We start from the raw sequence: 230,686 nt of genomic DNA on the forward strand, positions 1-230,686 counted from the left end.
GATCAAAAAAGCCGCCCTGTTTATTCAGCGGCGGCTTTTTTATGCTCAGCGGTGAGGCCGGTTAATAATATGGTCTTCCCAGTCCCGCACTTCACTTTCCCGCACGGCAATATGACGTACCGAAATACGCTCGGCATGCATCGCCGATTTAGAGCCGGTGCGTAAAGGATGCCAGACCGGTAAATTTTTACCTTCTGCCAGCACCCGATAGGCACAGCTCGGCGGCAGCCAGGAGAAAGTCGGCAAATTATCGCGCGTTAACTTGATGCAGTCTTCTTCATATTCGAAGCGACGCTCATAGTTACGGCACTGGCAGGTTTTAATGTTGAGTTGGTTACACGCGACGTTGGTAAAGTAGATTTCGTCGGTGTCAGCATCCTGCAGCTTGTTAAGACAGCACTGGCCACAACCGTCACACAAGGATTCCCATTCCTCATCACTCATTTGTTCCAGCGTTTTCCGCTGCCAGAAAGGGGTATCAGTCATGTTCGGTGTCCCGTTTAAGTAAAAGCCCGCACCTTATAAACAGTTCGGGCTTCAGATGCAAGTCTTACAGCACGCGGGTGGCGACGCCACGACCGCCCAGAGACACTTCCAGCGTGTCACCGGAGGCCATCGGGCCAACGCCTTCAGGCGTGCCGGTCAGAATAACGTCACCGGCGCGCAGGGTAAAGAATTTGCTCATATAGGCAATCAGCGGCAGGATTTTGTGGATCATGTCTTCAGTATTGCCGTGCTGACGCACTTCACCGTTGACCACCAGCTTCAGCTCGATATTCTGCGGATCTGCCCCGAACTCGCTGACCGGAATAAAGCCTGAAATCGGGCAAGAGTTGTCAAATCCCTTGGCTTTCTCCCACGGCTGTCCGGCCTTTTTGCAGCCAGCCTGCACATCACGCAGGGTTAAATCCAGCGCGATACCGTAACCGGCAATCGCTTTAGCCACATGCGCTTCGGTCGCATGCTTCAGCGTTGAGCCAATCAGAACGGCCAGCTCCACTTCGTGGTGTACCGCGCCGAGATCTTTCGGGATCGACAGCGGCTGGCGGATATCGCAAATCGCGGTTTCTGGTTTGATAAACAGCACAGGCTCAGAGGGCGTGGCGCTGCCCATCTCTTTGATGTGTTTGGCATAGTTGCTGCCCACGCACACCACTTTGCTTACCGGATAGTCCAACAAAGCGCCCTGCCAGTTATGATGCTGATACATACTGTTCCCCTGCCTGAGTTGAGAGTGAATGGCCCGGTTTGAGCCATTTGTCCATTCCTGCCTTCGCGCTATTGCGAAGTAGCGTCAGCCATCATGCCGATGCTGATGGCGAAATAATAAGACCGATTCCAGTGCATGATGGTGCGAAAATTGTCATAAACCATGAATGCACGGCCTGGGGTATCGTCCGGCAGAATAATCCAGGCACGCTGATGGGTGTCTGGCAGCGCGCTATCGCTGGTCATTCGCACGCCGAGTTTCTCCCACTCGCCGACGGTTTTGGCCTGTGCATCTTTGATGCCGGCCTGATCGGTCACGAAATCAACCGGCAGCACAATTTCCCTTCCCCAGCTTTCGCCCGCTTTCCAGCCCTCTTTCGACAGATAATTGGCGGTGGAAGCAAAGACATCGTCGACGTTGTTCCAGATATCAATTTTGCCATCACCGTCGCCATCAGCTCCATACTGCATTAAGGAACTTGGCATAAACTGGTTCTGTCCCATCGCGCCTGCCCAGGAGCCTTTCATCTCCTCTGGCTCAATGTGCTGCTGCTGAATAATTTTCAGCGCGGCAATCAGCTCTTTGGTGAAGAACGCTTCGCGTCGTCCTTCAAACGCCAGCGTCGAGAGCGATGAAATCACATCTTCTCTGCCCTGAATTTTACCAAAGCTACTCTCCATCGCCCAAAGCGCAACGATATATTGCGGCTGGACGCCGGTCTGCTGGCTGACCGGCATCAGCTGCCCTTGATATAGCTGCAGATTGTCACGGCCCTGTTGGATCTTCTTATCAGTCATCACCCGTGACAGGTAATCGCTTAACGTAACCTTTTTCTCTAACTGGTTCCGATCGGAGGTAATCACGTGGTCAACGAAATGCACATTGGCAAAAGCAGCATCGACGGTGGCGCGGTCGATTCCTTGCTGTAGCGCCTGCGCTTTCAGTTGCTCGACGTAGCCGGGGAATTCAGCCGGGTCGCGGCCGGTAGCAGCCAGCGTGGTTTTGCTGGGCTGCTGCAGAAAGCCGCCCTGGGAGGGTGCGCTGGCGGGCGGTTTAGCGGGAACGGGGGTTTCCGGCGCAGGGGCTGCGCTGTTTTTACTGGCGCATCCGACCAATAACAGGGAAAAAATAATGCTACTGAGGGATGTAAGCTTCATGCGGGCATCCTTTTTTGCCGTCGCCGCCACAATTTAAATCCAGTGGATTGCCGTTGCGGCGGCGATATATTTTGCAGATAGTTCCTAATTAATCTTTTTTACTCTTTTTCCAGATGCATCTTAAGCAGACTTTCGATTGGAGGAGGCACCTGTAAATAAAATCCCTGCTCTTCAAGCGCGGCCTTCACTTTGGTGAGATCCGCGTTAGCCAGCTTTTTGGTGCCGTCCAGCGGCAGCAGCATCGCCAGCTGCGGTTTACCAAAACCTTGCATCAGTTCCGCAGGAACGCGGGAGAAATCGTCTTTTTTTTCGACATAAAGATAAGTCTGGTCACGCTTGGGGCTTCTGTAGATCACACAAAACATATTTTTTACTCGAATTAACCTGGATGGTGACTTGCCTGGATATAGTAGTAACTATAACATGCTTGCAGAACTTCGGAATATTGTCCCAACGCGATTATATGTTCGTTTAACGACATAAATTAGCCGGGACCAGAATTAACAGGACTGAGCCGGGACAGATGTCACAAACGCCAATCGAGTTAAAGGGCAGCAGTTTTACTCTGTCTGTTGTGCACCTTCACCACGCTGACCCAGACGTGGTTCGTCAGGCGCTTCAGGATAAAGTCAATCAGGCTCCGGCCTTTCTGAAAAATGCTCCGGTGGTGTTGAACGTAGCTTCACTGACCAGTGAGGTTAACTGGAGACTGATGCAACAAGCCGTCACCTCTACCGGTCTGCATATCGTTGGTGTCAGCGGCTGCAAAGATGAACCGTTAAAACGCATCATTACTCGCGCCGGTCTGCCGCTGTTATCGGAAGGTAAAGAGCAGAAACAAGCCGTCGAGGTGATTGAACCGGTTAAACCCGCTGAACTCCCGCCTGTTAAAACCCGGGTAATCAATACGCCAGTCCGCTCTGGCCAGCAGATTTATGCCAAGAATTGCGATCTGATCGTGACCAATAGCGTCAGCGCCGGTGCAGAACTGGTCGCCGATGGCAATATCCATATTTATGGCATGATGCGTGGCCGTGCACTGGCTGGTGCCAGCGGTGACCGTGATTGCCAGATTTTTTGTACCAGTTTGTCAGCTGAGTTGGTCTCTATCGCCGGTGAATACTGGATGATGGATCATATTCCGGCTGAATTTTTTGGAAAAGCGTCACGCCTCTGTTTAAGAGACGGCGCCCTGACTATACAGACACTGAACTGAGCCAGGCTCACGAGCCCTTTCTTTTCTTAAGGAAATCATTTTATGGCACGCATTATTGTAGTTACATCGGGTAAAGGGGGCGTTGGCAAGACCACGTCCAGCGCGGCCATCGCTACCGGTTTAGCCCAGAAGGGCAAAAAAACCGTGGTTATCGACTTTGACATCGGCCTGCGTAATCTCGATTTGATTATGGGTTGTGAGCGTCGCGTGGTGTATGACTTTGTGAACGTGATTCAGGGTGATGCCACGCTGAACCAGGCGCTGATCAAAGATAAGCGTACTGAGAACCTGTTCATTCTGCCTGCGTCACAGACACGTGATAAAGATGCATTAACGCGTGATGGCGTTGAAAAAATCCTGAATGACCTCGGTAAGATGGATTTCGACTTTATTGTCTGTGACTCACCGGCAGGGATCGAAACCGGCGCACTGATGGCGCTGTATTTCGCCGATGAAGCTATCATTACCACTAACCCGGAAGTCTCTTCAGTTCGCGATTCAGACCGCATTTTGGGCATTCTTTCGTCCAAATCCCGCCGTGCGGAAAATGGTCAGGATCCGATAAAAGAGCACCTGCTGCTGACGCGTTATAACCCGGGTCGTGTGAACCGTGGCGACATGCTGAGCATGGAAGACGTGCTGGAAATTTTACGTATTCCACTGGCGGGTGTGATCCCGGAAGATCAGTCGGTGCTGCGCGCCTCTAACCAGGGTGAGCCGGTGATTCTGGATGCCGAATCCGACGCAGGCAAAGCCTATGCTGATACCGTTGACCGTATTCTCGGTGAAGAACGTCCCTTCCGCTTCATTGAAGAAGAGAAGAAGGGTTTCCTGAAACGCCTGTTTGGGGGATAAACCATGGCCTTACTCGATTTCTTTTTATCCCGTAAAAAGCCGACAGCCAATATAGCCAAGGAACGGCTGCAGATCATTGTGGCAGAGCGCAGGAGGGGCGACAGTGAGCCCCACTATCTGCCACAGCTGAAAAGGGATATTTTGGAAGTTATCTGCAAATACGTGAAGATCGATCCGGAAATGCTGAGCGTTAAGCTGGATCAAAAGGACGATGATATTTCGATTCTGGAGCTCAACGTGACGCTCCCGGAGGCAGAAGAAGCACCGAAATGATCCTCTCCTGCTCCTGATTTTCCCCTGCTCTCAGGCAGGGGAAAACCTCGGTCAGTATGCCTTCAGGATTTCAGCGATCCCGTCGTGAAGCAGCTCGCCCCGCCATCCATCAATCAGCTCGGGTTTTCTGTCCCGTGGTTTTAATTTCCAGTGCCAGCTCAGCAGTTGGTTAATCTGACGACGTGACGCCAACAACTCCTGACTAATACCCTCTTTTTCTGCCACTTCCGCCATCAACGCTTTCAGCTCTTTGAAGACTTTCTTGTAGTCAGAATTATCAATCAGGTTAGCGACCGGTTCCGGCAACTCGCTCTCTTCCAGCGCATTCGCCTGAGCAACCATCGCCACCAGCGCTTTACCGTGGAAACGAATTTCCTGACCGGCAAGCCCAAGGTGATCCAGCTCGCCGAGGGAACCAGGCATATAGCGCGCCACTTTCCACAGGTTCTCTTCGCGCACCACGAAATTCACCGCCATGTCCTTTTCACGTGCCAGCTCCAGCCGCCATGCCGCCATCAGACGCAGTGCAGCAAGCTGACGCGGACGCAGTTGCCAAGCATTGGTAATGTCACGGTAAGCCTCTTGTGGGGCCACCACCATTTGACGGCGTTGACACAGCAGGCTGCATTCGTTCAGTGCGGCATTAATCCTGCCCGACTCTTCGGCTTCCGCCAGCAGCTTATGGGCAATCGGCAGCAGGTAGAACACATCAGCGGCCGCATACTGACACTGCTTCTCGGTCAGCGGACGCGCCAGCCAGTCAGTGCGTGATTCGCTTTTATCCAGCGCGATACCGGTAAAGGATTCAACAATGGTGGCAAATCCGCAGGAAAGTGGACGGCCGGTAAAGGCAGCCAGAATCTGCGTATCAATCATCGGCACCGGCAGCACGTCATATTCATGCAGGAAGACTTCCAGATCTTCACTGCCAGCGTGCAGGAACTTGATCACCTTCTCATCGAGCAGCAGATCGCGGAATGGCGCCCATTCGGTGATCGGCAGAGGATCGATCAGCGCGATATTCTCGCCGTCATACATCTGGATCAGGCCAAGGCCAGGATAATAGGTGCGGGTTCTGACGAATTCGGTATCCAGCGCCAGCGCCGGAAACTGACGGGCGGTCAGGCAAAGTTCAGCCAGCGCCTCGTTGGTGGTTATCATGGTGTAGTTCAAAATGATCCTCTCGCTGTGGCCTTTCCGGCCTCAGTCTAATCACAATAAAAACGCCGGCATGACCGGCGTTTTAGCATTCTCGGAAAGCGCAGCGATAATCAGCTGGCTTTAGCCGCTATTATCGCTTCATCACGCAGTTCACGGCGCAGAATTTTGCCGACGTTAGTTTTCGGTAACTCATCCCGAAACTCAACGATTTTAGGCACTTTATAGCCCGTCAGGTTCTTTTTGCAGTGTGCGATCAGCTCTTCTTTAGTCAGTGAAGGATCTTTCTTCACGACGCAGATTTTCACCGTCTCTCCTGCCACATCGTTAGGAACACCAATGGCGGCAGCCTCACGCACTTTCGGATGCAGCATCAGAACATCTTCGATTTCGTTAGGATAGACGTTGAAACCGGAAACCAGGATCATGTCTTTTTTGCGATCGACAATGCGAATAAAACCTTCCTGGTCAACGGTAACAATATCACCGCTGCGAAGCCATCCATTTTTTAACACTTCATCAGTTGCATCAGGCCGTTGCCAGTAACCGAGCATCACCTGCGGTCCTTTGATGCACAGTTCGCCGGGTTCGCCTTCAGCGACCTCATTGCCTTCATCATCCACCAGCATGATGTCAGTGGAAGGCACCGGCAAACCAATGCTGCCACTGTGATAGCGAATGTCGTAGGGATTGACGGAAACCAGCGGTGAGCACTCGGTCAGGCCGTAACCTTCCAGCAGATAGTGCCCGGTCAGCTTTTCCCAGCGTTCGGCGACCGCTTTCTGCACCGACATGCCGCCACCGGCTGATAAGCTGAGGCTGGAGAAGTCGAGCTTCTGGAAATCTTCATCGTTCAGCAAGGCGTTAAACAGCGTATTCACGCCGGTAATCGCGGTGAAGCGCACTTTGGACAGCTCTTTCACCAGGCCAGGAATATCACGCGGATTGGTGATCAGCAGGTTTGCGCCGCCCAAATCGATAAACAGCATACAGTTCACCGTCAGCGCGAAGATGTGGTACAGCGGTAAAGCGGTGACCACCGTTTCTTTGCCCTCTTTCAGCAGCGAGCCATAGGTGGCTTTGGTCTGCTCAAGATTCGCCTGCATATTGCGGTGAGTAAGCATCGCGCCTTTGGCGACGCCGGTAGTCCCGCCGGTATATTGCAGGAACGCCAGATCGTCGTTAATGATGTCCGGGCGCACATACTGCATGCGATAGCCCTCATGCAGCGCGCTGCGGAAGGAGATCGCATCGGGCAGATGGTATTTCGGCACCATCCGCTTGATGTATTTGACAACAAAATTGACCAGCGTGCCTTTCGCCGGCGTAAGTTGATCGCCCAGTCGCGTGAGGATTACGTGCTTCACCTGGGTTTTGGCCACCACTTTTTCCAGCGTGTGGGCAAAGTTCGAGACAATGACGATGGCACTGGCACCGCTGTCGTTCAGCTGATGTTCCAGCTCGCGCGGGGTGTAAAGCGGATTGACGTTAACCACAATCATTCCTGCCCGCAGAATGCCAAACAGCGCGATCGGGTACTGCAACAGGTTAGGCATCATCAGGGCCACACGATCGCCCTTTTTCAGGCCCAGCCCCTGTTGTAGATAAGCGGCGAAAGCACGGCTGCGCTCTTCCAGCTTACGGTAGGTCATCGCCTGCCCCATATTAATGAAGGCGGGCTGGTCTGCGTAACGTTTAACTGCGTGTTCAAACAAATCAATCAGCGATGTATAGCGGTCAGCAGTGATCTCTGCCGGAACATCTGCCGGATAGCGGTTTAACCAAACCTTATTCAAGGAAACACCTCGGAAAGTCGTATTTGTTGTCATCGCAGCCTCAAACAGTCGCATCTTTTAACATTATTTTAACTCAGCGTACCAGTTTGCTCTGTTCTCTGTTTTGAGGTTGCGAAGCCCATCACTAAAATAATCTCATCCTGAGATCGGCAATAAAAAACGACCCGAAGACGTAAGCCGTCGGGTCGTAAGAGAGTCTGCTATCTGTCTATTCCGTCAGGATAGTTTGTACCTGTGCTGGCCCGGTATTGTAGTAACCGAACGGCGGCGGTCCCCAGTATCCACCATGGCGACTACCGCGTGGTGGACCGTACCAAATCCACGGATCGATCGGCTGTGGTGGCGAAACAATTTGCTGGGTCAGATGCCAGCGCTGATAACCGGTCACATCGACAGTAATAAAGTTATACGACGCCTGGCCGACTTCCCCTTTCTCGGTGCCTTTTATCGGCCCGACCACGGTCACAATCTGATTGTTAAAGTCGATGGGATCGACGAACCCTTTGATATCGGCATAAATACGGCCAATAGACGGCGTCCCTAATATAGGTCTGGCGGTGTCATCAAGACGCTGAGCGGCAATTTCCAGCCGGGTCATACCATCTTTATTCACCACTTTGACCACTTTCCCGCCGAAGCGAGATTCCTGACCGACATAGATTTGCGGAGCGTTCATCACCCGCACCAAATCCTGCTGTGGGGTGGGAGACGTGCCTTTCACTGAATCTGGCACGCTCATGCAGCCAGAAAGCAGTGCAGAGGCCAGTAACAGACTACCTAACTGCAATAAAACGCGTTTACGCATAAAGTTCTCCAGGATACTGATTACTCTGACTGCTTCCCTGATAAATAGTTGCCCGGATTACTCGCGGCCCGGCAATTTTTTCCATGTCACTTCATTACGCAAATAGGTCGGTTCAGCCTGTTCCACCGCCACCGTTCGACCCGCGGCGTAAGCCAGGGCGGCCAGCGATAACATATCTTCCGCGCAAGGCAGTTCGACGTCCGTAGCGGTAAGCTCCAGCCCGCTGTTTTCGGCCAGCTGCGGCCAGGCTTTCCAACCGGTTCCTACCATCGCCCAACGCCCGGTCAGCGCGGCCATTCTGGCTTGCGCGGCTTCTGGTTTCAGCACGGCTTCGGTTTCTGCACCCTGCCAGTCGCCCTGTGCGTCACGCTGATACTCGGCCCAATACACTTCACCCATGCGGGCATCAATGGCCGCCAACACGCGCGTCGCGCCGTGCAGACGCCAGGCACTTTGCGCCATGGTTTTCAGCGTGGAAACGCCGATCATCGGCAGTTCTGCACCAAACGCCAGACCCTGCGCGATGCCGATGCCGATACGGACGCCGGTAAAGCTGCCCGGCCCCTGACCAAAGGCCAGCGCGTTTAATTCCGTAAGCCTGGTGTTTTCTTGCTGAAGCAATGCCTGCACCATCGGCAAAATACGCTGGGTGTGCTCACGGGCACACAGCTCAAAATGGGCCGTGACGTTTTCGTCATTCAGCAACGCAACTGAACAGGCTTCGGTAGCCGTATCAATCGCTAAAATACGCGGGGACATACACACCTCTGGCGGGATAGATTTTTCGGCGCGCAGCATAGCACAGTGCGCCGCAGATTACTGTTGTGCCGACGGTTTAAGAAACTCAACCGCCTGCTGAATATCGCGCGTTCTGGGTGTCGGGGGCAGGCTGTTGAGGAACACTGCGCCATAAGGCCGCATCACCAGCCGGTTGTCGCAGATCACCAGCACGCCCCGATCGTCCACATCGCGGATCAATCGACCCACACCCTGTTTCAGGGTGATCACCGCGTCAGGAAGCTGAACCTCATCAAAAGGATCGCCGCCGCGCAGCTTGCAGTCTTCCATGCGCGCTTTTAACAGCGGGTCATCCGGCGAGGTAAACGGCAGCTTATCGATGATCACCAGCGACAGCACGTCGCCGCGCACGTCCACGCCTTCCCAGAAGCTGCTGGTCGCCACCAGCAACGCGTTACCGGCAGCAACAAACTGCTTCAGCAACTGACCTTTACTGGTTTCCCCCTGCAGCAGCACCGGCAGCGTTAACATCGCACGGAACTGTTCAGCCAGATCGCGCATCATCTGGTGCGACGTGCAGAGGAAGAAGCAGCGGCCATTGTTGGCTTCAATTAACGGTAGCAGCATCCGCGCCATCTGCTTTGCCCCACCCGGTTGATTGGGTGACGGCAGATTACGCGGCACGCAGAGGAGTGCCTGGCTGGCGAAATCAAACGGGCTCTCGAGGATCATCGTTTTCGCACTGCTGACGCCAAGGCGCTCCACAAAATGCGTCATCTTCTCGTTTACCGCCAGCGTGGCGGAGGTAAATATCCAGCTTGCCGGACGTTCGTCCATCACTTCGCGAAAACGATCTGATACTGAGAGCGGCGTCAGCGCCAGAATAAAGTGGCGGGAATTGCATTCGTACCAGTAGCTGAAACCCGGCTGCGTGACGTCTTTCAGACGCTTCAGACGTCCCCGGTAAAGGGCCGCGCGGTCAAAGGCGGCATCCAGCAGCGCAGAACGCCCCAACGACATTTTTGCCACGTCATAACAAAGCTCCAGCGCATCATCCAGCAGCAACAGTGCACGCTGAATGTTGGGATTGTTCATGATATCGCGCAGATTACCGCGGAAGCCGGGGTCGCCCAGCGCCAGGCGGAAATCCTGTGCGCTTTGTGATAATCGGTCGGCGGATTTTTGCAGCTGCTGAACGTCACGCACTTCGGTGCGGTAGGCAATCGTGATGTCTTTCGCCAAATCGATAAGCTGTTTGCTGGAGAGCTGCTGGCCAAAATACTGGCTGGCAATGTCCGGGACCTGATGGGCTTCATCGAAGATCATCACGTCGGCTTCCGGGATCAGTTCAGCAAAACCACTCTCTTTCACCACCATATCCGCCAGAAACAGGTGATGGTTAACCACCACCACATCGGCATCCATCGCTTTGCGACGGGCTTTCACCACAAAACAGTCTTTATACACCGGGCAATCGCTGCCCAGACAGTTGTCATTGGTGCTGGTCACCATCGGCCAGATGGTGCTGTCTTCCGCGACACCGCCACAGGTGCTGATATCGCCATCGACCGTTTCACTGGACCAGCCGCGCAGATGCACCAGATCGCTCATCGCCTGCACGGCCAACTCGCCGCCGACCATCGACTGCTGCTCCAGCCGCTCCAGGCAGAGGTAGTTCGATCGCCCCTTTAACAGCGCGACCTGCCCTTTGAATTTGAGCGCTCTTGCGACGGTAGGAAGATCGCGACTGTAGAGCTGATCCTGCAACGCTTTCGATCCGGTAGAGATGATCACTTTTTTACCGGATCGCAGCGCCGGCGCCAGATACGCGTAGGTTTTCCCGGTGCCGGTTCCCGCCTCTACCACCAGTTCATGCTTATTTTCGATAGCTTCACTGACCGCCTGCGCCATCTGTCGCTGCGGTTCACGCGGTTTGAATCCTGGGATTGCCAGCGCCAGCGCGCCATCTGCTGCAAAATCGTCTGCCACACGTCCTCACTACGTTTTAGAAAACACTGTAATTATGTCAGTATCCGCGCCCACGCTCCACCCTTTAGGTGACAGCCCGTCAGAAACGGTGCCTCGCGCCTGGCTGTTGGGCACATAAAAGGAATTAACCTGCTCATTGTATTGACCTTTACGTTCGGCGATTCTATTTTGAATGTCAGTCAGCGCGCTGGTTTTCCTGATAATTTAACCGTGGAGGGGCTATGTCAGACGAAGAGAGAATTAAAAAGCTTGAGGAGACCGTCAACAGGTTGAACGTTGAGACCCTGGTGCTGAGGGAAATTCTTGGGCAGCAAATCGCGCTCAACAATCTTAACTACAAGGGTAAATTTGATGACGTTCTCGAGGCGCTGGCAAAAGAGTATGCCGGCCGAGGGCTGGAGGAAGGCAGCAACCGTGAGATCCACGACACTATCCGCCAGTACATCAAATATCAGGATCCCGCTGTCGATTGATACCGGTTCCGACCAGGCCGCTTCATGCGGCCTGCCAGTTTAACGAGTTCCTACGTTGTTGGAAAAGGCCCTGTGCAAGCAGCCTTATAAACGCTTATTTAGGGCAACACCTCAGGCACTTAATTGCCCCAGGCCGTCTTTTTATCGCAACATTCAACGCATCATTGCTGGTGTAAAATGTTCCCAGAAAAAGTCTGTCGTTTATAATCCGCGTCATGTCCATGCAACCCGTCTTATGCACAACTCTCCTCGCTCTTGGTCCGTTTAAGGTTTCCAGATAGTAGTAATCGCCCATGATTTTTCCTGATGTTACGGAGTCCGTAAGCCGACAGTAACAGTCAGGGTGTGAATTGTTTTAACCTGCGTCATGAAAGCCATACATTCGGATATGTCTTGAACGGGATGGGTTACGCTGGCGTGGCTTAAGGCCATTTGTCTCAGCATGTTAAGCGGAATGATGATATTTTTAACCAGAATGTTCCAAATATGCCCTGCAGCGATGCGAAGCGTGGCACCAATGATGAGTAAGGTATTAAAATGTCGAAAGAAATCACAAGAGTTGAGCCTGTAGAGCACCGCATGTCCGAAGCGGTGATCCACAATGACACCGTCTATTACACCAGCGTGCCGGAAAATCTGGATGAAGACGCGGAAGCGCAGACCGCCAATGCTCTGGCGGTGATTGACAGTCTTCTGACCCGCGTGGGTTCAGATAAGAGCAAAATTCTTGATGCGACGATTTTCCTGGTGCACAAAGAGGATTTTCAGGCGATGAACCGTGCCTGGGATGCCTGGGTTTCACCCGGTAATGCCCCGGTGCGCTGCACCGTTCAGGCTAACCTGATGAACCCGAAGTATCTGGTCGAAATCAAAATTATTGCGGCTCTGTAAGCCGTTGGCAGGCGGTGTCTAAGGCTTAAACAGCGCCTGTCGTCCTTCCGCTGAAGGAAAGACGCAACGCACATCATGCGCACAGCCGGCGACTATCGCCAGGGTGTGTGGCCGGGCAGGTTTCAATACATCCCGATCGTAGCGGGCGTAATTCTCTCCGCGTTCCAGCCTCGACGCGCCCTGTGCCATCGCCGCACACGACTTATCCAGTATCCGCCAGTAACGCCCTTTTCCTTTACCCCGATCGTCACTCCCTTCAAGATAGCGAACCTCTGCGGAACGATAACGGTCTCTCGCCTTAATGGGATTGTCCGGCAGCCAGGCCGGCAGATTGTGCATGCCGTATTTATAATCGCTTACGGCAGGACAAGCGTCCGCGTTTAAAGCATCAAAATAGAGCCAGCTTCCTGGATCGGCCACCACATAGCGCAGCGTCACGCCTGCGGGAGGATGGGAAAAGGCGATGTAGTGCTGCACAAACTGGCCACCGGCAGAAAAACCCGCCACGGTAATTTCGCTCAGAGCCGGCCAACGCTGTTTAAGATCGCCGATAGTCTCATCCAATGCGCTAAAGGCCGACAGGTTCCCGGCGTTATCCTTTCCGCCATCTAACCAGGAATGACAATTCCACAGAGCGTCATCCGGTAAAGCCTCAGGCAGGCCGTCCGAGTGACAATGGCTGGCATCCGTGCTGGATACCTGGAAAAGCGGAGCAACAATGGCGATGTTTTGGGCGTCTGGTGTATTGCTGGCTGCTTGCGCAGCCGCGGTGAGCGTGTTGCCCACGTCACGAGGATGACCGTGCAGGACAATCAACGCCCGGGTCACCTTGCCACCGGCAGGCGCGAGCGTGAAGTAATGGAAGTTGCCCGCGTTCTCAGCCAGTGCAAACGTGTGTTCGCGGGCGCTGGCAGGCCACGCCTGCGAAGCAGCTAACGCTTGCGGGACGACGGGTAGCCAGCAAGCCAGCAGCACCATCAGCCGCGAAAGCGTTTTACCGACTGTTCGCAGCAGGCGCATTAATAGTTTTCGTCTTCTTCGTCTTCGTCGCCGTAATCCTGATTGATCTCTTCATCTTCATTGTTGTCTTCATCATCGTCGTCATCGAATGAAGCGGTGATCATTTCGCCGGTGTGGTTTTCACGGATTTCGGCGGCAACCAGTTGGATCGCCTGCCCGCTACTCATGCCTTCAGACATCAGCTGCTGGATGCGTTCAACGGCCTGTTGCTGCTGCTCATAGGACAGCGAAGGTAAACCTGTAATCATATCCACTCCTGGTCGTGCGCGCGGCGTATTCCACGCGCAACAAACAGATGCCAGCAGCAAAAAAATATGCCAGGCTTAACGCCTGTTATTGGTCTGGTTTGCTGAATCATCATGTCACCTGTCTGTTATCCCCTTAAGTATACGCCGGAAGCCCTTGGGAATCTGTTTGGTTTTGTTGCTCATCAACCCTGGGCGATGCTGCTGCATTCAGGTTTTGCCGATCACAGCGATAACCGCTTCGATATTATGGTGGCCGATCCGCTCACCACGCTGATTACGCAAGGGAAAACCACTCGTATCCAGCACGGCGATGGCGTGGAAACCAGTGAAGACGATCCGCTCAGCTTGCTCGATCAGACGCTCAAACAGAGTGGATTGCAGGCCGAAGAACATCCGGATTTTCCTTTTCAGGGCGGTGCGTTAGGGTTATTTGGTTACGATTTAGGCCGCCGTTTTGAGCAACTGCCGCAAGTGGCATTACAGGATTTACAGACGCCGGACATGGCTGTCGGCATTTATGACTGGGCGCTCATCGCCGACCACCATCTGCAGGCACTGACCTTAATTGTGCATGGTGATGGGGAAAACCGCCTCAACTGGCTGAACGCCTTGAGCGCAGGTAAACCCACCACGCCCTTCCGTCTGACCAGCCCGTGGCGTTCCAATCTGACGCGGGAAGAGTACGGTGAGAAATTCCGCCGTGTTCAGCAGTGGTTACACAGCGGTGACTGTTATCAAATCAACCTTGCTCAGCGTTTCCAGGCCAGCTACAGCGGTGATGAGTGGCAGGCGTTCAAACGGTTGAATGAGCAAAACCGTGCGCCTTTCAGCGCTTTCCTGCGCCTGCCTGGCAGCGCTATTCTCAGCCTGTCACCGGAGCGCTTCCTGAAAATGACCGGCGACAGCATTGAAACCCGGCCGATCAAAGGCACGTTGCCGAGGCTCAGCGATCCCGAGGCCGATCGTTTACAGGCGGAGAAGCTGGCAAATTCGCCTAAGGACCGCGCGGAAAACGTGATGATTGTTGACCTGCTGCGCAACGATATTGGTCGCGTTGCCCAGCCTGGCAGCGTTGCCGTGCCGGAACTGTTTGTGGTCGAACCTTTCCCGGCGGTACATCATCTGGTCAGCACCATCACCGCCAGACTGAAACCGGCGTTAAGCGCCTGCGATCTGCTACGCGCCTGTTTCCCCGGCGGCTCAATTACCGGCGCGCCGAAGGTCAGAGCGATGGAAATCATCGATGAGCTGGAACCGCACCGACGAAATGCCTGGTGTGGCAGCATTGGCTATCTCAGCGTGTGCGGCAAGATGGATACCAGTATTACCATTCGCACGCTGACCGCCGAACAGGGAAACCTCTACTGCACGGCTGGCGGCGGGATCGTCGCAGACAGCCAGGAGCAGGCTGAATACCAGGAGACGTTCGATAAGGTAATGCGGATTCTACCCTGTCTGGAGCAAGCGGATGTCTGATGCGCACCTGACGCTCAACGATTTTCTCAGTCGGTTTATGCTGCAACGACCCGATGTGACCTCAAATCAACTGCCCACCCGCCGGGCTGCCGTATTGGTGCCAATCGTCGATCGCCCCCGCCCGACCCTGTTGCTCACCCGACGCTCCGCCACATTGCGTAAGCATGCCGGTCAGGTGGCATTTCCCGGTGGAATGATGGACCCGGAAGATCCTTCTTTAATTGCCACCGCGCTTCGTGAGGCGCAGGAAGAAGTGGCTATTCAACCGGACAGCGTGCGGGTGGTGGGCGTTTTGCCCGCCGTGACCAGCAGCACCGGTTTTCAGGTAACGCCGGTCGTCGGCATACTTTCGCCGTCGCTCGACTGGCATCCTAATGAAGGCGAAGTTGAATCCCTGTTTGAGATGCCGTTGCAGGAAGCGTTACGGCTTGGCCGCTATTCACCCCTGGATATCCAGCGCTATGGCACGTCGCATCGCGTCTGGCTCTCCTGGTTTGAAGACTATTTTATCTGGGGGATGACCGCCGGGATCATTCGTCAGTTGAGTCTGCAGGTGGCAAACCACGCCCGAACTGACTAATTTTCCGACACAACGGCTACACAATCCCCCTCAGGCAGTTTTTTTCACCAACCTGGCGCACATTCTTCGCGTCAAATCACTGCACAACGCGCGGGAATCATTTATATTGCACCGCATTAACACCGCAAGATGTGCGTGCAACGGCCAGCCACTATTTTTGCCCTAGCTGTAATTGGGCAAATATCAGCCGCAATACCAACTGGACCCGCTTCTGTCATCACATTTTTGTCTGATAATGATTAGTTAATTTCATGCGATCATTCGTCTCAGGATGATTACTATTAAAGCAGTATTTTACCGAACTTCAGGCTCAGTTAAGGAGCGTAGTGTGATTAGCGTTTTCGACATGTTTAAAATCGGCATTGGTCCTTCCAGTTCCCACACCGTGGGGCCGATGAAAGCCGGTAAACTGTTTGTCGACGATTTAGTTGCTAACGGCATGTTGGATAGCGTGAAGCGCGTTGCCGTGGACGTTTATGGCTCTCTCTCCCTGACCGGCAAAGGTCACCATACCGATATCGCCATTATTATGGGGCTCTCCGGCGCCTCGCCGGAAAGCGTCGATATCGATGGCATTCCCGCGTTTATCCGCGATGTCGAACAGCGTCAGCGCCTGTTGCTGGCGAATGGCCGCCATGAAGTCGACTTCCCACGGGAAGGTGGCATGGTATTCCGCAGCGATAATCTGTCGCTGCATGAAAACGGCATGCGGATCACTGCGCTGGCGGGTGACAACGCCATTTTCAGCAAAACCTATTATTCCATCGGCGGCGGTTTTATCGTTGATGAAGAGCACTTCGGCCAGTCAACGCTGGATGAAGTGACCGTGCCCTATCCGTTCAATTCCGCCAAAGAGATGCTGGATCACTGCCATCATACCGGGCTGTCTCTCTCCGGCATGATTATGAAGAACGAGCTGGCGCTGCACAGCCGTGCCGAGATCGAAGCCTATTTCACTGATATCTGGCAGAGCATGCGTGACTGTATCGATCGCGGCCTGAATACCGAGGGCGTGTTACCGGGTCCGCTGCGCGTGCCTCGTCGTGCTTCTGCCCTGCGCCGTCTGCTGGTCTCTTCCGATAAGCTGTCTAAAGACCCGATGAACGTGATCGACTGGGTCAACATGTTTGCGCTGGCGGTAAACGAAGAGAATGCGGCGGGCGGTCGCGTGGTCACCGCACCGACTAACGGTGCCTGTGGCATCGTGCCTGCCGTGCTGGCCTACTACGATCATTTTATTGAGCCGGTCAGCCCGGATATCTTTATCCGCTATTTCCTTGCCTGCGGTGCCGTGGGTATCCTGTATAAAATGAACGCCTCTATTTCCGGCGCGGAAGTCGGTTGCCAGGGCGAAGTCGGTGTCGCCTGCTCAATGGCCGCTGCCGGTCTGGCTGAACTGCTGGGTGCCAGCCCGGAGCAGGTTTGCGTGGCGGCCGAAATTGGCATGGAACATAACCTGGGGCTGACCTGTGATCCGGTGGCAGGCCAGGTTCAGGTTCCCTGCATAGAGCGCAATGCCATTGCTTCGGTTAAAGCGATCAACTCTGCGCGTATGGCGATGCGCCGTACCAGTGAAGCCCGCGTGTCATTAGATAAAGTGATTGAAACCATGTATGAAACGGGCAAGGACATGAATGCCAAATACCGTGAAACGTCTCGCGGTGGTCTGGCAATTAAGGTTCAGTGTGACTGATTCCAATCAGCTGCTGCCCCGCTGATTTTCGGTGCCGCCATTCCGGCGGCACTTTTACCCGTTTCGCTAAATAAATTTCTTCCCCCCGCTATCCGATATTGCCGGAAACCGCTAGAGTGTTCAGGCGAATAAAGCAGGATAAGTGACTGTTTTACTTAATTCTGCTTTTATCACTTCTAAGACTAAACTTAATTTTTCATTTGCCGATAACAACGATTCGGTCTCTGTGTGCGCGTCTTGATCTAAGGGTGGTTACTGATGCAAATGTCCCAGGAAGTTTTCGGACAGTTTCGCCGTAAGCGATTATTAATTGCTGTGGTGGTTGCCGCGTTGGTGCTCATTCTTACGTTGACCTTCCGTTTTATGGAAGAAAAAGGGCGGAATGAGCAGCATTCGCGTACGTTTGCGGACAATGCAATTCAACGTTTCGATAGACTGTTTTCCCCGCTCGATGTGGCGGCCAACAATACGCTTGGCCTGGTTGGCTTGCCTTGCGAACAGATCCGCTTCCCGCTGATTGAAAAGCTGGCATCGTTACAAACCGTGCGTTCCATTGTGCTGGTGGATAACGACGAGATGTATTGCTCCAGCATCTTTGGCAGAAGCAGTCTCTCCTTTAGTCAGTTCTATCCTGAGTTGGCGGTAAATAACCAGCGGATGATCCTCAGCACCGATGAACATTTGCTGAAGGGATCGCCTATCATGCTGCTTTGGACGCCTCACGATAACAACAACCGTTCCGGGATCCTGCAAATCATCAATATCGAGATGATGAGCACCTATTTGCTTGAGCCAACGCTGCCATGGGTTGAACGCGCGGTGATCAATGTTGGCGGCAAAAGTCTCGAATACGGTAACCCGATGATTGAAGAGGCCTTACCGTCCGACGATGAAGTCAGCTATGAGAAGGCGTCTTTGCGCTACCCGTTCTCAATCACCCTTTTCGGTCCGTCGCCGACCCGCCTGGCGCTGTCGACCTTGCCATCCCAGTTACCTCTGGCGCTGCTGTTAAGCCTGTTGATGGGCTATATCGTCTGGCTGGCAACCGCCAACCGTATGAGCCTTTCCTGGCAAATCAGTTACGGCATTACCGCCCGGGAATTTATGGTCTATTGCCAGCCGCTGATCAACTCAAAGACCGGCGATTGTGATGGTATAGAGCTGCTGCTGCGCTGGCACAATCCACGTCAGGGCTGGATCCCGCCGGATGTGTTTATCCCAATGGCAGAAAGGCAGAATCTTATCGCGCCCCTGACCCGCTTTGTGCTGCGTGAAATCGTGCGCCATTTGCCGCAGATGCCGAACTGCCCCACGTTCCATATCGCGATAAACGTTGCCGCCAGCCATTTCCATAACCGCGAGATTATTGACGATCTGCAAAGCCTGTGGTGGCCAGCCAATCCGGTGCCGCAGCTGGTGGTAGAGCTGACCGAACGTGATTCGCTGCCAGAAATGGATCAGCGCGTGGTTTCCCATCTGCATAAGATTGGCGTGAAGCTGGCAATTGACGACTTCGGCACCGGACACAGCTCGCTGTCATACCTGAAAACATTGAGCCCGGATGTGCTGAAGATCGATAAAGTCTTTACCGCGGCGATTGGCACCGATGCCATCAATGCGACGGTAACGGATATGGTGATCTCTCTGGCCCAGCGCCTGAATATCAGCCTGGTGGCTGAAGGCGTGGAAACGGCTGAGCAGGCGGAATATCTGCGGGAGAAAGGCGTGGATGTCTTGCAGGGGTATTTCTATGCGCGTCCGATGCCGTTAGGCGACTTCCCGGAATGGCTGAGCCAACACAAGTTGTCTCTTACAGCCTGAGTGTCAAAGGGGGGGATCCTTCCCCCCTGTTCTCAACGATTACTCGTCTTCATCTTCTTCATGACGTTCCCGCGCCCGAGTCACACGCACCAGATCGATACGGTAATCCGTCGCTTCGATAATCTGAAAGCTGACGGGCGGTAACTCAATCACTTCACCGGCAACCGGCAACTGCCCTTTCTGCGCGATCAGCAGACCGGCCAGCGAGGCATGATCGTCTTCCGGATTGACCAGCACCTGGGTGTTCAGCAGCTGTTGCAGCGAGTGCAAATCCGTTCCGCCCTTCACCAGCCAGCCGTCACCGTCAGCAATAATGTCCGGGGTTTCATCTTCATCCGGGAACTCACCGGCAATGGCTTCCAGCACGTCCAGCGGCGTAATCAACCCCTGCACGACGCCAAATTCACTGGTGACCACCACGAAGCTGCCCTTCGCTCTGCGTAACACGCCCAGCAGATTTATCGGGTCCAGCGTTTCCGGCACGATGATTGGCGGCGTGGCGGCAGCGAAGGTTGCCACGTCAATGCCGTGATCCAATGCCACCAGCAGCTCTTTCGCACGCACCACGCCGATAATTTCATCCAGCTCTCCACGGCAAACCGGGAACAGGCTGTGCGGCGTATCCAGCAGCTGCATGCGCACTTCGTCCAGCGGACGATTGGCATCAACCCAGGAGATTTCACCCCGCGGCGTCATGATGCTGCGCACCGAGCGCGAGGCCAGCGTCAGCACGCCGTTAATCATGTAGCGCTCTTCGTCCTTAAACGCTTCCTGCGGCATGATGGCAGCCACTTCACTGCCTTCCGCACTGACGTTTTCCTGGCCACGACGGCCGCCCATCAGACGAAGGATCGCTTCTGCCGTGCGCTCACGCATCGGCTTTCTCGCCTGATGACGCATAAAGTTAACCCGTGCAATCTGGTTAAACAGCTCAATCAGGATAGAGAAGCCAATCGCTGCGTACAGGTAGCCTTTCGGAATATGGAAACCAAACCCTTCTGCAACCAGGCTCAGACCAATCATCAACAGGAAGCTCAGGCACAGTACGACCACCGTTGGATGCTGGTTGACGAAGTTGGTCAGCGGTTTCGAGGCCAACAGCATCACGCCCATGGCAATCACTACCGCGGTCATCATAATCGCCAGGTTGTTCACCATACCGACAGCGGTGATCACCGCATCAAGCGAGAAGACGGCATCGAGGATCACAATCTGGACCACAACCGCCCAGAAGCTGGCGTAGCCTTTGTTGCCATCCCCTTCATGCTCACGGTTTTCGAGCCGTTCGTGCAATTCCATGGTGGCTTTGAATAACAGGAATATCCCGCCTGCCAACAGGATCAAATCCCTGCCGGCAAAGCTGAAGTCACCTACACTGAACAACGGACGGGTTAACGTCACCATCCAGGAAATCAGTGACAGTAAGCCCAGGCGCATGACCAGCGCCAGCGAGAGTCCGATCAGCCGGGCCTTATCACGCTGCTTCGGCGGCAGTTTTTCCGCCAGAATGGCAATAAAGACCAGGTTATCAATACCCAGGACGATTTCGAGCACGACCAGCGTCAGCAGACCGGCCCAGATCGAGGGGTCTAAAAGAAATTCCATTACAGACTCCGGAAACAGGTACGGGAAAGCGCAGCAGGCGTTCGAACGGACACGATGCGGACATTAACGCAGAGGGGATGAATATTGTCGTCAGAGGACAAGGTAAAACTGGCCGGTTGAACCGGTGAGGTGATTAAGCGACGTCGGTGACAGTCCATAGGGAGGGCTGAGGCCCGTTACTCCTGTGTTAAATAAGGATCACTACTGTAAACAGGCACCTGCACTTCGTCAAAATATTTTATTACATTTACATTCAAAGTCTGCTTTTCGTGCTGCTCTTTTGAGCGATAGCGCTTAAGCGGGCACCCAGCATCTAAATAGCTGAGCACGGTCACATAATTTATTTTTTCGCAGACTAAAATAAATCCCGTCTTAACCATGGGTCAGGTAAAAGCCGCTAACCACTTTAGGGGTTTTGCTCACTCACCAGAATAACAGCACGTTCAATCCACGTTGAGGGTAAAACCTGAAACCGGATACTCGCGCGGCTCATCTGTGTTACCGGGTCGCTGAAAATTGGATAAGGAGGGTAGCAAGTGACTATTGCTATTGTGATCGGCACGCACGGCTGGGCCGCGGAGCAGCTGATAAAAACAGCTGAAATGCTCCTTGGGGAACAGCAAAACGTTGGGTGGATTGATTTCGTACCCGGCGAAAATGCGGAAACCCTGATTGAGAAATATCAGGCGAGACTGACCGATTTAGATACCAGCAAAGGCGTCCTTTTCCTTGTCGATACCTGGGGAGGCAGTCCGTTTAATGCCGCCAGTCGTATCGTCGTGGACAAGGAGAATTATGAAGTCATTGCCGGGGTCAATATCCCGATGCTGGTCGAAGCCTTTATGGCTCGAGATGATGATCCAAGCTTTGATGAGCTGGTCGCCGTCGCTGTTGAGACCGGCCGCGAAGGCGTCAGAGCGTTAAAAGCGAAAGAGCCTGAGCCCGTTGTGGCAGCGGTCGCTGCTGCACCGATAAAAGCCGCACCGGTAGCCCAGAAACCGATGGGGCCAAAGGACTATATGAACATTGGCCTGGCGAGGATCGATGACCGTCTGATCCACGGACAGGTGGCAACTCGCTGGACCAAAGAAACCAACGTAACCCGCATTATCGTGGTCAGTGACGAAGTGGCTGCCGACCATGTGCGTAAAACACTGCTGACTCAGGTTGCTCCGCCTGGCGTGACTGCCCATGTGGTAGATATCGCAAAAATGATCCGCGTGTGGAATAACCCGAAATATGGCGGCGACCGCGTAATGTTGCTGTTTACCAACCCTACCGATGTAGAACGCCTGGTTGAAGCAGGGGTTAAAATCCCGAGCGTCAATATTGGTGGTATGGCATTCCGTCAGGGTAAAACGCAGGTTAACAATGCCGTTTCCGTTGACGATAAGGATATTGCGGCTTTCAAGAAGCTGAATGAACGTGGCATTGAACTGGAAGTGCGTAAAGTTTCCAGTGACCAGCGCCTGAAGATGATGGACCTGATAGCCAAAGTGGCTCAGTAAGTTTCACTTATTATTGCCTGATCTGTCAGGTTTAACTCAGTTCACGAATGTCAGAGGAGAAGTACAATGGAGATAACCACTCTTCAAATTGTGCTGATATTTATTATTGCCTGTATTGCAGGTATGGGATCTATTCTCGATGAATTTCAGTTCCACCGTCCGCTTGTGGCTTGTACCTTAATTGGTGCCGTTCTGGGCGATATGAAAACCGGTATTATTATCGGTGGTACGCTGGAAATGATCGCCCTGGGTTGGATGAACATCGGTGCCGCCGTGGCCCCGGATGCCGCCCTCGCCTCTATTATTTCTACCATCCTGGTTATTGCCGGCGGACAAAGCGTAGGTGCCGGTATTGCTCTGGCAATTCCACTGGCCGCTGCGGGTCAGGTACTGACGATTATCGTTCGTACCATTACCGTTGCCTTCCAGCATGCTGCCGATAAAGCCGCCGAAAAAGGGAACCTGACCGCGATTTCCTGGATCCATGTCTCGGCACTGGTTCTGCAGGCGATGCGTATCGCTATCCCGGCCATCATCGTGGCAGTGTCAGTGGGTACCAGCGTCGTTCAGGGCCTGCTTGAATCGATCCCGGATGTGGTGACCAACGGCCTGAATATCGCCGGTGGTATGATCGTTGTCGTCGGTTATGCGATGGTGATCAACATGATGCGTGCGGGCTATCTGATGCCTTTCTTCTATCTCGGTTTCGTTACCGCGGCCTTCACCAACTTTAACCTGGTTGCGCTGGGTGTGATTGGTGTGGTGATGGCGGTGCTGTATATCCAGCTGGCACCGAAATATAACCGCGTGGCGGGTGGTCAGGCTTCCGGGCCAGTGACCAACGACCTTGATAACGAATTAGATTAGGGAAAGGGTGAGTAAAATGGTTGATACCACTACAACTACAACGACCTCAGCTCCGCTGAAAAAACTGACGCCAGGCGATGTGCGTGGTGTATTCCTGCGCTCTAACCTGTTCCAGGGTTCGTGGAACTTCGAACGTATGCAGGCGCTGGGTTTCTGTTACTCCATGGTTCCGGTGATCCGTCGCCTCTATCCTGAGAATAACGACGACCGCAAACAGGCAATCAAACGTCACCTGGAATTCTTCAACACCCACCCTTACGTTGCTGCACCGGTTCTGGGTGTGACCATGGCGATGGAAGAGCAGCGTGCAAACGGTGCCCCTATAGATGACGCCGCAATTAACGGCATCAAAGTGGGTCTGATGGGTCCTCTGGCTGGCGTAGGCGACCCGATTTTCTGGGGTACGGTGCGTCCGGTATTCGCGGCACTGGGTGCCGGTATTGCCATGAGCGGCAGCCTGCTGGGTCCGTTGCTGTTCTTCGTGCTGTTTAACGTGGTGCGTTTGCTGGTGCGTTATTACGGCGTGGCCTATGGCTACCGTAAAGGTGTCGATATCGTTAGCGATATGGGCGGCGGCTTCCTGCAGAAACTGACCGAGGGGGCATCGATCCTGGGCCTGTTTGTGATGGGGGCGCTGGTCAACAAGTGGACGCACGTAAACGTACCGCTTGTTGTCTCGCGCATTACCGATCAGACCGGTAAAACCACCGTGACGACCGTGCAGTCGATTCTCGATCAGCTGATGCCGGGCTTAATCCCGCTGTTACTGACCTTCGGCTGTATGTGGCTGCTGCGTCGTAAAGTGAACGCGCTGTGGATTATCATCGGCTTCTTCGTGATTGGGATCTTCGGCTACTGGATTGGGCTGTTAGGTCTGTAAGGTTTGCAGCCGGGGGAAACCCCGGCTTTCCAGAGACCAGCCGGCATCGCTTAGCCTGAACGATGCCGGCTGTTCTTTTAGGGGAAGATAAGATGTCACTCACTGATTACGTCATCGTGTTGTTTATCGCACTGTTTCTGGCTTATGCGATTTACGATGAGTTTATAATGGACCGGCGGAAAGGGCCGACACAATTAAAGGTGCTGCTGAAGCGCCGCAACAAGCTGGACAGCCTGATTTTTGTTGGCCTGGTGGCGATTCTGATTTATCAGAACGTCAACAATCAGGGCCCGAGGATCACCACCACACTGCTGATGGCGTTGACCTTCCTGTCTGTTTATCTGTTCTGGATCCGCCTGCCTAAGCTGCTGTTCAAACCCGAAGGGTTTTACTACGCCAATATCTTTATCGACTATAGGCGGATCAAAGCGATGAATCTGTCTGAAGACGGAATTCTGGTGATCGAACTTGAAAACCGTCGGTTGCTAATCCACGTCAGAAAACTGGATGACCTGGAAAGCATTTATCACTATATGGTGCAACAGCAGTAGCCACAGGGCTGCTGCTTACGCTACGCCCTCACCCTCGGTATCGTCGTCAGTGGCTGGAGCCTCGACGACGGCTTCCTCAGCGGACGCCAGCGGCGCGATAACTTCCGCTTCGACGCTCTTGCGCTGCCACAGTCGCAGAGTAAAGTCGGTTTCACAGTCAAACTGCGTGGTGGTCGCCAGCACGCCCCACACTTCCGGACGGGCACGCCAGGCAAACGGCGTCATCTGCAACAGAGCGCCGGACTCCTCGCTGGTCAGCTGCATTGGATAATTCAGCGAGTGCTGTTCGACCAGCTCAAAACCGGCCATCTCTTCTGGCGTCTCGTCATGTAGCTTCACGTCCTGATAAATTAACGCCTTAAACTGGATCAGATGACGCGGGCCAGGAGTAACGGTCAGCACGTAGCCACTCTCTTTCACTACGCGCGCCAGCTCTTCAGCTTTACACGGGGCGTATATCCGCAGCACGGCATCAAATTGCTGTTTGGCAAAAGGCAGACGGTGGCTGGAGGCGACGCAAAAGTCTACATTGTGATAACGCCGGGCACCAAAGCGTACCGCCACTTTAGAGACGTCGAGGCCGAACACCGTACTCTCTCCCCTCGCCTGCAGCCTGCTGGCGACAGCGTGGGTGTAGTAGCCCTCACCACAGCCAATATCTAATACTGACGACGCGTGCACAGGCAGGATCCGTTCGAAGATTTCGCACACCCTTTCCTGCAACGGCTGATAATGCCCGGCATCGAGAAACTCGCGGCGGGCCAGCATCATATCAGCACTGTCACCGGGCTGCTTCGAACGCTTGTGTTGTACCGGCAACAGGTTGATGTAGCCCTCCTTCGCCCGATCAAACTGGTGCTGATTATCGCAGCGCAAACCCGTTGCCAGTGGCAGCAGGGGCAGATGACAAAGGGGGCAAAGGTAAGACATAACAACTCTCCATAAACGGTCCGGGCGGCAGTTTACCGGAAAGTGACGTTCAGCGGCAGACCTTATTGGCCGCAGAATGGAAAAAGCTCTGCCATTGCTGGCAGAGCTTTTGCATTCAGATTCGTGCCTGGATTACGCGCCACGCGGGCTGTAGCAGGCTCAGATCGAAAATTAGATAGCGGTGACGTTCACTGCAGCAGGGCCTTTCTGGCCGTCCTGGATTTCGAACTCAACGTTCTGGCCTTCAGCCAGAGTTTTGAAGCCATTACCCTGGATTGCAGAGAAGTGTACGAACACGTCTTTGCTGCCGTCTGCAGGGGTGATGAAACCAAAACCTTTAGACTCGTTGAACCACTTAACCTGACCTTTAATCTTTGCCATTTTGCAAATTCCTTAGAGTGTTTATTCGCCCGTGGGCTTTACGTACAGAAAAACCAGAAAAAGTTACTGCATGAGGCACGATATAAAAGCTCGGCAAGGAAGTGGTATTCAACGTCAACGTCTTTACTCAAAACTTCTTTACTGAAGATGCCATACATAAACAGAACTGTACCTCGTTTTACCCAAAAGCGTTATCACATATTCGTTTATTAATGGCAAGTCATTTTTAAACGCTGATAGAGATGTCGCACACTATTGAAACGGCTTAGGCACATATTGCACATTACGTATGGAGAGCTGAAACGTTTAACGCGAAACCTGTTAACCCCGGGTCTCATTCATGCTCAAAACATAGGGGTGTATCATAGCCTGCCGCTTTGCTTAAGTCTATTACCTATACCGCTATAGCGCAGAGTATAAGCTGAATTCATTGCATAAATGTGGCATAGCTTACTCAAAATTCTTCATTATCCTGATACGGTCAGGGGATAAACGTTTGGAGGATCAACGGATGCAAAAAGAAGCTATTGGTACAATATGAATTTTAATTGCACCAAAATCAGGAAACTGTATTCCCGCCTGCCCCATTTAAACGCATCTCGCGGCATCAATTAATTGCCGGTCGTACCATCAGTCTATTTGCTTTATTAGACGCTGCTCTCATTTTAGCCAAATGTTAAATTAACCGTTTTAGGATTAATCCTGGGCAATATTATTCAGGGACTTTTTCGCACCTATTCGCCATGCCTGGAAGCGGCTTTCATCCAATCCTGCTGCGCGCATCGCCTCTGACAGCACAATCGGCGGCTCATCCAGGGATTCGTCAGCCAGTTCAAACACACCCCAGTGAATGGGGATGCTCAGCGGTGCGCCAAGTGATTGGTGCAGGGAAACGGCATGATCGGGATCCATATGTTGACCGCGCATGAACCATTTTGGTGCATACGCGCCGACCGGTAAGGCGGCCAGATTGAACGGCCCCAGCCTGCGCGGGATTTCCAAAAGGTTTTCGCTGTAGCCGCTGTCTCCGGTAAACCAGAAATTCAGTTCACCGGCCTGGATCACCCAACCGCACCACAGTGAGCGATTGCGATCCCACGGCGTACGCATGCTCCAGTGACGCGCAGGCACAGCATGAACAGACATTCCCGCGACCTCTTTATTGCCCCACCAGTCGAGGGGCGTGACGTTCACCGCGCCCAACGCCTTAAACCAGCGTTCAAGCCCTAATGGCACCACAAATTCAACCTGCGGAAAACGCCTCAGGATTTTTTTGATAGTGGGCCTGTCGAGATGATCGTAATGGCTGTGAGAAATCAGCATGCAGTCCAGTGCAGGCAAATCGTCAATCTCGAGTGCCGTGGGGGTTTTACGTTCCGGGCCGAAGAAACTGACCGGCGAGGCTCTGCGCGATAATACCGGATCAATCAGCGTGTAGCGGCTGTTAACGCGCAACAACAGGCAGGCATGACCCAGCCACCAGATGGCATCGTCAATCCCCGTCAGGTCAGCGCGCTGCCACCAGCGTTGGGTGAAATGGTCGTAACCTTTAGCCGGCGGGAAAGGTAATCCCGCCGCCTTGCGCTCTTTACGCCAGCGCTTCAGATCGCCATTCTGTCGCAGCTCAGGCTTGGGATTGCGGAATCCGTCAGGCGTATGGTGCGATTTATCGGCATCGTACCAGGGATTTTTCCAGGCCATAGTCACGCTTCCTTGAGTGAATACTTAACGTTCAGGGATCAGTCGGGTGAAATCTTTGTTATCCGGCTCGGTGCTGGCGGCTTTCTCTTTTCCGGCAACCGAATCGGTCAAACGGCGTAATAACACATTCTGACGCTTCTGCTCTTCCAGCAGGGCCTCAAGTAACTGGACCTGCTGGCTGGCCTTGACGCTGGCGCGATTGACAAAATACCATGCAATCAGCCCGACGATCACCAGCGCTACACTAAACCCCATCGATGCCAAGCCCATCGCGCCATTTGTTATTTCGTTCATACATGCCTCAAAAATGCGGGTGTTACTGCAATACTGACTGATGCAGACCTGCGAAGATTCTACCAGGTCAGACGCGAATTGATAGCCAGCTCACACAAATTTAAGAACCTTCGCGCAGCCGTTGTCCCAGGCTTTGTGTATCCTCAGCGCTAAGTACGTACAGGCTCGCAGCTTACTGCTATGATAAACGCTGGCAGCGAGGTGGAAACGCCAGGATTGCTGTCTGACAAACAATAAAGGGGAATACATGAGATTTTTAATTCGCATCGTTGCGCTGCTGGTCATTATCTGGCTTGCCCTGTTAGTCACCGGTTACGGTGTTCTGGCAGGAAGCACTAAAAATGTGGCTGGGTTGGGATTACAGTGTCAGTACATGACCGCGCGCGGCATGGTAACCGCACAGTACCTGCACACTGACAGCGGTGTTGTCGGCGTGACCGATTGCCCGTTGCTGAAGAAAAGCACCGAAGTCGTCGATAACTGAGTGAATAAGGGCCAGAAAACTCTGGCCCTTTTGTCAGAACGGGTAGTCGTGATAGCCCATCTGCTCTGAAAGCCGTTTTGCAGAACGATGCAGCATCGCCACATAGCTGCTTTTCTCTTCCTCAGAGAAACGGATGGTCGGGAAGGAGATACTCAGCCCGGCAATCACCACGCCAAAACGGTCAAAGACCGGTACCGCGATACACCGCAGCCCCTCTTCCTGCTCTTCATTATCTTCCCCATACCCCTGCGACCGGACTTTATCCAGCACCGGCAGAAGCGCTTCGGTGCTGCCGACCGTTCTCGGCGTGCTGCGGTTATAGGTCACGTTGGCCATGATGTCTTTCACTTCTGAGACGTCACGCCAGGCAAGTAGCACCTTGCCGATAGCCGTGCTGTATAACGGATTACGGCGGCCAATGCGCGAATACATTCGCAGATTATACAGGGAGTCAATTTTGTGAATATAGACAATGCTGTCTTCTTCCAGCGCGCCAAGATGGATGGTTTCTTTGGTCTGGCGAGAAATGTCGCGCATCTGGATGTCCGCGCTACGGATCAAATCGACATTTTGCAGCGCCTTGGCGCCCAGTTCGAACAGCTTTAAGGTCAGCGAATATTTTTCTGACTCGCCTTCCTGATCAACATAACCGAGGGATTTCATCGTTTGCAGAAAACGGTAAACGGTACTTTTCGACATCATTACCCGCTGTGAAAGCTCGGTAATGCCATGCTCACGCTCCTCGCCCAGAGCCTGCAGGATACCGAAAACCTTCAACACCGATGAGACTGAATCCGGCTGTTTATCCACATCGCCATTCGCCATGACAGGACCTTATTTTTGTTTTATAAAAAATGGAACGGTATTTCTAGTATACGTTTTGCGGCCTGGCAGGTGCAATGCTCAGTGGGTAAATTGCCCTGACATATCTGCTGATAGTTTTCGCCGCGTAACAACCTGGAATAGTCAGTGAAAAATCATTAGCATAATGATATTCACTCTTCTGACTAATTTGGTCCATGCCGCAAACAACTCAACCCGACGGATTACCCATCCCGCAGCGCTACGGCGCAATAATGGCGATTGCCTTAGGCATCACCGTTGCTGTGCTTGACGGTGCCATTGCCAACGTGGCACTGCCGACCATCGCCCGCGAGCTGCACGCCAGCCCGGCAGAATCCATCTGGATTGTTAACGCCTATCAGCTGGCCATTATCATCTCGCTGCTGTCACTGTCGTTCCTCGGCGATATTCTGGGCTACCGCCGTATCTATCAGGCCGGTCTGGTGCTGTTCACCTGCACCTCGCTGTTTTGCGCCCTTTCCAGCTCGCTGGAAATGCTGACCTTTGCCCGCGTATTACAGGGCTTTGGTGGCGCCGCGTTGATGAGCGTCAACACCGCATTGATTCGGATAATCTATCCGCAGCGCTTTCTCGGGCGCGGAATGGGCATTAACTCGCTGATCGTGGCCGTATCCACCGCTGCCGGACCCACCGTGGCGGCCGCGGTGCTGTCGGTCGCCTCATGGAAATGGTTGTTCCTGATTAACGTACCGGTCGGCCTGGCGGCGCTCTATCTCGCCTTCCGCTTCTTGCCCGATAACACGCAGAAATCGAAAGAGCAGCGCTTTGATATTCCCAGCGCAATTATGAATGCCCTGACCTTTGGCCTGTTAATTTCGGCTTTAAGCGGCTTCGCGCAGGGACAAAGTGGCAAGCTGGTGCTGGCCGAGCTGGTGGCGCTGGTCATCGTCGGCTTCGTCTTTATTCGCCGTCAGTTGAAAATGCCTTTCCCACTGTTGCCGGTGGATTTGCTGCGCATTCCCATCTTCTCGTTGTCGTTGGGCACCTCGGTCTGTTCTTTCTGCGCCCAGATGCTGGCGATGGTCTCACTGCCCTTCTTTATGCAAACCGTGTTACACCGTGGCGAAGTGGCCACCGGACTGTTACTGACTCCCTGGCCACTGGCTACTATGGTGATGGCGCCCATTGCCGGCCGACTGATTGAGCGCTATCACGCCGGTCTGCTGGGAGCGATTGGTCTGGCGATGTTCGCCAGCGGTCTGTTCTCGCTGGCGCTGCTGCCTGATTCTCCGTCAGATCTGAATATCATCTGGCGCATGGCGCTTTGCGGTGCGGGTTTTGGCCTGTTCCAGTCACCGAACAACCACACCATTATCACTTCCGCCCCGCGCAACCGCAGCGGTGGTGCCAGCGGCATGCTGGGCACCGCGCGCTTGCTCGGCCAGACCAGTGGTGCCGCGCTGGTCGCGCTGATGTTCAACCTGTTTGGTGGCCACGGTACCCATGCTTCTTTATTACTGGCAGGCAGCTTCGCAACGCTGGCTACCGTAGTAAGTGCGATGCGAATGACGCAGCCCGGCACCCGTAGCTGAGTGCTTTTCAGGCATAAAAAAACCGGGCAATGCCCGGTTTTTTCATTACAGCTGTCGGTTACTTCAGATACTGACCGCTGCGCAGCGCTTCAATGCGCTTATCCAGCGGTGGGTGAGACATAAACAGCTCACTCAGTGACTTCGACTTACCGTTAATGCAGAAGGCCATCATGGTGCTGGCTTCCTGCGGCTCATAGCTGGTTTTCAGACGTTGCAAGGCTGCAATCATCTTCTCACGACCAACCAGTCGCGCAGAGCCGGCATCGGCATGGTACTCACGGTGACGCGAGAACCACATGGTGATGATGCTGGCCACGATACCGAAGACCAGCTCCAGCACCATCGACACGGCGAAGTAGACCATTGGGTTGCCGTTATTGCCTTCACCTTCATCACGGTTGCCGGACAGGAAGCCTGCGGCAACCTGCGCCAGAATGCGCGAGATAAAGATCACGAAGGTGTTCACGACACCCTGAATCAGCGTCATGGTGACCATATCACCGTTAGCGATGTGGCTGATCTCGTGAGCCAGCACCGCTTCGGCTTCGTCACGGCTCATGTTCTGCAACAGGCCGGTAGAGACCGCCACCAGTGACGCATCACGACGGGCACCGGTCGCAAAGGCGTTGATATCCGGCGCATGATAGATAGCCACCTGCGGCATGGCGATACCCGCCTGCTGTGCCTGCTGAGCAATGGTCTGCATCAACCAGCGCTCGGTCTCATTGCGCGGTTGCTCAATAACCTCACCACCGACGGATCGCAACGCCATCCACTTCGACATCAGCAGTGAGACAAACGCACCGCCGAAGCCAAACAGACCCGCCATGATCATCAGGCCCTGTACACTGCTTGACTGGATCCCTGTCAGGCTGAGGATCAGCCCAAAGACCAACATAACGCCCAGGTTGGTCAGCAGGAAAAGCGCAATACGCATCATAGAATTTCATCTTCCTCAGTTAACAAATTCGCTTATAGCGGATAACTATCCTATGGGCAAAGCAAAACATTTCAAGCACCCTTAATCTTTAAGTGTCTAAAAAGACATAACTTTACACTTTGAAGCATCTTGGGATGCATCAACAGGAAGAGTTAAGTGAAATGGCTTTGCCGGCAGGCGTAAATCAGCGACAGGCGAGAGGTGCGGGATAAAAAAAGGGCACAGACTAAGCTGTGCCCTTCGGGTTTATTTTGCTGCCGCTGGCGGCGTTTGTGCTTTTTCAAGCTGCGCCAGGTCGTTAGCAATGTTGACCGTTTCGTCGAGGTACGGATCCGGTTCTTTATAGTCTTTCGGCAGATCGTCCAGCTTAGCCAGTGGCTTTTTGCCTTCCTGCTGCAGACGGGCGTTAATCCGCTCCAGACGCAGTGCATCATCCTCGTGGTTCTCTTTCTCACGCTCGGCGAGGTTCAGAGAGATGATATTGCGCTTGTCCTTCATTGCATTGAAGCGCGCGATATCTTTGATGATGTACTGGAACTCACGATCCTTGGCGATGCGATCCTGATGGTCCTGAATCAACTTCGGCTCAAGTGAGGTTAAGTCACCTGACTTGGTGTAGCTGGCCGCATTGATGCTGTCCCATGGCAGGGCGTTATCTTCGAACTTCTCGCCAGTCTCAACCGCTTCCACGCCGGTTGGCATCAGCAGGTCAGGCGTCACGCCTTTACGCTGAGTACTGCCGCCGTTGATACGGTAGAACTTCTGGATGGTGTACTGGACAGAGCCCAGCGCCGGCCATTCAGGACGCAGCATCTGATCGTAGATCCGGTTCAGTGAACGGTACTGCTGCACGGTGCCTTTACCGAAGGTCGGCTCACCGACAATCAGCGCACGTCCGTAGTCCTGCATCGCAGCCGCAAAGATTTCTGAAGCCGAGGCACTGAAGCGGTCAACCAACACCACCAGCGGACCTTTGTAATAAACGATGCCATCGTTATCACTGTCTTCACGAACCTTACCGTTGTTGTCACGAACCTGAACAACCGGGCCGCTTGGAATGAACAGACCAGACAGGGAAACCGCTTCGGTCAGTGCGCCACCGCCGTTGGTACGCAGGTCAATGACCACGCTATCCACGTTCAGCTTCTGCAATTTCTGCAACTGCACTTTCACATCGTCAGTCAGGCCAACATAGAAACCAGGGATATCCAGCACGCCCACTTTCTTATTGCCGACATTCTGCACGGTCATTTTGACCGCGCGGTCTTCCAGACGGATTTTCTCACGCGTCAGGGAGACGATGCGGGTTTTGGTGCCCTTCCCGGCCGGTAACACTTCCAGGCGCACTTTGCTGCCCTTCGGTCCTTTGATCTGCGCGACCACGTCATCAAGACGCCAGCCAATCACATCCACCATCGGTTTGCCCGGCTGAGCGACACCCACGATCCGATCGCCAACGGTGATCGATTTGCTCTTGGCTGCCGGACCACCGGCGACCATCGAGTTAATCACCGTATAATCGTCATCCATTTGCAACACCGCACCAATACCTTCCAGAGAGAGGCTCATTTCGGTATTAAACTGCTCGGTGTTACGTGGAGAGAGATAGTTGGTATGCGGATCGATTTCGTGCGCGAACGCGGTCATCGCCAGCTGGAAGACGTCCTCGCTGTTGCTCTGCGCCAGACGGCGGATAGCAAACTGATAGCGCTTGGTCAGGACTTCGCGGATCTCTTTTTCATCTTTGCCGGTCAGCTTCAGGCTCAGCTCGTCATATTTGACTTTCGCGTCCCACAGCTGATTCAGCTCCGCCGTGGTTTTTGGCCACGGCGACTTGCTCCGGTCGATATCAATGGTATCGGTACCGGTGAAATTCATGGGCTTATTCAGCACGGACAATGCGTACTGATAGCGCTCAAAGCGGCGTTTCTGCGCCAGATTATACAGGTCGTAAAATACATCCAGCTTACCGCTCTTCAGCTCATCGCTTAAGGTGGTTTTTTTGCTGGCGTATTGTTCGATATCCGAGGTCAGCAGCAGGTTGTGGCTGTAGTCCAGCAGATTCAGATAGCGTTCGAAAATCTTAACGGAAAAATCCTGATTAAGATCGAACTGGCGATAATGCGAGCGGGTAAAACGTGAGGTAACACGTTCACTGACTGTCGCATGCTGAGGTTCCTGATGCAGCTGAGGAATTTGATCGGCACGCGTAATGTTATCGGCGGCGAAAACGTTCCCTGCCAGCAGCAGTCCTGCGATCACAGTAGTTCTGAAAAAATTGTTCATGCCCTGATTGGCCTCCGTATCAGAACTGCAAGTGTTCTGCGCGTACTATCATTGCCAGGCCGGAAGCCAACTGTACCCGGACGCCATCTTTGGTAATTTCAAGAATGGTTGCGTCCATCGCACTTTTGCCCGCGGTGACTTTGATATTCTGGCCGACTTGCAGTGCTGCGGTATCGGTAACGGGTTTAGTGGGAGCTGGAGCTGCTGCTGGCTGACGCTCTGCGGAAGGTGCGCGCTCGGTGCTACGCTGAGGTTTGCTGCGAACCTGGCGTGGCTGCTCACCTTCGGCAGAAGGTTTACGCGCGGGTTTACGAGGACGGCGTGGTGCCCCCTCTTCTCCAGCTTCGCGTTTCTTCGCCTGCTGCTGCTCACGCTGTGCCTGAACACGCGCTTTTGCTTCTTCGAGTTGCTTACGGGCATGTTCAACATGCTGCTCGTCGAGGACGCCACAGTCGTTACCATCCAGATCAACGCGGACTGCACCGGCTTTGATGCCGTACAGGTAGCGCCAGCTGGACGTATAAAGACGGAGTGCGGAGCGGAGCTGAGTTTTACTCAGGCTCATTTCGCCCTGAACACGATCGACTAAATCCTGAAAGATGCCGACCTTAAGTGGTCGTGCTTCGCCTTCGGCGCTAAAGCATTTCGGGAAACGCTCGGCCAGAAAGGCAATGACTTCTTTACTACTATTCAACTTGGGTTGATTTTCCATGAAATTTCCTGATTACAACGGGTTTGCCAACCAGCGCAGGCATGAACAGGCGTCATTATAATGACCCCATCGGCAATTGCTACGTGATCCAGCGCTTTAGCTGCGTTTCATGTGAATAAATTTTTCCACATCAGACCCGGCAAGCACCTCACACAGCCCGTCAGTGAGGGTTTTTAACCCCGCTTCGTCTTCGCTGTCGAAGCGTTTATATTCGATACTATCGATGTCCAGCACGCCAATTGTCTGGCCGTTCACTACCAATGGCAGCACGATCTCAGCATTACTGGCCGCGTCACACGCGATGTGACCCGGGAAAGCATGGACATCATCCACGCGCTGAACCTGACTTTCGGCCACGGCCGTACCGCACACGCCGCGACCTACCGGAATACGCACACAGGCGATTTTTCCCTGGAAAGGTCCCAGAACCAGCGTATCGGCTTCGGTCAACAGATAGAAACCTGCCCAGTTAACACCGTCAAGGCGCTCATATAACAGCGCGCTGCAGTTGCTCATTGCCGCCAGGAAACTTGTTTCTCCAGCGATAAGCGCGCGCAAATCACGGTTCAGGTCCGAATAAAACTCAGCTTTTGTCATTTTTTAACCATTGTGAAAACGTGTCATGAGGCCCATGATGACCCCTTGCTAAAATAAGCATTAAATGCCCAGACGGACAAGGTGAATCATTCCGTTAGTTAATATACCCTTAGTCAGTCCGAAGCCTTAAGCATGACCTTGACGTGTCATTATCGTTTTATGGCGAAAAAACTTAACCCTGCCCTGCACCTGCGCTGCCTGGGCCTGAGACGATCAGGATTATGAAAATACACGCCATTAGCCATGCTCTGCCTCAGGCACGTTATCAGCGTTGCCCCCAATGCGATACCCTTTTTTCCTTACCAGATGTGAAATCCAACCAGTCTGCGCACTGCCCTCGCTGCAATGCTCGCATTATGAATGGCCGTGACTGGTCGATGACCCGGCTGTGTGCGATGGCCGTCACCATGCTGCTGTTGATGCCCTTCGCCTACACTGAATCGCTGATGAGCATCCGCCTGCTGGGCACCAACATTTATGCCAGTCTGCTGGAAGGCATCACTCAGATGGCGCAGCAAGGCAATGTCATTACCGCCTCGATGGTGGCCTTTTGCACCATTGGTGCCCCCGCGACGCTGGTTGGGTCTATTGCCTATCTCTATTTTGGCCATAAATTGGGCATGAACCTTCGTCCGGTATTATTGATGCTCGATCGCCTGAAAGAGTGGGTGATGCTGGATATCTATCTGGTGGGGATTGCCGTTGCGTCAATTAAAGTGCAGGACTATGCGGCGATTACGCCTGGCACCGGGCTGATTGCGTTTATTTCGCTGACGCTGTTGAGCCTGGTGACCTTGATTCATTTAAACGTTGAGCAGCTCTGGCACCGCTTTTATCCGCAGCCTCACCCTAACGTTGCCCGGGAAAAGTTACAGGTTTGTCTGAGCTGCCACCACACCGGTGTTGCCGATGCCCGGGGCCGTTGCCCACGCTGCCACACGCCGCTCTATTTCCGTCGTCACTTCAGCTTGCAGAAATCCTGGGCCGCTTTGATTGCCTCTATTGTGCTGCTGATCCCGGCCAATCTGCTGCCAATTTCCATCATTTATCTCACCGGCTCCCGCCAGGAAGACACCATCCTTTCGGGGATTATGTCGCTGGGTTCCGGCAATATTCCGGTGGCCATCGTGGTATTTGTGGCCAGTATTCTGGTGCCGTTTACCAAAATTATTGTGCTACTGACGCTACTTCTCAGTATTCACTTCAAGTGTGAACAGGGACTGAAAACCCGCGTCCGCCTGCTGCGGGTCGTTACCTGGGTAGGCCGCTGGTCTATGCTGGATCTGTTTGTTATTTCGTTAACCATGTCGTTGGTCAATCGCGACCAGCTTCTCTCTTTCAACATGGGACCGGCAGCTTTCTATTTTGGCTCGTCAGTCATACTCACTATTCTTGCCGTTGAGTGGCTGGATAGCCGTTTATTATGGGATGCACATGCAACAGGAAACGCCGACTACACCGACTAACGCGCGCATTACCAGCCGGCGGAAAATTTCGCCCTTCTGGTTATTGCCGCTGATTGCGCTGCTGATTGCGGGCTGGCTTATCTGGTCAAATTACCAGGAGCGCGGGACCACCGTCACTATTGATTTCGCCACGGCGGACGGCATTGTGCCGGGCAGAACGCCGGTCCGTTATCAGGGTGTTGAAGTCGGTCTGGTGCAGGGCATCAGCATGACGGACGATCTGCGCACCATCAAAATCAAGGCCAGCATCAAAAGCGATATGAAAGACGCGTTACGCGACCAGACCCAGTTCTGGCTGGTGACGCCGAAAGCCTCGCTGGCGGGGGTTTCAGGCCTTGATGCGCTGGTCGGCGGTAACTACATCGGCATGATGCCGGGTAAAGGTCAGCCTAAAGAGCACTTTGTCGCGCTGGATACTCAGCCGAAATACCGCGTCAATACCGGCGAGATGCTGATCCATCTGCATACGCCGGATCTTGGCTCGTTGAATACCGGCTCGCTGGTGTATTACCGTAAAATTCCTGTTGGCCGTGTTTACGACTACAGCATCAATCCCGGTAATAAAGGCGTGACGGTGGATGTGCTGATTGACCGTCGCTTCACCAATTTGCTGAAAAAAGACAGCCGCTTCTGGAACGTATCAGGCGTTAAGGCCGATGTCGGGCTGAACGGCGTGAAGGTACAGCTGGAAAGCGTGGCGGCGTTGGTGAACGGCGCTATCGCCTTCGATTCGCCGGCCCAGTCGGAACAGGCGAAGTCGGAAGACAATTTCGATCTCTATCCTGATTTAGCGCACAGCCATCGCGGCGTGATCATCAGCCTGGACCTGCCGAGCGGCAAGAATCTTAAGGCCAACAGCACCCCGCTGATGTATCAGGGCCTTGAAGTGGGCACCCTGACCGCGATGACCTTACAGCCAGGCGGCAAGGTAACCGGAGAATTGACCATCGATCCTTCTGTCACCGGCCTGATGCGCACCGGCACCCGCATTGAAATGCGCAGCCCGAAAATCAGCCTGAATGACACCAGCTTAAGCAGCTTACTGACCGGCAACACTCTGGAGCTGGTGCCAGGTGAAGGCGCGCCGCAGGATCATTATCAGGTACTGGAGAGCAACGAAGCACTGCTGCAACAGCCTAACTCGCTGGAGTTGAAGCTGACCGCCCCGGAGAGCTACGGCATCGATGCGGGCCAGCCGATCATGCTGCATGGCATGCAGATTGGTCAGGTGGTTAACCGCTCGCTGAACGAGCAAGGCGTGAACTTCGTTATCGCCATCGCGGGCAACTACCGCGAGCTGGTCCACGGTGACAGTAAATTCATTATCAACAGCCGGCTGGATGTGAAGCTGGGTATTGATGGCATGGAAGTGCTGGGTGCCAGCGCCAGTGAGTGGGTTGATGGCGGCATTCGTCTCGATCCCGGCAGCAAGGGTGCGGTGAAGCAGAATTACCCGCTCTATGCCAATGCTGAGAAAGCGGCAGAAGGCATCACCTCAAACCAGCTGCCAACCACCCTGACGCTGACCGCGAAAAGCCTGCCGGATGTACAGGCCGGTTCGATTGTGTTGTATCGCAAGTTCCAGGTCGGCGAGATTGTTGAGGTGATCCCGAAAGCCAATGAGTTTGACGTACGGGTGCATATCAAACAGGAATACCGCAAGCTGCTGACCGAAAACAGCGTGTTCTGGTCAGAAGGCGGTGCCCGCGTGCAGCTGAACGGCAGCGGCTTAACGGTTCAGGCCTCCCCGCTTAACCGCGTGTTAAAAGGTGCGATCAGCTTTGATAACCTGACCGGCGCCGGCGCCGGGCTGACCAGCAAAGATAAGCGCGTGCTGTATAACTCTGAAACCGCCGCACGTGCGGTAGGTAGCCAGATCACCCTGCACACTTACGATGCCACCAAACTTTCTGCCGGCATGCCGATCCGCTATCTGGGCATTACCATCGGTCAGATCGAAGACCTGGCGTTGAATCAGGAAAAAAATGAGGTTGTCGCCAAAGGCGTGCTGTATCCGCAGTATGTGGATGACTTTGCCCGCATTGGCAGCCGCTTCTCGGTCGTTTCGCCGGAAATATCGGCGGCGGGTGTCAATCATCTGGAAACCCTGTTGCAGCCTTACATCAACGTCGATCCGGGCAAAGGCCGCGCTCAACGCAGTTTCGAACTGCAGGAATCGACCATTACTGACGCGCGCTATTTGGATGGCCTGAACGTGGTTATGGATGCGCCTGAAGGCGGTTCCGTTTCCGTCGGTACGCCGGTGCTGTTCCGTGGCATTGAGGTCGGTACGGTCACCGGCACGTCGTTGGGTGCCATGGCTGACCGCGTCCAGATCACCCTGCGCATCAGCAAGAAGTACCAGCATCTGGTGCGTAACAATTCGGTGTTCTGGCTGGCTTCCGGCTATAACCTGAAATTCGGTCTGATTGGTGGCGTAGTGAAAACCGGCACCTTCCAGCAGTTTATTCAGGGGGGGATTGCCTTCGCCACGCCGCCGACGATCCCGTTAGCGCCGCAGGCCACTTCCGGCAAGCACTATCTGCTGGAAGACGAAGAGCCAAAAGACTGGCGTAAATGGGGAACCGCGCTCCCTGCGAAATAACCTGAACGGGCAGCCTTGAGCTGCCCGTTTTTTTTCAGCTATCAGGATGTGATAAACTCGCCCCACTTATTTCCAGCGGAATTTTTCAGTGTCCTCTTCCTCACGCGTGTACTTCCCCGACTCTTTCTTAAATCAGATGCGCGAATTGCTGCCAGATGTCGCAGAATTCGAGCGTTTTATCGCTATCAGCCAGCAGCCGTTACGCCGCAGCCTGCGGGTGAACACGCTCAAAATCAGCGTCGCGGATTTTCTGGCATTGGTTGCCCCATATCAGTGGCAACTGACGCCTATCCCATGGTGTGAAGAAGGGTTCTGGATTTCCCGTGACGATGCCGACACGCTGCCGCTGGGCAGCACCGCTGAGCATCTCTCTGGCCTTTTCTATATTCAGGAAGCCAGCTCAATGCTGCCGGTCAGCGCCTTATTTGCCGGCTGTCCGACGCCTGAAACGGTGATGGATGTCGCCGCCGCACCAGGCTCTAAAACCACGCAGATCGCAGCAAAGATGGGCAATCAGGGCGCCATTCTTGCCAACGAATATTCTGCCAGCCGGGTGAAGGTGCTGCATGCCAATCTCAGCCGCTGTGGCGTCAGTAATACGGCGATGACCCATTTCGATGGTCGGGTGTTTGGTGCCGCGTTGCCGGAAATTTTTGACGCCATTCTACTGGACGCGCCGTGCTCGGGCGAAGGGGTGATCCGCAAGGATGCCGATGCGCTGCGCAACTGGTCCGTTGAAAGCACCGCAGAGATTGCGGCCACGCAGCATGACCTGATCGACAGTGCCTTTCATGCCCTGAAGCCCGGTGGCACGCTGATTTATTCCACCTGTACGCTTAATCGAGCTGAAAATCAGCAGGTGATCGCCTGGCTGCAGCAGCAATATCCGGGTGCGGTAGAGATTGAACCGCTGAACGAGCTGTTCCCCGGCGCAGAGCAGGCCGTGACGCCAGAAGGATTCCTGCACGTCTTCCCTCAGATCTTTGACAGCGAAGGCTTCTTCGTTGCCCGCCTGCGTAAGCTGGAAAGCGTGCCGGCATTACCGACACCCAATTACAAACTGGGTAAATTCCCCTTCTTCCCGGTAAAACGCAAAGAGCAGCAGGAAATTATCGCCGCCGCAGCCAAATCTGGCCTCAGCTGGGACAGCAAAACGCATACCTTATGGGAGCGTGACAAAGAGATCTGGCTGTTCCCGTTAGCCATCGAGCCGCTGCTGGTCAGAGTGCGCTTCTCACGCATTGGTCTGAAGCTGGCTGAGACGTTCACTAAAGGCTATCGCTGGCAGCACGAAGCGGTGATTGCGCTGGCTGAGCCTGACGCTAAAAACCGTTTTGAGCTGACGTTAGCGGAAGCTGAAGAGTGGTATCGCGGGCGGGATATTTATCCGGAACGGGATCTGCCTGCGGATGAGTTGATCCTCACCTGTCAGCAGCAGCAGATTGGTCTGGCGAAGAAAGTCGGCAGCCGGATTAAGAACAACTATCCGCGCGAACTGGTGCGTGATGGCAAACTGTTCGCCTGATTACTGGATCTGCACCAGCGTTAACCGGTTGCCATAAACGGCGCCGGTATCAATGTAGTGCTGATTGTAGGCATCGAGCTGTCTCTGGACCGGCGTGTGACCAAAATAGAACGCATCGGCTCCGGAAATGGCCTGCCCTTTTCCCTTCTGTAATTGCTCAATGCGCTGGCGGCTCCAGACAACCTCATTGCCATCAACTTCGGCGCCAAACGCATAATGATTTGCCGGATAATCGGCATGCGCAACCACCACGATGCGCTGGTCCAGCTGCACATGCATAATCAGCGGTAGCGTCCGGCAGTGATTGATCGCATGCTTAGCCGCAATCATGTCGACGCCTTTCAACTTATAGAACCAGTCACCGCCGTTAAACATCCACTGCTTATGCAATCCACTGGTCAGCGCGCTGAGTGCCATCTCTTCATGATTGCCGCGCACGCTGCGAAACCAGGGTTCCTGTAATAGTGCCAGACAGGCCGGACTGTCCGGGCCGCGATCGATTAAGTCACCGACGGAAATCAGTAAATCTTTCTCTGTATCAAATTGACGGGCTAGCAGTTGTTCATCCAGCAAGGTTCTGCAGCCATGCAAATCACCTACCAGATAAATATGACGCCAGTTTTCACCGTTAAGATATTGGTACAGCATGATCCACCCTGAGCACATTTACTGGAAACATTGACAGTCCGTTTAGGAAATAACGACTACAGTATAGGCTATTCGGGGATTGGGACTTCTCACACTCATGAGCAATCGCAAACAGTTTTATATCACGCTGTCGTTAATTACGGCTGGGAGCCTGTTGATTATTGAGGTATTAGCCCGGCTGGTGCATTTGATTATTGTGGGGTAATGCTGACAGCGTCAGACGCTCGGGGCTGGCACCCGGCTGACGCTGTAGCGGGCGGCACTATTTGGCTTTTAATGCGCGCGGGTTTTTGCTTAGTGAAGCTGACCAGTTGAACTCTTTAACTTCACTCTCTTTAGCCGAAGACGCCTTGCGTGGTTTCTTCGCTATCACGGCTTTGGTGGTCTCTTTTACCACACGATCCTTCATCACCAGACGCTTGGCCTCTTTCTGAATTTCCTTTTCTTCTTTCTTACTTGGCACATGGCTCATCTTTAACGTCAGGGTCTTAACCTTTGCCGCCACCAGCTCCTTCTCTGCATCGGTAAACTGGTCTATCGAAATCTCTTTGTCGCTTTTCATCAAGTTGGCTCCAGGCCGAACGGTGGACGCGTCACTCGCGTATCGTTGTTGCCCACTGAGGGTAGAGTGTTGGCGCGGGATAAACAAGATAAAGGGTAAAAACCTGTGGCTTTGGCTGGATTGTGAGCTCAACAGTGTGTTTAGGTCCCCTGCAGACGAGACTTTCGACCTGTGCGCCGTCATCAAACGTTAAATATCATTATTTACGCTTACGGGGAATCCAGGCGCATTTACGCTGTCTGACCCTGCAGGATATTTCAGCGTCATCACCCGGGCCATCCGGGGGGTTTACCATAACGGAGTAAATTAATGACTGAGCAGGCGTCTTACACTATCGGCAAACTGAAAATCACCCGCCTGACTGAACAGATGTTCAGCGTGCCGCAGGGGAAACTGTTCCCCACGTCGGGTGATGAGTCGCCTGCTGAGCAAGCCGATATGCTGGTGAACATGAGCGTTCACAGCTGGCTGGTCGAAACCCCTAACCGCATCATGCTAATCGATACCGCCACCGGTAATGGCAAAGATCGGCCTTTCAGTCCGCTGTTCCACCAGCTAAATTCCCCGTGGATGGAGAATCTGACTGCCGCCGGGATCGATCCGGCAGACGTGGATTATGTGCTGCACACGCATCTGCACACCGATCATGTTGGCTGGAATACGGTGCCGAATGGCGATAGCTGGATACCCACCTTCCCCAACGCAACCTGGGTTTGCCCGCAGGCAGAAGTCACCTTTATGACCTCTCCAGCCGCAGCGGCACGCAGAGTGGTATTTGATGATAGCGTGCAGCCGATCATTGATGCGCGCCGTCTGGTTACCCTGCCCGATGAAATCACCGAATACCTGCCCGGTATCGTCTTCTATCCAACGCCGGGACACAGCCCGGGACATATGAGCATCGCCTTCGTCACCGAAGGTGAAACGGCGATCTTTTTGGGCGACGTGATGCACTCAGCCATTCAGGTGGCCCATCCGCAGTGGAACTCAATGTTCTGCGGAAACGGTCCACTGGCCGCCGAATCCCGCCGCTGGCTGCTGGAATTTGCCGCAACTGAAAACGCGACGGTGTTTACCAGCCATTTCGATCGCACATCTGCCGGACGCATTACCAAAGACAACGACCGCTTTATCTGGACGTTTTTGTAGCGCGTTCGGCGTTTAGCTTGCCATCGGCGCTGTCAGCAATTGATGCGCCAGCCATTCAGCAGGAAGCAACCGGCGATAACATCAAAGGTATTCGCCTGATGACTTTGCAACGGTGAAAAGCTATTGTTTAAGGCTAACCTGTTGGAAAGTCGCATATAAGGCACACCTCCCACGATGACTATTTCGCTGCAAACGCCCCTGATTTCTTCCCTCCCGCTGAGTCAGTTAAACCAGTGTAACGTCTGGCTAAAGATGGAGTCGGCCCAACCGAGCGGCTCATTCAAACTGCGCAGCGCCAGCCACGCCTGCCAGTTTTATGCGGCCAAAGGTGCCAAAGGGTTTGTCAGTTCGTCAGGCGGAAATGCCGGGATCGCGGTAGCGCACAGTGGCCGACAGCTAAATATCCCGGTGACGGTGGTGGTGCCCGAGACGACCTCTTCCCGCGCTCGGCAGCTGATCCAGCAGGAAGGCGCCCAGCTGATTGTGCATGGCCGCAACTGGAGTGAAGCAAACGATCATGCCTTGTCATTAACTTCCGACACCAACGTCTATGTGCATCCATTTGATAACCCACTGTTGTGGCAAGGCATCAGCACCCTGATCGATGAAGTGATTGAGGCTGGCGTGATCCCGGATGCTGTGGTGCTTTCGGTGGGTGGCGGCAGTTTGCTATCGGGTATCGCGCTGGGGCTGGAAAAACATCAGCTTAAAAACATCCCGATATATGTTGCGGAAACCTTTGGTACGGCATCGCTGAATGCGTCGATGCAGGCGAAGAAATTGGTCCGTCTTGAACAGGTCAGCGGCATTGCCACCACGTTGGCGGCGAGTCAGGTTTGCGAAAATGCGTTTAACGTTAGTCAGCAGTTTGATGTAAAGAGTTTGCTGGTGTCCGACGACGAAACGGTCGAAGCCTGCAAACTGTTCCTTAACGATCATCGCGTATTGGTTGAACCTGCGTGTGGCGCGTCTTTATCGTTGATGTATAAAAACCGGATCGGCTTCAAGCCTGAAGATAACGTGTTGGTGATTGTCTGCGGCGGGGCGTCGGTTACCCATGAAATGCTGATGGAATATCAGCCTACTCGTTGAGTTATTGAGCCCCTGCCGGATGCATTATTCTTCAGGGGTTTTATAGCGGCGATTTGCATACCACTGTATTGCCGCACCGAGTAACAGCATGACGATAGCGACAAGCATCTTATTGATATCCTCACTGCTCAGCCCACCAAATGCCAGGAAGTAGAATGCGGCAACGAAAGATTTAACCAGCTTCTTGATGTTGCTTTGCTGCTTGATGCAGATACTGCGAACAGACCATGCGCCCAAAATCAAACCCAATAGCGCTAAAACGGTGATCATCACGTGCTCCCTGAAAGACGATTTTCTTGGCTGTTAAAAGACACTATTTGTGGGGAAAGATCCATAAAAAAAGACCGAAGACGATTCCTATCTTCGGTCCAGGGAAATGGCTCCTTGTGGGAGCCGTGCGCTAAAAGTTGGCATTTATGCAGGCTATGTCGCCTTGCCCTTTAAAAGGTAGTACAGGCGCGGGGATTTTCCAGCCAGTTGTAAACGGCTTGCTATAAACTTGTTGGCTCTGTGATCATGGCGGCAGAAACAGGCGAACTGCCTTGCCAGGCGGCAAGACAGCGTAATGAAGTGAATCTCTGGCGTGACTTTTTCGGCTTAGTTACACAGCTTCTGAGTGCGCTCGATAATCGGCGTCAGGCTCTTTTTCTGGCCCGGATGCTGTGGGTCGTCGCTCTGGATAATGCTGATGTTCTGCCCTTTCGCCTGCCCGCTCTTCACCAGAGCGCTGGCGACATCGTTGATTGGGTACTGCGCCAGCGTGCTTGGATTGATAACAAACAGCGCATTGCCTTTGGCACAGGTCAACATCACTTCTTCGCGGTCGAAAGGCCAGGTATCCTTGCCCATTTCAAAACGACTTACGGTGATAATCTCCGCCGCCATGGCGCTGGAACAAAAACTCAGTGCAATCATCAGACTGGCCAATTTTTTCATGGTGGTGCGAACCCTCTCTGGATAACGCCTGCCGTGTGCAGGCGGTAGAAATAATCAGTATCAGGCCGGTTCAAGCGTGGCAAACACGCTAACCAGCAGCAAAACCAACGCCGAGAGCAACAGCTCAGCCAGCGTGGTCAGCAGGAATTTATGTTGGGCATTCTCACCGCTACGCTGAAATCGTGGCACCAGCCAGTAACGGTTAAACAGGGCGACCGCACACATCAACGCCACCAGCAGCGTCTTAATCAGTAGCAGCTGACTGTAGAGCTGAAAGCTGGCCGGTGGCCAGCCCAGCAGCAATAGCGCGTTGATCACGCCACTGATCACCACCAGCGCCACCGCCAGATGCCCGTAGCGTGAAAAGCGCATCAGGGTGCGGATCGCGTCATAGCGTGTCGCCATCTGTCGCGCGTCTTTCATCAGCAGTGCCACCGGCAGCAATCCACCGGCCCAGAAGGCCGCCGAGAGCAAATGCACGGCCTGATTGGTGCGTTGCAGCATGCCCATCGCGGCATGTCCGACAAAGGCCAGGCCCACCAGCTGCCCTACTCCACTCAGCAATAACAGCTGCTGACGAATACGGCCCTGAAGCAGCAATGCCGCCACGCCCAACAAGGCGGCGATCAGCTGCCATTGCCAGGCCTGACCAAAACGGGTCTGCAATACCGCCAGCCAGACGTCCGTATTGCCGAGATCCTGCCAGCCATCGCCCATCAGCCCGGTTTGGGCGGCGAGCAGCATAACGGCGGTAATCAACGCCGTTATCGCGCTGCAACTCAATAACAGGCGAAAACGTCCCGCCAAATAGGATCGAAAACGGGCCGGCGCCATCAATGCGGTATACAGGCTGCCGCTTGCCAGCGACATCAGCGCGGCAAAGTGCAGCCAGCGGCAGAGTATATAAAAGGTGCTGAGGGACATCTTACTTCACGCTAAAGCTGTAATTCCCGTTGGTTTTATGTCCGTCTACCGAAAGCACATGCCAGTTCACCAGGTAATGACCCGAGAGCAACGGCTGCTGTAAGGGCGCAATCAGCTGGTTATGCTGTTTTGGTGCGCGCTCAGCTTTGGCGGTAGGGATCGCTTTCTGATTGCCGTCGAGGATCACCACGCCGCTGAAAGCAGGTTCGATATCTTCAGAGAAGGTTAGCGTTAACGCCTGAGGAGAGGCTTCAACATTCGCATTCGCGGCGGGATATTGGCTCTTCAAATGAGCATGTGCAGAAGCTTGCTGAGAGAAGGCGGCAGCGGTCAACGCCAGAGCAAAAACCATAGAGAACTTACGCATAATAGTCGTATCATCCTGTCCTTGGCAGCCCGATAGCTGCGATGAGGCCGAAAGGATACCCCGCTTAAAATAATGTGTCGAGCCGATAACTGCGCTAAGCAGACCCAGGCTTGCGAAAGTGCACTAACTGCTATATTTTTGCCGCCGTAACAGGAGAAAGCTGATGACTCAAAATCTGGCCAACTGGCCGCAGGAAGAAAAAGATAAGGTTAACGTTGACCTGGCCGCTGCAGGTGTGGCGTTTAAAGAACGCTATAACATGCCGGTAATTGCCGAAATGGTTGAGCGCGAGCAGCCGGAAGCATTACGTGACTGGTTCCGTCAGCGTCTGACGCAATATCGCCAGGCTTCACTGAGCCTCTCGCGCTTACCTTACGAACCAAAACTAAAATAGCCGTCAATTTGACTTAATATCTCTTGTCTTTATTCACCGCTTCGGTTGTGATGATGGCCTCAATGAGGCCTTGCTGGAGAGCTTATGTCTGTCTGGAGTATCGCTGCTGCTCAATCAGGTTCGCGACCGGGTGACATCACCTGGAACATTTCCCGCCACCTTGAATTCATTCTTCAGGCTGCATCCCATCACATCGATTTACTGATCTTCCCTGAACTTTCCCTCACCGGCTATGAACTCTCCCTGGTGCCCACTCTGGCGATGACCCTGGACGATCCGCGTTTGCAGGTGTTTGCCGATGCCGCAACTGCCCATCAAATGTCGATTGTCATCGGCCTGCCGCTGGTTAACGGCGAGGATATTCTGCTCAGCGCCGTGGCTTTCCTGCCGGATGGCACCAAGGTGGCCTACGGCAAACGCAATCTGTTTGGTGATGAGAAGCTGTTCTTTACCGCGGGTGAAGGCGTGCCGCTGTTTGGTTATCAGCGTCATCATGTCGCCATGGCGATCTGCGCGGATATCAGCGTGGAAGAGTATGCCCGCGACGCGGCAAGACGTGGCGCCAACCTGTATGCCACTGGCGTACTGGTTTCGGAAAAGGGCTATCACAATGATTGTGAATACCTGGCGCGGTGGTCACGCGACTACAAAATGGCGGTGCTGATGGCCAACCATGCCCTGCCCACCGGCGGTTATCAAAGCGCGGGCAAGAGTGCGCTGTGGGATGAAAGCGGCAGACAGGTGGTCGCTGGCGGCGAAGGTGAGCAGTTAGTCATTGCCAGAAGAACGGGTAATGATTGGCAAGGAGAGGTGCATTCGTTACGCTACCCGCCAGTTTTTTAAAAGGGACGCATAATGTTACGCGTGATAGATACCGAAACCTGCGGTCTGCAGGGTGGAATTGTGGAAGTGGCGTCGGTCGATGTGATTGATGGCAAGATTGTCAATCCGATGAGTGATTTGATCTGCCCTGACCGGCCAATCAGCCCACATGCGATGGCGATTCATCGCATCACCGAAGCGATGGTCGCGGATAAGCCGCCTATCGAGCACGCCATCGGTCGTTATCACGGCAGTCCCTATTACGTCGCCCACAACGCCAGCTTCGACCGGCGGATGCTGCCCGAAATGCACGGAGAGTGGATTTGTACCATGACCCTGGCACGCGGATTGTGGCCAGGCATCAAATACAGTAACCAGGCACTGCGCGAAACCCTGAAGCTGGAGGTTACCCCTCCGGCCGATCTTCACGCGCACCGGGCGCTGTACGACTGCTATGTCACTGCCGCCCTGCTGATCCGCATTATGGATTATTCCGGCTGGGATGCTGCCGAGATGATCCGCAGAATGCTGGTGAAAGGCTCAAGCACCACCTTCCCGTTTGGCAAATACCGTGGCAGTAAAATTGATGATGTGGCGAAACGCGATCCGGGATACCTCAAATGGATGCTGAAAAATATCCCGGATCTTAAGCCCGATCTGCGCAGCGCGATGGAACGCGCGTTGTCAGCTGAGGATTAGTTTGCGTTGCCCGCGCTGAGCGTTTCCTGCGCCAGCGCGATCAAGAAGGTGTATTCCAGCGCCACGCCTTCGTAAGCCTTGAAGCGTCCTGATTTACCGCCGTGTCCTGAGTCCATATCGGTGCAGATCATCAGCAGGTTATCGTCCGTTTTCAGCTCTCTCAGCTTCGCCACCCATTTTGCCGGTTCCCAGTACTGTACCTGGGAATCGTGCAGACCGGTGGTGATCAGCAAATGCGGATAGGCCTGGGCAGTAACGCAATCATACGGGCTGTATTGACGAATGTAGCGGTAATACTGCTCTTCCGCCGGATTGCCCCACTCGTCATATTCCCCGGTGGTAAGCGGAATGGATTCATCGAGCATGGTGGTAACAACGTCGACAAACGGCACCTGCGCCACAACGCCATGGAATCGGTCAGGCGCCATATTGATCACCGCACCCATCAGCAGGCCACCGGCGCTGCCGCCCATCGCATAAAGCTTATCAGGATGACCATATCCCTGTGCCACCAGCGCATCGGTCAGATCGATGAAGTCGTTGAAGGTATTCATCTTGTTTAACAGGCGGCCATCGTCATACCACTGCTGCCCCAATTCTCCGCCACCGCGAATATGCGTCAGGGCAAAGACGAATCCGCGATCCAGCAGGCTCAGGCGGCTGGCGCTGAAATCGGCATCCATACTGCTGCCATAAGAGCCATAGCCGTACACCAGCAGCGGATTTTTGCCCGGCTGATAGTGGTCGCGGTGATAGACCAGGGAAACCGGCACTTCAACGCCATCACGGGCGGTGATCCAGTGACGTTCACTGCGATAGTTGCTGCCATCAAAGCCCTTAACCTCAGCCTGTTTCAGCATCTTGCGCTCGCCACTGTCCAAATCCAGCTCAAACAACGTGTCCGGTGTGGTCATTGACGAGTAGCCATAACGGATTTTGCTGGTCTCCGGGCTGGGATTGTAGGAAAGCCAGGTGACATAGGCCGGATCGTCAAAGGCGATGCCTGACTCCTTGCCGGTCAGCCAGTGGATCTGGCGCAGGCTGGTCAGCCCACCTTCACGTTCTTCGACCACCAGCCAGTCACGGAACAGGCTGAAATCTTCCAGCACTACGTCAGGCCGTGGCGGGATCAGTGTCTGCCACTTGTCTTCCGCGAAAGCAGCGGTCCGGTACAGACCGAAATTTTTGCCTTCACGATTCGAACGCACATAGAACTGATGCTGGTAATGATCAACGCCATATTCGTGATCCTTTCGGCGCTGGCAGAACAGTTGCGGTTCGGCATTCGGGTCAGCGGCATCCAACAGCAGAACTTCGCTGGTGGTGCTGCTGCTCAGGGAGATGAGGATATAGTCTTCCGAGGTGGTTTTGTGCACGCCGACGTAGAAGGTATCGTCCAGCTCTTCATATACCAGCTGGTCATCCTGCACAGGCGTTCCCAGCGTATGGCGCCAGACCTGATAAGGCAGCAGCGTCTGCTCATCTTTCTTCACGTAATACAGCGTACGGTTGTCGCTGGCCCAGGTCAGGCTGGATGAGACATTTTCCAGCACATCTTCGTACCAGTCTCCGGTTTCCAGATTGCAGAAGCGGATGCCGTACTGACGACGTGAGAGGAAATCCTCTGCCACCGCCATGATTTTATTATCGCCGGTGATGCCGACGCCGCCGAGGGTATAAAAATCGCTGTCCTTCGCACGCAGGTTGCCGTCCAGCAACACGTCCCACTGATCAGGCGTAGTGGTCTCTTCAGGCTGGCGCGTATAGATGGCGTATTCATTGCCCTCTTCATAACGGCTTTGATAGCGGTAACCCTTTCTGACGTAAGGGACCGAGTGATCGCGCTGGGGAATGCGGTCAATAATCTCCTTCAGCACCGTCTCCTGCAGCGCCTGCTGCGACTGCATGATCTCTTTACCATAGGCATTTTCGGCCTTCAGGTAGTCGAGGACCGCAGGATCTTCCCGCTTGTCATCGCGCAGCCAGTAATAATTATCGGTGCGGGTTTCTCCGTGGAGCGTCATATCGAAAGGAATTTTTTTGGCAATTGGTGGTTTATGCATGGTTCAGCCCCGTTGGATCAATCACATAGGCTAAGGGTGGCAGTTGTTATCAAGATTGCCAAGCGCAATGGCAGGAGATTGGAAAAATAGTGTGACGGGGTGACGCAAGCGTCACCCCGAAAGCAGGATCAGGCGGTAAGCTTCAGCTTTTCGGCTTTAATATCTTCTGCCATGCTGTCGCGCACGTCCTGAGGGATTTTCAGTTCATCACCCAGCGCCTGAAGGTAGCTGCGCTCCATAAAGTGGTCGACGTCGATCACCAGGTTGCTGAGGAAATAGACCTCCAGCGCCTCTTCTTCGTTTTTCACGTCCACGGCCAGTTTTTGTGGGTCAAGCGGCATATCAATCGCCTGCTGTATCAGCCGCTCGCCATCTGCGCCAAGCCCGGACTGATGGATATGCTCGTTAATGGCCTGTCGTTCCTGGGTATCAATATGCCCGTCGCTTTTCGCGGCGAAGACCAGCGCCTGCACCAGACGCTCGGCCCGGCGATCAACGGGTGACTGCTGCTGACCGAATTGCGGCTGATCCTGATGGGTTTCGCTTACCCGATCCTTATACTTTTTCCACAGTACGGCACCTGCTGCGGCGCTACCGCCGATGATCAGCGCATTTTTGCCATACTTGGTCAGCAGACTACGAGAGGATTTGCTGGCAATCAGCAAACCGGCCAGTCCGCCAAGCGCGCCCGGTGCCAGCATTTTACTAAGGCCTTCACCGCCGCCTTTGCCGTCTTTACTGCCTCCCAGTACCGTTTGAATCTGTTGCAGCCAGTTACTCATTGCCTTTCCTTCTTCAGCGGAAAACAACCAGCATAGAGCGACTTGCGTCAAGAAGCGTCAAAGCAGGAAAAGCCTGGAAAACCTTCACGGCCAGTAGACGCTAAGCCGTCAGCTATACTTAGCCCACCAGTCGAACCTTCTGGTTCATATTGCCTCGCCAAAAGCGGCGGCTGAACCGACTGGATTTGTTTTTTTAAAGCACTGGCGTAAGGGAAAAATCATCATGAGATTCAATAATAATCCGCTGTTTATCAATACGGTTCTGCTTGGCGGCAGCACAGAAGAGAAGTTGAAGGCTGCCAGCCAGGCCGGGTTTGATCAGGTTGAGCTCTGGCGTCAGGACGTGGAGGCAGCCAGCGGCGATGCCAGTGATGTGGCCAAATTACTGGATAACCACCGCCTGGCCCTGACGGATTACCAGGTGCTGCTGGATTTTGACGGCGCGCCAGACGGTCAGCGAGAGAGTAAACGCCAGGAAGCTCTGCAGATGCTGGATACCGCCGTTGAACTGGGCGCAACAACCTTGCTGACGCCTGCATCTACCCATCAGGGCTGCATTGCAGATCGTGAAGAGGAAGATATCCGCTGGCTGGCCCGCCAGGCAGGCAAACGTGGCCTGCGCGTGGCCTTTGAGGCCATGGCCTGGAGCACGCATATCAACAATACGGCGGCGGCATGGCAGCTGGTGCAAAAGGTCAATGAACCCAATCTGGGATTGGTGGTGGATGCGTTTCACATTTTCGTGCTGAACCGCACGGTGGACGATCTGGCGGGGATTCCGATGGATAAGATCTTCCTGGTCCAGCTGTCCGACCTGGTTACCCTTCCCAGCCACGATCATCTGGTGGATGTGGCACGCCATCAGCGTTTATTGCCAGCCGAAGGAAATTTCCCGCTTTCATCCCTGGCTGACTATCTGCATCAGCAAGGCTATTCAGGCCCGATAGGACTGGAAGTGTTCAGCGATCGTTATCATCAACTGCCGCCGGCAGAGGTGGCCAGCAAAGCGCTGCAGTCGTTGAAAAAGGTGTTATCCGGCGGCGATCGTTAACGGTAGCCGGTGAAGGAAATCACTAACAGGGAAGAATTAAGGCGAGGTTTCTGGCGCGTCAGGGAAAAATACCCTGCGCGCCACAGGCTGTGATGAAGTAAAAGGATCAGGCCGCTTTAACGGTTCGTGCAGCCGACTTTGCTTTGGCCGCTTTGCCCGTTGAGGCTTCCGGCTCTTCCGCACCGGACTCTTCAGTCGGTTGATCTGCTGCAGCTTCAGCGCTGTCTTGTTCAACGTTCGGTTCAGCATCATTGCCAACGGCGGCGGTCTCGCTCGTCTCAGGCATCTTGCTGGTGCGCAGAATATGCTGCACGGCGTCTTTATTCTCCGCCAGGAACATGCCCAGCGCTTCACGCTGTGGTTCTTCCATGTCCAGAGGCGCCACGCTCAACCAGTCAGAAAAGGCTTCTGCCATATCGAGCATTTTATCGTACGCGTCGGCTTCTTTCTTACTGGCGAATGTCATCTTTTCCTCACCTTTTCTGACGACAACATATTTGATTTCAACAGCCATAATCCACACCTCAGTTAACTGTATTTTTATACAGTATATCAGACGTCTCTTTTTCGCTCAACCCTGGAAAGCGGATGTACGCGCAATCGTTTTCGTTTATACTGCGCGCGTTTTTTCCATCCAATCAGGTAGAGATTATGACCACTCTTGGTACCGCGCTGCGCCCTGCCGCAACCCGCGTAATGCTGTTAGGTTCAGGTGAACTGGGCAAAGAAGTGGCGCTGGAATGCCAGCGTCTTGGCGTTGAAGTGATTGCCGTCGATCGTTATGCCGATGCACCCGCAATGCACGTGGCGCACCGCAGCCACGTCATCAACATGCTGGATGGTGAAGCGTTGAAAGCGCTGGTGGCGCTCGAGCGCCCGGATTACATCGTGCCGGAAATTGAAGCCATCGCCACCGATATGCTGATTGAGCTGGAAAAACAGGGTCAACACGTGGTGCCAACCGCCCGCGCTGCCCGCCTGACCATGAACCGCGAAGGGATCCGTCGCCTGGCGGCAGAAGAGCTGGCGTTGCCCACCTCCACCTACCGCTTTGCCGACAGCCAGCAGGCGTTTAATCAGGCGGCTGACGAAATCGGCTTCCCGTGCATCGTGAAGCCGGTGATGAGCTCGTCAGGTAAAGGCCAGAGCTTTATCCGCGAAGCGTCACAGTTGGATGCGGCCTGGGAATACGCGCAGCAAGGCGGACGTGCGGGTGCTGGCCGGGTAATCGTTGAAGGTGTGGTGAAGTTTGATTTCGAAATCACCCTGCTGACCATCAGCGCGGTAGACGGCATTCACTTCTGCGCGCCGATTGGTCACCGTCAGGAAGATGGCGACTACCGTGAATCCTGGCAGCCGCAGCAGATGAGCGCCCTCGCGCTACAACGTGCTGAGCAGATTGCCGAAGAAGTGGTTAAGGCGCTGGGCGGCCACGGCCTGTTTGGTGTTGAGCTGTTTGTCTGTGGTGATGAGGTGGTGTTCAGTGAAGTTTCCCCTCGCCCACATGACACCGGCATGGTGACGCTGATCTCTCAGGACCTGTCCGAATTTGCCCTGCACGTGCGTGCCTTCCTCGATCTGCCGATTGGCGGCATTCGTCAGTATGGCGCCGCCGCATCTGCGGTGATCCTGCCAGAACTGGATAGCGATAACGTGCAGTTTGCCAATCTGGGTGGCGTGCTGGGCGCCGGTCTGCAGGTGCGTCTGTTCGGCAAACCGGAAGTTCGGGGTAAGCGCCGTCTCGGCGTGGCGCTGGCCACGGGCGAGAACATCGATGATGCGGTACAGCGCGCGATTACCTGTGCAGCCGGTGTGAAAGTCAGCGGATAAACGCGCTTTCGTGCCGACAAAAAAGGGATGGCCTGTGCCATCCCTTTTGTTTTATGCCTGATCCAACGTCTTATCGCGCGCCAGCTACCGCTTCTTTGGCCAACTGGGTGATACGATCGTAATCCCCTGCTTCCAGCGCATCAGCCGGAACCAGCCAGGAACCACCAATACAGAGCACGCTTTTCAGCGCCAGATAGTCACGGTAGTTGGCCGGCGAAATGCCGCCCGTCGGGCAGAAACGCACCTGAGGGAACGGGCCGCCAATCGCCTGCAGCGCCTTCACGCCACCGTTGGCTTCAGCCGGGAAGAATTTAAATTCACGCAGGCCATAATCCAGACCGGTCATCAGTTCCGACACCGTGCTGATGCCAGGAATTAACGGCACCGGGCCATCAACCGCTGCGCGTAACAGCGATTCGGTCACGCCAGGACTGATAACAAACTGCGCACCGGCATCGGTCACTTCTTTCAGCTGCTGGACGTTAAGTACCGTGCCCGCACCCACAATGGCTTCCGGCACTTCGCGGATCATCGCTTTCAGGGCATCCATCGCGCAGGGTGTTCTCAGCGTGACTTCTAATACTTTCACTCCGCCCGCCACCAGCGCTTTCGCCATTGGCACCGCGTGCTCAAGTTTGTTTACCACAATTACCGGCACCACAGGGCCAGTGGTCAGGATTTGCTCGGCGCTGGTCTTCCAGTTAGTCATCTTTCTGCTTCTCCAAAGCGACGCGCGTGGCGTCAGGACAGGAATACAGCCTCTACCATACAGGATTGCCCTTCCCTGCGTCCATGCGCTATCGCGGATTTTTAAAACTACGGTTCATTTTCTCTACGTCGCTTTTTGCCCACGCCTGCGCAAAAAAAAGCCCCGTAGCAGAGACGGGGCTTGAGAGCAGGCAGTCATGGGCTATTAGCCGATATCGTTCCAGGAACGGCCATCGCGGGTGATCATCGCCACAGAGGCAACCGGTCCCCAGGTTCCTGCCTGATAAGGCTTAGGCGCTTCGTTATCGCCAGCCCAGGCTTCCATGATGGAGTCGACCCACTTCCAGGCTTCTTCCACTTCATCACGGCGGACAAACAGCGCCTGAATACCGCGCATGGTCTCCAGCAACAGGCGCTCGTAAGCATCTGCCAGGTGAGACTGGTTGAAGGTCTCAGAGAAGCTCAGATCCAGCTTGGTGGTTTGCAGGTTGTGTTTGTGATCCAGACCCGGGACTTTGTTCAGAATCTGAATATCCACACCTTCATCCGGCTGCAGACGAATGGTCAGTTTATTCTGCGGCAGCTCCTGCCAGGAATCTTTGAACAGGTTCAGTGCCGGGTTCTTAAAGTACACCACCACTTCAGAACATTTCACCGGCAGGCGCTTACCGGTACGCAGGTAGAACGGAACGCCCGCCCAGCGCCAGTCGTCGATATCCACGCGGATAGAAACGAAGGTTTCGGTGCTGCTGGATTTGTTGGCATCTTCTTCTTCCAGATAGCCAGGCACTTTTTTGCCCTGCACAAAACCAGAGGTGTACTGACCACGCACGGTTTTATCGCGCACGTTGGTATGGTCGATGCGACGCAGTGAACGCAGGACTTTCACTTTCTCATCGCGGATACGGTCTGCAGAGAGATCCGCAGGCGGTGACATGGCAATCATGGTCAGAACCTGCAGCAGGTGGTTCTGGATCATGTCGCGCATCTGGCCGGCTTTGTCGAAGTAACCCCAACGGCCTTCGATACCCACTTCTTCCGACACGGTAATCTGCACGTGATCGATAGTGCGGTTATCCCAGTTTGAAGCAAACAGGGAGTTGGCAAAGCGCAGTGCCAGCAGGTTGAGGACCGTTTCTTTGCCCAGATAGTGGTCAATACGGAACACCTGGTTCTCTTCGAAGTATTCACCGACCTGATCGTTGATCTCCTGAGAGGTTGCCAGAGAGGTGCCTAACGGCTTCTCCATCACCACACGGGCAGGCTGTGCATTGAGCTTGGCGGTGCCCAGACCTTTACAGATCGCACCGAAGGTACCTGGCGGCATTGCGAAGTAGTTGATGGTGACGCGTTTTTTCTGGTCGAGCATTTTGCCCAGTTTGGTAAAGTGCGCGGCGTCGTTCACATCAAGATTACAGAAATCGAGTCGGCTGCTGAGCTTGTCCCACAGCGCTTCGTCAATCTTCTCCTTCATAAAGGTTTCCAGCGCTTCACGCACTACCTTGGTGTAGGCTGCTTTATCCCAGTCTGCACGACCCACCCCGATGATGCGGGATTCTTCGTGGATCTGACCGGCTTTTTCCAGTTGATACAGGGAAGGCAACAGTTTCCGGCGCGCAAGGTCGCCTTTGGCACCGAAAATGACCAGATCGCATGCCTGGGCCGTTTGTGTAACCGCCATTATATTCTCCTCGTTGCAGGATAAGCCTGACCCGTATAATCCGTAAGCAGTCAGGCTCTTATTGTAATTTTCTTTCAATACAATGTACTGCTTTTGCCGGGTCCACGTAAACCTGGCAGCACGCCTCCAGCACAGAGTATGCAATTGTCTGAACTTTCCCGCGCAGTGAACGGGCAGTTTGTGCGTAATTTTTAAACTTTTTTGTTACTGCATTTACAACTGTGAAAGTTAGACACAGTTCAAAGTCTGATAAAAAAGGCAGGCCTGACGTGCAATGCCGCTGCCCGAAGCCGATCGGCGCGCTGTATATTCTCTACAAATTGACATCGATTTCTCCTGTGATTGAAATCGTCAGAATGTATGAGTGGACGCCGTTATGAATATGCTGGAAAAAATCCAGGCTCACCTGGAACACCTTAGCAAATCCGAGCGCAAAGTGGCGGAGGTAATTCTTGCCGCCCCGGGCTCGGCCATACATGCCAGCATCGCGCTTCTGGCCAGAGAAGCAGAAGTCAGTGAACCGACGGTGAATCGCTTCTGTCATCGCCTGCAAACCAAAGGTTTCCCCGACTTCAAACTGCAGCTGGCGCAAAGCCTGGCCAACGGCACGCCGTATGTCAGCCGCAATGTGGAAGAGCATGACAGCGTGGAAGCCTACTCCGCCAAGATTTTCGAGTCCGCGATGGCCGGGCTGGATCGCGTTCGCAACGGCCTGGACGCCACCGCCATTAACCGCGCGGTGGACCTGCTCACCCAGTCGAAAAAAATTGCCTTCTTCGGCCTCGGCGCGTCTGCCGCCGTGGCGCACGATGCGATGAATAAATTTTTTCGCTTCAATGTGCCTGTCATCTATTCCGATGATATTGTGATGCAGCGAATGTGTTGCATCAACAGCACGGAAGGCGATGTGGTGGTGTTAATCTCCCACACCGGCCGCACTAAAAACGTAGTCGAACTGGCTCAGCTTGCGCGGGAAAATGATGCTACCGTGCTGGCTATCACTTCGGCGGATTCACCGCTGGCCCGTGAGGCCACGCTGGCGCTGACGCTGGATGTCCCGGAAGACACGGATATTTATATGCCGATGGTCTCCCGGCTGGCGCAACTGACATTAATAGATGTGCTCGCCACCGGTTTTACCCTGCGACGTGGCGCAAAGTTCCGCGACAACCTGAAGCGGGTCAAGGCGGCACTGAAAGAGTCGAGATTTGATAAAGAAGACCCGTTAGTGGCCCTGTCACGCCGTTAGCCGGTCCGCAATGGGTCGCTGTACCCGGCCCGATCCTATAAAATAGAGTGAACCTTTTCAGGGATTGCTCAGGCAACCTCCCTTTCAAAGTCAACGGAGTCATACATGTCCAGACGTCTCAGAAGAACCAAAATCGTAACGACCTTAGGCCCCGCTACCGACCGTGATAATAACCTCGAAAAAATCATCGCTGCGGGTGCCAACGTCGTTCGCCTGAACTTCTCACATGGCACCGCAGAAGATCATATTCTGCGTGCAAACAAAGTCCGCGAAATTGCCGCGAAGCTGGGACGCCACGTAGCGATCCTCGGCGATTTGCAGGGTCCTAAAATCCGTGTTTCCACCTTTAAAGAAGGCAAGGTCTTCTTAAGCGTAGGCGATCGTTTCCTGCTCGATGCCAGTCTGGGTAAAGGCGAAGGCGATAAAGAAAAAGTCGGCATCGATTATAAAGGCCTGCCGGCCGATGTGGTGCCTGGCGACCTGCTGCTGCTGGATGATGGCCGTGTGCAGTTGAAGGTACTGGAAGTTCAGGGCATGAAAGTGTTTACCGAAGTCACCGTCGGCGGCCCGCTGTCCAACAACAAAGGCATTAACAAACTTGGCGGTGGCCTGTCGGCTGAAGCACTGACCGAGAAAGACAAAGCGGACATTCTGATCGCCGCGAAAATCAATTGTGATTACCTCGCCGTTTCCTTCCCGCGCTGTGGTGAAGACCTGAATTACGCCCGCCGCCTGGCTCGTGACGCTGGCTGCGATGCAAAAATCGTCTCGAAAGTGGAACGTGCAGAAGCCGTCGCTTCACAGGAAGCGATGGATGACATCATCCTGGCCTCCGACGTGGTGATGGTGGCAAGGGGCGATCTGGGCGTTGAAATCGGTGATCCGGAGCTGGTCGGTATCCAGAAAGCGTTGATCCGCCGTGCCCGTCAGCTGAACCGTTCAGTGATCACCGCGACCCAGATGATGGAGTCGATGATCACCAATCCAATGCCAACCCGCGCCGAAGTGATGGACGTGGCTAACGCCGTGCTGGATGGCACCGATGCGGTAATGCTTTCCGCTGAAACCGCCGCCGGACAGTATCCAGCGGAGACCGTCACCGCGATGGCAAAAGTGTGCCTGGGCGCAGAGAAAATCCCAAGCATCAACGTCTCTAAGCACCGTCTTGACGTGCAGTTCGATAACATCGAAGAAGCCATTGCGATGTCAGCGATGTATGCCGCTAACCACCTGCAGGGCGTGACCGCGATTATCACCATGACCGAATCCGGTCGCACCGCGCTGATGACCTCGCGTATTACATCTGGCCTGCCCATCTTCGCCATGTCGCGTCATGAGCGTACGCTGAACCTCACCGCGCTGTATCGTGGCGTGACGCCGGTGTTCTTTGATAGCAACAACGACGGTGTGGCGGCAGCGCACGACGCCACCAACCTGCTGCGTGATAAAGGCTTCCTGATGTCCGGCGATCTGGTGATCGTGACTCAGGGTGACGTGATGAGTACCACGGGTACGACCAACACCAGCCGCGTGCTTCGCGTAGAATAACCTTCCCCCAAGTTATTGAGCTGCAAGGCTCAATAACTTTTTCTTATCCCCCCGCCGCACTCCCCATAGTCCTTTGACTGGCCTTTTGCAGCCCTTAACGGCTCTTTTGTGATCTGAATCACACTTTTAACATTAACAATGCTTATAACACTCCTGTCACAATAATCCTATTGAATGATAATGATTACTATTTATAATCTCATCCTCAATAACAAACGGTACTTTAACGCCACAAAACCACACAAACAGGAGTTATTTTAGTTAAGTTAAGCTAAAACCACTGGATTGATGTGCCATTAGGGTTTTTACCACCCTGGAAAACCGTTAATAAATCTGAACTGACGCCGTGCCGTCAGGCGCATAACGTCGTCCTTTTTTTGGGATGGCAGGGCTCACTACGTCTTTTTTTAAGGAATTGCTATGGTCTTACGTTCACAAACTCAGCCGGTGCCTCGTCTGCACCTGTCGTCAGAAACTGCTAGAGTCCAGGAGTACATTTTCAACGATCGGCAACTGGACTCGTGGGATCAGCAAACACAGGACGTACTGACGTTGCTGACGAATACCATTGCCAACGTGGAAAAACCGTTCAGCGGCATTCTTCCTCACGAACTGGCGCCAAAATTTAACGCTGTCGATCTGAACTCCCCGCTGGGCAGCAACGAAGCGGCGCTGGAAGAGCTGAAGGAGCTCTACCTGCGTGATGCCGTCTGGTTCCACCATCCAAAATACGTTGCCCATCTGAACTGCCCGGTGGTGCTCCCTTCCCTGCTGGCCGAACAGATTATGGCGGCGCTTAACAGCTCGGTAGATACCTGGGATCAGAGCGCTGGCGGCACGTTGATCGAACAGAAGGTGATTGACTGGACCCTTAGCCGCATCGGCTTACCGCATCATTCTGACGGCATCTTCACCAGTGGCGGCACGCAGTCCAACCTGATGGCGATGCTGCTGGCGCGAGACAGCTGGTGTGCTGAACATCATCCGGGTCATTTGATCAAACATCAGGGGCTGCCGCACGATGCCAGCAAATGGCGCGTATTTACCTCGAAACTGAGCCACTTCAGCATTCAGAAATCGATGGCGATCCTGGGCCTGGGCTACGACGCGGTGATCCCGGTGGATTACGACAATCACTACCGCATGGACGCGATGAAGCTGGAGCAGGAAATTCAGCGCTGCCATCAGGAAGGCCTGATCCCGATTGCCGTGGTTGCCACCAGCGGCACCACCGACTTTGGCAGCATCGATCCGCTGCAAACCATTTCGCATCTTTGCAAACATTACGGCCTGTGGATGCATGTGGATGCGGCCTACGGCTGTGGCTTACTGGTCTCTGAGCAGCATCGCCAGCGCCTGAAGGGCATTGAGAAAGCCGATTCAGTGACGGTGGATTACCACAAATCGTTTTTCCAGACCGTCAGCTGTGGTGCCTTCTTCGTTCGCGACAAACAGCACCTGAGCCATGTGACTCACCACGCTGACTACCTGAATCCGCTCAGCGCGCAGCAGGAAGGCACACCAAACCTGGTAAATAAAAGTATTCAGACCACCCGTCGTTTCGATGCGCTGAAGATGTGGATGACGCTGCGCATTATGGGCCCTGCCGCCCTGGGTGAAGCGTTCGATTCGATCATCGATCTGACGCAAACCGCGCACACCTTGCTGAGCGCTCATCCGGCCATTGAAGTGCTGCATGCGCCGGAACTGACCACCCAAATCTTCCGCTATGTGCCGCGTCCCGGCATGAACGAGGCCACCGTCGATGAGATCAACGCCAATATCCGTAAAGCGCTGTTCCGCTCCGGTAATGCGGTGATTGCTGGCACCAAAGTCGACGGCCGCCAGTACCTGAAATTTACCCTGTTGAACCCGACCACCACAGCCGCAGACCTGGAAGATGTTATCGCGCTGATCGTTCATTACGGTCGCGAACAGGTTCGCCATTCTGCGCTGAACGCGGCTAATCAGTGAGATCCCTACTATGACTACCATTTATGATTTTGTTGGTATCGGCATCGGCCCCTTTAACCTGGGTCTGGCCTGCCTGAGCGAACCGGTTGAAGGCCTGAACGGGGTGTTCCTCGACCAGAATCCTGGCTTTGACTGGCACACCGGCATGATGCTGGAAAGCGCCCATCTGCAAACGCCGTTTATGGCCGATCTGGTGACGCTGGCCGATCCGACCAGCCGTTACAGCCTGCTGAATTACATGAAGCAGAAAGGCAAGCTGTACTCTTTTTATATCCGGGAAGACTTTTTCCTGATGCGCAAAGAGTACAACCAGTATTGCCAGTGGGCCTGTTCGCAGCTGAGCAACCTGCGCTGGAACACCCGTGTGGAATACGTCAGTTATGACGACAGCCAGCAGTGCTATCGCATCCGTTCGGTGGATTCGCAAAGCGGAGAGCCGAAGGAGTGGCTGGCACGCCATCTGGTACTGGGCACCGGTCCTGCGGCGTGGATGCCAGACTGCAGCCGCCCGTATCGCGAACGCTTTACGCACTCCAGTGAATACCTGGTGAACAAAGCGGAGTTGCAGAAGAAGAGCTCAATTACCGTCTTGGGCAGCGGCCAGAGCGCGGCAGAGATCTATTACGACCTGCTGACGGATATCGACAGCCACGGCTACCAGCTGAACTGGGTGACGCGCGCCCCGCGCTTTTACCCGCTGGAGTACACCAAGCTGACGCTGGAGATGACCTCGCCAGAGTGGATCGACTACTTCCACGATCTGCCGCCAGAGAAACGTGACGCGCTAAATGCACGCCATAAAAACCTCTATAAAGGCATCAACAGCAGCCTGATCAATGACATCTATGACCTGATGTATGTGAAGCAGCTGGATGGTGAGCTGAACGTCAACCTGTTCACCCATTCCGAACTGAAGGATATGCGCTGGCTGCCGGGCGGTGAGTTTGAGCTTTCCTTGCATCAGCAGGAGCAGGACCGGCCGTTTACCCGCCGGACGGAAGGTCTGGTGATGGCGACCGGGTATCACTACCGTCCGCCGATGTTTATTGAAGGCATTTCCAGCCGCTTACGCTGGGATGAAAAAGGCCGCTACGACGTGCAGCGCAACTACAGCATCGACCACAACAATCAGGTCTTTGTGCAGAACGCCGAGCTGCATACCCACGGATTTGTCACACCAGACCTCGGCATGGCGTGCTACCGCAACTCCGTTTTACTGCGCGAACTGGCTGGCCGGGAAGTCTACCCGGTTGAACGCCAAATCGCTTTCCAGACCTTCCCGGCCAAATCGGAACGTTGATATGTCTCAAATACTGTTTAGCAAAGCCCGTCCGGCGGGCCAGTTCACCCTTCGTCCGATGCAGGCTGACGATGCGTCCTTAATCCACAGCTGGGTCACGCGTGATTATGCGCGCTTCTGGGGAATGCAGAGCGACAGCCTGGAGCAGGTCGCCACCTTCTATCGCAACCTGACCGCCAACAATCCGCGTGCGGCGTTGATCGGCTGCTGTGATGACAAGCCGGTGTTCCTGATGGAGTTCTATCAGGCGGGTGAAGATGAGGTCGGTAAGTTCTATCCGGCGCAGCCGGGTGACTACGGGATGCATATCCTCATCGCGCCGGCTAATCGTCCGGTGCGTCAGTTCAGCTGGCAGGTGTTCAGCGTGGTGATGGACTACATGTTCAGCCAGCCGGAAGTGCAGCGCGTGGTGGTCGAGCCTGATGTGCGCAATGACAAAATCCATCCGCTGAACAAGCGTGCCGGCTTCCGCTACCAGCACACCATCGATATGGGCCACAAAACCGCCTGGCTGGCTTTCTGCCAGCGCGATGATTATCAACACGCTTTATTGCAGGAAACCCTGACTATGACCAATGACAACCCGCTTCTCTCAGGATCGCATCTTTCCGGTGACAACTGGTCGCTGGCAAACCGTATGCTGATCCGCAAAGCCATTGCCGAGTTCGCCCATGAGAAAATCATCGCGCCAACCGATCTGGGCAACGGTCGCTTCAGTCTGGCCGTTCCGGGTGGCGAAGCTGACTATCAGTTTACGGCACGTCGACTGGCGTTAGATCATTGGGAAATCGCCGCCGATTCCCTGCTCAAGCAGGAGAACGGACATCCGCTGACGCTGGATGCGCTGCAATTTATCGTCGAGTTCAATCAGCAGATTGGCATTCCTCCGGCGATGCTGGCCACCTATATGGAAGAGATCACCAGCACGCTTTGCAGCAGCGTGTTCAAGCTGCAGAAGAACAATCCCGACAGCGCCGCGCTGGTCAGTGCGGATTTCCAGACGGTTGAAGCCTCAATGACCGAAGGCCATCCGTGCTTCGTGGCGAATAACGGCCGTATCGGTTTTGATGCGCGCGATTATCTGGCCTTTGCTCCCGAAGCGGCGACACCGATTAATCTGGTGTGGGTGGCGGTTCATCTGCGCAATGCGCATTTTTCCAGCCTGAGCGATCTGGAGTATGAGCAGCTGATGCGTGATGAGCTGGGTGATTCGGTGATTAACGGCTTTAACCGCCAGCTGACCGAAAAAGGCCTGGCGACCGATGACTATCTGTTTATGCCGGTGCACCCATGGCAGTGGCAGAACAAACTGCTGACCGTCTTCGCGCCGGATATCGCCAATAACGACATCGTTTACCTCGGTACCGGCGACGATCACTATCAGGCCCAGCAGTCGATCCGCACCTTCTTCAACCGCAGCCAGCCGAACAAGCGCTATGTGAAAACCGCGCTGTCGGTATTGAATATGGGCTTTATGCGCGGCCTTTCGCCGTATTACATGGCTACGACGCCGGCGATTAACGAATGGCTGGACGGTCTGGTGGCGAAGGATGAATGGCTGCAACGCTGTGACTTCCGTATTCTGCGCGAGGTGGCTGCGGTCGGTTATCACAACCGTTATTATGAAAAAGCCATCACCGGCGACTCGGCGTATAAAAAGATGTTTGCCGCACTGTGGCGTGACAACCCGGTTGCCCAGCTTCAGGCCAATCAGCGTTTGATGACCATGGCGTCCTTCCTGCATGTCGACCAGCATCAGAAAGCCCTGCTGCCGGCCCTGATTGCGGATTCTGGCTTGCCAGCGGACCAGTGGATTGCCCGCTATCTGACCTGCTACCTCAGCCCGCTGCTGCACTGCTTCTATCAGCACGATCTGGTGTTTATGCCGCACGGCGAAAACCTGATCCTGCTGCTGGAAAATAACGTGCCGGTCAGCGCCTATATGAAAGACATTGGCGAAGAGATTGCGGTGATGAACCCGGACGCGGTATTGCCTGAAAAGGTACAGCGTCTGGCGGTGGACGTGCCGGAAGAGCTGAAGCTGCTGTCGGTCTTTACCGACGTGTTCGACTGCATTTTCCGCTTTATCAGCGCCATCCTCGACGAGTCCGGCACCCTGCCAGAAGAGAAATTCTGGCAGGCGGTGGCTAACTGCGTGAAAGAGTATCAGCAGGCGCATCCGCAGCTGGCCAGCAAGTTCGAGCGGTACGATATGTTCACGCCGGAGTTCACCCGCTCCTGCCTGAACCGCCTGCAGTTGGCGAACAATCAGCAGATGATTAACCTGTCCGATCCGGCGGAAAACCTGAAGTTTGCCGGCACGCTGGTTAACCCGATTGCGGCTTTTCGTTAAGGGTTGCGTGCTTCGGGCAAGGGCAGCGTCAGGCGGTGAGCAACCTGACGCTGCGCCTTGCCCGAGATAATTCATCAATCCGGCATAAAACTGGTGTATGTTGGCGCGGTCGCTTCGGTGACCGCGTCTTTTGTTTTTCTTATCCTTGCTGGAAGGAGCCAGAATGGCCTCATTTATTCCGGTGTCGAGCCTGACCCGCCGACATCTGATTTTCCCTCTCTCCCTTGTGCTGTTTGAGTTTGCTACCTACATCGCCCACGACATGATCCAACCCGGCATGTTGCTGGTCACCAGCGAATTCAACGTCGGACCCGAATGGGTTTCCGCGTCGCTAACGGCCTATCTGATCGGTGGCATCGTGCTGCAGTGGTTACTGGGCCCGCTTTCCGACAAGCTGGGTCGCCGCCCGGTGATGCTGTCTGGCGTGGCGTTCTTTATGCTGACCTGCTTCGCCACCCACTGGGTGCAAAGCATCGAACAGTTTATCCTGCTGCGATTTTTACAGGGGATAAGCCTGTGCTTTATTGGCGCGGTGGGTTATGCCGCCATCCAGGAAGCCTTTGATGAGTCGCTGAGCGTGAAGATTATGGCGCTGATGGCCAACGTGGCGCTGTTAGCGCCGCTGGCCGGACCGTTGGCCGGCGCGGCGTTTCTGTCGGTGGGCCAATGGCGCACCATGTTCTGGCTGTTTGGTGGCGTAACGGCGGTGGCGTTGATCGGCCTGTGGCGCACCATGCCGGAAACCTCGGGCGATCGGAACACGTCACTTTCGCTTAAATCCCTCGCCAAAGGCTATTACGCGCTGCTGACAGACCGTCAGGTGATGAGTGGATCGCTGGCCATCGGCCTGGTAACCATTCCCTGCCTGGCCTGGGTGGCGCTTTCACCGGTGATCCTGATCCATGACGAAGGGTTAACCCGCATGGATTATGCGCTGCTGCAGCTGCCGGTCTTTGTGGCGATGATTGCCGGAAATCTGACGCTCGGTCGGCTTTCTGGCCGCATGGCGATTGAGCAGCCGCTGAAGCTGGGCGCATGGCCGATTGTGATTGGTCTGGCGCTGGCTGCGCTGTGCACCTCCATCAACCCGCACAGCTATCTGTGGCTGACGGCCGGTCTGAGCCTGTATGGCTTTGGCACCGGGCTGGTCAACGCCGGGCTGTATCGCCTGACCTTATTCTCCAGCACCGCCGGAAAAGGCAGCGTGGCGGCAATGCTGGGCATGGTGAGTATTGTGGTGTTTGCGTTGGGGATTGAGCTGGCGAAAAGCGCCTACTTCGGTGGCGGAAGCTTTATGTTCAGCGTGGTGAACCTGGCGTGTGGGCTGGCATGGTTGCTGCTGGTGCGTGCTTTCCTGCGTGAGCGCAAGCGCCGGACAACCATCACTGCGGTGAACTGATACAGCGCCGGGACGTAATAAACAAAAAGAGCGGAGTGTTCATCACCCCGCTCTTTTTTTATGCTGCTCAACCTTACTTTTTACCGTAGAGATCTTTGCGTTTATACGGCTCGATATCGCCCTCTTTACGCGTCTTCAACAGTTTCAGGATCCAGGTGTACTGCTCCGGATTCGGCCGCACCAGCATTTCCACTTCTTCGTTCATCCGGCGCGCCAGCGTATGGTCATCGACATTGACCAAATCATCCATCGGTTCACGCAGATAAATATCCATCTGATGGGTTTTGCTGTTATACACCGGGAACAACGGGATCACGCGCGCGCGGCAGACCTTCATCAGGCGACCCACGGCGGGCAGCGTGGCTTTATAGGTGGCAAAGAAGTCGACAAACTCGCTTTGCTCCGGGCCGTGGTCCTGGTCCGGCAGATAATAGCCCCAGTAACCCTGACGGATTGAACTGATAAACGGCTTGATGCCGTCATTACGCGCGTGCATCCGGCCACCAAAGCGGCGACGGATGGCATTCCACACGTAGTCCATCAACGGATTGCGCTGGTTATGGAACATTGCCGCCATTTTCTGGCCCTGATAAGCCAGCACCATCGCCGGGATATCCACAGCCCAGCCGTGCGGCACCAGGAAGATCACGTTGCCACCCTGCTCACGGATATCGTCGATAATTTCCTGATTGTGCCAGTGGATGCGGCCGATCGCTTTGTCCGGGCGTAACGCCAGCTCGGCCATCATCGCCATTGACTGAGGCGCCGTGGCGAACATCTCATCTATGATCGCTTCCCGCTGCGCTTCAGGCACTTCGGGCATGCAATACAACAGATTAATCTGCGCGCGCCTTCTGGCACTTTTGGCCATCTTTCCTGCCAGACGCCCCAGTGCGCCAAGCAACGGATCGCGCATCCCTACAGGTAACCATGCCAGTCCGGCAAAGGCGCCAATGGTCAGCCAGTTGCCCCAATATTTCGGCAACAGAAAGGATTTCTGAAAGGTAGGAATGAACTCTATATTACTTTTTTTGCTGTTTTCCATGCACTCGCCTCAAACAATAACGGGCTAATGATAGTGCTGACGGGCAATTTTGCAATCCCCGTATCATTCCGTCGATAAAATGAAAAAGCCGGCGGGAGATCCCGTCGGCTTAAAGATGAACGATTGAACTGACTTAGTTAAAGCGTAACTGCGGCATAACCTCACGCACCTGTTTCAGGTAATCGCTGCGATCTTTGCCACTCAGACCTTCCATCCGCGGCAGTTTCGCCGTCAGTGGGTTAACCGCCTGGTTGTTGATCCAGATTTCAAAGTGCAGGTGCGGCCCGGTGGAACGCCCGGTGCTGCCGGACAAACCAATACGCTCGCCACGCTTCACTTTTTCGCCGGGTTTCACCAACAGCTTCTGCATGTGCATATAGCGGGTCATATACTGACGACCGTGGCGGATTGCCACATAGTTACCCGCACCCCCGCTACGCTTGGAGACGATCACTTCACCGTCGCCGACCGCCAGCACCGGCGTGCCAATCGGCAGGGCAAAATCGACGCCTTTATGCGGCGCAATACGGCCGGTCACCGGGTTAACGCGACGCGGATTAAAGTTGGACGACACGCGATACTGTTTAACGGTCGGGAAGCGCATAAAGCCTTGCGCCAGCCCGGAACCGGTGCGGTCGTAGAACTTACCGTCATTGGCGCGGATAGCGTAATAGTCTTTGCCGCCAGACTGCAAACGAACGCCGGAAAGTTGGCTTTGCTCGCTCTTGCCTTCCAGCATTTCGCGCGACATCAATACCGAGAATTTGTCGCCATTGCGCAATTTTCGGAAATCCATCTGCCACTGCAACGCTTTAATTACCGCGCTGATTTCCCCGCTGGTAAGGCCAGCCTGTTTTGCACTGTTAACAAAACTGCCGTTCACCGTGCCCGACAGAACGGCATCTTTCCACTCGCCCTTCTGCACTTCAGAAGAGGATTTAAAGGTGTCGCCAGAACGATCATAAGTGCGGGTTTCGCGGCGGGAGGCTTCCCAGGTCAGACGTTGCAGCTGACCATCATCAGTCAGCGTCCAGCTCAGCTGTTGGCCCACACCGAGGTTGCGCAGATCCTTATCGACCTTAGCCAGTTGGTTGATATCACTCATATCAATGCCATACTGATTTAAGACGCTGCTTAAGGTATCGCCGGAAGAAACGACATAGTCATGGGTGCCGGTTTCATTCGGCACATCCTCATCTATCTCATCTTTTGGCACATCATCTTCTGGCGCGGGCGTGTCCTGATCGAGCGGTTCGCTGGCATCGGGCGTCACGGTGCGCAACTGGCTCTTGTCGAGGATAATGCTCTTAACGATAGGGTTAGTTTCACCGGTTTGATGATAAACAAATGGCCGCCAGACGGAGACGGCCAGTGTCACTACGGTGAGCGAACCCAGCATGATGCGGTGGGTTCGCGGTAATGTGTTAAACGCCATGCTGACAGCGCGGGCAATCTGCTGCACTTATGAATTTCCTCTAGGCTCCTTTCAGGCAGCTCGTGTACTGGCTGGACAACTGTGAGAGGAATTTCACATAGCTGTCTCTGGCTACAGTAATGTCCGTTCCCAGTGGATCCAGCGTACCTGAACGGACGTTGGTGCCTCTGGCAACCGCATTTATCACGGCCGGCCTGAACTGTGGTTCAGCAAAGACGCAGACGGCCTTCTGCTCAACCAGCTCTGTTCGAATTTGATGTAATCGCTGGGCGCCCGGTTGGATCTCAGGGTTGACGGTAAAATGACCTGTTGGGGTCAAACCGAAGTGTTTTTCAAAGTAGCTATAAGCATCGTGAAAAACGAAATACCCTTTACCTTTAACCGGCGCAAGCTGAGTTCCTATTTGCGTATCGGCCGATGCCAATTCATCCTCAAAATGTTTGAGGTTCGCGTCTAGTTTGTCTCTGCTTTGGGGCATAAGTTCCAATAATTTTGCATGGATTGCAACCGCCGATTGCCTTGCGATCTCTGGGGACATCCACAGGTGCATATTATACTCGCCGTGATGATGGTGATCCTCAGCCGCATCATGGCCCTGAGCGCTTTCCCCATGGGCCTCTTCATCCTCTTCTCCACCCTTGATCAGCAGGGGTTTTACGCCCGGTAATTCGGCTAATTCTATTGATTTTTGGGCCGGTAATTGCGCCACCGCTTTCGGCATAAACGCTTCCATTTCTGGCCCTACCCAGACCACCAGATCCGCGCCCTGCAAGCGTTTAATATCGGATGGACGCAGAGCATAATCATGCTCGGAGGCACCGTCTGGCAACAGCACCTCGACTGGCGTAACGCCATCTGCGATCGCCGCCGCAATAAAGCCCAGAGGCTTAACAGAAGCCACCACGGCAGCATGGGCAGGCGCCGCAAGCGAGGCGGCTAAACCCAGCGCAGAAATGAGGGTAAAAAGCGGGGCTTTATTATGTAACATCATATTTCCATCCATCGTGAGAAGTCGATGGAGTGTGATATTATAACATTCTAAAACTTTGGCAACCTGTAATGATTATGTCCCCACTGATTAGTCTGGAAAAAGTGTCTGTCAGCTTTGGCGCGCGTCGTGTGCTTTCCGACGTCTCGTTAACCCTGCAACCCGGTAAAATTTTGACCCTGCTTGGCCCGAATGGCGCAGGCAAGTCGACGCTTGTGCGCGTGGTGCTGGGCCTGATCCAACCGGACCAGGGCAAATTACTCCGCCCGTCTCAGTTACGCATTGGCTACGTGCCGCAAAAAATTCATCTGGATGCCACCCTGCCCCTCACCGTCGAGCGCTTTATGCTGTTGCGCGGCGGCGTCAAGCGCAGCGATATTCTGCCGGCGTTAAAGCGCGTGCAGGCGGCACAGCTGCTGAATTACCCGCTACAGAAACTGTCCGGTGGCGAGATGCAGCGCGTGCTGCTGGCCCGTGCGCTGCTGAATCAGCCACAGGTGCTGGTGCTGGATGAGCCGACGCAAGGCGTGGACGTCAATGGTCAGGTTGCTTTGTATGATTTGATCGACCAGTTGCGAAACGAGCTGAACTGCGCGGTGCTGATGGTTTCCCATGATCTGCATCTGGTCATGGCAAAAACCGACGAGGTACTGTGCCTTAATCAGCATATCTGCTGCTCCGGCACGCCAGAAGTGGTGTCGAAACACCCCGAATTTATCTCGATGTTTGGCTCCCGTGGCGCCGAACAGTTAGCCATCTATCGTCACCACCATAATCACCGTCACGATTTACAGGGACGTATTGTTTTACGCAGAGGACAGAATCAGTGATTGAACTGCTGTTACCCGGCTGGTTTGCCGGTTTTTTACTGGCGCTGGCCGCAGGCCCGCTGGGTTCATTCGTGGTGTGGCGCAGGATGTCTTATTTTGGCGATACGCTGGCGCATGCTTCACTGCTGGGCGTGGCCTTTGGTCTGCTGCTGAATATCAGCCCGTTTTATGCCGTGATTGCTATCACGCTGCTGCTGTCGCTGCTGCTGGTCTGGCTGGAACGCCGGCCGCATCTGGCCATTGATACCCTGCTTGGCATCCTCGCGCACAGCGCGCTGTCGCTGGGTCTGGTGGTAGTCAGCCTGATGTCCAACGTGCGGGTCGATCTGATGGCCTATCTGTTCGGTGACCTGCTGTCGGTGACGCCAACCGATCTGTATACCATCGGCGCGGGCGTGGCGATTGTGTTGGCCGTGCTGGCGTTTTACTGGCGCTCGCTGCTGTCGATGACCATCAGCCCGGAGTTAGCGCAGGTTGATGGCGTTAACATTCAGCGGACCAAAATGGTGCTGATGCTGGTGACCGCGCTAACTATTGGTGTGGCGATGAAATTTGTCGGTGCGTTAATTATCACTTCGCTGCTGATCATTCCTGCCGCCACCGCCAGACGCTTTGCCCGTTCGCCGGAGCAGATGGCGGGGATTGCCATCCTGGTGGGGATTCTAGCGGTGACCGCCGGCCTGACCTTCTCTGCCTGGTACGATACGCCCGCTGGCCCGTCAGTGGTGCTGGGCGCGTCACTGATGTTTATGCTGAGCATGATGAAACGTCCGGCGGTATAACGTTGCCGCAGAGGGCCGTTTTTATCCCGCCCACTTACCGCAGCCATAAAAAAAACCGGGAATTCCCGGTTTTTTTTCGTCTGGACCACGCGGATTACTCTTCCCGCTTGATGCCAAAGTGTTTATACGCGTGATTCGTTGCCATGCGGCCGCGCGGAGTGCGCTGAATAAAGCCCTGCTGGATCAGATAGGGTTCCAGCACGTCCTCAATGGTTTCCCGCTCTTCGCCAATGGCGGCGGCGAGGTTATCCAGTCCGACCGGCCCGCCCATAAACTTATCGATGATCGCCAGCAGCAGCTTGCGGTCCATATAGTCAAAGCCTTCGGTGTCGACGCTGAGCATATCCAGCGCGCGTGACGCCACATCCCCGCTCAGACTGCCGGCAGCACGCACTTCGGAGAAGTCACGCACGCGTCGCAGCAAGCGGTTGGCGATGCGCGGCGTACCACGCGCACGACGGGCGATTTCCAGCGCACCTTCGTCGCTCAACGGCAGCCCAAGACAGGCCGCGCTGCGTGAGACGATGTGGCGCAGATCTTCCACCTTATAAAACTCAAGGCGCTGAACGATGCCAAAACGGTCGCGCAGCGGCGAGGTTAACGAGCCCGCGCGCGTGGTGGCACCAATCAGGGTAAACGGCGGCAAATCGAGTTTAATCGATCGCGCGGCCGGCCCTTCGCCAATCATGATATCCAGCTGATAATCTTCCATCGCCGGATAGAGCACTTCTTCAACCACCGGCGACAAACGGTGGATCTCATCGATAAACAGCACGTCGTGCGGTTCGAGGTTGGTCAGCATCGCCGCCAGATCGCCTGCCTTCTCCAGCACCGGGCCGGAGGTGGTACGCAGGTTCACGCCCATCTCGTTAGCCACGATATTGGCCAGCGTGGTTTTCCCTAAGCCTGGCGGGCCGAAGATCAGCAGATGATCGAGTGCATCACCGCGCATTTTGGCCGCCTGGATAAAGATCTCCATTTGTTCACGCACCACCGGCTGCCCGACATACTCCTGCAGCAGCTTGGGACGAATGGCGCGGTCAATGACCTCTTCTTCGGTGATGGTTCCCGGCGAGACCAGGCGATCGGCTTCTATCATGCTTACCTCAAATTGCGGCGCGGAGTGCTTCGCGGATCAGCGTTTCACAATCAGCGTCCGGACGACCCAGTTTGCTGATCATCCGGCTGGCTTCCTGAGGTTTATACCCCAGCGAGACCAGCGCAGCAACGGCTTCGCCTTCGGCATCGTTGGCGGCATCCGCAGGCTGCACTTCGCTGGTCAGCGCAAATGGCGCATCGGCGGCGAACAGGTCGCCATGCATGCCTTTAAAGCGGTCCTTCATTTCGACCACCAGACGCTCGGCGGTTTTCTTGCCCACGCCTGGCAGCTTAACCAGCGCCGCAATCTCTTCGCGCTCGACGGCGGTGACAAACTGTTGCGCCGACATGCCGGACAGAATGGCCAGCGCCAGCTTCGGTCCGACACCGTTCACTTTGATCAGCTCGCGGAACAGCGCACGCTCCTGCTTGCTGTTAAAACCAAACAGCAGCTGCGCATCTTCGCGTACCACAAAGTGGGTGAACAGGATGGCTTCTTGATTCAGTTCAGGCAGCTCATAAAAACAGGTCATCGGCATATGCACTTCGTAGCCTACGCCATTGGCTTCCAGCAGCACTAACGGCGGCTGTTTTTCTAAAATAATGCCTCTAAGACGACCAATCACATTCGCATCCTTCACAAAAGAGTAGTGGGATTTTATACCATAAAAAAAGCTGGATGGATATCCAGCTTATCAGGAACGGAGACGACCCCGTGCTAGGCTTAGCGGCCCTTCACCCAGTCGATTGACGTTCTGGCTCACGTGGCAGTGAGTGATCGCAATCGCCAGCGCATCGGCGGCATCCGCCTGAGGATTCGCCGAGAGCTTGAGCAAGGTGCGCACCATATGCTGCACCTGGCTTTTCTCTGCGCTACCGGTGCCGACCACGGTTTGCTTCACCTGACGTGCCGCGTATTCAAAAACCGGCAAATCATGATTCACCGCGGCCACAATCGCCGCGCCGCGCGCCTGCCCCAGCTTTAGTGCCGAGTCGGCATTTTTAGCCATAAAAACCTGCTCAATGGCAAAAAATTCCGGCTGAAACTGGGTAATGATCTCGCTAACGCCCGCGTAAATCAGCTTCAGACGTGAAGGCAGATCGACCACGTTGGTGCGGATACAGCCGCTGCCAAGGTAGGTCAGCTGGCGGCCAACCTGACGAATAACGCCGTAACCGGTGATGCGTGAACCTGGGTCAATACCAAGAATGATCGTCATCACGCACCTCCGGTCAGCGGGCTGTGCAGACACAACCCGATCAAAGGGTTGCCGCCACCTCGTCGGAGATCTCACCGTTATGGTAGACTTCCTGCACATCATCGCAGTCTTCCAGCATATCGATCAGACGCAGCAGTTTTGGTGCCGTCTCTTCATCCATATCCGCTTTGGTAGACGGGATCATGGTCACTTCAGCCGATTCCGCCTTCAGGCCCGCGGCTTCCAGCGTATCCTTCACCTGACCGACGGTTTCCCAGGCGGTGAACACATCAATGGTGCCATCGTCATAGGTCACGATGTCATCCGCGCCCGCTTCCAGTGCCGCATCCATCACGTCATCTTCTGCCAGACCCGGTGCGAAGGTGATGACGCCTTTGCGGGTGAACAGGTAAGCAACAGAACCGTCGGTTCCCAAGTTGCCACCGGTTTTGCTGAAGGCATGACGCACTTCAGACACGGTACGGTTGCGGTTATCACTCAGGCATTCAACCATCACGGCAGTGCCGCCCGGGCCGTAACCTTCATAGATGATGGTTTCCATGTTGCTGTCATCATCGCCACCCACGCCACGTGCAATCGCACGGTTCATGGTGTCACGCGTCATGTTGTTCGACAGCGCTTTGTCCATTGCGGCACGCAAACGTGGGTTGGAGCCGGCATCGCCGCCACCCAGTTTTGCTGCAGTCACCAGCTCACGGATAATCTTGGTAAAGATCTTACCGCGTTTGGAATCCTGCGCCGCTTTACGGTGCTTGGTGTTAGCCCATTTACTGTGGCCTGCCATAAATTCAATTCTCCAGAAAAGACTAAATAACAAATTCTTCAATTGCCTGGCGATTACTCCAGGACTTGGTGAGCACGGCGGCCTCTGCAGGCGGAAGCCACTGTAGGGCGAGATGTTCGCTGAGCGACACCTCCCACTCTTCCGGCAACGCCAGGCTGAACCAGTGCTCACTGTTGTGCGTCACGTCCGGCGCATAGCGATGGCGGAAATGGGCGAAGATCTCGAATTGTATCTGACGCTGGCAGTCGACGACTGTGAGCTGCCTGGCGTTGACGTCAATTCCCAGTTCTTCTTTCACTTCCCGCATCGCGGTTTCTGCCAGCGTTTCGCCTGGCTCCTGGCTGCCGGTTACCGACTGCCAGAAGCCGGGATCGTCCCGACGCTGGAGCATCAGCACCCGGCCGGTATCGCGGGCGTAAATCACCACCAGTACCGACACGGGATGCTTAAACGCCATTACTCGTTCTCTGACGGCTGCTGAGTCTGGTACTTCTTCATCACTTCAATACCCAGCTCGGACAGTGAAGCCGGATTGGCGAAGTTAGGCGCTTCCGTCATCAGACAGGCGGCGGCAGTGGTTTTCGGGAACGCGATCACATCACGGATGTTATCGGTGCCGGTCAACAGCATCACCAGACGGTCCAGACCGAACGCCAGGCCAGCGTGTGGCGGCGTACCGTACTTCAGCGCGTCCAGCAGGAAGCCAAACTTCTCGCGCTGTTCCTGCTCGGTAATGCCGAGGATGCCAAACACGGTCTGCTGCATCTGCGTGTTGTGGATACGGACCGAACCGCCACCCACTTCATAACCGTTGATCACCATATCGTACGCATTGGCGATGGCGGTTTCCGGGATGGACTTCAGTTCTTCCGGCGTCATATCTTTCGGCGCGGTGAACGGATGGTGCATGGCGCTCAGGCCGCCTTCGCCGTCTTCTTCAAACATGGGGAAGTCGACAACCCACAGCGGTGCCCAGGCATTGCCGGTGGTGATATCCAGGTCACGACCCAGCTTCAGGCGCAGCGCACCTAACGCATCGGCCACCACCTTGGCGGAATCCGCGCCGAAGAAGATGCTGTCGCCATCGGCGGCATTGGTGCGGGCCAGAATCGCTTCAACGATATCAGCGGTGAGGAATTTAGCCACCGGGCTGGTGACGCCTTCCAGACCTTTCGCACGCTCGTTGACTTTCATCCACGCCAAGCCTTTCGCCCCGTAGATTTTCACGAAGTCAGTGTACTCATCGATCTGCTTACGGGTCAGCTTTTCGCCGCCCGGCACGCGCAATGCGGCAACACGGCTTTTGGCATCGTTCGCCGGTCCGGAGAAGACGTTAAACTCAACGTCTTTCAGCAGGTCAGCAACGTCCACCAGCTCCATTGGGTTACGCAGGTCTGGCTTATCGGAACCGTAGCGACGCATCGCTTCTGCGAAGGTCATCATTGGGAAGTTGCCCAAATCCACACCCTTCACGTCCTGCCACAGCTCGCGCACCAGCTGCTCCATGATTTCACGCACCTGAGGCGCGGTCATAAAGGAGGTTTCGACGTCGATCTGGGTAAATTCAGGCTGACGGTCCGCACGCAAGTCTTCGTCACGGAAGCACTTAACGATCTGATAGTAGCGATCGAAGCCGGACATCATCAGCAGCTGTTTGAACAGCTGAGGAGACTGTGGCAGCGCATAGAATTTGCCTTTATGCACGCGGCTCGGCACCAGATAGTCACGCGCGCCTTCCGGCGTGGCTTTGGTCAGCATTGGCGTTTCGATGTCGAGGAAGCCGTTGTCATCCATAAAGCGACGGACAAAGCTGCTGATTTTGGCACGGGTCTTCAGGCGCTGCGCCATATCCGGACGACGCAGGTCCAGGTAGCGGTATTTCAGGCGCGCTTCTTCGGTGTTGGCGTGGTTTGAATCCAGCGGCAACGGCTCGGAGCGGTTGATGATGGTCAGATCGGTGGCGAAAATTTCGACTTCACCGGTGGCCATATCGCTGTTTTTATTTTTGTCGTCACGGGCACGGACGGTGCCCGTAAGCTGAATGCAAAATTCGTTACGCAGTTCAGAGGCCAGCTTGAAGGCTTCCTGACGGTCCGGATCGAAAAAGACCTGCACGATGCCTTCACGGTCACGCATATCAATGAAGATCAGGCTACCCAGGTCGCGGCGGCGATTGACCCAACCGCAGAGTGTCACTTGTTGGCCTACGTGAGACAGGTTGATCTGTCCGCAATAATCAGTACGCATAACGATATCCTTTAAACTTCGCCGCATCGCCGCAACATAAAGTCTGCTGCCGCGAAAAAAGGCGGCCATTATAATGGAAAAAGCCCGGCACGATAAGAGCCGTGAGCGCATCAGGCGCGTCGTTTCGCGGCAAATTTGTTCACAATCTGCCGGCTACTCACAAAAGCTAACAAATTTCACCCTTTCCGAACATTGTTGTTGTCGCGTATAAAATCAGATTGCTTGTATTCTCAATGATTTCCCCCCTTTCACCGGAGAAACTATGTTGGAATTAAATGCTGCAAAAACGGCACTGGTACTGATCGATTTGCAGGAAGGTATTCTGCCTTTCGCTGGCGGCCCACACGCAGCGTCTGATGTGGTTGCCCGTTCAGCGGTGCTGGCTGAAAAGTTCCGTGCCGCCATCTCACCCGTCATTCTGGTGCGTGTTGGTTGGGCAAAAGACTTTGGCGATGCGCCAAAGCAACCGGTCGATGCCAGCCACAGCGGCGGACTGCCGGAGAACTGGTGGGTGTATCCGGCAGCGCTGGGCAAGAAAGACAGCGATATCGAAGTGACCAAGCATCAGTGGGGCGCGTTCTACGGTACCGATCTGGAGCTGCAACTGCGTCGTCGTGGTATCGACACCATCGTGCTGGGCGGCATCTCCACCAATATCGGGGTGGAATCCACCGCGCGTAACGCGTGGGAGCTGGGCTTCAACCTGATTGTTGCAGAAGACATCTGCAGCGCCGGCAGCACCGAAGAACACGAAGGTAGCTTCAAAAATATCTTCCCGCGCCTGGGTCGCGTTCGTCAGTCCGCCGAGATCATCTCCGCACTGTAACCCCGTCAGCCCGGCGCTCGCTGATGCGATTGCCGGGTTGGTTCTCCGGCACTTCGCCTTGCACTCCCTCCTTTCGCTCGCTACATTTCAGGCCAGACCGTCAATCAGGGACAGCCGATGAAGCCTTTTTACCTTGGATTGCCACAATGGCAGCATCCTCAGTGGAAAAAACTGGGTATGACCACCCTTACCGACTACGCACAGCACTTTAACTGCGTTGAGGGCAATACCACGCTTTATGCCCTGCCCCGACCTGAAATCGTGCAGCGCTGGCAGGCTATGACCCACGATGAGTTTCGCTTTTGCTTTAAATTCCCGGCGACCATCAGCCACCAGGCTGCCCTGAAGAACTGCGGCGATTTAACGGCCGAGTTTTTTGCTCTGATGGAACCGCTGGCTGCCCGCCTCGGCCAGTACTGGCTTCAGCTTCCGGCCGCGTTCAGCCCCGCCGATTTGCCCACGCTGTGGGCCTTTCTCGATGGCTTGCCGGACAGCTTCAGTTATGGCGTCGAAGTGCGTCATGCGGATTTTTTTGCCAAAGGCGAGGCTGAGCGCGAGCTTAATCGCGGTTTACATCAGCGAGGCGTTAACCGGGTGATCCTCGATACCCGTGGCGTACACTCCGCAAAACCCAGCAATGCCGCGATTATTGACGCGCAGCGCAAAAAGCCTCAGCTGCCGGTGCATGCGGTGATGACCGCAGATCGGCCGATGGTGCGGTTTATCGGCGGTGACGATGCGGACGCCAATCTCAAATGGTTCCAGTCCTGGCTCAGCAAGTTGCCGCAGTGGCAGGAACAGGGCCAACCCTGGCTGTTTATCCACACGCCGGATATCGCGTTTGCACCGGAACTGGTTTTGCATCTGTGGAGTGCGCTACAGCAAGCAATACCCGCCGTTGGCGATCCGCCCAACTGGCCGCAACAGGACCAGTTATTCTGAGCTAATTCGTAAGATAATTCTTTAACTGTAGGGGTAACGCACTGACAGTCCGGGTTTTCACGGCTATGATGACGCCTTAAAATATTTGTGCCTTTGGGAGTCGGGATGGTCAGCGCCCTGTATGTCGTGCTAGGAGCACTTTTCATTATCAAGTTTTCGCTTGATGTGGTTCGTCTTCGACGCCTGTACCGTGTTTCTCACGGTGACGGCGGTTTTTATGAACTTCAGACCGCCATTCGTATTCACGGCAACGCGGTAGAATATATTCCGCTGGCGGCACTGCTGCTGGTGTTGATGGAGATGAACGGCGCCGATATCTGGATGCTGCATCTGGTGGGCTTATTTTTCTTCCTTGGCCGTCTGCTGCATGCCTACGGTATGCGTACCAGCACCATTTTGTGGCGTAAAAACGGCATGATCATCACCCTGCTTTCGCTGCTGGGAATGATTATCCTGAATCTGATCTACCTGCCGTGGGACCTGGTTCTGACCCTGCATTAATCTCTCTGCCGCAATTTTTTCACCTTCCTGCCCGGCAACCGTGGCAGAAAGGGTGCAGCCCGCGCCGCTTTCTGCCAAAATAGCGCCTTTCCGTTTTTCTCCCGGACTGACCACTATGCCTAACCGCGATACGTTGTTCTCCGCGCCAATTGCCAAACTGGGTGACTGGACGTTTGACGAGCGCGTTGCAGAAGTTTTCCCTGATATGATCCAGCGCTCGGTGCCGGGTTATTCAAATATTATTTCGATGATCGGCATGCTGGCCGAGCGTTTTGTGCAGCCCCACACCCAGGTTTACGATCTGGGCTGTTCGCTGGGGGCGGCCACGCTTTCCGTGCGCCGCAACATCAAAGCCGAAGGCTGCAAAATCATCTCGGTGGATAACTCGCCGGCGATGGTTGAGCGTTGCCGTCGTCATATTGATGCCTTCCGTGCGGACACGCCGGTAGACGTGATTGAAGCCGATATTCGTGACATCAACATTGAGAATGCCTCGATGGTGGTATTGAATTTCACGCTGCAATTTCTGGAACCCGACGAGCGCCAGCAGCTGCTGAATACCGTCTGGAAAGGGCTTCGTCCCGGCGGCGCATTGGTGTTGTCCGAGAAGTTCAGCTTTGCGGATGCGGATGTCGGTGAGCTGTTGTTCAACATGCACCACGATTTCAAGCGGGCCAATGGCTACAGCGAGCTGGAAATCAGCCAGAAGCGCAGCATGCTGGAAAACGTGATGCTGACGGACAGCGTGGAAACGCACAAAGCGCGCCTGCGCACCGCAGGGTTTGAACACGCTGAGTTATGGTTCCAGTGTTTTAATTTTGGCTCGTTGATAGCGCTTAAAGCAGGTTCGGTCTGATGGATTTCGGTAATTTTTACCAGTTAATAGCAAAACACCCGCTTCTCTCTCACTGGTTAGAAACCCTGCCCGCGCAGATTGCCAACTGGCAGCGCGAGCAGTTGCATGGCCATTTCAAGAACTGGGATCGTGCCGTTGAGTACCTTCCGGCTCTGCAACCGGAGACGCTGGATTTACTGCACAGCGTCACCGCCGATGCCAGCCATCTGACCGATCGTCAGCGCGGCGGTATTGAGAAGCTGTTAAGAAATCTGATGCCGTGGCGCAAAGGGCCGTATTCGTTATACGGCGTGCACATTGATACCGAATGGCGTTCAGACTGGAAGTGGGACCGCGTGTTGCCGCATATTTCGCCGATGGCGGGCAGAACGGTGCTGGATGTCGGTTGCGGCAGCGGCTATCACATGTGGCGGATGCTGGGTGCGGGTGCCAGACTGGTGGTCGGCATCGATCCGATGCAGCTGTTCCTGTGCCAGTTTGAAGCAGTGCGCAAGCTGTTGGGCGACGATCAGCGCGCCCATTTGTTGCCGCTGGGGATTGAGCAACTTCCGGAGCTGAAAGCCTTTGATACCGTGTTTTCGATGGGGGTGCTCTATCACCGCCGTTCGCCGCTCGATCACCTCTACCAGTTAAAAAATCAGCTGGTCAGCGGTGGCGAACTGGTGCTGGAAACGCTGGTGATTGAAGGTGGCGACCAGGAAGTGCTGGTGCCGGGCGAGCGCTATGCGCAGATGCGTAACATCTATTTCCTGCCTACCACCGGTGCCTTAAAAAACTGGCTGGAGAAGTGTGGCTTTGAAGACGTGCGGATTGCGGACTATTCGGTCACCAGCACCGACGAACAGCGCCGCACCGACTGGATGACCAGCGAATCACTGGCCGAGTTCCTTGACCCCAACGATGCGACGAAAACCATTGAGGGTTATCCGGCACCGCTGCGCGCGGTTCTGGTGGCGCGCAAGCCTTAACCACCGTCACGCTCAACGGTCTCAGCAGAGGTCAACACCGCAGCGGTGTTGACCTCTGCGCCTTACTTCGCAGCACCGTTACCGCCGCGACATCGCCAGCTTCGCGGCAAAGCCAAGAAACACGCAGCCGGTCAGACGATCCATCATCTTCATCACCGCCGGGCGACGCAGCTTTTCGGCAAAATAGTGCGTCGAGGCAATCAGCACGGCGTTCCACAATGTGCCAACCATCACATGGATAAACGCCAGGCCGATACTCCACAGCGCGACGGAACCCCCCGCGGGAATAAACTGCGGCAGGAAAGAGACGTAAAACACCCCCACCTTCGGATTCAGCATATTCCCCAGAAATCCACGCATATAGACGGCACCATAGCCGCTCTGCTTTTTGCTGACGGCCACATCAGTATGAAAATGGGAACGCGGCTTCAGCAGTAACCCTACGCCTAACCACAGCAAATAGGCGGCACCCACCAGCTTAAGAATGTTGTAAGCCATCTCAGAGGCCAGCAGCAGCGCCCCTAATCCCAGGCCCACCGCGGCGCCCCACGCCATACAGCCGGTATTGATCCCCATACTGGTGATGACGGCTTTTTTCCAGCCGTTGGCGGCAGACGTGCGCAGGATCAGCGCGGTATCGAATCCGGGTGTCAGCGTCAGAATGATGATGGCGAACAGAAAGGTCAGCAGTGAAGCGGTCATGGCAGGGTCCTTAACAGGAAATTCATATTCTAGCGACATCCTCACCACAATCAATCCTTTCGTGGGCGGAAATCAATCACCTGGCGCAACAAATGAGAATGTGAATTTTTTACGTTATGCCGTTTTTTAACAAACCCTGTCACCCCTTAGGGTTCACACTGGCGCAGTCAGACATCTGTTTCATTTCACTGAAAGGAGTCCCACATGAGTAAATTCGTTTTCTCTTCACCGCGGAAATATGTCCAGGGTGCGGGTGTGTTAGCCCAGCTAGGCGAGTACGTCGCAGAGCTTGGCAATAACGCCTTTGTGGTTGCCGATGAGATTGTCTGGGGGCTGATTGGTAAAGAAGCACAGGCTTCCCTTAACGAACACAATATTGAGTTTCACTATCAGCAGTTTAACGGCGAAGCGTCCAGCAACGAAATCAGCCGGCTGGCGGCACTGGCTAAACAAGGCGGTGCAAGCCTGGTGATTGGTCTGGGCGGCGGCAAAACGCTGGATACCGTCAAAGCCGTGGCCGATGAACTGAAACAGCCGGTGGTGATTGTCCCGACCATCGCCTCAACCGATGCGCCTTGTAGCGCCCTTTCGGTGATCTATTCCGATACCGGCGTATTCGAAAGCTATCGCTTCTACAGCAAAAACCCAGACCTGGTGCTGGTCGATACGCAGGTGTGCGCCCGTGCGCCGGTTCGCCTGTTTGCTTCCGGCATCGCCGACGGCCTGGCCACCTTTGTGGAAGCGCAGGCGGTGAAACGCTCTCACAGCAAATCGATGGTGGGTGGCGATCCGACCATTGCCGGTATGGCGATTGCGGAAGCCTGTGAAAAAACGCTGCTGACCTACGGTTACAGCGCCTATCAGGCGGTGGAGAAAAAAGTGGTAACGCCTGCGGTGGAAGCGGTGGTCGAAGCCAATACCCTGCTGTCAGGACTGGGCTTTGAAAACGCCGGTCTGGCCGGCGCGCACGCGATCCATAATGGCTTCACCGCCATCGACGGCGATATTCATCACCTGACGCACGGCGAGAAAGTGGCCTACGGCACGCTGACGCAGATGGTGCTGGAGCAGCGTCCGGATGAAGAGATCGCGCGCTATATCCGCTTCTACCGCTCAATTAACATGCCAACCACGCTGAAAGAGTTGCATCTGGAGAAGGAGAGCTGGGAAAACCTGGTGAAAGTCGGCGCGCTGGCCAACAGCGAAGGCGATACGCTGAAAAACCTCAACACGAATCTGAGTGCGGAAGATATTGCCAGTGCCATTCTGGCGGTGGATGCTTTTAGCCTGACGGTGAAATAATCGCGTCACCTCACCCTGTAACAAGGCGGCGGGATCCTCACGCCGCCTTTTTTATTACTTGTTACTTCTCCCAGTATTCAAACCGGTAGGCGGCGCTGATATGGCGGTTAATTTCGCCCTGCGGAAACACTTCCTTCTCATGGGCGTAGCTTAAGGTACAGTTCCCCCGATCGTCCCACAGCTGACACTCATCAACCGAGGTCAAATCGCTGTTGGCGGAATGGGTCAGCGTCAGCAAACGCTGCTCGCGATCCTGCTTATCATACGACCAGCTCATTTTGCTGTTGCCGGAGCTGGAGTTGACTAACTGGTTCTTATTGTTCCACTGATAGCGAAACACACCGTTAGCCTGCTCGTCGGAGCCTCTGGCCACGCTTTTGATCAACCGCAGACGGGAATCAAAGCTGTTGGTGGTTTCGGTGAAGCCCTTCTCGCCCTTCAGTAAAAAGGCATCGGTTGAACTGGTGATAGTACCCTTGTTGCCGATCAGATAGTTTACGGTGCCCTGTTTGCGATTCACTTCCACCGGCTGGCCGTCTTTGATCATGAACACCGACATGTCATACACCGACTGCCAGCCGCTGTTAACCCGGGCGATATTCTGCACCATCCGCAGCATCATGTTGCCTTCGCTCTTGTCATAGCTGATGTCCGCCCTGAGCAACGCGCCACAGCGATCGAACTGGCCCAGAATGCGTTTCTGCTGATTGACGTCCTTACCAAACTCGCCAACCACCACCTGCTTGATCGGCCCTTTGGCGGTGCCACCCAGCAGCACCAGGCTGTTGCTGTCATTGATCTGCTTCGCCTGCGCAGGACAGCTCTCTGCGGCATACGCGGCCGAGACGCCTGCCCACAACATAAAACACCCTGCGCCCAGCATGATGATTTTCATGAACAATCTCGTCAAAGAGGAAAGGAATAGCCTAAGTGTAAGGGGAATTTCTGCCTTGCGGGCAGTTTGGGGTGAAAAAAAGCCCCACCAAAACGATGGGGCTTGGTACTTGCAAACATCACGTCGTTTAGTGGCGTGCTGCGCGGCAAAATCGGGTCAGGCAACTCGCACCGGGGGACTGAGCGACAGCGCGACTTTCATCGCTTCGACCATATCACTGTCCACACAGGTGCGACTGAATTCATCGGTTTCTGTCACAGAACTCATAGAGACACCGGCTTTACGGTAGCGCATCGGCGAGGCCACTCTCTGGCTGGCCGAGCTGTGTATTTCGCTCAGACCTGCATCAATGAACTTCTGCAAATTGCCGAGGCGGACGCCCGCCCCAGCCATAATGATTGGACCGCGCGTCATTCGGTTAAGTTCCTTGAGCAGCGATAATCCGCTTTCGGCACTCTGTTGCTGTCCTGAGGTAAGGATGCGCGCCACGCCAAGGTCGGTCAGTTGCTGCAGGGCCATCAGCGGGCTGTGGCACAGATCGAAGGCCCGATGGAAGGTGACCGCCATGCCATCGCACAGCGCCATAATCTGTTTCATCCTTGGCAGGTCAATGTGGCCATCAACATCCAGCACGCCGACCACCACGCCCGGAAAGCCCAGTTCGCGGATCAGCGCGACGTCTGATTTTATCTCATTAAATTCGTTGGCTGAGAAGCAAAAATCGCCGCCGCGTGGGCGAACAATGGGGTGGACGGGCAGCGTCAGCTTTTCACGCGCCAGTTTAAGGCTGCCGGCGGACGGGGTTAACCCACCCTCGGCCGGTGCAGCACATAATTCAACCCGATCGGCTCCGGCTTGTTCAGCAGTCAAAGCACAATCGACTCCATAGCAGCATACTTCCAGTTTTAGCATCCCATCCTCCTGTTAATGACTGCTGGCTGGTTGTGAAAATCTTTGCAGGTGTTTAGTCTGACTCAATAACTTCGATTTAATATTAACGGGAATCACTAACATGGCATCCAATTTTAATGAACGGATCGATCGCCGTCACAGCGATAGTCTCAAATGGCAAAAATATGGTGATCAGGATATCCTCCCGCTGTGGGTTGCCGACACCGACTTCCGTTCCCCGCAGTGTATTATTGATGCCCTGACGCAGCGCGTTGAGCACGGCGTTTTTGGTTACGGCAATCCGCCCTCCGAACTGATTGACGTGATTATTGCCCGCATGGCTGAAAGGTATCAGTGGGCGATAAAACATGAATGGTTGGTGTTCCTGCCCGGCGTGGTCACCGGCTTAAATCTTGCGGTGCGTGCATTTACTGAAGCGCATCAGGGCACCATCGCCCCTACCCCGATCTATCCGCCGTTCCGTTCAGCCGCCTCCAATGCCAGCCGTAGCCAACTCAATGCCCAGCTTCGTCTGGAAGAGGAACGTTGGGTGATGGACCTGGCGGCGTTAGAGCCACAAATGACTGGCAATGAGAAGCTGCTGATGCTGTGTAACCCGCAAAATCCGGGCGGCACGGTGTATCGTCGCGAGGAGTTGCTGGAGCAGTGGCGGTTTGCCCAGCGCCACGATCTGATTGTCTGTTCAGATGAAATCCATTGCGACCTGCTGCTGGAGCCCGGCGTGCAGCATATTCCTTTTGCCTCGCTGAATGAGGATGCCGAACGGCGCTCTGTCACGCTGATTTCCCCGTCCAAGACCTTCAATATTGCCGGATTGGGTGCTTCAGTGGCGATCATTCCGGACAGGGAGTTGCGCAAGCGTTTCACCCGACAACGTCAGGGACTGGTGCCGGGCGTGGATATTCTTTCGTATGTTGCCGCGACGGCGGCCTGGCGTGACGGACAGCCGTGGCTGGATGAGCAGCTGGCCTATCTGCGGGAGACGCGGGACCTGCTGACGCAGCGCGTCAATGCCATACCCGGCCTGTCGATGGTGGCACCGGAAGCCACCTACCTGGCGTGGATTGATGCCAGTCAGCTGAAGGCCGCCAGTCCGGCGCTGTTTTTTGAACGTCACGGACTGGGCTTTTCACCAGGCCGTGACTTTGGCGACGACGGTTACGTGCGCCTGAACTTCGGCTGCCCGCGCGACTTTATCCACGAAGCCCTCCGACGCATGGAAAATGCCGTGCGCACCCTGCCGCGTCTTAACCTGTCATAACTCGCTTTCGACCACCTCTTTCAGGCTCCAGGGATGGAACTTGATGGTGACCGAACCGTCACTGATTGCCAGCGTGGGATTGGGAAGACGTTCCCCTTCGCCCTTTGGCGCACTGCTTTTGATGGAAATTCCTTGCTGAATCAGCCCTGCATCAGAGCACAGCGCCAACGCGCGCGACCCCAGTTCGTCAGGATCACCCCGCAACACCACTTCGATATGCTCCCATCCTTCATGGCGATACAGGCGATTTCCTGGCCACGGTAGTTCAATAACGCTTATCTTCCAGGGTCCAACCGACAGCGGCGACTCCAGTTCAAAAAGGGCCACAGGACGTCCGTTGATTTCTTTTTCCGAAAACAGCACGCCATGCTGCATAAAGCCAGATTTCCAGCGCGCTGCGGTGGTGTTCTGGTTACAACGCACGGCAATGTGGTCAACCTCAAGCTGCGCCAAATCCAGTTCTAATCGATCCGCTAATTGGTAAAGAGAGTGTAAAAAACGGGGTAAATCATTAGACAAATCGTTTAATTCTTCTGCATTTTTACCCGAAAACAGCGCCATTCGGCCTCCTTACTGTAGTTTACTTAATCATTGGTTTGCGACGCCGTCTCATTACCGGACCAGCCAATGTTATGAATAGTGCATTTTTATGGATTAATGTACCTATTAATAACGATATTTAACGCAAATACTCAGTTTTAGCTGGTTCAGGACCAGCGTATTATTTAGAAAATGTCTTTTAACTTTCTGTTTTAGTTTAGTTAAATTTATACAATGCGACTATTCCTAAATCCCTGTCGGGACGTTGTAGGGTATTGTGGATTCTTATAGATTTGTTCCCACCCTCACACAAGGAAAAAGCATAATGCTTATGTATATTTTAGTTGCAGTGCTGATTGCGATGATGGGGTTTGCATTGGCCCGCCATTGGAAGGTACGTAACGATAAAAGCACCGTTGCCAGCCCGCATCGCCCTCACCGCGTAGCCCGTCGCCGTTCCTGAATACTTTGGCGGGAAACAGTCACCGCACTGTTTCCCGCCGCCCTCACGTCATCTTCCGATGATCAGGTTCCTGGATAACTCCGCCTGAAATGCAGTATACTTTTCCCCTTCTTTTTTGACGGTGCCAGTGTACAACAGATCGCTCTGTGGCCTGGCGTCGTTCAGCATGATGGCTTGCCCCGACGCAGGCTTTTTAGCATATAAGGTAACCCGGTGAATATTCAGGCTCTTCTCTCAGAAAAAGTCAGTCAGGCGATGATCGCAGCAGGGGCTCCGGCCGACTGCGAACCGCAGGTAAGACAATCAGCCAAAGTGCAGTTTGGTGACTACCAGGCGAACGGCATCATGGCAGTGGCCAAGAAGCTGGGTATGGCGCCCCGACAACTGGCGGAAGAAGTCCTTAAGCATCTCGATTTGACCGGCATTGCCAGCAAAGTAGAAATTGCCGGTCCCGGCTTTATCAACCTGTTCCTCGACAAGCAGTGGCTGTCCGCGCAGGTGGATGCAGTTACCGCCGCGCCGCGCCTCGGTGTTGCGCCGGTGGCACCCCAAACCGTGGTGATTGACTACTCCGCGCCAAACGTGGCGAAAGAGATGCACGTCGGTCACGTCCGCTCCACCATCATCGGTGACGCGGCGGTGCGTACGCTGGAATTCCTCGGCCACAACGTGATCCGCGCAAACCACGTCGGTGACTGGGGCACCCAGTTCGGCATGCTGATCGCCTTCCTGGAGAAACAGCAGAACGAGCATCACGAAGAGCACGCGCTGGCGGATCTGGAAGTGTTCTACCGCGAAGCGAAGCGCACCTATGATGAAGATCCGGCCTTCGCCGAGCGCGCGCGTGGCTATGTGGTTAAGCTGCAGGGTGGCGACGAATATTGCCGCACCATGTGGAAGAAGCTGGTCGATATCACCATGGCGCAGAACCAGATCATTTATGACCGCATGAACGTGACGCTGAGCCGCAAAGACGTGATGGGTGAAAGCCTGTACAACGATATGCTGCCGGGCATCGTCGCCGATCTGACGGCCAAAGGTCTGGCGGTGCAAAGTGAAGGCGCCACCGTGGTGTTCCTTGACGAGTACAAGAACAAAGATGGCGACCCGATGGGTGTGATCATCAAGAAAAAGGATGGCGGCTACCTCTATACCACCACCGATATCGCCTGTGCGAAATACCGTTATGAAACCCTCAAGGCGGACCGCGTGCTGTATTACATCGATTGCCGTCAGCATCAGCACCTGATGCAGGCGTGGACCATCGTGCGTAAAGCCGGTTACGTGCCTGAGTCGGTGCCGTTAGAACACCATGCCTTTGGCATGATGCTGGGCAAAGACGGTAAGCCGTTCAAAACTCGCGCGGGCGGCACCATCAAGCTGTCCGACCTGCTGGACGAAGCGGTCGAGCGTGCCACTAAGCTGGTTGGCGAGAAGAACCCGGACATGCCTGCCGACGAGCTGAAGGCGCTGGCGAACAGCGTCGGTATCGGCGCGATCAAGTATGCCGACCTGTCCAAAAGCCGTACCACCGATTACATCTTCGACTGGGACAACATGCTGGCCTTCGAGGGCAACACCGCGCCGTATATGCAGTATGCCTATACCCGTGTGCTGTCGGTATTCCGTAAGGCGGGGATTGATGAGACTGGCGTCACCGGCAACGCGCAAATCGTTGAAGATCGTGAAGCGGCGCTGGCGGTGCGTTTGCTGCAGTTCGAAGAAACCATCACCCAGGTTGCCCGTGACGGTACGCCACACGTGATGTGTGCGTATCTGTACGATCTGGCCGGCCTGTTCTCTGGCTTCTACGAGCACTGCCCGATTCTGACCGCCGACGATGAAGCCACCAAACAGAGCCGCCTGAAGCTGGCGCTGTTAACGGCGAAAACCCTGAAACAGGGTCTGGATACGCTGGGTATCGATACGGTAGAAAGAATGTAACCGCCGACGCGGCAATAAAAAAGGGGACGATGCGTAATCGTCCCCTTTTTTGATCCTGCCGTTCAGCAATCAGTGGTAGTTGACCATCACCTGATTGCTGATCACCCGCAGATCCTTGTTTAGTCGCCCTTTCCCCTGCACGCCGTAGACAAAATGCAGGCTCTGGTTAGCGGCAAGATTGCTCAGGCCGCGGGTTGCGCCACTGGCACCGTCGAGCGCCACACAGCGGGTTTCGGCACACAGGTGCACCATCATGCCTGAAGGCACCGGGCCGTTAACCACATAGCGCCAGGCCACTTCGGTGATCGAACCGTCCACCGCTTCGGAAGCGGTCAGCGCCGGAGATGCCGCCTGCATCCCGCGATTTTGCAGGCCAGGCCCGATCGAGCTGGCCTGCCAGGCACCGCCGGCGGCCAGGACAACGCCCGGAAAACAGAGCAGCAGTAATAGCATTTTCATCAGTGGCCTCCAATGGTCGACGTCATGCGGATATTACGGTTATCGCTCAATTCCAGATTCGAGATCACCATCAGCTGCGGCATATTGCGGCGCAGGAAGCGGGCCAGCAATGCACGCAGCGGATGGTTAACCAGCAGCACCGGCGGTGCGCCTAATGATTCCTGATGATCCAGCGCGCCCTGCGCCTGCGCCATCAGACGATCCGCCAGGCCCGGCTCGAGTCCGCCACCGCCCTGCAGCGCCTGCAGCAACAGACGTTCAAGGGTGGTATCCAGCCCAATCACCTGCACTTCACCGGTACCCGGGAACCACTGCTGGGTAATGGCGCGGCCCAGTGCAACGCGAACCACCGACGTCAGCTCATGCGGATCGGTTTGTACCGCAGCATGCTCCGCCAGCGTCTCGATAATGGTGCGCATATCACGGATTGAAACGCGCTCGGCCAGCAGGTTTTGCAGCACCTTATGCAGCGTGGTCAGGGAAATCACCCCTGGGATCAAATCTTCGGTCAGCTTTGGCATCTCCTGGGTCACGCGATCCAGCAGCTGCTGCGATTCCTGACGGCCAAACAGCTCGCTGGCGTACTGACCAATCAGGTGGTTAAGGTGTGTTGCCACCACGGTACTGGCTTCCACCACGGTAAAGCCCTGGATTTGCGCCTGCTCTTTCAGCGCACTGTCAATCCAGGTGGCTGCCAGACCAAACGCCGGATCGACGGTCGGTTCGCCCGGCAGCGTGCCGGCGGCGGTGCCAGGGTTAATCGCCATCCAGCGGCCAGGATAGGCATCGCCACTGCCAATTTCGACGCCTTTCATCAGGATACGGTAGCGCGCAGGCGGCAGATCCATGTTGTCACGGATATGCACCACCGGCGGCAGGAAGCCCATCTCCTGAGCGAATTTTTTACGGATACTGCGGATACGGCCCAGCAGCTCACCATCCTGCTGATGGTCGACCATCGGGATCAGACGGTAACCGACTTCCATGCCCAGCGAATCTTCCAGCTGCACATCGCCCCAGGAGGCTTCGGTATTGGAAGAGGCTTCAACCTGTTTGGTTGGCGCCGGGGCTGCCGCCTTCGGTTTGGTCTCTTTACCGCGCAGATACCAGGCGAGACCCAGCAAGGCGGCGGTGAACAGCAGGAACACCAGGTTTGGCATGCCCGGCACCAGGCCTAACAGGCCCAGAACGCCGGCACTCAGCATCATGACGCGCGGGTTTTTGAACAGCTGGGTGACCATCTGCTCGCCAACATCCTGATCGGTGCCGACGCGGGTGACGATCACACCTGCTGCGGTTGAGATCACCAACGCCGGGATCTGTGCAACCAGTCCATCACCGATGGTCAGCAGCGTGTAGCTTTCCGCCGCGTGCCCCACGTCCATCCCGTGCTGGATAACGCCGACTAACAGTCCGCCGACCACGTTAATCACCATGATCATGATACCGGCGATGGCATCACCACGAACGAACTTACTCGCACCGTCCATTGAACCGTAGAAGTCGGCTTCCTGGGTCACATCAGAACGGCGTTTTTTCGCTTCTTCTTCGCCAATCAGGCCGGCGTTAAGGTCGGCGTCGATGGCCATCTGTTTGCCGGGCATGCCGTCAAGCACGAAACGCGCGCCCACTTCGGCGATACGGCCCGCACCCTTGGTGATAACCATAAAGTTGATGATCACCAGGATGATAAACACCACGATACCGATGGCGAAGTTACCGCCCACCAGGAAGTGACCGAAGGCTTCAACCACCTGTCCAGCCGCACCAGCTCCGGTGTGGCCTTCCATCAAAATGATACGGGTTGAGGCAACGTTCAGCGCCAGGCGCAGTAACGTTGAGAACAGCAAAATGGTAGGGAAAGCGGCGAACTCCAGCGTTTTCTGGGTGAACATCGCCACCAGAAGCACCATGATCGACAGCGCAATATTAAAGGTGAACAGCAGATCCAGAATGAAGGGCGGCAGCGGCAGCACCATCATCGACAGGATCATCAGAATCAATACCGGCCCGGCCATCACCTGCCATTGGGTATCTTTAAAATTCGGTAACCGTAATATTGCGGCCAGATTCGCCATTAGTCTTCATCTCTTATGACAATATCCAGTCCTTCCGGGACGGTTAAATTGTCAGGTTTTTTCGGGGCCAGGCCACCCTCCAGCTTCCAGCGACGGAGTTGCCAAACCCAGGCCAACACTTCTGCGACGGCGGCATATAACGTTCCCGGAATATGCTGACCAATCTCACTGTGTCGGTATAAGGCACGCGCCAGCGGCGGTGCTTCTAAAATCGGAATGCGGTGTTCTTTGCCCAACTCACGGATGCGCAGGGCAATCTCGCCGGCCCCTTTCGCCACCACTTTCGGCGCGCTCATCTTGCGTTCGTCGTACTGTAAGGCCACGGAATAGTGCGTCGGGTTGGTGACGATCACGTCGGCCTTTGGCACATCCGCCATCATGCGTCGGCGGGCGGCGGCGCGCATCTGCTGACGAATGCGGCCCTTCACGTGCGGGTCACCTTCCTGCTGCTTGTACTCATCGCGGATATCCTGGCGCGTCATGCGCAGGCCCTTGAAATAACTGTACAGCTGCCAGAACACGTCAAACATCACCATCGGCGACAGTCCAAACACCACCAGCACGCTACACATCGCAATCATATTTAACGAATTGGCTAAGGCGTTATATGGTGATTCGCTGATCAGTCGCAGCATATCGGGCCAGTGATGACGGATATACAGCCAGGTGACGCAGCCGACCAGAATCGCCTTCAGCACCGACTTCAACAGCTCTGCAGCCGTCTGGCCGGAGAACAGTTTGCCGATGCCCTTAATCGGGTTCATCTTGCCAACATCAAACTTAATGGCTTTACCGCTGATGACCACGCCGCCCAGCAGCATCGGTGCGGCAATCGCCACCAGCACTAAACCGGCCATCATCGGGATCAGCGTGAAGATCCCCTGCTGCACCAGGTTGCCCAGTAAATGCAGCATCTGGCTGGTGTCGCTGACCACGGAATGGTTGAATTTGAGCCCATCGGCCAGCAGCGCGCCGATTTTTCGTGCCATTGTCGCCCCGGTGATCCACAAAATACTCAGTCCCGCCACCAACATCAGCACGGAGGTCAGCTCGCGCGAACGCGGAATTTGCCCTTCTTCTCGTGCTTTTTCTATTCGGTGGGGGGTTGCGGATTCGGTCTTTTCCTCTTCGCTGTCTCCGGCCACGGCAGCTTACCTTCAGTACGGAATTTCAGGTGCCAGCATGCCAAATTGGCGCAGGGATAATGCCGCGAGTAAACGCGTAAAATGGGGGTTATTTGCGGGATGGTAAAAATAGCAGGAGCTGGCGGGCGCCAGCTCCTGTCACAGACAAGCTTAAAACCCGAGGCTGTCCAGTAAATCGTCCACCTGATCCTGATTCGCTACCACGCCAGGCGCGGTACCGTTAATCTGCGGACCATTGAGCAAGCTGTCCACATCCTTCTTCGGACGGGAAGCCTGTTCTGGCATGTTATCCAGCAGCACCATTAACAGCTGGCGCTCGATTTCCTGGATAACGTCCATCATGCGCTTGATCACCTGACCGGTCAGGTCCTGGAAATCCTGTGCCATCATGATTTCCATCAACTGTGCGTTGGTGAAAGAGGTGTGTTCAGGCACAGACTGCAGATAGCCACGGGTATCCGAAACCAGAGAGCGGGCATCCGCCAGTTCGATAGGATTTTCAAACCATTCATCCCAACGGCCTTTCAGCGCCTTCGCTCCATCTTCCATCAGCGTCTGACGTGGCTGTGAAGCTTCCACGCAGTTCAACGCGCGTTCTGCCGCCTGAGCGGTCATTTGCACTACGTAATCCAGGCGGTCGCGGGCATCCGGAATTGCTTCCGCCGCTTCAGCAATAGCTTGATCCAGTCCCAATTCACGCAGGCTGTCGCGCAACATCCGCGTCAGCGAACCAATTCGGGAGATAATGTCGTTGGCAGAAGCCGCATCAACATTTGGTGTCGGAAGTGTGCTCATCTCGGCTCCTTACATACCCAGCTTTTCGAAGATTTTGCCTAACTTCTCTTCAAGGGTCGCTGCTGTAAAAGGTTTAACGACGTAGCCGCTGGCACCAGCCTGAGCAGCCGCAATAATGTTCTCTTTTTTGGCTTCCGCCGTGACCATCAACACCGGTAACTTGGCCATAGCCGCATCGGCACGGATGGTCTTCAGCAGTTCCAGACCGTCCATGTTGGGCATGTTCCAGTCAGACACCACGAAATCAAATCCACCGGCACGCAGCTTGTGCAGCGCATCCACACCATCTTCAGCTTCTTCAACGTTGTTGAAGCCGAGTTCTTTTAACAGGTTACGGACGATACGACGCATCGTGTTGAAGTCGTCGACCACCAGAAACCGCATATTTTTATCAACCATACCCACTCCCGTTTTTTTGTAGCCCGCTGGACGGGCGCTGCGTTAAATACGTAATGCCTGTCCGGCGCTAATTTTGGCCAGCATGTGCTGACTGATTTGGTGAAGATCCACCACTTCACTGGCTCCCCCGAGGGCGATTGCCTCTCTTGGCATGCCAAATACCACACAACTTGCTTCGTTCTGGGCGATGGTCCAGGCACCTGCCTTGTTCATCGCCAGCAATCCGGCGGCACCGTCGTTACCCATACCGGTCAGGATCACCCCGACGGCGTTACGACCGGCATACTGCGCCACCGACTTAAATAAGACGTCGACCGACGGTTTATGACGATTGACCGGCGGTCCTTCGTTCAGTTTGACCTGATAGTTCGCCCCGCTGCGCACCAGCTCAAGGTGCATGGCACCCGGCGCGATGTACGCGTGGCCTGGCAGAATACGCTCACCATCTTCCGCTTCTTTCACCGTGATCTGACAGAGCTTGTTCAGGCGCTCGGCAAATGAACGGGTGAAGCCGGGTGGCATATGCTGAGTAATCAACAGTGCCGGGCTGGTCGCCGGTAACGGCTGCAGCACATGGCGAATCGCTTCGGTTCCGCCGGTTGAAGCGCCAATGGCGATCAGCTTTTCACTGCTCAGCAACGGCCCCGCTTTCAGCATCACCGGCGCAGGCTGCGCGCCGCGCGCATGCAGTTTTGCTCGGGAGGCCGCGCGGACCTTATCGGCAATCATCTGGCTGTAGGCCAGCATCCCTTCACGGATCCCCAGCGACGGCTTGGTAACGAAGTCCACGGCACCCAGCTCCAGCGCACGCAGCGTCACTTCCGATCCCTTCCCGGTCAGCGACGACACCATCACCACCGGCATCGGCCGCAGGCGCATCAGCTTTTCCAGAAAATCCAGTCCGTCCATGCGTGGCATTTCCACATCCAGCGTCAGCACGTCCGGGTTAAATTCTTTGATCATGTCCCTTGCCACTAAAGGATCCGGTGCCGAGGCGACCATCTCCATATCTGCATGGCTGTTAATGATTTCTGTCATCAGCTGTCGCATCAATGCAGAGTCATCAACACATAACACTCTGATTTTTCCCATTATCTTTCCTTAGTCAGTCCGTAGACTGTCTGGCCGCGCAGATAGAACTCTTTACTGATCTGGCTAAAGTTCTCGGAGTGACCGGCGAACAGGATCCCGCCGGGTTTCAACATCGAGACAAAACGCCGTAAGATCTTTTCCTGTGTTTCTTTATCGAAATAGATCATCACATTACGGCAAAAAATGGCGTCGAACGGGCCCGGTAGCGCCCAGTCGCTGCCCAGCAGATTCAGCTGAGCAAAATTAATGGTGTTGGCCAGCTCGGGGCGGACTCTTACCATCCCGGAATGCGGGCCGGTGCCCCGGAAGAAGAAACGTTGCAGCTGCTGTGGAGACAGCGTGCGTAACTCTTCCTGGCGATACACACCGCTCAGCGCCTTCTCCAGCACCTGCGTATCAATGTCGCTGGCATGGACCTGGAATTTCCCCGGCCCTGCGCCCAGCGTTTCCGCCAGCGTCATGGCGATGGAGTACGGCTCTTCACCCGTTGAGGCCGCCGCACACCAGACGTTAAAACTGCCCGCCCGGCGTTTGGCGTGATCGGCCAGAATCGGGAAGTGGTGCGCCTCACGGAAAAATGCCGTCAGGTTAGTGGTCAGCGAGTTAATAAACGCCTGCCACTCCGGGCTGTTGGAATCACTCTCCAGCAGCGCAAGGTAACGACCAAAATCGTCGATACCCAACATCCGCAACCGCCGGACCAGCCGGTTGTAAACCATCTCCCGCTTGTGATCGGCGAGAACGATGCCAGCACGCTGGTAGATCAACTGACTGATACGCTTAAAGTGCGTATCCGATAACGGCAGGCGCTGAACCATCTGGGACAGCAGCGTGGCGTTCTCCTGCGGGGCTAACAACGTCGATTTTTTCATGTAGGGCTACCCTGCAACGTACTGATTAAGGGGGTAAAACACAGCTATATTCCCTGTATGCCGTCCGGATAACCTGGCTGGCCTTCTGCGTCCAGTGTAAATCTGGTCACCGTGCCCGTCAGATGGTCAGCTTGAGCTTCAAGGGCTTCTGTGGCTGCTGCCGCTTCCTCTACCAGCGCGGCGTTCTGTTGTGTTACCTGATCCATCTGGCTGACTGCCTGTGCAACCTGCTCAATGCCGCGACGCTGTTCATCAGAGGCTGAAGCTATTTCGCCCATGATGTCGTTGACGCGCGTCACCGACTGCACAATCTCGTCCATGGTTTCGCCCGCTGAAGCCACCAGCACCGCGCCCTGATCGACGCGATCCACCGACGCTTCAATCAGCGCTTTAATCTCTTTTGCCGCCTGCGCGCTACGTTGCGCCAGGTTGCGAACTTCGCCGGCGACCACCGCAAAGCCTCTGCCCTGCTCGCCAGCGCGTGCCGCTTCCACCGCGGCATTCAGCGCCAGGATGTTGGTCTGGAACGCGATGCCGTCAATCACCCCGGTGATATCGCCAATTTTCTTCGAGCTGCTGGCAATCTCACTCATGGTGGTGACCACTTTGCCGGTCAACTGGCCGCCTTTATGGGCGGTGGTTGAGGCCTCTTTTGCCAGCTGAGAAGCCTGGCGGGCATTTTCGGCATTGCCGGTCACGGTGGCGGTCAGCTGCTCCATACTGGCGGCGGTTTCGGCCAGTGACGCAGCCTGCTGCTCGGTACGGGCAGACAAATCGTTGTTGCCGGACGCAATCTCACGGATGCCGGTGTGCATGGCGTGCGTGCCATCACGTACGCTGCTGACCGTCTCTGCCAAGGATTTCTGCATGGCGTTGAGGCTGATAAACAGCTGGCTGAGCTCATTACGCCCTTCCGTTTCGATGGTGCCGCCCAGGTTGCCCGAGGCGATACGTTCAAAGTGGCCACGCATTCTGGACAGTGGCGCGATAACCGCACGGCGCACCCACCAGATACCGCTGAAGGTCACTAACAGGCAGAGCACCACCGCCACGATAAAGATAATTTTCGACTGGGCATAAAAGCCTTTCCCGGCCTGGTTAGCGTGTTCGCGCAGCAGATCAATGTGCTTCATCCACTGGTTGTACTGAACCTGAAATTTGTCCTGCTTGCCCTGCGTCGGCGAGTCGAGGAAGTCCTGTAACTGGTAATTCTGTAAATAGGCAATCAGCTGAGAAAGTTCGTGGGCATAAACGTCATAGGCCTCATTCATCGACTTTTTCAGCGCGCCACCTGCCGGTGTGGTTTCCGGGATAGCGTTGAAGCGCTTAAAAGCATTATCGGCAGCATTCAGATCTTCCTGAGCCTTTGCCATCAAACTTGTTACCTGGTCACGCGGTAAACTCAGTGCGGCACGCGTTCCGGCGCGGCTCAGGGTGACGCGAGCGCTCAGTAAGGCCGCCCAGGTTTCGCCCAGCGCTTCACGCTGATTACTGCTGACTTCGACGTCCTGCAAGTTGCGGGCATCAAGGCGGAAAGAATTAAAAGACAAACCGTTACCGACAATCTGCATCACGCAGAACAACCCCAACAGCAGGAAAATTGCGGTAGAAATACGTATACGACTCACCATCAAAGCCTCCAGGTTTTGCCGCCCAAGATGAGCGGCAAAAAAGTCTGTTAGAAAGTTTCCCAATTATCGTTGGATGTCGGTGCGGCCAGCGCTTTACGCGGTGCGGCTGCCGGCATTAACAGTGGGTTTTTATTTGCCTTACTGGTATTAACGGCCTGGATGACATTTTCTTTACGAATTCTGAATACGGCGACCGCCTGCGTCAGTCTGCTGGCCTGTTCTTCCAGCGCGGCGGCGGCGGCCGCAGACTCTTCCACCAGCGAGGCGTTCTGCTGGGTGACGCGGTCCATCTCGGTCACGGCGGTGCCCACCTGGTCGATACCCTTGCTCTGCTCGTCCGACGCCGAGGCGATTTCGCCCATGATGTCGGTGACGCGGGTCACCGCGCTGACGATGTCGGCCATGGTCTCTCCGGCGCTTTCCACCAGCACCGAGCCGGTATCGACGCGGGCCACGGAGTCTTCAATCAGCCCTTTGATCTCTTTTGCCGCCTGCGCACTGCGCTGGGCCAGGTTACGCACTTCACCTGCCACCACCGCGAAGCCACGTCCCTGCTCACCGGCACGGGCGGCTTCCACCGCAGCGTTCAGCGCCAGGATATTGGTCTGGAAGGCAATGCCGTCGATGACGCTGGTAATGTCAGCAATCTTCTTCGAGCTTCCGGCGATGTCGTTCATGGTTTTCACCACACCATCCACCACCTTGCCACCTTTCTGCGCGGTTTCAGAGGCGCTGAGCGCCAGCTGAGAGGCCTGACGGGCGTTCTCGGCGTTCTGCTTCACCGTGGCGGTCAGCTGCTCCATACTGGCGGCAGTTTGCTCCAGCGAGGCCGCCTGCTGTTCGGTACGCGAGGAGAGATCGTTATTGCCGGCGGAGATTTCGCTGGCGCCGGTATAAATCGCATCGGAACCGTCGCGGACATCGCTGACCGTGCGGACCAGCGACTGCTGCATTTCACGCAGGCTGTCGGCCAGCTGGGTCATTTCGTTGCGCCCTTCTGACTCGATTGACTGGGTCAGATCGCCGCTGGCGATATGGCGGATATGTTCGATATTGGTGCGTAACGGACGCAGCAGGATTTTATAGATGCCGCTCCAGGCCAGCGCGATCACCAGCAGAGAGATCACCAGCACCGCAAACAGCAGCCACAGAGTATGCTCGTAAGCGCGACTGTTGGCCTCAACGCCCTCGGCGGTCAGCTGGTTATTGGTTTCCAGCCAGTCGTTATAGGTTTTTTCAAACTGATTCTGGTAGCTCTGGGTTGGCTGAGCGATAAAGTCGGTGAACTTGCCGGTCTGCATCATCACAATCAGGTCGGCCAGCGCATCGTGGAGCTGCTTGTAATTGGCATGCAGCTGCTTGACGTTCTCGGCGGTTTTGCCCTTCTCGGACAGGTTGGAATCAAATACCGCCATCGATTTGTCGGCGATATCCAGCTCTTGCTGTACCAGCACCAGCAGTTCCTTCACCGTGGCACCCGAACCCATTTGATTGGCATCCTGCAGGTAGCGGATACCGGCGCGGTTCAGGGTATTACGCGCCTGAACCAGAGAGACCCAGGAGGTGCCCATTGACTGCTGTAACGCGCGCAGACGCTGGTTAAACGCAAAATTATCTTTGTCATTCTTGACCGTATGGAAAAACAATCCGCCGGTGCCAAACTGCAGCAACGCAAACAGCACCAGTACGCTGACCAGGCCGGTAACAACCTTTATCCGTTTGAACATGACTACCTCAGGAAGGGGAAACAACTGGCACTGTTATCGGCAAAGGGAATGGGATCTTTATGCAGATATCCGCCGATCGCTCAGCGGATAATCTTATGACGGCATTTTTACTGCGCAGAGCGGATTAAAAGGTTTCCCAGTTGCTGTCCGAGGCAACCGGCGCGGAGGCTTTGCGCGCCACCGGCGATGCTGCCCGTTTCACGGTGCTGGCTTTCGCCGCCGGTGTGAAACCGGACTCTTTGCGCACGCGGAATACCGCGACGGCCTGCGTCAGACGGCTGGCCTGATCTTCCAGCGCGGCGGCCGCCGTGGCGGATTCTTCCACCAGCGAGGCGTTCTGCTGCGTCACGCGGTCCATTTCGGTCACGGCGGTGCCCACCTGGTCGATGCCTTTGCTCTGTTCATCAGAAGCAGAGGCAATCTCGCCCATAATGTCGGTCACGCGGGTCACGGCGCTGACGATATCCGCCATGGTTTCGCCTGCGGTACCCACCAGCACGGTGCCGCTGTCAACGCGCGCCACGGAGTCTTCAATCAGCCCTTTGATCTCTTTCGCCGCCTGCGCACTGCGCTGGGCAAGGTTACGCACTTCACCGGCAACCACTGCGAAGCCACGACCCTGCTCGCCGGCACGCGCCGCTTCCACCGCAGCGTTCAGCGCCAGGATGTTGGTCTGGAAAGCAATCCCGTCGATCACGCTGGTAATGTCAGCAATTTTCTTCGAACTGCCGGCAATGTCGCTCATGGTTTTCACCACGCCATCCACCACCTTGCCGCCTTTCAGCGCGGTTTCAGACGCGCTAAGCGCCAGCTGAGAGGCCTGACGGGCGTTTTCGGCGTTCTGCTTCACGGTGGCGGTTAACTGCTCCATGCTGGCCGCGGTTTCTTCCAGCGAGGCAGCCTGTTGCTCGGTACGGGCAGACAGATCGTTATTGCCGGCGGCAATTTCACTGGCACCGGTATAGATCGCATCGGAACCATCGCGTACGTCGCTAACGGTACGCACCAGCGACTGCTGCATCTCCAGCAAACTGTTTGCCAGCTGGGCCATTTCATTACGGCCTTCTACTTCGATGGTATGCGTCAGGTCGCCGCCCGCAATGTGGCTGATGTGGGCAATGTTGTTCTGTAATGGCGTAATCAGGATCTTGCGCAGGCCCACCCAGCACAGGGCGATCAGCGCGACAACCAGTACCATGATGGTGCCAATCACCCACAGCATTTTGCTGTACGCCGCTTCGTTGGCCTGCACGCCCTGCACGGTGATTTCATTCAGGGCCGTACGCCACAGGGTATAGGCCTGCTGCATATCATTCTGCTTCTGCTCGATGTTCAGTTTGAACATCTCAGGCAGCTGCTTGCTCTGCATCAAATCCAGCATGGTCGACAGCGCATTGGAATAGCTGACGTAGTTCTGCTCAAGGTCATCAACCACTTTCGGGTCAACACCCTTGGTGTTCGGGATGGCTTGATAGCGCGCGTAAGATTTGTCGGCATCAGCCAGCAGTTTCTTACCCTGATCGGAAATCGCGGTCAGCGACGCGCTGTTGATGCTGTTGGCCGTTTCACTCTGCAGACGCAGCATGCCGCGGTTCAGGGTGATGCGGGTCTGGTTCAGTGCAATCCACGCGTCGGTGAAGGACGCCACGTTGTCACTGGAATTTTGCGCAATGGAAAAACTGTCTTTATCGCTGGTCAGCGCGCCAATAAATATGCCGCCAGAGATCAGCTGCAATGAGCCAAAAACGAGCAGGACCAGCAGCAGGCTGGTGACCACTTTGATGCGTGTGAACATAGAGAACCCTTGGTGTGTAAAAGTAAAAAACAACACCGGATCTATCGGCTTTTCAGGGCCATACTTTATGTTGTGAGAGAGATATTTTACGGGGATTTATTTTGCTATATAAAACAAAGACGAAATAATATTGTAACTAAAAAAAGGGCCCTGCGTGTTGCGCAAGGCCCTTTTTCAACAGGAAAAACAACGGTTATCAGGCGCTACGCAGCACGTCGACTAACGCCATTTCTTCGCTGTTCAGCAGCTTCTCAATATCGACCAGAATCAACATGCGATCGCCCAGTGCACCCAGGCCGGTCAGATATTCGGTCGACATGGTCACGGCGAATTCCGGGGAAGGACGGATCTGATCCTGGGTCAGTGACAGCACGTCAGACACGCCGTCAACCACGATACCGACCACGCGCTGTTCCAGATTCAACACGATCACCACGGTGTTTTCGTTATACCCGACATCGGACTGCGCGAACTTAATGCGCAGGTCGATGATTGGCACGATAACGCCGCGCAGGTTGGTCACGCCTTTGATAAAGGAAGGCGTGTTGGCGATGCGGGTAACCTGATCGTAACCGCGGATCTCCTGCACTTTCAAAATATCGATGCCGTATTCTTCGTCACCCAGCGTAAACACCAGGAACTCCTGACCTACGGTTTCGCCAGTGAGTTTAGAGACAGTTGCCATTCCATTCATAATTCTACCCTTAATCGGTTAAAGTCAGGCTGCGGCTCCCGCCACACGCTTTTCACGGTTGAGAGACTGCAGAGCCGATACGTCGACAATCAGCGCCACGCTGCCATCACCGAGGATGGTTGCTGCCGAGATACCCGGCACTTTGCGATAGTTGCTTTCCAGATTTTTAACCACCACCTGGTGCTGGCCAATCAGCTGATCGACCAGCATCGCATAGCGTTTACCGGCGCTTTGCAGGATCACCACGATGCCCTGCGTTGCTTCGGTTTTTGCGCCCTGCACATCGAACACGTTCCACAGCTCAACCAGCGGCAGGTATTCACCCCGCACTTCCAGCACGCGCTCGCCACCGGCCAGCGGATGCAGATCGTCTGCCAGCGGTTGCAGCGATTCCATCACCGCGTTCAGCGGCAGAATGAACACTTCGTTCGCCACGCGCACGGACATGCCGTCGAGGATGGCCAGCGTCAGTGGCAGCAGAATACGAATGGTGGTGCCTTTACCCTGCTTCGAGGAGATTTCGACGTGACCGCCCATCTCCTGGATATTTCGTTTCACCACGTCCATGCCGACACCGCGACCCGAGACGTCAGTCACCTGCTCCGCCGTGGAGAAGCCAGGGGCGAAGATCAGCATGCCTACTTCTTCATCGCTCATCGATTCGCTGACCGGCAGGCCAGACGACAGCGCTTTCGCCAGGATACGTTCACGGTTCAGACCGGCACCGTCATCAACCACTTCGATGCAGATGTTGCCGCCCTGATGTTCCGCGGACAGGATCAGATTACCGATGGCGTCTTTGCCGGCGGCCAGACGTTTTTCCGGGGTTTCGATACCGTGATCCAGACTGTTACGCACCAGGTGCGTTAACGGGTCAATAATGCGTTCGATCAGGCTCTTATCCAGCTCGGTCGAGCTGCCTTGCAGGGTCAGCTCCACTTCTTTACCCAGCTTGCTGGCCAAATCGCGCACCAGACGTGGGAAGCGGCTGAAGACATATTCCATCGGCATCATACGGATGGACATCACCGATTCCTGCAGGTCACGGGCGTTACGTTCTAACTGCCCCATGCTGTTCAGCAGGTCGCCGTGGGCAACCGGATCCAATTCACCGGAACGCTGCGCCAGCATCGACTGGGTGATAACCAGTTCGCCAACCAGGTTAATCAACTGGTCCACTTTCTCTACCGCAACGCGGATACTGGTGGATTCGCTGGCTTTGGCGGCCGCTTTTTTCGGTGCTTCACGTTTCGCCGGCGTAATGTCGGTGACCGTGGCCAGGGGTGCAACCGGCTCTTCAGCCACCGCTTCAACGATTGGCTCAACCGCTTTTGGTGCTGACGGCGCCGTCAGGAACTGGATCTGCGCTTCTTCAATCACAAAGCACAGCACCGCAACGATGTCATCCTGATCGACGGTAGAGTCAAGGGTCACTTCAACCGAGGTTTCGCCTTTCACCACGTCAGAAACGGTGCCCAGATTCCCCAGTTCTTCCAGCATTAATGGAATTTCTGCCGGTTTCAGGTCCACCAGCGCCAGTCTCAGACCGGCGGCCGCCACAGGCGCGTTCGCCGCGGCTGCCAGCGTTTTAGGCGGTTCAATCACTTCACCCTTGGCTTCTAACGCTAACTGGCGCAGCGCCTGACAGATGTATTCAAACGTCGCGGCATTCGGTTCCGTGGCGGTTTTATAGGCATCCAGCTGTTCTTGCATAATATCTTTGGTTTCCAAAAACAGGTTGATGATATCGGTGCTCAGCTGCATTTCGCCGCGACGAGCGCCGTCGAGAATATTTTCCAGAATATGCGTGGTTTCCTGTAACACAGTGAAACCAAAGGTACCCGCCCCGCCTTTAATCGAGTGGGCCGCACGGAAGATAGCGTTAAGCTGTTCCGAATCCGGTTCCTGTGGGTCTAACCCCAGCAGGTGTTGTTCCATGTCGGCCAACAGTTCGTCGGCTTCATCGAAAAACGTTTGATAAAAATCGCTAATATCCATGCTCACGGGATCACCTCTGCTGTGAGTCGCGATCGGTCTGGGCCGCCGGTACCGGGTTAGCCGGAGCGGATGCTGTCGGTTTTACCTGATCGCCTGCTGGCTCAGCCACTGGGGGTTGAGGGTCTGGTTTTTTTGTGGCATCGGCAGGGAGTGCCGGTGCGACGATTTCTTTAAGACTGCCCGCATTGCTGTCGCTGATTTGCGTCGCGTCGCTCTCCGAGTTTTCTTTCTCAATCTGCAGCTCCGTGTCGTGGTTCAACACCAGCAGACTGATTCGACGGTTTACAGCATCATCCGCGCCGCGGTTTTTTAAACTCATGGTGTCGGCCATCCCGACCACGCGCAGCATCTTGCCGCTATCCAGTCCGCCGGTGACCAGCTCACGCCGTGAGGCGTTCGCGCGGTCGGCAGACAGTTCCCAGTTACTGTATCCGCGGTCGCCGTTGGCATACTGAAAATCATCGGTATGGCCGGCAAGGCTGATTTTGTTCGGTATATCGTTCAGGATCGGTGCAATTGCCCGCAAAATATCGCGCATATACGGCTCGACTTCCGCGCGACCGGTTTTAAACATCGGCCGGTTCTCGCTGTCGATAATCTGAATACGCAGCCCCTCTTCCACCATATTGATGATCAAATGGGGACGCAGGGCCTTCAACCGTGGATCCGATTCGATCAGCTGGTCGAGCTTTTCACGCAGACGGTTAAGACGGATTTCATCCAGCTTGCGTTTCTGCGCATCCATATCCACCACCTTGTGGACCTCGCCCGATTTCTGGGTTGGGTCCTCGCCACCGCCGGGGATCACGCTGATGCTTTCGCTACTTTTTGAACCGCCGGTCAGTGCCACTTTCAACGGCGTCTTAAAGTAATCGGCAATCTGCACCAATTCCTGAGGGTTCGCGATCGACAACAGCCACATCACCATAAAGAAAGCCATCATCGCGGTCATAAAGTCGGCATAGGCAATCTTCCATGAGCCGTGACCGCCCTCATGTCTTTTATGCTTCTTTTTCTTAACCAGAATAATGGGGTGATTGTTATGCTTCATGCGTCATGCGTCCTGGTCTGAAGTCTGTTTCGCTGGTGATTTTGCGTTACGGACATGCTCCTCCAGCTCGGTAAACGACGGTCGGTCGGTTGAGTACAGCGTCTTACGACCAAACTCAACCGCGATTTGCGGCGCATAGCCATTCAGGCTGGAGAGCAACGTCACTTTGATGCACTGCATCATCTTGGTGGTTTCTGCACATTTCTGGCGTAACACCCCGGCCAACGGAGAGATAAATCCGTAGGCCAACAAAATGCCGAGGAAGGTTCCCACCATCGCGTGTGCGACCGATGCCCCTAACTCTGCTGCCGGGCGATCGGCGGATGCCAGCGTATGTACCACCCCCATTACCGCCGCCACGATGCCGAAAGCCGGGAGAGAATCGCCTACCGTTTGCAGCGCCGTTGCCGGCACTTCGCATTCGTGTTCGTAGGTTTCAATCTCTTCGTCCATCAGCGCTTCGATTTCAAAGGCGTTCATATTGCCGCTGACCATCAGACGCAAATAGTCGGTAATGAAGTCCACTAATCTTTTATCGGCAAGGATGCGCGGGTAATTAGCAAAAATTTCACTTTCCTGCGGACTTTCAATATCCGCTTCCAGCGATAACATGCCCTGCTGGCGGGATTTGGCCATAATGCGGTACAGCAACGCCATCAGATCCATATAGACGGCTTTGTTATATTTTGAGCCGCGCATTAATAATGGCAGTGCCTTCATCGTGGCTTTAATGGCTTTGCCATTATTCCCCACGATAAATGCGCCAATACCGGCGCCGCCGATGATCAACAATTCTGAAGGTTGATAGAGAGCGCCAAGGTGGCCACCGACCATCGCGTAGCCCCCCAACACCGACCCGAGTACCAGGATATACCCAATAATAATTAACACACTAAATCCTTACGTCTGGTGACGTGTGGGTTGAAGAAGAGCGCTTCAGGATGTTTCTACCCGCCGCAGGCAAAAAAAAAGCAGCGGTTAAATAACCGCTGCTGGATGCATTCCACGTTGTGAGGAGAATTAAACGGCTTGTTTAATCTCTTCCTCCAGCAGTTGTGAAATGTTATCGGCAGATTCCCCGATAAGTTTACGTCTTTTTACCGCACGGGATGGCGGCTGGCACAGGCTGCAGACAAAGCTGCCAACTGGCTGGTGTGCGTGGTTGATGAAACTGCCGTTGCAGCTTTTGCAATCGGACAGTTCGAGCATTCCGCTCTCAACAAACCGGACTAAGGTCCAGGCGCGGGTCAGCGCCAACAGCGGGCCTTCGTCCTGTTGCGGGCACTGTTCGAGATAGAGTCGGTACGCTTTGATTACCGCGTCCACACCCTTGCTCAACCCGCTTTTGAGAAGGAACTGCCAGGCGTTACAGAACATAGAAGAGTGAATGTTCTGTTCCCAGGTCATAAACCAATCGGTTGAGAACGGCAGCATGCCTTTCGGCGGTGGGCTACCGCGCAGTTCTTTATATAATTTAATTAAACGGCCACGACTCAGCTGCGTTTCGCTTTCTAACATCTGCAGACGCGCGCCCAGCGAGATCAACTCCATCGCTAATTGAATATCGCGCGCTTCCTGGACAATACTTTTTTCACTCATTAGCTCGCTCTCTTTTTAGGCAACTCGTCGCTTTTACCCGACACGGTGCGTAATAAACGGCTGGATAACAGAATACCGGTGTGGATTTGCTGTAAATCGTCCACGCGTGATTCCTGCGTTAAGCGAGTAATTGTATTGTGGTCGTTAAAACGAAACTGACAAACAAGCTGATTCGTTTCAGCTAACTTCACCATTTCAGGCAGAGTTAATTGAGAAAGTGTATCTGCCATCGCTTCATCGATACCGAGACGAAACATCGCAGAGGCTTTTTCCTGGTTAATGAGGCGTTGTGCAAGCAATAAATAAGACAAGTTGATGTCGTAAATATGTTTGAGTAATTCTGATGTACCCATTTTTTTTTCCATCCTGACTGACACTACTTAAACGTTTGCGGATTACGCCGCTACCTTGTTGCTGATTTGTAGATCTAAGTTGGCAAATAATTTAGTGGCAGAAGCCAAACGTTTGCGAAGCTGTAAGGTGCCAAATAGCGCCTGTCCAGAAAGTAGTCATTAACTCATTTTGCCAGTACTGCTTCCCTGTTTTCCGTCCGCTTTGTCTGACCTTAGAGTCAGACTTTTCTTACTACCTTTTAGGACTATTCCGAAAACAAGGCAACTCTATCCCCTCTGATTTCGACATACAACGAGGGCCAGGCCAAATTTTAGATAAAGTGTGACGCAGATCACACTTTTGGGGTAATTTAACTAAAATAACCCTTCAGCGATACTGTTGATTAGTTCACTAACTAATCAATTTACCCCCTTTTTGTCAGTTTTTAACATGTTTGGAACATTTCCAAATGAAAACGATTCTGGTTACGAGTATTAAACGGAACGGGTGCGTGATTTAGATCAATATCAGCTCAACTATCTATGTTGACAAAAATAATCAGAATTTAATGCTGGATATGCGAGGTAAGTAGCGATCACAAAATAGTCACGAAAGGTGACTGTCAGGGATGTGTATGATGACTGAAATGTGACATAGCGCAGGTTTCTATCAGTAAGCGATAGCGTTTCGTAAGCCTTATCCGGCTTGTGTTTAGGGCGTGTAAAGGGATGTAATCGGCAGTTACATTAGTGATATGAATGTTTTAGCGGAATTGTGAGCTATCAGGGTAAGTATCGGCACTCTGCAGACATTCTTTAGTGAAAAGGGTCAATTTTCGTTATTTTTCTTATAAATGGCTCTTTTTTGAGGAAAACTTAGACCCCTGTCTCATTTATGGTGCTGATTTTGGTCGAAAAAAAGGGCGATCTGAGATCGCCCTTTTGGTTACTGGCACAGATTATGCTAGTCGCGGAAAGGTGGCGACCTTATTGGCCTCCCCCTGCTCCGGTGTGCGCAGCTTTACAGCCTGCAAATCCTTCAGATAGGTTTTACGCCAGTTACTGATATCGTTGCGGCGCAGCACGGCCATCATGTCGTTATAACGAGAGATACGCTCGTTCAACGGCATGGTCGCCGCCTGGTTCAACGCAGCGGCCACTTCATCACGATCGTAAGGGTTCACAATCAGTGCGGAGGTGAGCTCGTTGGCGGCACCGGCAAAGCGAGACAGCACCAGCACACCCGGATCGTTCGGGTCCTGTGCGGCGACATATTCTTTCGCCACCAGGTTCATGCCATCGCGCAGCGGCGTCACCAGACCAATATCGGTCAGGCGGAAGATTTTCATCAGCAGACGGCGATCGAAGTGCTGATTAAGGTAATACAGCGGCGTCCAGCCCAGCGTGCCGTATTTGCCGTTGATGCGCCCGGCTTCCGTTTCCAGCTGATGGCGGATGTCCTGATAGGCCTGCACGTCACCGCGCGAGGTCGGGGCAATCTGCGAATAGCGGATCTTGCCGTGATGCTCAGGATAGTTCTCCAGCAGCGCTTCATAAGCGAGGAAACGCTCAGGCAGCCCTTTGGAATAATCCAGACGCTCACAGGCAATGATGTTTTTCGCATCGCCCAGATCTTTTTTCATTGCAGCCATCTTCGGCGGCAATGGCCCTTCCGCCATCTCTTTAATGCTGTCTGGCTCGATGCCGATCGGGTAGACCTCAGTGGCGAAGGTGTTGCCAAAGGCGCGATGTTGCTTGCCGTCAGTCTGCAACTGCGTCATCAGCGACAGACATTCAAGGAACGCCGTGCGGTCACTCTCTGTCTGGAAGCCCAGCAGATCGTAATCACACATCATTTCCAGCAGCTCATTGTGCGGCGGCAGGGCATTGAAGATTTCCGGCGTTGGGAACGGAATATGCAGGAAGAATCCGATGCGGTTATTCACGCCCAGCTTACGCAGCGCGGCCGCAAATGGCAGCAGGTGATAATCGTGGATCCACAGCACATCATCCGGCTTCAGCAACGGCAGCAGGCGGTTAGCCAGCAGCGTGTTGACGTTGCAGTAACCCTCCCAGGCTTCACGCTGGAAGTTAACCAGGTCAAGCCGGTAGTGGAAAGCGGGCCACAGCACGGCATTGGAGAACTGCAGATAATACAGGTCGTAATCGTTTTGATTCAGCCCGAAAGAGGCGTAGGTGACGTTGTCCTGTTCGAACAGGTCCATATCTTCGTCATCTTCACCGATTTCATTGATTTCGCCGTTCCAGCCAAACCACAGTCCACCGGTGGTTTTCAGGGCATCCACGATCCCGACAGTCAGACCGCCTGCGCTGGCCTTGGTCCCATCAGGTACAGCGATGCGGTTAGATACGACTACTAAGCGACTCATAACCTTGACTCCTTACCGACGTTGTTTCGTCTTGATCTAGTTGTAATAGTGTTTGTTCAAGCCAGTGGTAAACCGCAGCGACGTCCGGTAACCGGTAGCCGGCCTCCGTTGGTCCCTCGCCCACTTTAATGGCGATGCCGTCCATAGCATTGATAACCTTAAATCCGGCTTCATCTGTCACATCGTCGCCGATGAACACAGGCGTTCTGCCGGCGAACGGGGCCTGCTGCATGATCGCGTCAATCGCAGCCCCTTTACTGACGCCTTTCGGTTTCAGCTCAACCACACATTTGCCCGGTTGCAGAGCCAGCACCGGGAAACGTTCGACCATCGCCTCGGCCAGCGCCAGCACGTCCTGCTGATAGTGTTCCGCACGCCGGTAGTGCAGCGCGAAGGCCATTCCTTTGGTTTCAAGTTGGGTATCCGGCATTTTTGCCATCGCGTCGCCCAGTAAAGCAGAGAGCGAACGGGCGACGTCATCCGGCAGGGACAGGCGTTCAATGTTGTCCTGGCCGTCGCGTCGTTCAGCACCGTGAACGCCAGCCAGTGGGAGGTGTAAGGGTGCGACTAACGCGTCCAGCTCAGACATCGGCCGGCCCGAAACCAGTGCCAGCGCGCCATCGGTCAGGCGGCTGAGGCGGTCCAGGTGAGAAATCACTTCTCCGGGGATAAACACTTCATCCGGACGGGACTGAATGGCAGCCAGAGTACCATCGACATCGAAGAAAAAAGCATACCGGCCGCTGGCGGATAACGGGGGCGCGGATTCATTCTGGGTGTTCAAAGTATTCCTCCTGATTGAGTGTGTTACGGCGATACGTTCATCAGGCTGTGTTACGGCCCAACTCACGGGGGAGGGTCAGATGGCGTATCTGATCACCCACAACGCACGAGGAAAACGCAGCAATATCAGCATTCAGTATAGACGCTGATCCCGACTCTGCCAGACAATACGCGGCTTTGAGCCCGGATCGATGCATCCAGCCTGCCAAATTACTGGGGAAAAAGACATAGGAGAAAGGCGAAATGTTTAGCGGGAATGACTCGGAAAAACTGTGAGTGAAACGGGTAATTGTTCAGGCGGAACGATCCGCCTTTACTCGACCTTCAGGCTACCGGCTTCATCCACAGCGCGTCAACATTGATGCCGTGCCAGTTCGTGGACTCTTCCGGGCCGGTGATGCTGTCCCAGCAGAAGCGATCGGCGAGGTCGACGATCTCCGGTGACAGCCTCTGGTTGGTGACCAGTGAATAAAAAACGCAGACTTTGGGTTGCAGCAGTGAGCCTCCGCCCGGCTCGGCGACCACCGCAATGCGTCCTGAGGCGAGACGCACGGTGGAGCCCACCGGATAGATGCCCACCGCCTTCACAAAGGCGAAAAACACCTTGCGGTCGAAGTGCCCTTCCCAGCTGGCCATTTGGTGCATGGCGCTGGCCGGATTCCAGCCTGCCTTATAAGGCCGGTTAGAGGTCACCGCATCATAGACGTCGCAGACCGCCGCCATCCGCGCCAGCAGCGAGATTTTTTCACCGGCCAGGCCATGCGGATAGCCACGGCCATCGAATTTTTCATGGTGGTGTAACGCCACGTCCAGCAGATCTTCGCCGCCGCCGCTTTTTCGCAGCAGCGCTTCGCCAATCACCGGATGCTGTTTCATGATGTCGAACTCGGCGTCGGTCAGCTTGCCGGGCTTGTTAAGGATGTCCAGCGAGATCCCGGCTTTTCCCACGTCATGCAGCAGCCCGGCGGTTCCCGCCCGCCGCACCTGCTCTTCTTCCAGCTGCAGCTGCCTGGCCAGCGACACCATCAGCGCGCAGACGGCGACCGAATGCAGATAGGTGTAATCATCATGGGTTTTCAGCCGCACCACGCTCAGCAGCGCGGCAGGATGCCGGCTGATCGATCCGCCGATTTCATCCACCAGCGGCAGCGTGCTGACAGTGTCAATGGTACGTCCCAGCCGGGCATCGCTGAACATATCCATTACCTGCCCTTTGGCATTCAGGCAAATCGCCTGCGCCTGCTCAACTTCTTGATGCATGCTGATGGGACCACGCGGCACGTCCGCCTGGTCTTCTTCAATCTCTGTTTCTGTTTCGTCCGGCGCCCGCCCTTTAGACAGATCGATCCAGACTTCTTTAATGCCGTTTTCTGCAATCACCTGGATCTGCAGATCGGTGGTCAGCAGCATGTCGTTGTGGACGAGCGGATGCTTGAGCCAGAAAACCTCCAGCTTATGCACATACATCCCAACGCGCAGCGCCTGTACCTGAATTCGCCTGATCATCCTGTGCCTCTTTGCCAGTTCCTCCATTCAGCACAGGTATCGGCCTTGCCTGAAAAAGCTTCAGTGAATGCGGCGAGGGACCGCATCTTTTACTTAATTTTTACATTTACGCAGGCCGCAATTCCGCCCCGTTTTTTCAGGCAGAAACTAAATTCCTCAGCAGAACAAGCGCGTAGGTTTTTCCGCAGATTCAGCGGTTGATTGCCAGCGCGGATTGATAATACTGTATATAAACACAGTAACATTGAGTCATCATTATGCACATGCACCAACTTGTTGTTTCTCCGCGTCCTCTCACCATCCCGTTGTTCGTTGAACGGGTCGCCTGCGGGTTTCCCTCGCCAGCGGCCGATTACGTGGAATCGCGGATAGACCTGAATGAACTGCTGGTCAGCCATCCCAGCGCGACCTACTTTATCCGCGCGGCGGGAAATTCGATGATCGAGGGCAATATTAACGACGGCGATATGCTGGTAGTAGACAGCTCGTTAAAGCCACAGCATGGCGATCGGGTGATTGCCGCCATTGATGGCGAATTCACCCTGAAGAAATTGCAGCTGACCCCTTCGGTGAAGCTGCTGCCGATGAATCCCAGCTACGCCGCCATCGATATCGACGACGAAGCCGGGCTGAGCGTGTTCGGCGTGGTGACCTTTATTATTTATGCGGCGCGCTGAGAGAGTGAACTCAGGGGTTGATCACCTGTGACCGATCGCCGGCAAAAAAACGGGTGAGGTTGTCGAACGCCACGCGGAAATAGGCCTCGTAGCTGGCCTGCTCGACGTAACCGAGGTGCGGCGTACAGAGCACGTTCGGCATCTGCAACAGCGGCGAGGCCGGATCGTACACCGGCTCCTGCTCGTAGACATCCAGCGCGGCAAAGCCCGGACGTCCCTGACCCAGGGCATGCAGTAGCGCGCCCGGCGCGACCAGCTCGGCCCGGCTGGTATTCACAAACAGCGCATCCGGTTTCATCGCCAGCAGATCGGCCTGGGTGATGCTGGCTGCGGTGGCCTCGACCAGTCGCAGGTGGACAGAGAGGATATCGCTGGTGGCAAACAAGGCGGTGCGATCGGTAGGCACGCTGTGACCATCGCGCCGCGCTTCCTCGCGGGCGCGTTCGCTGCCCCATACCTGCACCTGCATATTGAAAGCACGGGCATAACCGGCAATCAGCTTGCCAATTTTGCCGTAGCCAAGAATGCCGATGGTTTGCCGGTTAACCGCCCTGCCGATCTCCGTTTGCCAGCGTCCGGCGGCCATAGCATTCACCGAGGACACCAGCTTACGGCGAGAAGCCATGATCAGCAGCCAGGTCAGTTCTGCCGGCGCCACCGGCGAGCCGCTTCCTTCCACCACCGCCACGCCAGCCCGCTGGCAGGCCACCAGATCGATATTACGCGCCACTTTGCCCGTCTGGCTGATCGCTTTAAGTTGCGGAGTTCGCCGCAGAAACGCCGCATCAATCTGCGTTCGCTCGCGGATCAAAATCAGCGCCTGAGCCGTCGCCAGCACCTCGCTGGCATGCGGATCGTGCGCCAGGTCGCCCAGCGCGCGGCACTGGAAGGCCGGATTATCGTGCAGGAAATCAAGCTGAGCGGTTGCCCGCGGGTAATCATCCGGTATCGCAATAGGTATAACCACGAGCTTCTCCTGAGACTGACGAGGTGAATATCAGAATAATGCGCGATGGGCTGCTGAGCGAGAACTCTCTTGCCAGTTATCCCGCTTTCTGGCATTTTGGAAACAATCGTTCCCTTATTGGATTATTATGAACAACGCATCCCTTCTGCCGCAGCACAGCAAAGAGCGCGGCCGCCCACGAGAATTTGATACCGACCTGGCGCTGGATAACGCCATGCTGGTGTTCCGGGAAAAAGGCTTCCACGCCGCCTCGATTGCGGATTTGGGCGAGGCGATGAACCTGACCGCAGGCAGCATCTATAAGGCGTTTAAGGATAAACGTACGCTCTTCCTGCAGGTCTTTGAGCGTTACACCTCATTGCGTAACGGCGCGCTGCGCGAGCGTCTGGCACTGTTCACCACCGGCCGCGAGAAACTGGCTGAGCTACTGCGCTTCTATCTGGAATCGGCTCAGGATGTTGAAGGAAGACGTGGCTGCCTGGTGGTCGGCAGCGCCACGGAATTGCAGGTACTGGACGAGGCGTTGTCAGCGCTGGTGCGTCAGGCGGTGATGCATAATAAAAGCCTGCTGACCTCACTGTTATCCCAGGGACAGCAGGATGGCTCGGTATCCAGTAGCCTGGCGGTGGAGACCGCAGCAGAACTGATTTTATGCCTGATTTTTGGCATGCGTATCGTCGGTAAGATGCAAAATATCAGCGACCGCGAAGCCACCATCACGCTGGCGATGAAGCTGCTCGATTAAAAAATTTACCCATTTAGGAAGCATTCATTTCCTAATCAACCTACCTGCCAGTCCGCAGGCAATCACTGAAGAGGTCCACGATGAAACAGCCAACAACAGAAAGCGTCCTGCCCCGCCGCACCGAGGCGGAACCCACGACTTTTGCTGACAGCGCCCTTCCCGGTTTTGTGCATCGCTATGCCAGCGTTGAGGGGGTCAGACTGCATTATGTCAGCGGCGGCAATCCGCAGGGCGAAACCCTGGTGCTGCTGGCGGGCTTCCCGCAAAGCTGGTTTGCATGGCGACAGGTAATGGCGCGACTCGCATCGACCTACCGCATTATTGCGCCGGATCTGCCGGGCCAGGGCGATTCGGATCGACCGGAAACGGGTTATGACACCCGATCGCTGGCGACAAAGGTGCACGGACTGCTCAGCTCACTGGCTATCACCCGCTATTACCTGGCCGCGCACGATGTGGGTGCCTGGGTAGCCTGGCCTTATGCCGCCTTATACGGCGACGAGGTTAAGCGCCTGGCCTTGCTGGATGCCGGTATTCCGGGGATCACCCTGCCGGATGCCCTGCCCGTGTCGCCGGATGCCGCCTGGAAAACCTGGCACTTCGCCTTTCACGTTATCCCGGACCTGCCCGAAGCGCTGATCGCAGGAAATGAACGCGTCTACCTGGAGTGGTTCCTGAAGCGCAAAACCGCCTGCCCTGACGTTTTCTCTGAAACTGACATGGAGGAGTATTTGCGCATTATGATGAAAAGCGGTGGATTACGCGCGGGCCTCGCCTACTACCGTTCCGCCGCCCTGTCCGCGCAGCAAAACCGGGAATTACAGGCTAACGGCAAGTTAAGCATGCCAATCCTCGCCATCAGTGCCGAACAGGGTTCGATCCCCGATATGGCAGCACCGTTGCGCCCGTTTGCAGCAGATGTCACCGGCGTTGTGGTCCCTTATTGCGGCCATTTCCTGCCGGAAGAACAGCCCGAAGCAATTGCCCGCGAGCTGAATGACTTTTTCCAAGGCTGATTTGCAAAAGTAAAACGATCGGTTTACTTTTAGAGGATGAAAAAGAAACAGGACATCCTGAACGCCGCTGAGCGGCTGTTCTACAGCAACGGTTTTCATGCCACCAGCACCGACAGAATATGCAGCGAGGCCAGCGTCTCCACCCGCACGCTGTATCGCTACTTTCCTTCGCGGGAACTGCTGACCGAGGCGGTGATGAATGCCCGGAAAGATCGCTTCTCTGCGGCGCTGCTTCCAGCGGAGGATCCGGCGGCCATCGCGCAGCTGTTTAGCGTGCTCGGCAGCTGGATGCAGGATTACGGCACGTCCGGCTGTTTCTTCCTGAAGGCGTGGGGGGAATATGCCGAACAGGACGTCTGGCTGTCGGCGCTGGCACTGGACTATCGCTACGAGATGCGTGAATACATCACGGCCTGCGTGCGCAATATGCCAGGCCAGCATCGCGAGGTGCTGGCGGATGCCATCTGGATGCTGTTTGAAGGGGCGATTACCGCGGCGCTGGTCGCCGGGCCTGATGCCGCCTTTCGCGCCGGTGAGGCGGCAGCGCTGCTTACCGCCAGCGGTACCCGCCGATGAAAACGATCGCGCTGGGCATCGCCGGCACCTCGCTGATTGCCGTCACTTACGGCATGGCGCGCTTCTCCTGGGGGCTGATGCTGCCCGAGGTCATTGTTGATATCCCCTTCAGCCCGCAAATGGCGGGCGTTATCTCGGCCTGTAGCTTTGCCGCGTATTGCCTGGCCATTGTGGCTTCGTCTGTGCTGGACGATCGGTTTGGCCCGCGACTGATGGCAGCGGCCGCCGCCTGCTGTGCCGCGGCAGGACTGGCGGTGATTGCCGTCGCCGAATCCCCCGCGATGCTGGCAGCCGGGCTGTTTATCTCCGGTCTGAGTCCGGGCTTAGCTTCGCCTTCGCTGGCCGCCGCAGTGGACCAGGTGGTCGATCCTGAGACGCAGCCAACGTTGAATACCATCATTAATTCCGGCACCAGCGCCGGGATTATCCTGTCAGTACCGGTACTGTACTTTCTGCCGGGAGGCTGGCGCGCAGCCTGTCTTGTCTTCACCCTTTTTGCCCTGGCTTGCCTGCCGGCGATCCTGCGCTACGTGCCGCCTGGGCAAACTACGGCCCGCGAAACACCGCCCGGCTGGCGTGAAACGCTGCTGCAACGCGCCATGCTAAACCTGATGCTGATCGCCTTCTTCAGCGGCATAGCCAGCGCCGCCTGGTGGAATTTTGGCCCGGATGTATTGCGTCATCATATTAATGTCGAAGTCGGTACCGTCAATCTGCTGTGGCTGGTCGGGGGTGGTGCGGGAGTGATGGGGGCGCTAACCGGTCCGCTGGCTGAGCGCATAGGAATGAAGCAGGTTTACCGTCTTTCGCAACTGGCAATGGCCGCACCGCTGGTACTGCTGGCCGTGAGTCAGCAGATGCACGGGTGGCTGTTCCTGGCGGTAGCCTGTTGCGGCGCAGGATACGTAACGCTGTCCGGCGTTTTACTGGTGAGTGGGGGTGCGGTGACAAACAACGCGCCCGCCACCGGCGTGGCGGCGGTTTTCTTCGCGCTGGCCGCAGGTCAGGTTGCGGGATCGGTGTTATTTGGCCAGCTATCCGCAGCAGCTGGCGTGGTGCCTGCTCTGCTGACCTTTGCGGCGATATCAGCGGCGATGCTCCTGCTCTCGCCGCCTGAGTGAACGTTTAAACGTGCCGAAGGTTGAGGTTAGCCGCCGACTCTCGCCTGTAATGCGGCGGGATAGCGTTCGCCGATCACTTTGATGGTTTCCAGCGCCTGAGTCAGCTTATGCATCTCATCACCCGACAGAACAATATCCACCGCGGCCAGATTCTCCTCCAGGCGATGGAGCTTGGTGGTCCCCGGAATAGGCACGATCCACGGCTTTTGTGCCAGCAGCCATGCCAGCGCAATCTGCGCCGAGGACACGCCCTTCTCTGCGGCAAGATGGCCCAGCAGCGTCACCAGCTTTTCATTGGCGGCCATCGCTTCGGCAGCAAAACGCGGCACTTTGCTGCGGAAATCATCTTCGCCAAAGGTGGTGCCCGGTTTAATCGCGCCGGTTAAGAAGCCTTTTCCTAACGGGCTGAACGGCACAAAACCAATCCCCAGCTCCTCAAGCAGCGGCAGAATTTCCTGCTCCGGCTCACGCCACCACATAGAGTATTCGCTTTGCAGCGCGGTGACCGGCTGTACGGCATGCGCACGACGGATGGTTTTTGCGCCAGCCTCTGACAGGCCAAAGTGTTTTACCTTACCTTCGGCGATCAGATCCTTTACCGTTCCCGCCACGTCTTCAATCGGCACGTCGGGATCGACACGGTGCTGATAAAGCAGATCGATGACGTCGGTTTTCAGGCGGCGCAGCGAGCCTTCAACGGCTTCGCGGATATGTTCCGGGCGGCTGTTGAGGATCTGCTGCTTATTATCGTTGCCAAAGGTAAAGCCAAATTTAGTGGCGATGACAACCCGATCGCGATAAGGCTTTAACGCCTCGCCAACCACCTCTTCATTGAGGTAGGGTCCATAAACCTCTGCGGTGTCGAAGAAGGTGACGCCACGCTCTACCGCCGCGCGAATAAGTTCCACAGCCTGACGCGACTCCGTCGCCGGACCATAGCCGTGGCTGAGGCCCATACAGCCCAGCCCCAGCGCTGAAACATCAAGTTTTGAGTTGCCCAAATAACGTTTTTGCATTTCTCTCTCCTCAGGTTTCATTCTGTGTGATTAGACGTCGAGCTTACGGCCGGTCAGCCATTCCACCATTGCCGGGTTACGGTGCGAGAAGAAGGCGCTGGTTGCCGTATCCAGTGCGGCTATCTGCATCATTTCAGCGTCGCTTAGCGCGAAATCCAGCACATTGATGTTCTCTTCCATTCGTTCTTTACGAACGGATTTCGCCAGCGAGACGATGCCGCGCTGGAAGATCCACCGCAGGACAACCTGCCCGACGCTTTTACCGTGCTTTTCGCCAATGGCGGTCAATAGCGGATGCTGGAACAGACCATTTTTTCCTTCCGCAAACGGGGCCCAGGCTTCGGGCTGAATGCCGCGACTCTGCATCCACGGCGCGGCATGAAGCTGCTGGTTGAACGGATTCACTTCGACCTGATTGACCGCCGGAACGATGTTATTAAAGGCGATAAGATCCGCCAGGCGATCCGGCTGGAAGTTGCTGACGCCAATGGCACGAATTTTACCGGCCTGATGCAGCTCCTCCATCGCACGCCACGCGCCGTGCACATCGCCATACGGCTGATGAATCAGGTAAAGGTCGACATAATCCAGCTGCAGCCGATTTAATGAACGCTCAAACTGCGCTTTCGCCCCTTCATAGCTGGCATCCTGCAGCCACAGCTTGGTAGTAACAAACAGTTCGTCACGCGCCATGCCGCTCTGCTTAAGCGCGTTACCGACCTGCGTTTCATTTTGATAGGAAGCGGCGGTATCGATCAGGCGGTAGCCGGTTTCGAGGGCGTCAATGACGGCGCGCTCGCATTCGGCGGCATCGGTCATCTGGAAGACACCAAAGCCGAGAAGCGGCATTTCGATGCCGTTGTTCAGTTTTACAGTTTGCATAGCGTTATCCTTTGTCGAGTTTCGATCAGCATAGCCTGGCGGGATTGATTCGATAAGAGGGCATAATCTGCTAGGGGTTATTAGCTGCGCTCATTAATCAATGCGCGCAGCTAATGGGGGATTTACTGCAGGTTTTTTTCTTTGAGGAACTGGCTGACCACGTCCGCAATCTGCACGTTATTCAGGTCGGAAAAGGCAAAATGCGTATTTCCCATGATGCCGATTTCTGGCAGGTGGATAACCTTCACATCACCACCCTGTTTGTTAACCACATCGCGCCACTGTCTTGCCATCGCCAGGCGTACGCGCCAGCTATCCTGAGCCGGCATCGCGACCGGTTTGTCGGGGATGTTGTCGCCATAAATGATCAGAATGGGAATGTGCGTCAGCGCCATAAACTGCTCCAGTGGAACAGGTTCCCCTTTTAAGATATCAAACGCGCTGGGCATTGCTGCCGGTAACGCATTGGCAGGGAAAACAAAGCCGCTGCCGGGCTCAAACGCCACGATAGCCTTGACTTTGTTATTCTTGATAGCGGTATACCACCCCGGCCCGCCGCCCTGGGAATGCGTGAACAGAATAGCCGGACCGGCTTTATCGATGACGGCAGACATCGCATCTGAAATCACCTTCGCATCGTACGGCCCGGTATTCGGCGTCATCTGGCGGAAGTACTGATTCAGGGCTTCTTTATCCTGTGAGAACTGCACACCTTTAAAGTACTCGGGCCATACGCCCAGACGGAACTGATTAAACCACAGTTGCTCATCGGGTTTTGGCGTCACTGAAGTTTCCACCATGCTCCGCCCTGCACCGCCGCGACGCGGCTGATCGACCAGATAGGTAGAGAACCCCCGGCGAAGAAAGATATTCTGGAATCCCTCCCGGCCGTCTGGCGTTGACTCCCAGGTTCGCGAAAACTGTCCCGCCCCGTGCAGCATCACGATGGGATATTTATGCGGATTAACCGGGATCTGATAAAACACATTCGCGTGATCGCCATGGTACGTTTGACCGGCAGGATCAAGTGGCTTTTTCGCATCAAATTTGCCCGCCGCCGTAGCCACGGCACCGCCTGCAGAAAAGCTGCCTTGCGACTGAATGACCAGCGGTTCAGCTGCGGCGGATTGGACCATAAAAACACCTACCAACAAAGGCAGGCCGAACGTTTTAAAGAGTGCGTTCACGCGTATTTCCTCTTAATGGGCGCGCATCACATGCCGCCCGAACAGATACGTTATTCAGCCAGGCTGAACAGGGTTCACCGGAATTAAACATCCTTAGCTACGAATGACCTCTAACCACTGCATGACCGTTTCCGTGATCTTTCTTTCCTGATCGCATTCAATCACCAGCGGTTTCTCTCTGCGGGTCTGCGGAGCAAGATTGGCCAGAATCTCCTCACTGTCCCCGACACCAAATCCCCCGTGAGTAATAAAGGGGATCAGAAGCTTGCCCGCCAGGTTATGGCGACTCAGAAAGGTTTGCACCACGGGCGGAACGCTGGTCCCCCAGATGGGAAAGCCTAAATAAATTGTCTGGTAACCTGCCAACTCAATGACATTATTTTTCAACTCGGGCTTAACGCCCTCTTCGCGCTGTTTTTTGGCCAGCGCGACGGTCTGGAAATAATCGGCGGGATACGCGGTTAGCGGTTCTATCTCAACGTAATCGGTTTTCAGGCTGCGATGGATCACGCCGGCGATCACCCGCGTGTTGCCGCTTCTGGAAAAGCAGACCACCAGCTTTCGACTGTTATTTTGTTTAATCACCGGGCTGGCGGCGGCTGGGGTAAATATACTGTTGGCCACGGCGACGCCTGCCAGTGCGGTGAGTAGCCTTCTGCGATCGGTATTATGCAAAGATGACATGCTGTCTCCTTTTAATCAGGTCAGGCGTTATTTCCGGTTTTCCTGCGCCTTAATCAGCGCAAGTTCAGCGCGCCCGGCAGCTGCCTGCTCACCGTTATCACGCAACATGTCCACCACCTGCTGCAGTTGTTCACTGCTCAACCCGACGCGCAGGCTGGCCCGCATATGGGACAGCAGCTGTGCTTCCACGCCCGGCGTAGCGGCTAACGCACCGACCGTAGCCAGTTCTCGGCTTTGCCAGTCGAGGTTGTCGCGGGCAAAAATGTTGCCGAAAAGATGGGTTTGCAGGAACTGATTGATCGCTGGAGCAAACTCAAACAGCGGCCCCTGCACCGGCCCACCGGAAATCTTTGTCTGATTGGCAATGCCCAGCTGGCGGAGTTCATCTCCTACGGGAACAGGTTGGACCGGTTCCTTTCCAGCAACATCCTTGATACCGCGCTGCTTGCGCGCCTCGGTGACGTTCATCAACACATTCAGCGCATTCAGGCTGCGCGGAAAGCCGGTGTAGGCGTATAGCTGAACCAGAATCTCTTTCGCTTCATTGACGGTTAATCCGGCGTCCAGTCCCTGATTAAGCGCTTTATCCAGTTCGGCCATCTTGCTGCTGGCCATAGAGGCCGCAATTAACGGGATAGCCTGCTGTCGCGCGGAGAGCATGGCTGAAACAGCGCCCTCCTGCGCCGCAGTGGTGAAAGACAGCAATAACAGCAACAGACAGTGAGCTTTTACGATCATGCAAGGCGTCCTTTTATCGGGAGATGCGCGTTGCAATGATTCTAACCATGCCGCCATGTCATCAGGCTGACGGCTTGCTGACAATCTTGTCAGTTAAAACGGGCAACGCATGCTGCCGTGTCCCTACTGCCGATCGCGGATCGCTCTGTGCACTCAGGCTATCCGACCACAGCGAAAACGTCAGACCAAAGGTATTTATGCCCTGCTCGCTGCGCGCGAAGACTTCACCGCGATGCATAATGGCAACGGCACGGACGATAGATAATCCCAGCCCATGGTGAGTGTCACTTTTCGCGCGGGAGGAGTCCACCCGGTAGAACCGCTCAAACAGGCGATGCAAATGCTCGGGGGCAATCGCGGCACCGGGATTGGATACGGCCACCGTGGCCTCCGTGCGGGTTTCGCTCAGGCTGACGGTGATGGTGCTCTGCGGAGCGGAGTGGCGTGCGCTGTTTTCCAGCAGGTTCGCCAGCGAACGGTGAAACAACCGACGATCGATGTGGGCCAGTGCATCACCCTCAACCCGCAGAACCAGCTGTTTTTCAGCAAACGAGGGCTCAACGTACTCAGCGGTTTTAAAGGTCTCTTCCCGCAGAGAAACCTGCGCAAGTTGGGAAGCATGTTCACCCGCATGGGCATGTGACAGAAACAGCATGTCGTTAACAATGGAGGCCATCCGCTCCAGCTCTTCCAGGTTCGAGCCGAGCAGTTCTTCAAGCTCTTCCTGCGAACGCCGGCGAGACAGCCCCAGCTGCGTCTGACCAATCAAGTTGGTGAGCGGCGTGCGCAGTTCATGGGCAACATCCGCATTAAAGCTTTCCAGCTGTCGCCAGGCCACCGCCTGCCTTTCCAGCACGCCGTTAAAGGAGAAAGCCAGCTGCCTGAGCTCCTCAGGCAAGGCATGGGTATTCAGCCTTTGCCGGTGATCGCCGGGGGCCAGGCGATGCGCCTGCTCGCTAAGCATGCCCACCGGACGCAGGCCAATACGGGATATGCCAAAGCCGAGCAAGGCCACAAGGAATACACCGGAGGCGGAAACGATCAGCAGTGTGCGCGTGAAGGCATCAAGCGTGCCCATATAAGGGGTGGAATCGATAGCAACAATATAGCGAAGCGCCGGCCGTTCGCCTCTGGCCGGCAGCGTGTTAACCAGTAAATACAGAGAACAGGCGTTTTCTGACGCCCCCGGTACTTTGTTAAACCCTTCCTGAAGCGCGCGCCAGTCGACGCCGGTTGGCGGCGCGCCGCCCACGTTGAACCGCGCATCGTCACTGACTATCCAGTAACGGACCCGCTCACCTTCCGAGCTGGCTAAATCGGAAAATTTATCTGACAGTACTGACCAGCCCTCAAGCGAGGTCCGCGCCGTAATCCATGGGCTCATCAACGACTGGCGAAAAAGCAGTTCGTTATGCATCTGCTTTTGCAGCGAGTCATGCAGTGAGCTGCGTAGCAGCAGACCCAGCGTGGCGATAATCAGCACAATACTCAGAACGAACATCAGGGCGAGACGCCCGGATATGGAGCGCTTAAGCATCTTTTCTCTCCACTCAGGGCTGAGGCTGTGACCTGACTTCCAGTACGTAGCCCATTCCCCGCACGGTATGCAGCAGTTTGACGTCGAAGGGCGCATCAATTTTGGCGCGCAGGCGCTTTATGGCCACTTCAACCACGTTGGCATCGCTGTCGAAATTCATATCCCAGACCTGTTCTGCAATCATCATTTTTGACAGGATTTCCCCCTGATGACGGGCCAGCAGGCTGAGCAGTGCAAACTCTTTCGCCGTCAGCTCCAGCCGGTTGCCGGCGCGGACAACCCGCCGCGCCAACAAATCCAGATGGAGGTCGTGAATATGTAATTGGGTAATATCGGCGCCATCCGTCGCGCGGCGACGAACCAGCGCCTGAATACGCGCAACCAGCTCTATCAGGGAAAAAGGCTTTGGCAGATAATCATCCGCCCCGAGCCGCAGGCCCTTCACCCGCTCATCAACCGAGCCACGGGCAGAGAGCATCAGCACCGGCGTTTGTTTGCTCGCGCGGATCCCTTCAAGCACGCGATAGCCATCCATCCCTGGCAGCATGACGTCGAGGATGACAGCGTCGTAATCAAATTCCAACGCGTAGTACAACCCTTCCGTCCCGTCGGCAGAAACATCGACGGTAAAGCCGGATTCACCCAGCGCCCGGCTAAGATAGGAGGAGGTTTTCTCTTCGTCCTCGACAAACAATATTCGCATTAGGCATTTTTCCTGATTCACTTTTAAGCGCTACTTTGCGAGATAGTCGCCAACATTCAGCTGACAATTTCCTGACAGCCTTGTCAGGATGACCGGGATGACACGGTTAACGCCATGACCGCCGCCGCCAGGGTGAAAGCTGCAATTATCCAGCCCATGGTCCAGGACGTGCCGTCGCTGAGTAAGGCCAGCAGTATTGACGAGATAATGCCGCTGCCATACTGAAGCGATCCAATCAGGGCTGATGCGGAACCGGCAACGTTGGGCACGGCATCCATCGCCGACGCGGTGGAGGTGGCGGCAATAATGCCGTTCATGGAAAAGAAGACGAACACCGGCAGAATAACCATCACGATCCCGCCGACTTCAAAGCGGGCACAGACGGCGAGAAGCACAGCGGCCAACGCAGCAATTACGGTCGCAATTTTAAGCAGTAACGCTAACGGATAGCGGTGAACCCACTTTCGGTTAAGCATACTTACCCCCATTAGCCCGACAACGTTAACGGCAAATAGCCAGCCATAGTGCTGCGGATCGACGTGGAAGTAAGTGATATAGACAAACGGAGAACCGGTAATAAACGCATAGGCAGCGACATAATAAAACGTCACGCATAAGGTAAAACGCATAAATTGGGTATTCTTCAGCAGCAGATAATAATTGCTGAAGGCGCCCGGTAAAGAGGCTTTGACCCTTTTATCTTCCGGTAAGGTTTCAGGCAGCCAGCAAATAACTATCAGCATGACGCAGCCAATCACCGCCAGCAGCCAAAAAATACTGTGCCACGAGGTGACCCTGATCATCTGCCCGCCGATCAGCGGCCCGGCAATCGGCGCGATAGCCATCATCACCATCAGCGTCGACAGCATTTGCGCGGCACGGGTACGACCAAACAGGTCGCGGATCATGGCGCGAGCCAGCATCGGACCGGTGCAGGCCCCCAGCGCCTGGAACACGCGCCAGAAAACGATCTGCGTGATGTCGGTAGAGAGCGCACAGCCGATCGAGCCAATAATAAACAGCACCAGACCGACAAACAGTGGTTTTTTACGGCCAAAATGATCGCTTAACGGCCCCCAGATCAGCTGAGCAATACAAAAACCGATTAAAAAACCGGTAATGGTCAGTTCAGCGTCGCCGTGCAGTTCATTTGCCATTATCGGCATGGCGGGCAGATAGATATCGGTAGATAACGAGGTAAAGGCCATTAAGGCACTAAGAATAATAACAAACGTCATGCCGGACGACTTTACGGTAAAGGACTTCAAACGCTGAGATGCGTCATCCATAGTAATTTCCAGAGAAAGTGAATGCCCCTATTTTACCTGTAGCCAGGCGTAAGATAATGGGCCGAAACTGTATTGCCGCTATGAGCATAATTCATTAATAACACCCCTTTATGGTTAAATCGCGCTGACCCTAAACACCATTACGGGTTTTCACAATATCCGCCATCACTGACAGGGCGATTTCGGCCGGCGTTTTGCTGCCTATCGCCAGACCGATTGGGCCTTTAATGCGGGTAAGATCCTCAGGCTGCATACCGCCCATCTTCTGCAGACGATGCTTTCTTTTTTCACTGTTTTTTACCGACCCCATAATGCCAATGTAAAAAGCAGGCGTATTGATGGCTTCCATCATCGTCAGCTCATCAATCCGCGGATCGTGGGTTAAGGAAACGATGGCGACCGAGGGATGAGCGCCATGCAGTTCGAGCCAGCGGGCGGGATGCTGCGGCACAATCGTCACATTATCGGCACCGGCAAAATGCAACTCCAGCTCGCTGAGCATCTCCTGCCGGTGTTCACAAACGCGAACGTGGAACCCCAATATCTGGCCAAGGCGGATACACTCAAATGCCACCGTCGAGTAGCCCGCGATCAGCAGCTCAGGAATCGCACCGACCGGCAGGAGGATTTGCCGATCGCTGTAGTCCAGTACAGGCAATTTCTGCGCGGGCGAAAGGCGATACCAGTCGGCACGCGCCCCCACAACCACCGTTTTCACCATCTGCATTTTGCCGGACAGAGCTTGCTGCATCGCCTGCAACAGCGTTAAACCCGCCGCGTCAGGTGGCAGGTATTCAATCAACACCTCCAGGCTTCCGCCACAGGGCAGCTGCACATCCGGACGCATTCCCCCCTCGCCGTAGCGAATAATCTGGCTCCATGCGCGGTAATTGCCTGCCGCCAGCTGTGTCAGAAAATCCTCTTCAATGCAGCCGCCAGACAGCGATCCGCAATATTCGCCTTCGCTGTTTACCGCCATAAGGGTTCCCGGTGCGCGAGGCGAAGAGCCATAGGTACGCAGAACCGTACAGACCCATACGGGCTGTGCGGACTGACACCACTTCAGTGCGGCATTCACCACGCGCTGGTCGAGAGTGATCATTATTTTTTATCTCGCATCAAAAGATCGTCCGGCCGGTCGACATCCAGCAGGCAACCACGGTCAGTCAGAAAAACCGGTTCCGGTAAGTTTGTCTGCATCAGCATCTGCGCACCCACGTCGCCCTGTAAGGTCAGCAGTTCAGGATAAAACCGCTGGCGGAATCCCACAGGATGCCCCTGTTTACCCGCCACCACCGCGCGCACCACAGGATGTTGTTCCAACGCTTCAGCCACGGCCAGATAACTGGCGGTGGTTAGCCAGGGCAGATCGCCCAGTGAAATCAGCACGCCATCATAGTTGTCACAGGCTTTAACGCCTGCCGCTATCGAATGGCCAATGCCGTCACTGTGGCAAAATACCGGCGTGACACCGGCCAATAACGCATGGATACGATGATCCTCTGGCCGGGTGACCACAAAGACCGGCAGCCCGGTGGCGGCCGCCTGGTCCAGCGTGTGCTGCAGGACCGGCCTGCCGTTGACCAGCGCCAGTAATTTATGCTCACCCGTGGCCTGGCGGAAGCGCCGGCTATGTCCCGCAGCCAGCAGCAGGATCGCGGTATTAATTTTTACGCTGCCTGGCAACCTGTTCGGCGGTCACCGTTCCCTGCTTGCCACCAAACTGCAGCAGTACGTAGTTTGCTACCGCCGCAACTTCCTGATCGGAATATTTTTCGGCAAAGTCAGGCATCACCAGCACCTGATCGTTCACGTTCAGATGGGTGCCGCGCAACATCGCCTGCACCACACTGCGACCTTGCGGATCGTTAACCGCCGTACTGCCTTTTAACGAGGCATAAGGCGTCTGCCGTCCGGCACCATTCCACAGGTGGCAACCGCTGCAGTCACCGGCAAAGAGCTGCTGCCCCTGAGAGGATGTCTGCGATGCAGGCAGAATCGCACTGGAACGCGTCGCGCCTTCGGGCTGCAAGTTCACTTTGGCGCTGGCATCCGTGGCAACCGGTTCGATATGTCGCAGATACTTCACCAGCGCCGCATTGTCTTCTGGCGTCAGATACTGCGTGCTGTTTTGCACCACCTCCGCCATCGGGCCTGACGCGCTGCTCCGGCCTTCCGCGTGCCCTGCGGCAAGGAATTGTGAAAGCTGGGCGTCGGTCCACTCGCCAATACCGGTTTCTTTATCCGGCGTAATATTGCCGGCAAACCAACCCTGCACCACTTCGCCGCTTAACGCCTTGCCGCTCTTCAGGCCAAAGCCGATATTGCGTGGAGTATGGCATTCCGCACAGTGACCGAGTGGTCCGGCGAGATAGGCGCCGCGATTCCATTCATCGTCCTGCTCAGGAACCGGCGCAAAACGCTGATTATTGAAAAAGGCCAGATTCCAGAAGGTCATGCCCCAGCGCTGATCGAAGGGGAAGGAAAGGTCGTTGGCACGGTTAGCCTGTTTCACCGGCGGCAGGCTGAACAGCCAGGCTTTGATCGCCAGCACATCATCACGGCTCATGCCGGTGTAGGAGGTATAAGGCATCGCCGGATAGAGATTGCCGTGCGGACTGACGCCTTCTCTCACCGCCGCAACGAATTGATCGTCGCTCCAGTTACCGATACCGGTTTCCTTATCCGCAGTAATATTGGTGCCATAAATCGCGCCAAACGGCAGAGGAAAGCGGAATCCTCCGGCGAAAGGCTTACCGCCAGGCGCCGTATGACAGGCCACGCAGTCGGCGGCTTTGGCCAGGTATTCACCGCGCTCGATCTGGCTGCTCATGGCGGCAGACGCACCGGCAATGGGGGAAACCGGCTCTGCGCCTTCAGGTTTCAGGATCGGGTATGCGCAGTAAATCACCGCCACCAGCACCAGTAATCCCAGCACACCAAGCGATCGTTTCACTCCTGTTTTCATCCGTTGCTCTCCTCAGTCAAATGGGTGGCTGCCTGATGGATCGCCGCGCGAATACGCGCATAGGTGGCACAGCGGCAGACGTTGCCGCTCATTGCGGCATCAATATCCGCATCGCTGGGATGGTGCTTTTGTGCCAGTAACGCCGTGGCTGACATAATCTGCCCGGACTGACAGTAACCACACTGCACCACATCCAGATCCACCCAGGCTTTCTGTACAATCTGACCGATGTTGCTGGCACCTATACCTTCAATGGTGGTGATGTGTTTATCTTTTGCTGCCGCCACGGTGGTCTGACAGGCCCGAACGGGAACGCCATCCAGATGTACGGTACAGGCACCGCACATGGCAATACCGCAGCCAAATTTGGTGCCGGTCAGGCCCGCTTCATCACGCAGGAACCACAGCAGAGGCATCTGTTCATCGTCGTCAAACGGCACGGACTTATTATTAATGGTTAATGTGGTCATGGTTATGCCTCAGATTGTTGCGCCGCCGATGGGCCAGTACGATGAAAAGGAAGACTTAAGCTGCTGCGTGGACGGCCTAAACGGGCAAGGGCATTGCCTACGGCGGGCGCGATGGTCGGCACACCCAGTTCACCGACGCCGCTTGGGGCTTCAGTGGAAGGAACGATGATCACTTCGATTTCGGGCATATCATTAATGCGCAGTGGACGGTAACTGTTGAAGTTAGATTGCTCGATGCGTCCCTCTTTCATTGAGATGTTGCCATAAAGCGTGATGCTCAGACCGTAACCAATCCCGCCTTCTATCTGCGCCTTGATCACATCCGGATTTACCGCGATGCCGCAGTCGACGGCGCACCAGACCTTATGCACTTTTGGTACTCCGCCTGGGCCAATAGAGACTTCTGCGATCTGCGCCACGCGGGTGCCGAAGGCTTTCGCCACACCCACCCCACGCATTCGGCCGTCGGCCGCCGCAGGCCCGTTCCAGTTCGCCGCTTTGGCCACCGCACGCAGGACGCCCGCTTCGCGCGGCGCCTCCTGCATCAGGGCAAGCCGGCCCTCGACGGGATCCTGTCCGGTTTCCTGTAACAGCTGATCGATAAAGCTTTCGACGGCGTGCCCGGTGTGGGTACTGCCAACGGAACGCAGCGACGTGACGGGGATTTTGCTCGGGACAATGTGGGCATCGCAGCGGAAATGCGCAAAGGTGTAAGGCGTTTCTTTCGCGCCTTCCACCATGGTTCCGTCGACGCCCTCTTTCACCATCGCGGCAAAGGCGCTGTTGACGGTAAAGGACTGGCCAGCCACGGTATTGGTCCAGGCGACGATTTTGTTGTCTGTGATGGCCGCGCGAAAACGGTGCAGCATCATAGGGCGATACCAGCCGCCGGTCAGATCGTCCTCACGGGTGGAGATCAACTTAACGCCCTGCTTAGGCCCGATGGCTTTGGCAACAGCCGACAGATCCGCCGCCAGATCGGGACCCATCACCTTATTACCCAGATCGATCCGCCGCCCAAAACTGCCGCCGGCAAGAATGGTTTCGATATGCACCTTCTCGGGCGGAAGCTGGAAATAGTCGCAGAACTGTTTTTGATCGAGCGTTTGTATCTGGCAGCCATATTTGGCATTCACGCTGTCGCCATCCCAGTAGAGGTAGGCTGCCAGCGGCTCCATAGGAGCATGCGCAATCCAGGGAAAGGTGTATTCGGCTTCAATCACCTTGTCGGCTCCCTTCAGGGCTTCGTCAGGATTGCCCTTTTGCGCCGCCACCGCGCCAGGTGATTGCGCCTTTTCCCGGAACTCGGCAAACATCGCCTCGCTACTGCGTTTTTCCGCAGCCGATTCATCCCACACCGTTTGCAGCTTTTCCCGCCCGCGAATGGCGGCCCAGGAAGAGCGCGCATACACCGCCACGCCGCTATCCGTTAATTTAACCGTCACCACGCCCGGAATTTTTAACGCCTCGCTGGCATCAAACGTCTGCAATTTTGCGCCAAAATAAGGCGGTTTTTTTATCGTCACCGTCAGCATATCCTTCTCGTGGATATCCTGAGAAAAGTAGGCACTCCCGTTGGTTTTTGCCGGTGAATCGACGCGTGGCGTACCGCGAAGCTTGCCGATCAGGGTGAAATCTGTGGCGTCCTTAAGATGAACCTCCGCCAGCGCCGGCGCGGGAAGCGTTGAGGCCAGCTTCACAAACTCGCCGAAACGCCCCGAGCGGGCGCTAATCGCGTGATGGATTACGCCACTCACCACGGTAATTTCTGCTACAGGCACGTTCCACTGCCGGGACGCTGCACTGACCAGCATCATGCGGGCAATGGCACCCATCTGACGCATTTGTTGATAAGCATTGGCGACCGCGCTGGAGCCACCGGTCCCCTGAAGGCCCAATTTCATATTCTTATAGACGTTGGTGTCTACCGGAGCGGCTATCACACGGACCATTGACCAGTCGGCATCCAGCTCTTCAGCAATCAGCGTCGCCATTCCGGTATAAATGCCCTGCCCCACTTCAGTGTGTTTGCTTAATACGATGACGATGTTGTCGGTGCCTATTTGCACAAAGGCATTGGCGGTGAAATGCTGAGTGGCAGCGTCAGAAGACGGCATTTCGCCCGTCAGACTCGCCGCTGCGCGGACGGCTTTTGCCGGTAACCAGGCACCAATAATTAATGCGCCTGCCCCCGCCATAAACCGACGTCTTGAAAACTGAATATCGGGAATATCCATTGCACCATGCTCCACAAAGAAAAAGAGTGTTAAACGTCGTTATGTTTTTATTTTTTAGCGGTAATCCCACGGACCTTTAAAATTACCATGCCGCCGGCCGTTGAATAATAGCCGCCCGACGATAAGGGTTATGAGCCAGATTGATTAATCAGCTGCATTTTTTTCTGCCGTTTCCCCAACCATAACCCGAGAAAAAACCAGATAACTGATAAGGGTATAGCTACCACGGCGATCCCCGTCAAACCTAACCCGGCGACCAGCAGTCCGGCATAGCTCCAGGCCGCAACCTGATCGCCGGCGCGGTAAACCACGGTGTCGATAAAGTTTTTGGTTTTATAGCGGTCCTCGCGTGAAACCGCGGTGAAAAGCACTTCCCTTGCAGGACGCGTCAGAGCGTAATTGCTGACGCTGCGGATCACCTGAAAAGCAATAAACACGCCGATTCCGGGAAAGGCGGCTAACCCTGCAAAACCTAATACACTTAATAGCGGCATCATGCACAGGGTGAACGCCACGCCAATCCAGGCCATGATTCGCCCAGTCAAAAAGAGTTGGATCCCAAGCGTGATGCCATTTATCCACAGATTAATATCAGCAAAGAAAGCGGTACGTGACGCACTATCCGCAAAGTTCTCTGCAGCGATGCTGGCCTGTTGAAAATAGAGCACCGTTGAGGTGATGGAGTAACACAGAATGAATATCGCGATCCCCAGCAAATACGGTGAACGGAAAGTGTGTACGATGCCGGTAAACAGCCCGCCACCTGGCGGCCGGTGTGATTCAGCCTGCTCGTGAGGACCTTTAAACGCATCACTGATGACGGACAGTCTGCGTGCTGCCAGCAAAGCAAACTCCAGAAGGAGGATTGACCCCGTCATCAGCCCGTTTTGCCCGATGCTTTCGACCAGCCCGGAGGTCAGCGCCGAACCGGCGATGCCCCCGACCGTGGCCCCCGACGCCAGAAACGCAAACAGTCGCTTGGCTTGTTCTGCGCTAAAGACATCCACCACGAATGACCAAAAGACTGAAATCACAAACAGATTAAAGACTGAGACCCAGATAAAGAAAGCGCGACCGATCCAGATCCGTTGTTCCGGGGTCGCAATGGTCAGCAGGAGTATAAACACCACCAGGTTCAGCATAAAAAAGCGATAGTTAATGGCAATAAACCTTTCCCGTGGCCAGCGCCGCACACTCCAGGCAAATAACGGATTCATGACGGTCATGGCAACCAGCGTACCGGTAAACAGCCAGGGAAGGTTTTTTACCCCGCCGGCCACGCCCAGCTCTTCACGAATCGGCCTTAACATGTAGTAAGCGAGAAAAAGGGAAAATATATACAGCCATGACCAGAGTAATGCGCGGCCTTCACCGGGCTTAATGCGGACAATATTTCTGAGAAAAAGCCGCCATTTATCCCCCCGCATCGCGCCCGCGGGTTTTAATATTGATGATGCCATAGCGATAGTGTTCCTCACCGTGAGGCCGGGACCCACAGAAAATAATCGTCGGAGTTGAGGGCAATGATTTATTGCCCTGAGAGGAAAATAACTACGGCTTGTTGTTAATAACGATCGCGAAAGGTATTCAGATCCTGGACAACCGATTCAGGCTCTGCAGACAAGGGCAAATTATCCCGGTCATTAATCGCATCGACCTGAGTGGCCGGATCGGCAGGCAACGCCGCAAAGAGAGGATCGAGGTCCGTCTGGGCCGGCCCCTTTTCCGCAACTAATTCAAAAGTTTTATGGTCTGCCGGTGCGGAGGTCAGTGAGGCAACCAGTACCTGGGCAATCTGACTGCGCGATATCACGCCATCGGACGGCGAGCCTGTCCAGTGCGTATCGCCCTGACGCAAAACCAGCTGGTGCTGATCGCTGTCGTTATAATCAAACCAACCGGGACGGACGATGGTGTAAGGCAATCCACTGGCGCGAACTAACCGTTCTCCACGACGTTTCCAGTCATGTCCAATACTGGGTTTGGTGACACCCACAGCGGTCATCAATGCGATCCTGGCGGGCGCGTTAAGCACGCTCAGGATATTACGCACGGCGCCATAATTAACCTGTTCGGCACCTTGCGGGTCGTTGCCGCTAATGCCATGCGTGAAGACGATCGCCGTTACGCCATCAACCGCTTGATGCAGGGTATCCGGCCGGGTTAGTTCACCGACGATGACCTTCACTCCGTCAGGAAACAGTCTGGCCTGCTTTGGGTCTCTTACCAGCGCGCGGGTTTCATATCCCCTGCGGAAGGCTTCAGCAACAACGGGCTGACCGATGCTGCCGCTGGCGCCGACCACCAGTACCACGGTTTTTTCGGTATTCAACGTGTGATCCTTTGTTGCATCAGGTGGATTCTCAGCCCGACTCTCCAACAGTGTGTTGTCACGCGGTGTGGGCGTGGCGGCTGAAACAGTGCTCACAATCAAAGAGGGGCCTGGCATTATCATCAGCAGCATCAGTACATTCTTAATGAAAATATTCATATCGCTCTCGTTGAGAAGGCAAATACTCGCCAGAAAAAACACGATGAATATTAACGATTCAAGCCTGTCGCAGAGCTGACTGAAACATAACAATCCTGTCAGCAATGACAGGACTGTTATCTGAGATTGATTTAATAAGGGAGGTAAATATTACCGTCAGTTGAGCAAAGTATCAGTCACGACTGATACCTTTTTCAGCTGTTCGATTTAATTTGATGGTGCCCGTGCCTGGCTTAAATCGTTATTTTTTGTATTGCTCGTCGGTCACTTTTTCCAGCCATTCTACCGGGCTGCCATTCAGTGATTCGGCAATCGCAATGTGGGTCATGGCGTTATCTGGCGTGGCGCCATGCCAGTGTTTCACGCCTTCGGGAATGAAAATGATGTCACCCTGATTCATCACCACGGTGTCTTCCCCTTCACACTGGATCCAGCCCTGACCGTGGGTGACGATCAGCGTTTGACCGAGTGGATGCGTGTGCCAGGCAGTGCGTGCACCCGGTTCAAAAGTCACGGTTGCACCGCCAACGCGCGCGGATTCTGTGCCACTGAACGGTGCATCAATGCGAACCGTGCCGGTAAAATACTGCTCCGGGCCTTTGTTAGACGGCACTGAGCCGTTAGGGATAATTTTCAACATGCGACGTTCCTTATTCAATGTGTATAGCGTTCAATGACTGTAGCAAACCTGCGGCGTGACGATTAGAGTCAATAATCGAAAAGCACCTATGAGTAAAATTCATAGTTACTCGTCATCATCTTCATCATGCTTTTTCCCACCAAACCGGTTGCGTACCACAACAAAGAATACCGGTACAAAGTAGACCGCCAGCAGCGTTGCCGCGACCATACCGCCGATGACGCCAGTCCCTACCGCATTCTGTGCACCCGAACCGGCACCGGAACTTAATGCCAGTGGCAGAACACCCAGGATGAAGGCCAGAGAGGTCATCAGGATTGGCCTCAAACGCATACGCGCGGCTTCAAGCGTCGCTTCGACCACACCCTTACCTTCTATCTCAATCTGATCCCTGGCAAATTCCACAATCAAAATGGCATTCTTGGCGGCTAAACCGATGGTGGTCAGTAAGCCTACAACAAAGTACACATCATTATTCAAGCCACGCAGCAGGGTGGCGACCAGCGCACCAAATACCCCCAATGGCACCACCAGCATCACCGAGAACGGTATCGCCCAGCTTTCATACAGCGCTGCAAGACACAGGAATACCACGATAAGCGAGATTGCATACAGTGCCGGGGCCTGATCGCCGCTCATGCGTTCCTGATAAGACATGCCCGTCCAGTCATAACCGATACCCGATGGCAACTGACCTGCCAGTTGCTGCATCAGGGCCATGGCTTCACCGGAACTTTTCCCCTCTGCGGGTTGCCCTAAAATCTCCAGCGATGACAGCCCGTTATAGCGCTCCAGACGCGGGGATCCATAGGCCCATTCAGCCGTTGAGAAGCTGGCAAAGGGCACCATCTTGTTGTTGCTGGCACGGACATACCAGTTATTAAGATCTTCCGGCATCATGCGGTAAGGCGCATCGCTCATCACATAGACTTTCTTCACCCTGCCGTGGTCAACAAAGTCGTTCACGTAGCTGCCACCCCATGCGCTGCTGAGCGTGGTGTTGATATCCGCCAGATCCACGCCCAGCGCCGTGGCCTTTTCCTGGTCGATATTCAGTTTGTACTGGGGACTGTCATCCATCCCATTGGGACGAACGGCGGCCAGAACATCCGGATGTTGACGCGCTAAATCCAGCAGCTTATTGCGGGCTTCGATCAGCTTGTCATGGCCGAGGCCGCCTTTATCAATCAATTCAAAGTCAAAACCTGTGGCATTACCCAACGCAATGATCGGTGGCAGGTTAAAGGCGACGACATTGCCGTCCATGATTTTACTGAACGTTTTTGCCGCACGGCTCACGATACCGTCGACCTTATTCTCGTCACCGCCACGCTGCGACCAGTCCTTAAGCCCGATAAACGCGATGCCGACGTTCTGACCACGTCCGGCAAATCCAAAGCCATTCACCGTCAGCACGTTCTCAACGTTGTTTTTCTCGTCGCTCAGGTAGTAATCATTAACCTGATCCAGCACGGCTTGCGTACGTTCCTGGGTCGCACCGGCAGGCAAGAGCGCCTGGGTAGCCAGCACGCCCTGATCTTCAGAGGGTAAAAATGATGTCGGTAGCCGCACGAATAAAACGGCCATGCCGGCGACTATCACCGCGTAAATCACCAGGTATCGCCCACTACGTTGCAGCATCCGCGCAACGGAATGGGTGTAATGATCGGTGCTTTGATCAAATTTGCGGTTAAACCAGCCAAACAGCCCGCGCTGCTGACCGTGCGTGCCGGGTTTTACCGGCTTCAGGATCGTCACACAGAGTGCAGGCGTGAGGATCAGGGCAACCAGCACGGACAGTGCCATCGCGGAAACAATGGTGATTGAGAACTGGCGATAGATGACGCCGGTACTGCCGCCAAAGAAGGCCATCGGGACGAACACCGCTGAGAGCACCAGAGCAATACCGACTAACGCGCCCTGGATCTGCTCCATGGATTTACGCGTGGCCGCCTTAGGCTTAAGGCCTTCCTCTGCCATTATCCGTTCAACGTTTTCCACCACGACTATCGCATCATCCACCAGCAGTCCTATCGCCAGCACCATACCGAACATGGTTAAGGTATTTATCGAATAGCCAAAAACATTCAGGATGCCAAATGTGCCAAGCAGTACCACCGGAACGGCAATCGTCGGGATTAAGGTTGCCCGGAAGCTCTGCAGGAACAGATACATCACCAGGAACACCAGCACGATGGCTTCAAGCAGCGTTTTCACAACTTCATGAATTGAAATGCTGATAAACGGCGTGGTGTCGTAAGGATAAACCACCCGCAGACCCTGCGGAAAATAGGGCTTAAGTTCATCTATCTGAGCCCGAATCGCTTTTGCTGTATCCAGCGCATTTGCGCCGGTGGCCAACTGGATACCTAATGCGGAAGCCGGTTTACCATTGATTTTGACCACAAAGTTATAGTTTTCTCCCCCGCGCTCAATACGTGAAACGTCATGGAGCCTGACCTGCGAGCCATCACTGTTCACTTTCAGCAGGATGTTGCCGAATTCTTCTGGCGAGGTCAGACGGGTTTGAGCGATGATCGACGCATTCAGCTGTTGTCCTTTGACCGGCGGTGCGCCACCGAGCTGTCCTGCGGCCACCTGCGCATTCTGCGTCTCTATCATATTGATGACATCGACAGGCGTGAGCTGATAATTGTTCAGCTTATTGGGGTCGAGCCAGACACGCATCGCATACTGCGAGCCAAACCGTGTGGTATCCCCCACACCATTGATACGGCTGATGGGATCTTTCAGGTTTGCCGCCACGTAGTCAGCAATATCTTCCATGCTCATTTTGCCGGAATCATCGACAAAACCGGGAACAAGGAAGAAGACGCTGGATGATTTACGAACCGTTATCCCTTGCTGCTGAACTTCCTGCGGCAGAAGCGGCGTCGCCAGCTGAAGTTTGTTCTGAACCTGCACCTGCGCAATATCCGCATCGGTACCATTCTGGAACGACAGCGTAAGCTGCAACGTGCCGGAGGAATCACTGGTGGATGACATATACATCAACCCATCCAGCCCACTCATATTTTGTTCAATAACCTGCGTGACGCTGTTTTGGAGCGTGGTGGCATCAGCGCCAGGATAGGTGGCACGGACCTGGACGGCAGTTGGCGCCACATCGGGGTATTGCTCGACGGGCAGTTTCAGGATTGAAATCCCACCGGCCAGCATGACAATGATTGCCAGCACCCAGGCAAAAATTGGCCGGTTGATAAAGAATTTAGACATCAGTCAGCGGTTCCAGTGGATGAGGATGAGGAATCGGTCGTGGAAATGGGATGAACGGTCATACCTGGCTGCGCACGCTGCACGCCCGAGATAATGACCCGTTCACCCAGTTGCAGGCCACCTGTTACGCGCCATTTGTCGCCTTCCGTGGATGACACGCTGATGCTGCGGATTTCAACTTTGTTATCGCTACCCACGACCATCGCCGTGGCGTTGCCGCGTGGCGTGCGCGTCACGGCCTGTTGTGGGATCAGCAAGGCCTGTGGGTCAGTGCCTTCTTCCAGCCGGGCACGAACAAACATCCCTGGCAGTAAGGCATGATCGGGATTGGGCACGACAGCCCTGAGCGTGATTGACCCGGTAGTTTGGTCGACGGTGACATCTGAGAAAGCCAGCGTCCCTTTGTGCGGATAAACCGATCCATCCCCCAGCACCACACTGACCAGCGCTTTGCCCGCATTTTGGCGTAACTGACCCGACGCCAGGTCACGTTGTAAACGAAGAAAATCCTGGCTTGACTGCGTCACGTCTACATAGAGGGGATCAAGCTGCTGAACGGTAGCAAGTGCATCACTTTGCCCGTTCTGAACCAGTGCCCCTTCAGTGACGGATGAGCGACCAATACGCCCGCTTATTGGGGAAGAAACGGTGCTCCAGCTTAAATCAATCTGTGCCGATTGTTCCGCTGCCTTAGCGGCTTCAACCGCTGCCCGGGTTTGTGCCGCCGTCGCTTCGGCCTGATCAACATCCTGTCTGCTGATGTACTGCGTACCTGCAAGCGCGCGGTAACGTTTAACCGTCACCTGTGCCATACGCGCGTTAGCCTCAGCCTCGGATACTGCGGCTCTGGCATTGTTATAGCTGGCGCGAAAAGGAGCAGGATCGATTTGATAAAGCGGTTGGTCAGCAACGACATCGCTTCCCTCTGTGAAAGCACGCTTCAGGATGATGCCTGAAACCTGAGGCCTGACTTCAGCCACCCGAAATGCCGAAGTCCGGCCCGGCAGCTCCGTAGTGATGGCAAGAGGTTGGGTTGCAAGCGTTGCGACCTTCACCTCAGGTGCTGCCTGTGCCTGAGCGGATTTCCCTGTAGAATTATCACACCCGGTCAAATTTAAAATTACTAGCGCGCACAGCAAAGCCACTGGCTTAATTGCCACGTTATTTGGCATTATTTTTTCTCCCGGAAACCGGTAATGACGACGTATTACATCAGGGAAGAGGTATTATGTGTATTATTGCGCCGATAGGTCGCAGGCGGCACATGATACTTCCTGACAAATGAGCGGGTAAAAGATTGCTGTGAGTCGTATCCGTATTTAACCGATATATCAATCACAGTCTCATGGCTATCCAACAGATCGTGAGCGGCTAATTCCAATTTTTTGTTTCTTATATACCCTCCCATACTGACATTCATAATCCGATAGAATATTCGCTGAAGATGCCACTTGGAATAGCCAGCGCGATGTGCGACATCTTCAATTTTTATAGGTGAGCGAATATTTTCACTTATCCATGATATAAGTTCTCTAATGATCATTTCATGTCGATCCATTATTCCCCCCTTTTCATCAATTCAGGACCAGAAATGAACTGAAGAAATAGTAACATTCCAGGTTGCAGATAATTAGCGGCTCAATCCTGATAGACTATATGAGGTGAACTCATCAATAATTTGATGGAAGAGTATTCACCATCTGCCTGGTGTGCCCTGCCATTGACTCAGATCACAAAATGTCAGTTTTCGCTGGCATATTGGTGAATAAAAGACATATATTTCTGTTTGTGTGAAGAAAAACCTCACTGACCCACGCTTGCACAAGGCTGACTATGCTCAAAGAAAATTTCAACGATCTCATTTACTTAGTGATGGTCTCCAAAGAGAAAAGCTTTACGCGCGCAGCCGCGAAATTAGGCGTTTCTCAATCGGCGCTAAGTCATTCCATTCGCGGCCTGGAAGAGCGATTGCAAACCCGATTGCTGACGCGTACGACGCGTAGCGTGGCAGCGACAGAAGCAGGCGAAAGATTAATCGATAGCGTGGGTCCGCTGATTGCGGATATTGAAAAAGCCTTACTGCACATCACCGATAATGTCGGTTCTGTCTCGGGAAACATTCGTATCACCGCGGGTGAGCATGCATTGTCATCGACACTCTGGCCGCTGTTAAAGCCATTTTTACAGGCGTATCCCGAAGTAAAAGTTGAATTATCGGTCGATAACACGCTTACAGATATTGTCAGTGGCCGCTTCGATGCAGGCGTCAGGTTGGGCGAGTCGATTGAAAAAGATATGGTGGCGGTAAGAATAGGTCCCAACTGGCGCATGGCGGTTGTTGCCTCGCCGGACTATCTGGCGAAATATGGCCGGCCTGAAACACCCTATCAGCTTCAGGATCACAACTGCATGAATATGCGGCTTCCAACGCTGGGCGGTCTGTATAGCTGGGAGTTCAGCAAAGATGGAAAAGAGATCCGGGTTAAAGTTGAAGGACAGCTTATTTTCAATAATCTTGCCTCACGAATTGATGCGGCGTTATCGGGTATGGGCATTGCCTGTGTGCCGGAGGACACCGTTCAGCATCATATTAATGAAGGTCGACTGGAAAGTCTGCTGGATGAATGGTGCGAACCTTTTAGCGGCTATTACCTGTATTATCCCAGCCGAAAACAACATACGGCCGCATTTTCGAAGCTTATTGAAGCCGTAAGATATAAAGGATAACAAGAATGGCAGCCTGTTTAACTGCCATTCGTTTAACGACAAAAAGCAGGCTAATCGGCTGCCCGGCTAAGCAGAACCTCAGCCAGTAGCGCTTCACCACGCTGGCCTTCGCTGTTATTTACGCTGTTACCGTATTCAGTGAATAACGCGCCGATCTGTTGCTGAGACAGCCCCACATTCAAACCGCCAGCCAGATGCGATTTAAGCTGTGCTTCCACGCCACCCAATGCTGTCAGTGCCGCAATTGTTGCAATCTCCCGATCCTGTAAGCTCAGGTTATCCCGGGAAATAACATCAGCGAACAGATGCTCCTGAAGGAAGACGTTTATCTCAGGCAGAAACGCAATAAAGTTTCCTTTTTCGGCTTTTAAAACACGGCCCGCGATTAACGTCTGAATCTCTGCCCCCACCTCCGCACGCGATTTATCGGCACTGGCAGGAGACGGGTCTGTCCCCTGCGAATCCAATTTGCCTGCAGCCTCGCGGTCATTGACGACGTTCATGAAAGCAGTAATGCCATTCAGGCTTCTGGGAAAGCCTGTGTAGGCATACATTTGCAGCAGAACTTCTTTTATCTCATTAATCGTTAATCCGGCATTCAATCCATTATCTAACGCGGCCGCCAAAGAAGAGAGATCGCCTTTGGCAGTGAAAGCCGCAATCGGAATAATCGCGCGCTGGCCTGGATTAAGGGAATCTGTGCTGTTCATCATAGCGCTACCTTTTTTTAATTAACTCTCATAAAGATAATATAAAAGGTTTCAGGACATTAGCGTTGTTCACTGAATAGCCCTATGAGGGCTGTTCATCATTGAATAATCCTGAGAGCACTGTTGATCATTTCGCACTCTGGATCCTTCCCGATTCACTGCTGGCGTATCAGTATGCAGATAACGGATCCTCTGCCAGTCAGCTTCTCAGATCGTTCGGAGACTGACTGGCATGCAGTGGCGATCATTTACCCCGTTATTCAGCATCAGACTGGTGGAAACAGATGGCTGGTTTCACCGCCGTAACCGGTGACGCGCAACGTATCCCCTTCGATTTCCACTACCGCAAAGGGCACCGTATCGGCGCCATCCAGCATGCCTTTCAGGGTGTAAAAGCCGGTTTCGCCAATACGGGCATAGCCGCCGCGATGATCGTGCCCCGAGAAACAGCCTTTCACACGGTAAGCAGCAAATAACTCGGCCAGTTCCCCCCCGTTCAGCAAATTATGGCTGTTGTGCGGAGCCAGCGGATAGTGGCCAAATACCACCACGTTTTCCCCTTGCCGCTGAGCTTCCTGCAACTGCTGCTCAATCCATTTGAGCTGTTGCTGCCCTACCGCACCATTCCAGGGTTTGGCCTGCGGCTGTTGCCGTTCGCTGAGGTCGGCGAGCATCGCCTCCGCCTGCGCGCGATCGTCGCCGTTCAGCGCGTTGCAGTAGAGGCTGATATCGTTGCCGTCATAAACAATAAAACGCCAGCCTTGCAGCCCAAAGGCGTAATAGCTTTTCGGCAGCGCGGCGGCGTCGTTGAGGTGCTGGGTAAGGGTCTGCGCATCGTGATTGCCCAGCACCACCGCATGCGGATGGTGAAGGCGTTCATAAACCGGCAGGATCGCCACGAAACTTTCCCAATCACGATCGACCAAATCACCCAGCGTGACGACAAAATCCAGCGGCTGCCGGTTGAGTGCCTCAATCGCCTGCGGCAACTTTTGGAGCGCATGGCGATAGTACAGATTCTTGGCGATATCGGCGTCAATGTCGGCATATTGCGGATCGGCAATCAACCCAAACCGTAAGGTGCTGTTGAGCGGGGCTGAACGCACGTTGGGCAAGGCATATAGCCTGGCGACATCCCCTAACAGCTCTCGCTGTAACGGGTTCAGTGAATGCGGATAAGACACAACAAGCACTCCTTAGCGAATTCCAGCACGCATAAACGATTGAATAAACTGACGCTGAAAAATCAGGAACAGCACCAGCAGCGGTAAGGTGGTCATCAGGGTGGCCGCACTGACCAGCGCCCATTGCACACCCTGCTCTGGCGCGGAAAACAGCTGCAGGCCGACGGTCAGCGGCCGCACGTTTACCGAGTCGGTGATCACCAGCGGCCAAAGGAAATCGTTCCAGTGGAAGCTGATCGACACCAGCGTAAAGGCGACATAAATCGGCCTCGCCAGCGGGATGTAAATCTTCCGCAGAATATAAAAGCGGCTGGCACCTTCAACAATTGCCGCCTCTTCCAGCACCAGCGGAATACTTTTAAAGGTTTGTCGCAGTAAAAAGATGGCGAACGCCGAGGAGAAATACGGCAGCGCGATGCCGGTCAGCGTGTCACGTAATCCCAGCGCGCCGATGGTTTTATAGTTATTCAGGATCAGCACATCCGGACTGATCATCAACTGCAGCAGGATCAGCGCAAAGATCACCCCGGCAAATTTCAGGCGAAAACGCACCAGCGCGTAAGCCGCCATCGTCGCCAGCACCAGCTGCACCACCACAATCATCAGCACCAGCAGGCCGGTATTGAGGAAATAGCGGGCAAACGGCGCGGCGTGCCAGGCATCCACGAAGTTCTGCAGCGTCAACGGAGAGAGTAATGAGAAACTGCCCTGTTCCGACGCCGGATGAATCGCCACCCAAAACGCCACCAGAATCGGTAAAAACCACAGCAACGCCGCGAGGACAATGACCGAATTCAGGCATAAACGACCAAATGAGAGTGTCGGCGTCATTGGTAATGGGCTCGCTTGTCCAGCAGGTTGAATTTCAGGAGCGCAATGGCGCCCAGGATCACCAGCAGCACCACCGTCATCGCGGCGGCGGCAGGCATATCCCAGAAGCTGAAGGCGGTGCGATAGATGTAAAACAGCAGCAAACTACTGCTGTTATTCGGGCCACCGTTGGTCATGGCGATCACCTGATCCACAATGCGGAACGCATTCATCGAAGCATTGATCAGCACAAACAACGTGGTCGGCATCAGCAGCGGCCACTGTACCCGTCGGAAATAATAGCGGCGCGAGGCCCCTTCTATCGCCGCAGCTTCACCGAGTCGCGGATCGATTTGCTGCAGCGCGGCAAGATAAAAAATCATAAAGAAACCCGCTTCGCGCCATACCGAAACCGCCATCAGGCAGTAGAGCGCGCTTTGCGGTTCGCCGAGCCAGTTAACCGCCGGTAGCGAAAACAGCGCCAGCAGCTTATTCAGCAAGCCGAGCTGCGGCGTGTAGAAAAACAGCCACAGGTTGGCGATGGCGATCATCGGCAGCAGCGAGGGAATAAAGAAGGCGGTACGAACCAGCGCAGTGGCGCGCATCTGCCGGTTGACCGCCAGCGCCATTAACAGCGCCAGCGTGACCGCCAGCGGAATGGTAATCAGCGCATACAGCAGGTTATTGCGCAGCGACTGGATAAAGATGTCGTCATCCAGCAGCGCAAGGTAGTTATCCAGCCCGACAAACTGGGCCGGATGACCGTTGCGCGCCGCGCTGAACAGGCTTTCCCACACGGTCGCGACCGCCGGATAATGGGTAAACAGCAGCAAAAAGCTGAGTGCTGGCAAGATCAGCAGATAGCCATACAGCTGCATCGTCCATAACCGGGGACGGTGAACCGGTGCGACGGTGAGAATGATGCTCATCGTTATTGGTATGACTTCAGCAGGCGATCGGCTTGCTTCTGCGCGTCGGCCAGCGCATCAGCTGGCGTTTTCGCCTGCGTCACCGCCGCTTCCACCGCGTGATTCAGCGCATCCTGAATCTGCACGCTGTTATAGGTCGACAGTTCTGGCTGGGCATACTTCAGCTGTTCACGCGCCACTAAGGCCTGCGGGACCTGTTTAACGTAATCCTTCATCACCTGGGTATCCCACGCCGCAGCCGAGGTGGCGACATAACCAGTGGCGATACTCCAGCGTGCAGCCTGCTCTGGCGACGTCACCCAGCGGATGAATTCCATCGCGGCTTTTTGCTGTTCCGCTGACGCGTTTTTAAAGACATACAGATTGCCGCCGCCGGTTGGGCTACCGCGCTGGATTTTCTCAGGCAGCATCGCTACGCCAAACGGGAACTTCGCATTATCACGCACGTTGGTCAGGTTGCCGGTGGTGGTCACCATCATCGCGGTTTTGCCGCTGATAAAGTCCTGCGGCGTCGTGCCCCATGCAATCGCTCCCTTCGGAGAAACCTGTTCTTTCTGCCCCAGATCGGTCAGCCATTGCAGCGTTTCAACGTTGCCCGGCGTATTGAAGTGAACCGCAGTGCCCTTGCCGTTATCCAGACGTCCGCCGTTGGTGGCCGACAGGCCCTGGAAGTTCCAGTAACCGTTTGGCGTGGACGGGATCTCGATACCCCACTGGCTGACGCCGTTGGCATCTTTGAGGGTCAGTTTCTTACTGAATTCCACCACCTGCTGCCAGTTAGCGGGCGGCGTATCGGCGTTCAAACCGGCTTTTTCAAACGCCTGTTTGTTCCAGTACATCACCACGGTTGAACGCTGGAACGGCACGCCCCACACCTTACCGTCGATGTGGCGCAGAAAGGCGGGATAGAAACCGTCGATCCATTTTTTGCCTTCCTCGCCCTGCGCCAAATCACTGGCCGCGACAATCGCCCCGGCATCAATCAGTGAATACGCCTCAATATCGCCAATCACCGCCATCTGTGGCGCATTACCGCCGCGAAAAGCGGTCAGCGCTTTGGTCACGGTCGTCGCATAGTCACCGGTATACACCGGCTGAATACTCACATCCGGGTGCGTTTTTTCGAAGTCCGCCACCAGCGTATCGACGGTGTGGCTGACTTTGCCACCCACCGCGATCGGATAATACATTTGCAGCTTGACCGGATCGGCAGCGAACGCTGAGGTGGCCATCGCGAGCAAGACAACAGAGGACAGGCGTGAGTAACGAATTGCAGACATGATTTTCCCTTAGGCAAATGACAACGGTTAAATGGCGTATTTTTTTTGTGAGGCAAACATCTGTTGTTCGGCGTGTTCGCAGCGCTTACCGCTTTCGCGGTGAAAGAGGTATTGCCGTGCGGCGGACCACTGCAAGCCGACGTCGCTGCCCTCGGCAAAGCGCTGCATGCCGGGAACTTTGACCGTCAGCGACACGTCGAGGCCCGCAAGCCTGCACACCAGTAAGGTGTCGGCACCCATATATTCGGCGCTCTCTACGCGCGCGGTCAGTGCCGCCTGTGCAGCGGGGATAAGCTGGATATCTTCGGCACGTAATCCCAGACTGAGCGTGGCCTCGGGGTATTCGACCACCGGCTGCGTGAGAGGCATGAGGTAATGATGGGTACCGTTGCGTTGCAGCGGCAGGATATTCATCGGCGGCGCGCCAATAAACTGCGCGGCGAACACGCTGGCGGGATGGTTATAAAGTTCGTCCGGCGTGCCGTGCTGCTCAATATGGCCATCGTTAAGCAGAATAATGCTGTCGGCCATGCTCATGGCTTCGGTTTGATCGTGGGTCACGTACAGCATGGTCAGGCCGAGTTTCTTTTGCAGCGCGCGGATTTCACGGCGCATGCTTTGCCGCAGCTTGGCGTCCAGATTCGACAGCGGCTCATCCATCAGGCACAGCGTGTTGTTGGCGATCACCGCCCTGCCCAACGCCACGCGCTGCTGCTGACCGCCGGAAAGCTGCGACGGCAGGCGATCCAGCAGCGTATCCAGTTCCATCAACTTACTGACATCCGCCAGGCGCTGAGCAAACGACTGCTTCTCTTCGCCCCGCGCTTTTAAGCCAAACAGCAGGTTTTCCCGCACGTTAAGGTGAGGAAACAGCGCATAGGATTGAAACACCATCGACAGCTTGCGCTGCGACGGTGGCAAAGGGGTGATGTCGGCATGATTAAACTGGATGGCGCCGCGATCGGCGGTTTCCAGCCCGGCGATGGTACGCAATAAGGTCGATTTTCCGCAGCCCGATGGCCCCAGCAGCGCAACAAAACTGCCCTGTTGCGCCTCAAAACTGATGTCATTCAGGGCGATTTTTTCGCCCCAGGCTTTATAAATATGGTGAAGCGAGAGGTGGCTCATGCATCCGCAATCCGAGAATCTGAATGGCAGTACGCTAGCGGAAAGGAATGAAGGATTTATGTCGCTGCGGTGACGGTTGGGTGATGGCGCTGATGCAGCCTTATCTACTCACGCCTTATTTACCGAGAATATTGTTAACCGCTTTCAGGTGACCAGCCTTATCTTTGTGGTTTGAAATCACCTGAATGACGGTGAATTTTTTGTCAGCGACCGCCAGCAGAGTGGCCTGCTGCACATCGTTACCCCCCATATTGTCAGTGGCTTCGATATGGTAGACCGGCAAACCGTTGGCATTTTCAGTTTTCTCACTGATCACCTTATAAGATGGTGAAGCCTGCTTCTGCTTGTCTTTAATTGACTTCATGCCGTTGAGAAAATCAGCGTCACTGCCACCGCGAGCAATTACCGGGATATCTTCTTCGCCAATGATCAACACGCGTTTTTCCGGCTTGTTAACATACATTGTTCCCGGTCCGCCGCCCGGAACAGGCTGCTTTTCATAGCCCTGCAGTTTGAACGCCTGCTTTCCATCCAGCAAAGCAAGCGTCTCAGTCTGCGTGGCTGCGGCGGGTGCTGTCTCAGCTGCGGATGCCATCAGGGAGGTTCCGCCGATGGCAGTTGCCAGGCAGATTGCACCCACGATATTTAATGATTTTCTTAATTTCACGATGAACTCCTGCGTATTGATGATATTTCCATTTCGCTGATACAGCATCAGTATGGCCTGTATCAGTGATGTAAGGGGGTTATCGGGTCAGATCGTAGAAACAGATCCCTGAGCCGAGCAGAAACAGAATAATCGGCCAGTAGAGAACGGGAATAAAAAAGAAGTTATGGGTTTTTTCGGGGGCCATCATTGGCTGGCTTTTCGTTGCCTGTGCAATGGAGTCCAGCCATTTTTCCTGCCGGAGCACCCAGACAAAGGCCGCACAGAAAAGGGCAGAAACTATCAGCGTAGCCCCTGTCGCCCATAAATGCGCCACAAAGAAACCGTCGTAGTAATAAATATCTAACAGCCATTTACACAGGAGATAGGCGGCAGAAATTAATACTGCGACGAAAAAACCCACTCCGCTCCATGCGATCATCTTTATATCCTTCTAAGGTGTGAGGAATGAGGAATAATTTTTTTGAAAATTAACATATTTTTATCATTGTGGCGATATTTTCTTTGGTGCTAATATAAATGCCATCCAGCACAGGAGATGTCCAGCCTGGGCAATTTTCACCTTACTGATTTGATGGATTTATTTTACACGACTGTTTTTTCGGCCCGATTTATTTGTTTGCGCTCGGCCTCTGGAAGAGAAATATTACACTGATTTTAATTATGGCAGTTGTTTATTCTGCACTATCCGTGTTTTTTTCGACAATGGCTATAGCTTATCCAAAATATCTCGATATTGGTCTGGGTCAGGGTTTTAACGCCCTGTATGGCATCAGCACCAATCTGGCTTATAATCGCTATGCAATAATTATAATATCGTGAAGCTCGCATAAATGCTTCCGCACCGTTTAATCGGGGCCAGGCTATTCTTTTCGGAATTTCCTGATAGCAGCAGCTTCTCCCTTTCACAGACATGCAGGAAGTTATTATTTTGAATACATTAACGGAATTGAAAAAGGGTTATCTAAAGGTATTTTTCTGGCTGCTATTCACACTGTTTCTCGTCCCCGTCATTACCCTGTTTTTTGCTGAATATGGCAACACCCAACTTGATCAGCAATACACGCAAATCTTCATGAACGATGCGCGGGAACAACATCAGGATACGGGCAAACTTCAGGCGTTTCTGCAGCAGAACCCGCCTTCCAGTGTCTGCGGCCCGGTAGATGAAAATCTGCAGGATTACAAAAACGCCGTCTGTGCACCGCAATCCGAACTGTGGCAGTTCTACATGATGGATAAAGTGGCATTCTGGACGCTGATCGGTAGCGGCGTTGTCCTGCTGATGGTGCTGCTGTTCAGTGCGCTGGCCTTTAAAAGCCGCCAGGGACAGGTAATCAGTCTGGCGCTCGCCCGCAAGTTCCTGATGCTGGCCTGTTCGCTGGAAGTCATGGTGCAGGGCGGCATGCTGGTATGGCTCTCATTCTGGGGCACCGCCTTCTTCACGCAAACCTACTATCCAAAACTGGTGATGGCGGTAGGACTGCTGGTGCTGGCCGGTATGTATTACATGATTAAAGGCATCTTCAAAAAACTCCCACCGGAAGAGAGTATTGAAGGCGAAGTCGTGACCCGCGAAGCGGCCCCGGCACTCTGGTCACAGATTGATATGCTGGCCGCCAGAGTGGGCACCACGCCACCCGATCATATTGTTGCGGGTATCGACACCAACTTCTACGTGACCGAAGCCCCGCTGAACGTGAATGGGAATCCGCTCACCGGCCGTAAGCTCTATGTCAGTATTCCACTCCTGCGTCAGCTCACCGTTGCGCAGGCTGATGGCGTGATGGTCCATGAACTGACTCACCTCCATGAAGGCGACACCGCCTCCGGCGCATTACTGGGACCGAAGCTGCACCGGTTTGATCTCTATATGCAGCTGATGGGTCAGAATCTGGCCACGCTGATCGTCTTCTATCCGCTCTATCTTTATCGCATGCTGTTTGAGCTGGCGTGGCAGCGTAACAGCCGTGAACGTGAGTTTGTCGCGGATCGCAATGCATCAACGCTGGTCTCCCCTGCCGCGATTATCGAATCACTGATCAAAGTGTCTGCGTATGCCAGCTACCGGAATGAAGTTGAGCGAAACTTCTTTAATAACCAAACGCTGCACGAAAATGAACTGGGGATCAGTAGCGCTATTGCTGCAGGTCTGCCTGAACATGTCGCCTCTCCGGACTTTATCAGCGTCATCCGTGAGCAGAATGTGCCGCACCCGTTTGATTCACACCCGCCGCTGGCGGAAAGGATGCGCAACGTAGGGTATGAGATTAACGAAGCTGACTATGCCGCGATCGCCGCCGATTTCCCGGCACAGAGCTGGGTCGATCTGATGCCGGTTGCCGACGAGATGGAACAGCAGTTGTGGCAGAAATATGAACGCGACTTCTCCTCAGTGCATGAAGAGAGCCTGGCCTGGCGCTATCAGCCTGACGGTGAAATGGAAACCGCGCTGGTGCTGAAGCATTTCCCCAATGTTCCTTATACCCTGAAAGATGGCTCGCAGATCGTCATCACCTGGCAGGGCATCGTGGCGCCGAAAACCGGCGAAGTGCTGGAGTGGGATAACGTTAAAAACATCAACGTTATTCGTAGCTTCGGCCGGGATAAGCTCTACGTGCAACATGTGCAGCGAAACTCGCAGGGGAAAAAACGCAGTGAGATCCGTCTGCCGGGCCTGAAAAAGGAGATTGAAGCCTTTAAAAACAGCCTCGGCTATTACTGGCATCGTCATCAGACAGTCAGGGCGTTACTGAAAGAAGAATCGTCGGAAGCGACGCAACGCGCATAACCCGTTTGTCATCGGCTCCCTCATCGCAGCTGGAAAGGGAGCCGATGCGGACATCAATTCCCAACCTGTATTTCTAACCGCATAAATAAAGGAACGATTGTGTTTAAAAGAGCAAGCAGGGCCATGATACCCGGGATGCTGGTGACTGCCCTTGTGCTGCCGCTGACAGCATGCGACAACAGTGACAAAGCAGATGCAAAGCCAGCCCCGCAGAGTCAACCCCAGGCTGTTGCGGAGGATACCGCTGCGCAACTCACCACAAAATTAAACGCCTATGTGGGTTGCTTTAACACTACGGATGGATCGGTTCGCGACAGTGCCCTGCGCTATGTGAGCTGGATGGCGAATGCTGAAAAGGGGCCAACCGGCAAAGAGCGCAACGTCAACGTACTGGGCGAGGTCACGCCTTACGAACTTGAGAGCTGCACTAAAGCCATCAACCAGGCATCGAAGGCGAAACCGGCGTTACCGGCGCTGGATGCTGCAGCAACACAGTATCTGGCGGATTTAACGACATTGCAGCCGCTGGTTTCGCAGGCTCACCTTTACTACAGTCAGGAAGATTACAAGGATGATGGCTTCGCGAAAGGCAAGCAAATGCATCCGCCACTCATGAAGGCGTTTGACAGCTTTATGAAATCCAGCGACCAGTTCGGTGCCGAAGTTGAAAAAGAGAACAATGAGGTCGTGGCTGCGCAACTGGTTGAGATTGAAAAGTCTGAGGGCCGGCATAGTCGCTACTACCGCCTGGCATTAGTCACGCAGGCCAAGACGCTGGCGACCCTGTTTACCTCCCCGGCTCCCGACGTGGCACAGATGACAAAAGCGATTGATGCTTACAGTACGTTTCTGACTGAGGCAGAAAAGGCAACGGCCAGCGAAGCGGGCAAGCCATTAACCTGGTCCATCTTCCAGGATAATGCCGGAACCTTCCTGAAAGACTGCAAGGATCGCATGCGTCGGATTCGCGATAAAACACCTTACAGCACGGGTGAGCAGAGTCTGCTGAAAGCAAGTGGCAATTCGGGCTGGATGGTGTCAGGTTCACCGATGCGCGTTTTAAAATCCTATAACGGACTGGTCGAGGCCGGTAACCGCCTGTAAGCGGGCTGCCCGCCCCATGTGACTCTGGGGCAGGCTTCGTCAGCCGGGCTGTTGCCGTCACCTGCCGGATGAAAAGCATAAGAAATTGTTTGCTGGGCAGATGCAAGGGCCGGAAAGCGCTCTATGCCGGAGAGCCATCGGGAACGCCTCATTTTCAGCTACGCTTCTTAAGTAAAATTTTCTTTATTCAGGAGTGAGTAGTGCCAACGTTGACCCCAGCAATTCAATCCGATCTTAAACGTTCATTGACGGCCACGCTTCCGCTTGGCGTTGGTATGATGGCAGCGATAGACGAAGTGATATTTCATCAGATTCTGGCCTGGCATCACTTTTTTGACTGGGAAACACCCGCTTTTGGCCTGTTTTCAGATGGGTTATTGCATTCAGCTGAACTGATTTTGTTTGTCCTCGGCTTTTTTATGTTTGCCGATCTGCGTAGCAGCAGAAAGCTTAACCGGACAGCAGCATGGGCAGGCTTCTTTTTGGGTATGGGAGCGTTTCAGCTTTTTGACGGGATTGTGGATCACAAGCTGCTCAGGATTCATCAGATCCGTTACGTGGACAATGTTCTCCTCTACGACCTTATCTGGAACGCGGCGGGTCTGCTTTTATTGCTGGCGGGCTTCATTATCTATCGCCGGGCGCGCACGGCTGAACTGCAGACGGGAACGTAACCCGTGGAGCCAGCAATGCATCACGCAGATGTGCCCCACTCCCCGATGTTGTTCGTTCTTCTGGTCATTATGCCTGCCGTACTGCTCTGCCTTTATCTTCTGGCCGCCGTCAGAATACGTGGCACCGCCCGCTGGAGCTCGTGGCGTACAGCCAGCTTCACGGCCGGCATAGTGTTAATCGTGGTCTCCGTATCGCCGCCTGTGGCTGACTGGGCTCATCACGATTTGCGCGGTCACATGATACAGCATCTTTTTCTGGGAATGTTTGGTCCTCTGGGCCTGGTTTTTGGTGCGCCCGGATCGCTTTTGATGCGCTGTGTTCCCGCGAAAATGACACGCGTCATTATGAATATTCTCCGCACGCGCCCGATACGTTTTTTAATCCACCCGATAACCGCTGCTTTCCTGGATATTGGCGGTATGTATCTTCTTTATCTCACCCCGCTTTTTGGGCTGACGATGACCAGCCCTTTCCTGTTTGTTTTTATCCATCTGCATTTTGTTCTCTCCGGGTATCTTTTTACCTGGTCTGTCGCAGGGCCCGATCCTGCTCCCCATCGCCCGCCGAGGTCCGTAAGGCTGATAGTCATTTTCCTGGCCACAGCGGCTCATGGTGTTCTTGGAAAATTAATGTACGGATACGGCTACCCTCTTGGGACCTCAGCATCTCCTGAGGAAATTCAAGCGGCCGCACTGTGGATGTATTATGGCGGAGATATCGCCGAGTTATGCATTATCACCGGCTTCTTTGCAGCATGGTTCCGTCAGCGCAGCAGCCTGCCAGAGGCGATAGCAGGTAAAATCACACATAAATAACAGGAACACCCCACACGGGGTTCACATCAGCTCAATACCAAAACGGCGAAGTAACAGCGCATATCCCCAAAAAAGCAGCACGGTCATAAGGCAGGAGGCCAGCAGCGCGACCCAGAATCCCCACCGCTGAAAAATGAAGGGAAAGCAAAGAAACATGGGCAGTGTCGGTACGACATACCAAAATGTGTACCATGCATGATTCGCTATTTTCTCTTGGGTTTGCCCCTCAAGCTTCATCCATATCAGCACCAAAACGGTCACCAGTGGCAATGCCGCCAGCAGACCACCCAACCGGTCGCTTCGTTTTGCCGCCTCGGAGATAAGCACTATCATCCCAGCGGTTATCGCATACTTCACAATCAGCCAGATCATCTCATTCCTCTTGTCCTGAACACGGGTGTTTAGCGTAGCATCCGTTACGCCGATCCTGTGATCCGATGATTCGCCTATCCCTATTTTATTACCTTTATCACTGGCAGAAGCACCATCGCATTTACGCTTATCCCTCACCCAACAGGCAAAGCGCTATGTTCAGAATGCCGTCTATAAGACTGGCATCAGCTTTGTCTTCATCCGATGCGTTCTCTTTCGTCAGTGCCGGGACAAATGGCAGAGCAATTCCCACCAGGAATTTTTGTGCAAAAAAAAGCCAGCTTCCGCTGGCCTGATTTGTTAAATTTCTATGACAATTTTACCCGTGTGCTTACCGGCAAGCTGATGCCGAAATGCGTCCTGCAGTTCCCCGAGCGGCAAAACTTTATCAATTACGGGACGTACATCAGAGGCTTCAAAGGCGCGAATCATCTCTTTCTGATGCTCACGACTTCCAACGGTGATGCCCCGTACGGTTAGCTGCTTGCCCATTATTGCCGCCGTCGGGACTTCTCCCGCAATGCCGGTAAACACGCCAATAAGTGTAATCCTGCCGCCTATGCGCGCTGCGGCAATTGACTGTGCCAGCGTACCGGGGCCGCCAATTTCAATTACATGATCAACCCCCCGTCCACCGGTGAGCTCGAAGATTTTTTTACCCCACTGCGGCTCTTCACGATAATTAACGACACCAGCAACACCCTGATGACGCAGCCAGGCCATTTTCTCTTCAGAGGAAGAGGTGCCCCAGACCCGGGCTCCGGTCATTTTTGCCAGCTGCAGGGCAAAAACGGATACGCCCCCGGTGCCCAGGATAAGAACATCTTCTCCCGGACGCAGTTCGCCTTCGGTAATCAACGCCCGCCAGGCCGTCAGTGCTGCGGTAGGGAGCGTTGACGCCTCTGCATGCGTCCATCCTGAGGGGGAATGCGTGAAGAAACGGGCGGGTCGTACAACGTATTCCGTGGCATATCCATCAATGCCGTCTCCGGGCGTTCGGCTGAAACCGGCGAGTGGGCACTCTCCTTTGTCCCAGTCGGGAAAAAATGTGGATACCACCGCATCCCCGGGCTGAAAATCTGTGACGTCTTCTCCGATGCTTTCGACAGTACCAGCGCCGTCAGACATCAGGATACGACCTTGCTGCGCGGGCAGGATACCCGCAGCGACGTTGTAATCGTGAAAGTTAATCGAGACATTGTGAATGCGGACGCGTATTTCACCTTTGCCGGGCTGGCCCGGATCGGTAACGTCGGTAAAGACAATATTTTCTATGCCCGCTTCATTGCCAAGGAGTACAGCTTTCATCGTGAAGGTTTTCCCCGTATCGGATAGAGTAAACTATGACTTTAGCCCTCTTTAACGCCCAGGATAAATACCTACAAAAATGTCTGTATTCTCTGAACCTGCTGAAGTAAAAAAAAATGTGCTGGCGACCCGCTTACGTAACGGTGAAACATTTGATGCGACCTGCCCTTCCAGAAGGCTACTCAGTCACCTGACAAGCCGGTGGGGAACCCTGACGCTGATAACCCTGCTGGATGGTACTCATCGTTTTGGAGAGCTGAAACGTAAAATGGGCGGAATTAACGAAAGAATGTTGATAAAAACGCTGAAGGAACTTGAAAGCACGTCACTGGTCCACAGAAAGGTTTATCCCGTTTTACCGCCTCATACTGAATATGCGCTCACCGCTCAGGGACGTGAGGCGGCGGCACATATTGAAAGGCTGACTGACTGGATAAGTAATCACATTGACGGCACATGAAGCCGGACGGTGAATTATGTATTGGATGCGACTCTGGCCGGCGCGCGGACTTTAATCATTAATGAAAATAATGCACCGCTAGCTTCGGTTTTCGATTTCGCACACACGGCTTTTTTCATTTTTTGTAAAAATCTGCAAGAAGATCAGATCCCAGCTTCGCGAATATCATGCGCGTTAATGGCACCGATAACCCGTCCCGCATCAGACGTCACGGGTGCTGCAGATATTTTATGTTGCTGAAATAAAGCCAGCGCCTCAACAGCGTGCTGACCTGCAGATAAACTCAGGCCGGGTGAGGTCATTGCATCCTTAATTTGCGCGCGGAGTGAACCGTCCTTCAGCAACCACCTGCGCAAATCTCCATCAGTAAAAATTCCCGCCAGCTTCCGGTCATCGGCCGTTACGGCAACAAGACCCAGCCCGGTACGCGTCAGCTCAAACAGTGCGTCATGCACGGTTGCAGACTGATTTACCCGCGGAATTCTCTCCTCAGTGCGCATAATATTTTCCACCCGGCACAACAGCCGTGTGCCAAGGCTTCCGGCAGGATGCGTCCGGGCGTAATCATGTTCACTGAAGTTACGTGCCCGCATCAGTGCTATTGCCATGGCGTCGCCCATGATCAGCGTATTAACTGCCGAAGATGTTGGCGCAAGTCCGAGAGGACAGGCTTCTTTGCTGACGTGAATATTGATGCAATGATCGGCTCCTTCACCCAGCGGCGAAGAGGGATTGCCGGTAAACGCGATGATGCTGACCGGGAGATCCTTAAGTAACGGCACCATAAGGCGAAACTCTGCGGCGTAGCCGGAATACGAAATCAGAATAACGACATCCCCGGCAGCAATCATACCGAGATCGCCATGCAGGGCTTCGGCAGGATGAACATAAAAAGCCGGCGTACCGGTGCTGGCCAGCGTGGCAGCGATTTTACGTCCGATATGGCCTGACTTCCCGATTCCGCTGACGATCACTTTCCCCTCGCAGAGATGTATTCGTCTGCAGGCCTGATAAAATTCATCGTCCAGCCGTTCAGTCAGGCGTGCTGCTTCGTGGAGTTCGGTTTCAATCGTCTCCCTGGCTGCTGTGAGTATCAGATCTTTCATAAATTATTCCTCTCCGGCGATGATGACCTCAATGCCTTTTTCCCTGAACTGCGCCAGAATGTCGTCACCTATATCATTATCAGTGATTAACACATCTACAACGTCAAGGCTGCACACCACATTCGGGCTGCGGCGGCCAAACTTGGAAGAGTCCACGAGTAGCACGATTTTTTTTGCTGCCTGGCACATGGCCTGGCTGACAGCAAACACCTCATTAAATGTGGTCACGCCAGCAGTCAGATCAACACCATCTGCACCAATAAACAGGGTATCAAAACTGAATTTACTGAAAGCAGACTCAGCCAGGCTGCCGTGAAAAGAGGCCGATGTCTTACGGAAAGTGCCGCCCGGCATGAGGATCACCTGATCGTTGTTCAACTCAACCAGTTCATTAACGATACTCAGGCTGTTAGTCATGATCGTAATGTTGTTGAAGCGCGCAAGGTGCGGCACCATTTGGAGAACGGTGCTGCCGGCGTCAAATATCAGCGAGTCGCCTTCACTGATGAACGCTGCGGCGCGTCCTGCAATCCGCTTTTTCTTTTCCGTATTAATGAGCGTTTTCCTGTCAATCGGCTGGTCCCCCTCATCGCGGTTTAGCATCACCCCGCCATAGGTTCGGATTACAGCCCCCTCCTGCTGGAGCCGCGTGAGATCCTTCCTGATGGTTGTTCCGGTAGTATTAAAGTGAGCAATAAGCGCATCTACAGTAGTGCGGCCGTTCTGCTGTAAATAATCCAGAATTAACGCCTGACGCTGTATCGGTTTCATAAGTATGTCCTTTCATTTGCCGAATTCCCTGACCATCCCCGACTTTGAAACTCGCGATGTAAAGGAATATTCTTTCATAATGAAAGCTATCATCTTCTATTTGAAATGGCTAACGTCAGTGCCTCCTGCAGCATCTTATTTGCAGGAAATATGACTTCGGAACGTATTTCATCCAGTCGGATGCCATTAAGCGTTGCTTCTGCGTAAGGGCGTGAGAAAACCGTAAACCCTTTCATAACAAAATTGTTTGTTATAACCCCTGCTCGCTAATGGCAAGGGCCAGCACCACCCGGGGTTTAAAGCGGCCTGTTGAGCGGCCAATTTTTACAACCCCGTAGCCTGAGAGGGCCGTAAGTGCGCGATTGAAGCGGTTGATCTGCAGCCAGCCCAGTGCTATTTGCCCGGTCCAGGCCAGGGCTGCGCTTACGATGAGAGCGTTGACAGGTTCCATAGCTTTCTCCTTATACCGGCAGCCTTCACTGCCGGTATGTCTGTCAGAACATGACCTGCCCACCGGTCACATTGATGGACTGCCCGGTGCAGTAAGCTGCCTTGTCGCTTGCGTAAAACAGCAGCACGTTAAGGACGTCTTCATAGTCACATCCCCTTTTCAACGGCACTTTATCGATGTAATGCTGTTCAACCCGATCAGCACTGATGCCCAGTTTTTCAGCATACTGTGGCAGCAGCGACTGAAACATCGGTGACTTGAGCAGATTGCCCAGCATCAGTGAGTGCACGGTGATGCCGTATTCTGCTAAATCGAGAGCAAGTGATTGCGTCAGTCCCACGCCGCCAAATTTTGCCGCGCTGTATCCTGAGTTATGTTTACTGCCGACCTTACCGGATTTAGAGTTGATCTGAATGATCCGTCCTCTGATGCCATCACGGATCATGAGTTTTGAAAATTCACGGGCACAAAGAAAATATCCCACCAGATTGACCTGCAGTGAGAGGTCAAAATCGCTGAGCCCAAACTCAGTAATAGGGGCCGCTTTAGCAATTCCCGCACTGTAAAGCAGCAGGTCGGCACGGCCAAAGCGGTTATCTACCTGGCCTGCCAGTGCGATAACACTTTCTTCATTGGTAGCATCCACCTGTAATGCCAGCGCAGATCCCTCGCCGTATCGTTCATTAATCCCTGCCGCGACCGTCTTCGCATTGTTCTCATTTAGGTCGGCAACCGCCACTTTATAACCGGCCTCTGCCAGTCCCTCGCACAGGTAAGCACCCAGCGTCTGGCCACCACCGATGACTACAGCAACCTGATTCATAGTATTCTCCTGATTATTAACTCAACATGCGGAATTTCTGGCCCGGCTCTATTGACGTTGGCGCGCTGCCAGCGACATGAACGGTGCCGGGAAAGTCGGGATTTACTGCCCCATCAAACCGAATGGTGACGTGGCCCAGATCGCGTAGATTCTCGCGGGCAACGTTGCCGACGGCTGTAACCGGGTATTCGCGTTCACCAATAGTCAGTAAGGAGCCGGCTGCAAAAGCCCCACCGTTATTGACGTCTGTCCGATGAATAAAACAGTACTCAGCAACGTCCTGTGGAGCGCCTTCACCAAACGTGATGATGAAGTTGTCCTCCAGTGCTTCATTGGCGCAAAGTCCGACAGCAATAAAGGTGGATTCATAGACGGTTTTCATAAGAACTCCTGCATTTACTGATAGATAAAGCCGGATACAGCCCAGGCAAGAAGAACCGCGGGTGCCCCCGTCAAAAAGCGCCCAACCAGCACGGAAGGCACGCCCACCCGGACGGTGTCCTGACGCGCATCGGCCAGTGACAGGCCGACCGGTATGAAGTCGCATGCCGCCTGAGAATTGATGGCAAACAGTGCCGGCAACGCCAGATGAGGTGGAATGGTGCCCTGACCTATCTGTACGCCAACCAGGACGCCGATAACCTGAGCAATTACCGCGCCCGGACCGAGAAAGGGTGAAAGCAGAGGAAACGAACAAATCAGTGCCAGAGTCACCAGCCCTACGGGACTGTTAGCCAGTGGCGTCAGACCATGTGCGATGAAGTCACCCAGGCCGGATGCCATAATGATCCCGATCAGCGCGGAGACAAATGCCATAAAGGGCAGGATGGTCTTGAGGACGGTATCAATGGTTTCACGGCCGGCCTGAAAGAAAACGGCGACCACGGAACCCATCCCCATACCTACTTTTGCCAGCAGTCCGTCGCTCTGCTCAGTAATCTTTTTACTGGAATCATATTGCCGCGGGCCGCCGTTGCTTTCTGAGCCTGCAGCAGGTTGCGGTTCAGATGAAACGGGCTCGGCTTCTCCCTCATGTTGAACCGGTTGAATATCGTCCGGACGTACACCCGATACGTAAATGTCTTCGGTGATGTACTGAGCCAGAGGCCCGGACTTGCCAGTGGCATGGATGTTAACCGTTGGTATGCGACGCTTGGGGTACAGTCCGCATCGCAGCGTTCCGCCACAGTCGATAACGGCAATACCGATTTCTTCAGCTGGCGGTTCACCCTCTTTAAAACCATCTACCGATTCCCATCCGGTGAGTGCCTCAAGTCTGGTGACAATGGCCGGTCGGGTGCCTGCAGTGATATAAACGATTTTTTTACCGGGACTAACAGTCAGAGTGAGTGGGCCGCCCCAGCCACTTTCACCTTTTTTGATAACAATTGAGTCAGCCATCGTATGCTCCGCGCTTATAAGCGAACCTGACGTTCAAGTTGAATACGCATCTTTTTTTCAAAAATGGTGGTTGTGAGATCGGTAATCCAGCCACGAAAGAAATTCATGATCATTCCCACAAGCAGGTAGCTCACCGCGAGCGGCCCCAGCGGCAGACCCAGCGTGGTTAACCCATTGGCTATTCCCAGATAGACGAACAGTTCGCCCGGATTGATGTGAGGAAAGAGACCATTCATCGAATGGCAGCTGTAAGAAGCCGCGGCGTAATAGCTGGGTTTATATTTCTCCGGCATAAATTTGCCGAGACTCAGTGTCATGGGATTGCAGAAAACAAACGTGCCAACCACGGGTAGAAACAAGTAACGCGAGACCGGATTACCCGCACAGCGTTGTGCGAGCGCTTCAATACGGCGCTGGCCAACAAAGACAATCAGCGCATTCATGACCACAAGAAGACTGATAAGAAGAGGAAGAATGCCGGTAACCATTCCGACAAAAACCTCCCCTCCCTTTTGAAAGAGGCCGATAAACCACTCAGCCCCGTGTGTGATGTTTTCAATCATTTCAAACCCCTTCATGTAGAGAACAGATTCATTTCTTATTCAGTGCAATTACAAGGTAGATCGAAAACCATCCAATAAAACACGAATAGATCACAAAACGATTAAAAAACCTTTCATAATGAAATATACAATGAAAGATAAAAACTTTCATTTGGCTTTTTTTTTAATTACCGGCTAAAAGTGGCATTAAAAGGTTCTTCCCGTGATACCCGATTGATGAGGCGCTAACGCTGAGCGAGACGATTTTAATTCCTGCAGGCCGGGACTAAGCCAGTCTTCTGGAAACCTTCTTGATCGTTCCAGACATTCAAATATACTGTACGTATACCCAGTACATTTGGAGGCCCACTTTATGTCGCTCATCCCTCACCCATCAGGCAAATCGCTATGTTTGCCCTGGTAGACGTCAACAGCTTTTATGCCTCCTGTGAGACGGTGTTCCGCCCTGACCTCGCAGGCCGCCCGGTGATAGTTCTTTCCAATAACGATGGCTGCGTGATTGCGCGTAACGCCGAGGCCAAGCGGCTGCAGATCAAGATGGGTGCGCCCTACTTTAAGATGCGCGACGAAATTCAGCGGCATAACGTGGCGGTGTTCTCGTCAAACTATGCGCTGTATGCCGACATGTCGCAGCGGGTGATGAGCACGCTGGAAGAGCTGGCGCCGGCAATTGAAATTTACTCGATTGATGAGGCGTTTCTCGATGTCAGCGGCATCAGCAACTGTCTGCCGCTGGATACCTTTGGCCGCCAGGTGCGCGATAAAATCTGGCAGGATACTCACCTGAGAGTCGGCGTGGGGATTGCGCAGACCAAAACCCTCGCCAAGCTGGCGAATTTTGCCGCCAAAAAATGGACCCAAACCGGGCACGTTCTCGATCTCTCCTCGCCTGCCCGCCAGCGTAAGCTGATGGGACTGCTGCCGGTAGAAGAAGTCTGGGGCGTAGGCCGACGCCTGTCGAAAAAGCTGGAAGGATTGGGGATTGAAACCGCGCTGCAGCTGGCCGATACGCCGGTGGCGTTGATCCGCAAGCATTTTGGCGTAGTGCTGGAGCGCACGGTGCGGGAGTTACGCGGGGAAGCCTGCCTGGAGCTGGAAGAGGTGCCGACCAAGCAGCATATCCTCTGCTCACGCTCGTTCGGCCACCGCATTACCGAGTATCAGGAGATGCATGAAGCCATCTGTAGCTATGCTGTCCGGGGCGCGGAAAAACTGCGCCACGAGCGCCAGTACTGCCGCGAAATCGGCACCTTTATCCGTACCAGCCCGCACGATCCCAAACATCCTTATTACACCAATGCCGCCAGCGTTAAGCTGCTGACGCCGACCCAGGATAGCCGCGATATTATTAACGCCGCCATTCAGTGTCTGGACAAAATCTGGCGGCCGGGCCATCGCTATATGAAAGGCGGCATCATGCTCGGCGACTTCTTCAATCAGGGCGTGGCACAACTGAATCTGTTTGATGATTTTCAGCCCAAAGCCAACAGCGAGGCGTTAATGGCCGTGCTGGATACGCTGAATAAACAGAGCGGCAGCCGCGTCTGGTTCGCCGGTCAGGGGATCCAGCGCGACTGGTCGATGAAGCGTGAGATGCTGTCGCCCAGCTACACCACCCGCTTCCGGGATCTGCCGGTTATCCGCTGAGGGTCACTGAACGTGAGGTCGCTTGTCGCGGACGAATATCAGCCATCACTTCCATTTAAAGCGAAAATTTACCGCGGGTGAAGCGTTTAACGAATCTATTGATGATGTACATCGCGGTTATACCACTGACGAACCGGCCGAGGTGATCATTACTTATGCCGGCGTTGAAGGACAGGCGCTGTCAGAACCCTATACCTCTTAATCCAGGATTCATTCACAGCATGCCCTCGTGGCATGCTGCGCGGTACCGTGCCCAACTGGCCAGTACCTGCCAGCAATAACGTAGGGCACATAAGGACCATTTTTCTATAAAAAAAACGCTATCCTGCAGCATCTTGCCGGTGACTCACTCCGTTGTAGCCGGCTTTTTTTCGTACTTAATGTCTACCGCTTGTAGGGCAATGGTTATAAAAAATGCATTCTGATTTAATCTTTATACGCAACAAATTGGTTTTATTTTTCACCAGTGCACTGTTTCTTTGTCTGATGATGGGTCTGGTATTTATTGATGTTCACTGGATGCATGATGCTGTTCATGAGTCATCTTTAACAGAGATAACTCAGGAGCTGATGCTGCTGGTGATTGCACTCATGTATTTTTTTCGCGCAATGCGGCACTCCTCTGCGCGCCCGTCACTGATGCTGATTGGGGGATTTTTTTCCTGCATGTTAATCAGGGAAATGGACTTTTTATTTGATGAAATAAAACATGGGTGTTGGGTCTGGTTCGCCCTCGCCGTTACGGGAATTTGTCTAACTTTTGCCTTAAGATATCCAGAACGTACGCTCGCCGGTCTGGTGAGTTTCCTCCGTCATCCCTCATGGGGAATGATGAGCGCGGGCCTGCTCACTGTACTGGTATTCTCCCGGCTGTTCGGTATGCAGGACCTTTGGCGGACGCTCATGCCTGGAGGATATAGCCATACGGTCAAGAATATGGCGGAAGAGTGCTCTGAGCTGCTCGGCTACAGTTTGTGCCTTTTTGCCACCTGTCGTTATCTTCGCTCGGATTATGCCCTTAACCGTCATCATTCTTGAGCATCTGCGGATAATGAAGCACGCAAATATGATTTTTATAACGGACTCACGTTATTTAATTTTGATGAACTTTTACTGATTTTCGTGGGCGCGGTGAATCTGAGTGGAACTCACCGATTGCCCTTTCAGATCCTGACTAAAAACTCACCTCCTTGCTCCTACCCCCTTAAATCTCTCCTTTAACAGCGATGCCCCATACGTAATAAAAGTATCGGAATCCTAAGAATCAACGAACAAAAACCCCCACCGAACCCAACCTCCGTCGCTCCCGGCCTTCAATCCAAAACCCACTCATCTTAAAAAATCAGCACAAAAACATAGTTATAATATTATAACCGGAACATAAATCTATTTATTTGGTTAATTGCGATATATGAATCCAGAGAAAAAATTCCCTGAGATAATGTCAATATGCAGGCAACTCACTCATTAACGTTCGAGCTACTGAAGTCTGAACTCTATCCCTCAGATAAATCTGTGAGTAAAGCCGATGCCGATTATCCATTAACGACATGCGGAAATTTCAATATTTACAGAATTAGGAACTCAAAATGAACGCACAGAACAATTCCCCTCACCATAAAAAAAGTTTAATTGCCCTGACCATACTGATGTCTCTGGGCGGGCAAACAGCTTCTGCCGCAGAAGAGGATCTTGTTAATCAAAAAACGCGGGTTATCGATACCTGCCCTTCATCGGAAGAGATGAAAAAACTGCCGAAGGCAGAATTAGAACGTTTGCCAGAATCATGTAATAGCAATCCGACAAATGCTGCATCCAATGAAATGCTGTATGGGGTGGCTGGTGTGGGTGCGGTTGCCTTAACGGGTTTAGTGGCTATGAACTCGGGTGGCAGTTCTTCGTCGACATCTGATGTCCCGGTGACGCCTGATGTACCGGTAACGCCTGATGCGCCGGTAACGCCTGATGCGCCGGTAACGCCTGATGCCCCGGTAACGCCTGATGCGCCGGTAACGCCTGATGCGCCGGTCACACCTGAAGAAGTGATTATCGATCGACCTACACAGGTTGGCTCCGGAGAAACCGGTAATGTTATAGCCGGAGATGGCCAATTAATTGTTATTAACGGTGGTTCCGTTGTTTCAGGCGAGGACAGTACGGGAAGCCATATCGCTGGTGAAAATAACACCATTGATATTAACAACTCCACAAGCGTGGAGGCCGGTGGCAGCGGTACTGTGGTAGATGGTGATAACAATACCGTCAATATCAACGGGGACTCCCAGACCAGTGGAGAAAAAAGCATTGCCGTTGACGTTACAGGCAGTAATGCCCAGGTCACTCAAAATGGTGCTATGACGGTCACTGGCGGAGCCACAGGTTTGCAGGTCACCGGCAATAATGCGGCAGTAACAAATACCGGCTCTCTATCTGTTCAGGATGAGACGTCGGTGGGGGTAAATATTGCCGGAGATAATGCCACATTTTCCAACACCGGCGATATTTATGTCAGATCTTTCGGAACCGGCGTCAATATTACTGGCGACAGCGCGTTGGCCAACCTGAATGGCAATATTCTCGTTGACGGTGCGGATAAAAAGGAAGGCGCAACCGGATTACACCTGACCTCTTCAAACAGCAGCATAAATATCTCCGGTGACCTCACGGTGCAGGATATTACCGTTGGGCCGTTTATATCCGGAAATGAGAAGAAAGATAATATTATCGGTGTGGATGTCACCGGCAGCAACAACGTACTGACCATCGATGGCCAGTTAACGGTATTGCAACAAAGTGACAGGCAGTCAAGCTCATCGTCCCATCCAACGATTTATGGCGTTAATGTCGGAGGAGACAGCAACACCATCAATATTACCGGCGGGATCCATGTCTCTTCAGTATTGGTAAATGCCGATGAAAATGCGGTGTACGCCAAACATGTCGTTGGCGTCGACATTCAGGGAAGTAATAACATTATCAGTTTTAGCGGACAGTCTTCTTTTACTGCTGCGTCTTCAAGTTATATCATTTTTAGTATGGCAGAAATAAATGGGGACAATAACCAAATCATATTAAATGAAGACTTTGAACTGTCTTTTAACATGGATAACACCTCACCTCTTAAATCATCAGAGTTATTTAACGATAGAATTCAATTCATCAATGTGGGAAATAACAATAACCTTATTAATGAGGGTAAATTATCCGGAGATACTTACGATTACATAGCTACCACAGCAGGTACTGGTTCGAACCTCATTAATAATGGCGACGTAAACTTAACACTGACTCAAAAAGAGTCTAGCCTGGTCTTTTTCGCAGGCGCCAATGGGATGGCTTATAATGGCGACGACGGCATAATTACACTCAGGTCTTCAAACTTCCAGAAAAACTGGAATGCAGGAGCCTGGCTTACCCCCTTCGGCGCTTCAGTTGGCAGCACAGTGGCCCTGCTGGCATACGACTCTAACGGTAAGGCCCTTAACGATGGCACCCTCTCCGTTGCGGGGACCTCAGCGTTTGGCATCCATGCCCGTAGTGGGGCCACGGGCATCAATAATGGCACCATCATTTCTGATGCCATGCAGCTGCATGCCGGGGCAGAAAAAGGCACCTTCACTGACGAAAAAACACTGACCTTCGATGCCACATCAAAATACCGTGGTGCGGCCATGTACGGTGAAAATAATTCTGTCCTGCAGAATAACGGCGATCTTGTCGTCAGTAACGCCGGCAGCGGTATGTTTGTGGATAACGCAACCGCATTCAACCGTGGCACCATTACCCTGAATGCCGACCATGACGGGGCTGATACCCTGTACGGCATGGTGGCGATTAATGGCGGTGTTATCGTTAATGACGCTGAGGGAATTATCAATATCAATACGGATAAGGGCCTGGCCTTCTATCGCGATGATAGCAGCTATTTATTTAATAACGGGACCGTTAACTTTAACGGCGAAAGCATTAACGCCGATGCACCCAACTTTGGCTCGCAAACGCCATTTGATGATACATGGGATAAAACCTACCTTACCTCGGGACATATCGGCAATACCGGGGAAACGCTGAACCTGAGCACCGAAAAGGAAAGCGGCTTTGTTTCCCTGGATGTCACCAATTACGGGGACACCACGCTCGCCTCGGCGTTTAAGGTAATAGGTGAATTCACCAATGCCGGTACTCTCGGATACCAAAATGGCGGTACCTTGATCACTGACAGCCTGCGTAACCAGGGAACCATTACGGACGGTGTCGCTCTGGCAGGAAAAGCAAGCGGGTATATTTACAATTTTGACGGTGCGATGATTAAAAATAACCCGTCAACGGCCGGAGAACTGATCAATCTTGGTGGCGCCGGCAGCACTCTTTACAACGCCGGCAATATTGTCACGGTGAACGGCAGTAGTGCTGTTGTCACTGGCTCCGCCGATAATCCCACCAACAAAGACTATATTTTCAATGATAAAACCGGCGTTATTCGCGGCGAGAATGTTAATGATGGCGCATTAATTGAGCTGGGGCGCTTTTATAAATTGTATAACCAGGGCGAAATAACGTTAAACGGCAACAATGCCGTGGCGATTAAAGGCATGAATTCAGCGTATGATATAGGCGTATATAACTCCGGCGTGATCAACCTGGGCACTGAGGAAGGGAAAAATGCCGGCACTAACGGTAAAGGGCTGATTGCCATTCAGATAGCTTCGCCAGGTAAATTTTATAATAACGCTGACGGCGTCATTAATATCTGGGCAGATAACTCCTACGCCTTTGAACTTGCCAATACGGCACGGAAGCCGAACATCGTTAATAACGGGACAATCAACTTACTCTGCAACACGGACTGTGGCGTTTTCAAAAATGACGCCACCGCGCAGAGAGAAGTTAAGGGGGACGATGTATGGTCGCCTCCGGCCGCACCAACATCCGGCCTGCTGACGAATTATATTATCGGCACCAACGCGGATGGCACCGCCGGTACTTTTGCAGCAAAAGATATCGTTATTGGTAATAAGGTGATGATTAACTCCGCATTCACTGCCGGATCGGCCGACACGGCCGTGACCTTCAGCGACGTTTTCCAGGCCCGGAGTATCAGCGGTGAAGAGAATATCACCTCCTCCACCGTGGTGTGGAACGCCTCGGCGTCTAAAAACGCGGAAGGTAACGTCGACGTGACCATGACTAAAAATGAGTATGCCGATGTGGTAACTGACACCAGCGTGAGCAGTGTCGCTACTGCACTCGACAAGTCCTATACCAATAACGCCCTGTTCAGCAGCCTGAATGTCGGCTCAACCGCCTCTCTGAATAAAGCCCTCAAGCAGATTTCCGGGGCGCAGGCAAAAGGTGTTGATCGTGAAACCCGCGTTCTGAGTCAGCGCTTCACCATGCTGGCGGAGAATGCACCGGTCACAACGGCAGGCGGCCTGTCATTCAACCTGGTCGCAAAAGGGGATAAGCGCGCAGAGATGGATAACAAGGTGACTTACGACATGCTTGCCCTGCGTCAGACCTTTGATATTGGAACCGGCGAACTGTCAGCGGCATACGGTATTGCCCGCCTGAGTGGTAAAGGTGGCAACGACAGTACCCGTGCCGGCGATAATGGCCTGACCGGCGGGTACAGCCAGTTCTACGGTCTGGGCTACAGCCTGCCGGTTGGCGGGGGTTACATCTGGGACAACAACCTGCGCTACGATCGCCACCAGCTGGACAGTCGCCGCAGCCTGAGCTTTGAGGGCGTGAATGCGTCAGCCGCGTCGTCCGGCTTGTATCAGTCACTTGAATACCGCAGCGAAGGGAAAAAACAGCTGACCGTGGCCGACGGCCTGACCGTGACACCGTTTGCCGGCATGGCAATGCGTCATAACGCGACGGACGGCTACCAGGAGAGCGGTGCAGGTGATTTTAACCTGAAGGTGGACCGTTACAGTGAAACCACGGTAGACGTTGTCACCGGCCTGCGTCTGAACTATGCAGGGCAGAACGGCTGGGGAGCGAATGCCACGCTGGAAGCGGGTCCGAATGTGGGCTACAGCCAGAGCGGCCGCACAGCATCCCTGCAGGGCATGAAGGGGCAGAGCTTCCGCGTGGATACGGACAAAGAACGCGGTGGGCTCAATTCCCGTGCGTCCGTGGGGGCTAACTACCGCAGCGGAAACGTAGGATTTGACATGAATGCCTATCAGTGGAAGGAAAATGGCGCATCGGACAATGGTTTTGTGCTGAACGTATCGCGTAGTTTCTGATGTAAAAGGCTTTGAAAGCTGTCATCTGCCGTTTCCCGATCAAGGTCGATTAACGGCAGATGATAATCAGAAAAAAATATTGAAGAGGTTCCAGAGAAATACCATGAAAAGCGGAAGTCTATTGCTGTTACTCACAGCGCTAACAGGTGGCCTGCTGCTCAGCGGCTGCAATGATAAGGGGAATGAGAAAGTGACCATGCGTTTTGTAAATATGGATAAAGTGCTGCAGGAAACCGGTTTTGCCGCTCAGCAAGCGTCGCATCTGCAAGCCGTGCGGGAAAGCCTGATGGCTGGCGAAGCAAAGGCAAGCGAGAGTTATGCAGGTATGGATGAAGAGAAGCGTCAGAAGGCATCATTAGCGGATCGTCAGCTACTGGCGGTGCAATGGCAGGCCGAAAAACAGGCGGCACATCAGCGTGTGACGGGCATGGTGAAGCAGGCATCGGATAGCTGGATGAAAGAGCACGGTGTCTCGGCGATCATGCCACTGAGTTCGGCTGTTGCGGTGAGTCCTGAGGCAGATGTGACGGAAGCTATCGTGGCATCGTTGAAAGGAAAGACGGTAAGTTTCGGAACGGTTCCGGAAATAACGTTAAAACAGGACGAAAAGAGCAAAAGCTGACGTTATGTATAGGTCTTCGGGTAGCAAGGTTCTTTTTTAATCATGAGTAAATATCCCCCTAATGCATCGGCTGGCCATAATGGCCAGCCTTTTTATTAAACGGGCTGGGATAAACACATTACCCAGCACGCTAACCCGCAGAATGGCTGAGTGCAATTAGCGGCGCATAAGTTTTTTTTCCAGTTCGACGATCAGGAACAGCACTGCGCCAATCGCCAGGGTAATGCCCCAGTAACGCAGCGGAATCGCCTCAGTGCCGAACAACAGTTGCATAAAGGGCACATAGATAATCATCAGTTGCAGCAGCAATAACACGCCGCTGACCAGCCACAGACCTTTGTTGGCCAACACGCTGCGACCGAGCGAGAAACCGTTGCTGACGCGGCAGTTCAGCATATAGAACCACTGTGCGGTCACCAGCGTCTGCAGCAGCACGGTGCGGATAAACTCCGGACTGTGTCCGCGTGGCTGTAACCAGGCTTCCAGCGCAAAGGCGCTGAGCGCAATCAGCGTGCCGACAAAGGCCACGCGCCAGATGGCAAAGCCGTCCATCACATGCTGCGTCGGGTTGCGCGGCGGACGTAGCATCACGTTGCGCTCGGCGGCTTCAAACGCCAGGGCGAACGAGAGCGTGGCGGAAGTCGCCATATTCATCCACAGGATCAGCACCGGGGTTAACGGCACGATATTGCCCGCCAGCAGCGCAATGATGATCAGCAAACCTTGCGCCAGGTTGGTCGGCATAATAAACAGGATGGTTTTCTTCAGGTTGTCATACACCCGGCGCCCTTCCTGCACGGCGCCGGCAATGGTGGCAAAGTTGTCATCGGTCAGCACCATATCAGCAGCTTCTTTGGTCACTTCGGTGCCTTTGATGCCCATGGCGATGCCGACATCCGCCTGCTTCAACGCCGGAGCATCGTTGACGCCATCGCCGGTCATGCCCACGATTTCGCCTTTATCCTGCAGGGCTTTGACCAGCCGCAACTTATGCTCCGGGCTGGTGCGGGCGAAGATATCGTAACTGACCGCCGCTTCGCGCAGTTCCTCATCATTCATCGCCTCCAGATCGTGGCCGGTCAGCGCACGGTCACTGTTGGCCATGCCCAGCATTTGCGCAATATTCATCGCCGTTTGCGGATGATCGCCGGTGATCATTTTGACGCGTACGCCCGCCTGCTGACAGGTACGGATGGCATAGATAGCTTCCGGCCGCGGGGGATCCATCATGCCGGCGATGCCGAGGAAAATTAATCCTCCGTGCAGCACATCATGATCGAGCTGGGTCAGGTCGTCAGGTGCCGGCATCCACGCCGCTGCCACCATCCGCAGTCCCTGTCTGGCATAGTGGGTGATTTTCTCTTCCCAGTAAGCCTGGTCAAAGGCGCACAGGCCGTGAGCGCTTTGCTGCTGGCGGGCCAGTGCGAACAGCACATCCGGCGCGCCGGTCACCAGGATCTTATTGCGATCGCCGACCTGATGATGGGTCGCCATGTATTTGTACTGGGAGTCAAAGGGGATCTTCCCTTTCAGCTCGACCTGAATCGCCGGTAAGCCGGATTTGGCCGCCAGCACCTTAAGTGCCCCTTCCGTTGGGCCGCCGGTGACGGTCCAGTGTCCCTGTTCATCCTTCATCAGTTGGCTGTCATTACAGAGGTCGATGGTGCGCAGATAGTCTTCAAGCACCGAACCGGGCGCGATATTCAGCGGCGTTGATTCCCCTTCAAGGGAAATATTGCCCACCGGCTCATAGCTGTCGCCTTCAACCTGATAACAGGCATCGGCGGTGATCACCGCTTTGACGGTCATTTCATTCATCGTCAGCGTGCCGGTTTTATCCGAACAGACCACGGTCATTGCGCCAAGCGTTTCGACAATCGGTAATTTGCGAATAATGGCGTGTTTCCGCGCCATGGTTTGAATACCCAGTGACAGAATAATCGAAATGATTGCCGGTAAGCCTTCAGGTACGGCAGCAACCGCCAGGCTAATTAAAGACAGCAGTAATTCGTCGAGGGGAATATCCCGCCATAACAGGCTGAAAATAAATAACGCCACCATCATCAACAGAATAATGACGAATATCGCTTTGCCGAGTTTATCAATCTGAACCAGCAACGGCGTACGGTGTTTTTCAATGCCGGAAATCATCTGGTTAATATGGCCCAACTCGGTGTCGCCACCGGTGGCAATCACCACGCCGCTGCCGCTACCGGCACTGAGCGTGGTGCCGGAGAACAGCAGATTGGTGCGATCGCCTAATGCCAGTTCACCGCTCAGCGGCTCAGCGGTTTTCGATACCGAGACCGATTCGCCGGTGAGGATCGCTTCTTCCACCCGCAGATTGTGCGCCTCAATCACCCGCAGGTCAGCCGGAATGCGGTCACCCGCGCGCAGGATGACGATATCGCCAGGCACCAGATCGCGCGTGGGCTGCGTGCTGTGCTGGCCATCACGCACCACCACGGCTTCGCTGGCGAGCATATTGCTGATGCTTTTGAGGGATTTCTCGGCGTTGTTTTCCTGGATATGGCCAATCAGCGCGTTAATTACCGCCACACCCAGGATGACAAGCGTGTCGACCCAGTGCCCCATCACCGCAGTCAGTAATGCGGCTGCCAGCAGGATATAGATCAGCACATCATTGAAGTGAGCGAGGAAGCGCAGCCATGCCGGCTTGCCTTTCGTTTGCGGTAAGGCGTTCGGGCCATACTGATGCTGACGGGCGTTAACTTCCGCCTGACTCAGGCCGTTACGCGACGAATGTTGACGTTGTAAGCCCTGTTCTGCAGAAAGCTGATAATAAGGAATATCTGCCGCAGGCGTGGGGGGAAAGTTTTTATTTTCCGTGGCGAGTTTAGTCAAAATATAACCCCATCAAAGAGTAGAATTCAAAATTTACGATTTGAATTATCTTAATGGAATAGTGATGAAGGCGACTTGATCCGTCGCAATATTTGCCGGAGATGTTATTGAGATACTATTCAGCGAGATTATTTTAACAATCGGTTTAATGTTCGTTTAGTTTAACTTCAAATAAAGGCGTCTGATGAACGGAATTTACAGCGGTAAACGTATTTTTTCTTATGTGGTGCTGGCCATTGTTATTGTTGTGATTATTGGCTTAAGCACCTTTACATTTGTCAGCCATATGGGGTGAATGAATCTCCCCATATTGGCTTTATTATTTTTCGGCAAATAGTTCGGTCGCGTGATTATCCCAGCTGAGGAAACTGCCCCAGTTGGCGGAATAAGCCAAACCAGTCTTCAAGGTGCCAGGTGTGGGTGATGCGTCCGGCGGACAGATGATGAAACTCAAAGATTGGGAAACTCACCGGCTTGCCCGTCGGCGGAATGCCCATAAAATTGCCAAGATGGGTGCCGGTGATTTCTGCGCGCACGCCAACGCGGCCAGGCGTCTGCATCACCTCATGGACATGAATATGCACATCCGGCATCGCCGCGATAAAGCCGAGAATAATCGGCTTCAAGCCTGCGGCGCCTGGCCCCTGGCCCGGTGCCAGCGGGATGTCCTGCCAGTCGTCGCTGACAACGCGATCCAGTAAATCCGGATCCTTATCGTTAAACGCGCGGTAGATCGTTTCAACAGCGCGACGTTCTGTTAATCCCAGTTCTGTTTCGGCATGGCTCATGGTTGACTCCTGTGGTGTAGATGATTGCCTGAGGATAAAGCGCCCGCTATTATCAATCCAACAAATAACCGATATAGATGACTATACGATTTATGGATTTTCATGGCATCGATCTGAATCTGCTGGTGGCGTTTAATGCGCTGAGTGAAGAACGCAATGTCACCCGCGCGGCCAGCCGTGTAGGCGTCAGCCAGCCGGCGATGAGCGCGGCCCTCGCCCGCCTGCGCACGCTGTTTGGCGATCCGCTGTTCCAACGCAGTGCCGACGGTTTACAACCGACCGCCCGGGCCAGAGAACTGGCGGAACCGATTGGCAATGCCCTGCAACAGCTGGAAGTGACGCTGATCGCCAGACCGGCTTTCGATCCCAGCACGGTGAATCAGACTTTCCGGCTCGGCATGTCTGAATATCCGGCCTATGTGCTGCTGCCTTTACTGAGTCAGGCGCTGGAGCATCAGGCACCGGGGATCCGGCTGACGGTGCTGAATTTCGATCACCGCGATCGGGCAATCGATCTGCTGGATGCGGGGAAAATTGATGCGGCGATTGGCGTGCCGACCGGCCAGCAGAATAACCGTATTCTTTCGCAGCCGCTGTTGCAGGACGAGTTTGTCACGCTGCTGCGGCACGACCATCCGCTGGCCAGCCGCGAGATGGATATGGCGACGTTTCTGCAGCTGAAGCATGTGCTGGTTTCGCCGGAAGGTGATGGCTATGGCCTGGTGGATCAGGTGTTGGCGCAGCAGGGATTACAGCGCATCCGGGCGCTGACGCTGCCACAGATGTTTGCGGCACCCGCGCTGGTCGCCGCCACGGATATGGTGACCACGGTAATGAAGCGCGTTGCGCAGCACGCGTCGGCCACCGGGCAATTACGGATGTTCACGCCGCCAGTGACCTTGCCGGTTGTGCCATTCGACCTGATGTGGCATCGCCGTAACGCCGGATCTTCCGCACAGACGTGGCTCAGAGCGCTGATCGTCTCGCTGGCGTCGTCACTTTAGCGGTGCTCAGGCCGCACGGCCCTTCTCAAGCTGCTCCTGGTACAACGCCGCCAGCACATCGGAGGCGGTCACCAGCCCGACCAGCTTGCCGGCCGGGTCAATCACCAGCGAACACTGCATGCTCTGCAGCGTGAACGGCAACACCAGCTGCTCAACGGCATCATCCGGCGCACAGCGCGGGAAGGCGGTGCACATCACCTGTGAGATGGGATGCGTGGCCAGATCGTCAGGCCGTCTCTCCGCGTCCGCCAGTAAATCCCGCGAGGTGACGATCCCCAACAGCTCACCCGCTTTCGATACCACCGGCAGAACATCGATGCGATGCTGTCGCAGCAGGCTGCCCGCCTCGTGACAGGAGGCATCCGGTTCAATGGTCCACAGCTCTCGGGTCATAAAATCGGCGCAGCGCAGCCCACCAAAATGCCGGCGATGCGCGCGCTGCTCAGCCTGAGACAAAATCGCCTGCAGGTCACCCTCATCGATATCAACATACTCGCCCCGCGCCGCCAGCACCGCATGCAAATCTTCCCGGCTGACGCCAATCCGCTGCGCCGGCCTGACCGGTGTTTTATCGGCGGCGTTGACCGGTGCGGCGTGAGGATAGCGTCGACGCAGCGCATTGTTGAACACCAGCGCCACGGCGGTCAGTAACAGCGAATTCACCAGCACCGGCACGATGGCAAACGCCCAGCCAAGATGGCTAATCGCCGGTCCGCCGAAAACGGCGGTCAGCGCCACGGCACCACTCGGCGGATGCAGGCAGCGCAAAGAGAACATCAGGGCGATGGTCAGGCCCACGGAGATCCCGCCCGCCAGGCCGCTATGCCCTATCCATTGCGCACAGGCAACACCGATCACCGAGGCCAGCAGATTGCCGCCAATGATTGACCAGGGTTGCGCTAAAGGACTGGCAGGCACGCCAAACAACAGAACCGCAGATGCGCCCATCGGCGCAATAAACCACGGGTTGGCTTCGCCAAGCATCAGGTGGGACAACTGAAAGGTGGCGGTGAGCGCAATGGCGGCACCGATGGCGGCAGCCAGACGTTCTTTCAGGGAAGGCACGGTCGCCTGCGGCCAAAAGGTGCGGGCCCAGCGGATTAGGGGGAATATGAGCTTCATCAATATAGGGGGGAAGTGTCCGGAATAAAAATAAGGCTAGCATTTTAGCTAGCCAAGGTAACGATAGCCAGATAAATGGCGATTAACTCAGAGAATGCCCGGTCGGCGAATCTTTGTAAACCGGTCAGGCGTTCAGGCGGTCAACTGATGCTACCTGCCTTCCCTGCCGCGTGAGGAATGCGAGGCTTATGCGCCGAGGCGAAGAATCGATGTGGCATTTCCCCAGGCAACCGCATTACGCTCCTGCTCAGTGATATTGGCGGTTTTAAGCCAGTTCACCGCAATTTCGGTGCTTTCAAACGGGTAGTCGATCGAGAACATCACATTTTCACTGCCCATTGAATCCAGCGCACACCTGAGCGCGGCATCATTACAGACACCCGAGGTGGTGATGGTGATGTTCTTTTTGGCATACCAGGAAGGCGGATGCTTGATGGCAAACGTCTGATTGGCAATTTGATAGCGGCTATCCAGACGCCACAACTGGATGGGTAGCGTCTCGCCCATATGGCCCAATATCACCCGCGCGCCAGGGTAACGGTCAAACGTCCCGCTGAAAATCAGCCTCAGCGCATGGGAACAGGTTTCTACTGCCCAGCTCCAGACCGGCCCCCACATCTCAGGGTGACCTGCAAACATATGCGGGTAGTCTGGTGGGTTGCCAGGGTGAATGTAAATCGGCACGTTCAGCGCTTCTACGCGCTCCCAGAACACGTCATAGCGGCGGTCATCCAGATACAATCCGTCCGTCTCGCCGTTGATCATGCCACCCTGCATATGAAGCTGTTTTACGCAGCGCTCCAGTTCATTCGCCGCCGCAAGCGGATCCTGCATCGCCAGGTGGGCAAAACCGCCGTAACGACGGGGATTCTTTTGCATCTCGGTGGCCAGTTTGTCATTGGCATAACGGGCCAGTCGCACCGCCTTCACTCTGTCAGGCTCGGCCTGCACGCCAGGACCGGATAAGGACAGCACGGCAAAATCCACGCCATTTTTATCCATAATTTCCAGCCTGCCCTTGCCAAAATCAGACAACGGGGTGACCACTTTATCCACCAGCCCATTGCGCAAGTTCTGCTGAGTTTCATGCAGGTAGCCAACGAACTCAGGCAGCATGAAATGCTCTTCAAGAGCAATGATGCGCCGGGGCGGTTGAACGGCGGCAGGTTCGACAGCCGCCGCCGAGGCAAAATGGCTGCTTCCTGCAAATACGGTGCTTCCCGCCATCACGGCGGTCGCATTCTTAAGAAAATCACGACGATTGGTCATATCAGGGCTCCGGCCACAATTAGGAAACGAATATCGTTTCCTAATTAAGATAACCGTAACGCGGCCTGAAATCGTCTGGCACCTCGTTGCAAAACGTAATCAGTTGAAAGCGCGTGTTAACGACGGGCGGGAGGCCAACAGCATCGGGCTGAAATCTTGCAGGATCTGTGCAATCCGCGGCTGGGGGTTGTAGGTCGGAACCGGCGGCAGGATCCCCAGCGAAATATCACGCAGCAGCGGCGTCACGATCAGCGACTGAAGATAGACCGCTGAATTTGCCGGCCAGAGCGGGTTTAGCAACCCCGCCGCCCTCACCGCGTTCAGCCAGCCGTCGAGCACACTGCCAGCGGTATCAAAACCATTGGCCCGGTACAGCTTGAGGTACTCTGCTTTTTTCTTTAACTCTCCCTGAAGAAACTGATAGATCACCACGGATTCCAGAGAGAGCACCCGCTGCATGAGGGTGATGAAAAAGGCTTCCAGCAATGCGATAACCTCCTGCTCAGTCGCAGGTAAAGCCGGGGCCACAACCTCACTGGTGGAGGTCCATTTCGCAATCATGCCTTCGACGATGGCGTCTTTGTTGCTGAAAAATTTATAGATGGTTTTTTTAGCCAGACCGCCTCGTTTGGCGATCTCATCAATGGTAAGACTGGCCATATCCCGCTCAACAATGAGGATGAAGGCGGTATTGAGTACCTTGTCACGCACGTCACTTTCCGGCGCGGAGGGTCTGCCTCGGGTCTGGTTATCAGTCATTATCGGGTCACTCTGGCATCCGGTTTGCGGTAATTTAGTCATTCCCCGGAGGCATGTAAAGGACAGGCACCCAATGACTCCAAAGCGCTAATCGCTTCGCTGACATCCTCGCTATACTAGAGGGCACGGTGCGGTAAGCGTACCGGGGAAACTCAATGAGGTGAAGGTTTGATTAAATACAGCGTGCTCTATCCGACTACTGAAAACGGCCACTTTGATCATGACTACTATCGCGACGTGCATCTGCCGTTAATCAAAGCGCGGATGGGCGACTATCTGGTCTCGTACAGCATCGACAAAATTCTCTCTGCCCCCGATGGCTCGCCAGCGCCATACGTCGCGGCCTGCCATCTGATCTGCCATTCTGCCGAAGCGTTGCAAAAAGGCATGGCGGGACATGTGGATGAGATTGTCGGTGATGTCGATAACTTCACCAACATTAAATCGGTGAAGTGGATCGCGGAAGTGGTGGTATAACCCACCCCCAGCAGGCATAAAAAAACCGGCTCAACGGCCGGTTTTATCACGCACTGCCGGACTACAGCAGTTTCTTCTCGGCCAGCTCCAGCGCGAAGTAGCTGAAGATCAGATCGGCACCGGCGCGTTTGATGGCACCGAGACTTTCCAGCACCACATCACGCTCGCTGATTGCGCCAGCCTGCGCGGCAAACTTGATCATCGCGTACTCACCGCTCACCTGATAGGCCGCCAGCGGCAGTTCAGTGTGGTCGCGGACGTCACGGATGATATCCAGATAGGCGCCGGCAGGTTTGACCATCAGCGCATCGGCACCTTCGGCCTGATCGATTAACGACTCACGCAGCGCTTCGCGGCGGTTCATCGGGTTCATCTGGTACGTTTTACGGTCGCCCTTCAGAGAAGTGCCTGCCGCTTCACGGAACGGGCCGTAGAACGAGGAAGCAAACTTGGTCGAGTAGGACATGATGGCGGTATCGGTAAAACCGGCGGCATCCAGCGCGTGACGAATGGCGGCAACCTGGCCATCCATTGCCGCGGAAGGCGCGATAAAATCCGCACCCGCGTGAGCCGCCGCAACGGCCTGTTTGCCGAGGTTAATCAGCGTGGCGTCGTTATCCACGCCATGGTCGTGCAGCACACCGCAATGACCGTGGGTGGTGTACTCACAGAAGCAGGTGTCGGACATCACGATCATTTCCGGCACGGTCTCTTTGCAGATCCGCGACATACGGGAAACCAGACCGTTTTCCTGCCATGAGTCACTACCATCCGCGTCGGTATGATGCGAAATACCAAAGGTCATCACCGAACGGATACCGGCCTTAGCAATACGTTCAATTTCATAGGCCAGACGCTTTTCAGGAATGCGCATGACGCCCGGCATCGCCTGAATGGCTTTATAGTCATCAAGACCTTCTTCAACGAAAATAGGCAATGCCAAATCGTTGATACTCAGTGAAGATTCCTGGAACATGGCGCGAAGAGACGGGGTCTGACGGAGACGTCGTGGACGTTGATTAGGCGTATAACTGGACAAAACAACCTCGGTTTAGCGGAGGATCGCTGAAGAAGAAACGTCGTCAGCGAGAAAAAATGAGTCTGCTAACAGTATACCTCTGAACGCCTGCTGACAATCTTTGCGGCGGCGCGCGGCACAGAATGCGTAATTTTATCGTCCATACTTAACGGCTCAACACAAAAAGGAGAAGCAATGGGATTTCTTGGCTGGACCGCCGCTACGGGTGGATTATTACTGTTAATGACGCTGGCATCGGGTTGGATCAAACGCGGCCCGATTACTGCATTTGCGTTATATCTCGCCGTGGGCATTGCCTGCGGCCCCTGGGTGCTCGGCTTGTTATCGATTGATATTGCGGCCCATGCCGAACTGGCAAAAAATCTCACTGAGATCGCCATGGCCGCTTCACTGTTTATTACCGGGCTGAAGCTCAGGCTGCCGCTAAAAAGTCAGGGCTGGCGGATTGGTCTTCGGCTGGCGTTTCCGGGGATGCTGCTGACGGTGCTGGGTGTCACCGTGGTGGCGCACTATCTGGCGGACCTCTCCTGGCCGCTCTCGCTGGCCTTTGGCGCGATCGTCGCCCCGACCGATCCGGTGCTGGCCAGCCTGATTTCGGTTAACGATGCCCGGGATAGCGACAATCTGCGGGTTTCCCTCTCCAGCGAAGCCGGGATGAACGACGGCACCGCCCTGCCGCTGCTGATGCTGGCGGTGATGCTGTTGACCACCCAGGGCGAGCTAACGCTGCCTGACTTTGCGCAATGGGCGCTGGTCGATGTGCTGTGGGCGATTGTTGGCGGGCTGGGGATCGGCTTTATTCTCGGCCGGTTTGTTGGTCAGTACATCACCCATTTGCGCCACCGGCATCAGGATGTCGCCCCGAATGACTTCCTGGCGCTGGCGCTGATTGCCCTGAGCTATGCCGCCGCCCAGGCGCTGGATGCTTCCGGCTTCCTCGCCGCCTTTGCCGCCGGTGTGGGACTGCGTCGCGCAGAAATGCGGGTGATTAACCGTCAACCGGCCGATGACTTTACCGACAGCGACAATCGTCCACCCGCTGAGGTGCTGGTTAATCCGCATATCCGCCACGCGCCGGGCGAAACCAATGCCGCCAGCTCGGTTGGCCTGGTGGTTGGCGATGCGCTCTCCTTCGGTGACACGGTGGAACGGCTGTTCGCCGCCGTGATCATCATTGTGTTGGGCGTTACGCTGGCCCATCACTGGGATCCACAAGGTCTGCTGATGGCGGTGATACTGTTTCTCGTCATCCGCCCGGCCTCGGTGTGGATCGCCACCGCCGGCATGAACGCGCCGCGCAATCAGCGCCTGATTATCGGCTGGTTAGGGATTAGAGGGATTGGCAGTATTAACTACATTGCCTGGGCCTACACCCATGGCGTGGCGGGAGGAGAAGTCACCCGAATGGCGAATATGGCCTTCACGCTGATTGTCGCCAGCGTCATCGTGCATGGCGTGTCGGTAACGCCGTTGCTGAACTGGCGGCAGGCAAAAATTGCCGCCAGACAGAAAAAGGACGATTAAAAACGGCGCGGGTTAGCCTTAACCCGCGTTTTCTTTCGGCGCTTCAAATCCTCGGGGGCTCTCTTTCAGCAGATAGCTCTTGAGGATATTGTGTTTGATCATAATCCGCAGGATGCCGAGGAATACCAGGAACTCGGACAGCACCAGCGAACTCGCCGCGCCAATCGCGCCAAACTGCCATGCCAACAGCGCACAGACCGGCACGTTAATCAGGCCAACAATAAACATCACATGCATACGCTGCTTGGCCAGCCCGTGAGGGATCAGGATTTGCAGCCCCGCCGGGTAGCTGACGTTACCGAAGATAAATCCGCACACCATCACCCGCAGCACGTTGGCCGATTCGTGGAAATCGGGTCCCAACAGCAGCTTGACGATTAAATCCGCGAAGAAGAAGGTGAACACCACAATAAACACGCTAATACCAAAGGAAAAGGTAATGCTTTTGCGGGTGGCGTGGATCACCGCATGCGGATCCTTATGGAACAGATAGCTGACGCGCGGGAAGAAGGCATTACCAATTTGCTCAGGCAAGGTATTGGCGGCTTTCTTCAGGCGGTCGCCGCCGTTATATAAGCCGACCATATAATTGCTGGTCATGCTGGCCAGAATTAACACGTTGACGTTGTTAAACAGGTTGGCGCCGGCAATCGCCAGAAAGACATGCAGACTGTCTTTAATGCGTTGCATGATTTCGCGCGGCTCAAAGCGGTAAAAACCAATCACCTTCATATTGACCACGAAATACAGGGTGATCACCGCGGTAATGGTGGCCGTTACGCCCGGTATCAGCGCCGCCAGCCAGGTGTCTTCCGGCGTTTTCACCAGCAGGAAGGTCAACGGAATAGAACAAAACTGCCCGACGGTGGAGATCAGCGCGGTTTTCCCCAGCTTCTCAAAACCCTGCATCAACCAGCCAAAGGACAGCAACTGGCCATATAAGACCGTTGAGTTCGCCAGCACAATAAAGAACAAATTATGCCACTTCGGATTAAACCAGGTGACCAGCAGCAGGATCGCCAGCGTGGCGGTCCCCATAATCAGCTTGGCATTGAAGGTTGACCAGAACAGCTGGGTCACCTTGCTTTTGTCTTCCCGGTGCTGCGCGATATCCTTGGTGGTGTAAACGTTAAAGCCCCAATCGGAGATGGTACTGCAGTACATGACGCAGGCCAGACCCAGTGCCAACACCCCCATATGCTCTACACCCAAAATACGGGCAAGGTAGGGCAAGGTGACTAACGGAAAAATAAAGGAGGCGCCACGCAGCCCCAACAAAGAAAAAATATTAATGATTAAACTTTTATCAAATACCTTAGCCATCAGCCCTTAACCTTTTCAAGAAACCGTCATACTGCGCAGATTCTGCCTGACTTTGATCAGATTAGAGTATAATTCCGGCTTCCTTAACAGTAGCCAGTTGGTAACAGAGCCTGGTTTCAGACTTTTCCCCAAATAGTGAATCGCGTGGGTGACATAGGCAGGAACGCTGCGGTTATCGGCAAGTGCCAGATTAATCATTAACTTGAACGAGTGAATCAGATACAGCCGGCGCAATTCGGCCAGTTCCTTTTGATCGTCCACTGCCCTGAGTAATTTCTCATAGGAACAGACAAAAGCATCATAACGCTGGCGGAAAAAGCTTTCGCTCTTCACGCTGTTGGTTAAAGAGCCGCTGCGAATACGTTGCTTATAGTAAAGATTCTGACTGACAAATGCGCTGCGCGAGCGCAAAAACACTTCCAGCGTAAAACAATGGTCTTCATGCAGACGCTTAACATATTTTAATTGGTAAGTTTCGATGACCTCTTTTTTCAAAATATAATTCCAGGTCGCCGAGGTATAGGCCCCTGAACGCAGCAAAGAGGCAAAAACCTCCTTCGGTTTCATTAAGCCAAATTCGCGGTGCTCGACTTTGCCATAGGTGCGCCCGGAGTCATCATCCTCAAACATCTGCGAGTTGAAGCAAAACAGTTCCACTTCGGGATGCAGGGCCACGGTGTCGCTCAGCTCTCTGAACAGGCCGTCGCATACCACGTCATCCGGGTCACAGCAGAAGATGAACTCACCCTGCGCCATCGCAATGCCGACGTCGCGTGCATTACCCAGGCCACCGTTGGCAATGGTGACCACTTTTACATTGTCCAGCGCACCGTACTTTTGCTCCACCAGCGCCAGAGTATTATCGGTAGATCCATCGTTAATGATAATAAGTTCATTCGGGGAAGGAATTTGACTCAGCAATGAATCAATACATTCAACAATGTAATTCCCAACATTATACGCAGGAATAATGACTGACAACAATTTAGCTGACATAGGTCTCATCTCTTGTGAGAGTGGAATGCCTGCTAATTAACAACAATACCAAAATAAAATCAACGCAGAATGAACCGCCCTGCGCTTATTCGGATTAATACCAGGAATGGCGCTTAAATATTATAAAGCATGTCATTTTTTACATTTCTAAGTTAATTCATTCTGGCCCAATAATAAGATTAGCGAACCTATCTAAATTAATGTCAGATGATAATCTTTATCCGGCCAATCAGAAGGAATGATTATTTATTTCCGCAAAGGATGTTTTATTCCAAAATCTCACTACAACCAAGGTTAAACAAACTGTGGTATTAGGATAATCCTCAGTCCATCCCCTTAAAAAGGTGTGTCCTCCGCCGAAGGCTAATTCACCGCAACGATTCACTCATCCTCAAAGAAAGCCATAAGGCATCAGGGATAACAAAACATTTAAGCCAAATACCTGTTTTTCCGCTGTGATGCCCAGGCGAAACCTGGTTACACATATTTTTATCGCCGATAAGACGGCAATCTCACAGCCGCAGCGGCCTTTGTAACAACCCGGCGAGAATAATAAGGAATAATCCTATGTTATTGGCGATAAAACCGCGTGAGGAAAATCTGGACACTTACAGATCGCTAAACTGTCGACGCCCTGCCCTGCGTTTTTACCCCGTAATGATTAACGCATCGCTTTTACAGTTTTAAGTCAAATTCCCCCACGGCAAAAAGTAAAAAAACTTCATCAGTTAATTTTCACTTCACATATAAATCTGTGGAAAATCAGCGGAGCCGCACGTTTCAGGCGCAGAAAAAAGACAGATATCAGATTTATGCTAGCCTGAAAGAAGGTCCGTCCTTCGCCGCAGGCTGATAAAAAACATGAAGATATCAGACAGTTTCCGTCTCCACTTTGTTCGTGAAGTTCTTGTTCCTCTGGTTTTAGTGTTGATTATTACTTTTGTGGCAGCCAGCTTTACCGTCTGGTGGGCGACCGCAAAAAGCAATGATATTGCCGCTGCACAGCAGCAACAGATAATAAAAACTTCACTTTCTCAAAGCCTTGACGAAATGATCAAGCAGCATCGCAGCCTGGCGCTGTGGCAACCGCTTGCCCGACGACTGGCCAGATCGCCGCAAGATACCGTCTGGCTCAATCAAAACGTGGGCGACTGGCTGTCGACGATGTTCGGCCATCAGCTGGTCTATATCCTCGATGCGAACAACCAGCCGGTCTATCGCTGGGAGAACGGTCGCAACGTGGCGGTTTCTCAGTTTGCCCACCTGCAGCAACCGGTACAGACCTTTATGCAAAAGCTGAAGGTGCCCTATGCCAGTGAAAATGGTCATCGTGAGGTAATCGACTTTACCCTGATCGATAACCGCCCTGCCGTGCTGGCCATGGGCAACATAGAAGGAGAACGTGGCCGTTCAAGCCCGTTCACCCTGGTCAGCGTTAAGTATCTCGACAATACCTACCTGAGCTCACTCTCCCAGCGCAGCCTGCTGAAAGATCTTCGCTATACCGATGGCAATCCCATTGCGGACGGCGCCAATTACCTGTTAACCACCCACAGCGGTCAGCCTCTCGGCCATCTCTCCTGGCAGCCCGACCGGCCTGGCACACGCATGCTGGCGGTGATCGGCCCGCTGGTCGCCATCGTGGTGTTAATTATCACCGCGATCTGCGGCGTGATGATCCGCCGCCTGTGGCTCTCTTCCCTGCGGCTGTCGCAGTCGGTGCTACAACTCGGCGCCAGCGAGGCACAGGCACAGCATCTGGCCTTCCATGATGTGCTGACCGGTTTGCCCAACCGCGCGATGGTGGAGGAACGCCTGACGCAAGCGTTAGGCAGACTGATGCGTAACGGCGACAAGGTGGCGTTACTGTTATTAGACCTGGACAGATTTAAGCTGATTAATGACACCTACGGCCATCACGCCGGGGATGATTTGATTATTGAAGTGGGCCACCGGGTCAGCAGCCTGGTGGGCGAACAGAATACCGTTGGCCGACTGGGCGGCGATGAGTTTGTGGTGATCCTTGATGTGGTCAGCTCTCCGCGCGAGATCCAGACCATGTGCGAGCAAATTATTGTCGCGCTGTCGCGTCCCTTTACCCTGCTTGGCAGCGATACCTGGATTGGGGTCAGTATCGGCGTGGCTATTGCGCCGGAGGATGCGGTCGATCGCTCAGAGATGATGCGCAAAGCGGATATCGCGCTGTACGAAGCCAAAAGTCAGGGACGCGGGCAGTACCGGGTGTTTGAGCGGGCGATGGATGAGTCGGTGAAAACCCGCCAGCAAATCGCCGCCGATTTGCGTCTGGCGATGCAAACCAAAAAGGATCTGGCGGTGTTCTATCAGCCGCTGATGGACATTTCCGGGCAGAAGGTGGTGGCACTGGAAGCACTGATGCGCTGGAATCATCCGGTTCATGGTGCCATCTCACCGAGCGAATTTATCCCGCTGGCCGAAGAGATGGGGCTGATTATTCAAATTGGCGAATGGGTGCTGCGGGAAGCCTGCCGCGTGTCGCTCAAGTGGCCGGATCTGACCATTGCGGTTAACGTCTCGCCGTTGCAGTTCCGCGCGGCCGGCTTTGTCGAGCGTTTTAAGGCGATCGTGAAGCAGGAAAAAACCCTGGCGACGCGCATTGAGCTGGAAGTGACCGAAGGCGTGCTGATTGAAGACGAAAAAGGCGCGCAGGAGACGATGAAAAAACTGCGCGAGGCCGGCTTCCGCATCGCGCTGGACGATTTTGGCACCGGCTACTCCAGCCTCAATTACCTCAGCCATTTCTCGGTCGATAAAATCAAAATCGACCGCTCGTTCACCCAGTCGCTGGGCGTGACGGAGAACTCGATGGCGATCATCGAATCGGTGGTGAAACTGGGCCAGGCGATGGGTCTGACGGTGACCGCAGAAGGCGTGGAAACCCACGGACAGATGGCAGCCCTGGCAGAAGCCGGATGTAATCAACTGCAGGGCTACCTTTTCTCTCAGGCGGTTTCCGAAGAACACATCGTTGAATTACTGGCGCAGCGAAAAGCCAGTTAACCCTGCGGCAGCACGGTGGCCTGTAAACGGGCCGCCTTGTTGCGCTGATTAACCAGCAGCCAGCACAGCGCGGTAAACACCCAGCCGATGATCCAGGAAATATCATTCCCGTCGAACAGGTACACCAGCGAGCCGCTGTAGAAACCATTGGAGATAAACGGCAGCTGGATCAACACGCCCGCCACATAGGTGGCAATCCCCATCAGATTCCAACGCTTGTAGCGGCCGTCAGGATCGGACAGTGCCGGAATGTCGATATGCCCGCGGGTAATAAAGTAATAATCCATCAGGTTCATGGCGCTCCAGGGCACAAAGAACGCCAGCAGGAACAGCAGGAACTGGGTGAACGACTTGAGGAAGGACGGCGCGCTAAGCATCGCAATCGCACAGCTGATCAACACCATACAGACAATAAAAGTAATACGTCCGGCTTTGCTGATGGTGGCGGTCTGGCGGAAACCACAGACGATGGTGGTCAGCGACATAAAGCTGCCATAGGCATTCAGGGTGGTGAAGGTGATTTTGCCGAAGCAGATCGAAAAATAGAGCACCAGCGCCAGGGTTCCGCTCGATCCCAATCCCACGATGTAACCCACTTCATTGCCTGAGAACGCCTTTCCGGCCAGCGCGGCGGCAATTACGCCCAGCGTCATCGACAGCTGCGTGCCCAACGCGGTGCCGGCAAAGACCGCGAAGAAGGTTTTGCCCGCCGACACGTTACGCGGTAAATAGCGCGAGTAGTCAGAGACGTAGGGGCAAAAGGCGATCTGCCAGGAAGACGACAGCGACATCGCCAGCAGGAAGTTCGCCAGCGAGAAGTGATTATTGCTTAGCAGCGCGCCAATATCGTTCTCCAGCAGCAGCCGGAAGAACAGATAGATAAAGGTCAGCACGCCAACCACGCTGGCCACTTTGCCCAGTCCGTGGATCAGCCGGTATCCCAGCGTGGCAACAACGATAATGATCAGCCCAAAGCCGATAATCCCGGCCCTGTCGCTGATGTTCGCCAGATGCGCCAGCGCCTGCCCGGCCAGGACCGTGCCGCTGGCCGAAAAGCCGATATACATCACGCAGACCAGCACTAGCGGGATCACCGCGCCATACACGCCGAATTGCGTCCGGCAGGTGATCATCTGCGGCAGGCCCAGCCTCGGTCCCTGCACCGCATGCAGCGCCATAATGCCGGCACCGAGTATCTGCCCCACCAGCAGCCCAATCAGCGACCAGACCACATCGCCGCCCAGCACCACGGTTAACGCGCCGGTGACAATTGCGGTGATTTGTAAGTTGCCGCCGAACCACAGGGTGAACTGGCTGAAGACGTTGCCGTGACGTTCGGATTCGGGAATGTAGTCGATGCTGCGGGTCTCAATCAGTTTGCTTTCTGCACGCTCGGTACGCGCAGAGGATACGGATGACATAACCAACTCCTTGCCTGAAAGGGAGCCGCCCGCTCATGGGAACGACATGAGGCGAGGTGGCGCGATGATGTGTGCGGATTGTGTTGTTTAGTCTTGTATATACAACCCTATGGCAGCGTGCCATATTTGGCTTTAGTCGGCAAGATGATGGGTCATAACAAAAACCAATGTGTGAGGCCGCGCAAACGCGCGTGGAGGTGAGGTGCAGGCGTTTTTAAACCGGTCGAGGTTATGGCGGGGAACAGCATAAAAAGGGCCGCTATTGCGGCCCTGTTGGGAGATGCGCTTACATCAGAAGAAGCCCAGCGGCTCAATGCTGTAGCTGACCAGCAGGTTCTTGGTTTGCTGGTAGTGATCGAGCATCATTTTATGGGTTTCACGGCCAATACCGGATTTTTTGTAACCCCCGAAAGCGGCATGCGCCGGATACAGGTGGTAACAGTTGGTCCAGACGCGTCCGGCTTTGATCGCCCTGCCCACGCGATACGCGCGATTGATGTCGCGGGTCCAGACGCCGGCACCGAGGCCATAAATGGAGTCGTTTGCAATGGCGATCGCTTCGGCCTCATCCTTAAAGGTCAGGATGCCCACTACCGGTCCAAAAATCTCCTCCTGGAAAACGCGCATACTGTTGTTGCCTTTCAGCAGCGTCGGCTGAATGTAATAGCCGGTGGACAGACCGCCTTCCAGTTTTTCCACCCCGCCGCCGGTCAGCACTTCAGCGCCTTCCTGCTGAGCGATTTCCAGATAAGAAAGGATTTTGTCGAACTGCTGCTGAGACGCCTGCGCGCCAACCATGGTGTCGGTATCCATCGGATCGCCGCGCTTAATGGTTTTCACGCGTTTCAACACCGCTTCCATAAAGGGCTCGTAAATAGACTCCTGCACCAGCGCACGCGACGGACAGGTACAGACTTCGCCCTGATTAAGGAAGCCCAGCACCACGCCTTCCGCCGCTTTCTCAATAAAGGACGGTTCGGCCTGCATGATGTCTTCGAAGAAGATGTTTGGCGATTTACCGCCCAGCTCCACCGTGGACGGGATCAGGTTCTTCGCCGCCAGCTCAAGGATATGGCCACCGGTTGCGGTGGAGCCGGTAAAGGCCACCTTGGCGATACGCGGATTGCCCGCCAGCGCTTCGCCCGCTTCACGGCCGTACCCGTGAACCACATTCAGCACCCCTTTCGGCAGCAGGTCGGCAATCAGTTCCACAAACAGCGTAATGGACAGCGGCGTTTGTTCAGCCGGTTTCAAAATCACGCAGTTGCCGGCAGCCAGCGCGGGCGCCAGTTTCCACGCGGCCATCAGCAGCGGGAAGTTCCACGGGATAATTTGCGCCACCACGCCCAGCGGTTCGTGGAAGTGGTACGCGGCGGTGAATTCGTCGATCTCCGCAGACGATCCTTCCTGAGCGCGAATACAGCCGGCGTAATAACGGAAATGATCCACCGCCAGCGGCAGGTCGGCGGCCAGCGTTTCGCGCACCGGTTTGCCGTTGTCCCAGGTTTCGTTTACCGCGATAAATTCCAGATTCTCTTCCAGCCGGTCGGCAATTTTCAGCAACGCCAGTGAACGCGCCTGAACAGAGGTTTTGCCCCAGGCGTCGGCAGCGGCATGGGCTGCATCCAGCGCTTTTTCCACATCATCTTTATCGGAACGGGGGAACTCACCGATCACCGATCCATTTACCGGCGAGGTGTTCTCGAAATAGGCCCCGTTAACCGGCGGCACAAACTCACCGTTGATAAAGTTGCCGTACTGAGACTTCAGGGTGATCAATGAATCTGTAGTGCCCGGATATGCATAACGCATGGTGGTTTCCTCGGAGTAAATTCGCCGGAGCGATTTAACAATCAAATAACTCATCATTAACAATATTGATAAAAATGAGCATGTCAGATTGCCAAAGAGGAAACTGTGACGGGAGTGCCATGAAAGCGGGTCGGGAAGCCATCATTGTGAGGTAACGCACAACAATGGCCCGGGTAAATCAGGCCAGCTTGCTGGCCTGACGATGCTGATGCCAGAAGGTTTGCAGCAGCTGCAACGGCGTGGCCGGCTCCTGCTGATGCGCCATCAGGCTACTGATTTCACTATTCTGGCTGCTTTGCAGACAGGCGGTCATGATGGTGCCGGTAAATTCCGGATGAAACTGCACCGAAAGCGCCTGCGGGGTGTAACGGATAATCTGACAGTCATCCTGTGCGGACGCGGCCAGCACCTGCGCGCCCGGCGGCGGCTGCAGCACCGACTGACGGTGGGACAGCCACGCGGAGAAGTGCGTCGGCAGCTGGCTCAGTAACGGATCGCTGGCGGAGCAGGCGTTCATCTCCAGCTGTTGCAGACCGCGTTCCCAGCCGCGTGGATTATCATCCACCCGCCCGCCCAGCGCGTAAGCCATCAGCTGATGACCGTAACAGACGCCGAGCAGCGGTAAGCCCTGCTCGACCGCGCTGCGGATCCAGGCCGCGCTGCGCTCGCTCCATTCGGCGTGATCGGTCACCATTGCCCAGGAGCCGCTCAGCACCGCGGCGGCAACGGAACAGGCATCCGGCAGGGCTTCGCCCAAATCCGGGCGGATCACCACATATTCGCCGGGTTGCAGGCCCAGAGCGGCAACAAACCAGTGCTGTTGTTCACCAACGCGATCGATGACCGCCTCAGGCGGGGTTTCAAACTGAATGATGGCTAACGGAAGCGCAGAAGGCATAGCGGGAAGTTATCCTTAATGATTATCAACATGCACCTGACGACAGGGATCTGAAGATTATGATGGCATGTTGACCGCCGGCTGTCTCATCACTTTTTCTGAGGGCAGTAAAACAAATTCAGCTAACGCCCGGTGCGAAATAAATTGCCTGATCCCGCTTAATTCAGCGGCAATTCATGCCATGATAAAAAGGTGATCACACGCACAACAGGACAGTCTCGTGGCTTTGCGGCATTTTTTTCTTATTTTACTGGTAGTGACCCTTTGGGCGTTCAATAACGTCGCGATCAAATGGGGTCTGCTCGATCTTCCCCCGCTGTTTTTAACCCTGATGCGCTTTGTGGTTGTGGCGCTGATTTTGGTCCCGTTCACCCGCGTTAACCGCGCGCAGTTGCGCTATCTGGTGCCGCTGGCGTTTACCTTTGGCTTTCTGCACTTTTCACTGCTGTTTGTTGGCATGAAATACACCGATGCCGGCACCGGCGCGATTGTGGTGCAGCTCGGCACGCCGTTTGCCATGCTGCTGGCGATGGTGATCCTGAAGGAGAAGCTGTCGGTGGTGCAGATGACCGGCATTGCCGTCTCCCTGACCGGCGTGGTGGTGCTGGCCGGCAGCCCGACCATTCCTTCCTGGTGGGTGCTGTGTATCTTGCTGTGCAGCGCCGCGGGCTGGGCGATCAGCAATATGCTGGTGAAAAAATCCCCGCCGATTAAGCCGCTGACCATGACCGGCTGGCTCTGTTTCCTGGCGATCCCGATTGTCGGCCTCGCCTCCTGGGTGATGGAATCCAATCAGATCGACAGCCTGATCCACTCCAGCTGGCGCGGCTGGTTTGGCATTCTGTATAGCGCGATTTTCTCTTCGATTATCGCCTACTCGCTGTGGTACTGGCTGCTGCGCAGCTACAACGTCAACCTGATCATGCCGTATTCGCTGCTGACGCCGGTGCTGGCGGTGATTATGGGCGTGGTGGTGCTGGGCGACGAGATGAATATGTTTAAAATTATCGGCGCGCTGCTGGTGGTTGCCGGCACGGCCATTGCGGTCATTAATCTGCGTAATCTGCGCATGCACGCCCGTCTGCCAAAATTCCGCCGCCTGCGTTAACGCCAGGCAAAAAGCGGGGTTCATTGCTAAGGTGATAAGCATCATCCAAGGAGGACGCAATGGACAATGGGCTTACCACACACCTCTGGCAACAGCTTTGGCACGGGCTGCGCGCTGCCAGCGATGCCGTTCCTCAGGTCACCTTCCACGGGGACGCGCAACTCTGCTCGCTGTATCCGGTCACCGAACTGGCCAGCACCAGCATCGCACTGGCGATGCAGGCTGCGGCCGATCTGATTGGCAATCCGCATCCGCTTGAGGTGAATACCGCGCTGGCTTCACGCTGGTTCCAGCACAGCTTCCGCCCGATTAATCGCCCCGCGCCTGCCTTGTGGGACCCTTTTGCCGGGGATTATCCCACCGCAGATGGCTGGATCCGCCTGCATACCAATGCGCCCCATCATCGTGCGGCGATGGAAAGCGTGCTCGGTCAGCATGCCGATCGCGCCAGCCTTGCGGTAGCCGTCAGCCAGTGGAATAAAACTGCACTGGAAGACGCGGTGGTCGTCGCAGGCGGCTGTGCGGCCGAGATGCGCAGCGTGGAGGCGTGGCAGCAGCATCCGCAAGGCCAGGCCGTCCGGCGCGAAGCGTTAATTGAACAGGCGTTGCAGCCCGAAGGCCCGGCACCCACCTGGCGCCTGTTCCCCGCGCGTCCGCTGCATGGCGTGCGCGTGCTGGATCTGACCCGCATCATTGCGGGCCCGGTGGCCACGCGATTTCTGGCCGGACTGGGCGCTGAGGTATTGCGGCTCGATCCGCCCGGTTGGGAAGAACCCTCGCTGGAAGAAGAGGTGACCCTGGGTAAGCGCTGCGCCAGGCTCGACCTGAAATCCGCGCAGGGACGCAAGCACTTTGAAGCCTTGCTGAGTCAGGCGGACGTGCTGGTGCATGGCTACCGTGCCGATGCGTTGAGCGCGCTTGGGTATGATGCGCAAACCCGGCAAAAACTGTCGCCGGGATTGGTGGACGTCAGCCTGAATGCGTGGGGATGGACCGGCCCATGGCGCAATCGCCGTGGCTTCGACAGCCTGGTACAAATGGGATGCGGCATTGCCGACAGCGGCCGCCAGTGGAAACAGCGCGATGCGCCCTCGCCGCTGCCGGTGCAGGCGCTGGATCATGCCACCGGTTATCTGATGGCAGCCGCGGTGCTGGAAGGCTTGCGCCAGCGACTGCTGCATAATACCGGCTACACCGCCCGCCTGTCGCTGGCCAGAACTGCCTGCCTGTTGACCGACAATCCGTATCCGGAAAGTGAACAACCGCAGGGTTTGGGCCCGCTTAAGCCACAGGATGAAAACGTCGAGATTGAAATCACCCCGTGGGGCATGGGCTATCGCCTGCGTTCGCCAGTGTGGTTACCCGGCACCCCGTTGATCTGGTCACGGGCGGCGTCGCGGTTGGGATCGGCCAACGCGGAGTGGCAGTAACGCAGTAAAAAGCCCGCCGGTCGCTAATGGGCTACCGGCGGGCTTACGTCAGGTTATGGCTCAGGCTGGAACAGGGCTCAGACGTCCCCTTCTTCTTCCAGTTCGTCACGCATCGCCTGAATCGCTTCGCGGCTTAACGCGGCCAGCGTGCGGTAAAACGCGGTGGTGGCATGGGCTTCAACTTTGCCCAGGAACTGACCCACCCACGGCAATAAATACTCATCAAACAGCGTCACCTGCGCCTGCACTTCATCCGCCGCAGACTGGTCTTCCAGCCATGAAGCGGCCAGCAGCAGCGCACCAATATGATCGGCTGGGCCTTCGCCTAACGGCATACCGCGGCTTTGCAGGAAGCCACGCACGTCGCTCTCCTGCGGGCCGTTATCCCAATGCGATCCGTACGGCGGCACTTTGCAGTCGCTGCCGACAAACAGCGCGTTGTAATCCCCCGCCAGCGCCTGCGGGTCGCTGTTTTCCTGCAGGCGGATCAATAGCTCATCCTGCTCCAGCGGCCAGTGCTGCTGCAGTTTGCCTTCACGCAACATCGTAAACAGCGGCACCAGCAACGGATCCTGCGGCTGGCGGTTGTACAGCGAGCCAAGAATACGGCAGATGATAGAGAATTCATTCATGACGGTCAGTCCATTCAGAGGTTAATTGTGACAATGTCACATATCAGCAAATTCAGCAATTTTGGTGCCGGTACGCAGCTCGAGGAAATCCAGCAAGCGGCGTGGGGTGACATTTAATACGCGATCTTCCGGGAAATCCACTTCCTTCATAATCCGCAGGCAGTGTTCGAAGTTGCCGAGGGTAAACGCAGTATGGGAATCCGATCCGCAGGAGATCCATCCGCCGGCATCGCGCACCGCCGCGACGATTGCGCGGCAGTTAGGTTCGCTGCCCGGGCGGGAATGAGTAAAGGAGGAGTTGTTCAACTCGAGCGCGACGTTATATTTCGCCGCCGCTTCGGCAATCGCCGGGATATCGACCGGGTATTTCGGGTTGCCCGGATGGCTGATGATATGCACATTGCCACTGGCCATCGCCGCAATCATCGCTTCGGTATGCGTGGCCTTATCGCGCGGGGCGAACACCGGTTCATGGAAGCCCGCCACCACGATATCCACCGATCCCATCATCGGCCCGGTGCAGTCAATATCACCGTCGGTATTCTTGATGTTAGCCTCGATGCCGCGCAGGATGCCCACGCCATCCACCACACGTGGCCAGACGCGCATATTCACAAAGTGCCAGTAGTGCGGTGCATCGGCCATATCCGGGCCGTGATCGGTGATCGCCAGCAGTTTGACGCCACAGGTTTGCGCCTGCACCACGTAGTCGCGGAGTGTGCTGTAGGCATGAGTGCTGGCAACGGTATGCATATGAAGGTCAACGGGGTACATAACATTCTCCTTTAGGCTTAGGGCAAGAATAGCATTCCTGCCCCTGATTGACTTAATAACCGCGGGTTACGTCGACCAGACCGCCAGGCATTTCACCGGCTTCCAGGGTGGCGATCGATTTCGCGATAAAGTCCATAGCTTCGTCTGGCAAGGTTACAGCGGCATTATGCGGCGTGATGGCAATATCCGGATGCGTCCAGAACGGATGGGAAGTATCGAGCGGTTCACGTACGAAGACGTCCAGCGCGGCGGCTTTGACCTCACCGGCTTCGATCGCCGCCAGCAGATCGTCTTCGACCAGATGCGCACCACGGGCGAGGTTAAGCAAGAATGCCTGCGGTTTAAGTTGGCTAAGCAAGCTGCGGTTCAGGATCCCTTCGGTCTGTGGCGTGTTGGGCAACAGGTTAATCAGCACCTGGCTGCCGGCCAGGAATTCGCCCAGCTGTTCCGCGCCATGGAAACTGGTGACACCCGGCAAGTCTTTCGGTGAGCGGCTCCAGCAACGCACCGGAAAGCCCCAAATCTTCAGGCTTTCTGCCACGCTCTGCCCCAGTACGCCCGCGCCCAGAATACCGATGCTGAAATCTTTGCGGCTGTAGTTAGGCAGGTGTTGCCACAGCGACTGTGCCTTCTGCTGTTGATATTCGGTGAAGCGACGGAACCAGCCTAAAACATGGTAAACAGCGTATTCCTGCATCTGTCGGCCCATGCCGGTGTCTTCCAGGCGGAATAGCGGCACCTCTTTAGCCAGCATTTCAGGATGTTGGCGCAGCTGGCCGAGAATATCATCCACGCCCGCGCCGAGCGCGAATACTGCTCTCAGTCCTTTACGGCCTTGCAGCATATCGACAGGAGGCTGGCGCACCAGCGCAAAGTCGGCAGGCGCATCATCGCCGGGTGTCCATTGGCGGATACGGGCGTCGGGCAGGCGTTGTTGCAGGCCGTCGATCCAGGTTTCTGCATTAAATGACGGATGGTAAAAAATGATATCCACGTTTGCTCTCCTGTTTTTTCTCAAGGCTCGGGGAAAAAGGTGCGTCTGGCAAGCAAAAATTGTTGCGATACCAATAGTATCGCGATGAAGTATTCGTCAGGATCGGCATTGGTCGTATGGGGTTATTAACAGCGGATAGGCCGTTTCGTTGTGGTTAGTGGGGATTTTGGTGATTTAAGCAGCAAACTGCTGCAAAACTGGCTAAACGCGCAGAAAAGTGGAGAAAGGGAGTTGACCGCGGCAGCGCTTTTGCCTACATTAGCGCCCGTCAGCAACCTTGTTGCGACAACAATATGGTGAGGTGTCCGAGTGGCTGAAGGAGCACGCCTGGAAAGTGTGTATACGGCAACGTATCGAGGGTTCGAACCCCTCTCTCACCACCATATTTGAAGAAGAGTCTGAACATACGTTCAGACTTTTTTTTTGCCTAGAATTCAGGAGAGAGGGGTGAGAAGCCTCGACGAATAAAGTCTGAAGTTAGGGTAAGTCGCCTGCTAACTGTGGTGGCAGGTCAGGGAGAGGAGGTTGAACGCAAAGTCGCCGTGAACCCATCCCTGGGGGCTCAGCGGCGACATCCCTGTCGCCGAAGACTCGCTATCAACCTTCTCTCCCTTCCCCTAAGCTTCAGTATCGAATGCTTGATTGTGGACACACAGGTCAAAACCCTCTTCGATGCATTCCTTTGATTTGTGCGTCCACCAGTCCACCCATCGACACCAATGCTATAAGGTGGCGGCTCAGAGCGCCTTAGCCGAGTGTCTGCGGCAGGGATGCCGCAGCCAAGCCTCCAGGGATGGATTCACGGCGTCTCGGATAAGGCGCTCTGTGCCGACGCCGTGCCACCCAACCCGGTGTTGACCTCCGCCCTACCACCCAACGCGGTGTTGACCTTAAGCCACTCCCTTCCCTCGCGATATGCTTTCCCATCCGGCGACGGCGATCATCACCACTGTTGTTAATCCGTTAATCATCAGCCTGTCGGTGATAAAACAAACCGGTAACAGCGCCAACAGAGCCACCAATCCGGCAATGTGCGAAAGCGGGAAACGCCGGTACACCATCGTTTTATAAATGCCGTTGGCGGCCAGATAGGCGGCGGGACCCAATAACAAAACCGCTATTGCGCTGGCATCCATATGCCCGTCGGGATGGACGATCACCAACTCGTTCGCCACCGCACAAACGATAATCGCCCCGACCAATACCACATGCACATAATGATAACAGGCACCCATTTGCCCCGGGTTTTCCGACTGCTGGATCGCATGACTGCCCGCCTTACTGCTGGTGTCGAAATAGACCCACCACATCGCCAGACTGCCAAGAAATGCCACTAATGAGGCAATGATCACCGGCGCATCCCAACTCTCCAGCTCACTCAATGTCGCACCAGTGATCAGAATGGTCTCCCCCAACGCCACAATCACAAACAGCTGACTGCGCTCCGCCAGATGATGGCCCTCAATCGTCCACTCGCTGGACGTATTTGAACGCCCTAACACTGGCAACCAGAAACCTATCATCGGCGAAATGTAGGTACAGGCAATGGCGATCGCCCACCACACCATCCGCCCATTACCCTCTACAAGACCGCCAATCAGCCAAAACACCCCGGAAATCACCATCCAGCCTAAGATGCGCTGAAAGTTACGTTGTAACAGATGATTGTCCGGCAACCAGAACAGCGTCACCGCCGCACGGCCAACCTGCATCGCAATGTAGAATAAGGCAAACACCAATCCCCTTTCGCCAAAGGCTTCAGGCAAGGCTGAAGATGCAAACAGCCCCAGCAACATAATGGCGAACAACAACAGACGGATTTGACGGGTTTCCGGATCGAACCAGTTGGTGACCCAGGCGGTGTATTGCCAGGCCAGCCAGACGGCAAACCATAGCAACAGCGTCTGCAACGCGCCGACCAGCGTCAGATGATGCAGCAAATAGTGGGAAAGTTGGGTAACGGCGAAGACGTAAATCAGATCGAACAGTAATTCAGAAAACGACACGGTGGCGCCCTGACCATCGCGTACACGTAACAAGCTCTGCCGCATGACATTATTCCTGAAGGGGAGTCGCTGATTCAGCTTAGCGAAGCTCCCCCAGGCTAACCAGAAAAAGTTACTGGATTTCCATCGCCGATTTCAGCGTGTAGAACAGATCGGTCTGATCGGTCAGCCCGACAACGTTAGCCGCATGCGGACCGTAAGCAGCAATACGCAATTGCGTGCCGGTGTGGCCCTGAGAATCCTCCTCAGAATTGCCGTAACTGAGGGTCATAAAACCTCCCTCTTTGGTCTTCAGCGTTTGCGTCAGGCCAGGCGCTTTGCTGTCATTGGCAACGATCTGGCTGGAGTGCGCATGGTCGGCCGTCACAATCACCAGCGTGTTACCGTCTTTACGGGCAAACTCCAGCGCCTTCTGTACCGCCTCGTCCAGATCGACCGTCTCGCCAATCTGACCACACGGGTTGGCAGCGTGATCCTGCTTATCTATCGACGCGCCTTCAACCTGCAGGAAAAAGCCATTCTGGTCCTTGCTCAACAACGCAATTGCTTTGTCGGTCATCTGCGCCAACGTCGGCGTGGTTGCCGGACGTTCGGCATTCACTTCACAACTTATCGCCTTGTCTTCACCGTTGCCGTGCCAGGTCGCTTTCGGCCCTTTCCAACGCACCGGCATGTTGCCCTGAGCAAACAGACCTAACACCGGTTTGTCCTGATTCGCTTCGGTAATGGCCGTCAAGCCGTTAAGATCGCTGACCCACTGATAACCCCGCAGCTTAGCCTGCTCTTCCAGCGTCTTGCCCTGCCACTCGCCGGCTTTCGCGGTTTCGCTGAAGGTTTTACCGCCGCCGCCGAACGTCACATCCGCACGGGCATTCAGCAGCTGCTCAGCAATCGATCCCCTGCCGCCTTTTTCTAACGCATTACTGGCGCATAGCTCGCTGGTTTTTTCCGGGCCATAACACTTACGCGAGGTGACATGGGCGATCTGCGCTGCTGGCGTCGCATCTTCCAGCTCAGCGGTTGAGACGTTGCCCGTTGCCTTACCCGCCGCTTTCGCCATTTCCATAATGGTTGGGTGATCGTTGCCGTTAACGTCCACGCCGATTGCGCCGTTATACGATTTCACCCCGGTGCTCCACGCGGTGGCTGATGCGGCAGAGTCAGTGACGTAATCCGGTTTATGGGTTTTCTTGTCCAGCGCGTAATGCGTGTATTGCCCGGTCAGCGGCAGCGCATCAATCCCTTTAAAAAAGCCGCCCGCGCCCTCAGCGTAGTTACGTGCTGCAGTAATTTCAGAGTCGCCCATGCCATCGCCAATCAACAGGATCACGTTTTTGGCTTTATTGCTGTTCAGCGAGGCTTTCAGCGCGTCGGTCTGGTCACCGGTCAAGCGACGGGCACCGCCAGGCTGGGTGATGTCGCCCTGCGCGGCCCGGGTGTAAGTGGCGATATCGGCGATGGCGGAGGAAGAGATAACAGAGGCAACCAAAGACAGGGTAAACAGGCTTTTAACGTTCATAAACTCAAGGCTCCATGAGTAAGTTTTGCTAAACATTTCAGGGAGCCAGTCTGCGACACAACCATGACATTTTTGTGTTTAGTTGATGTCAGTTTTATGACCTGATTTTTGTGAACTTTCTGGATAAATCAGTGAGTGGATTGAGGATAAGCTGATAGAAGCAAAGAAAATTCTGCTTGACCGCTTCCCTGCGACTGCCTATAGTAGCGCCCCGTCGCCCCTCTGGGACGCAGCAGTAAAAATATGGTGAGGTGTCCGAGTGGCTGAAGGAGCACGCCTGGAAAGTGTGTATACGGCAACGTATCGAGGGTTCGAACCCCTCTCTCACCACCATATTCGAAGAAGAGTCTGAATTCACGTTCAGACTTTTTTTTTGCATAAAATTCAGGAGAGAGGGGTGAGAAGCCTCGAAGGGTTCGACAAAACGGCAGGACAGCCGTTTTGCACAGCTCTGCTGCCCGAAGGGCGAGGCACAGGGATGTGCCTCGTGATCCCCCTCTCTCACCACCATATTCGAAGAAGAGTCTGAACTTACGTTCAGACTTTTTTTTTGCATAAAAAAGCCCGGACTTTCATCCGGGCTCGGTTCAGCTAGTCAGATTCTTAGCCGTAAGCGAGAAGCGTACGCTGGCAGAGCTGTGAACGTACGCAATCTTCTTTCTCGAAACGCACCACGCTGACCATGTCGTCGTCCTCAAAGCGAGATAGCGCATCGCTGAGACCCGACTTCACATGGGACGGCAAATCACACTGTGTGATATCGCCGTTCACAATCACGGTGACGTTTTCCCCAAGGCGTGTCAGAAACATCTTCATCTGGGCGGCGGTGACGTTTTGCGCCTCATCAAGGATCACCACGGCATTTTCAAACGTTCGTCCACGCATATAGGCGAAGGGAGCGATCTCCACTTTGCCAATTTCGGGACGCAGACAATACTGCATAAAGGAAGAGCCCAGACGTTTAACCAGAACGTCATACACTGGCCGGAAGTACGGAGCGAATTTTTCTGAGATATCTCCAGGGAGGAATCCCAAATCCTCATCCGCCTGCAACACCGGACGCGTAACAATAATCCTGTCAACATCCTTATGAATCAGGGCCTCAGCCGCTTTCGCTGCGCTGATCCAGGTTTTACCGCAACCGGCTTCGCCTGTGGCAAAGATCAGTTGTTTGCTTTCTATGGCTTTAAGATAGTGCGCCTGAGCTTCATTTCGGGCTTCAATCGGGGAATGGTCACGGGTATCACGCGCCATGCCAATTGACTCTAACCCACCCATCTGCACCAGCGAGGTGACCGATTCTTCTTCACGCTGACGGTGACTGCGTGAATCGCTACGAAGCACACGTTTTGCTTCACGACGCGCTTTGATCACTGCTTTCTGTCTTCCCATAGTGGCACCTTACAGTTGGTTTCATTTCCCGCACCTGCAAATCGATGCGATTACGTGAACGCTTTAGAGGTTTCGGTGGCTTCCTTTTAAGCCTTGTCTGGCCATTGTGTTAGCGCATAGCCGTGTTTGAGCGCAGCTGTGCACCGGTTTGAAAAAGAAAGAAGTTGGCCGTTAGAATATAAGAGAGAAGAGAAAGTTGAAGCGGGAGTAGCGCCCTCGCATGGAGCCGCGAAACTTTGTTTATGGTACATCTGTCCGTTACAACACTTTACCATTCGCGATCTCCGTGGTGGACATGTCAACACTTTAAACACCCGCTGTTAATAAGGTGCTACAGATCTCAGGATCAATGCAACATCTATTTTACGTCTGACGTAACATTTTATCGGTTAATAGCCCGCACCCTGGCTGTGAGAAATTAAATAATGAAGTAATTCAACGAGATGGATTTTTCTTACGGGTTTTTCTGAATCGATAAATGCACTGGGAGGAGGAAAAAGGGGTGAAAAAAATAACTGATTAAAAAATAACCTCCCGCTTCACAACGAAGCAGAAGGTTCTTTAATGAAACTATCAGGCTTCCAGCAAAGACTGCCCAAGATAATGCTTATCATCCTGGACACCGGGTAGCACAAAGAAATATCCCCCGCCAATCGGCTTGATATATTCCTCGAGGGCTTCACCGTTCAGTCTTTTTTGCACGCAGAGAAAACCTTTTTCTAAATCATGCTGATAACAAACGAACAACAGGCCCATTTCCAGCTGACCCGCGTTTGATACCCCCGCCGAATAGCTGTAGCCGCGACGCAGCATTAAATTGCTCTGCGTTTCTGGCGTACGGGGATTTGCCAGACGAATATGGGCATCCAGCGGCGTGACGTTGCCATCAGGATCGCTGGCATAGTCAGGCACATCATGCTCGTTCTGCATCCCTAACGGTGCACCGCTGTGCTTCACGCGACCAAAGATCGTCTCCTGCTCGCGCAGTGGCGTACGATCCCAGAACTCAACGTGGAACTGGATAATCCTCGCCGCCTGATAGCTGCCGCCCACGGTCCAGGCCGGTTCGCCCTGCCCGGCGGTGACCCACAGAATCGAGTCCATCAGCGGCTGGTTAGTGGTATCCGGATTCGCCGTACCGTCCTTGAAGCCCAACAGATTGATTGGCGTCTCCTTGCCCTTGCTGCGCGCAGCATGGTCAGAGATAAAACCTTCACGACGCCAGCGCACGCTGAGCAGATCCGGCGAATGCTTGATGATATCGCGCAGGGCATGGATCACCGTGTCATTGGTGTTGGCACAGATTTGCAGCAGCAGATCTCCGTGGCACAGACGGGCATCCAACGCATCGTTAGGAAAACGCGTCATCGCCTGTAACTTCACCGGCTTGTGCGCCTGTAACCCATAGCGCTCGTCAAACAGCGAATGCCCCACCGACACCGTAATGGTCAGATTATCCGGGTAAATATCATCTCCCAGAATGCCGGAATCCATTGGCGGTAAGCGTGGATTGGTCACCAGTGGCGCTTTGCCGCCTTTGGTCAGGAAGGCAATGCGATCGTTGAGCAAGCGGAACAGCCGTTGCAAATCCGCTTTGTCGGTCGCCAAAACGTCAAAGGCCACGATCATCATCGCAGCCTGTTGAGGTGTGGTTACGCCCGCCTGATGCAGGCCATAAAACGGCTGTGCCTCCTGTCTTGCTGAAGGCGACAAGGCGCCTGGCGAGAAGGATTTATCATCCGGTGCCGCATGCACCGGACAGCCACCACTTACAGCAAAGGCACCCCCAAGGATGCCCATGCCTTTTAATAAACGACGACGCGACGGCAGTGCCGCGTCATCCACAGATTTTGCCATTTACGATTAATCCAGTCCCAGCGTTCCGCGCAGCTTAGCAAGGTCTTCCGCCAGTGTGGTGATCGGGCCTTTCATTGCATTGCGGTCAGCGTCAGTCAGCTTGTCATAAGATTCGTAACCGTCTTTGGTCCGGTATTTTGACAAGATGCCGTCCACTTTCTTGAAGTTCGCATCGATTTTCGCCAGCAGAGGCGCATCGGCCTTCTGCAGCATTGGACGGAGCAGGTTAACAATTTTCTGCGCGCCGTCAACGTTAGCCTGGAAATCCCACAGGTCAGTGCGGCTGTAACGATCTTCTTCACCAGAGATTTTGCTGGAGGCCACTTCTTCAATCAGACCTGCCGCACCGCCAACCACTTTGCTTGGCGGGAAGGCCAGCTCGTCAATGCGCTTCTGCAGATCCAACACGTCGGTGTTCAGCTGAGTCGCAAAGGACTCCATGCCTTTGGTGCTCTTATCGCCCCACAGTGCTTTCTCAATGCGGTGGAAACCGGTGAACTTAGGATCTTCCGCTTTCTTCTCGAAATCGTCTTCACGGGCGTCGATGCTGCCATCCAGGTCGGAGAACAGTTCGGCAATCGGTTCGATGCGCTCGTAATGACGGCGGGTCGGTGCGTACAGCGCTTTGGCTTTTTCGATATCGCCCGCTTTCACCGCATCGGTAAAGGCTTTGGTGCCGGCAACCAGTTCCACCACCTCTTTGGTGACGTAGGTTTTGTATTCAGCAATCGGTCCGACCAACTGCATCACGTCCGGCTTTCCGTCAGAAGGCGCGTTAGTGCCCTTGACGATCAGCTTGCCTTTCGGGTTGCTTAACAGGCCGCAGGTCAGGTCATATTCACCGGCTTCCAGATTCGCCGTCAGCTTCTGGGTAAAGCCAGGCGCGATATTTTCACGCTCTTCGACCACCATCACCCCCTTCAGGATCTCCCACTCCAGCCCTTTCTGGCTGTTGTTCTGGATGATGAACTGGGTTTTCCCCGCGTTCACCGTGACGTTCATTGGATCACACTGTTTGTCATTCACGCTGATTTTAACCTGTGGAATATCAGCGGCCATCGCAGCGGCAGAACCGGTCAGCAAAGTCACGAGCGCAGCATTCAGCGCGTGCTGGCGAAAACGAAGAGTCATAGTAAATCCCTGTGAAAAAGTTACGCGCCTGCAAAACAGGCGCGGACAAAGGCTTAGCGTGTGGTACGCACTGCCGTAGCCTGTGGACGCACTGGCATAAAGAACAGCAGCAGCGCAGGAACTAAATAGATAAACCAGACCGCCACTTCGCTGACGCTTGGCGTTTCCTGGTAGCCCAACATCCCTTCCAGCAGCGTACCGATAAGGGTGCTGGTGGAGAGCGTATTACTCATATCAAAGGCGATGTCCTGGAAATGATTCCACAGTCCGGCTTCGTGGAAGGCGCGGATTGCACCGGCGGCCAGACCGGCGGCCACAAACAGGATAAACAGGCTGGTCCACTTGAAGAAAGTCGCCAGGTTAAGACGCACGCCGCCCCAATAGATCAGCATGCCGAGGATAATCGCGGTCGCCAGGCCCAGTATGGCGCCTAACGGTGGGCCAATGCCCACATCCTGCTGGAACGCAGCAAGCAGGAAAAACACCGATTCGAGGCCTTCACGGGCAACTGCCAGGAACACCATCATAATCAGCGCCCAGCCGCTGCTTTTGCCCTTCTGCAACGCATTGTCCACGGCATCTTCCAGCTGGGCCTTTACGTTGCGGGACACTTTGCGCATCCAGAACACCATATAGGTCAGGATACACACGGCCACCACGGCCACGATCCCTTCAAACAGCTCCTGCTCTTTCTGCGGGAATTCGCCGGTGGTTTCGTTGATAAAGTAGCCAACGCCAAGGCAGAGTGCGGCGGCAACAAACACGCCCACCCACATTGCGCCAAACCATTCACTGCGATGGGTACGCTTCAGGTAACTGGCGATCAGGCTGACAATCAGCGCGGCTTCCAGGCCTTCGCGTAACATGATGAGAAATGGAACAAACATGCCTACACCCTCGAGTGTGAAAGAATTTCAGTTGCGGTAAAGAAACGTAAATCAAAACGATATCGATTATCATTATCGGCAACGAAAAAACAAGAGGCATCGTGGGTATTTTCGCAATCTGCGAGAAGGGGCGCGGCGGTGCTGTAGCGGATACAAACGGGGCGTGCGAAGAGTGAACGGCAGTCAACCGACCGGGCGTCAGTGCGACGCCCGGTGGTAAACGCTGACTTATTTGGTGTTGTATTCGATTTCTGCTGCTTCGAAACGTTGCTGTGCCGCAGCGCTTGGCTCGCGGCCCATCAGGCTGACGATCCAAATTGCCAGGCTGGCGAACAGGAAGCCAGGGATGATTTCATACAGATCCAGCCAGCCGTACTGTTTCCAGATCAGTACGGTTGCCGCACCGATAATCATGCCTGCCAGCGCGCCGTTACGGGTCATACGCTTCCAAATCAGCGACAACAGCACCACCGGACCAAATGCCGCACCGAAGCCCGCCCAGGCGTAGCTGACCAGTCCCAATACGCGGTTCTCCGGGTTAGAGGCCAGCGCAATGGCGATCACCGCCACCAGCAGAACCATCAAACGCCCTACCCACACCAGCTCACGTTGAGTGGCGTTTTTGCGCAGGAAGTTTTTGTACAGATCTTCCGTCAGCGCGCTTGAACACACCAGCAGCTGACAGCTCAGGGTCGACATCACCGCCGCCAGGATAGCGGACAGCAGGATACCGGCAATCCACGGGTTAAACAGAATACGCGCCAGCTCAATAAAGATGCGCTCGCCGTTTTCAGATACGCCCACGGCTTGCTCCGGATGGTTCTGGAAATAAGCGATGCCGAAGAAGCCCACTGCAACCGCCCCACCCAGACACAGGATCATCCAGATCATGCCGATGCGGCGTGCGCTGCGGATTGAGCGGTGGGAATCGGCCGCCATAAAGCGCGCCAGAATATGCGGTTGCCCGAAGTAGCCCAGCCCCCAACCCAGCAGTGAAATCACCGCGACAAAGTTCAGGTTCTTCAGCATATCGAGGTTTTCGATACTCTTCGCTTCAATCACCTTAAGCGAATCGCTCAGCCCGCCGACGGCGAAAATCACCATCACCGGCGTCAGGATCAGCGCGAAGAACATCAGGCTGGCCTGCACGGTATCGGTCCAGCTGACGGCGAGGAAGCCGCCAACGAAGGTATAGATGATGGTGGCAGCAGCACCGGCCCACAGCGCGGTTTCATAACTCATGCCGAAGGTGCTTTCGAACAGACGCGCACCGGCAACGATGCCGGAAGCACAATAAATAGTGAAGAACACCAGGATCACCAGCGCTGAGATCACCCGCAGTACTTTACTTTTGTCCTCGAAGCGACTGGAGAAGAAGTCTGGCAGGGTCAAGGCATTGTCGTGATGCTCGGTCTGCACGCGCAGACGCCCCGCGACAATTTTCCAGTTAAGGTAGGCGCCGATGGTCAGGCCGATGGCAATCCAGCTTTCTGAGATGCCCGACAGGAAAATCGCGCCAGGCAAACCCATCAACAGCCAGCCGCTCATATCCGATGCTCCCGCCGACAGCGCGGTGACCACGCTACCGAGGCTGCGCCCGCCGAGGATGTAATCGTCGAAGTTTTTTGTAGACCGGTATGCAATAAAACCTATCAGCACCATGCCGAGGATATACACACAAAAGGTCACCATCATTGGTGTACTCAGAGTCATTCAGGTTCTCCACTTATTATTGTTTATGCGCAACCACCGGAGCTATCCGTAGTCACCGCTGGAACGTCGCGGCGCTACCTCCCTGGCTCAGCGCGGGGTATCCTGCCGTAAACCGCTTTGACGCACAAACGATTTAACACAGCAGTTACAGCAATTTCACCCTTCGTCACAGACGGAGTTTTAACAGGTTGCACTGGATCACATTTTAACCGGTTGCACCTGTACTAAACCCCCATACAGCCCAGGGAAATCGGTCACTTTCAACCTTGGCCGGATTCTTGCAGCAATATCCATGCCGCTTTTAAATAATCGGTTTCAAACTCTGCAAACGGCGTCACATTTAACACGGTTGCACAAAGTTGCAACTTCAGTGATATTGCTTGCCAACATTGTCATTATTTTTTAAGGAGTTCTCAGGCATGGGCACAACTACCATGGGCGTGAAGCTGGATGAAGCCACGCGCGAGCGCATTAAGCTGGCAGCAGGCCAGATTGACCGCACCCCACACTGGCTGATCAAGCAGGCGATCTTTAACTATCTTGAGCAGCTGGAAAGTGGCCATGCCCTGCCTGAGATCCCGCAGCAGACGGTGACCCAGGAAACCGATGAAGCCCCGGCAGACGAGCAACGCCAGCCGTTCCTGCAATTTGCGGAACATATTCTGCCGCAGTCGGTAAACCGCGCCGCCATCACCTCCGCATGGCGTCGGCCAGAGACGGAAGCCGTGCCGATGATCCTCGAACAGGCGCGCTTACCGCTGCCGCTGGCACAGCAAACCTATCGCCTCGCCCATCAGCTGGCGGAGAAGCTCCGGCACCAAAAAGGTGCAACCGGACGCGCTGGCATGGTGCAAAGCCTGCTGCAGGAGTTCTCACTCTCCTCGCAGGAAGGCGTGGCGTTAATGTGTCTGGCCGAAGCCTTGCTGCGTATTCCTGATAAACCGACCCGCGACGCGTTAATTCGCGACAAAATCAGCAACGGCAACTGGCATTCACACCTCGGCCGCAGCCCGTCTCTGTTCGTCAATGCGGCGACCTGGGGACTGCTGTTTACCGGCCGTCTGGTGTCCACCCATAACGAAGCCAACCTGTCCCGCTCGCTGAACCGCATTATCGGTAAAAGTGGCGAACCGCTGATCCGCAAAGGGGTGGATATGGCGATGCGGTTGATGGGCGAACAGTTTGTCACCGGTGAAACCATTTCCGAAGCGCTGGCCAACGCCCGCAAGCTGGAGGAGAAAGGCTTCCGCTACTCTTACGATATGCTCGGCGAGGCGGCACTGACCGCGCAGGATGCCAAAGCCTATCTGCAATCCTATCAGCAGGCGATTCACGCCATCGGCAAAGCTTCCAACGGTCGTGGTATTTACGAAGGTCCGGGGATTTCAATTAAGCTTTCCGCCCTGCACCCGCGCTACAGCCGCGCGCAGTACGAGCGCGTGATGACCGAGCTGTACCCGATCCTCAAATCGCTGACGCTGCTGGCCCGCTCTTATGACATCGGCATCAATATCGATGCAGAAGAAGCTGACCGCCTGGAGCTGTCGCTGGATCTGCTGGAAAAACTCTGTTTTGAACCGGAGCTGGAAGGCTGGAACGGCATTGGCTTTGTGATTCAGGCGTATATGAAGCGCTGTCCGTTTGTGATCGATTCGCTGATCGATATGGCGCAACGCAGCCGTCGCCGCCTGATGATCCGCCTGGTGAAAGGCGCTTACTGGGACAGCGAAATCAAGCGCGCCCAGGTCGAAGGTCTGGAAGGCTATCCGGTATACACCCGCAAGGTGTACACCGATATTTCGTATCTGGCCTGCGCCCGCAAACTGCTGGCGGTGCCAAACCTGATTTACCCGCAGTTTGCCACCCATAACGCCCACACGCTGGCAGCGATTTACCAGCTGGCGGGCAACAACTACTATCCTGGCCAGTATGAGTTCCAGTGCCTGCATGGCATGGGCGAACCGCTGTACGAACAGGTGGTAGGCAAAGTGGCGGACGGCAAGTTAAACCGTCCCTGCCGTATCTATGCGCCGGTGGGCACCCACGAAACTCTGCTGGCCTATCTGGTTCGTCGTCTGCTGGAAAATGGCGCCAACACCTCCTTTGTTAACCGCATCGCCGATAACACCCTGCCGATTGAAGATCTGGTGGCCGATCCGGTGGAAGAAGTGGAGAAAATGGCGCGGGTTGAAGGGGCGATTGGCTTACCGCATCCGAAGATTCCGCTGCCGCGCGATCTGTATGGCAAGAAGCGACAGAACTCCGCCGGCCTGGACATGGCCAATGAACATCGCCTGGCGTCGCTTTCCAGCGCCTTGCTGAACAGTGCGATCCAGCCGTGGCAGGCTGTGCCAATGATTGACGGCGAGCTGGAAGCCGGTGAATCGCTGCCGGTGATTAACCCGGCAGAGCCGACCGATATCGTCGGTTACGTTCGTCATGCCAGCGAAGCCGAGGTGTCGGTTGCGCTGGATGCGGCTACCCGTGCAGGCCCAATCTGGTTCGCCACGCCGCCGCAGGAGCGAGCCGCCATTCTGGAACGCGCGGCGATCCTGATGGAAGGCCAGATGCAGCGCCTGCTGGGGATCCTGGTGCGTGAAGCCGGTAAAACCTTCAGCAACGCCATTGCCGAAGTGCGTGAAGCGGTCGACTTCCTGCATTACTATGCCGGCCAGGTGCGTGATGACTTTGATAATGAAACCCACCGCCCGCTGGGTCCGGTGGTCTGTATCAGCCCGTGGAACTTCCCGCTGGCGATCTTCACCGGACAGATTGCGGCAGCGTTAGCCGCCGGCAACAGCGTGCTGGCGAAACCGGCGGAACAGACGCCGTTAGTGGCGGCCGAAGCCGTGGCGCTGCTGCATGAAGCGGGCGTGCCGGTCGGCGCGCTGCAACTGCTGCCAGGCCTGGGGGAAACCGTCGGTGCGCAGCTGACGGGCGATGCGCGCGTCCGTGGCGTGATGTTTACCGGCTCTACCGCCGTGGCCACCTTACTGCAGCGCAATCTGGCCGGTCGTCTCGATCCACAAGGCCGCCCGACGCCGTTAATCGCCGAAACCGGCGGGATGAATGCGATGATCGTCGACTCCTCCGCGCTGACCGAACAGGTGGTGATTGATATTGTCGCCTCGGCCTTTGACAGTGCCGGACAGCGTTGCTCCGCGCTGCGTCTGCTGTGCATTCAGGACGATGTGGCTGACCACACGCTGAAAATGCTGCGTGGGGCGATGGCCGAGTGCCGGATGGGCAATCCTGAACGCCTGTCCACCGATATCGGCCCGGTGATTGATGCCGAAGCCCGCGAGAACATCGAACGTCATATTCAGAGCATGCGCAGCAAAGGCATGACCGTTTATCAGGCCGCCTACGCCAGCCAGGAAGACAGCAAAGAGTGGCAGAGCGGAACCTTTATCCAGCCAACGCTGATTGAACTTGGCAGCGTCAGCGACCTCGATAAAGAAGTGTTTGGCCCGGTGCTGCACGTGGTGCGCTACGCGCGCAGTTCCCTGCCGCAGGTGATTGAGCAGATCAACGCCTCGGGTTACGGCCTGACGCTGGGTGTGCACACGCGTATTGATGAGACCATCCTTCAGGTCACCAACCATGCCCGCGTCGGCAACCTCTACGTTAACCGTAATATGGTTGGCGCGGTGGTTGGGGTTCAGCCATTTGGCGGCGAAGGGTTATCCGGCACCGGACCGAAAGCCGGTGGCCCGCTGTATCTCTATCGTCTGTTATCGCACCGCCCGGATGGCGCGCTGCGCGTTACCCTCGATCGTCAGGATGGCGAACGTCCGGTCGATGCGGCGCTGCGTCCCTCGCTGTTAGCCGCTCACCAGGCGCTGACCGAATGGGCGAAAGACCAACCGGAACTTGCGGCCTGCTGCGCCCGCTTTGCCGAACTCGGTCAGGGCGGCACCGTCCGCTTGCTGCCGGGCCCAACGGGCGAGCGCAACACCTTTGCGCTGCTACCAAGAGAGCATGTCCTGTGCCTGGCGGATAATGAGCAGGATGCGCTGATCCAGCTGGCTGGGGTGACTGCCGTGGGTAGCCAGGCGATCTGGAGTGATGATGAGCTGCACCGCGCATTGCTGAAATCCCTGCCTGCCGAGGTGCAGAAACGCATCAGCCTGCGCGCGCAGCCGCTGGCGGCCAGCGAAGCGTTTGACGCGGTGATCTATCACGGTGACGCCGATCAGTTACGCACCGTATGTGAAACCGTCGCCTCTCGTGAAGGGCCGATTGTGTCGGTACAGGGCTTTGCGCGCGGGGAAACCAATCTGCTGCTGGAACGTCTGCTGATCGAGCGTTCCCTGAGCGTTAACACCGCCGCAGCCGGCGGCAATGCCAGCCTGATGACCATTGGCTAAGCGGCATAACGGAAAACAAAACGGGGCAATTATTCGCCCCGTTTTTTATTGCCTGAAAGCAGACGCCCTTACTGTACGTTCAGCTTCATCCGTAACAGCTTCGGGTAGATAAACAGGTTCTTGCCGACTCCACGATTGAGCAGCGTCCAGATAGCCACCGAGCAGCCCGAACAGAGCGCGACCATGGCGATCGGGAAGCCCACCGCCCACACCATCGAGAAGGCTTTGCTGGCAAACAGATGGTGATGCACGGCAAACAGGATCGCCGACATGCCAAAGAACTCGATAAAAATACGGTGCAGCACGTAGATTTGCAGCGTGTTTTTACCGATCCAGTTTAACCAGTTCATCGAGAAGCGGCTGTTCAACGCCCGACACGCGGCGATGCAGAACAGGATAGCGATGACGCACATAAACAGACTTTTCGGTAATCCCACCATCGCATGGATGCCCGCCAGCACCCCAATCGCGGCCCACGGCAGCACATTACTGCGATGCCACTCGCTCCAGCGGATCATCGTACTGCTGTAGAACGCGCCAAACAGGAAGAAGATAAAGTACTGCGACAGGCTTTCCGGTCCCCAACCGGGGATGGCTTTCACTATCGCCGCATAGTTCAGTGCCGCCGCCACCAGCATCATCAACACCTTCTGCTGGCGGAACAGCTTGGCAAAAACAAAGAACAGGCCCAGCGCATAGAGATACCAGGAAGAACTCATCGCCAGCAGCATCAGCTTCAAAAACTCCCACGGCGTGGAAGCCCAGGCAGCGTTGATGTTGTCGGAGAGGTGATCGCCCATGATTTCACCGGAGACGCCGTTGATCATCAGCCACTGAATCAGTCCCCACAGAAAATAGAGATAGAACAGATTGGTGACGCGACTGGTGAATACCTGTTTCCAGGGACGATTGACAATGGCATTGGCCGCCAGCAGACCGGAGACAAAGAAGAACGCAGGCATTCGAAGCGGAGAGAGTGTGTTATTAAAAGCAACCCATAATTTCGCCGGGAAAAAACCGGCGGTTAAATGCGTTACCATATCAGCATAACCTGGTAGTACAACGTGATATAAGACAACCAACAATATACAAGCGCCTTTAAGGCTATTCACCCAGGCGATATCTTTCTTTTGGGTAGTATTCATTATAATACTCCAGCTGTTATCGTCGTATTTTTATAAAACAGTGGCAGCATCTTTCCCGGTGCTGAGTGTAATTTTATTATTATGTGGTACAGGGTAATGCGGTGGTTCAGAAACATTCAGGGCCGATATTATCGGCCCTGAATGGAGACTGTCAGTGATTGCTGGCGATATCGGGTTTAGGCTTTGTTTTTCTCATCAATACCGGATAGAGGAACAGAGCCCGACCAGGGCCACGATTGAGCAGCGACCAGACCAGCAACGAGACAGCAGTACAGGTACTGACGGCAACCACCGGAAGCGTCAGCGCCCAAAGCAGTGAAAACGCACTGTTATCGAACAGGCTGTACTGCACGGCCAGCGTCAGCACGCTCAGTCCCAGCAGTTCGATAAAAATGCGATGCAAAACATAAATCTGTAACGTGTTACGGCCAATCCAGTTCAGCCAGGCCATATTGAATCGGTTGTTCAGCGCCCGACACAGCACAATGCCAAACACAATCGACAGCATGCAGTAGAACGGGTTCTTATACAGTCCCACCGCATGGTGTGCGACGCCGGTCAGGGCGAAGGCACTGAGGATCAGCACGTTGCGTCGGTTCATAAAACTCAGCTCGACCAGGTAGTGGCTGAAGTACGCCCCCAACAGGAAGTAGACAAAGTTCTGCACCACGCTTGCCGGTCCCCAGCCTGGCACCAGGCTGAACTGCGTGGCATAGTTCATCAGCAGTGCAGCCACTATCAACGCCATTTTCTGGCGATGGAACAGCTTAGCCACCACAAAATACCCCGCCAGCGCGTACAGGTACCACAGGCTGGTCATCGATAAAAACAGCAATTTCACGAATTCCTGCGGGCTTTCAGCGTAGGCTGCGTTCTTAGCCGTGGAGAGTTTCTCTCCAATCAAATTCGCTGAAATATTGTAGATACTGACCCACTGGATCACGCCCCACAGGATATACAGGTAAAAAATATTGCTGAATTTTTTAGTAAATACCTCGCTCCAGGACTTCTTATTAATGGCACTGATTGCCAGCAAACCAGAAACAAAAAAGAACGCCGGCATTCTTAATGGCGACAGGTACTTATTAAACGCGATCCATATTTCCGCTGGCAAGACGCCGGCGGTAAGATATTGTAAAGATGGGGCGAAGGTAGTGATAATAGTGTGATGCAAAACAACCAATAGAATACAACCGCCCTTCAGCGTATTGATCCATAAAACTTCATTTTTAGTTGAAGAAGACCCAGAAGCAGACATAGCATTTAACCCAAATTAACGTAAAACTTTAGGAATTATTAACTCTTGTCCACGAAAAGGCCATGGGGTTACTCCTAATTGGCCTGATAACGACGGTGATTATCAGTCAGTTAAGCGATTTCGGGCGTTATCTCAGTCATTAAGCCAAATAAGCGCCGGGCGTAATTAAGATAATCCTTAGTAATAAGAGAATGGCAGAAACGGAGGAAAAGAAAAATAACTCGCCGGGGAACCCGGCGAGGAGAGAATTAGATGAGGGAATTAATTATTGAGGAATTTCTCAAGGAACTGGCGGGTGCGCGGCTGCTGCGGGTTGGTAAACAGGCTTTTGGCGTCGCCCTGCTCCACAATGCGGCCCTGATCCATAAAGATCGCCCGATCAGCCACGTCGCGGGCAAAGCTCATCTCATGCGTAACGATCACCAGCGTGCGCTTCTCTTCTGCCAGCGCGCGAATGGTGCTGAGCACCTCGCCCACCAGCTCCGGATCCAGCGCCGAGGTCGGTTCATCAAACAGGATCACTTCAGGACGCATCGCCAGCGCACGGGCAATCGCCACGCGCTGTTGCTGTCCACCGGACAGTTTGCGCGGGTAGCTCTCTTCTTTGCCCTGCAAACCGACTTTCTCCAGCAGCTGGCGGGCACGGGCAATCGCCTCGGCCTTCGGTTCGCGCTTAACGATGGTTGGCCCTTCAATAATGTTTTCCATTACCGAGCGGTGCGGGAACAGATTGAAGCTCTGGAAGACAAACCCCACCTGTTGACGCAACCGGCGCACCAGCTCTTTCTGTTTGTTGATGCCCAGTGCGGCATCAATTTTAATCTCGCCAACCTGGATCGTGCCGCTTTCCGGCACTTCCAGCAGGTTGATGCAGCGCAGCAGCGTGGTTTTACCGGAACCGCTGGGGCCGATAATTGCCACCACTTCGCCGGATTTGACGTCAAGATCGATGCCATTTAGCACCGTCTGCCCGTTAAACTGTTTAACCAGATTTCTGACTTCGATGGCACTCATTTCGACTCCCGATCCTGGCGATTAACGCGATCTTCCAGCTTGCTTTGCAGGATGGAAAGTACGGTTGCCATCACCCAGTAAATCAGTGACGCAGCCAGATACATGGTGAACACTTCCAGCGTACGCGAGGTAATCAGCTGTGCCTGACGGAACAGCTCCGGCACCTGAATGGTGGCGGCCAGTGAGGTATCTTTCACCAGGCTGATAAAGCTGTTGCCCAGCGGCGGTAACGCGGTGCGAGCCGCCTGCGGCAGGATAACGCGACGCATGGTCTGCCAGCGCGTCATGCCAATACTGGATGCGGCTTCCCATTGCCCGCGCTCGATCGAGGCAATGGCACCCCGCAGGGATTCGGAAGCGTAAGCGGCGGTATTCAGCGACAGGCCAATCATCGCCGACGGGATCGGATCCAGCTCAATGCCGAACTGCGGCAGGCCGTAGTAGATCATAAACAGCTGGGCGATCAGCGGCGTGCCGCGGAAAATCGACACGTAGCAGCGTGACAGCCATGAAATCGGCCAGAAATGCGACAGGCGCATCATCGCCAGAATGAAGCCGAGCAACAGGCCAAAGAACATGCCGCCGATGCTCAGCTGCAGGGTAAATACGGCACCCTTCAATAAAAAAGGTGCTGAATCCAGCACCAGTTGAATACTTTCCTGCATTATTTAGTCACGTCCGCGCCAAACCATTTTTCAGACAGTTTAGCCATGGTGCCGTCTTTCTGCATGTCCGCAATGGCTTTGTTGATCGCGTCCAGCAGCTGGGTATTGCCTTTACGCAATGCCACACCCGATTCCTGACGGGAGAATGCCGGACCGGCGACAGCCAGCGTATTGCCGGTTTTCTTCACCAGATCCAGTGCGGCCAGGCGATCCACCAGAATCGCATTGATACGGCCTACGCGCAGATCCTGATATTTCGTTGGGTCATCATCATAGGTACGGATGTCGACGCCTTTCACGTTGGCGCGCAGCCACTGCTCGTAGTTAGAGCCCAGGCCAACACCGACTTTCTTGCCGCTCAGATCTTCCGGCTTGCTGATGCTTGCCGCATTCTCTTTTTTGGTCAGCGCCTGGATACCGGAGATGGTGTACGGCGTAGAGAAGTCATATTTTTTCTTACGCTCATCGGAAATGGTCACCTGATTGATCACCACATCGATGCGTTTGGAGTCCAGCGACGCCAGCATACCGTCCCATTTGGTCGGCTTCAGGCTGGCCTTCACGCCCAGGTGCTGCGCCAGCGCGTCAGCAAAATCGACTTCAAAACCGGCCAGCTTGCCGTTTTCATCCTGGAAACTGAACGGCGGATAGGTGCCTTCCAGACCCACTAACAGAGAACCGCGCTCTTTTACCTTGCTGAGCAGGTTTTCATCCGCCGCAAAGGCGTTAACAGAAAAGCCCGCCACCAGCGCCAGCGACACGGCTCCCATCACCAGACGGCGACGTACCAGAGATAAATTCATAAAGACTCCACTGTGTTATTAGATTCCGACCCGCAGAATTTATTCGAGCGGCCGCGTGAATACCAGCGGCCTGCAAAGATTATTTCGTTCCAGCTCAGACCGAAGGATGATAAGCAAACAGCGCCGGTGAACCGCCGGTATGGACGAAAGCAATCGGTCCTTCACGGCGGAAACGTTTCTGCGAGATACCGTCAATTAATCCGGCCATTGCTTTGCCAGTATAGACCGGGTCAAGGAAGATCCCCTCAAGACGGGCCAGCAGCTTGATCGCTTCCATCCCCTCTTCATTCGGCATGCCGTATTGCGGGCCAAAATACTCATCCCACAGGGTGATCGGTGCGCTGGCCGTCAGTTCCAGCGAGGCCGCCAGCTGCTGCTGGATCGCCACCACTTTCGGGCGCTGCTCATCCGCTTTACGCGAGACGGTGACGCCGACCAGTTCGGTTTCTGGCATCAGCACTTCCAGCCCCACCGCCAGCCCGGCATGGGTGCCGGCGCTGCCAGACGCCACGACCACCGCGGCAAAATCCACCACACCTTCGATTTGATGCGCCATTTCCTGGGCACATTCCACATAGCCCAGCGCGCCAAGGGCATTCGATCCCCCGACGGGCACAATATAGGGACGAAAGCCCTGCGCTTCCAGCCGCGTCGCCTGTTCTTCGAGCTGTGCCGCAGGATCGTGCAGCGCGTCGACCATCACCACTTCGGTGTCCATCAGATCAAGCAGCAGACGGTTGCCGTTAGACAGGTAATTAGACGCGGTGGTGGCGAGTGGATTTTCGAGCAGCGCCACGCATTTCAGACCGAGCTTAGCCGCGACGGCCGCGGTTTGACGCACGTGGTTGGACTGAATCGCACCGGCGGTAAGCAGCACATCGGCACCCTGACGCAAAGCATCGGCGGCGAGGAATTCGAGTTTTCGGAGTTTATTGCCACCGAGCGCAACGGGCGTAAAGTCATCCCGTTTGATAAAAATATCGCGGCCGAGGTAGTCAGACAGGCGTGGCAGATGCTCCAGCGGCGTGGGCGCACCCAGCAGCTCAAGCTTGGGGAATGAGGGTAAAAGATGTAAGGACAATGCAGCCTCCTGAGATGGCGCTAACAGTTATCCTTACAGTCTTACAGAAGATAGCAAAAAGGTAACGTAAAAGAGTGAGTTGATGTCACCTTAAGCGCGCTGCCAGCCTAAAAACTGGTCATATTTGCGCAGAGCAATGCGATAGTTATTATTACCGGCATCCGGTAAATCATTTTCCAGGCATTCGTGCCAGCTGTTGCCGCTGAGTTTTTCAGCAGGGAAGTTGCGTGCCGATAGCATATCGTCAAGGCGGCGCAGGCGAACGACGTATTCGCGAATGGTGCTGTGGCTCATTTCGGTCTGTTCAAACAGATACTGTTTGAACGCCATAATATCGAAATAATTCGGATGCGTGTTGCAGTAGATATCACTGCAAAAACGGCACAGTGCCGTCAGTTCATTTTGAAGCTTCAACCAGACCTGATCGTCGATCAGCTGGTCCATCCGGGCTATGGCCTCTTTATTTATTATCTGACCGCGAAACACTAACGCCATGCGGTCCAGTACTTTGCCACAATGTGAACAGTTACTCTGGCTGTGTTTGTAGTCTTTCAAATAGCGGCTCAACGGCCTCATTTTAGTTTTGGATCCCATCTGAGAGTCCCCGGTTGGTGTTGAGAGTGCAATACTGACTCCGTCAGCGCGCTCCCGTTAACCGGGCGCGCAGGCGTTTAATCGCCTGACTGTGCAGTTGGCTTACGCGGGATTCACCCACTTCCAGCACTGCGCCAATCTCTTTCAGATTCAGCTCTTCCTGGTAATAGAGCGTCAGAACCATCTTTTCGCGATCGGGTAAGGCTTCAATCGCTTCAATGACGCGTTCGCGCAGATTCCCTTCCATTAACTGGTGCAGTGGATTGGCCTCTTCGTGGCCATCTGTCACCAGTTCTGCGGTATCGCCGTGCTCTTCACGAAACTCGTCGTAGGAGAACAACTGGCTGTTATTGGTATCCAGCAAGATCTGCCGGTATTCCTGTAATGAAACATCGAGCGATGCAGCAACTTCCTGCTCGGTCGCCGTTCGTCCCAGCGACTGCTCGACCTTGTGCATCGCGCCGGCCACTTCACGTGCATTACGCCGCACGCTGCGAGGTGCCCAGTCACGGCTGCGCAGTTCGTCCAACATCGCGCCACGGATGCGCTGTACCGCATAGGTGGTAAAGGCGGTGCCCTGTAACGCGTCATAGCGCTCCACGGCATTCAACAGACCAATTCCCCCTGCCTGTAACAAATCATCCAGTTCCACGCTGGCTGGCAGCCGGACCTGGAGGCGCAACGCTTCATGGCGCACCAGCGGTACGTATCGCTGCCAGAGCGAGTTTTTGTCCATTACACCATCGGCGGTATAGAGATCATTCACGATGACGACCCTGCGTTAGTTAAGTTATCGGCATGATTATCCGTTTCTGTAGGGGAGATTGATTGGCTGAATAGCGGTACTAAAGGCGGGTTATTTCATTTTTGTTTAAAAAGGCGGCGCGTTGCGCAACCGCCTGCTGAGGATTTACCTTAGGGGATGAAGTTTCTCACGGGTGGCGGCAGGAACCTGCTGCCAAAGCGCACAGATCTTGCCGTCAATCTCTTGATAAAACGTACTTATTTGACTTTCATCCTGCAAACCGTGGCGGAAGTTCACCGTTCCGGTTGTCGGATGGATGGTCAGCAAGCGGCTGGTGAACAGCCGTTGCAAATCGCTGCGCAAAAACAGGCCATTGTCGACGCTGTTGTCCTGCAGGAAACCATCGTCATTCTCTTGAGTATCAATATGACAGGCTTCCACCCACGGATACTGACTGTGCTCCATCAGCCGGGTGCCGGTGATGACGCAGGCGCCATAACGGGCCTTCACCGACGCGGCAAATTCCGCCTGACTGGCGCGCTGCCAGACGTTGGCTTTCACCTGTCTGCCCACCTGGGTGCCGGCAATCACCCCGGCCGGGAGTTTCAGTAACGGGCTGGTCAACACCACCACAAACTGAATACGCCGCGACACGGTGAAGCACGGATGCGCCTGGGCATCAAACAGCTGCCAGTAGTCATCCTCGCCCTCTTTACGCATCAGCGACAGTTTATAGCCCCGGCTGGATATCAGGTTCTGTGCCGCTGCCGACGCGGGGTCCAGCATGGCGTACACCTGGCTTTCGCCCATCACCTTCCAGCGGTTCTCCTGCTTTGCTTCTGCCGTGCGGCGGAAATAGAAGAAGGACTGCTGCTGTTTGAGATAGGACTCAAATCGCCGCAGGTAGTTTTTGCGCTCGTTGTCATTGGAGACGAACAACAGGTCTTCTAACGGACTGTTGGTTTCTTCGTTGGCAAACACCGCGCGGATCACCAGGTTGCGGTAGCTGGTCGAGGGGCTTAACAGCGCACGCGCCGTCAGCTCCTTCTCATCGGGATATTTCAACGCATAGCGCTGCGCTATCTCCTCAAAGGTCAGCAAGTCCCCAGGTGTAAGGTCGACATTGAAGCGCATAGACACTCCAGAAAAGGGTAAAGCGTTCCCCAGGTCGCCCAGGAAAATCGCAACGGTTGTTATCTCTTCTGTTATCGGCAGAGCGTAAGGATTCTGTAAGGGGACGTTGAGGGTTTATGGAGGGTATAAGGATCGTGGCAAAAAAACGGGGTGCATTATCTGCACCCCGTTTTTATTTAGTTCGCACTCCAGGCTTTCGCCCACGCTTTAACGTTATCGCCGGTCAGCATCCAGTCGCGGTAAACGATTTGCTGCAACTCTGCCCCCATCCGGGCGCTGGCATCCGGATCTGCAAGATGCATACGGATGGCATCACGCCAGTCGATAAAGCGATTGCTGACGCGCGTTACCGGCATACTGTGCCCTCGGTAGCATTCTACATCGCTGCAAATTACCGGAATACCACATGAACCATATTCCATCAGACGCAGGTTACTTTTACAGCGGTTAAACAGGTTATCTTCTACCGGAGCCAGTGCTAAATCGAGATTCAGCGAAGCCAGTTTTTCCGGGTACAGACTAATATCAACGCCATGATGAATTTCATGTACATAAGGACGCAATTTCATTGGGCACATGCCAAAGAATACCCACTCAACTTCGTTGGAAAATTCTTTCACCACGTCGACAATCATTTCCAGATCGCCCGTATGACTTGCTCCTCCAGCCCAACCTACACGTGGTTTACGCCCTTGATTTCTCAGGCTTTTAAGATTTCCCCACCAGCTAACTGGCAGCTTATTAGGCACCACGACAATCTCGGTATGCATATCACCCAGCGCTTCTGCTAAGGGTTCGGTCGACACCACAAAACGGTCAAAATAACTCAGACTCTTACGAAGCTGAGCGGTGATTTCTTGTTTGAAGTTACTCCGCCGATAATGCTTAATCGGCACATTCAAAATATAGTCATCCAGTTCGTACACTTTGAATACGTCATGGACTTTACCGGTACGCTCAATCCAGTTATGGAACGCCGGTGCGTAACGGCGCTGAATGATCAGGCTATCCGGTTTAATCTGCCCGATTTCGCTCAGGCTGAGCAAGGTGCTACTGACACGCCCTTCTGCGATCCCTTCGTTTTGCATTGCTTCAAATGGCGTGATAACCCGATAAAAGCCACAGCCAGCAACGTCTGCATTGTGTGCCATAAAGACCGGAAGATTCGCTCGTTGAGCCGGACGCCAACTCAGCGAACTGTCACTATTCACATCAAAATTACGACTTTTGAGAGAAAGATTGGCATTGTGGGCCGGATCGTTGGCTATTACCGGCATCCAGCGGCTATAGAGCTTATCTTCTTCCAACTGTTTTAATTTGCCTGAGGAATGAACGTTTTCACCCGCAAATGGATTGCTCCGAGCGGCCGGTCGCAAAATACGGGAATAAGGCGTCCAGACCGTCATATAACCTTCAGCACGAGCACGCAGGCAAAAATCGACGTCATCAAACAACAGGTGTCCAGGGTCAAACCCTTTCAGTGCTTCAAATACCGCTTTACGAACCAGCATGAAATCGCCTGAAACGGCGCTGTAGTTTTGGTCTAAATGCAGGCGCCCCAGATAACTCGGAGCATTATCATCCTGCCCTCGGAAAGCTTCCCCAGCCGCGCCATTCGTCCCCAACAAATAACCTGCATGGCGGATTTTGTTCTGCGAGGTAAGCTGTTTACCGCCCACAATAGCCACTTCAGGGCGTTGGCCATGATTGAGTAAATTGTCCAGCCATTCGCCATCGGTTACGGCAAGTTCACAATGCATAAAGGCCAGATAATCGCCCTTTGCCTGCCCGGCAGCCAGATTTGCCATTCCTGCGTGCTGGTAGGCACTGTCAAATTGCAGAACACGAATGTTCTGTGGATCGACCGTTGCTATGCTCTTCAGCCAGTTTTCGCGTTCAGGCGTGTGTTCATTATCAGCCACTATCAGCAACTCATAATGATGATAACGGGTCTTTTCCAGGATCGAGGTGACGCAACTGATGAGTGACGGCAAATGCCAGTTAGCCAGGATGGCAATGGACACCTTCGGCTGGGATGGATGTTCATAGCGCAGGCGATAGTTGTAAAAACTATCCAAGGCAATTTTTGCTGTCGGATACCCACGATTATTAAGGTGTCTTTCAATAATCTCAGCGTCTTCTGTAAACGCCCGATTCACAAGATTGACCAATAATAATGGTTCAGCCAGATGCCCAACGACATGGGTCCCTTGTGATTCGATCATTTTAATAATCAGATCAAACTCGGCAGAGGCGGGATAATTCACATTAAAACCGTCTGCCGCAAGCAGTAATTCGCGGCGGAACAACCAGTGCTGCGCCATGGTTTTCGGCGAGCTTAACAGCAGATCCAGATTGAAGTCAGGACGGAAGGCAATGCCTGTCGGTTCCCCATCAATAGTAAAGAATTCATCAGCATATATCGCCAACACACCGTCAACCTGTGGCAATGTGGTCGAGAGTGCGATTAATCCGGACGACTGAAACTGGTTACCGGCTTCAATAAAGAGGAACCAGTTATCCTGATGATCGTTAATAAGTCCGTTGATGACCTGAAGACGATTTTCATCCGTCGCAGGATAGCTGACCACGCCGTCAATATTGTCGATAACCTCACCGACCAGAATCGCTTTCACCTGTAATTTAGCCGATCCCTGAGGGACCAGGGAGGCGAGCGTCAACGGTAACAGGGCGCAATTCTGTTTGGTTACTGTGATAACCACGGCCAATTGAGTCACCTGCGGATCCTGCCGATCGCGTTTATCCAGATATTCTTGTTGGAAAGGCTTCAGTTTGCGCTCGTCCAACCAGAACTGGAAAGCCCCCTGGTTGAGATGGTGGTACTGAATTGCGCTGAGATTTTCGCGGGTAAAATTCTCCGGATCGGACAAAGGTGCGACACGCACCATATTAATCGGTGAAGTATCAGCCACGTACCACGCCGCGCGGCGTAATGTATCAAAAACGGTTTCGCGATTTTTTATGACGTGCGGTTGTCCTTCACGCGATTGTGGCTGGATATAAACTTCTGAGACACGGATTTTGCACAACGCGGCGGGGAACCAGACAAGATCTCCCTGCGTCAGCAGCTGACAATAAATGATCAGCGAATTGACTTCCTTTAATTTTTCACCGTTTATCTCAAACAAAGAGTCCGTTTTTGCCACCAGCTCCAGCAAATGCTTGCGGCGCAACAGTGATGCCGTTAACTCCCCGATCATACTGAAATGCAATGTCGCCTGATAACGCAGAAAATCCTGGCCCTTTAAAATAGCAGGCATGGCAAGAAAGGCTGAGGTTGCCACAATGTCGGGCACGGTGACACCTTTCGGGTCTATACGGGTACGCTTACTGGCCGCTACGCTGCAATTGGGATGAGCTTCGAGTGCTGCTAACAAGGTGCTTACACAATGAGCTTCAAGTAGTTCAGCATCAGTCAAAAACTTAATATATTCGCCCTGCGCTTCCTGGATCACCGCCTCATAAATTCCCTCATCTTCTTTATCATAAATAAGATGACGAACAGAATGACCGGGTTGATTCAGGTAAGGCGTGAGTATTGCCGGGATAAATTTATCACCGCTGCTGTCAGCCACCAAAATTTCACAGTGGTCATAATCCTGTTTGAGCGCGCTGATTAACGCAGCCTCAAACCAGGTGGGGATCTGAGCAGTAAGAATAATGCTGACTAGGGCTGGCTGAGACATGATGGGTAATTCTCCGGTGTCCCTGTCGGTCCGTGCAATGACAGGACACAGGGGGAATATGATTCTTTGCATCATATCGGCATACCGGCAAATCAATCGCGTAAGAAACGGACTAAACAGGGGCTATTCTCTGACATGACGCTGCCTTCTTACAGACGAAAAAAAACCCCGCCGGAGCGGGGTTTTGACATTCATTTTTAGCGGGTTATTAGCCCTGCAGCAGAGACAGAACCTGCTGTGGTACGGAGTTAGCTTTAGACAACACTGAGTTACCGGCCTGCTGAATAATCTGTGCTTTAGACAGGTTAGACACTTCTGTTGCGTAGTCAGCATCCTGGATACGTGACTGTGCTTCAGACAGGTTAGTGGTGGTGTTGTTCAGGTTAGTTACCGCTGAATCCAGACGGTTCTGAACCGCACCCAGGCTTGAACGGAAGGTGTCAACCTGTGCAATCGCTTTGTCCAACAGCGCCAGTGGGTCAGACGTTGAAGTACCGGTGTACAATGCGGTGTTACCAGTATCAGAGATATCACCCACAGTTGAAGTGGTAGCAGTAGTTGCAGTGTCACCGCCGTTGACGATATCAGCTGCTGCCACTTTGTAATCTTTGCCCTGTACAGAGACGAAGCCCTGTGCGTTGCCACTTGCATCGGCACCAACTTTGATTGGCTGACCAGTCATCACGCCACCAGTAACGCCATTTTTGGTGTCGGTGTAGTCAACTTCAGTGGTGTTCAGTGCTACAGCGCCGCCTGAACCAACAGAAACAGAGTAGTTGTCGCTGCCTGAAGTCACAACGTAGTTGTTAGTTGCTGCACCGCCTGAATCCAGAACCGCGTGCAGTGAAAGACCACTTGCAGCTACGCCCAGACCAGATGCTACTGCTGACAGGTCAACGCTTGCTACTGCGCCGGTAGAGGCATCACCAACGGTGGTGATGCTGTCGCTCAGGCTCAGTGCATTTTTGTCTACTGAGAAGCCTTTCAGGCCCAGAGTAGATGAGTCAATTTTCTGCAGGTCGATTGAGATGGTCTCGCCATCATTTGCGCCAACCTGGATTTTCATGGTGCCGTCTTTTGCCAGCACGTTCACGCCGTTGAACTGAGTTGTACCAGATACGCGGTCAATTTCGTCCAGACGGGATTTGATTTCGTCCTGGATTGAAGACAGGTCGGAATCGGAGTTGGTGCCGTTCTGAGACTGTACAGTCAGCTCACGAACACGCTGTAAGTTGTTGTTTATTTCTGACAGTGCGCCTTCAGTAGTCTGCGCAGCAGAGATACCGTCGTTGGCGTTACGAGCAGCCTGAGTCAGGCCGTTGATGTTAGAGGTGAAGCGGTTGGCAATTGCCTGACCAGCTGCATCATCTTTTGCGCTGTTGATACGCAGACCAGAAGACAGACGCTCAATAGAAGTAGACAGAGCAGACTGGTTTTTGTTGATGTTGTTCTGAGTGATCAGCGAGAGGCTGTTGGTATTAATTACTTGTGCCATGATAAAGTTTCCTATTAAAATCGAATCTTGTTAAGGGAGTGGGGCTTGTTTGCCGCCCGGCTTCATCGCCGTCAAACTTATTATCGTCAGCACTTAACTAACCTTTAGAATTTTTTTACTCCCAACCGCAATTTTTTCTCAACTCCCCTACTCGTCGAAATACCCCTCTCTATTACCGCTATTCGCGGAATTACCCCTGCGCAAAAAATCGTAAACTTTACTCATCACTGGCCGATAACCACGGTATTCATTCTCCGTGTTGACTCTATTAAGGAAACATCTATGGCCACTATTTCTACGTTGGGTATCGGCTCAGGCCTTGATTTAGCTTCTATACTGGACAGTCTGCAAACTTCCGAGAAGGCAGCGTTAACCCCTATCTCAACGCAGCAGTCTTCCTATACAGCCAAACTCAGTGCTTATGGCACGCTGAAAAGCGCGCTGACCACGTTTCAGACCGCGAACACCACGCTGAACAATGCCGACTTATTTAGCACGACGAAAACCACCAGCAGCTCCAGCGCCTTTAGCGCCACGACTGCTGCGGGTGCCGTCGCCGGTAAATATACGGTAAGCGTGAGCCAGCTGGCCGCCGCACAAACGCTGACGTCAGCAGTGCAGACCAGCAACACCACGGCGCTGGCCACCTCTGACAGCACCCTGACCTTTCAGAATGCGAAAGGGGATGCGGCGGTTAGCGTCTCTATTCCTGCAGGCACATCCTCGCTGACCGGCATTCGCGACGCGATCAATAAGTCTGCTGCCGGCGTCACCGCCAGTATTATTAAGACCGGTGACGGCAGCTATCGCCTGTCGATGACCTCGAAAGAGACCGGGACTGACAACGCGGTGACCATTGCTGTGACCGGCGACAGTGCCATTCAGAGCATGTTGAGCTACGACGGCACCTCAAGCAGCAATATGACGCAGAGCGTCGAGGCGAAAAACTCACAGCTGACCGTGAATAACGTGGCGATTGAGAACAGCAGCAACACCATCAGCGATGCGCTGGAAGGGATTACGCTGAATCTGAACGACGTGACCACCGGTAACCAGACGCTGACCATTACCAGCGATACCTCTAAAGCGTCCAGCGCGATCACCGCGTGGGCGAATGCTTACAATACCTTGCAGGACAGCTTTGCCAGCCTGACCAAATATACCGCAGTCGATGTTGGCACCTCTGCACAGGACACCAGCAACGGCGCTCTGTTAGGTGACAGTACGTTGCGTACCATTCAGTCGCAGCTGAAAACCATGCTGACCAATGCGCAGAGTTCTTCAACCTATAAATCGCTGGCGCAGATTGGCGTCACTTCAGACCCGTCTACCGGCGAGCTGGAAGTGGACGACGACAAGCTGACTGCCGCGTTGACCAGCGATCAGGACGGCGTAAAGGCGATGATCATTGGTGATGGCAAAACCAACGGTATTGCCACCACTATCGCCACCAATATTACCGGCTGGTTATCCAGCAGCGGCATATTGCAGGCGGCGACAGATGGCGTCAGCAAAACGCTGAATAACCTGACCACGCAGTACAACGCGGCCAGCACGCGCATCGATGCCACCATCGCGCGTTACAAAACCCAGTTCACCGCACTGGATGTCATGATGAGCAAACTGAACAGTACCAGTAGCTATCTGACGTCGCAGTTCAGTACTACCAGCAGCTCAAGCAGTTCATCGTCATAAGGAGACAAAATGTATAGCGCAAGCGGTACCAAAGCCTATGCAAAAATCGGTGTGGAAAGCGCAGTGATGAGCGCCACGCCGGATCAACTGGTCACCATGCTGTTCGACGGGGCGCTTAGCGCCCTGGTTCGTGCCCGGTTATTTTTGCTCGATGGCAACATTGCTGGCAAAGGAGAGTCGCTCTCCAAAGCCATCAACATTATTGAGAACGGCCTTAAGCAGGGTCTGGATGAGAATAAAGGCGACGAGCTTGCTGATAATCTTGCCAGTCTTTACCGCTATATGGTCCACCGGCTGCTTAAAGCCAATCTGCATAATGACGCCGAAGCGATTCTGGAAGTCGAAACGTTGCTGCGCAACATTGCCGATGCCTGGAAAGAAGTTTCTGCAACTAACGCCCTTCAGGACGCCGTTTAAATGAATATTGCTCCGCAGCTGCTCACGATTTACCAACAGTTATTAGTCCTCAGCCAGTCTATGTTGCGTCTGGCAAGCGAAGGTAAATGGGATGAACTCATTGAAATGGAAGTCGATTACGTCGGTGCGGTAGAAATACTGGCGGAGAGCACCAAGCTTTCCCCTGTTCCGGATCAGACACAGGATCAGTTGCGTCCTGTGCTGCGCCATATTCTTAACAACGAAGCCGAAGTGAAAAGCCTTTTGCAGTCGCGGATGAGCGAGCTCTCCTCGCTGATTGGCCAGGCAACCCGGCAGAAATCCGTGAATAAAGCCTATAGCGGAATGCAAGGTGTTGTGCTGTTCCCGCAGGGATCACAAGGCGCATAAAAAGACCTTTTTCAGTATGAATTCAACTCACACCAGCCGGCGGGCAGAACGCTAAACTTTTTTAGCTTCTGACCCGCGCTTTTCTCTCCGCCTGCTCCATACTTCAGATCCCAGCCTGAACACCCGGAGCAAGGACATGCCTAATTCGACCCTGTTGCAATTCTTCCATTGGTACTATCCCGACGGCAGTAAACTCTGGCCCGAAGCCGCCGAACGAGCGGAAAAACTGGCTGAAATCGGCATCACCGACGTCTGGTTGCCGCCTGCCTATAAAGGCGAATCCGGCGGCTATTCCGTCGGCTATGACAGTTACGATCTGTTTGATTTGGGCGAGTTCGATCAGAAAGGCTCGCGTGCCACCAAGTATGGCGACAAAGAACAGCTGAAAGCCGCGGTGGACGCCCTTCGCGCGCACCAGGTTGGTGTGATCATGGATGTGGTGCTCAACCATAAAATGGGGGCAGATGAAAAGGAACGTATTCAGGTTAACCGCACCAACCCCGACAACCGCGATGAGATCGACCCTGTAGCCTTCGAAGCCGATGCCTGGACCAAATTCACCTTCCCGGTCCGTGCGGGCCAGTATTCAAAATTTGTCTGGGATTATAAGTGCTTCAACGGCGTTGATTACATCGAAAACCCTGACGAAAACGGCGTATTCAAAATCGTTAATGATTACACCGGCGAAGGCTGGAACGATCAGGTCGATGATGAACTGGGCAACTTCGATTATCTGATGGGTGCCAACATCGACTTCCGCAATCATGCCGTCACGGAAGAGTTGAAGTACTGGGCGCGCTGGATGCTGGAACAACTGCCCTGCACCGGCTTCCGGCTGGATGCGGTTAAACATATTCCCGCCTGGTTCTATAAAGAGTGGATTGAGCACGTTCAGGAAGTCGCCGAACAACCGCTGTTTATTGTTGCTGAATACTGGTCGCACGAAGTGGATAAGCTGCAGCAGTACATCCATCAGGTCGAGGGCAAAACCATGCTGTTCGACGCCCCGCTGCAGATGAAATTCCACAATGCCTCCCGCGAAGGTGCCAGCTACGACCTTAGCCAGATTTTTAATGACACCCTGGTTGAGAAAGATCACTGGCATGCGGTGACCATCGTCGCCAACCACGACACGCAACCGCTGCAGTCGCTGGAAGCGCCGGTCGAACCCTGGTTCAAACCGCTGGCCTACGCGCTGATCCTGCTGCGGGAACAGGGTGTGCCGGTGGTGTTCTATCCGGATCTGTTCGGTGCCAGCTATGAAGATGAAGGTGGCGACGGCGAAAATCACCACATCGATATGCCGGTGATCCCGGAGCTGGAAGCCTTGATCCGCGCCCGTCAGCTGTATGCGCACGGCGTACAGACCGAGTGGTTCAATCATCCCAACTGTGTGGCGTTCGCGCGCAGCGGAACGGAAGAACAGCCGGGCTGTGTGGTGATCCTGTCCAATGGTGACGCGGGAGAAAAGACGTTGCCAATGGGTGAGGCGCTGGCAGGGAAAAGCTGGCGGGATTATCTTGGCCATCAGACAGAGACCATTACCGCTGACGATAAGGGGAATACGGTGTTCCGCTGTAATCCAGGCAGCGTCAGCGTGTGGGTGCTGACGGAATAGCGCCCGGACTAACGGGTAATGATTGGGCAACCCGAAGGGATTTGCTCGATTCGGCAGTTTCTAAATAACAACAGGCCGTCTGGGATCCTCAGACGGCCTGTTTTGCTTAAGACTTGGCGTTTTTGAACGACGCTTTGTGGTGCTTTTTAGCACCGGATTCGGCAGATTTGGCTTTGGTGGCAGTAGCAACCGCATCGTTTTCATGGGCCAGCGCCTGCTGACACTCTGCCGTTGGCTGATTGACGCGCTGCAGAACCAGCTTGTCGTAGTGCAACTCGGTGCCTTCCAGCGCCAGCGGCATCACCCGGACGTCTTTATTGACGTTAACCCAGTCGCCTTTAAACAGCGTGATCTTGCCTGGCTTAGCAATCACCCGCTGCCACTGACGGCAATCCAGCGTGTCGCCTTGCGCAGTAATAATCAGGCTGGCAATCGCCTCCTTACTGACCAGACCTTTCTGTGGTCCCATACTCTGCCAGTTTCCGACCAGGTTCGCCGGCGGTGGGGTTTTTACTGCACCCTGATAATTGGGTATATCTGCACAGCCAGCCAGCGTGAAGGCGGCTAAGGTCGTAATCATCCACTTTTTCATATTCAGTTCCAAATTCTGCAGTCAGGCGCTACGTTATAATTTCTCCTTATTTACCGCAACAATTACCGCAACAATTCCCGCAGGCACTGACGTTACCATCGCCATTTCACCTCAGCCCGCAGCCGTGTAAACTAGCGCCCATTACTGACCGCAGGATTTTTTATGAAAAGCATTGAAGAGTATTACGCCATCGCGCGCGTTCTTTTTCTTGAAGCACACCCGGAAATCAAAACCGGCATTGCTCAACTCACCGACGCCGATGCGGCCAAACTGGGCATGACTCTGTCCCAGTTACAGGATATGCAAACCGACCGTGCCTATGCCGCGTTCACCCGTGAGAAAAAGCTCGACGGCATGCTGTTCGCCATTCAGCTAGCCGAACCGGATAAAGCGGTCGCAGCTGAGGCCATTGAAGCTTACCTGCGTCAGCATGCCACCGCGCTCGGCATGACCTGGGAAGAATTCTGCATCAAGAACGAACTGTAATGCCCTTTCACTGGCCTGTAATCGGGCCAGTGATTACGATGACCCGCATTTTACCCCCACAACTTTTTCTGCTTTTCAGCTGCTAAGAATGCTCCCAAATCGAAAAGGGCAGCAGATTATCGTTCGAAAATCACAGGCTATTACGATATATATGCTAGCGATTGCCCTTAACCTGTCAGCTATGTTGTTCACGCCAGTTACGCCTGGTAGTGATTGAAATTAAACAGCCTTAGCGATATTCTGAGCGGCACACCAGCCGAATTAAGAACATTCTTAAACCATGACCTAACTGCGAGAGGCCAACCTTATACACTTTTCACCCTGAGAAATGTGTACCACGGAGCCGGCCGCAGTCGGACATGACACGGTAGTTACCGCGCAGACAGTCTTCGCCGGACTCCGGTAAGCACCTTGAGCCATAAAAAATGCAAATTAATAAATATAAGTTTGACCAGGTTATATTCTTATTTTTTCTCGCATTATGTTTAGCGACCCTGGGCCTGCATTGCCGTAGTTATCAGGCACTTTCCCTTTTCTGGCCGTGTAATGCCCTGTTATTAGGGGTGCTGATCCGTTTTCCTCGCTTCGATACCCTTTCCAGCCTGCCGGCGATGTATCTCGGCATGGTTGCCGCCGATATGCTTTACGGCACCCCGGTTATTGTTTCGCTGGGAATGGATGCCGCGAATATCGCCTTTGTGACGGTGGGCAAAGCGGTGCTGCTGTCACCCTATCTGACGCGTCCCTATCCGCGACGACTGCAGGCCTTGATCCGCGTCTTCCCGGCTTCCATTATCGCCGCCGCGGTGTGTGCCGCCATTGGCTCCTTCGCCGGCCAGCGTTATTTTCATGATGATCTGATGCAAGGATGGATCTCGTGGTTCTGCGAACAGGTGTCCACGTCGATCCTGATCCTGCCATTGGTGATCACCTTCCCGCGCCGTGATGAGCTGGACCAGCTGTTCAATGAACTCCGCGAAAGCAATCTGATGCCGCTGGTGATGCTGCTGGTTTCCACCGTGTGCGGCATTTATGTTGGCGGTGGCGGCAGCCTGATCTTCCCGCTGCCTGCGCTGATGTGGTGTGCGGTCAGCTATCCGATCTTCTTTACCTGCCTGCTCACGCTGTTAACCGGTATCACTGAAATCATCCTGGTGGCCAGTAAGGTGCTGACTATCCAGGGCTCCGATGATTTCTTCCGCATCGACAGCCTGGCTTCGGCCCGACTGGGCGTTGCCGCGATGACCATCAGTCCGTTGATTGTGGCATTGAGCACCACCGCCAATAAAAAGCTGGTGGCGCGCATTACCAAGCGGGCGGATTATGATTTCCTCACCGGCGCACTGACCCGCAGCGGCCTCTCCTCGCAGCTGAACGCGCTGATTGCCCGCAAGAATAAAACCAGCGGCTTCTACGGCGCGGTTTTCGTGGTGGATATCGATCGTTTCAAAAACATCAATGATACCTACGGGCACGCGGCCGGCGATCAGGTGCTGGCAAAGACGGTGGAGTGCATCCGCCAGTCGCTGCAACAGACGGCAATCATCAGCAGGATGGGTGGCGAGGAGTTTTTGGTGTTGATAGAGGGGATTTCTCAGCCAAGAGCGTATCTGCTGGCCGATCGGCTGCGCCAAAGCATCGAGCGCAATACCATTATGCTCAACGAGCAGAACCTTAGCGTGACGGTGAGTATTGGCATCAGTACCTTGCACGTGATTGATGCGGGCAGTCTGGACGAGTCGATTAAAAATGCCGATGAGCAGCTGTACATTGCGAAAAGCAGCGGCAGAAATCGCGTCAGCCCGGAGTTCGTGCTGTAGTCCCTGCCACAAAAACAAAACAACCCGCCGTGGCGGGTTGTGTTCACTCAGTCTGAATTATCAGGCTTCGTTGTCGATACGGTTCGCTTCAATTTCCATATCCTGAATGTTTTTATCTAACTCATCCAGTAGCTGACCCTGCTTGGTTAGCAGGTCGTTCACCCTTTCGGCGAATTCGGGATGTTTGTACTCACCCTGATCAAAAGCCAGCCAGTGAGCTGAAAGCGTTTCCACATTGGATTGGGCATAGTGGCGCATTTCTTTTAACTGAGAAGTCACATCGCGTACGTGTTCAGTCGGAGATTTACGTTCTTCGGTGTTATCACTCATGCGTTTATCCTTCTGGGTTAAAAAATCACTCATCAATTCTGACCGCTGCGTTTCGCAGAAGTTCACAACAATTTTTTAACCAACAAAGTAAATCACTGAAAAAGGCCGCCATTACTGGCGGCCGCTGCTGTTTTACAGGTCAAAAATAGGCGATTTTGCGGTCCGTACCGTTGATGTTGACGGTGATATAGCCCGCTGCCGTGGTGGTGGTTGGCGCGGTGGCCGCCACGGTAGCCACCGTAAGTACCCCCTTCTCGTTCGCCCCAATTCCCGCCAGCCCGTTATGCAGGCTCATCCTGGCGTTCGGTGAGGTGGTGCCGATGGTGGTGCTGTCGGTCACTTCGCTGAGATCCGGGGTAAACAGGTTACATTCGCCCGACTCAAAACGACTCGGCCCGGTCGATTTCAGGTTGAACATCATGTCGCCGCTGGCGGCTTTCAGCTTGACCCAGATTTCGGCGTAGGTCACACCGATGCGGTTCAGCTTCACGTCCAGCACCGCCGGGGAACCTTTATGCTGAATGTCAGCATAGATGGCGGTTGAACAACGCGAGATATTCAGCCAGGTCATACAGGAAGAGAGCGCCGTGACCGGGTTACCCGCCGTGCCCGTCAGGACATCGTTAGTGGCTTTACTGATCATCTCCACCACCCACTGCTGGTTATCCTTCGGCATATTGATTTTGCCCAACTTGTACCATTTGTCGCTGGTCGAGGTATTGGTCACCTTGAAGCCGGTGTACCAGCCGGCCTTCATCGACCCGGTCATGGTTGAGCCAAAACTTTCATCGCGACGCCAGCCGTATTCATAGCCTGAAAGCCAGCGTGGAGACGTGGTATCCAGACTGACTTTACCGCCGGACTGCAGATTCAGCTGGCGGATCTGCACGCGTCCATTGTTCATATTGAACGGATTGGCACAGTCTTCCAGATTCAGAGTATCAATCGTCCAGCCGCCATCACTCAGGTCGCCCGGGAAGCGCGTATGCTCAATCCACACGTTGCGCAAAATACCTTGCGTCACGCGCGGCATATACAGCGTCGCATCACCATAGCCGGTTTGGAAATTCGCGTTGGTTAACTCAATCGCCGTTGAGTGATCCCAGACACCGGCCGCGGTGTCTGACCAGCCAATATCAAACACCCGGCCATAGGTGGTTAAGGTATAGATCTGGTCAAACTTCGAATCCAGGGTATCCAACAGCTTGATGACCGTGCCGCCATTGTTTGACGCCCGGAAGCGATTAATCACCACTGACTCCCCCGCAACGATGGTATTTTCAAAAAACGGCTGCTGGTTGGTACACATCGCCGAGGTAATCGCCGCTTTATTGGTGGTGATATCCGCCGTGGCCTGGCCATTCCACGCGATGCCCTTGATGGCCACGCGCCGTGCCTGCACTTTGAATACCGGTGCGGTGGACTTGTTGGACACGATGGTGGTGCGTGGCATGGCACCATGGGGATTGTCATCGCCGTAGATATAAAAGAAGGCGGCGTCGGTCCCGGTATAATCGATGGGATTAATCAGGAACTTTCCGGCCGGGAAGCGCACACCGAGATCCTTGGCGTTGGTATTAAAGGTCTGCGCCCAGCTCATCATCAGTTTGAAGGCGCCACTGTCATCGGTCACGCCGTCACCCTTCCCGCCAAAGTGATAGATGTTGAGTTCATCCGGATCGTGAATGACGCGTTTCCAGTAAAAAGTGCTGCCGGCTGCCAGCGTGCCTGAATCATCCGCCGGCGGCGTTGCGCTGAGAAAACCAACAAAATCACCGCCGCCACGGAATGTGGAATCCTTATCGTAATAACGGCGCAGAATAGCCAAATCGCCAGCTTTGGCAGGTGCAGTTGTTCTCAATTCAGCAAATGAGTTAACTTCAATCATAATAACCTCCGGGGCAATAAGCCGTAGCGAATCGCCTAAATGAAAAATTCATTAAAGGAAAAATAAAAGATAAGTCATAACTCCTGAGGGATAAAATCACCCTTTCCCTGTGGGTGAATGGGTTAATCTTCCTTTTTAGTTGCGCAAACTTTATTCCAGGTATCGTTGTGGACGTTAATTTCCTTCACCGTCCTGATATCAATGACCTGCCAGTCCTTACCGTAAGTACGGATGGGTGAAAATAACGTACAGGAGGAGTCCTGAATAAGCTGGGGACTATTGTGGGTTGTTCCATGTTGAGTCGCGCAGCTTGTTACGAGCAGCGTCATCAGTAAGCACGTTATTACTGTCCTGAAC

At 54.5% G+C, this 230,686-nt stretch carries 209 protein-coding genes, 2 tRNA genes and 1 pseudogene (1 of these 212 cut by a window edge); 74 read left to right on the top strand and 138 right to left on the bottom strand.

All coding sequences use genetic code 11. The annotated features are described in order from the left end of the window. Positions 1-45: 45 nt before the first annotated feature. From EBC_RS13940 to EBC_RS13955, 4 genes are all read right to left on the bottom strand, one after another. Complete coding sequence (locus EBC_RS13940) at positions 46-486, bottom strand: YcgN family cysteine cluster protein (RefSeq protein ID WP_013202455.1); 441 nt, start codon at positions 484-486, stop codon at positions 46-48. A 64-nt stretch (positions 487-550) separates the two neighbouring features. Further along, positions 551-1,210 (bottom strand): fumarylacetoacetate hydrolase family protein, encoded by a 660-nt coding sequence (locus tag EBC_RS13945; protein WP_013202456.1) that lies wholly within the window; start codon positions 1,208-1,210, stop codon positions 551-553. Positions 1,211-1,278: 68 nt separating this feature from the next. Beyond that, positions 1,279-2,367 (bottom strand): lytic murein transglycosylase, encoded by a 1,089-nt coding sequence (locus EBC_RS13950; protein WP_013202457.1) that lies wholly within the window; start codon positions 2,365-2,367, stop codon positions 1,279-1,281. A gap of 98 nt (positions 2,368-2,465) precedes the next feature. Next, positions 2,466-2,732 carry a YcgL domain-containing protein gene (locus EBC_RS13955; protein ID WP_013202458.1) on the bottom strand — a complete coding sequence of 89 codons (267 nt, stop codon included), beginning with the start codon at positions 2,730-2,732 and terminating at the stop codon, positions 2,466-2,468. Between the two features lie 158 nt (positions 2,733-2,890). Here EBC_RS13955 and minC point away from each other — a divergent pair, with 158 nt between their 5' ends. From minC to minE, 3 genes are read left to right on the top strand one after another with little or no spacing between them, the layout of a single operon-like run. After that, positions 2,891-3,583: a septum site-determining protein MinC gene (gene minC / locus EBC_RS13960; protein ID WP_013202459.1), complete on the top strand. Its 693-nt coding sequence runs from the start codon at positions 2,891-2,893 to the stop codon at positions 3,581-3,583. Positions 3,584-3,625: 42 nt separating this feature from the next. Further along, positions 3,626-4,438 (top strand): septum site-determining protein MinD, encoded by an 813-nt coding sequence (gene minD, locus EBC_RS13965; protein ID WP_013202460.1) that lies wholly within the window; start codon positions 3,626-3,628, stop codon positions 4,436-4,438. 3 nt (positions 4,439-4,441) lie between these two features. Beyond that, positions 4,442-4,711: a cell division topological specificity factor MinE gene (gene minE, locus EBC_RS13970; protein ID WP_013202461.1), complete on the top strand. Its 270-nt coding sequence runs from the start codon at positions 4,442-4,444 to the stop codon at positions 4,709-4,711. Positions 4,712-4,762: 51 nt separating this feature from the next. Here the strand turns inward: minE and rnd are convergent, their stop codons facing one another. From rnd to EBC_RS13995, 5 genes are all read right to left on the bottom strand, one after another. Beyond that, positions 4,763-5,872, bottom strand: a complete 1,110-nt coding sequence (gene rnd / locus EBC_RS13975) for a ribonuclease D (RefSeq protein ID WP_041692022.1) — start codon at positions 5,870-5,872, stop codon at positions 4,763-4,765. Positions 5,873-5,982: 110 nt separating this feature from the next. Then, on the bottom strand, positions 5,983-7,665 hold the full coding sequence (fadD, locus tag EBC_RS13980) for a long-chain-fatty-acid--CoA ligase FadD (protein ID WP_157868021.1): 1,683 nt from the start codon (positions 7,663-7,665) through the stop codon (positions 5,983-5,985). 208 nt (positions 7,666-7,873) lie between these two features. Next, positions 7,874-8,470 (bottom strand): Slp family lipoprotein, encoded by a 597-nt coding sequence (locus tag EBC_RS13985; protein WP_013202464.1) that lies wholly within the window; start codon positions 8,468-8,470, stop codon positions 7,874-7,876. A 57-nt stretch (positions 8,471-8,527) separates the two neighbouring features. After that, a complete protein-coding gene (tsaB, locus tag EBC_RS13990; protein WP_013202465.1) occupies positions 8,528-9,229 on the bottom strand; it encodes a tRNA (adenosine(37)-N6)-threonylcarbamoyltransferase complex dimerization subunit type 1 TsaB in 702 nt (233 codons plus the stop codon). A 57-nt stretch (positions 9,230-9,286) separates the two neighbouring features. Continuing rightward, positions 9,287-11,197 (bottom strand): ATP-dependent DNA helicase, encoded by a 1,911-nt coding sequence (locus EBC_RS13995; RefSeq protein WP_013202466.1) that lies wholly within the window; start codon positions 11,195-11,197, stop codon positions 9,287-9,289. Positions 11,198-11,418: 221 nt separating this feature from the next. Here EBC_RS13995 and EBC_RS14000 point away from each other — a divergent pair, with 221 nt between their 5' ends. Together EBC_RS14000 and EBC_RS14010 are read left to right on the top strand one after the other, a co-directional pair. After that, the gene (locus tag EBC_RS14000; RefSeq protein ID WP_013202467.1) at positions 11,419-11,670 is read left to right on the top strand and encodes a hypothetical protein; all 252 of its coding nucleotides are present in this window, start codon (positions 11,419-11,421) and stop codon (positions 11,668-11,670) included. Positions 11,671-12,207: 537 nt separating this feature from the next. After that, on the top strand, positions 12,208-12,561 hold the full coding sequence (locus tag EBC_RS14010; protein ID WP_013202468.1) for a RidA family protein: 354 nt from the start codon (positions 12,208-12,210) through the stop codon (positions 12,559-12,561). A gap of 18 nt (positions 12,562-12,579) precedes the next feature. Here EBC_RS14010 and EBC_RS14015 read toward each other — a convergent pair whose 3' ends face one another. Further along, positions 12,580-13,581 (bottom strand): hypothetical protein, encoded by a 1,002-nt coding sequence (locus EBC_RS14015; protein WP_013202469.1) that lies wholly within the window; start codon positions 13,579-13,581, stop codon positions 12,580-12,582. After that, entirely contained in the window at positions 13,581-13,829 is a 249-nt protein-coding gene (locus EBC_RS14020) for a YoaH family protein (RefSeq protein WP_013202470.1), read from the bottom strand. Before EBC_RS14020 ends, EBC_RS14015 begins: the two co-directional genes overlap by 1 nt. 111 nt (positions 13,830-13,940) lie before the next feature. On the opposite strand from EBC_RS14020, the gene pabB reads away from it, so the two are divergent. The 4 genes from pabB (at position 13,941) to EBC_RS14040 (ending at position 19,399) form a co-directional block, all read left to right on the top strand. Beyond that, the gene (gene pabB, locus EBC_RS14025) at positions 13,941-15,305 is read left to right on the top strand and encodes an aminodeoxychorismate synthase component 1 (RefSeq protein ID WP_013202471.1); all 1,365 of its coding nucleotides are present in this window, start codon (positions 13,941-13,943) and stop codon (positions 15,303-15,305) included. After that, entirely contained in the window at positions 15,298-15,885 is a 588-nt protein-coding gene (locus tag EBC_RS14030; protein WP_013202472.1) for a CoA pyrophosphatase, read from the top strand. Before pabB ends, EBC_RS14030 begins: the two co-directional genes overlap by 8 nt. Before the next feature lie 328 nt (positions 15,886-16,213). Continuing rightward, positions 16,214-17,578 (top strand): L-serine ammonia-lyase, encoded by a 1,365-nt coding sequence (locus tag EBC_RS14035; RefSeq protein WP_013202473.1) that lies wholly within the window; start codon positions 16,214-16,216, stop codon positions 17,576-17,578. A gap of 258 nt (positions 17,579-17,836) precedes the next feature. After that, complete coding sequence (locus EBC_RS14040; protein WP_013202474.1) at positions 17,837-19,399, top strand: EAL domain-containing protein; 1,563 nt, start codon at positions 17,837-17,839, stop codon at positions 19,397-19,399. A 39-nt stretch (positions 19,400-19,438) separates the two neighbouring features. On the opposite strand, the gene EBC_RS14045 is transcribed toward EBC_RS14040, so the two are convergent. Beyond that, positions 19,439-21,004, bottom strand: coding sequence for a TerC family protein (locus EBC_RS14045; protein WP_013202475.1), 1,566 nt, complete (start codon positions 21,002-21,004; stop codon positions 19,439-19,441). Between the two features lie 536 nt (positions 21,005-21,540). On the opposite strand from EBC_RS14045, the gene manX reads away from it, so the two are divergent. From manX to EBC_RS14065, 4 genes are all read left to right on the top strand, one after another. Continuing rightward, a complete protein-coding gene (manX, locus tag EBC_RS14050; RefSeq protein ID WP_013202476.1) occupies positions 21,541-22,512 on the top strand; it encodes a PTS mannose transporter subunit IIAB in 972 nt (323 codons plus the stop codon). 66 nt (positions 22,513-22,578) lie between these two features. Further along, positions 22,579-23,379, top strand: a complete 801-nt coding sequence (locus EBC_RS14055) for a PTS mannose/fructose/sorbose transporter subunit IIC (RefSeq protein WP_013202477.1) — start codon at positions 22,579-22,581, stop codon at positions 23,377-23,379. Between the two features lie 16 nt (positions 23,380-23,395). Next, entirely contained in the window at positions 23,396-24,259 is an 864-nt protein-coding gene (locus tag EBC_RS14060) for a PTS mannose transporter subunit IID (protein WP_013202478.1), read from the top strand. 92 nt (positions 24,260-24,351) lie between these two features. Beyond that, the gene (locus tag EBC_RS14065; protein ID WP_013202479.1) at positions 24,352-24,810 is read left to right on the top strand and encodes a DUF986 family protein; all 459 of its coding nucleotides are present in this window, start codon (positions 24,352-24,354) and stop codon (positions 24,808-24,810) included. 15 nt (positions 24,811-24,825) lie between these two features. On the opposite strand, the gene rlmA is transcribed toward EBC_RS14065, so the two are convergent. The 5 genes from rlmA to EBC_RS14085 form a co-directional block, all read right to left on the bottom strand. Next, positions 24,826-25,740, bottom strand: coding sequence for a 23S rRNA (guanine(745)-N(1))-methyltransferase (gene rlmA, locus EBC_RS14070; RefSeq protein ID WP_013202480.1), 915 nt, complete (start codon positions 25,738-25,740; stop codon positions 24,826-24,828). A 171-nt stretch (positions 25,741-25,911) separates the two neighbouring features. Further along, positions 25,912-26,121 (bottom strand): transcription antiterminator/RNA stability regulator CspE, encoded by a 210-nt coding sequence (cspE, locus tag EBC_RS14075; protein WP_001062678.1) that lies wholly within the window; start codon positions 26,119-26,121, stop codon positions 25,912-25,914. A 38-nt stretch (positions 26,122-26,159) separates the two neighbouring features. Next, complete coding sequence (locus EBC_RS25485; protein WP_013202481.1) at positions 26,160-26,279, bottom strand: DUF2627 domain-containing protein; 120 nt, start codon at positions 26,277-26,279, stop codon at positions 26,160-26,162. Positions 26,280-26,817: 538 nt separating this feature from the next. Continuing rightward, entirely contained in the window at positions 26,818-27,822 is a 1,005-nt protein-coding gene (locus tag EBC_RS14080; RefSeq protein WP_013202482.1) for an MBL fold metallo-hydrolase, read from the bottom strand. Positions 27,823-27,846: 24 nt separating this feature from the next. Further along, on the bottom strand, positions 27,847-28,116 hold the full coding sequence (locus EBC_RS14085; protein WP_013202483.1) for a YebO family protein: 270 nt from the start codon (positions 28,114-28,116) through the stop codon (positions 27,847-27,849). Positions 28,117-28,363: 247 nt separating this feature from the next. Between EBC_RS14085 and EBC_RS14090 the strand changes: the two genes are divergently transcribed. Continuing rightward, on the top strand, positions 28,364-28,600 hold the full coding sequence (locus EBC_RS14090) for a YobH family protein (RefSeq protein WP_013202484.1): 237 nt from the start codon (positions 28,364-28,366) through the stop codon (positions 28,598-28,600). 33 nt (positions 28,601-28,633) lie between these two features. Here EBC_RS14090 and kdgR read toward each other — a convergent pair whose 3' ends face one another. Beyond that, positions 28,634-29,425 (bottom strand): DNA-binding transcriptional regulator KdgR, encoded by a 792-nt coding sequence (kdgR, locus tag EBC_RS14095; RefSeq protein WP_013202485.1) that lies wholly within the window; start codon positions 29,423-29,425, stop codon positions 28,634-28,636. Between the two features lie 194 nt (positions 29,426-29,619). Between kdgR and EBC_RS14100 the strand changes: the two genes are divergently transcribed. After that, entirely contained in the window at positions 29,620-30,996 is a 1,377-nt protein-coding gene (locus tag EBC_RS14100; RefSeq protein WP_013202486.1) for an MFS transporter, read from the top strand. Between the two features lie 58 nt (positions 30,997-31,054). On the opposite strand, the gene htpX is transcribed toward EBC_RS14100, so the two are convergent. The 4 genes from htpX to EBC_RS14120 form a co-directional block, all read right to left on the bottom strand. Then, positions 31,055-31,936: a protease HtpX gene (htpX, locus tag EBC_RS14105; protein WP_013202487.1), complete on the bottom strand. Its 882-nt coding sequence runs from the start codon at positions 31,934-31,936 to the stop codon at positions 31,055-31,057. A 246-nt stretch (positions 31,937-32,182) separates the two neighbouring features. Continuing rightward, the gene (gene prc / locus EBC_RS14110; protein ID WP_013202488.1) at positions 32,183-34,222 is read right to left on the bottom strand and encodes a carboxy terminal-processing peptidase; all 2,040 of its coding nucleotides are present in this window, start codon (positions 34,220-34,222) and stop codon (positions 32,183-32,185) included. Between the two features lie 19 nt (positions 34,223-34,241). Continuing rightward, entirely contained in the window at positions 34,242-34,934 is a 693-nt protein-coding gene (gene proQ, locus EBC_RS14115) for an RNA chaperone ProQ (RefSeq protein WP_013202489.1), read from the bottom strand. A 96-nt stretch (positions 34,935-35,030) separates the two neighbouring features. Next, on the bottom strand, positions 35,031-35,531 hold the full coding sequence (locus EBC_RS14120) for a GAF domain-containing protein (protein WP_013202490.1): 501 nt from the start codon (positions 35,529-35,531) through the stop codon (positions 35,031-35,033). A gap of 221 nt (positions 35,532-35,752) precedes the next feature. Between EBC_RS14120 and yebS the strand changes: the two genes are divergently transcribed. The 3 genes from yebS to rsmF all read left to right on the top strand — a co-directional run bounded on the left by yebS (position 35,753) and on the right by rsmF (position 41,127). Then, on the top strand, positions 35,753-36,997 hold the full coding sequence (yebS, locus tag EBC_RS14125; protein WP_013202491.1) for a membrane integrity lipid transport subunit YebS: 1,245 nt from the start codon (positions 35,753-35,755) through the stop codon (positions 36,995-36,997). Next, a complete protein-coding gene (locus tag EBC_RS14130; RefSeq protein ID WP_041692023.1) occupies positions 36,966-39,602 on the top strand; it encodes a PqiB family protein in 2,637 nt (878 codons plus the stop codon). Before yebS ends, EBC_RS14130 begins: the two co-directional genes overlap by 32 nt. Before the next feature lie 88 nt (positions 39,603-39,690). Beyond that, positions 39,691-41,127, top strand: a complete 1,437-nt coding sequence (rsmF, locus tag EBC_RS14135) for a 16S rRNA (cytosine(1407)-C(5))-methyltransferase RsmF (RefSeq protein WP_013202493.1) — start codon at positions 39,691-39,693, stop codon at positions 41,125-41,127. Here the strand turns inward: rsmF and EBC_RS14140 are convergent, their stop codons facing one another. Both EBC_RS14140 and EBC_RS14145 read right to left on the bottom strand, forming a co-directional pair. Continuing rightward, a complete protein-coding gene (locus EBC_RS14140; protein WP_013202494.1) occupies positions 41,128-41,775 on the bottom strand; it encodes a metallophosphoesterase in 648 nt (215 codons plus the stop codon). A gap of 262 nt (positions 41,776-42,037) precedes the next feature. Then, on the bottom strand, positions 42,038-42,337 hold the full coding sequence (locus tag EBC_RS14145; RefSeq protein WP_013202496.1) for a hypothetical protein: 300 nt from the start codon (positions 42,335-42,337) through the stop codon (positions 42,038-42,040). Positions 42,338-42,646: 309 nt separating this feature from the next. On the opposite strand from EBC_RS14145, the gene EBC_RS14150 reads away from it, so the two are divergent. Then, entirely contained in the window at positions 42,647-43,486 is an 840-nt protein-coding gene (locus tag EBC_RS14150) for an MBL fold metallo-hydrolase (protein ID WP_013202497.1), read from the top strand. Between the two features lie 174 nt (positions 43,487-43,660). Continuing rightward, positions 43,661-44,578, top strand: a complete 918-nt coding sequence (locus EBC_RS14155) for a pyridoxal-phosphate dependent enzyme (protein ID WP_013202499.1) — start codon at positions 43,661-43,663, stop codon at positions 44,576-44,578. 24 nt (positions 44,579-44,602) lie between these two features. Here EBC_RS14155 and EBC_RS14160 read toward each other — a convergent pair whose 3' ends face one another. From EBC_RS14160 to yobA, 4 genes are all read right to left on the bottom strand, one after another. Beyond that, a complete protein-coding gene (locus tag EBC_RS14160; RefSeq protein WP_013202500.1) occupies positions 44,603-44,848 on the bottom strand; it encodes a hypothetical protein in 246 nt (81 codons plus the stop codon). A 327-nt stretch (positions 44,849-45,175) separates the two neighbouring features. Continuing rightward, entirely contained in the window at positions 45,176-45,514 is a 339-nt protein-coding gene (locus EBC_RS14165; protein ID WP_013202501.1) for a YebY family protein, read from the bottom strand. 60 nt (positions 45,515-45,574) lie between these two features. Next, a complete protein-coding gene (gene copD, locus EBC_RS14170) occupies positions 45,575-46,438 on the bottom strand; it encodes a copper homeostasis membrane protein CopD (protein ID WP_013202502.1) in 864 nt (287 codons plus the stop codon). Between the two features lies 1 nt (position 46,439). Next, positions 46,440-46,805 carry a CopC domain-containing protein YobA gene (gene yobA, locus EBC_RS14175; protein ID WP_013202503.1) on the bottom strand — a complete coding sequence of 122 codons (366 nt, stop codon included), beginning with the start codon at positions 46,803-46,805 and terminating at the stop codon, positions 46,440-46,442. A gap of 163 nt (positions 46,806-46,968) precedes the next feature. On the opposite strand from yobA, the gene EBC_RS14180 reads away from it, so the two are divergent. From EBC_RS14180 to exoX, 3 genes are all read left to right on the top strand, one after another. Then, positions 46,969-47,199: a DNA polymerase III subunit theta gene (locus EBC_RS14180; protein ID WP_013202504.1), complete on the top strand. Its 231-nt coding sequence runs from the start codon at positions 46,969-46,971 to the stop codon at positions 47,197-47,199. An 84-nt stretch (positions 47,200-47,283) separates the two neighbouring features. Next, on the top strand, positions 47,284-48,042 hold the full coding sequence (locus EBC_RS14185; protein WP_013202505.1) for a carbon-nitrogen hydrolase family protein: 759 nt from the start codon (positions 47,284-47,286) through the stop codon (positions 48,040-48,042). 12 nt (positions 48,043-48,054) lie between these two features. Then, a complete protein-coding gene (gene exoX / locus EBC_RS14190) occupies positions 48,055-48,720 on the top strand; it encodes an exodeoxyribonuclease X (protein WP_013202506.1) in 666 nt (221 codons plus the stop codon). Here exoX and EBC_RS14195 read toward each other — a convergent pair. After that, positions 48,717-50,783 (bottom strand): prolyl oligopeptidase family serine peptidase, encoded by a 2,067-nt coding sequence (locus EBC_RS14195; RefSeq protein WP_013202507.1) that lies wholly within the window; start codon positions 50,781-50,783, stop codon positions 48,717-48,719. The genes exoX and EBC_RS14195 overlap by 4 nt on opposite strands. A 128-nt stretch (positions 50,784-50,911) precedes the next feature. Next, the gene (locus EBC_RS14200; RefSeq protein WP_013202508.1) at positions 50,912-51,565 is read right to left on the bottom strand and encodes a tellurite resistance TerB family protein; all 654 of its coding nucleotides are present in this window, start codon (positions 51,563-51,565) and stop codon (positions 50,912-50,914) included. Between the two features lie 223 nt (positions 51,566-51,788). Here EBC_RS14200 and EBC_RS14205 point away from each other — a divergent pair, with 223 nt between their 5' ends. Next, positions 51,789-52,616 (top strand): sugar phosphate isomerase/epimerase family protein, encoded by an 828-nt coding sequence (locus EBC_RS14205; RefSeq protein WP_013202509.1) that lies wholly within the window; start codon positions 51,789-51,791, stop codon positions 52,614-52,616. A gap of 106 nt (positions 52,617-52,722) precedes the next feature. Here EBC_RS14205 and EBC_RS14210 read toward each other — a convergent pair whose 3' ends face one another. Then, on the bottom strand, positions 52,723-53,130 hold the full coding sequence (locus EBC_RS14210; RefSeq protein WP_013202510.1) for a YebG family protein: 408 nt from the start codon (positions 53,128-53,130) through the stop codon (positions 52,723-52,725). Positions 53,131-53,267: 137 nt separating this feature from the next. On the opposite strand from EBC_RS14210, the gene purT reads away from it, so the two are divergent. Continuing rightward, on the top strand, positions 53,268-54,446 hold the full coding sequence (purT, locus tag EBC_RS14215) for a formate-dependent phosphoribosylglycinamide formyltransferase (RefSeq protein ID WP_041692333.1): 1,179 nt from the start codon (positions 53,268-53,270) through the stop codon (positions 54,444-54,446). 70 nt (positions 54,447-54,516) lie between these two features. On the opposite strand, the gene EBC_RS14220 is transcribed toward purT, so the two are convergent. Together EBC_RS14220 and zwf are read right to left on the bottom strand one after the other, a co-directional pair. After that, complete coding sequence (locus EBC_RS14220) at positions 54,517-55,155, bottom strand: bifunctional 4-hydroxy-2-oxoglutarate aldolase/2-dehydro-3-deoxy-phosphogluconate aldolase (RefSeq protein WP_013202512.1); 639 nt, start codon at positions 55,153-55,155, stop codon at positions 54,517-54,519. A gap of 204 nt (positions 55,156-55,359) precedes the next feature. Beyond that, the gene (zwf, locus tag EBC_RS14225; protein ID WP_013202513.1) at positions 55,360-56,835 is read right to left on the bottom strand and encodes a glucose-6-phosphate dehydrogenase; all 1,476 of its coding nucleotides are present in this window, start codon (positions 56,833-56,835) and stop codon (positions 55,360-55,362) included. A 376-nt stretch (positions 56,836-57,211) separates the two neighbouring features. Between zwf and EBC_RS14230 the strand changes: the two genes are divergently transcribed. The 6 genes from EBC_RS14230 to EBC_RS14255 all read left to right on the top strand — a co-directional run bounded on the left by EBC_RS14230 (position 57,212) and on the right by EBC_RS14255 (position 66,658). Further along, complete coding sequence (locus tag EBC_RS14230) at positions 57,212-58,084, top strand: MurR/RpiR family transcriptional regulator (RefSeq protein ID WP_013202514.1); 873 nt, start codon at positions 57,212-57,214, stop codon at positions 58,082-58,084. Positions 58,085-58,189: 105 nt separating this feature from the next. Then, complete coding sequence (gene pyk, locus EBC_RS14235; protein ID WP_013202515.1) at positions 58,190-59,632, top strand: pyruvate kinase; 1,443 nt, start codon at positions 58,190-58,192, stop codon at positions 59,630-59,632. A gap of 420 nt (positions 59,633-60,052) precedes the next feature. Next, positions 60,053-61,606, top strand: a complete 1,554-nt coding sequence (locus EBC_RS14240; RefSeq protein ID WP_013202516.1) for a pyridoxal phosphate-dependent decarboxylase family protein — start codon at positions 60,053-60,055, stop codon at positions 61,604-61,606. Between the two features lie 10 nt (positions 61,607-61,616). Next, positions 61,617-62,906 (top strand): lysine N(6)-hydroxylase/L-ornithine N(5)-oxygenase family protein, encoded by a 1,290-nt coding sequence (locus EBC_RS14245; protein WP_013202517.1) that lies wholly within the window; start codon positions 61,617-61,619, stop codon positions 62,904-62,906. A 1-nt stretch (position 62,907) separates the two neighbouring features. Further along, positions 62,908-65,259, top strand: coding sequence for a GNAT family N-acetyltransferase (locus tag EBC_RS14250; protein WP_013202518.1), 2,352 nt, complete (start codon positions 62,908-62,910; stop codon positions 65,257-65,259). Between the two features lie 163 nt (positions 65,260-65,422). After that, the gene (locus EBC_RS14255) at positions 65,423-66,658 is read left to right on the top strand and encodes an MFS transporter (RefSeq protein ID WP_013202519.1); all 1,236 of its coding nucleotides are present in this window, start codon (positions 65,423-65,425) and stop codon (positions 66,656-66,658) included. Between the two features lie 73 nt (positions 66,659-66,731). Here the strand turns inward: EBC_RS14255 and lpxM are convergent, their stop codons facing one another. From lpxM to znuA, 3 genes are all read right to left on the bottom strand, one after another. Then, entirely contained in the window at positions 66,732-67,703 is a 972-nt protein-coding gene (lpxM, locus tag EBC_RS14260; RefSeq protein ID WP_013202520.1) for a lauroyl-Kdo(2)-lipid IV(A) myristoyltransferase, read from the bottom strand. Positions 67,704-67,836: 133 nt separating this feature from the next. Beyond that, the gene (gene mepM, locus EBC_RS14265; protein ID WP_013202521.1) at positions 67,837-69,165 is read right to left on the bottom strand and encodes a murein DD-endopeptidase MepM; all 1,329 of its coding nucleotides are present in this window, start codon (positions 69,163-69,165) and stop codon (positions 67,837-67,839) included. 13 nt (positions 69,166-69,178) lie between these two features. Beyond that, complete coding sequence (gene znuA / locus EBC_RS14270) at positions 69,179-70,126, bottom strand: zinc ABC transporter substrate-binding protein ZnuA (RefSeq protein WP_013202522.1); 948 nt, start codon at positions 70,124-70,126, stop codon at positions 69,179-69,181. Positions 70,127-70,203: 77 nt separating this feature from the next. Between znuA and znuC the strand changes: the two genes are divergently transcribed. Then, positions 70,204-70,956 (top strand): zinc ABC transporter ATP-binding protein ZnuC, encoded by a 753-nt coding sequence (znuC, locus tag EBC_RS14275; protein WP_013202523.1) that lies wholly within the window; start codon positions 70,204-70,206, stop codon positions 70,954-70,956. Further along, positions 70,953-71,738, top strand: a complete 786-nt coding sequence (gene znuB / locus EBC_RS14280; protein WP_013202524.1) for a zinc ABC transporter permease subunit ZnuB — start codon at positions 70,953-70,955, stop codon at positions 71,736-71,738. The genes znuC and znuB overlap by 4 nt, the downstream gene beginning before the upstream one ends. A 94-nt stretch (positions 71,739-71,832) precedes the next feature. Here the strand turns inward: znuB and ruvB are convergent, their stop codons facing one another. The 6 genes from ruvB to aspS form a co-directional block, all read right to left on the bottom strand. After that, positions 71,833-72,837: a Holliday junction branch migration DNA helicase RuvB gene (gene ruvB / locus EBC_RS14285; protein ID WP_013202525.1), complete on the bottom strand. Its 1,005-nt coding sequence runs from the start codon at positions 72,835-72,837 to the stop codon at positions 71,833-71,835. Between the two features lie 7 nt (positions 72,838-72,844). Beyond that, positions 72,845-73,462, bottom strand: a complete 618-nt coding sequence (gene ruvA / locus EBC_RS14290) for a Holliday junction branch migration protein RuvA (protein ID WP_013202526.1) — start codon at positions 73,460-73,462, stop codon at positions 72,845-72,847. A 69-nt stretch (positions 73,463-73,531) separates the two neighbouring features. Then, on the bottom strand, positions 73,532-74,056 hold the full coding sequence (gene ruvC / locus EBC_RS14295) for a crossover junction endodeoxyribonuclease RuvC (RefSeq protein WP_013202527.1): 525 nt from the start codon (positions 74,054-74,056) through the stop codon (positions 73,532-73,534). Positions 74,057-74,096: 40 nt separating this feature from the next. After that, positions 74,097-74,840 (bottom strand): YebC/PmpR family DNA-binding transcriptional regulator, encoded by a 744-nt coding sequence (locus EBC_RS14300; RefSeq protein WP_013202528.1) that lies wholly within the window; start codon positions 74,838-74,840, stop codon positions 74,097-74,099. Positions 74,841-74,862: 22 nt separating this feature from the next. Continuing rightward, entirely contained in the window at positions 74,863-75,297 is a 435-nt protein-coding gene (nudB, locus tag EBC_RS14305; RefSeq protein ID WP_013202529.1) for a dihydroneopterin triphosphate diphosphatase, read from the bottom strand. Further along, positions 75,297-77,087 carry an aspartate--tRNA ligase gene (gene aspS / locus EBC_RS14310; protein ID WP_013202530.1) on the bottom strand — a complete coding sequence of 597 codons (1,791 nt, stop codon included), beginning with the start codon at positions 77,085-77,087 and terminating at the stop codon, positions 75,297-75,299. The genes nudB and aspS overlap by 1 nt, the downstream gene beginning before the upstream one ends. A gap of 262 nt (positions 77,088-77,349) precedes the next feature. On the opposite strand from aspS, the gene EBC_RS14315 reads away from it, so the two are divergent. The 5 genes from EBC_RS14315 (at position 77,350) to cmoB (ending at position 81,180) form a co-directional block, all read left to right on the top strand. Further along, positions 77,350-77,913, top strand: a complete 564-nt coding sequence (locus EBC_RS14315) for a hydrolase (protein ID WP_013202531.1) — start codon at positions 77,350-77,352, stop codon at positions 77,911-77,913. A gap of 117 nt (positions 77,914-78,030) precedes the next feature. After that, positions 78,031-78,855, top strand: coding sequence for a DUF72 domain-containing protein (locus tag EBC_RS14320; protein WP_013202532.1), 825 nt, complete (start codon positions 78,031-78,033; stop codon positions 78,853-78,855). 105 nt (positions 78,856-78,960) lie between these two features. Then, positions 78,961-79,356 carry an MAPEG family protein gene (locus EBC_RS14325; RefSeq protein ID WP_013202533.1) on the top strand — a complete coding sequence of 132 codons (396 nt, stop codon included), beginning with the start codon at positions 78,961-78,963 and terminating at the stop codon, positions 79,354-79,356. A 115-nt stretch (positions 79,357-79,471) separates the two neighbouring features. Further along, positions 79,472-80,212: a carboxy-S-adenosyl-L-methionine synthase CmoA gene (gene cmoA / locus EBC_RS14330; RefSeq protein ID WP_041692025.1), complete on the top strand. Its 741-nt coding sequence runs from the start codon at positions 79,472-79,474 to the stop codon at positions 80,210-80,212. Beyond that, positions 80,212-81,180: a tRNA 5-methoxyuridine(34)/uridine 5-oxyacetic acid(34) synthase CmoB gene (gene cmoB, locus EBC_RS14335; RefSeq protein WP_013202535.1), complete on the top strand. Its 969-nt coding sequence runs from the start codon at positions 80,212-80,214 to the stop codon at positions 81,178-81,180. The genes cmoA and cmoB overlap by 1 nt, the downstream gene beginning before the upstream one ends. Before the next feature lie 78 nt (positions 81,181-81,258). Here the strand turns inward: cmoB and EBC_RS14340 are convergent, their stop codons facing one another. After that, complete coding sequence (locus tag EBC_RS14340; protein ID WP_013202536.1) at positions 81,259-81,882, bottom strand: LysE family translocator; 624 nt, start codon at positions 81,880-81,882, stop codon at positions 81,259-81,261. A 204-nt stretch (positions 81,883-82,086) separates the two neighbouring features. On the opposite strand from EBC_RS14340, the gene EBC_RS14345 reads away from it, so the two are divergent. Continuing rightward, on the top strand, positions 82,087-83,184 hold the full coding sequence (locus tag EBC_RS14345; protein WP_013202537.1) for a glycerol dehydrogenase: 1,098 nt from the start codon (positions 82,087-82,089) through the stop codon (positions 83,182-83,184). A gap of 61 nt (positions 83,185-83,245) precedes the next feature. On the opposite strand, the gene EBC_RS14350 is transcribed toward EBC_RS14345, so the two are convergent. Together EBC_RS14350 and cutC are read right to left on the bottom strand one after the other, a co-directional pair. Next, the gene (locus EBC_RS14350) at positions 83,246-84,079 is read right to left on the bottom strand and encodes a hypothetical protein (RefSeq protein ID WP_013202538.1); all 834 of its coding nucleotides are present in this window, start codon (positions 84,077-84,079) and stop codon (positions 83,246-83,248) included. Between the two features lie 156 nt (positions 84,080-84,235). After that, positions 84,236-84,991: a copper homeostasis protein CutC gene (gene cutC, locus EBC_RS14355; protein ID WP_013202539.1), complete on the bottom strand. Its 756-nt coding sequence runs from the start codon at positions 84,989-84,991 to the stop codon at positions 84,236-84,238. A gap of 100 nt (positions 84,992-85,091) precedes the next feature. Here cutC and EBC_RS14360 point away from each other — a divergent pair, with 100 nt between their 5' ends. Then, positions 85,092-86,252 carry a MalY/PatB family protein gene (locus EBC_RS14360; protein ID WP_013202540.1) on the top strand — a complete coding sequence of 387 codons (1,161 nt, stop codon included), beginning with the start codon at positions 85,092-85,094 and terminating at the stop codon, positions 86,250-86,252. On the opposite strand, the gene EBC_RS14365 is transcribed toward EBC_RS14360, so the two are convergent. Continuing rightward, on the bottom strand, positions 86,247-86,813 hold the full coding sequence (locus tag EBC_RS14365) for a VOC family protein (protein WP_013202541.1): 567 nt from the start codon (positions 86,811-86,813) through the stop codon (positions 86,247-86,249). The genes EBC_RS14360 and EBC_RS14365 overlap by 6 nt on opposite strands. A gap of 304 nt (positions 86,814-87,117) precedes the next feature. On the opposite strand from EBC_RS14365, the gene EBC_RS25975 reads away from it, so the two are divergent. Together EBC_RS25975 and argS are read left to right on the top strand one after the other, a co-directional pair. After that, entirely contained in the window at positions 87,118-87,255 is a 138-nt protein-coding gene (locus tag EBC_RS25975) for a hypothetical protein (protein WP_013202542.1), read from the top strand. Positions 87,256-87,468: 213 nt separating this feature from the next. Continuing rightward, positions 87,469-89,199, top strand: coding sequence for an arginine--tRNA ligase (argS, locus tag EBC_RS14370; protein WP_013202543.1), 1,731 nt, complete (start codon positions 87,469-87,471; stop codon positions 89,197-89,199). A 69-nt stretch (positions 89,200-89,268) separates the two neighbouring features. On the opposite strand, the gene flhE is transcribed toward argS, so the two are convergent. The 19 genes from flhE to EBC_RS14465 all read right to left on the bottom strand — a co-directional run bounded on the left by flhE (position 89,269) and on the right by EBC_RS14465 (position 111,545). Continuing rightward, on the bottom strand, positions 89,269-89,658 hold the full coding sequence (gene flhE, locus EBC_RS14375; RefSeq protein ID WP_013202544.1) for a flagellar protein FlhE: 390 nt from the start codon (positions 89,656-89,658) through the stop codon (positions 89,269-89,271). Next, positions 89,658-91,736 carry a flagellar biosynthesis protein FlhA gene (gene flhA / locus EBC_RS14380; RefSeq protein WP_013202545.1) on the bottom strand — a complete coding sequence of 693 codons (2,079 nt, stop codon included), beginning with the start codon at positions 91,734-91,736 and terminating at the stop codon, positions 89,658-89,660. Before flhA ends, flhE begins: the two co-directional genes overlap by 1 nt. Then, the gene (flhB, locus tag EBC_RS14385; protein WP_013202546.1) at positions 91,736-92,881 is read right to left on the bottom strand and encodes a flagellar biosynthesis protein FlhB; all 1,146 of its coding nucleotides are present in this window, start codon (positions 92,879-92,881) and stop codon (positions 91,736-91,738) included. The genes flhA and flhB overlap by 1 nt, the downstream gene beginning before the upstream one ends. Positions 92,882-93,031: 150 nt before the next feature. Continuing rightward, the gene (cheZ, locus tag EBC_RS14390; protein ID WP_013202547.1) at positions 93,032-93,676 is read right to left on the bottom strand and encodes a protein phosphatase CheZ; all 645 of its coding nucleotides are present in this window, start codon (positions 93,674-93,676) and stop codon (positions 93,032-93,034) included. A 9-nt stretch (positions 93,677-93,685) separates the two neighbouring features. Then, positions 93,686-94,075, bottom strand: coding sequence for a chemotaxis response regulator CheY (gene cheY, locus EBC_RS14395; RefSeq protein ID WP_013202548.1), 390 nt, complete (start codon positions 94,073-94,075; stop codon positions 93,686-93,688). 42 nt (positions 94,076-94,117) lie between these two features. Continuing rightward, positions 94,118-95,167: a protein-glutamate methylesterase/protein-glutamine glutaminase gene (locus tag EBC_RS14400; protein ID WP_013202549.1), complete on the bottom strand. Its 1,050-nt coding sequence runs from the start codon at positions 95,165-95,167 to the stop codon at positions 94,118-94,120. Further along, positions 95,167-96,039, bottom strand: a complete 873-nt coding sequence (gene cheR, locus EBC_RS14405; RefSeq protein WP_013202550.1) for a protein-glutamate O-methyltransferase CheR — start codon at positions 96,037-96,039, stop codon at positions 95,167-95,169. Before cheR ends, EBC_RS14400 begins: the two co-directional genes overlap by 1 nt. Positions 96,040-96,083: 44 nt before the next feature. Beyond that, on the bottom strand, positions 96,084-97,670 hold the full coding sequence (locus EBC_RS14410; RefSeq protein ID WP_013202551.1) for a methyl-accepting chemotaxis protein: 1,587 nt from the start codon (positions 97,668-97,670) through the stop codon (positions 96,084-96,086). Between the two features lie 47 nt (positions 97,671-97,717). Next, positions 97,718-99,397: a methyl-accepting chemotaxis protein gene (locus EBC_RS14415; protein WP_013202552.1), complete on the bottom strand. Its 1,680-nt coding sequence runs from the start codon at positions 99,395-99,397 to the stop codon at positions 97,718-97,720. A gap of 124 nt (positions 99,398-99,521) precedes the next feature. Further along, positions 99,522-101,192 carry a methyl-accepting chemotaxis protein gene (locus EBC_RS14420; protein WP_013202553.1) on the bottom strand — a complete coding sequence of 557 codons (1,671 nt, stop codon included), beginning with the start codon at positions 101,190-101,192 and terminating at the stop codon, positions 99,522-99,524. Between the two features lie 196 nt (positions 101,193-101,388). Next, complete coding sequence (gene cheW, locus EBC_RS14425; protein ID WP_013202554.1) at positions 101,389-101,886, bottom strand: chemotaxis protein CheW; 498 nt, start codon at positions 101,884-101,886, stop codon at positions 101,389-101,391. 24 nt (positions 101,887-101,910) lie between these two features. Next, positions 101,911-103,884, bottom strand: a complete 1,974-nt coding sequence (gene cheA / locus EBC_RS14430; RefSeq protein ID WP_013202555.1) for a chemotaxis protein CheA — start codon at positions 103,882-103,884, stop codon at positions 101,911-101,913. 10 nt (positions 103,885-103,894) lie between these two features. Then, a complete protein-coding gene (motB, locus tag EBC_RS14435) occupies positions 103,895-104,935 on the bottom strand; it encodes a flagellar motor protein MotB (RefSeq protein WP_013202556.1) in 1,041 nt (346 codons plus the stop codon). Between the two features lie 3 nt (positions 104,936-104,938). Further along, positions 104,939-105,826 (bottom strand): flagellar motor stator protein MotA, encoded by an 888-nt coding sequence (gene motA / locus EBC_RS14440; RefSeq protein ID WP_013202557.1) that lies wholly within the window; start codon positions 105,824-105,826, stop codon positions 104,939-104,941. 129 nt (positions 105,827-105,955) lie between these two features. After that, the gene (gene flhC / locus EBC_RS14445) at positions 105,956-106,534 is read right to left on the bottom strand and encodes a flagellar transcriptional regulator FlhC (RefSeq protein ID WP_013202558.1); all 579 of its coding nucleotides are present in this window, start codon (positions 106,532-106,534) and stop codon (positions 105,956-105,958) included. After that, positions 106,534-106,887 (bottom strand): flagellar transcriptional regulator FlhD, encoded by a 354-nt coding sequence (gene flhD, locus EBC_RS14450; RefSeq protein WP_041692028.1) that lies wholly within the window; start codon positions 106,885-106,887, stop codon positions 106,534-106,536. Before flhD ends, flhC begins: the two co-directional genes overlap by 1 nt. Positions 106,888-107,825: 938 nt before the next feature. Next, entirely contained in the window at positions 107,826-109,256 is a 1,431-nt protein-coding gene (gene otsA / locus EBC_RS14455; protein ID WP_041692029.1) for an alpha,alpha-trehalose-phosphate synthase, read from the bottom strand. Beyond that, positions 109,231-110,040, bottom strand: coding sequence for a trehalose-phosphatase (gene otsB / locus EBC_RS14460; protein WP_013202561.1), 810 nt, complete (start codon positions 110,038-110,040; stop codon positions 109,231-109,233). The genes otsA and otsB overlap by 26 nt, the downstream gene beginning before the upstream one ends. A gap of 323 nt (positions 110,041-110,363) precedes the next feature. Then, on the bottom strand, positions 110,364-111,545 hold the full coding sequence (locus EBC_RS14465) for an HD-GYP domain-containing protein (RefSeq protein ID WP_041692030.1): 1,182 nt from the start codon (positions 111,543-111,545) through the stop codon (positions 110,364-110,366). A gap of 257 nt (positions 111,546-111,802) precedes the next feature. Here EBC_RS14465 and umuD point away from each other — a divergent pair, with 257 nt between their 5' ends. Then, a complete protein-coding gene (gene umuD, locus EBC_RS14470) occupies positions 111,803-112,222 on the top strand; it encodes a translesion error-prone DNA polymerase V autoproteolytic subunit (RefSeq protein ID WP_013202564.1) in 420 nt (139 codons plus the stop codon). 10 nt (positions 112,223-112,232) lie between these two features. Here umuD and EBC_RS14475 read toward each other — a convergent pair whose 3' ends face one another. Next, a complete protein-coding gene (locus EBC_RS14475; RefSeq protein WP_013202565.1) occupies positions 112,233-113,189 on the bottom strand; it encodes a D-2-hydroxyacid dehydrogenase family protein in 957 nt (318 codons plus the stop codon). A 127-nt stretch (positions 113,190-113,316) separates the two neighbouring features. On the opposite strand from EBC_RS14475, the gene EBC_RS14480 reads away from it, so the two are divergent. The 4 genes from EBC_RS14480 to EBC_RS14495 all read left to right on the top strand — a co-directional run bounded on the left by EBC_RS14480 (position 113,317) and on the right by EBC_RS14495 (position 116,647). Continuing rightward, positions 113,317-113,934 carry a TetR/AcrR family transcriptional regulator gene (locus EBC_RS14480; RefSeq protein WP_013202566.1) on the top strand — a complete coding sequence of 206 codons (618 nt, stop codon included), beginning with the start codon at positions 113,317-113,319 and terminating at the stop codon, positions 113,932-113,934. Positions 113,935-114,014: 80 nt separating this feature from the next. After that, the gene (locus tag EBC_RS14485; RefSeq protein ID WP_013202567.1) at positions 114,015-114,950 is read left to right on the top strand and encodes an alpha/beta fold hydrolase; all 936 of its coding nucleotides are present in this window, start codon (positions 114,015-114,017) and stop codon (positions 114,948-114,950) included. Positions 114,951-114,986: 36 nt separating this feature from the next. Beyond that, positions 114,987-115,526 (top strand): TetR/AcrR family transcriptional regulator, encoded by a 540-nt coding sequence (locus EBC_RS14490; protein ID WP_013202568.1) that lies wholly within the window; start codon positions 114,987-114,989, stop codon positions 115,524-115,526. Continuing rightward, positions 115,523-116,647: an MFS transporter gene (locus EBC_RS14495; protein WP_013202569.1), complete on the top strand. Its 1,125-nt coding sequence runs from the start codon at positions 115,523-115,525 to the stop codon at positions 116,645-116,647. Before EBC_RS14490 ends, EBC_RS14495 begins: the two co-directional genes overlap by 4 nt. 26 nt (positions 116,648-116,673) lie before the next feature. Here the strand turns inward: EBC_RS14495 and EBC_RS14500 are convergent, their stop codons facing one another. The 19 genes from EBC_RS14500 to EBC_RS14590 all read right to left on the bottom strand — a co-directional run bounded on the left by EBC_RS14500 (position 116,674) and on the right by EBC_RS14590 (position 138,284). Continuing rightward, positions 116,674-117,663: an aldo/keto reductase gene (locus tag EBC_RS14500; RefSeq protein WP_013202570.1), complete on the bottom strand. Its 990-nt coding sequence runs from the start codon at positions 117,661-117,663 to the stop codon at positions 116,674-116,676. Positions 117,664-117,693: 30 nt separating this feature from the next. Then, entirely contained in the window at positions 117,694-118,545 is an 852-nt protein-coding gene (locus EBC_RS14505; RefSeq protein ID WP_013202571.1) for an aldo/keto reductase, read from the bottom strand. Positions 118,546-118,667: 122 nt separating this feature from the next. Next, positions 118,668-119,681: an alpha/beta hydrolase gene (locus tag EBC_RS14510; RefSeq protein ID WP_049789656.1), complete on the bottom strand. Its 1,014-nt coding sequence runs from the start codon at positions 119,679-119,681 to the stop codon at positions 118,668-118,670. A gap of 144 nt (positions 119,682-119,825) precedes the next feature. Then, positions 119,826-120,416 carry a flavodoxin gene (locus tag EBC_RS14515; RefSeq protein WP_013202573.1) on the bottom strand — a complete coding sequence of 197 codons (591 nt, stop codon included), beginning with the start codon at positions 120,414-120,416 and terminating at the stop codon, positions 119,826-119,828. A gap of 27 nt (positions 120,417-120,443) precedes the next feature. Next, positions 120,444-121,154: a carboxymuconolactone decarboxylase family protein gene (locus EBC_RS14520; protein WP_013202574.1), complete on the bottom strand. Its 711-nt coding sequence runs from the start codon at positions 121,152-121,154 to the stop codon at positions 120,444-120,446. A 61-nt stretch (positions 121,155-121,215) separates the two neighbouring features. Continuing rightward, entirely contained in the window at positions 121,216-122,691 is a 1,476-nt protein-coding gene (locus EBC_RS14525; protein ID WP_013202575.1) for a heavy metal sensor histidine kinase, read from the bottom strand. Positions 122,692-122,704: 13 nt separating this feature from the next. Then, a complete protein-coding gene (locus EBC_RS14530; RefSeq protein ID WP_013202576.1) occupies positions 122,705-123,394 on the bottom strand; it encodes a heavy metal response regulator transcription factor in 690 nt (229 codons plus the stop codon). 83 nt (positions 123,395-123,477) lie between these two features. Then, entirely contained in the window at positions 123,478-124,683 is a 1,206-nt protein-coding gene (locus EBC_RS14535; RefSeq protein WP_013202577.1) for a multidrug effflux MFS transporter, read from the bottom strand. A 130-nt stretch (positions 124,684-124,813) separates the two neighbouring features. Continuing rightward, positions 124,814-125,785, bottom strand: coding sequence for an XdhC family protein (locus EBC_RS14540; protein WP_013202578.1), 972 nt, complete (start codon positions 125,783-125,785; stop codon positions 124,814-124,816). Next, positions 125,785-126,369 (bottom strand): nucleotidyltransferase family protein, encoded by a 585-nt coding sequence (locus tag EBC_RS14545; RefSeq protein ID WP_231853659.1) that lies wholly within the window; start codon positions 126,367-126,369, stop codon positions 125,785-125,787. The genes EBC_RS14540 and EBC_RS14545 overlap by 1 nt, the downstream gene beginning before the upstream one ends. Then, complete coding sequence (locus tag EBC_RS14550) at positions 126,347-127,651, bottom strand: c-type cytochrome (protein WP_013202580.1); 1,305 nt, start codon at positions 127,649-127,651, stop codon at positions 126,347-126,349. The genes EBC_RS14545 and EBC_RS14550 overlap by 23 nt, the downstream gene beginning before the upstream one ends. Beyond that, complete coding sequence (locus EBC_RS14555) at positions 127,648-128,121, bottom strand: (2Fe-2S)-binding protein (RefSeq protein WP_013202581.1); 474 nt, start codon at positions 128,119-128,121, stop codon at positions 127,648-127,650. The genes EBC_RS14550 and EBC_RS14555 overlap by 4 nt, the downstream gene beginning before the upstream one ends. 2 nt (positions 128,122-128,123) lie before the next feature. Next, positions 128,124-130,358: a xanthine dehydrogenase family protein molybdopterin-binding subunit gene (locus tag EBC_RS14560; protein WP_013202582.1), complete on the bottom strand. Its 2,235-nt coding sequence runs from the start codon at positions 130,356-130,358 to the stop codon at positions 128,124-128,126. Between the two features lie 128 nt (positions 130,359-130,486). Further along, a complete protein-coding gene (locus EBC_RS14565) occupies positions 130,487-131,818 on the bottom strand; it encodes an NTP/NDP exchange transporter (RefSeq protein WP_013202583.1) in 1,332 nt (443 codons plus the stop codon). Positions 131,819-131,922: 104 nt separating this feature from the next. Further along, positions 131,923-132,849 carry an SDR family oxidoreductase gene (locus tag EBC_RS14570; protein WP_013202584.1) on the bottom strand — a complete coding sequence of 309 codons (927 nt, stop codon included), beginning with the start codon at positions 132,847-132,849 and terminating at the stop codon, positions 131,923-131,925. 241 nt (positions 132,850-133,090) lie between these two features. Then, the gene (locus EBC_RS14575) at positions 133,091-133,489 is read right to left on the bottom strand and encodes a (R)-mandelonitrile lyase (RefSeq protein ID WP_013202585.1); all 399 of its coding nucleotides are present in this window, start codon (positions 133,487-133,489) and stop codon (positions 133,091-133,093) included. Positions 133,490-133,594: 105 nt separating this feature from the next. Next, positions 133,595-136,726, bottom strand: coding sequence for an efflux RND transporter permease subunit (locus tag EBC_RS14580; RefSeq protein WP_013202586.1), 3,132 nt, complete (start codon positions 136,724-136,726; stop codon positions 133,595-133,597). Then, on the bottom strand, positions 136,726-137,898 hold the full coding sequence (locus EBC_RS14585) for an efflux RND transporter periplasmic adaptor subunit (RefSeq protein ID WP_013202587.1): 1,173 nt from the start codon (positions 137,896-137,898) through the stop codon (positions 136,726-136,728). The genes EBC_RS14580 and EBC_RS14585 overlap by 1 nt, the downstream gene beginning before the upstream one ends. Positions 137,899-137,933: 35 nt before the next feature. After that, complete coding sequence (locus EBC_RS14590) at positions 137,934-138,284, bottom strand: helix-turn-helix domain-containing protein (RefSeq protein WP_041692032.1); 351 nt, start codon at positions 138,282-138,284, stop codon at positions 137,934-137,936. 275 nt (positions 138,285-138,559) lie between these two features. Between EBC_RS14590 and EBC_RS14595 the strand changes: the two genes are divergently transcribed. Continuing rightward, a complete protein-coding gene (locus EBC_RS14595) occupies positions 138,560-139,453 on the top strand; it encodes a LysR family transcriptional regulator (protein WP_013202588.1) in 894 nt (297 codons plus the stop codon). Positions 139,454-139,503: 50 nt separating this feature from the next. On the opposite strand, the gene EBC_RS14600 is transcribed toward EBC_RS14595, so the two are convergent. The 8 genes from EBC_RS14600 to EBC_RS14635 all read right to left on the bottom strand — a co-directional run bounded on the left by EBC_RS14600 (position 139,504) and on the right by EBC_RS14635 (position 146,582). Beyond that, positions 139,504-140,166, bottom strand: coding sequence for a carboxymuconolactone decarboxylase family protein (locus EBC_RS14600; protein WP_013202589.1), 663 nt, complete (start codon positions 140,164-140,166; stop codon positions 139,504-139,506). 263 nt (positions 140,167-140,429) lie between these two features. Beyond that, positions 140,430-141,347: a metallophosphoesterase gene (locus tag EBC_RS14605; RefSeq protein ID WP_013202590.1), complete on the bottom strand. Its 918-nt coding sequence runs from the start codon at positions 141,345-141,347 to the stop codon at positions 140,430-140,432. Between the two features lie 12 nt (positions 141,348-141,359). Continuing rightward, entirely contained in the window at positions 141,360-142,178 is an 819-nt protein-coding gene (locus EBC_RS14610; protein ID WP_013202591.1) for a carbohydrate ABC transporter permease, read from the bottom strand. Continuing rightward, complete coding sequence (locus EBC_RS14615; RefSeq protein ID WP_013202592.1) at positions 142,175-143,086, bottom strand: carbohydrate ABC transporter permease; 912 nt, start codon at positions 143,084-143,086, stop codon at positions 142,175-142,177. Before EBC_RS14615 ends, EBC_RS14610 begins: the two co-directional genes overlap by 4 nt. A 2-nt stretch (positions 143,087-143,088) precedes the next feature. Continuing rightward, positions 143,089-144,366 carry an ABC transporter substrate-binding protein gene (locus EBC_RS14620; RefSeq protein ID WP_013202593.1) on the bottom strand — a complete coding sequence of 426 codons (1,278 nt, stop codon included), beginning with the start codon at positions 144,364-144,366 and terminating at the stop codon, positions 143,089-143,091. 27 nt (positions 144,367-144,393) lie between these two features. Further along, positions 144,394-145,494, bottom strand: a complete 1,101-nt coding sequence (locus tag EBC_RS14625) for an ABC transporter ATP-binding protein (protein ID WP_013202594.1) — start codon at positions 145,492-145,494, stop codon at positions 144,394-144,396. Between the two features lie 115 nt (positions 145,495-145,609). Further along, positions 145,610-146,209 carry a hypothetical protein gene (locus EBC_RS14630; protein WP_013202595.1) on the bottom strand — a complete coding sequence of 200 codons (600 nt, stop codon included), beginning with the start codon at positions 146,207-146,209 and terminating at the stop codon, positions 145,610-145,612. A gap of 31 nt (positions 146,210-146,240) precedes the next feature. Continuing rightward, positions 146,241-146,582: a hypothetical protein gene (locus EBC_RS14635; protein ID WP_013202596.1), complete on the bottom strand. Its 342-nt coding sequence runs from the start codon at positions 146,580-146,582 to the stop codon at positions 146,241-146,243. A gap of 161 nt (positions 146,583-146,743) precedes the next feature. Between EBC_RS14635 and EBC_RS25140 the strand changes: the two genes are divergently transcribed. The 5 genes from EBC_RS25140 to EBC_RS14655 all read left to right on the top strand — a co-directional run bounded on the left by EBC_RS25140 (position 146,744) and on the right by EBC_RS14655 (position 151,546). Further along, complete coding sequence (locus tag EBC_RS25140; RefSeq protein WP_081461038.1) at positions 146,744-146,983, top strand: DUF2628 domain-containing protein; 240 nt, start codon at positions 146,744-146,746, stop codon at positions 146,981-146,983. A gap of 91 nt (positions 146,984-147,074) precedes the next feature. Further along, a complete protein-coding gene (locus tag EBC_RS14640; protein WP_013202598.1) occupies positions 147,075-148,952 on the top strand; it encodes a M48 family metallopeptidase in 1,878 nt (625 codons plus the stop codon). A gap of 135 nt (positions 148,953-149,087) precedes the next feature. After that, a complete protein-coding gene (locus EBC_RS14645; RefSeq protein ID WP_013202599.1) occupies positions 149,088-150,056 on the top strand; it encodes a YiiG family protein in 969 nt (322 codons plus the stop codon). A 200-nt stretch (positions 150,057-150,256) separates the two neighbouring features. After that, positions 150,257-150,730 carry a DUF2243 domain-containing protein gene (locus tag EBC_RS14650; RefSeq protein ID WP_013202600.1) on the top strand — a complete coding sequence of 158 codons (474 nt, stop codon included), beginning with the start codon at positions 150,257-150,259 and terminating at the stop codon, positions 150,728-150,730. A gap of 15 nt (positions 150,731-150,745) precedes the next feature. Then, complete coding sequence (locus EBC_RS14655; protein WP_013202601.1) at positions 150,746-151,546, top strand: cytochrome c oxidase assembly protein; 801 nt, start codon at positions 150,746-150,748, stop codon at positions 151,544-151,546. A gap of 21 nt (positions 151,547-151,567) precedes the next feature. Here the strand turns inward: EBC_RS14655 and EBC_RS14660 are convergent, their stop codons facing one another. Together EBC_RS14660 and EBC_RS14665 are read right to left on the bottom strand one after the other, a co-directional pair. Beyond that, positions 151,568-151,918, bottom strand: coding sequence for a DUF3147 family protein (locus EBC_RS14660; RefSeq protein WP_013202602.1), 351 nt, complete (start codon positions 151,916-151,918; stop codon positions 151,568-151,570). A gap of 300 nt (positions 151,919-152,218) precedes the next feature. Further along, the gene (locus EBC_RS14665; RefSeq protein WP_013202604.1) at positions 152,219-153,226 is read right to left on the bottom strand and encodes a zinc-dependent alcohol dehydrogenase family protein; all 1,008 of its coding nucleotides are present in this window, start codon (positions 153,224-153,226) and stop codon (positions 152,219-152,221) included. A 79-nt stretch (positions 153,227-153,305) separates the two neighbouring features. On the opposite strand from EBC_RS14665, the gene EBC_RS14670 reads away from it, so the two are divergent. Then, positions 153,306-153,686 (top strand): winged helix-turn-helix transcriptional regulator, encoded by a 381-nt coding sequence (locus EBC_RS14670; RefSeq protein WP_013202605.1) that lies wholly within the window; start codon positions 153,306-153,308, stop codon positions 153,684-153,686. A 143-nt stretch (positions 153,687-153,829) separates the two neighbouring features. On the opposite strand, the gene EBC_RS14675 is transcribed toward EBC_RS14670, so the two are convergent. From EBC_RS14675 to srlA, 7 genes and pseudogenes are all read right to left on the bottom strand, one after another. After that, positions 153,830-154,792, bottom strand: a complete 963-nt coding sequence (locus tag EBC_RS14675; protein WP_013202606.1) for a KpsF/GutQ family sugar-phosphate isomerase — start codon at positions 154,790-154,792, stop codon at positions 153,830-153,832. 3 nt (positions 154,793-154,795) lie between these two features. Continuing rightward, positions 154,796-155,563 (bottom strand): glucitol operon DNA-binding transcriptional repressor SrlR, encoded by a 768-nt coding sequence (gene srlR, locus EBC_RS14680; protein WP_013202607.1) that lies wholly within the window; start codon positions 155,561-155,563, stop codon positions 154,796-154,798. Between the two features lie 89 nt (positions 155,564-155,652). Beyond that, positions 155,653-156,014: pseudogene (gene gutM, locus EBC_RS14685) on the bottom strand (transcriptional regulator GutM). Between the two features lie 43 nt (positions 156,015-156,057). Beyond that, positions 156,058-156,837, bottom strand: a complete 780-nt coding sequence (srlD, locus tag EBC_RS14690; protein ID WP_013202608.1) for a sorbitol-6-phosphate dehydrogenase — start codon at positions 156,835-156,837, stop codon at positions 156,058-156,060. A gap of 16 nt (positions 156,838-156,853) precedes the next feature. Further along, positions 156,854-157,219: a PTS glucitol/sorbitol transporter subunit IIA gene (locus tag EBC_RS14695; RefSeq protein WP_013202609.1), complete on the bottom strand. Its 366-nt coding sequence runs from the start codon at positions 157,217-157,219 to the stop codon at positions 156,854-156,856. A gap of 14 nt (positions 157,220-157,233) precedes the next feature. Continuing rightward, positions 157,234-158,238 carry a PTS glucitol/sorbitol transporter subunit IIB gene (srlE, locus tag EBC_RS14700; protein WP_013202610.1) on the bottom strand — a complete coding sequence of 335 codons (1,005 nt, stop codon included), beginning with the start codon at positions 158,236-158,238 and terminating at the stop codon, positions 157,234-157,236. 14 nt (positions 158,239-158,252) lie between these two features. Beyond that, entirely contained in the window at positions 158,253-158,801 is a 549-nt protein-coding gene (gene srlA / locus EBC_RS14705) for a PTS glucitol/sorbitol transporter subunit IIC (protein ID WP_013202611.1), read from the bottom strand. 387 nt (positions 158,802-159,188) lie between these two features. On the opposite strand from srlA, the gene umuC reads away from it, so the two are divergent. The 5 genes from umuC (at position 159,189) to EBC_RS14730 (ending at position 167,324) form a co-directional block, all read left to right on the top strand. Further along, on the top strand, positions 159,189-160,448 hold the full coding sequence (umuC, locus tag EBC_RS14710) for a translesion error-prone DNA polymerase V subunit UmuC (protein ID WP_013202612.1): 1,260 nt from the start codon (positions 159,189-159,191) through the stop codon (positions 160,446-160,448). Between the two features lie 22 nt (positions 160,449-160,470). Continuing rightward, entirely contained in the window at positions 160,471-160,650 is a 180-nt protein-coding gene (locus tag EBC_RS14715) for a cupin domain-containing protein (protein ID WP_013202613.1), read from the top strand. A 212-nt stretch (positions 160,651-160,862) separates the two neighbouring features. Next, positions 160,863-161,486, top strand: coding sequence for a hypothetical protein (locus tag EBC_RS14720; protein WP_013202614.1), 624 nt, complete (start codon positions 160,863-160,865; stop codon positions 161,484-161,486). Between the two features lie 551 nt (positions 161,487-162,037). Then, on the top strand, positions 162,038-166,702 hold the full coding sequence (locus tag EBC_RS14725) for an autotransporter domain-containing protein (protein ID WP_013202615.1): 4,665 nt from the start codon (positions 162,038-162,040) through the stop codon (positions 166,700-166,702). 103 nt (positions 166,703-166,805) lie between these two features. Next, complete coding sequence (locus EBC_RS14730) at positions 166,806-167,324, top strand: OmpH family outer membrane protein (RefSeq protein WP_013202616.1); 519 nt, start codon at positions 166,806-166,808, stop codon at positions 167,322-167,324. 156 nt (positions 167,325-167,480) lie between these two features. On the opposite strand, the gene EBC_RS14735 is transcribed toward EBC_RS14730, so the two are convergent. After that, positions 167,481-170,189, bottom strand: coding sequence for a cation-transporting P-type ATPase (locus tag EBC_RS14735; protein WP_013202617.1), 2,709 nt, complete (start codon positions 170,187-170,189; stop codon positions 167,481-167,483). Positions 170,190-170,539: 350 nt separating this feature from the next. Further along, positions 170,540-170,977 (bottom strand): ester cyclase, encoded by a 438-nt coding sequence (locus EBC_RS14740; RefSeq protein WP_013202618.1) that lies wholly within the window; start codon positions 170,975-170,977, stop codon positions 170,540-170,542. A 77-nt stretch (positions 170,978-171,054) separates the two neighbouring features. Here EBC_RS14740 and EBC_RS14745 point away from each other — a divergent pair, with 77 nt between their 5' ends. After that, positions 171,055-171,981 carry a LysR family transcriptional regulator gene (locus EBC_RS14745; RefSeq protein WP_231853661.1) on the top strand — a complete coding sequence of 309 codons (927 nt, stop codon included), beginning with the start codon at positions 171,055-171,057 and terminating at the stop codon, positions 171,979-171,981. A 6-nt stretch (positions 171,982-171,987) separates the two neighbouring features. Here EBC_RS14745 and EBC_RS14750 read toward each other — a convergent pair whose 3' ends face one another. The 3 genes from EBC_RS14750 to EBC_RS14760 form a co-directional block, all read right to left on the bottom strand. Next, positions 171,988-173,046: an HPP family protein gene (locus EBC_RS14750; RefSeq protein ID WP_231853662.1), complete on the bottom strand. Its 1,059-nt coding sequence runs from the start codon at positions 173,044-173,046 to the stop codon at positions 171,988-171,990. 243 nt (positions 173,047-173,289) lie between these two features. Beyond that, the gene (locus tag EBC_RS14755) at positions 173,290-174,372 is read right to left on the bottom strand and encodes an amidohydrolase family protein (protein ID WP_013202621.1); all 1,083 of its coding nucleotides are present in this window, start codon (positions 174,370-174,372) and stop codon (positions 173,290-173,292) included. Between the two features lie 99 nt (positions 174,373-174,471). Further along, on the bottom strand, positions 174,472-175,131 hold the full coding sequence (locus tag EBC_RS14760) for a TetR/AcrR family transcriptional regulator (RefSeq protein WP_013202622.1): 660 nt from the start codon (positions 175,129-175,131) through the stop codon (positions 174,472-174,474). Positions 175,132-175,299: 168 nt separating this feature from the next. Here EBC_RS14760 and EBC_RS14765 point away from each other — a divergent pair, with 168 nt between their 5' ends. Beyond that, complete coding sequence (locus EBC_RS14765; RefSeq protein ID WP_013202623.1) at positions 175,300-175,608, top strand: EthD family reductase; 309 nt, start codon at positions 175,300-175,302, stop codon at positions 175,606-175,608. 61 nt (positions 175,609-175,669) lie between these two features. On the opposite strand, the gene hemB is transcribed toward EBC_RS14765, so the two are convergent. Next, the gene (hemB, locus tag EBC_RS14770; protein ID WP_013202624.1) at positions 175,670-176,647 is read right to left on the bottom strand and encodes a porphobilinogen synthase; all 978 of its coding nucleotides are present in this window, start codon (positions 176,645-176,647) and stop codon (positions 175,670-175,672) included. A 174-nt stretch (positions 176,648-176,821) separates the two neighbouring features. Here hemB and EBC_RS14775 point away from each other — a divergent pair, with 174 nt between their 5' ends. Next, the gene (locus EBC_RS14775) at positions 176,822-178,171 is read left to right on the top strand and encodes a cation:proton antiporter (RefSeq protein WP_013202625.1); all 1,350 of its coding nucleotides are present in this window, start codon (positions 176,822-176,824) and stop codon (positions 178,169-178,171) included. 18 nt (positions 178,172-178,189) lie between these two features. Here EBC_RS14775 and EBC_RS14780 read toward each other — a convergent pair whose 3' ends face one another. Together EBC_RS14780 and EBC_RS14785 are read right to left on the bottom strand one after the other, a co-directional pair. After that, on the bottom strand, positions 178,190-179,494 hold the full coding sequence (locus EBC_RS14780; protein ID WP_013202626.1) for a flippase: 1,305 nt from the start codon (positions 179,492-179,494) through the stop codon (positions 178,190-178,192). A 15-nt stretch (positions 179,495-179,509) separates the two neighbouring features. Beyond that, positions 179,510-180,490, bottom strand: a complete 981-nt coding sequence (locus EBC_RS14785) for a glycosyltransferase family 2 protein (protein WP_013202627.1) — start codon at positions 180,488-180,490, stop codon at positions 179,510-179,512. A 924-nt stretch (positions 180,491-181,414) separates the two neighbouring features. Between EBC_RS14785 and EBC_RS14790 the strand changes: the two genes are divergently transcribed. Next, positions 181,415-183,529 (top strand): bifunctional diguanylate cyclase/phosphodiesterase, encoded by a 2,115-nt coding sequence (locus EBC_RS14790; protein ID WP_231853663.1) that lies wholly within the window; start codon positions 181,415-181,417, stop codon positions 183,527-183,529. On the opposite strand, the gene EBC_RS14795 is transcribed toward EBC_RS14790, so the two are convergent. From EBC_RS14795 to EBC_RS14805, 3 genes are all read right to left on the bottom strand, one after another. Next, the gene (locus EBC_RS14795; RefSeq protein WP_013202629.1) at positions 183,526-184,950 is read right to left on the bottom strand and encodes a purine-cytosine permease family protein; all 1,425 of its coding nucleotides are present in this window, start codon (positions 184,948-184,950) and stop codon (positions 183,526-183,528) included. The genes EBC_RS14790 and EBC_RS14795 overlap by 4 nt on opposite strands. Before the next feature lie 291 nt (positions 184,951-185,241). Further along, positions 185,242-186,762, bottom strand: a complete 1,521-nt coding sequence (exaC, locus tag EBC_RS14800; protein ID WP_013202630.1) for an acetaldehyde dehydrogenase ExaC — start codon at positions 186,760-186,762, stop codon at positions 185,242-185,244. Between the two features lie 178 nt (positions 186,763-186,940). Then, positions 186,941-187,660, bottom strand: a complete 720-nt coding sequence (locus tag EBC_RS14805) for a glutamine amidotransferase (RefSeq protein ID WP_013202631.1) — start codon at positions 187,658-187,660, stop codon at positions 186,941-186,943. A gap of 220 nt (positions 187,661-187,880) precedes the next feature. Here EBC_RS14805 and EBC_RS14810 point away from each other — a divergent pair, with 220 nt between their 5' ends. Continuing rightward, complete coding sequence (locus EBC_RS14810; protein ID WP_013202632.1) at positions 187,881-188,768, top strand: DMT family transporter; 888 nt, start codon at positions 187,881-187,883, stop codon at positions 188,766-188,768. A 59-nt stretch (positions 188,769-188,827) separates the two neighbouring features. Next, complete coding sequence (locus EBC_RS14815; RefSeq protein ID WP_013202633.1) at positions 188,828-190,198, top strand: CoA transferase; 1,371 nt, start codon at positions 188,828-188,830, stop codon at positions 190,196-190,198. Positions 190,199-190,275: 77 nt separating this feature from the next. Here the strand turns inward: EBC_RS14815 and EBC_RS14820 are convergent, their stop codons facing one another. Genes EBC_RS14820 through ghrA form a run of 3 tightly spaced genes read right to left on the bottom strand, consistent with a single transcriptional unit; the run spans position 190,276 to position 192,598 of the window. After that, complete coding sequence (locus tag EBC_RS14820; protein ID WP_013202634.1) at positions 190,276-190,830, bottom strand: TorD/DmsD family molecular chaperone; 555 nt, start codon at positions 190,828-190,830, stop codon at positions 190,276-190,278. Positions 190,831-190,866: 36 nt separating this feature from the next. Then, a complete protein-coding gene (locus EBC_RS14825; protein WP_013202635.1) occupies positions 190,867-191,604 on the bottom strand; it encodes a phosphatase in 738 nt (245 codons plus the stop codon). Between the two features lie 52 nt (positions 191,605-191,656). Next, complete coding sequence (gene ghrA, locus EBC_RS14830) at positions 191,657-192,598, bottom strand: glyoxylate/hydroxypyruvate reductase GhrA (RefSeq protein WP_013202636.1); 942 nt, start codon at positions 192,596-192,598, stop codon at positions 191,657-191,659. Positions 192,599-192,893: 295 nt separating this feature from the next. Here ghrA and EBC_RS14835 point away from each other — a divergent pair. Continuing rightward, positions 192,894-192,981 (top strand) — tRNA-Ser (locus EBC_RS14835). Positions 192,982-193,488: 507 nt separating this feature from the next. On the opposite strand, the gene EBC_RS14840 is transcribed toward EBC_RS14835, so the two are convergent. Next, complete coding sequence (locus EBC_RS14840) at positions 193,489-194,649, bottom strand: low temperature requirement protein A (protein ID WP_013202637.1); 1,161 nt, start codon at positions 194,647-194,649, stop codon at positions 193,489-193,491. Between the two features lie 67 nt (positions 194,650-194,716). Beyond that, complete coding sequence (phoA, locus tag EBC_RS14845) at positions 194,717-196,123, bottom strand: alkaline phosphatase (RefSeq protein WP_013202638.1); 1,407 nt, start codon at positions 196,121-196,123, stop codon at positions 194,717-194,719. A 245-nt stretch (positions 196,124-196,368) separates the two neighbouring features. Between phoA and EBC_RS14850 the strand changes: the two genes are divergently transcribed. Then, positions 196,369-196,456: transfer RNA gene (locus tag EBC_RS14850), tRNA-Ser, on the top strand. Between the two features lie 270 nt (positions 196,457-196,726). On the opposite strand, the gene phoH is transcribed toward EBC_RS14850, so the two are convergent. The 5 genes from phoH to putP form a co-directional block, all read right to left on the bottom strand. Then, entirely contained in the window at positions 196,727-197,515 is a 789-nt protein-coding gene (phoH, locus tag EBC_RS14855) for a phosphate starvation-inducible protein PhoH (RefSeq protein ID WP_013202639.1), read from the bottom strand. Positions 197,516-198,088: 573 nt separating this feature from the next. Continuing rightward, positions 198,089-199,372 carry an iron uptake transporter deferrochelatase/peroxidase subunit gene (gene efeB / locus EBC_RS14860; RefSeq protein ID WP_013202640.1) on the bottom strand — a complete coding sequence of 428 codons (1,284 nt, stop codon included), beginning with the start codon at positions 199,370-199,372 and terminating at the stop codon, positions 198,089-198,091. 6 nt (positions 199,373-199,378) lie between these two features. Then, positions 199,379-200,503, bottom strand: coding sequence for an iron uptake system protein EfeO (efeO, locus tag EBC_RS14865; RefSeq protein ID WP_013202641.1), 1,125 nt, complete (start codon positions 200,501-200,503; stop codon positions 199,379-199,381). 53 nt (positions 200,504-200,556) lie between these two features. Next, a complete protein-coding gene (gene efeU, locus EBC_RS14870; RefSeq protein ID WP_013202642.1) occupies positions 200,557-201,390 on the bottom strand; it encodes an iron uptake transporter permease EfeU in 834 nt (277 codons plus the stop codon). A gap of 228 nt (positions 201,391-201,618) precedes the next feature. Beyond that, complete coding sequence (gene putP, locus EBC_RS14875; protein ID WP_013202643.1) at positions 201,619-203,103, bottom strand: sodium/proline symporter PutP; 1,485 nt, start codon at positions 203,101-203,103, stop codon at positions 201,619-201,621. A 419-nt stretch (positions 203,104-203,522) separates the two neighbouring features. Between putP and putA the strand changes: the two genes are divergently transcribed. Beyond that, positions 203,523-207,473 (top strand): trifunctional transcriptional regulator/proline dehydrogenase/L-glutamate gamma-semialdehyde dehydrogenase, encoded by a 3,951-nt coding sequence (gene putA / locus EBC_RS14880; RefSeq protein WP_013202644.1) that lies wholly within the window; start codon positions 203,523-203,525, stop codon positions 207,471-207,473. 68 nt (positions 207,474-207,541) lie between these two features. Here putA and EBC_RS14885 read toward each other — a convergent pair whose 3' ends face one another. From EBC_RS14885 to EBC_RS14935, 11 genes are all read right to left on the bottom strand, one after another. Next, on the bottom strand, positions 207,542-208,618 hold the full coding sequence (locus EBC_RS14885) for an acyltransferase family protein (RefSeq protein WP_041692035.1): 1,077 nt from the start codon (positions 208,616-208,618) through the stop codon (positions 207,542-207,544). 151 nt (positions 208,619-208,769) lie between these two features. Beyond that, positions 208,770-209,876, bottom strand: a complete 1,107-nt coding sequence (locus EBC_RS14890; protein WP_013202646.1) for an acyltransferase family protein — start codon at positions 209,874-209,876, stop codon at positions 208,770-208,772. 261 nt (positions 209,877-210,137) lie between these two features. Then, on the bottom strand, positions 210,138-210,890 hold the full coding sequence (tcyN, locus tag EBC_RS14895) for an L-cystine ABC transporter ATP-binding protein TcyN (RefSeq protein WP_013202647.1): 753 nt from the start codon (positions 210,888-210,890) through the stop codon (positions 210,138-210,140). Next, positions 210,887-211,555, bottom strand: a complete 669-nt coding sequence (gene tcyL, locus EBC_RS14900; RefSeq protein WP_013202648.1) for a cystine ABC transporter permease — start codon at positions 211,553-211,555, stop codon at positions 210,887-210,889. The genes tcyN and tcyL overlap by 4 nt, the downstream gene beginning before the upstream one ends. Then, positions 211,555-212,358 (bottom strand): cystine ABC transporter substrate-binding protein, encoded by an 804-nt coding sequence (gene tcyJ / locus EBC_RS14905; protein ID WP_013202649.1) that lies wholly within the window; start codon positions 212,356-212,358, stop codon positions 211,555-211,557. The genes tcyL and tcyJ overlap by 1 nt, the downstream gene beginning before the upstream one ends. Positions 212,359-212,452: 94 nt before the next feature. After that, a complete protein-coding gene (locus tag EBC_RS14910; protein WP_013202650.1) occupies positions 212,453-213,439 on the bottom strand; it encodes a D-cysteine desulfhydrase in 987 nt (328 codons plus the stop codon). Positions 213,440-213,529: 90 nt separating this feature from the next. After that, the gene (gene fliZ / locus EBC_RS14915) at positions 213,530-214,033 is read right to left on the bottom strand and encodes a flagella biosynthesis regulatory protein FliZ (protein ID WP_013202651.1); all 504 of its coding nucleotides are present in this window, start codon (positions 214,031-214,033) and stop codon (positions 213,530-213,532) included. A gap of 43 nt (positions 214,034-214,076) precedes the next feature. Then, complete coding sequence (locus tag EBC_RS14920) at positions 214,077-214,799, bottom strand: RNA polymerase sigma factor FliA (protein WP_013202652.1); 723 nt, start codon at positions 214,797-214,799, stop codon at positions 214,077-214,079. A 144-nt stretch (positions 214,800-214,943) separates the two neighbouring features. Next, complete coding sequence (locus tag EBC_RS14925) at positions 214,944-215,912, bottom strand: HNH endonuclease signature motif containing protein (RefSeq protein WP_013202653.1); 969 nt, start codon at positions 215,910-215,912, stop codon at positions 214,944-214,946. Positions 215,913-216,088: 176 nt separating this feature from the next. Next, entirely contained in the window at positions 216,089-219,619 is a 3,531-nt protein-coding gene (locus EBC_RS14930) for a glycosyltransferase (protein WP_013202654.1), read from the bottom strand. 208 nt (positions 219,620-219,827) lie between these two features. After that, positions 219,828-221,114 carry a FliC/FljB family flagellin gene (locus EBC_RS14935; RefSeq protein WP_013202655.1) on the bottom strand — a complete coding sequence of 429 codons (1,287 nt, stop codon included), beginning with the start codon at positions 221,112-221,114 and terminating at the stop codon, positions 219,828-219,830. A gap of 282 nt (positions 221,115-221,396) precedes the next feature. On the opposite strand from EBC_RS14935, the gene fliD reads away from it, so the two are divergent. From fliD to amyA, 4 genes are all read left to right on the top strand, one after another. Next, positions 221,397-222,809 carry a flagellar filament capping protein FliD gene (gene fliD / locus EBC_RS14940; protein WP_013202656.1) on the top strand — a complete coding sequence of 471 codons (1,413 nt, stop codon included), beginning with the start codon at positions 221,397-221,399 and terminating at the stop codon, positions 222,807-222,809. A gap of 9 nt (positions 222,810-222,818) precedes the next feature. Beyond that, entirely contained in the window at positions 222,819-223,226 is a 408-nt protein-coding gene (fliS, locus tag EBC_RS14945; protein ID WP_013202657.1) for a flagellar export chaperone FliS, read from the top strand. After that, positions 223,227-223,595: a flagella biosynthesis regulatory protein FliT gene (fliT, locus tag EBC_RS14950; protein ID WP_013202658.1), complete on the top strand. Its 369-nt coding sequence runs from the start codon at positions 223,227-223,229 to the stop codon at positions 223,593-223,595. Between the two features lie 136 nt (positions 223,596-223,731). After that, complete coding sequence (amyA, locus tag EBC_RS14955; RefSeq protein WP_013202659.1) at positions 223,732-225,213, top strand: alpha-amylase; 1,482 nt, start codon at positions 223,732-223,734, stop codon at positions 225,211-225,213. A 106-nt stretch (positions 225,214-225,319) separates the two neighbouring features. On the opposite strand, the gene yedD is transcribed toward amyA, so the two are convergent. After that, positions 225,320-225,805 carry a lipoprotein YedD gene (gene yedD, locus EBC_RS14960; protein ID WP_013202660.1) on the bottom strand — a complete coding sequence of 162 codons (486 nt, stop codon included), beginning with the start codon at positions 225,803-225,805 and terminating at the stop codon, positions 225,320-225,322. 162 nt (positions 225,806-225,967) lie between these two features. Here yedD and EBC_RS14965 point away from each other — a divergent pair, with 162 nt between their 5' ends. Both EBC_RS14965 and EBC_RS14970 read left to right on the top strand, forming a co-directional pair. Beyond that, a complete protein-coding gene (locus tag EBC_RS14965) occupies positions 225,968-226,291 on the top strand; it encodes a DUF6388 family protein (RefSeq protein ID WP_013202661.1) in 324 nt (107 codons plus the stop codon). 563 nt (positions 226,292-226,854) lie between these two features. Continuing rightward, entirely contained in the window at positions 226,855-228,111 is a 1,257-nt protein-coding gene (locus EBC_RS14970; RefSeq protein ID WP_231853664.1) for a GGDEF domain-containing protein, read from the top strand. A 60-nt stretch (positions 228,112-228,171) separates the two neighbouring features. Here the strand turns inward: EBC_RS14970 and EBC_RS14975 are convergent, their stop codons facing one another. The 3 genes from EBC_RS14975 to EBC_RS14985 form a co-directional block, all read right to left on the bottom strand. Beyond that, positions 228,172-228,441, bottom strand: a complete 270-nt coding sequence (locus EBC_RS14975) for a hypothetical protein (protein ID WP_013202663.1) — start codon at positions 228,439-228,441, stop codon at positions 228,172-228,174. Between the two features lie 139 nt (positions 228,442-228,580). Beyond that, complete coding sequence (locus EBC_RS14980) at positions 228,581-230,329, bottom strand: phage EPS-depolymerase (RefSeq protein WP_013202664.1); 1,749 nt, start codon at positions 230,327-230,329, stop codon at positions 228,581-228,583. 276 nt (positions 230,330-230,605) lie between these two features. Next, a protein-coding gene (locus EBC_RS14985) for a hypothetical protein (protein ID WP_013202665.1) crosses the window boundary here: on the bottom strand, positions 230,606-230,686 show its 3' portion. Its footprint extends 216 nt past the window's final position; only the last 81 of its 297 coding nucleotides appear in the window; its start codon lies off the right edge, out of view; it ends in the stop codon at positions 230,606-230,608.

It is taken from the genome of Erwinia billingiae Eb661 (assembly GCF_000196615.1).
GTDB lineage: Bacteria > Pseudomonadota > Gammaproteobacteria > Enterobacterales > Enterobacteriaceae > Erwinia > Erwinia billingiae.

Excerpts from the sequence above, each read along its gene's own strand:
- efeB (WP_013202640.1), bottom strand. The coding sequence starts at position 199,372 with ATGGCAAAATCTGTGGATGACGCGGCACTGCCGTCGCGTCGTCGTTTA.
- yebS (WP_013202491.1), top strand. The coding sequence starts at position 35,753 with ATGAAAATACACGCCATTAGCCATGCTCTGCCTCAGGCACGTTATCAG.
- EBC_RS13945 (WP_013202456.1), bottom strand. The coding sequence starts at position 1,210 with ATGTATCAGCATCATAACTGGCAGGGCGCTTTGTTGGACTATCCGGTA.
- EBC_RS14040 (WP_013202474.1), top strand. The coding sequence starts at position 17,837 with ATGCAAATGTCCCAGGAAGTTTTCGGACAGTTTCGCCGTAAGCGATTA.
- exaC (WP_013202630.1), bottom strand. The coding sequence starts at position 186,762 with ATGCGTTATGCATATCCGGGCACTACAGATTCATTGATCACCCTGAAG.
- srlA (WP_013202611.1), bottom strand. The coding sequence starts at position 158,801 with ATGATTGAAAACATCACACACGGGGCTGAGTGGTTTATCGGCCTCTTT.
- EBC_RS14560 (WP_013202582.1), bottom strand. The coding sequence starts at position 130,358 with ATGGATATTCCCGATATTCAGTTTTCAAGACGTCGGTTTATGGCGGGG.
- EBC_RS14550 (WP_013202580.1), bottom strand. The coding sequence starts at position 127,651 with ATGAAAACAGGAGTGAAACGATCGCTTGGTGTGCTGGGATTACTGGTG.
- putA (WP_013202644.1), top strand. The coding sequence starts at position 203,523 with ATGGGCACAACTACCATGGGCGTGAAGCTGGATGAAGCCACGCGCGAG.
- EBC_RS14085 (WP_013202483.1), bottom strand. The coding sequence starts at position 28,116 with ATGAACGAAATAACAAATGGCGCGATGGGCTTGGCATCGATGGGGTTT.
- EBC_RS14465 (WP_041692030.1), bottom strand. The coding sequence starts at position 111,545 with ATGATCAGGCGAATTCAGGTACAGGCGCTGCGCGTTGGGATGTATGTG.
- EBC_RS14780 (WP_013202626.1), bottom strand. The coding sequence starts at position 179,494 with ATGGCTAAGGTATTTGATAAAAGTTTAATCATTAATATTTTTTCTTTG.
- EBC_RS14400 (WP_013202549.1), bottom strand. The coding sequence starts at position 95,167 with ATGGGAAAAATCAGAGTGTTATGTGTTGATGACTCTGCATTGATGCGA.
- zwf (WP_013202513.1), bottom strand. The coding sequence starts at position 56,835 with ATGGCGGTTACACAAACGGCCCAGGCATGCGATCTGGTCATTTTCGGT.
- EBC_RS14965 (WP_013202661.1), top strand. The coding sequence starts at position 225,968 with ATGAAAAGCATTGAAGAGTATTACGCCATCGCGCGCGTTCTTTTTCTT.
- EBC_RS14525 (WP_013202575.1), bottom strand. The coding sequence starts at position 122,691 with ATGCTTAAGCGCTCCATATCCGGGCGTCTCGCCCTGATGTTCGTTCTG.
- pyk (WP_013202515.1), top strand. The coding sequence starts at position 58,190 with ATGTCCAGACGTCTCAGAAGAACCAAAATCGTAACGACCTTAGGCCCC.
- EBC_RS14730 (WP_013202616.1), top strand. The coding sequence starts at position 166,806 with ATGAAAAGCGGAAGTCTATTGCTGTTACTCACAGCGCTAACAGGTGGC.
- EBC_RS14785 (WP_013202627.1), bottom strand. The coding sequence starts at position 180,490 with ATGTCAGCTAAATTGTTGTCAGTCATTATTCCTGCGTATAATGTTGGG.
- fliT (WP_013202658.1), top strand. The coding sequence starts at position 223,227 with ATGAATATTGCTCCGCAGCTGCTCACGATTTACCAACAGTTATTAGTC.
- yedD (WP_013202660.1), bottom strand. The coding sequence starts at position 225,805 with ATGAAAAAGTGGATGATTACGACCTTAGCCGCCTTCACGCTGGCTGGC.
- EBC_RS14350 (WP_013202538.1), bottom strand. The coding sequence starts at position 84,079 with ATGAAAATCATCATGCTGGGCGCAGGGTGTTTTATGTTGTGGGCAGGC.
- EBC_RS14360 (WP_013202540.1), top strand. The coding sequence starts at position 85,092 with ATGGCATCCAATTTTAATGAACGGATCGATCGCCGTCACAGCGATAGT.
- EBC_RS14210 (WP_013202510.1), bottom strand. The coding sequence starts at position 53,130 with ATGGCTGTTGAAATCAAATATGTTGTCGTCAGAAAAGGTGAGGAAAAG.
- EBC_RS14315 (WP_013202531.1), top strand. The coding sequence starts at position 77,350 with ATGTTGGAATTAAATGCTGCAAAAACGGCACTGGTACTGATCGATTTG.
- cmoA (WP_041692025.1), top strand. The coding sequence starts at position 79,472 with ATGCCTAACCGCGATACGTTGTTCTCCGCGCCAATTGCCAAACTGGGT.
- EBC_RS14665 (WP_013202604.1), bottom strand. The coding sequence starts at position 153,226 with ATGAAAGCTGTACTCCTTGGCAATGAAGCGGGCATAGAAAATATTGTC.
- flhE (WP_013202544.1), bottom strand. The coding sequence starts at position 89,658 with ATGAAAATGCTATTACTGCTGCTCTGTTTTCCGGGCGTTGTCCTGGCC.
- EBC_RS14160 (WP_013202500.1), bottom strand. The coding sequence starts at position 44,848 with ATGATCACCGTTTTAGCGCTATTGGGTTTGATTTTGGGCGCATGGTCT.
- htpX (WP_013202487.1), bottom strand. The coding sequence starts at position 31,936 with ATGATGCGTATTGCGCTTTTCCTGCTGACCAACCTGGGCGTTATGTTG.
- EBC_RS14635 (WP_013202596.1), bottom strand. The coding sequence starts at position 146,582 with ATGATCGCATGGAGCGGAGTGGGTTTTTTCGTCGCAGTATTAATTTCT.
- proQ (WP_013202489.1), bottom strand. The coding sequence starts at position 34,934 with ATGGAAAATCAACCCAAGTTGAATAGTAGTAAAGAAGTCATTGCCTTT.
- minC (WP_013202459.1), top strand. The coding sequence starts at position 2,891 with ATGTCACAAACGCCAATCGAGTTAAAGGGCAGCAGTTTTACTCTGTCT.
- EBC_RS14675 (WP_013202606.1), bottom strand. The coding sequence starts at position 154,792 with ATGAAAGATCTGATACTCACAGCAGCCAGGGAGACGATTGAAACCGAA.
- EBC_RS14660 (WP_013202602.1), bottom strand. The coding sequence starts at position 151,918 with ATGATCTGGCTGATTGTGAAGTATGCGATAACCGCTGGGATGATAGTG.
- EBC_RS14150 (WP_013202497.1), top strand. The coding sequence starts at position 42,647 with ATGACTGAGCAGGCGTCTTACACTATCGGCAAACTGAAAATCACCCGC.
- exoX (WP_013202506.1), top strand. The coding sequence starts at position 48,055 with ATGTTACGCGTGATAGATACCGAAACCTGCGGTCTGCAGGGTGGAATT.
- EBC_RS14180 (WP_013202504.1), top strand. The coding sequence starts at position 46,969 with ATGACTCAAAATCTGGCCAACTGGCCGCAGGAAGAAAAAGATAAGGTT.
- EBC_RS14935 (WP_013202655.1), bottom strand. The coding sequence starts at position 221,114 with ATGGCACAAGTAATTAATACCAACAGCCTCTCGCTGATCACTCAGAAC.
- fliD (WP_013202656.1), top strand. The coding sequence starts at position 221,397 with ATGGCCACTATTTCTACGTTGGGTATCGGCTCAGGCCTTGATTTAGCT.
- EBC_RS14980 (WP_013202664.1), bottom strand. The coding sequence starts at position 230,329 with ATGATTGAAGTTAACTCATTTGCTGAATTGAGAACAACTGCACCTGCC.
- yobA (WP_013202503.1), bottom strand. The coding sequence starts at position 46,805 with ATGCGTAAGTTCTCTATGGTTTTTGCTCTGGCGTTGACCGCTGCCGCC.
- EBC_RS14805 (WP_013202631.1), bottom strand. The coding sequence starts at position 187,660 with ATGCCTTCTGCGCTTCCGTTAGCCATCATTCAGTTTGAAACCCCGCCT.
- aspS (WP_013202530.1), bottom strand. The coding sequence starts at position 77,087 with ATGCGTACTGATTATTGCGGACAGATCAACCTGTCTCACGTAGGCCAA.
- EBC_RS14255 (WP_013202519.1), top strand. The coding sequence starts at position 65,423 with ATGGCCTCATTTATTCCGGTGTCGAGCCTGACCCGCCGACATCTGATT.
- phoA (WP_013202638.1), bottom strand. The coding sequence starts at position 196,123 with ATGAACGTTAAAAGCCTGTTTACCCTGTCTTTGGTTGCCTCTGTTATC.
- EBC_RS14565 (WP_013202583.1), bottom strand. The coding sequence starts at position 131,818 with ATGGCATCATCAATATTAAAACCCGCGGGCGCGATGCGGGGGGATAAA.
- cheZ (WP_013202547.1), bottom strand. The coding sequence starts at position 93,676 with ATGAGCACACTTCCGACACCAAATGTTGATGCGGCTTCTGCCAACGAC.
- EBC_RS14815 (WP_013202633.1), top strand. The coding sequence starts at position 188,828 with ATGGACAATGGGCTTACCACACACCTCTGGCAACAGCTTTGGCACGGG.
- EBC_RS14230 (WP_013202514.1), top strand. The coding sequence starts at position 57,212 with ATGAATATGCTGGAAAAAATCCAGGCTCACCTGGAACACCTTAGCAAA.
- EBC_RS14720 (WP_013202614.1), top strand. The coding sequence starts at position 160,863 with ATGCATTCTGATTTAATCTTTATACGCAACAAATTGGTTTTATTTTTC.
- tcyJ (WP_013202649.1), bottom strand. The coding sequence starts at position 212,358 with ATGAATTTATCTCTGGTACGTCGCCGTCTGGTGATGGGAGCCGTGTCG.
- lpxM (WP_013202520.1), bottom strand. The coding sequence starts at position 67,703 with ATGGAAAACAGCAAAAAAAGTAATATAGAGTTCATTCCTACCTTTCAG.
- minD (WP_013202460.1), top strand. The coding sequence starts at position 3,626 with ATGGCACGCATTATTGTAGTTACATCGGGTAAAGGGGGCGTTGGCAAG.
- EBC_RS14340 (WP_013202536.1), bottom strand. The coding sequence starts at position 81,882 with ATGACCGCTTCACTGCTGACCTTTCTGTTCGCCATCATCATTCTGACG.
- EBC_RS14695 (WP_013202609.1), bottom strand. The coding sequence starts at position 157,219 with ATGAAAACCGTCTATGAATCCACCTTTATTGCTGTCGGACTTTGCGCC.
- EBC_RS14760 (WP_013202622.1), bottom strand. The coding sequence starts at position 175,131 with ATGACTGATAACCAGACCCGAGGCAGACCCTCCGCGCCGGAAAGTGAC.
- EBC_RS14570 (WP_013202584.1), bottom strand. The coding sequence starts at position 132,849 with ATGAATATTTTCATTAAGAATGTACTGATGCTGCTGATGATAATGCCA.
- EBC_RS14615 (WP_013202592.1), bottom strand. The coding sequence starts at position 143,086 with ATGAGCATCATTCTCACCGTCGCACCGGTTCACCGTCCCCGGTTATGG.
- EBC_RS14645 (WP_013202599.1), top strand. The coding sequence starts at position 149,088 with ATGCTGGTGACTGCCCTTGTGCTGCCGCTGACAGCATGCGACAACAGT.
- EBC_RS14495 (WP_013202569.1), top strand. The coding sequence starts at position 115,523 with ATGAAAACGATCGCGCTGGGCATCGCCGGCACCTCGCTGATTGCCGTC.
- EBC_RS14220 (WP_013202512.1), bottom strand. The coding sequence starts at position 55,155 with ATGACTAACTGGAAGACCAGCGCCGAGCAAATCCTGACCACTGGCCCT.
- EBC_RS14490 (WP_013202568.1), top strand. The coding sequence starts at position 114,987 with ATGAAAAAGAAACAGGACATCCTGAACGCCGCTGAGCGGCTGTTCTAC.
- otsA (WP_041692029.1), bottom strand. The coding sequence starts at position 109,256 with ATGAGTCGCTTAGTAGTCGTATCTAACCGCATCGCTGTACCTGATGGG.
- EBC_RS14975 (WP_013202663.1), bottom strand. The coding sequence starts at position 228,441 with ATGAGTGATAACACCGAAGAACGTAAATCTCCGACTGAACACGTACGC.
- EBC_RS14535 (WP_013202577.1), bottom strand. The coding sequence starts at position 124,683 with ATGGATGACGCATCTCAGCGTTTGAAGTCCTTTACCGTAAAGTCGTCC.
- EBC_RS14505 (WP_013202571.1), bottom strand. The coding sequence starts at position 118,545 with ATGCAAACTGTAAAACTGAACAACGGCATCGAAATGCCGCTTCTCGGC.
- flhD (WP_041692028.1), bottom strand. The coding sequence starts at position 106,887 with ATGGGTACATCAGAATTACTCAAACATATTTACGACATCAACTTGTCT.
- EBC_RS14415 (WP_013202552.1), bottom strand. The coding sequence starts at position 99,397 with ATGTTCAAACGGATAAAGGTTGTTACCGGCCTGGTCAGCGTACTGGTG.
- efeU (WP_013202642.1), bottom strand. The coding sequence starts at position 201,390 with ATGTTTGTTCCATTTCTCATCATGTTACGCGAAGGCCTGGAAGCCGCG.
- EBC_RS14480 (WP_013202566.1), top strand. The coding sequence starts at position 113,317 with ATGAACAACGCATCCCTTCTGCCGCAGCACAGCAAAGAGCGCGGCCGC.
- EBC_RS14245 (WP_013202517.1), top strand. The coding sequence starts at position 61,617 with ATGACTACCATTTATGATTTTGTTGGTATCGGCATCGGCCCCTTTAAC.
- fliZ (WP_013202651.1), bottom strand. The coding sequence starts at position 214,033 with ATGGGATCCAAAACTAAAATGAGGCCGTTGAGCCGCTATTTGAAAGAC.
- EBC_RS14755 (WP_013202621.1), bottom strand. The coding sequence starts at position 174,372 with ATGACCAATCGTCGTGATTTTCTTAAGAATGCGACCGCCGTGATGGCG.
- EBC_RS14655 (WP_013202601.1), top strand. The coding sequence starts at position 150,746 with ATGCATCACGCAGATGTGCCCCACTCCCCGATGTTGTTCGTTCTTCTG.
- EBC_RS25485 (WP_013202481.1), bottom strand. The coding sequence starts at position 26,279 with ATGTATGGCATCTTCAGTAAAGAAGTTTTGAGTAAAGACGTTGACGTT.
- EBC_RS14000 (WP_013202467.1), top strand. The coding sequence starts at position 11,419 with ATGTCAGACGAAGAGAGAATTAAAAAGCTTGAGGAGACCGTCAACAGG.
- EBC_RS13955 (WP_013202458.1), bottom strand. The coding sequence starts at position 2,732 with ATGTTTTGTGTGATCTACAGAAGCCCCAAGCGTGACCAGACTTATCTT.
- tcyN (WP_013202647.1), bottom strand. The coding sequence starts at position 210,890 with ATGAGTGCCATCGAAGTCAGAAATCTGGTTAAACAGTTTAACGGGCAG.
- EBC_RS14630 (WP_013202595.1), bottom strand. The coding sequence starts at position 146,209 with ATGCTGTATCAGCGAAATGGAAATATCATCAATACGCAGGAGTTCATC.
- EBC_RS13985 (WP_013202464.1), bottom strand. The coding sequence starts at position 8,470 with ATGCGTAAACGCGTTTTATTGCAGTTAGGTAGTCTGTTACTGGCCTCT.
- EBC_RS14585 (WP_013202587.1), bottom strand. The coding sequence starts at position 137,898 with ATGCCAAATAACGTGGCAATTAAGCCAGTGGCTTTGCTGTGCGCGCTA.
- EBC_RS14080 (WP_013202482.1), bottom strand. The coding sequence starts at position 27,822 with ATGGCCTGGAAAAATCCCTGGTACGATGCCGATAAATCGCACCATACG.
- EBC_RS14065 (WP_013202479.1), top strand. The coding sequence starts at position 24,352 with ATGTCACTCACTGATTACGTCATCGTGTTGTTTATCGCACTGTTTCTG.
- EBC_RS14575 (WP_013202585.1), bottom strand. The coding sequence starts at position 133,489 with ATGTTGAAAATTATCCCTAACGGCTCAGTGCCGTCTAACAAAGGCCCG.
- ruvC (WP_013202527.1), bottom strand. The coding sequence starts at position 74,056 with ATGACGATCATTCTTGGTATTGACCCAGGTTCACGCATCACCGGTTAC.
- fliS (WP_013202657.1), top strand. The coding sequence starts at position 222,819 with ATGTATAGCGCAAGCGGTACCAAAGCCTATGCAAAAATCGGTGTGGAA.
- EBC_RS14775 (WP_013202625.1), top strand. The coding sequence starts at position 176,822 with ATGGGATTTCTTGGCTGGACCGCCGCTACGGGTGGATTATTACTGTTA.
- EBC_RS14045 (WP_013202475.1), bottom strand. The coding sequence starts at position 21,004 with ATGGAATTTCTTTTAGACCCCTCGATCTGGGCCGGTCTGCTGACGCTG.
- EBC_RS14725 (WP_013202615.1), top strand. The coding sequence starts at position 162,038 with ATGAACGCACAGAACAATTCCCCTCACCATAAAAAAAGTTTAATTGCC.
- EBC_RS14515 (WP_013202573.1), bottom strand. The coding sequence starts at position 120,416 with ATGTCATCTTTGCATAATACCGATCGCAGAAGGCTACTCACCGCACTG.
- putP (WP_013202643.1), bottom strand. The coding sequence starts at position 203,103 with ATGACTCTGAGTACACCAATGATGGTGACCTTTTGTGTGTATATCCTC.
- EBC_RS14345 (WP_013202537.1), top strand. The coding sequence starts at position 82,087 with ATGAGTAAATTCGTTTTCTCTTCACCGCGGAAATATGTCCAGGGTGCG.
- cspE (WP_001062678.1), bottom strand. The coding sequence starts at position 26,121 with ATGGCAAAGATTAAAGGTCAGGTTAAGTGGTTCAACGAGTCTAAAGGT.
- EBC_RS14120 (WP_013202490.1), bottom strand. The coding sequence starts at position 35,531 with ATGACAAAAGCTGAGTTTTATTCGGACCTGAACCGTGATTTGCGCGCG.
- EBC_RS14670 (WP_013202605.1), top strand. The coding sequence starts at position 153,306 with ATGTCTGTATTCTCTGAACCTGCTGAAGTAAAAAAAAATGTGCTGGCG.
- EBC_RS14590 (WP_041692032.1), bottom strand. The coding sequence starts at position 138,284 with ATGGATCGACATGAAATGATCATTAGAGAACTTATATCATGGATAAGT.
- EBC_RS13940 (WP_013202455.1), bottom strand. The coding sequence starts at position 486 with ATGACTGATACCCCTTTCTGGCAGCGGAAAACGCTGGAACAAATGAGT.
- EBC_RS14820 (WP_013202634.1), bottom strand. The coding sequence starts at position 190,830 with ATGAATGAATTCTCTATCATCTGCCGTATTCTTGGCTCGCTGTACAAC.
- EBC_RS14365 (WP_013202541.1), bottom strand. The coding sequence starts at position 86,813 with ATGGCGCTGTTTTCGGGTAAAAATGCAGAAGAATTAAACGATTTGTCT.
- EBC_RS14925 (WP_013202653.1), bottom strand. The coding sequence starts at position 215,912 with ATGCGCTTCAATGTCGACCTTACACCTGGGGACTTGCTGACCTTTGAG.
- EBC_RS14520 (WP_013202574.1), bottom strand. The coding sequence starts at position 121,154 with ATGATCGTAAAAGCTCACTGTCTGTTGCTGTTATTGCTGTCTTTCACC.
- EBC_RS14825 (WP_013202635.1), bottom strand. The coding sequence starts at position 191,604 with ATGTACCCCGTTGACCTTCATATGCATACCGTTGCCAGCACTCATGCC.
- EBC_RS14015 (WP_013202469.1), bottom strand. The coding sequence starts at position 13,581 with ATGCGCCTGCTGCGAACAGTCGGTAAAACGCTTTCGCGGCTGATGGTG.
- minE (WP_013202461.1), top strand. The coding sequence starts at position 4,442 with ATGGCCTTACTCGATTTCTTTTTATCCCGTAAAAAGCCGACAGCCAAT.
- EBC_RS14200 (WP_013202508.1), bottom strand. The coding sequence starts at position 51,565 with ATGAGTAACTGGCTGCAACAGATTCAAACGGTACTGGGAGGCAGTAAA.
- EBC_RS14840 (WP_013202637.1), bottom strand. The coding sequence starts at position 194,649 with ATGCGGCAGAGCTTGTTACGTGTACGCGATGGTCAGGGCGCCACCGTG.
- EBC_RS14930 (WP_013202654.1), bottom strand. The coding sequence starts at position 219,619 with ATGTCTCAGCCAGCCCTAGTCAGCATTATTCTTACTGCTCAGATCCCC.
- EBC_RS14530 (WP_013202576.1), bottom strand. The coding sequence starts at position 123,394 with ATGCGAATATTGTTTGTCGAGGACGAAGAGAAAACCTCCTCCTATCTT.
- purT (WP_041692333.1), top strand. The coding sequence starts at position 53,268 with ATGACCACTCTTGGTACCGCGCTGCGCCCTGCCGCAACCCGCGTAATG.
- EBC_RS14600 (WP_013202589.1), bottom strand. The coding sequence starts at position 140,166 with ATGATGAACAGCACAGATTCCCTTAATCCAGGCCAGCGCGCGATTATT.
- motB (WP_013202556.1), bottom strand. The coding sequence starts at position 104,935 with ATGAAGCATAACAATCACCCCATTATTCTGGTTAAGAAAAAGAAGCAT.
- EBC_RS13950 (WP_013202457.1), bottom strand. The coding sequence starts at position 2,367 with ATGAAGCTTACATCCCTCAGTAGCATTATTTTTTCCCTGTTATTGGTC.
- EBC_RS14130 (WP_041692023.1), top strand. The coding sequence starts at position 36,966 with ATGCAACAGGAAACGCCGACTACACCGACTAACGCGCGCATTACCAGC.
- EBC_RS14090 (WP_013202484.1), top strand. The coding sequence starts at position 28,364 with ATGAGATTTTTAATTCGCATCGTTGCGCTGCTGGTCATTATCTGGCTT.
- EBC_RS14325 (WP_013202533.1), top strand. The coding sequence starts at position 78,961 with ATGGTCAGCGCCCTGTATGTCGTGCTAGGAGCACTTTTCATTATCAAG.
- EBC_RS25975 (WP_013202542.1), top strand. The coding sequence starts at position 87,118 with ATGCTTATGTATATTTTAGTTGCAGTGCTGATTGCGATGATGGGGTTT.
- efeO (WP_013202641.1), bottom strand. The coding sequence starts at position 200,503 with ATGACTCTTCGTTTTCGCCAGCACGCGCTGAATGCTGCGCTCGTGACT.
- EBC_RS14610 (WP_013202591.1), bottom strand. The coding sequence starts at position 142,178 with ATGACGCCGACACTCTCATTTGGTCGTTTATGCCTGAATTCGGTCATT.
- EBC_RS14500 (WP_013202570.1), bottom strand. The coding sequence starts at position 117,663 with ATGCAAAAACGTTATTTGGGCAACTCAAAACTTGATGTTTCAGCGCTG.
- EBC_RS14320 (WP_013202532.1), top strand. The coding sequence starts at position 78,031 with ATGAAGCCTTTTTACCTTGGATTGCCACAATGGCAGCATCCTCAGTGG.
- srlD (WP_013202608.1), bottom strand. The coding sequence starts at position 156,837 with ATGAATCAGGTTGCTGTAGTCATCGGTGGTGGCCAGACGCTGGGTGCT.
- nudB (WP_013202529.1), bottom strand. The coding sequence starts at position 75,297 with ATGGCGTTTAAGCATCCCGTGTCGGTACTGGTGGTGATTTACGCCCGC.
- EBC_RS14885 (WP_041692035.1), bottom strand. The coding sequence starts at position 208,618 with ATGAATACTACCCAAAAGAAAGATATCGCCTGGGTGAATAGCCTTAAA.
- EBC_RS14745 (WP_231853661.1), top strand. The coding sequence starts at position 171,055 with ATGACTATACGATTTATGGATTTTCATGGCATCGATCTGAATCTGCTG.
- srlR (WP_013202607.1), bottom strand. The coding sequence starts at position 155,563 with ATGAAACCGATACAGCGTCAGGCGTTAATTCTGGATTATTTACAGCAG.
- rnd (WP_041692022.1), bottom strand. The coding sequence starts at position 5,872 with ATGATAACCACCAACGAGGCGCTGGCTGAACTTTGCCTGACCGCCCGT.
- EBC_RS14580 (WP_013202586.1), bottom strand. The coding sequence starts at position 136,726 with ATGTCTAAATTCTTTATCAACCGGCCAATTTTTGCCTGGGTGCTGGCA.
- EBC_RS14485 (WP_013202567.1), top strand. The coding sequence starts at position 114,015 with ATGAAACAGCCAACAACAGAAAGCGTCCTGCCCCGCCGCACCGAGGCG.
- EBC_RS14510 (WP_049789656.1), bottom strand. The coding sequence starts at position 119,681 with ATGGTCCAATCCGCCGCAGCTGAACCGCTGGTCATTCAGTCGCAAGGC.
- EBC_RS14205 (WP_013202509.1), top strand. The coding sequence starts at position 51,789 with ATGAGATTCAATAATAATCCGCTGTTTATCAATACGGTTCTGCTTGGC.
- cheA (WP_013202555.1), bottom strand. The coding sequence starts at position 103,884 with ATGGATATTAGCGATTTTTATCAAACGTTTTTCGATGAAGCCGACGAA.
- EBC_RS14410 (WP_013202551.1), bottom strand. The coding sequence starts at position 97,670 with ATGGTGAGTCGTATACGTATTTCTACCGCAATTTTCCTGCTGTTGGGG.
- rlmA (WP_013202480.1), bottom strand. The coding sequence starts at position 25,740 with ATGTCTTACCTTTGCCCCCTTTGTCATCTGCCCCTGCTGCCACTGGCA.
- pabB (WP_013202471.1), top strand. The coding sequence starts at position 13,941 with ATGTCACCTGTCTGTTATCCCCTTAAGTATACGCCGGAAGCCCTTGGG.
- EBC_RS14100 (WP_013202486.1), top strand. The coding sequence starts at position 29,620 with ATGCCGCAAACAACTCAACCCGACGGATTACCCATCCCGCAGCGCTAC.
- EBC_RS14145 (WP_013202496.1), bottom strand. The coding sequence starts at position 42,337 with ATGAAAAGCGACAAAGAGATTTCGATAGACCAGTTTACCGATGCAGAG.
- umuD (WP_013202564.1), top strand. The coding sequence starts at position 111,803 with ATGCACATGCACCAACTTGTTGTTTCTCCGCGTCCTCTCACCATCCCG.
- EBC_RS14195 (WP_013202507.1), bottom strand. The coding sequence starts at position 50,783 with ATGCATAAACCACCAATTGCCAAAAAAATTCCTTTCGATATGACGCTC.
- cheY (WP_013202548.1), bottom strand. The coding sequence starts at position 94,075 with ATGGTTGATAAAAATATGCGGTTTCTGGTGGTCGACGACTTCAACACG.
- flhA (WP_013202545.1), bottom strand. The coding sequence starts at position 91,736 with ATGGCGAATCTGGCCGCAATATTACGGTTACCGAATTTTAAAGATACC.
- srlE (WP_013202610.1), bottom strand. The coding sequence starts at position 158,238 with ATGGCTGACTCAATTGTTATCAAAAAAGGTGAAAGTGGCTGGGGCGGC.
- cheW (WP_013202554.1), bottom strand. The coding sequence starts at position 101,886 with ATGAATGGAATGGCAACTGTCTCTAAACTCACTGGCGAAACCGTAGGT.
- prc (WP_013202488.1), bottom strand. The coding sequence starts at position 34,222 with ATGAACAATTTTTTCAGAACTACTGTGATCGCAGGACTGCTGCTGGCA.
- EBC_RS14250 (WP_013202518.1), top strand. The coding sequence starts at position 62,908 with ATGTCTCAAATACTGTTTAGCAAAGCCCGTCCGGCGGGCCAGTTCACC.
- cmoB (WP_013202535.1), top strand. The coding sequence starts at position 80,212 with ATGGATTTCGGTAATTTTTACCAGTTAATAGCAAAACACCCGCTTCTC.
- EBC_RS14240 (WP_013202516.1), top strand. The coding sequence starts at position 60,053 with ATGGTCTTACGTTCACAAACTCAGCCGGTGCCTCGTCTGCACCTGTCG.
- EBC_RS14640 (WP_013202598.1), top strand. The coding sequence starts at position 147,075 with ATGCAGGAAGTTATTATTTTGAATACATTAACGGAATTGAAAAAGGGT.
- EBC_RS14595 (WP_013202588.1), top strand. The coding sequence starts at position 138,560 with ATGCTCAAAGAAAATTTCAACGATCTCATTTACTTAGTGATGGTCTCC.
- kdgR (WP_013202485.1), bottom strand. The coding sequence starts at position 29,425 with ATGGCGAATGGCGATGTGGATAAACAGCCGGATTCAGTCTCATCGGTG.
- EBC_RS14185 (WP_013202505.1), top strand. The coding sequence starts at position 47,284 with ATGTCTGTCTGGAGTATCGCTGCTGCTCAATCAGGTTCGCGACCGGGT.
- phoH (WP_013202639.1), bottom strand. The coding sequence starts at position 197,515 with ATGGGAAGACAGAAAGCAGTGATCAAAGCGCGTCGTGAAGCAAAACGT.
- EBC_RS14060 (WP_013202478.1), top strand. The coding sequence starts at position 23,396 with ATGGTTGATACCACTACAACTACAACGACCTCAGCTCCGCTGAAAAAA.
- cheR (WP_013202550.1), bottom strand. The coding sequence starts at position 96,039 with ATGAAAAAATCGACGTTGTTAGCCCCGCAGGAGAACGCCACGCTGCTG.
- EBC_RS14890 (WP_013202646.1), bottom strand. The coding sequence starts at position 209,876 with ATGTCTGCTTCTGGGTCTTCTTCAACTAAAAATGAAGTTTTATGGATC.
- umuC (WP_013202612.1), top strand. The coding sequence starts at position 159,189 with ATGTTTGCCCTGGTAGACGTCAACAGCTTTTATGCCTCCTGTGAGACG.
- EBC_RS14300 (WP_013202528.1), bottom strand. The coding sequence starts at position 74,840 with ATGGCAGGCCACAGTAAATGGGCTAACACCAAGCACCGTAAAGCGGCG.
- EBC_RS14620 (WP_013202593.1), bottom strand. The coding sequence starts at position 144,366 with ATGTCTGCAATTCGTTACTCACGCCTGTCCTCTGTTGTCTTGCTCGCG.
- tcyL (WP_013202648.1), bottom strand. The coding sequence starts at position 211,555 with ATGCAGGAAAGTATTCAACTGGTGCTGGATTCAGCACCTTTTTTATTG.
- cutC (WP_013202539.1), bottom strand. The coding sequence starts at position 84,991 with ATGCTAAAACTGGAAGTATGCTGCTATGGAGTCGATTGTGCTTTGACT.
- EBC_RS14165 (WP_013202501.1), bottom strand. The coding sequence starts at position 45,514 with ATGAAAAAATTGGCCAGTCTGATGATTGCACTGAGTTTTTGTTCCAGC.
- EBC_RS14795 (WP_013202629.1), bottom strand. The coding sequence starts at position 184,950 with ATGTCATCCGTATCCTCTGCGCGTACCGAGCGTGCAGAAAGCAAACTG.
- EBC_RS14155 (WP_013202499.1), top strand. The coding sequence starts at position 43,661 with ATGACTATTTCGCTGCAAACGCCCCTGATTTCTTCCCTCCCGCTGAGT.
- EBC_RS14420 (WP_013202553.1), bottom strand. The coding sequence starts at position 101,192 with ATGTTCACACGCATCAAAGTGGTCACCAGCCTGCTGCTGGTCCTGCTC.
- znuC (WP_013202523.1), top strand. The coding sequence starts at position 70,204 with ATGTCCCCACTGATTAGTCTGGAAAAAGTGTCTGTCAGCTTTGGCGCG.
- znuA (WP_013202522.1), bottom strand. The coding sequence starts at position 70,126 with ATGTTACATAATAAAGCCCCGCTTTTTACCCTCATTTCTGCGCTGGGT.
- EBC_RS14140 (WP_013202494.1), bottom strand. The coding sequence starts at position 41,775 with ATGCTGTACCAATATCTTAACGGTGAAAACTGGCGTCATATTTATCTG.
- EBC_RS14020 (WP_013202470.1), bottom strand. The coding sequence starts at position 13,829 with ATGATTACAGGTTTACCTTCGCTGTCCTATGAGCAGCAGCAACAGGCC.
- EBC_RS14740 (WP_013202618.1), bottom strand. The coding sequence starts at position 170,977 with ATGAGCCATGCCGAAACAGAACTGGGATTAACAGAACGTCGCGCTGTT.
- EBC_RS14055 (WP_013202477.1), top strand. The coding sequence starts at position 22,579 with ATGGAGATAACCACTCTTCAAATTGTGCTGATATTTATTATTGCCTGT.
- EBC_RS14010 (WP_013202468.1), top strand. The coding sequence starts at position 12,208 with ATGTCGAAAGAAATCACAAGAGTTGAGCCTGTAGAGCACCGCATGTCC.
- EBC_RS14540 (WP_013202578.1), bottom strand. The coding sequence starts at position 125,785 with ATGATCACTCTCGACCAGCGCGTGGTGAATGCCGCACTGAAGTGGTGT.
- EBC_RS14625 (WP_013202594.1), bottom strand. The coding sequence starts at position 145,494 with ATGAGCCACCTCTCGCTTCACCATATTTATAAAGCCTGGGGCGAAAAA.
- ruvB (WP_013202525.1), bottom strand. The coding sequence starts at position 72,837 with ATGATAGAAGCCGATCGCCTGGTCTCGCCGGGAACCATCACCGAAGAA.
- amyA (WP_013202659.1), top strand. The coding sequence starts at position 223,732 with ATGCCTAATTCGACCCTGTTGCAATTCTTCCATTGGTACTATCCCGAC.
- tsaB (WP_013202465.1), bottom strand. The coding sequence starts at position 9,229 with ATGTCCCCGCGTATTTTAGCGATTGATACGGCTACCGAAGCCTGTTCA.
- EBC_RS14555 (WP_013202581.1), bottom strand. The coding sequence starts at position 128,121 with ATGACCACATTAACCATTAATAATAAGTCCGTGCCGTTTGACGACGAT.
- flhC (WP_013202558.1), bottom strand. The coding sequence starts at position 106,534 with ATGAGTGAAAAAAGTATTGTCCAGGAAGCGCGCGATATTCAATTAGCG.
- copD (WP_013202502.1), bottom strand. The coding sequence starts at position 46,438 with ATGTCCCTCAGCACCTTTTATATACTCTGCCGCTGGCTGCACTTTGCC.
- EBC_RS14030 (WP_013202472.1), top strand. The coding sequence starts at position 15,298 with ATGTCTGATGCGCACCTGACGCTCAACGATTTTCTCAGTCGGTTTATG.